205 protein-coding genes and 17 pseudogenes (2 of these 222 running past the window's edge) are annotated in these 225,998 nt (G+C 65.0%); 137 read left to right on the forward strand and 85 right to left on the reverse strand.

Going from position 1 to position 225,998, the window contains the following annotated elements; translation table 11 throughout:
- The 4 genes from ACNANG_RS12660 to dprA all read right to left on the reverse strand — a co-directional run.
- On the reverse strand, window positions 1–303 hold the 5' portion of the coding sequence (locus tag ACNANG_RS12660; RefSeq protein WP_420223240.1) for a hypothetical protein. 264 nt of this gene lie to the left of the window's left edge; the window shows 303 of its 567 coding nt (coding positions 1–303); it begins with the start codon at window positions 301–303; its stop codon lies beyond the left edge, outside the window.
- A 438-nt stretch (window positions 304–741) separates the two neighbouring features.
- The gene (locus ACNANG_RS12665) at window positions 742–3,420 is read right to left on the reverse strand and encodes a DNA topoisomerase III (protein ID WP_420223241.1); all 2,679 of its coding nucleotides are present in this window, start codon (window positions 3,418–3,420) and stop codon (window positions 742–744) included.
- A gap of 131 nt (window positions 3,421–3,551) precedes the next feature.
- Window positions 3,552–4,010, reverse strand: coding sequence for a DUF494 family protein (locus ACNANG_RS12670; protein ID WP_420223242.1), 459 nt, complete (start codon window positions 4,008–4,010; stop codon window positions 3,552–3,554).
- Window positions 4,011–4,114: 104 nt separating this feature from the next.
- On the reverse strand, window positions 4,115–5,443 hold the full coding sequence (gene dprA, locus ACNANG_RS12675; RefSeq protein ID WP_420223243.1) for a DNA-processing protein DprA: 1,329 nt from the start codon (window positions 5,441–5,443) through the stop codon (window positions 4,115–4,117).
- 228 nt (window positions 5,444–5,671) lie between these two features.
- On the opposite strand from dprA, the gene ACNANG_RS12680 reads away from it, so the two are divergent.
- The 13 genes and pseudogenes from ACNANG_RS12680 (at window position 5,672) to metH (ending at window position 23,691) form a co-directional block, all read left to right on the forward strand.
- On the forward strand, window positions 5,672–6,643 hold the full coding sequence (locus tag ACNANG_RS12680) for a helix-turn-helix transcriptional regulator (protein ID WP_420223244.1): 972 nt from the start codon (window positions 5,672–5,674) through the stop codon (window positions 6,641–6,643).
- Window positions 6,644–6,703: 60 nt separating this feature from the next.
- Window positions 6,704–7,396: a fumarylacetoacetate hydrolase family protein gene (locus ACNANG_RS12685; protein ID WP_420223245.1), complete on the forward strand. Its 693-nt coding sequence runs from the start codon at window positions 6,704–6,706 to the stop codon at window positions 7,394–7,396.
- A gap of 219 nt (window positions 7,397–7,615) precedes the next feature.
- The gene (gene def / locus ACNANG_RS12690; protein WP_420223246.1) at window positions 7,616–8,122 is read left to right on the forward strand and encodes a peptide deformylase; all 507 of its coding nucleotides are present in this window, start codon (window positions 7,616–7,618) and stop codon (window positions 8,120–8,122) included.
- A 23-nt stretch (window positions 8,123–8,145) separates the two neighbouring features.
- Entirely contained in the window at window positions 8,146–9,117 is a 972-nt protein-coding gene (gene fmt / locus ACNANG_RS12695) for a methionyl-tRNA formyltransferase (protein ID WP_420223247.1), read from the forward strand.
- Window positions 9,117–10,463: a 16S rRNA (cytosine(967)-C(5))-methyltransferase RsmB gene (rsmB, locus tag ACNANG_RS12700; protein WP_420223248.1), complete on the forward strand. Its 1,347-nt coding sequence runs from the start codon at window positions 9,117–9,119 to the stop codon at window positions 10,461–10,463. Before fmt ends, rsmB begins: the two co-directional genes overlap by 1 nt.
- Window positions 10,460–11,395: a DUF4390 domain-containing protein gene (locus ACNANG_RS12705; protein ID WP_420223249.1), complete on the forward strand. Its 936-nt coding sequence runs from the start codon at window positions 10,460–10,462 to the stop codon at window positions 11,393–11,395. Before rsmB ends, ACNANG_RS12705 begins: the two co-directional genes overlap by 4 nt.
- Window positions 11,392–13,844: pseudogene (locus ACNANG_RS12710) on the forward strand (ATP-binding protein). Before ACNANG_RS12705 ends, ACNANG_RS12710 begins: the two are co-directional and overlap by 4 nt.
- Before the next feature lie 17 nt (window positions 13,845–13,861).
- On the forward strand, window positions 13,862–14,614 hold the full coding sequence (locus ACNANG_RS12715) for a response regulator (protein WP_420223250.1): 753 nt from the start codon (window positions 13,862–13,864) through the stop codon (window positions 14,612–14,614).
- Window positions 14,611–15,987 carry a Trk system potassium transporter TrkA gene (trkA, locus tag ACNANG_RS12720; protein ID WP_420223251.1) on the forward strand — a complete coding sequence of 459 codons (1,377 nt, stop codon included), beginning with the start codon at window positions 14,611–14,613 and terminating at the stop codon, window positions 15,985–15,987. The genes ACNANG_RS12715 and trkA overlap by 4 nt, the downstream gene beginning before the upstream one ends.
- Before the next feature lie 17 nt (window positions 15,988–16,004).
- A complete protein-coding gene (locus ACNANG_RS12725) occupies window positions 16,005–17,477 on the forward strand; it encodes a TrkH family potassium uptake protein (protein WP_420223252.1) in 1,473 nt (490 codons plus the stop codon).
- Between the two features lie 477 nt (window positions 17,478–17,954).
- Window positions 17,955–18,209, forward strand: a complete 255-nt coding sequence (locus tag ACNANG_RS12730; protein ID WP_179583036.1) for a DUF3567 domain-containing protein — start codon at window positions 17,955–17,957, stop codon at window positions 18,207–18,209.
- Between the two features lie 295 nt (window positions 18,210–18,504).
- The gene (locus tag ACNANG_RS12735) at window positions 18,505–19,749 is read left to right on the forward strand and encodes a YbdK family carboxylate-amine ligase (protein WP_420223253.1); all 1,245 of its coding nucleotides are present in this window, start codon (window positions 18,505–18,507) and stop codon (window positions 19,747–19,749) included.
- A 168-nt stretch (window positions 19,750–19,917) separates the two neighbouring features.
- Window positions 19,918–23,691 (forward strand): methionine synthase, encoded by a 3,774-nt coding sequence (gene metH / locus ACNANG_RS12740; protein ID WP_420223254.1) that lies wholly within the window; start codon window positions 19,918–19,920, stop codon window positions 23,689–23,691.
- Window positions 23,692–23,701: 10 nt separating this feature from the next.
- On the opposite strand, the gene ACNANG_RS12745 is transcribed toward metH, so the two are convergent.
- The 4 genes from ACNANG_RS12745 to ACNANG_RS12760 form a co-directional block, all read right to left on the reverse strand.
- A complete protein-coding gene (locus ACNANG_RS12745) occupies window positions 23,702–24,013 on the reverse strand; it encodes a hypothetical protein (protein WP_420223255.1) in 312 nt (103 codons plus the stop codon).
- Between the two features lie 75 nt (window positions 24,014–24,088).
- Window positions 24,089–25,477: an MFS transporter gene (locus tag ACNANG_RS12750; protein ID WP_420223256.1), complete on the reverse strand. Its 1,389-nt coding sequence runs from the start codon at window positions 25,475–25,477 to the stop codon at window positions 24,089–24,091.
- A gap of 50 nt (window positions 25,478–25,527) precedes the next feature.
- A complete protein-coding gene (locus tag ACNANG_RS12755; protein WP_420227534.1) occupies window positions 25,528–26,010 on the reverse strand; it encodes an aromatic-ring-hydroxylating dioxygenase subunit beta in 483 nt (160 codons plus the stop codon).
- A gap of 5 nt (window positions 26,011–26,015) precedes the next feature.
- A complete protein-coding gene (locus ACNANG_RS12760) occupies window positions 26,016–27,320 on the reverse strand; it encodes an aromatic ring-hydroxylating oxygenase subunit alpha (RefSeq protein WP_420223257.1) in 1,305 nt (434 codons plus the stop codon).
- A gap of 270 nt (window positions 27,321–27,590) precedes the next feature.
- Here ACNANG_RS12760 and ACNANG_RS12765 point away from each other — a divergent pair, with 270 nt between their 5' ends.
- Window positions 27,591–28,559, forward strand: a complete 969-nt coding sequence (locus tag ACNANG_RS12765; protein WP_420223258.1) for a Bug family tripartite tricarboxylate transporter substrate binding protein — start codon at window positions 27,591–27,593, stop codon at window positions 28,557–28,559.
- Window positions 28,560–28,604: 45 nt separating this feature from the next.
- On the opposite strand, the gene ACNANG_RS12770 is transcribed toward ACNANG_RS12765, so the two are convergent.
- Genes ACNANG_RS12770 through ACNANG_RS12780 form a run of 3 tightly spaced genes read right to left on the reverse strand, consistent with a single transcriptional unit; the run spans window position 28,605 to window position 31,179 of the window.
- On the reverse strand, window positions 28,605–28,925 hold the full coding sequence (locus tag ACNANG_RS12770) for a non-heme iron oxygenase ferredoxin subunit (RefSeq protein ID WP_420223259.1): 321 nt from the start codon (window positions 28,923–28,925) through the stop codon (window positions 28,605–28,607).
- The gene (locus tag ACNANG_RS12775; RefSeq protein WP_420223260.1) at window positions 28,922–30,379 is read right to left on the reverse strand and encodes an MmgE/PrpD family protein; all 1,458 of its coding nucleotides are present in this window, start codon (window positions 30,377–30,379) and stop codon (window positions 28,922–28,924) included. Before ACNANG_RS12775 ends, ACNANG_RS12770 begins: the two co-directional genes overlap by 4 nt.
- A complete protein-coding gene (locus tag ACNANG_RS12780) occupies window positions 30,376–31,179 on the reverse strand; it encodes an HpcH/HpaI aldolase family protein (protein WP_420223261.1) in 804 nt (267 codons plus the stop codon). The genes ACNANG_RS12775 and ACNANG_RS12780 overlap by 4 nt, the downstream gene beginning before the upstream one ends.
- A gap of 179 nt (window positions 31,180–31,358) precedes the next feature.
- On the opposite strand from ACNANG_RS12780, the gene ACNANG_RS12785 reads away from it, so the two are divergent.
- Window positions 31,359–32,198, forward strand: a complete 840-nt coding sequence (locus ACNANG_RS12785; protein ID WP_420227535.1) for a GntR family transcriptional regulator — start codon at window positions 31,359–31,361, stop codon at window positions 32,196–32,198.
- A gap of 5 nt (window positions 32,199–32,203) precedes the next feature.
- On the opposite strand, the gene ACNANG_RS12790 is transcribed toward ACNANG_RS12785, so the two are convergent.
- The 6 genes and pseudogenes from ACNANG_RS12790 to prpE form a co-directional block, all read right to left on the reverse strand.
- Entirely contained in the window at window positions 32,204–33,052 is an 849-nt protein-coding gene (locus ACNANG_RS12790; RefSeq protein WP_420223262.1) for a fumarylacetoacetate hydrolase family protein, read from the reverse strand.
- A gap of 6 nt (window positions 33,053–33,058) precedes the next feature.
- A complete protein-coding gene (locus ACNANG_RS12795; RefSeq protein ID WP_420223263.1) occupies window positions 33,059–33,583 on the reverse strand; it encodes an aromatic-ring-hydroxylating dioxygenase subunit beta in 525 nt (174 codons plus the stop codon).
- A gap of 11 nt (window positions 33,584–33,594) precedes the next feature.
- Window positions 33,595–34,914 (reverse strand): aromatic ring-hydroxylating oxygenase subunit alpha, encoded by a 1,320-nt coding sequence (locus ACNANG_RS12800; protein WP_420223264.1) that lies wholly within the window; start codon window positions 34,912–34,914, stop codon window positions 33,595–33,597.
- A 49-nt stretch (window positions 34,915–34,963) separates the two neighbouring features.
- Window positions 34,964–35,713: an SDR family NAD(P)-dependent oxidoreductase gene (locus ACNANG_RS12805; protein WP_420223265.1), complete on the reverse strand. Its 750-nt coding sequence runs from the start codon at window positions 35,711–35,713 to the stop codon at window positions 34,964–34,966.
- A gap of 50 nt (window positions 35,714–35,763) precedes the next feature.
- A complete protein-coding gene (locus tag ACNANG_RS12810; protein ID WP_420223266.1) occupies window positions 35,764–36,729 on the reverse strand; it encodes a Bug family tripartite tricarboxylate transporter substrate binding protein in 966 nt (321 codons plus the stop codon).
- Window positions 36,730–37,147: 418 nt separating this feature from the next.
- Window positions 37,148–39,042, reverse strand: a pseudogene (gene prpE, locus ACNANG_RS12815) (propionate--CoA ligase).
- Between the two features lie 186 nt (window positions 39,043–39,228).
- Here prpE and ACNANG_RS12820 point away from each other — a divergent pair.
- A complete protein-coding gene (locus ACNANG_RS12820; RefSeq protein WP_420223267.1) occupies window positions 39,229–39,840 on the forward strand; it encodes a TetR/AcrR family transcriptional regulator in 612 nt (203 codons plus the stop codon).
- 85 nt (window positions 39,841–39,925) lie between these two features.
- Entirely contained in the window at window positions 39,926–40,867 is a 942-nt protein-coding gene (locus ACNANG_RS12825) for a DMT family transporter (protein ID WP_420223268.1), read from the forward strand.
- Here the strand turns inward: ACNANG_RS12825 and ACNANG_RS12830 are convergent.
- Genes ACNANG_RS12830 through ACNANG_RS12850 form a run of 5 tightly spaced genes read right to left on the reverse strand, consistent with a single transcriptional unit; the run spans window position 40,804 to window position 45,351 of the window.
- Window positions 40,804–41,622, reverse strand: coding sequence for an SDR family oxidoreductase (locus tag ACNANG_RS12830; RefSeq protein WP_420223269.1), 819 nt, complete (start codon window positions 41,620–41,622; stop codon window positions 40,804–40,806). The two genes, ACNANG_RS12825 and ACNANG_RS12830, sit on opposite strands and share 64 nt — an antisense overlap.
- Window positions 41,609–42,259 (reverse strand): cysteine hydrolase, encoded by a 651-nt coding sequence (locus ACNANG_RS12835; protein WP_420223270.1) that lies wholly within the window; start codon window positions 42,257–42,259, stop codon window positions 41,609–41,611. The genes ACNANG_RS12830 and ACNANG_RS12835 overlap by 14 nt, the downstream gene beginning before the upstream one ends.
- A complete protein-coding gene (locus tag ACNANG_RS12840) occupies window positions 42,259–42,789 on the reverse strand; it encodes an aromatic-ring-hydroxylating dioxygenase subunit beta (RefSeq protein WP_420223271.1) in 531 nt (176 codons plus the stop codon). Before ACNANG_RS12840 ends, ACNANG_RS12835 begins: the two co-directional genes overlap by 1 nt.
- Window positions 42,786–44,057, reverse strand: coding sequence for an aromatic ring-hydroxylating dioxygenase subunit alpha (locus ACNANG_RS12845; protein WP_420223272.1), 1,272 nt, complete (start codon window positions 44,055–44,057; stop codon window positions 42,786–42,788). Before ACNANG_RS12845 ends, ACNANG_RS12840 begins: the two co-directional genes overlap by 4 nt.
- A gap of 58 nt (window positions 44,058–44,115) precedes the next feature.
- Window positions 44,116–45,351, reverse strand: a complete 1,236-nt coding sequence (locus tag ACNANG_RS12850; protein ID WP_420223273.1) for a dienelactone hydrolase family protein — start codon at window positions 45,349–45,351, stop codon at window positions 44,116–44,118.
- Window positions 45,352–45,636: 285 nt separating this feature from the next.
- Here ACNANG_RS12850 and ACNANG_RS12855 point away from each other — a divergent pair, with 285 nt between their 5' ends.
- Window positions 45,637–46,629, forward strand: a complete 993-nt coding sequence (locus tag ACNANG_RS12855; protein WP_420223274.1) for an AraC family transcriptional regulator — start codon at window positions 45,637–45,639, stop codon at window positions 46,627–46,629.
- A 96-nt stretch (window positions 46,630–46,725) separates the two neighbouring features.
- Here the strand turns inward: ACNANG_RS12855 and ACNANG_RS12860 are convergent, their stop codons facing one another.
- A complete protein-coding gene (locus ACNANG_RS12860) occupies window positions 46,726–47,910 on the reverse strand; it encodes an ABC transporter substrate-binding protein (protein WP_420223275.1) in 1,185 nt (394 codons plus the stop codon).
- A gap of 148 nt (window positions 47,911–48,058) precedes the next feature.
- A complete protein-coding gene (locus ACNANG_RS12865) occupies window positions 48,059–50,176 on the reverse strand; it encodes a TonB-dependent receptor (protein WP_420223276.1) in 2,118 nt (705 codons plus the stop codon).
- A gap of 300 nt (window positions 50,177–50,476) precedes the next feature.
- Here ACNANG_RS12865 and ACNANG_RS12870 point away from each other — a divergent pair, with 300 nt between their 5' ends.
- Window positions 50,477–51,556, forward strand: a complete 1,080-nt coding sequence (locus tag ACNANG_RS12870) for a 2Fe-2S iron-sulfur cluster-binding protein (protein WP_420223277.1) — start codon at window positions 50,477–50,479, stop codon at window positions 51,554–51,556.
- A gap of 165 nt (window positions 51,557–51,721) precedes the next feature.
- Window positions 51,722–52,153 carry a hypothetical protein gene (locus ACNANG_RS12875; RefSeq protein ID WP_420223278.1) on the forward strand — a complete coding sequence of 144 codons (432 nt, stop codon included), beginning with the start codon at window positions 51,722–51,724 and terminating at the stop codon, window positions 52,151–52,153.
- Between the two features lie 29 nt (window positions 52,154–52,182).
- Here ACNANG_RS12875 and ACNANG_RS12880 read toward each other — a convergent pair whose 3' ends face one another.
- Both ACNANG_RS12880 and ACNANG_RS12885 read right to left on the reverse strand, forming a co-directional pair.
- Window positions 52,183–53,847 (reverse strand): tannase/feruloyl esterase family alpha/beta hydrolase, encoded by a 1,665-nt coding sequence (locus ACNANG_RS12880; protein ID WP_420223279.1) that lies wholly within the window; start codon window positions 53,845–53,847, stop codon window positions 52,183–52,185.
- Window positions 53,848–53,966: 119 nt separating this feature from the next.
- Window positions 53,967–54,872, reverse strand: a complete 906-nt coding sequence (locus tag ACNANG_RS12885) for a LysR substrate-binding domain-containing protein (RefSeq protein WP_420223280.1) — start codon at window positions 54,870–54,872, stop codon at window positions 53,967–53,969.
- 80 nt (window positions 54,873–54,952) lie between these two features.
- On the opposite strand from ACNANG_RS12885, the gene ACNANG_RS12890 reads away from it, so the two are divergent.
- The 3 genes from ACNANG_RS12890 to ACNANG_RS12900 are packed head-to-tail and all read left to right on the forward strand — an operon-like array spanning window position 54,953 to window position 57,350.
- A complete protein-coding gene (locus tag ACNANG_RS12890; protein WP_420223281.1) occupies window positions 54,953–55,909 on the forward strand; it encodes a Bug family tripartite tricarboxylate transporter substrate binding protein in 957 nt (318 codons plus the stop codon).
- A 2-nt stretch (window positions 55,910–55,911) separates the two neighbouring features.
- Complete coding sequence (locus ACNANG_RS12895; RefSeq protein WP_420223282.1) at window positions 55,912–56,226, forward strand: YciI family protein; 315 nt, start codon at window positions 55,912–55,914, stop codon at window positions 56,224–56,226.
- Window positions 56,227–56,240: 14 nt separating this feature from the next.
- Window positions 56,241–57,350 (forward strand): muconate cycloisomerase family protein, encoded by a 1,110-nt coding sequence (locus ACNANG_RS12900; RefSeq protein WP_420223283.1) that lies wholly within the window; start codon window positions 56,241–56,243, stop codon window positions 57,348–57,350.
- A 60-nt stretch (window positions 57,351–57,410) separates the two neighbouring features.
- On the opposite strand, the gene ACNANG_RS12905 is transcribed toward ACNANG_RS12900, so the two are convergent.
- Window positions 57,411–57,788, reverse strand: a complete 378-nt coding sequence (locus ACNANG_RS12905) for a hypothetical protein (protein WP_420223284.1) — start codon at window positions 57,786–57,788, stop codon at window positions 57,411–57,413.
- A 29-nt stretch (window positions 57,789–57,817) separates the two neighbouring features.
- Between ACNANG_RS12905 and ACNANG_RS12910 the strand changes: the two genes are divergently transcribed.
- Window positions 57,818–58,075 (forward strand): hypothetical protein, encoded by a 258-nt coding sequence (locus ACNANG_RS12910; protein WP_420223285.1) that lies wholly within the window; start codon window positions 57,818–57,820, stop codon window positions 58,073–58,075.
- A gap of 142 nt (window positions 58,076–58,217) precedes the next feature.
- Here ACNANG_RS12910 and ACNANG_RS12915 read toward each other — a convergent pair whose 3' ends face one another.
- The 3 genes from ACNANG_RS12915 to ACNANG_RS12925 all read right to left on the reverse strand — a co-directional run bounded on the left by ACNANG_RS12915 (window position 58,218) and on the right by ACNANG_RS12925 (window position 62,016).
- Complete coding sequence (locus ACNANG_RS12915) at window positions 58,218–59,618, reverse strand: MmgE/PrpD family protein (protein WP_420223286.1); 1,401 nt, start codon at window positions 59,616–59,618, stop codon at window positions 58,218–58,220.
- A 12-nt stretch (window positions 59,619–59,630) separates the two neighbouring features.
- Window positions 59,631–60,788, reverse strand: coding sequence for an MmgE/PrpD family protein (locus tag ACNANG_RS12920; protein ID WP_420223287.1), 1,158 nt, complete (start codon window positions 60,786–60,788; stop codon window positions 59,631–59,633).
- Window positions 60,789–61,038: 250 nt separating this feature from the next.
- Window positions 61,039–62,016, reverse strand: a complete 978-nt coding sequence (locus ACNANG_RS12925; RefSeq protein WP_420223288.1) for a Bug family tripartite tricarboxylate transporter substrate binding protein — start codon at window positions 62,014–62,016, stop codon at window positions 61,039–61,041.
- A 195-nt stretch (window positions 62,017–62,211) separates the two neighbouring features.
- Between ACNANG_RS12925 and ACNANG_RS12930 the strand changes: the two genes are divergently transcribed.
- Window positions 62,212–62,505: a ParD-like family protein gene (locus ACNANG_RS12930; protein WP_420223289.1), complete on the forward strand. Its 294-nt coding sequence runs from the start codon at window positions 62,212–62,214 to the stop codon at window positions 62,503–62,505.
- Between the two features lies 1 nt (window position 62,506).
- Window positions 62,507–63,295: a type I methionyl aminopeptidase gene (gene map / locus ACNANG_RS12935; protein WP_420223290.1), complete on the forward strand. Its 789-nt coding sequence runs from the start codon at window positions 62,507–62,509 to the stop codon at window positions 63,293–63,295.
- Between the two features lie 68 nt (window positions 63,296–63,363).
- Here the strand turns inward: map and ACNANG_RS12940 are convergent, their stop codons facing one another.
- Window positions 63,364–64,116: a sulfite exporter TauE/SafE family protein gene (locus tag ACNANG_RS12940; protein ID WP_420223291.1), complete on the reverse strand. Its 753-nt coding sequence runs from the start codon at window positions 64,114–64,116 to the stop codon at window positions 63,364–63,366.
- Between the two features lie 5 nt (window positions 64,117–64,121).
- Window positions 64,122–64,784 (reverse strand): MarR family winged helix-turn-helix transcriptional regulator, encoded by a 663-nt coding sequence (locus tag ACNANG_RS12945; RefSeq protein ID WP_420227536.1) that lies wholly within the window; start codon window positions 64,782–64,784, stop codon window positions 64,122–64,124.
- A 185-nt stretch (window positions 64,785–64,969) separates the two neighbouring features.
- On the opposite strand from ACNANG_RS12945, the pseudogene ACNANG_RS12950 reads away from it, so the two are divergent.
- From ACNANG_RS12950 to ACNANG_RS12975, 6 genes and pseudogenes are all read left to right on the forward strand, one after another.
- A pseudogene (locus ACNANG_RS12950) lies at window positions 64,970–65,958 on the forward strand (Bug family tripartite tricarboxylate transporter substrate binding protein).
- Between the two features lie 32 nt (window positions 65,959–65,990).
- Window positions 65,991–68,285, forward strand: coding sequence for a xanthine dehydrogenase family protein molybdopterin-binding subunit (locus ACNANG_RS12955; protein ID WP_420223292.1), 2,295 nt, complete (start codon window positions 65,991–65,993; stop codon window positions 68,283–68,285).
- Entirely contained in the window at window positions 68,278–69,159 is an 882-nt protein-coding gene (locus ACNANG_RS12960; protein WP_420223293.1) for an FAD binding domain-containing protein, read from the forward strand. The genes ACNANG_RS12955 and ACNANG_RS12960 overlap by 8 nt, the downstream gene beginning before the upstream one ends.
- Window positions 69,156–69,632 carry a (2Fe-2S)-binding protein gene (locus ACNANG_RS12965; RefSeq protein ID WP_420223294.1) on the forward strand — a complete coding sequence of 159 codons (477 nt, stop codon included), beginning with the start codon at window positions 69,156–69,158 and terminating at the stop codon, window positions 69,630–69,632. The genes ACNANG_RS12960 and ACNANG_RS12965 overlap by 4 nt, the downstream gene beginning before the upstream one ends.
- Window positions 69,622–70,506 carry a CoxG family protein gene (locus ACNANG_RS12970; RefSeq protein WP_420223295.1) on the forward strand — a complete coding sequence of 295 codons (885 nt, stop codon included), beginning with the start codon at window positions 69,622–69,624 and terminating at the stop codon, window positions 70,504–70,506. The genes ACNANG_RS12965 and ACNANG_RS12970 overlap by 11 nt, the downstream gene beginning before the upstream one ends.
- Before the next feature lie 133 nt (window positions 70,507–70,639).
- Window positions 70,640–71,044 carry a winged helix-turn-helix domain-containing protein gene (locus ACNANG_RS12975; RefSeq protein WP_420223296.1) on the forward strand — a complete coding sequence of 135 codons (405 nt, stop codon included), beginning with the start codon at window positions 70,640–70,642 and terminating at the stop codon, window positions 71,042–71,044.
- Here ACNANG_RS12975 and modC read toward each other — a convergent pair whose 3' ends face one another.
- From modC to ACNANG_RS13000, 5 genes and pseudogenes are all read right to left on the reverse strand, one after another.
- Entirely contained in the window at window positions 71,045–72,124 is a 1,080-nt protein-coding gene (gene modC, locus ACNANG_RS12980) for a molybdenum ABC transporter ATP-binding protein (RefSeq protein ID WP_420223297.1), read from the reverse strand. It abuts the gene before it with no gap.
- Complete coding sequence (modB, locus tag ACNANG_RS12985; RefSeq protein ID WP_420223298.1) at window positions 72,121–72,801, reverse strand: molybdate ABC transporter permease subunit; 681 nt, start codon at window positions 72,799–72,801, stop codon at window positions 72,121–72,123. The genes modC and modB overlap by 4 nt, the downstream gene beginning before the upstream one ends.
- Window positions 72,802–72,813: 12 nt before the next feature.
- Complete coding sequence (modA, locus tag ACNANG_RS12990) at window positions 72,814–73,575, reverse strand: molybdate ABC transporter substrate-binding protein (RefSeq protein WP_420223299.1); 762 nt, start codon at window positions 73,573–73,575, stop codon at window positions 72,814–72,816.
- A 51-nt stretch (window positions 73,576–73,626) separates the two neighbouring features.
- Window positions 73,627–74,399 (reverse strand): annotated as a pseudogene (locus ACNANG_RS12995) (sulfite exporter TauE/SafE family protein).
- 121 nt (window positions 74,400–74,520) lie between these two features.
- Entirely contained in the window at window positions 74,521–75,432 is a 912-nt protein-coding gene (locus ACNANG_RS13000; protein ID WP_420223300.1) for a LysR family transcriptional regulator, read from the reverse strand.
- Window positions 75,433–75,620: 188 nt separating this feature from the next.
- Here ACNANG_RS13000 and ACNANG_RS13005 point away from each other — a divergent pair, with 188 nt between their 5' ends.
- Window positions 75,621–76,811, forward strand: a complete 1,191-nt coding sequence (locus tag ACNANG_RS13005) for a multidrug effflux MFS transporter (protein WP_420227537.1) — start codon at window positions 75,621–75,623, stop codon at window positions 76,809–76,811.
- Between the two features lie 45 nt (window positions 76,812–76,856).
- Here ACNANG_RS13005 and ACNANG_RS13010 read toward each other — a convergent pair whose 3' ends face one another.
- Both ACNANG_RS13010 and ACNANG_RS13015 read right to left on the reverse strand, forming a co-directional pair.
- Window positions 76,857–77,237 carry a type II toxin-antitoxin system VapC family toxin gene (locus ACNANG_RS13010; protein ID WP_420223301.1) on the reverse strand — a complete coding sequence of 127 codons (381 nt, stop codon included), beginning with the start codon at window positions 77,235–77,237 and terminating at the stop codon, window positions 76,857–76,859.
- Window positions 77,234–77,452, reverse strand: coding sequence for a type II toxin-antitoxin system VapB family antitoxin (locus ACNANG_RS13015; RefSeq protein WP_420223302.1), 219 nt, complete (start codon window positions 77,450–77,452; stop codon window positions 77,234–77,236). The genes ACNANG_RS13010 and ACNANG_RS13015 overlap by 4 nt, the downstream gene beginning before the upstream one ends.
- Before the next feature lie 183 nt (window positions 77,453–77,635).
- Here ACNANG_RS13015 and ACNANG_RS13020 point away from each other — a divergent pair, with 183 nt between their 5' ends.
- Together ACNANG_RS13020 and leuA are read left to right on the forward strand one after the other, a co-directional pair.
- Window positions 77,636–78,742, forward strand: a complete 1,107-nt coding sequence (locus tag ACNANG_RS13020; protein WP_420223303.1) for a hemin-degrading factor — start codon at window positions 77,636–77,638, stop codon at window positions 78,740–78,742.
- Between the two features lie 369 nt (window positions 78,743–79,111).
- Complete coding sequence (gene leuA, locus ACNANG_RS13025; protein ID WP_420223304.1) at window positions 79,112–80,803, forward strand: 2-isopropylmalate synthase; 1,692 nt, start codon at window positions 79,112–79,114, stop codon at window positions 80,801–80,803.
- Between the two features lie 112 nt (window positions 80,804–80,915).
- On the opposite strand, the gene ACNANG_RS13030 is transcribed toward leuA, so the two are convergent.
- The 3 genes from ACNANG_RS13030 to ACNANG_RS13040 form a co-directional block, all read right to left on the reverse strand.
- On the reverse strand, window positions 80,916–81,500 hold the full coding sequence (locus tag ACNANG_RS13030) for a DUF924 family protein (protein WP_420223305.1): 585 nt from the start codon (window positions 81,498–81,500) through the stop codon (window positions 80,916–80,918).
- Between the two features lie 6 nt (window positions 81,501–81,506).
- On the reverse strand, window positions 81,507–81,830 hold the full coding sequence (locus ACNANG_RS13035) for a DUF1840 domain-containing protein (protein ID WP_420223306.1): 324 nt from the start codon (window positions 81,828–81,830) through the stop codon (window positions 81,507–81,509).
- A 159-nt stretch (window positions 81,831–81,989) separates the two neighbouring features.
- Window positions 81,990–82,283 carry a hypothetical protein gene (locus ACNANG_RS13040; RefSeq protein ID WP_420223307.1) on the reverse strand — a complete coding sequence of 98 codons (294 nt, stop codon included), beginning with the start codon at window positions 82,281–82,283 and terminating at the stop codon, window positions 81,990–81,992.
- A 230-nt stretch (window positions 82,284–82,513) separates the two neighbouring features.
- Here ACNANG_RS13040 and ACNANG_RS13045 point away from each other — a divergent pair, with 230 nt between their 5' ends.
- The gene (locus ACNANG_RS13045) at window positions 82,514–84,244 is read left to right on the forward strand and encodes a tannase/feruloyl esterase family alpha/beta hydrolase (RefSeq protein ID WP_420223308.1); all 1,731 of its coding nucleotides are present in this window, start codon (window positions 82,514–82,516) and stop codon (window positions 84,242–84,244) included.
- Between the two features lies 1 nt (window position 84,245).
- Here ACNANG_RS13045 and ACNANG_RS13050 read toward each other — a convergent pair whose 3' ends face one another.
- From ACNANG_RS13050 to ACNANG_RS13060, 3 genes are read right to left on the reverse strand one after another with little or no spacing between them, the layout of a single operon-like run.
- Window positions 84,246–84,986 (reverse strand): ABC transporter ATP-binding protein, encoded by a 741-nt coding sequence (locus tag ACNANG_RS13050; protein WP_420223309.1) that lies wholly within the window; start codon window positions 84,984–84,986, stop codon window positions 84,246–84,248.
- On the reverse strand, window positions 84,974–85,744 hold the full coding sequence (locus ACNANG_RS13055) for an ABC transporter permease (RefSeq protein WP_420223310.1): 771 nt from the start codon (window positions 85,742–85,744) through the stop codon (window positions 84,974–84,976). Before ACNANG_RS13055 ends, ACNANG_RS13050 begins: the two co-directional genes overlap by 13 nt.
- A 12-nt stretch (window positions 85,745–85,756) precedes the next feature.
- On the reverse strand, window positions 85,757–86,839 hold the full coding sequence (locus tag ACNANG_RS13060) for an ABC transporter substrate-binding protein (protein ID WP_420223311.1): 1,083 nt from the start codon (window positions 86,837–86,839) through the stop codon (window positions 85,757–85,759).
- A 269-nt stretch (window positions 86,840–87,108) separates the two neighbouring features.
- Here ACNANG_RS13060 and argS point away from each other — a divergent pair, with 269 nt between their 5' ends.
- From argS to ACNANG_RS13080, 4 genes are all read left to right on the forward strand, one after another.
- Window positions 87,109–88,794 (forward strand): arginine--tRNA ligase, encoded by a 1,686-nt coding sequence (argS, locus tag ACNANG_RS13065; protein ID WP_420223312.1) that lies wholly within the window; start codon window positions 87,109–87,111, stop codon window positions 88,792–88,794.
- Window positions 88,795–88,801: 7 nt separating this feature from the next.
- Window positions 88,802–89,449: an SPOR domain-containing protein gene (locus ACNANG_RS13070; protein ID WP_420223313.1), complete on the forward strand. Its 648-nt coding sequence runs from the start codon at window positions 88,802–88,804 to the stop codon at window positions 89,447–89,449.
- 146 nt (window positions 89,450–89,595) lie between these two features.
- Window positions 89,596–90,258 (forward strand): thiol:disulfide interchange protein DsbA/DsbL, encoded by a 663-nt coding sequence (locus tag ACNANG_RS13075; RefSeq protein WP_420223314.1) that lies wholly within the window; start codon window positions 89,596–89,598, stop codon window positions 90,256–90,258.
- 276 nt (window positions 90,259–90,534) lie between these two features.
- Window positions 90,535–90,909 (forward strand): hypothetical protein, encoded by a 375-nt coding sequence (locus ACNANG_RS13080; protein ID WP_420223315.1) that lies wholly within the window; start codon window positions 90,535–90,537, stop codon window positions 90,907–90,909.
- Here ACNANG_RS13080 and ACNANG_RS13085 read toward each other — a convergent pair.
- The gene (locus ACNANG_RS13085; RefSeq protein WP_420223316.1) at window positions 90,886–91,821 is read right to left on the reverse strand and encodes a LysR family transcriptional regulator; all 936 of its coding nucleotides are present in this window, start codon (window positions 91,819–91,821) and stop codon (window positions 90,886–90,888) included. The two genes, ACNANG_RS13080 and ACNANG_RS13085, sit on opposite strands and share 24 nt — an antisense overlap.
- 89 nt (window positions 91,822–91,910) lie before the next feature.
- Here ACNANG_RS13085 and ACNANG_RS13090 point away from each other — a divergent pair, with 89 nt between their 5' ends.
- Window positions 91,911–92,687 carry an NAD(P)H-dependent oxidoreductase gene (locus ACNANG_RS13090; RefSeq protein ID WP_420223317.1) on the forward strand — a complete coding sequence of 259 codons (777 nt, stop codon included), beginning with the start codon at window positions 91,911–91,913 and terminating at the stop codon, window positions 92,685–92,687.
- Between the two features lie 17 nt (window positions 92,688–92,704).
- On the opposite strand, the gene ACNANG_RS13095 is transcribed toward ACNANG_RS13090, so the two are convergent.
- On the reverse strand, window positions 92,705–94,174 hold the full coding sequence (locus ACNANG_RS13095; protein ID WP_420223318.1) for an FAD-binding oxidoreductase: 1,470 nt from the start codon (window positions 94,172–94,174) through the stop codon (window positions 92,705–92,707).
- Between the two features lie 152 nt (window positions 94,175–94,326).
- On the opposite strand from ACNANG_RS13095, the gene ACNANG_RS13100 reads away from it, so the two are divergent.
- Together ACNANG_RS13100 and ACNANG_RS13105 are read left to right on the forward strand one after the other, a co-directional pair.
- Window positions 94,327–95,154, forward strand: a complete 828-nt coding sequence (locus ACNANG_RS13100) for an SDR family oxidoreductase (protein ID WP_420223319.1) — start codon at window positions 94,327–94,329, stop codon at window positions 95,152–95,154.
- Between the two features lie 29 nt (window positions 95,155–95,183).
- A complete protein-coding gene (locus ACNANG_RS13105; protein WP_420223320.1) occupies window positions 95,184–96,884 on the forward strand; it encodes a SulP family inorganic anion transporter in 1,701 nt (566 codons plus the stop codon).
- Window positions 96,885–96,922: 38 nt separating this feature from the next.
- On the opposite strand, the gene ACNANG_RS13110 is transcribed toward ACNANG_RS13105, so the two are convergent.
- The gene (locus ACNANG_RS13110) at window positions 96,923–97,975 is read right to left on the reverse strand and encodes an MBL fold metallo-hydrolase (protein ID WP_420223321.1); all 1,053 of its coding nucleotides are present in this window, start codon (window positions 97,973–97,975) and stop codon (window positions 96,923–96,925) included.
- 71 nt (window positions 97,976–98,046) lie between these two features.
- Between ACNANG_RS13110 and ACNANG_RS13115 the strand changes: the two genes are divergently transcribed.
- From ACNANG_RS13115 to def (ACNANG_RS13155), 9 genes are all read left to right on the forward strand, one after another.
- Window positions 98,047–98,487 carry a MerR family transcriptional regulator gene (locus ACNANG_RS13115; RefSeq protein WP_420223322.1) on the forward strand — a complete coding sequence of 147 codons (441 nt, stop codon included), beginning with the start codon at window positions 98,047–98,049 and terminating at the stop codon, window positions 98,485–98,487.
- Window positions 98,488–98,519: 32 nt separating this feature from the next.
- A complete protein-coding gene (locus ACNANG_RS13120) occupies window positions 98,520–99,701 on the forward strand; it encodes an acetyl-CoA C-acetyltransferase (RefSeq protein WP_420223323.1) in 1,182 nt (393 codons plus the stop codon).
- Window positions 99,702–99,943: 242 nt separating this feature from the next.
- Window positions 99,944–100,924: an NAD(P)H-dependent flavin oxidoreductase gene (locus ACNANG_RS13125; RefSeq protein ID WP_420223324.1), complete on the forward strand. Its 981-nt coding sequence runs from the start codon at window positions 99,944–99,946 to the stop codon at window positions 100,922–100,924.
- A 5-nt stretch (window positions 100,925–100,929) separates the two neighbouring features.
- Window positions 100,930–101,727, forward strand: a complete 798-nt coding sequence (locus tag ACNANG_RS13130) for an IclR family transcriptional regulator (protein WP_420227538.1) — start codon at window positions 100,930–100,932, stop codon at window positions 101,725–101,727.
- Between the two features lie 83 nt (window positions 101,728–101,810).
- Window positions 101,811–102,857: a DNA-binding protein YbiB gene (gene ybiB / locus ACNANG_RS13135; protein ID WP_420223325.1), complete on the forward strand. Its 1,047-nt coding sequence runs from the start codon at window positions 101,811–101,813 to the stop codon at window positions 102,855–102,857.
- Between the two features lie 71 nt (window positions 102,858–102,928).
- Window positions 102,929–103,135, forward strand: a complete 207-nt coding sequence (locus tag ACNANG_RS13140; protein ID WP_420223326.1) for a hypothetical protein — start codon at window positions 102,929–102,931, stop codon at window positions 103,133–103,135.
- Complete coding sequence (locus ACNANG_RS13145; RefSeq protein ID WP_420223327.1) at window positions 103,132–103,506, forward strand: CbiX/SirB N-terminal domain-containing protein; 375 nt, start codon at window positions 103,132–103,134, stop codon at window positions 103,504–103,506. The genes ACNANG_RS13140 and ACNANG_RS13145 overlap by 4 nt, the downstream gene beginning before the upstream one ends.
- A 34-nt stretch (window positions 103,507–103,540) precedes the next feature.
- Window positions 103,541–104,161 carry a glutathione S-transferase family protein gene (locus ACNANG_RS13150; RefSeq protein ID WP_420223328.1) on the forward strand — a complete coding sequence of 207 codons (621 nt, stop codon included), beginning with the start codon at window positions 103,541–103,543 and terminating at the stop codon, window positions 104,159–104,161.
- A gap of 13 nt (window positions 104,162–104,174) precedes the next feature.
- Complete coding sequence (def, locus tag ACNANG_RS13155; protein WP_420223329.1) at window positions 104,175–104,708, forward strand: peptide deformylase; 534 nt, start codon at window positions 104,175–104,177, stop codon at window positions 104,706–104,708.
- A 55-nt stretch (window positions 104,709–104,763) separates the two neighbouring features.
- On the opposite strand, the gene ACNANG_RS13160 is transcribed toward def (ACNANG_RS13155), so the two are convergent.
- Window positions 104,764–105,153, reverse strand: a complete 390-nt coding sequence (locus tag ACNANG_RS13160; protein ID WP_420223330.1) for a hypothetical protein — start codon at window positions 105,151–105,153, stop codon at window positions 104,764–104,766.
- 265 nt (window positions 105,154–105,418) lie between these two features.
- Between ACNANG_RS13160 and prpF the strand changes: the two genes are divergently transcribed.
- Window positions 105,419–106,588, forward strand: coding sequence for a 2-methylaconitate cis-trans isomerase PrpF (gene prpF, locus ACNANG_RS13165; RefSeq protein ID WP_420223331.1), 1,170 nt, complete (start codon window positions 105,419–105,421; stop codon window positions 106,586–106,588).
- Window positions 106,589–106,704: 116 nt separating this feature from the next.
- On the opposite strand, the gene ACNANG_RS13170 is transcribed toward prpF, so the two are convergent.
- Entirely contained in the window at window positions 106,705–108,000 is a 1,296-nt protein-coding gene (locus ACNANG_RS13170; protein WP_420223332.1) for an alpha-hydroxy acid oxidase, read from the reverse strand.
- Between the two features lie 104 nt (window positions 108,001–108,104).
- Window positions 108,105–109,127 (reverse strand): Bug family tripartite tricarboxylate transporter substrate binding protein, encoded by a 1,023-nt coding sequence (locus ACNANG_RS13175; RefSeq protein ID WP_420223333.1) that lies wholly within the window; start codon window positions 109,125–109,127, stop codon window positions 108,105–108,107.
- A 128-nt stretch (window positions 109,128–109,255) separates the two neighbouring features.
- Here ACNANG_RS13175 and ACNANG_RS13180 point away from each other — a divergent pair, with 128 nt between their 5' ends.
- The 9 genes and pseudogenes from ACNANG_RS13180 (at window position 109,256) to cls (ending at window position 118,538) form a co-directional block, all read left to right on the forward strand.
- Window positions 109,256–110,119 carry a LysR family transcriptional regulator gene (locus ACNANG_RS13180; RefSeq protein WP_420223334.1) on the forward strand — a complete coding sequence of 288 codons (864 nt, stop codon included), beginning with the start codon at window positions 109,256–109,258 and terminating at the stop codon, window positions 110,117–110,119.
- A gap of 262 nt (window positions 110,120–110,381) precedes the next feature.
- Complete coding sequence (locus tag ACNANG_RS13185; protein ID WP_420223335.1) at window positions 110,382–111,113, forward strand: DUF4198 domain-containing protein; 732 nt, start codon at window positions 110,382–110,384, stop codon at window positions 111,111–111,113.
- A 1-nt stretch (window position 111,114) separates the two neighbouring features.
- Window positions 111,115–111,399: a DUF3649 domain-containing protein gene (locus tag ACNANG_RS13190; RefSeq protein ID WP_420223336.1), complete on the forward strand. Its 285-nt coding sequence runs from the start codon at window positions 111,115–111,117 to the stop codon at window positions 111,397–111,399.
- 8 nt (window positions 111,400–111,407) lie between these two features.
- A pseudogene (locus ACNANG_RS13195) lies at window positions 111,408–113,120 on the forward strand (PepSY-associated TM helix domain-containing protein); the annotation flags it as partial.
- Between the two features lie 172 nt (window positions 113,121–113,292).
- Complete coding sequence (locus tag ACNANG_RS13200; RefSeq protein ID WP_420227540.1) at window positions 113,293–113,535, forward strand: DUF3325 domain-containing protein; 243 nt, start codon at window positions 113,293–113,295, stop codon at window positions 113,533–113,535.
- Window positions 113,536–113,949: 414 nt separating this feature from the next.
- The gene (locus ACNANG_RS13205; protein WP_420223337.1) at window positions 113,950–114,957 is read left to right on the forward strand and encodes a Bug family tripartite tricarboxylate transporter substrate binding protein; all 1,008 of its coding nucleotides are present in this window, start codon (window positions 113,950–113,952) and stop codon (window positions 114,955–114,957) included.
- 11 nt (window positions 114,958–114,968) lie between these two features.
- Entirely contained in the window at window positions 114,969–116,174 is a 1,206-nt protein-coding gene (locus ACNANG_RS13210; RefSeq protein WP_420223338.1) for an amidohydrolase family protein, read from the forward strand.
- A 119-nt stretch (window positions 116,175–116,293) separates the two neighbouring features.
- The gene (locus tag ACNANG_RS13215) at window positions 116,294–117,025 is read left to right on the forward strand and encodes a class II aldolase/adducin family protein (RefSeq protein WP_420223339.1); all 732 of its coding nucleotides are present in this window, start codon (window positions 116,294–116,296) and stop codon (window positions 117,023–117,025) included.
- Window positions 117,026–117,101: 76 nt separating this feature from the next.
- Window positions 117,102–118,538, forward strand: a complete 1,437-nt coding sequence (cls, locus tag ACNANG_RS13220; RefSeq protein ID WP_420223340.1) for a cardiolipin synthase — start codon at window positions 117,102–117,104, stop codon at window positions 118,536–118,538.
- Window positions 118,539–118,668: 130 nt separating this feature from the next.
- On the opposite strand, the gene ACNANG_RS13225 is transcribed toward cls, so the two are convergent.
- Together ACNANG_RS13225 and ACNANG_RS13230 are read right to left on the reverse strand one after the other, a co-directional pair.
- A complete protein-coding gene (locus ACNANG_RS13225; protein WP_420223341.1) occupies window positions 118,669–119,850 on the reverse strand; it encodes a glycerophosphodiester phosphodiesterase in 1,182 nt (393 codons plus the stop codon).
- A gap of 155 nt (window positions 119,851–120,005) precedes the next feature.
- The gene (locus ACNANG_RS13230) at window positions 120,006–120,830 is read right to left on the reverse strand and encodes a GntR family transcriptional regulator (RefSeq protein ID WP_420223342.1); all 825 of its coding nucleotides are present in this window, start codon (window positions 120,828–120,830) and stop codon (window positions 120,006–120,008) included.
- A 66-nt stretch (window positions 120,831–120,896) separates the two neighbouring features.
- Between ACNANG_RS13230 and ACNANG_RS13235 the strand changes: the two genes are divergently transcribed.
- The 8 genes and pseudogenes from ACNANG_RS13235 to ACNANG_RS13270 all read left to right on the forward strand — a co-directional run bounded on the left by ACNANG_RS13235 (window position 120,897) and on the right by ACNANG_RS13270 (window position 126,692).
- Complete coding sequence (locus ACNANG_RS13235) at window positions 120,897–121,883, forward strand: Bug family tripartite tricarboxylate transporter substrate binding protein (protein WP_420223343.1); 987 nt, start codon at window positions 120,897–120,899, stop codon at window positions 121,881–121,883.
- A gap of 73 nt (window positions 121,884–121,956) precedes the next feature.
- Window positions 121,957–122,582: pseudogene (locus ACNANG_RS13240) on the forward strand (RraA family protein).
- A gap of 27 nt (window positions 122,583–122,609) precedes the next feature.
- Window positions 122,610–123,877 (forward strand): annotated as a pseudogene (locus ACNANG_RS13245) (3-isopropylmalate dehydratase large subunit).
- A complete protein-coding gene (locus tag ACNANG_RS13250) occupies window positions 123,874–124,410 on the forward strand; it encodes a hypothetical protein (protein ID WP_420223344.1) in 537 nt (178 codons plus the stop codon). The pseudogene ACNANG_RS13245 and the gene ACNANG_RS13250 overlap by 4 nt, the downstream one beginning before the upstream one ends.
- Before the next feature lie 41 nt (window positions 124,411–124,451).
- Window positions 124,452–124,880, forward strand: a complete 429-nt coding sequence (locus tag ACNANG_RS13255) for a MerR family transcriptional regulator (RefSeq protein ID WP_420223345.1) — start codon at window positions 124,452–124,454, stop codon at window positions 124,878–124,880.
- Window positions 124,877–125,884, forward strand: coding sequence for an aldo/keto reductase (locus tag ACNANG_RS13260; RefSeq protein WP_420223346.1), 1,008 nt, complete (start codon window positions 124,877–124,879; stop codon window positions 125,882–125,884). The genes ACNANG_RS13255 and ACNANG_RS13260 overlap by 4 nt, the downstream gene beginning before the upstream one ends.
- A 116-nt stretch (window positions 125,885–126,000) precedes the next feature.
- Complete coding sequence (locus tag ACNANG_RS13265; RefSeq protein ID WP_420223347.1) at window positions 126,001–126,273, forward strand: type II toxin-antitoxin system prevent-host-death family antitoxin; 273 nt, start codon at window positions 126,001–126,003, stop codon at window positions 126,271–126,273.
- Entirely contained in the window at window positions 126,273–126,692 is a 420-nt protein-coding gene (locus ACNANG_RS13270; RefSeq protein ID WP_420223348.1) for a type II toxin-antitoxin system VapC family toxin, read from the forward strand. The genes ACNANG_RS13265 and ACNANG_RS13270 overlap by 1 nt, the downstream gene beginning before the upstream one ends.
- 173 nt (window positions 126,693–126,865) lie before the next feature.
- On the opposite strand, the gene ACNANG_RS13275 is transcribed toward ACNANG_RS13270, so the two are convergent.
- Complete coding sequence (locus tag ACNANG_RS13275; RefSeq protein ID WP_420223349.1) at window positions 126,866–128,065, reverse strand: methyltransferase; 1,200 nt, start codon at window positions 128,063–128,065, stop codon at window positions 126,866–126,868.
- A 143-nt stretch (window positions 128,066–128,208) separates the two neighbouring features.
- Between ACNANG_RS13275 and ACNANG_RS13280 the strand changes: the two genes are divergently transcribed.
- From ACNANG_RS13280 to ACNANG_RS13300, 5 genes are all read left to right on the forward strand, one after another.
- A complete protein-coding gene (locus ACNANG_RS13280) occupies window positions 128,209–129,153 on the forward strand; it encodes a helix-turn-helix transcriptional regulator (protein ID WP_420223350.1) in 945 nt (314 codons plus the stop codon).
- Window positions 129,154–129,160: 7 nt separating this feature from the next.
- Entirely contained in the window at window positions 129,161–130,390 is a 1,230-nt protein-coding gene (locus ACNANG_RS13285) for a LysR family transcriptional regulator (protein WP_420223351.1), read from the forward strand.
- A gap of 175 nt (window positions 130,391–130,565) precedes the next feature.
- Window positions 130,566–130,922 carry an MBL fold metallo-hydrolase gene (locus ACNANG_RS13290; protein WP_420223352.1) on the forward strand — a complete coding sequence of 119 codons (357 nt, stop codon included), beginning with the start codon at window positions 130,566–130,568 and terminating at the stop codon, window positions 130,920–130,922.
- Window positions 130,919–131,422, forward strand: a complete 504-nt coding sequence (locus ACNANG_RS13295) for an MBL fold metallo-hydrolase (protein WP_420223353.1) — start codon at window positions 130,919–130,921, stop codon at window positions 131,420–131,422. The genes ACNANG_RS13290 and ACNANG_RS13295 overlap by 4 nt, the downstream gene beginning before the upstream one ends.
- Before the next feature lie 42 nt (window positions 131,423–131,464).
- On the forward strand, window positions 131,465–132,475 hold the full coding sequence (locus ACNANG_RS13300) for a Bug family tripartite tricarboxylate transporter substrate binding protein (RefSeq protein ID WP_420223354.1): 1,011 nt from the start codon (window positions 131,465–131,467) through the stop codon (window positions 132,473–132,475).
- A gap of 59 nt (window positions 132,476–132,534) precedes the next feature.
- Here ACNANG_RS13300 and ACNANG_RS13305 read toward each other — a convergent pair whose 3' ends face one another.
- Window positions 132,535–133,569, reverse strand: coding sequence for a Rieske 2Fe-2S domain-containing protein (locus tag ACNANG_RS13305; protein WP_420223355.1), 1,035 nt, complete (start codon window positions 133,567–133,569; stop codon window positions 132,535–132,537).
- Window positions 133,566–134,624: an ABC transporter substrate-binding protein gene (locus ACNANG_RS13310; RefSeq protein WP_420223356.1), complete on the reverse strand. Its 1,059-nt coding sequence runs from the start codon at window positions 134,622–134,624 to the stop codon at window positions 133,566–133,568. Before ACNANG_RS13310 ends, ACNANG_RS13305 begins: the two co-directional genes overlap by 4 nt.
- Window positions 134,625–134,759: 135 nt before the next feature.
- Here ACNANG_RS13310 and ACNANG_RS13315 point away from each other — a divergent pair, with 135 nt between their 5' ends.
- The gene (locus ACNANG_RS13315; RefSeq protein ID WP_420223357.1) at window positions 134,760–135,668 is read left to right on the forward strand and encodes a LysR family transcriptional regulator; all 909 of its coding nucleotides are present in this window, start codon (window positions 134,760–134,762) and stop codon (window positions 135,666–135,668) included.
- A 26-nt stretch (window positions 135,669–135,694) separates the two neighbouring features.
- Here the strand turns inward: ACNANG_RS13315 and ACNANG_RS13320 are convergent, their stop codons facing one another.
- Complete coding sequence (locus ACNANG_RS13320) at window positions 135,695–136,849, reverse strand: alpha-hydroxy acid oxidase (protein ID WP_420223358.1); 1,155 nt, start codon at window positions 136,847–136,849, stop codon at window positions 135,695–135,697.
- A gap of 131 nt (window positions 136,850–136,980) precedes the next feature.
- Here ACNANG_RS13320 and ACNANG_RS13325 point away from each other — a divergent pair, with 131 nt between their 5' ends.
- From ACNANG_RS13325 to ACNANG_RS13335, 3 genes are all read left to right on the forward strand, one after another.
- A complete protein-coding gene (locus ACNANG_RS13325) occupies window positions 136,981–137,481 on the forward strand; it encodes an acyl-CoA thioesterase (RefSeq protein WP_420223359.1) in 501 nt (166 codons plus the stop codon).
- Between the two features lie 204 nt (window positions 137,482–137,685).
- Window positions 137,686–138,558 carry a LysR family transcriptional regulator gene (locus ACNANG_RS13330; RefSeq protein ID WP_420223360.1) on the forward strand — a complete coding sequence of 291 codons (873 nt, stop codon included), beginning with the start codon at window positions 137,686–137,688 and terminating at the stop codon, window positions 138,556–138,558.
- Window positions 138,559–138,640: 82 nt separating this feature from the next.
- Entirely contained in the window at window positions 138,641–140,209 is a 1,569-nt protein-coding gene (locus ACNANG_RS13335; protein WP_420227541.1) for a gamma-glutamyltransferase family protein, read from the forward strand.
- 149 nt (window positions 140,210–140,358) lie between these two features.
- On the opposite strand, the gene ACNANG_RS13340 is transcribed toward ACNANG_RS13335, so the two are convergent.
- Window positions 140,359–141,345 (reverse strand): tripartite tricarboxylate transporter substrate binding protein, encoded by a 987-nt coding sequence (locus ACNANG_RS13340; RefSeq protein WP_420223361.1) that lies wholly within the window; start codon window positions 141,343–141,345, stop codon window positions 140,359–140,361.
- A 234-nt stretch (window positions 141,346–141,579) separates the two neighbouring features.
- Here ACNANG_RS13340 and ACNANG_RS13345 point away from each other — a divergent pair, with 234 nt between their 5' ends.
- Entirely contained in the window at window positions 141,580–142,233 is a 654-nt protein-coding gene (locus ACNANG_RS13345) for a YbhB/YbcL family Raf kinase inhibitor-like protein (RefSeq protein WP_420223362.1), read from the forward strand.
- Here ACNANG_RS13345 and ACNANG_RS13350 read toward each other — a convergent pair.
- A complete protein-coding gene (locus ACNANG_RS13350) occupies window positions 142,146–142,946 on the reverse strand; it encodes an iron-containing redox enzyme family protein (RefSeq protein ID WP_420223363.1) in 801 nt (266 codons plus the stop codon). The two genes, ACNANG_RS13345 and ACNANG_RS13350, sit on opposite strands and share 88 nt — an antisense overlap.
- A 181-nt stretch (window positions 142,947–143,127) precedes the next feature.
- Between ACNANG_RS13350 and ACNANG_RS13355 the strand changes: the two genes are divergently transcribed.
- The 3 genes and pseudogenes from ACNANG_RS13355 to ACNANG_RS13365 all read left to right on the forward strand — a co-directional run bounded on the left by ACNANG_RS13355 (window position 143,128) and on the right by ACNANG_RS13365 (window position 146,093).
- Window positions 143,128–143,802, forward strand: a complete 675-nt coding sequence (locus ACNANG_RS13355; protein WP_420223364.1) for a response regulator — start codon at window positions 143,128–143,130, stop codon at window positions 143,800–143,802.
- Window positions 143,799–145,178 (forward strand): ATP-binding protein, encoded by a 1,380-nt coding sequence (locus ACNANG_RS13360; RefSeq protein WP_420223365.1) that lies wholly within the window; start codon window positions 143,799–143,801, stop codon window positions 145,176–145,178. Before ACNANG_RS13355 ends, ACNANG_RS13360 begins: the two co-directional genes overlap by 4 nt.
- Window positions 145,179–145,191: 13 nt before the next feature.
- Window positions 145,192–146,093: pseudogene (locus ACNANG_RS13365) on the forward strand (LysR family transcriptional regulator).
- A gap of 67 nt (window positions 146,094–146,160) precedes the next feature.
- On the opposite strand, the pseudogene ACNANG_RS13370 reads toward ACNANG_RS13365, so the two are convergent.
- Window positions 146,161–147,011, reverse strand: a pseudogene (locus ACNANG_RS13370) (PA4780 family RIO1-like protein kinase).
- Between the two features lie 61 nt (window positions 147,012–147,072).
- Window positions 147,073–147,486: a winged helix-turn-helix transcriptional regulator gene (locus tag ACNANG_RS13375; protein ID WP_420223366.1), complete on the reverse strand. Its 414-nt coding sequence runs from the start codon at window positions 147,484–147,486 to the stop codon at window positions 147,073–147,075.
- Window positions 147,487–147,591: 105 nt separating this feature from the next.
- Here ACNANG_RS13375 and ACNANG_RS13380 point away from each other — a divergent pair, with 105 nt between their 5' ends.
- Window positions 147,592–148,605, forward strand: coding sequence for a zinc-binding alcohol dehydrogenase family protein (locus ACNANG_RS13380; RefSeq protein WP_420223367.1), 1,014 nt, complete (start codon window positions 147,592–147,594; stop codon window positions 148,603–148,605).
- Here ACNANG_RS13380 and ACNANG_RS13385 read toward each other — a convergent pair.
- The 3 genes from ACNANG_RS13385 to ACNANG_RS13395 all read right to left on the reverse strand — a co-directional run bounded on the left by ACNANG_RS13385 (window position 148,602) and on the right by ACNANG_RS13395 (window position 151,839).
- Window positions 148,602–149,612 (reverse strand): isopenicillin N synthase family dioxygenase, encoded by a 1,011-nt coding sequence (locus ACNANG_RS13385; protein WP_420223368.1) that lies wholly within the window; start codon window positions 149,610–149,612, stop codon window positions 148,602–148,604. The two genes, ACNANG_RS13380 and ACNANG_RS13385, sit on opposite strands and share 4 nt — an antisense overlap.
- Before the next feature lie 36 nt (window positions 149,613–149,648).
- On the reverse strand, window positions 149,649–150,803 hold the full coding sequence (locus ACNANG_RS13390) for an ABC transporter substrate-binding protein (RefSeq protein WP_420223369.1): 1,155 nt from the start codon (window positions 150,801–150,803) through the stop codon (window positions 149,649–149,651).
- 103 nt (window positions 150,804–150,906) lie between these two features.
- Entirely contained in the window at window positions 150,907–151,839 is a 933-nt protein-coding gene (locus ACNANG_RS13395; protein WP_420223370.1) for a LysR family transcriptional regulator, read from the reverse strand.
- A gap of 175 nt (window positions 151,840–152,014) precedes the next feature.
- On the opposite strand from ACNANG_RS13395, the gene ACNANG_RS13400 reads away from it, so the two are divergent.
- Window positions 152,015–152,707, forward strand: coding sequence for an MBL fold metallo-hydrolase (locus ACNANG_RS13400; RefSeq protein WP_420223371.1), 693 nt, complete (start codon window positions 152,015–152,017; stop codon window positions 152,705–152,707).
- Window positions 152,708–152,783: 76 nt separating this feature from the next.
- Entirely contained in the window at window positions 152,784–153,701 is a 918-nt protein-coding gene (ppk2, locus tag ACNANG_RS13405) for a polyphosphate kinase 2 (RefSeq protein ID WP_420223372.1), read from the forward strand.
- An 18-nt stretch (window positions 153,702–153,719) separates the two neighbouring features.
- On the opposite strand, the gene ACNANG_RS13410 is transcribed toward ppk2, so the two are convergent.
- Both ACNANG_RS13410 and ACNANG_RS13415 read right to left on the reverse strand, forming a co-directional pair.
- Complete coding sequence (locus tag ACNANG_RS13410; RefSeq protein ID WP_420223373.1) at window positions 153,720–154,397, reverse strand: glutathione S-transferase; 678 nt, start codon at window positions 154,395–154,397, stop codon at window positions 153,720–153,722.
- Window positions 154,394–155,449 (reverse strand): rhodanese-related sulfurtransferase, encoded by a 1,056-nt coding sequence (locus tag ACNANG_RS13415; protein WP_420223374.1) that lies wholly within the window; start codon window positions 155,447–155,449, stop codon window positions 154,394–154,396. The genes ACNANG_RS13410 and ACNANG_RS13415 overlap by 4 nt, the downstream gene beginning before the upstream one ends.
- A gap of 434 nt (window positions 155,450–155,883) precedes the next feature.
- On the opposite strand from ACNANG_RS13415, the gene ACNANG_RS13420 reads away from it, so the two are divergent.
- Window positions 155,884–156,525: a hypothetical protein gene (locus ACNANG_RS13420; protein ID WP_420223375.1), complete on the forward strand. Its 642-nt coding sequence runs from the start codon at window positions 155,884–155,886 to the stop codon at window positions 156,523–156,525.
- A 91-nt stretch (window positions 156,526–156,616) separates the two neighbouring features.
- Here the strand turns inward: ACNANG_RS13420 and ACNANG_RS13425 are convergent, their stop codons facing one another.
- The 3 genes from ACNANG_RS13425 to ACNANG_RS13435 all read right to left on the reverse strand — a co-directional run bounded on the left by ACNANG_RS13425 (window position 156,617) and on the right by ACNANG_RS13435 (window position 159,954).
- Entirely contained in the window at window positions 156,617–156,754 is a 138-nt protein-coding gene (locus ACNANG_RS13425) for a hypothetical protein (protein WP_420223376.1), read from the reverse strand.
- The gene (locus tag ACNANG_RS13430) at window positions 156,724–158,556 is read right to left on the reverse strand and encodes a sensor domain-containing diguanylate cyclase (protein WP_420223377.1); all 1,833 of its coding nucleotides are present in this window, start codon (window positions 158,554–158,556) and stop codon (window positions 156,724–156,726) included. The genes ACNANG_RS13425 and ACNANG_RS13430 overlap by 31 nt, the downstream gene beginning before the upstream one ends.
- A 111-nt stretch (window positions 158,557–158,667) precedes the next feature.
- The gene (locus ACNANG_RS13435) at window positions 158,668–159,954 is read right to left on the reverse strand and encodes a Zn-dependent hydrolase (protein ID WP_420223378.1); all 1,287 of its coding nucleotides are present in this window, start codon (window positions 159,952–159,954) and stop codon (window positions 158,668–158,670) included.
- Window positions 159,955–160,268: 314 nt separating this feature from the next.
- On the opposite strand from ACNANG_RS13435, the gene ACNANG_RS13440 reads away from it, so the two are divergent.
- The 4 genes and pseudogenes from ACNANG_RS13440 to cyoD all read left to right on the forward strand — a co-directional run bounded on the left by ACNANG_RS13440 (window position 160,269) and on the right by cyoD (window position 164,005).
- Window positions 160,269–161,051, forward strand: coding sequence for a cytochrome ubiquinol oxidase subunit II (locus tag ACNANG_RS13440; RefSeq protein WP_420223379.1), 783 nt, complete (start codon window positions 160,269–160,271; stop codon window positions 161,049–161,051).
- Window positions 161,048–163,033, forward strand: a pseudogene (locus tag ACNANG_RS13445) (cbb3-type cytochrome c oxidase subunit I); the annotation flags it as partial. The gene ACNANG_RS13440 and the pseudogene ACNANG_RS13445, both read left to right, overlap by 4 nt.
- Before the next feature lie 7 nt (window positions 163,034–163,040).
- Entirely contained in the window at window positions 163,041–163,658 is a 618-nt protein-coding gene (locus ACNANG_RS13450) for a cytochrome c oxidase subunit 3 (protein ID WP_420223380.1), read from the forward strand.
- Window positions 163,655–164,005, forward strand: a complete 351-nt coding sequence (gene cyoD / locus ACNANG_RS13455) for a cytochrome o ubiquinol oxidase subunit IV (RefSeq protein WP_420223381.1) — start codon at window positions 163,655–163,657, stop codon at window positions 164,003–164,005. Before ACNANG_RS13450 ends, cyoD begins: the two co-directional genes overlap by 4 nt.
- Before the next feature lie 62 nt (window positions 164,006–164,067).
- On the opposite strand, the pseudogene ACNANG_RS13460 reads toward cyoD, so the two are convergent.
- Together ACNANG_RS13460 and ACNANG_RS13465 are read right to left on the reverse strand one after the other, a co-directional pair.
- Window positions 164,068–165,290, reverse strand: a pseudogene (locus ACNANG_RS13460) (voltage-gated chloride channel family protein); the annotation flags it as partial.
- A 73-nt stretch (window positions 165,291–165,363) separates the two neighbouring features.
- Window positions 165,364–166,626, reverse strand: a complete 1,263-nt coding sequence (locus tag ACNANG_RS13465) for a lytic murein transglycosylase (protein ID WP_420223382.1) — start codon at window positions 166,624–166,626, stop codon at window positions 165,364–165,366.
- A gap of 240 nt (window positions 166,627–166,866) precedes the next feature.
- Here ACNANG_RS13465 and ACNANG_RS13470 point away from each other — a divergent pair, with 240 nt between their 5' ends.
- From ACNANG_RS13470 to ACNANG_RS13485, 4 genes and pseudogenes are all read left to right on the forward strand, one after another.
- Window positions 166,867–168,120 carry a calcium:proton antiporter gene (locus tag ACNANG_RS13470; protein WP_420223383.1) on the forward strand — a complete coding sequence of 418 codons (1,254 nt, stop codon included), beginning with the start codon at window positions 166,867–166,869 and terminating at the stop codon, window positions 168,118–168,120.
- 121 nt (window positions 168,121–168,241) lie between these two features.
- Window positions 168,242–168,820, forward strand: coding sequence for a hypothetical protein (locus tag ACNANG_RS13475; RefSeq protein WP_420223384.1), 579 nt, complete (start codon window positions 168,242–168,244; stop codon window positions 168,818–168,820).
- Window positions 168,817–169,107, forward strand: coding sequence for a hypothetical protein (locus tag ACNANG_RS13480; protein WP_420223385.1), 291 nt, complete (start codon window positions 168,817–168,819; stop codon window positions 169,105–169,107). The genes ACNANG_RS13475 and ACNANG_RS13480 overlap by 4 nt, the downstream gene beginning before the upstream one ends.
- 184 nt (window positions 169,108–169,291) lie before the next feature.
- Window positions 169,292–171,710: pseudogene (locus ACNANG_RS13485) on the forward strand (DUF3772 domain-containing protein); the annotation flags it as partial.
- A gap of 95 nt (window positions 171,711–171,805) precedes the next feature.
- Here the strand turns inward: ACNANG_RS13485 and ACNANG_RS13490 are convergent.
- A complete protein-coding gene (locus ACNANG_RS13490) occupies window positions 171,806–172,432 on the reverse strand; it encodes a glutathione S-transferase family protein (protein WP_420223386.1) in 627 nt (208 codons plus the stop codon).
- A gap of 64 nt (window positions 172,433–172,496) precedes the next feature.
- Window positions 172,497–172,778, reverse strand: coding sequence for a DUF427 domain-containing protein (locus ACNANG_RS13495; RefSeq protein ID WP_420223387.1), 282 nt, complete (start codon window positions 172,776–172,778; stop codon window positions 172,497–172,499).
- A gap of 333 nt (window positions 172,779–173,111) precedes the next feature.
- Here ACNANG_RS13495 and ACNANG_RS13500 point away from each other — a divergent pair.
- From ACNANG_RS13500 to ACNANG_RS13540, 9 genes and pseudogenes are all read left to right on the forward strand, one after another.
- A pseudogene (locus ACNANG_RS13500) lies at window positions 173,112–174,538 on the forward strand (ATP-binding protein).
- 64 nt (window positions 174,539–174,602) lie between these two features.
- Window positions 174,603–175,289, forward strand: coding sequence for a response regulator (locus ACNANG_RS13505; RefSeq protein WP_420223388.1), 687 nt, complete (start codon window positions 174,603–174,605; stop codon window positions 175,287–175,289).
- Between the two features lie 138 nt (window positions 175,290–175,427).
- A complete protein-coding gene (locus tag ACNANG_RS13510) occupies window positions 175,428–177,308 on the forward strand; it encodes a potassium transporter Kup (protein WP_420223389.1) in 1,881 nt (626 codons plus the stop codon).
- Window positions 177,309–177,418: 110 nt separating this feature from the next.
- On the forward strand, window positions 177,419–177,910 hold the full coding sequence (locus ACNANG_RS13515; RefSeq protein WP_420223390.1) for an LEA type 2 family protein: 492 nt from the start codon (window positions 177,419–177,421) through the stop codon (window positions 177,908–177,910).
- An 88-nt stretch (window positions 177,911–177,998) separates the two neighbouring features.
- A complete protein-coding gene (locus tag ACNANG_RS13520; protein WP_420223391.1) occupies window positions 177,999–178,859 on the forward strand; it encodes a tellurite resistance TerB family protein in 861 nt (286 codons plus the stop codon).
- An 87-nt stretch (window positions 178,860–178,946) separates the two neighbouring features.
- Window positions 178,947–179,582, forward strand: coding sequence for a CDP-alcohol phosphatidyltransferase family protein (locus ACNANG_RS13525; protein ID WP_420223392.1), 636 nt, complete (start codon window positions 178,947–178,949; stop codon window positions 179,580–179,582).
- The gene (locus ACNANG_RS13530) at window positions 179,579–180,754 is read left to right on the forward strand and encodes a hypothetical protein (protein ID WP_420223393.1); all 1,176 of its coding nucleotides are present in this window, start codon (window positions 179,579–179,581) and stop codon (window positions 180,752–180,754) included. The genes ACNANG_RS13525 and ACNANG_RS13530 overlap by 4 nt, the downstream gene beginning before the upstream one ends.
- A gap of 65 nt (window positions 180,755–180,819) precedes the next feature.
- On the forward strand, window positions 180,820–181,035 hold the full coding sequence (locus ACNANG_RS13535) for a VF530 family DNA-binding protein (protein WP_420223394.1): 216 nt from the start codon (window positions 180,820–180,822) through the stop codon (window positions 181,033–181,035).
- 96 nt (window positions 181,036–181,131) lie between these two features.
- On the forward strand, window positions 181,132–182,670 hold the full coding sequence (locus ACNANG_RS13540; RefSeq protein ID WP_420223395.1) for a CoA transferase: 1,539 nt from the start codon (window positions 181,132–181,134) through the stop codon (window positions 182,668–182,670).
- A gap of 91 nt (window positions 182,671–182,761) precedes the next feature.
- On the opposite strand, the gene ACNANG_RS13545 is transcribed toward ACNANG_RS13540, so the two are convergent.
- Window positions 182,762–183,511 carry an SDR family oxidoreductase gene (locus tag ACNANG_RS13545; protein WP_420223396.1) on the reverse strand — a complete coding sequence of 250 codons (750 nt, stop codon included), beginning with the start codon at window positions 183,509–183,511 and terminating at the stop codon, window positions 182,762–182,764.
- Between the two features lie 98 nt (window positions 183,512–183,609).
- On the opposite strand from ACNANG_RS13545, the pseudogene ACNANG_RS13550 reads away from it, so the two are divergent.
- The 6 genes and pseudogenes from ACNANG_RS13550 (at window position 183,610) to ACNANG_RS13575 (ending at window position 188,723) form a co-directional block, all read left to right on the forward strand.
- Window positions 183,610–184,544, forward strand: a pseudogene (locus ACNANG_RS13550) (AraC family transcriptional regulator).
- Between the two features lie 108 nt (window positions 184,545–184,652).
- A complete protein-coding gene (locus ACNANG_RS13555; RefSeq protein ID WP_420223397.1) occupies window positions 184,653–185,030 on the forward strand; it encodes a hypothetical protein in 378 nt (125 codons plus the stop codon).
- Between the two features lie 41 nt (window positions 185,031–185,071).
- Entirely contained in the window at window positions 185,072–185,584 is a 513-nt protein-coding gene (locus ACNANG_RS13560; RefSeq protein ID WP_420223398.1) for an RNA polymerase sigma factor, read from the forward strand.
- A gap of 94 nt (window positions 185,585–185,678) precedes the next feature.
- Window positions 185,679–186,538, forward strand: a pseudogene (locus ACNANG_RS13565) (anti-sigma factor family protein).
- 173 nt (window positions 186,539–186,711) lie between these two features.
- Window positions 186,712–187,814, forward strand: a pseudogene (locus tag ACNANG_RS13570) (NADH:flavin oxidoreductase/NADH oxidase).
- A gap of 39 nt (window positions 187,815–187,853) precedes the next feature.
- Window positions 187,854–188,723: an oxygenase MpaB family protein gene (locus ACNANG_RS13575; protein WP_420223399.1), complete on the forward strand. Its 870-nt coding sequence runs from the start codon at window positions 187,854–187,856 to the stop codon at window positions 188,721–188,723.
- An 81-nt stretch (window positions 188,724–188,804) separates the two neighbouring features.
- On the opposite strand, the gene ACNANG_RS13580 is transcribed toward ACNANG_RS13575, so the two are convergent.
- Both ACNANG_RS13580 and ACNANG_RS13585 read right to left on the reverse strand, forming a co-directional pair.
- Entirely contained in the window at window positions 188,805–189,716 is a 912-nt protein-coding gene (locus tag ACNANG_RS13580) for a DUF2145 domain-containing protein (RefSeq protein ID WP_420223400.1), read from the reverse strand.
- A gap of 137 nt (window positions 189,717–189,853) precedes the next feature.
- Window positions 189,854–190,315, reverse strand: coding sequence for a hypothetical protein (locus ACNANG_RS13585; protein WP_420223401.1), 462 nt, complete (start codon window positions 190,313–190,315; stop codon window positions 189,854–189,856).
- A 346-nt stretch (window positions 190,316–190,661) separates the two neighbouring features.
- Between ACNANG_RS13585 and ACNANG_RS13590 the strand changes: the two genes are divergently transcribed.
- Complete coding sequence (locus ACNANG_RS13590) at window positions 190,662–191,633, forward strand: Bug family tripartite tricarboxylate transporter substrate binding protein (RefSeq protein ID WP_420223402.1); 972 nt, start codon at window positions 190,662–190,664, stop codon at window positions 191,631–191,633.
- Window positions 191,634–191,645: 12 nt separating this feature from the next.
- Complete coding sequence (locus ACNANG_RS13595) at window positions 191,646–192,473, forward strand: alpha/beta fold hydrolase (RefSeq protein WP_420223403.1); 828 nt, start codon at window positions 191,646–191,648, stop codon at window positions 192,471–192,473.
- Window positions 192,474–192,481: 8 nt separating this feature from the next.
- Here ACNANG_RS13595 and ACNANG_RS13600 read toward each other — a convergent pair whose 3' ends face one another.
- Together ACNANG_RS13600 and ACNANG_RS13605 are read right to left on the reverse strand one after the other, a co-directional pair.
- Window positions 192,482–193,306, reverse strand: coding sequence for a pirin family protein (locus ACNANG_RS13600; RefSeq protein WP_420223404.1), 825 nt, complete (start codon window positions 193,304–193,306; stop codon window positions 192,482–192,484).
- A gap of 262 nt (window positions 193,307–193,568) precedes the next feature.
- Window positions 193,569–193,973, reverse strand: coding sequence for a RidA family protein (locus ACNANG_RS13605; protein ID WP_420223405.1), 405 nt, complete (start codon window positions 193,971–193,973; stop codon window positions 193,569–193,571).
- A gap of 141 nt (window positions 193,974–194,114) precedes the next feature.
- Here ACNANG_RS13605 and ACNANG_RS13610 point away from each other — a divergent pair, with 141 nt between their 5' ends.
- Complete coding sequence (locus ACNANG_RS13610; protein WP_420223406.1) at window positions 194,115–195,032, forward strand: LysR substrate-binding domain-containing protein; 918 nt, start codon at window positions 194,115–194,117, stop codon at window positions 195,030–195,032.
- Here ACNANG_RS13610 and ACNANG_RS13615 read toward each other — a convergent pair.
- Together ACNANG_RS13615 and ACNANG_RS13620 are read right to left on the reverse strand one after the other, a co-directional pair.
- Complete coding sequence (locus ACNANG_RS13615) at window positions 195,029–195,487, reverse strand: MFS transporter (RefSeq protein ID WP_420223407.1); 459 nt, start codon at window positions 195,485–195,487, stop codon at window positions 195,029–195,031. The two genes, ACNANG_RS13610 and ACNANG_RS13615, sit on opposite strands and share 4 nt — an antisense overlap.
- Entirely contained in the window at window positions 195,436–196,554 is a 1,119-nt protein-coding gene (locus tag ACNANG_RS13620; protein ID WP_420223408.1) for an MFS transporter, read from the reverse strand. The genes ACNANG_RS13615 and ACNANG_RS13620 overlap by 52 nt, the downstream gene beginning before the upstream one ends.
- Here ACNANG_RS13620 and ACNANG_RS13625 point away from each other — a divergent pair.
- From ACNANG_RS13625 to ACNANG_RS13665, 9 genes and pseudogenes are all read left to right on the forward strand, one after another.
- Entirely contained in the window at window positions 196,553–197,998 is a 1,446-nt protein-coding gene (locus tag ACNANG_RS13625; RefSeq protein WP_420223409.1) for a M81 family metallopeptidase, read from the forward strand. The two genes, ACNANG_RS13620 and ACNANG_RS13625, sit on opposite strands and share 2 nt — an antisense overlap.
- Before the next feature lie 99 nt (window positions 197,999–198,097).
- Window positions 198,098–199,324, forward strand: coding sequence for a LysR family transcriptional regulator (locus ACNANG_RS13630; protein WP_420223410.1), 1,227 nt, complete (start codon window positions 198,098–198,100; stop codon window positions 199,322–199,324).
- A 277-nt stretch (window positions 199,325–199,601) separates the two neighbouring features.
- Window positions 199,602–200,689: pseudogene (locus ACNANG_RS13635) on the forward strand (ABC transporter substrate-binding protein).
- Window positions 200,690–200,698: 9 nt separating this feature from the next.
- The gene (locus ACNANG_RS13640; RefSeq protein WP_420223411.1) at window positions 200,699–201,571 is read left to right on the forward strand and encodes a branched-chain amino acid ABC transporter permease; all 873 of its coding nucleotides are present in this window, start codon (window positions 200,699–200,701) and stop codon (window positions 201,569–201,571) included.
- Window positions 201,572–201,615: 44 nt separating this feature from the next.
- The gene (locus tag ACNANG_RS13645; RefSeq protein WP_420223412.1) at window positions 201,616–202,617 is read left to right on the forward strand and encodes a branched-chain amino acid ABC transporter permease; all 1,002 of its coding nucleotides are present in this window, start codon (window positions 201,616–201,618) and stop codon (window positions 202,615–202,617) included.
- Window positions 202,614–203,366 carry an ABC transporter ATP-binding protein gene (locus ACNANG_RS13650; protein WP_420223413.1) on the forward strand — a complete coding sequence of 251 codons (753 nt, stop codon included), beginning with the start codon at window positions 202,614–202,616 and terminating at the stop codon, window positions 203,364–203,366. Before ACNANG_RS13645 ends, ACNANG_RS13650 begins: the two co-directional genes overlap by 4 nt.
- Window positions 203,363–204,076, forward strand: coding sequence for an ABC transporter ATP-binding protein (locus ACNANG_RS13655; RefSeq protein WP_420223414.1), 714 nt, complete (start codon window positions 203,363–203,365; stop codon window positions 204,074–204,076). Before ACNANG_RS13650 ends, ACNANG_RS13655 begins: the two co-directional genes overlap by 4 nt.
- A gap of 37 nt (window positions 204,077–204,113) precedes the next feature.
- Window positions 204,114–204,839, forward strand: a complete 726-nt coding sequence (locus tag ACNANG_RS13660) for an alpha/beta fold hydrolase (protein ID WP_420223415.1) — start codon at window positions 204,114–204,116, stop codon at window positions 204,837–204,839.
- Between the two features lie 87 nt (window positions 204,840–204,926).
- On the forward strand, window positions 204,927–205,931 hold the full coding sequence (locus tag ACNANG_RS13665) for a 2-hydroxyacid dehydrogenase (protein WP_420223416.1): 1,005 nt from the start codon (window positions 204,927–204,929) through the stop codon (window positions 205,929–205,931).
- Window positions 205,932–206,040: 109 nt separating this feature from the next.
- Here the strand turns inward: ACNANG_RS13665 and ACNANG_RS13670 are convergent, their stop codons facing one another.
- The 4 genes from ACNANG_RS13670 to ACNANG_RS13685 all read right to left on the reverse strand — a co-directional run bounded on the left by ACNANG_RS13670 (window position 206,041) and on the right by ACNANG_RS13685 (window position 211,385).
- Window positions 206,041–207,813, reverse strand: a complete 1,773-nt coding sequence (locus tag ACNANG_RS13670) for a tannase/feruloyl esterase family alpha/beta hydrolase (protein ID WP_420223417.1) — start codon at window positions 207,811–207,813, stop codon at window positions 206,041–206,043.
- A gap of 136 nt (window positions 207,814–207,949) precedes the next feature.
- The gene (gene fdhA, locus ACNANG_RS13675) at window positions 207,950–209,143 is read right to left on the reverse strand and encodes a formaldehyde dehydrogenase, glutathione-independent (RefSeq protein ID WP_420223418.1); all 1,194 of its coding nucleotides are present in this window, start codon (window positions 209,141–209,143) and stop codon (window positions 207,950–207,952) included.
- 91 nt (window positions 209,144–209,234) lie between these two features.
- Window positions 209,235–210,329, reverse strand: coding sequence for a Rieske 2Fe-2S domain-containing protein (locus ACNANG_RS13680; RefSeq protein WP_420223419.1), 1,095 nt, complete (start codon window positions 210,327–210,329; stop codon window positions 209,235–209,237).
- Window positions 210,330–210,407: 78 nt separating this feature from the next.
- Complete coding sequence (locus tag ACNANG_RS13685; RefSeq protein ID WP_420223420.1) at window positions 210,408–211,385, reverse strand: PDR/VanB family oxidoreductase; 978 nt, start codon at window positions 211,383–211,385, stop codon at window positions 210,408–210,410.
- Window positions 211,386–211,631: 246 nt separating this feature from the next.
- Between ACNANG_RS13685 and ACNANG_RS13690 the strand changes: the two genes are divergently transcribed.
- The 8 genes from ACNANG_RS13690 to ACNANG_RS13725 all read left to right on the forward strand — a co-directional run bounded on the left by ACNANG_RS13690 (window position 211,632) and on the right by ACNANG_RS13725 (window position 218,541).
- Window positions 211,632–212,360: a GntR family transcriptional regulator gene (locus ACNANG_RS13690; protein ID WP_420223421.1), complete on the forward strand. Its 729-nt coding sequence runs from the start codon at window positions 211,632–211,634 to the stop codon at window positions 212,358–212,360.
- Window positions 212,361–212,391: 31 nt separating this feature from the next.
- Window positions 212,392–213,276 (forward strand): gallate dioxygenase, encoded by an 885-nt coding sequence (locus ACNANG_RS13695; protein WP_420223422.1) that lies wholly within the window; start codon window positions 212,392–212,394, stop codon window positions 213,274–213,276.
- On the forward strand, window positions 213,273–213,665 hold the full coding sequence (locus tag ACNANG_RS13700; RefSeq protein WP_420223423.1) for a protocatechuate 3,4-dioxygenase: 393 nt from the start codon (window positions 213,273–213,275) through the stop codon (window positions 213,663–213,665). The genes ACNANG_RS13695 and ACNANG_RS13700 overlap by 4 nt, the downstream gene beginning before the upstream one ends.
- A gap of 81 nt (window positions 213,666–213,746) precedes the next feature.
- Window positions 213,747–214,412, forward strand: a complete 666-nt coding sequence (locus tag ACNANG_RS13705) for a response regulator (RefSeq protein ID WP_420223424.1) — start codon at window positions 213,747–213,749, stop codon at window positions 214,410–214,412.
- Window positions 214,393–215,844 (forward strand): sensor histidine kinase N-terminal domain-containing protein, encoded by a 1,452-nt coding sequence (locus ACNANG_RS13710; RefSeq protein WP_420223425.1) that lies wholly within the window; start codon window positions 214,393–214,395, stop codon window positions 215,842–215,844. The genes ACNANG_RS13705 and ACNANG_RS13710 overlap by 20 nt, the downstream gene beginning before the upstream one ends.
- Window positions 215,841–216,986, forward strand: coding sequence for a tripartite tricarboxylate transporter substrate binding protein (locus ACNANG_RS13715; protein ID WP_420223426.1), 1,146 nt, complete (start codon window positions 215,841–215,843; stop codon window positions 216,984–216,986). The genes ACNANG_RS13710 and ACNANG_RS13715 overlap by 4 nt, the downstream gene beginning before the upstream one ends.
- Before the next feature lie 104 nt (window positions 216,987–217,090).
- A complete protein-coding gene (locus tag ACNANG_RS13720; protein ID WP_420223427.1) occupies window positions 217,091–218,104 on the forward strand; it encodes a Bug family tripartite tricarboxylate transporter substrate binding protein in 1,014 nt (337 codons plus the stop codon).
- An 83-nt stretch (window positions 218,105–218,187) separates the two neighbouring features.
- Window positions 218,188–218,541 carry a hypothetical protein gene (locus tag ACNANG_RS13725; RefSeq protein WP_420223428.1) on the forward strand — a complete coding sequence of 118 codons (354 nt, stop codon included), beginning with the start codon at window positions 218,188–218,190 and terminating at the stop codon, window positions 218,539–218,541.
- Window positions 218,542–218,546: 5 nt separating this feature from the next.
- Here the strand turns inward: ACNANG_RS13725 and ACNANG_RS13730 are convergent, their stop codons facing one another.
- Complete coding sequence (locus ACNANG_RS13730) at window positions 218,547–219,164, reverse strand: GntR family transcriptional regulator (protein WP_420223429.1); 618 nt, start codon at window positions 219,162–219,164, stop codon at window positions 218,547–218,549.
- Window positions 219,165–219,314: 150 nt separating this feature from the next.
- Between ACNANG_RS13730 and ACNANG_RS13735 the strand changes: the two genes are divergently transcribed.
- The 7 genes from ACNANG_RS13735 to ACNANG_RS13765 form a co-directional block, all read left to right on the forward strand.
- Entirely contained in the window at window positions 219,315–220,172 is an 858-nt protein-coding gene (locus ACNANG_RS13735) for a fumarylacetoacetate hydrolase family protein (protein ID WP_420223430.1), read from the forward strand.
- A gap of 1 nt (window position 220,173) precedes the next feature.
- Window positions 220,174–221,022 (forward strand): polysaccharide deacetylase family protein, encoded by an 849-nt coding sequence (locus tag ACNANG_RS13740; protein WP_420223431.1) that lies wholly within the window; start codon window positions 220,174–220,176, stop codon window positions 221,020–221,022.
- Between the two features lie 144 nt (window positions 221,023–221,166).
- Complete coding sequence (locus ACNANG_RS13745; RefSeq protein ID WP_420223432.1) at window positions 221,167–222,138, forward strand: tripartite tricarboxylate transporter substrate binding protein; 972 nt, start codon at window positions 221,167–221,169, stop codon at window positions 222,136–222,138.
- Between the two features lie 80 nt (window positions 222,139–222,218).
- Complete coding sequence (locus ACNANG_RS13750) at window positions 222,219–223,199, forward strand: Bug family tripartite tricarboxylate transporter substrate binding protein (protein WP_420223433.1); 981 nt, start codon at window positions 222,219–222,221, stop codon at window positions 223,197–223,199.
- A 44-nt stretch (window positions 223,200–223,243) separates the two neighbouring features.
- On the forward strand, window positions 223,244–224,953 hold the full coding sequence (locus tag ACNANG_RS13755) for a CocE/NonD family hydrolase (protein ID WP_420223434.1): 1,710 nt from the start codon (window positions 223,244–223,246) through the stop codon (window positions 224,951–224,953).
- A 97-nt stretch (window positions 224,954–225,050) separates the two neighbouring features.
- A complete protein-coding gene (locus ACNANG_RS13760; RefSeq protein WP_420223435.1) occupies window positions 225,051–225,791 on the forward strand; it encodes a helix-turn-helix transcriptional regulator in 741 nt (246 codons plus the stop codon).
- A 202-nt stretch (window positions 225,792–225,993) separates the two neighbouring features.
- Window positions 225,994–225,998, forward strand: the 5' portion of a protein-coding gene (locus ACNANG_RS13765) for an aminotransferase class V-fold PLP-dependent enzyme (RefSeq protein ID WP_420223436.1). 1,246 nt of this gene lie beyond the right edge of the window; 5 of the gene's 1,251 nt are visible here — the first part of the coding sequence; its start codon is at window positions 225,994–225,996; its stop codon lies off the right edge, out of view.

A 225,998-nucleotide genomic window follows, 5' to 3' on the forward strand; every position in this document is an offset into this window, starting at 1 on the left:
CGCGACCTGCGCGATACGGTCCTGCTGATTGCGGTGATACCGTTTTTCGACGTGCTTCACGCCCGCTTCGGCCGCGGCCAGCACGCCCAGGCCGATACCCGATGCGACGGTGGCATTGGTCGTGACCTGCGAGGCAATGGCCGCGCCGCCGATACCCGCTGCGGTCGACGCACCCTCATGGAAAAGAGAGCTGCACGCACTGGTCGACAGCGCCGCGATCAATGTCAGGGCAAGCAGCGGGACCGATGGCAGGCGGCGTGCGTCGGCAGTGCGGATCGCCGGCCGGGCGGTGATGGGGGGCATTGAACGACATGCTGACCTCGTGGGTATTGGGTGAAGACGCGGAATGAAGACGCGGGGTAAAGCCACGCGGCATGAAGACACGCGAGGGAAACGTACAACGGGACAACCCCGTTGAACCGTGCAGCAGACAACGGGCAACAACGGGCGCGCAGGAGCGCATTGAGTCTACCCCGTGCATCCGGATTGCACTGTGGTGCGCACCCGTTCAGGACGCTACCGGGTTGTAAGGAGAGCAGGGGGATGTGTTGCTGATGGTTAGAGCGCTCAGTGTCTTGCTCTGCAATGGAAGGGCGCAAGGCGCAGGAGGACGGCCAAGGGATTGCCAGCCAATAGGGTCATGGCGGGCAGCGGCGATACGGCGCGGCCGGTGCGCGCCCTGACGACAATAAAAAGGCCCGCGCATGCGCACGGGCCTTGCTGAGTCGTCCGCCTGACGCGTTACGCCGCGGCTTTCTTCACAGCCGCCTTTTTGGCTGGCGCTTTCTTCGCTACGGCTTTGGTGGCTGGCGCCTTCTTGGCGGCGGCCTTCTTGACGGCGGTCTTCGTCACCGAGGCCTTCTTGGCCGCCGTCTTCTTGACCGGCGCCTTGGCGGCTGCCTTCTTTGCCGGCACGCGGCCCGTGCCCGCTTCGGCCGTGTCACCGTTCGCGGTCTTGGCCGGCGCCTTCCCCGGCTTGGCCGGACGCGGCTCGAACTCGAAACCGACCTTGCCGTCCGGGCCGCGCGTCAGAAACGCCTTGAACTTGCGGTTGGTGCGGCTGGACACGAAATTCTGCAGCAGATCGGTGCGGCCTTCATTCAGCAGCTTGCCCATCTGTTCGGTGGAAATGTCCTGCTGCAGGATCACCTTGCCCGACTTGAAATCGCAGCTGCGCTCGGGTCCCACCGACTTTTCGCACAGGTAGCTCATGCCCCATTCGAACACGCGGTGCGAGCACTTGGGGCACGGGCCGACTGGCGTGTGGCCGGAAAAGTCGATGGCTTCGGCGGCTTCATCATCAGCCTGGCCAAAGTCGAATTCCAGCTTGTACTCGTCGGTAATGCGCAAGATGGCCGAAAAGGGGCGGCCCATCTTGCTGATGAACCCGTTAAGCGGGCCGATCTCTTTCTTGGCCAGCAATTCTTCGACTTCCGACTGCTCGAAGGTGCGGCCGCCCGGATGCTTGCCGATCGAAAAATCGCACGCCGTGCAGGCATAGCGGCGGTAGTTTTCCTTCACCACCTTGCTGCACTTGGGGCAGGGCGTAGTCAGTGTCGCGTAATCGCCCGGCACCGTATCGCGGTCGTATTCCTTCGCACGCTTGACGATCACTTCCGTCATCCGCGCGATTTCCTGCATGAAGGCTTCGCGCGCCAGCTGGCCCTGTTCGATCTGGCTGAGCTTGTGTTCCCATTCGCCCGTCAATTCCGGCGACGTCAGTTCGTCCACGTCCAGGCCCGACAGCAGCGTCATCAGCTGGCGGGCCTTGGCGGTGGGCACCAGTTCGCGCCCTTCACGGCGCAGGTACACCTCGTTGATCAGGCCTTCAATGATGCCCGCGCGCGTGGCCGGCGTGCCCAGCCCGCGCGCCGACATGGCCTCGCGCAATTCTTCGTCTTCCACCAGCTTGCCGGCGCCTTCCATGGCCGACAGCAGCGTCGCTTCGGTGTAGCGCGCCGGCGGCTTGGTCGCCAGGCCCACGGCCTCGACGCTCTGCGTCTTGACCTTTTCGTCCGGCGCCACGGCCGTCAGGGTCGCGTCTTCGCCCACCGTGTCGCGGCCATACACCGCCATCCAGCCCGGATTGACGAGCACCTTCCCTTCGGTCTTGAAGCGATGCGTGTTGACTTCGGTAATGCGGGTCGTCAGCAGGAATTCGGCAGCCGGGAAGAACACGGCCAGAAAGCGCTTGACGACCATGTCGTACAGCTTGGCTTCAGCCTCGCTCAGTTCGCGGGGCGCCTGCAGGGTCGGGATGATGGCAAAGTGATCCGACACCTTCTTGTTGTCGAAGATGCGGCGATTGGGTCGAACCCACTGATTCTTGATGATCGTCGATGCATGCTGCGCATACGCCGGCTTGCCCTCGGTCAGCGTCTGCATGGTCTGCTGGACCGTCTGGAGATAGTCCTCGGGCAGATAGCGCGAATCGGTCCGCGGGTAGGTCAGCGCCTTGTGGCGTTCATACAGCGTCTGCGCCAGCGACAGGGTGGTCTTGGCCGAGAAACCGAAGCGCGAGTTGGCTTCTCGCTGCAGCGTGGTCAGGTCATACAACAGCCCCGACAGCTGGCTCGACGGCTTCGACTCTTCCGTCACGGTGCCTACGCCGTCACGGCACGCCGCGACGATCTCGTCGGCGGCGGCCTGGGTCCAGACACGCGAGTCCCGCTTTTCCGGGTCCAGCGGATCCTTGGTGTGCTTGGGGTCGAACCAGCGGCCTTCATAGGTGCCCGCCGCCGCGGCGAACTGCGCGCGGACTTCCCAAAAGTCGCGCGACACGAACTTGCGGATGCGCTCTTCACGTTCGGCCACGATGGCCAGCGTAGGCGTCTGCACGCGGCCGACCGGCGTCTTGAAGAAGCCGCCGTCCTTGCTGTTGAAGGCGGTCATAGCCCGCGTGCCGTTGATGCCGACCAGCCAGTCGGCCTCGGCGCGCGACCGTGCCGCCGCTTCGAGCGGCTGCATGATGGCATCGCTGCGCAGGTCGTTGAACGCGTCGCGGATCGCCTGCTGGGTCATGGACTGAAGCCACAGGCGCTGGATCGGCTTGTTCGTCTTGGCGTACTGGACGATGTAGCGGAAGATCAGTTCGCCCTCGCGTCCCGCGTCGCAGGCATTGATGACGGCATCGACGTCCTTGCGTTTCAACAGGCGCACCAGCAGCCGCAAGCGTTCTTCCGAGCGCTTGTCGGCAGGACCCAGGCCGAATTCAGGCGGGATCACCGGCAGGTGCGTGAAGCTCCACTTGCCCTTGACCGGGTCGTTGGGTGCGACGAGCGTCAGCAGGTGGCCGACGCTCGAAGAAAGGACGTGTTCGTCGCTTTCGAAGTATTCGCCCTCGCGCTTGAAGCCGCCCAGGGCTCGCGAAATATCCAGCGCTACCGAGGGTTTCTCGGCGATGATCAGTGTCTTGCCCATTGAAATCCAGTTGAACAGAGCCGACGCCAAATAAAGTGCGTCGAAGCGCCGGATGATACGGGGGATTTTTAAGCAGTGCAAGTCGGGGGTGCTCGGCGTGGCCGGCACCGCACGGCAGCGAGTGCGGAAAATCAGTGGATCTGGCGCGCGCTGCCGTCTTCGAGCAGCTCTTCCAGGATCAGGTTGTCGATCTCGGTTTCCTGGCTCCACAGTACCATCAGCACAATAATTTTGAGTTTTTCGATGGGTACCGGGGATTCGACGAGCGCAGTGGCCCGGTCGATGATGATCTCGCGCAGGGGAGCCGACAGGACGCCGGCAGACTCGAGAAAACTCACAAACCCGATCGCCTCGGAACCCAGCGCGCTGTATTCCGCATCGGCGTAGATGCGGGTGCTGTGGCTCGGAACCAGGGCAAGATCGACGCAACGATGCGTGGTTTCCGCCAGGCCTGACAGCCACGACAGCGCATCGTCGATCTCGTCGTCTTCGAATCCGGCAGCGGCGAGCTTTCGCGCCAGCGTATCCGGATCCGGACAGGCTTCCGGCGTGAAGTAGTTCTCGAAGAGGTAGACGAGAATATCGAACATATATCACAGTAAAGGCTCGCTTCACTCTACGCTGAAACGCCGCCCTAGGCAAATATGCGACACCGCATTGCGTGGTTTGCATAGCCGGCGTGGTGTTTTTGGCATCAGGCATGAACGGCATCCTGACCGCTGTCCTTGCCTTCGGGACCCGCTGCCTGCGCCTCTCGTGCCAGTTGCGCGGCCAGTGCCTTGGCGATCGGGCCGGCAAGCTGAAAACGGCCGCCCGCCAACCGGTGCACCCGATCGCGCAGTTCGAGCGGCAGCAGCCGCGCCAGAACCTCCTGGATGGGCGCACCCAGGCGATAGGCAAGCATGTCCGGGGTGACAGGCCCAAAGCCCATGGCCCGCAGCAGGGCCAGGTCTTCGGGCGACAACGAAGGCAATGCCGGGGCGGCGGGTGTGCCTGGCCTGCCGCCAGCGCCATTCGGGCGGTGGCTTGCCTGATCGCCTTGCCTGCCATGGCCATCACCCTGGGTGGTTGCCATGGCGCCGGCAGGCGCACCCGATGGCAACGGCGCCTGGGCCGCACCTGACGCGTTGGTCAGCTCATCCACGATGTCCTGCGAACATTCCACCAGCTTCGCGCCTTGCCGCAGCAGCAGATGGCAGCCGCGGGACAGCGGCGAATGGATGGATCCTGGAATCGCAAAAACGTCGCGCCCGATGTCGGCAGCGATCCGTGCGGTGATCAGCGACCCGCTGTGGGTAGCTGCCTCGACCACCAGGACACCTTTCGACAGTCCGGCCACCAGCCGGTTGCGGCGGGGAAAGTGGTGGGCAAGGCCACGCGTCCCGAGCGGCAGTTCGGACACGATGGCGCCCTGGTCGGCGATACGCTGGGCCAGCGCGTGGTTGCTTCGCGGGTACACCACGTCCGCCCCCGTGCCGACCACCGCCAGGGTGCCCCCGCCATCCGCCCCCGCCGCCAGGGCGCCTTCATGAGCCGCGGCATCGATGCCCAACGCCAGCCCGCTTACGATCGTGTAGCCAAGACGCGCCAGATGCCGCGCGAACTCGCGTGCGTGGCCTACGCCGTCCGGCGTGGCGTTGCGCGAGCCCACGATGGCAAGTCCGTGACGTCCCAGCAGCGAGGGCAGTCCTTTGACATAAAGCAGTGTCGGGGGATCGTGCGTGACGAGCAGCGCGGGCGGATAGTGCCGGTCATTCAGTGTCATCAGGTAGTGGCCAGGCTGATCGGCCCACGCCAGCGCGTCGTCGATACGCCTGCGGGTGGCGTCGTCCGCCGGCGCCGCCAGCTGCCGCGCCAGGGGAATGGGCAGTTTGGCGGCCAGGGCATCGAGATCGTGGGCATACAACTGGTCGGGCAGCCCGAACTCCTGAAGGAGGTGGTAGGCGGTAACCGGGCCCACGTTTGGTTCGAAGGACAGCCGCAACCACGCGGCCAGGGAATCGGAAACGGAAGCAGAAGGCATGGCAGGACGGACGCCGGAAAGTCGTGAACGGTCGGGCATGACCGGGTCCGTCACTAGACCATGGCGGGTCCGCCGCGCGGGGCGGTTCCGGACAGAAGTGTCCAAGGCCACTTGTACGCATGGACATTAACCTCCCGACGCGGCGGACGGCCCGATCGAAGTGGCTATACTTTTTCTGTCTGGCCACGGCGTCCGTGTGCTGGCACGACACAAGGATTAGGGGACAGCATGGGCCACATGGCCACCGGGATCCGGACCTACACGATGCAGGAACGGGCGCAGCACCTGGATTTCGACATCCGGCGCGAGAACGCCCGTGATCCGCTGGCCGCGCCGCATCGCCATGCCTATTTCCAGATCCAGATCAACCTGGCGGGCGACACGCAGCAGCACATTGGCGCCACCGTGCGGCCGTTCCTGCCGGGCATGCTCTCGTTCGTGCTGCCATACCGCATGCATTGCGTGCCGCATCCGCCCGGATCGCTGTATTACATCCTGAGCTTCGGTCAGCGCTTCCTGCGCAGCGACCTTGACGTCGATCCGCTCGACCTGGAAGACGTTCCGCTGGCCCGGGCGCCCGAACTGGCGCCGTTCCTGGCGCAGGAATCCATGGACTTCCAGCTCGACGGCTCGGACCGCGCCGACATGCTGCAGCTATGCGAACAGATGCTTGCCGACAACGCGCAGCGCGGCTTCTACACGCTGGAAACGCTGCGCGCCCGCTTGCTGCTGCTGATTGGACTGGTCTGCCGCAAATACGCTGGCCGGATCGAACAGGCGGCCGGCGCGGGCACGTCGCATCACGGCCGGCGCGAGGCCATGGCTCGCGTGATCCGGCATATCCGCGAGCATCTGGCCGAACGATTGACCCTGGACAGCGCGGCCGCCGCGGCCTGCCTGTCCCCCAACTATCTTGCTCACCTGATCAAGAAAGAGACTGGCCGGACCTTTGTCGACCTGGTTACCGAACGGCGGATCGAGCGGTCCAGGGAACTGCTCATGCAGACGTCCTTGCGGGTATCCGATATCGCGCGGCAAGTCGGTTTTGCCGACGAGGCCTATTTTTCCCGCCGATTCCGCCAGGTATGCGGCGCCAGCCCGGTCGCCTTTCGCGCCTTGGCCCGCCAGGCGGTGGATCCCCCGGTTTTGTCCAAGCGAATCACACATGCGTCCCTGTCGCCGTCGTCCGAAGACCGATAAGCTGGCATCCACATTCAACGACCGGGTGGCAGGCCGCCCGGCAGTCCTACAGGAAATGTCATGAATTTCGTCATCCCCCAGCCGTCCATCGCCGCGATTCCCGTGGAAGGAACCGACGCCGTGTTTCCGGTGCGGCGGATCTGGTGTGTCGGCCGCAACTTTGCCGACCACGCGCGCGAAATGGGCCACGACCCCGATCGTGAACCGCCTTTCTTCTTCTCCAAGCCGTCCGACGCCGTGGTGCCCAACGGTGGCGACCTGCCGTTCCCGGTACAGACGCAAGACCTTCACCACGAAGTGGAATTGGTCGTGGCGTTGGGCAAGGGCGGCACCGACATCAATGAGGCCGACGCCCTCTCGCACGTGTTCGGCTACGGCGTAGGCATCGACATGACCCGCCGCGACATCCAGTCGGTGGCCAAGAAAATGCAGCGTCCCTGGGAACTGGCCAAGGGCTTCGATCAATCCTGCCCGGTGTCCGCCCTGAAACCCGCCAGCGAGATCGGCCATCCGGACGCAGGCCCGATCTGGCTCAAGATCAACGGCGAGATCCGCCAGGAAGGCGACCTGAACCAGCAGATCTGGCGCGTTGAAGAGACGATTGCCTACCTGTCGCGTTTCGTGACCCTGGAAGCTGGCGACATCATCCTGAACGGCACGCCCGCTGGCGTCGGCCCGTGCGTGGCCGGCGACACCCTGCACGCGCATATCGACGGCGTGGGCGACCTGACGGTGCATTACATCGCACGTTAAGCCCGGCGCAGGTCAGGCCCATCGGCAAAGCGCCGCAGGCCGGCCTGCCCGCAGCCTGATGAACCGGGGCAGCGGCGTAGCCGCCCCTGGGCTTTGCAAGGCCCAGGGGCGCTGGCGCACGCCCGCGCGTGGACGCTTGTGGTATCTTGGGCTTGCAATCAGGGGGTTTGCCCCCCATTTTCCAGTATCAAAGATCCCCCAAGAATCGTTGTTGTCGCCATGGCCCTGCTTCCTATCCTGACCTATCCCGACCCGCGCCTGCACAAGAAAGCCAAGCCGGTGGCCGTCGTGGACGACCGTGTCCGCCGCATTGTGCGCGACATGGCCGAGACCATGTACGACGCGCCTGGGGTCGGTCTGGCAGCGACCCAGGTCGACGTGCATGAGCGGATCGTCGTGATCGACGTGTCCGAAGACAAAAGCGACCTGCTCGTCCTCATCAATCCGGAAATCACCTGGAAGAGCGACGACACCAAGGTGTACGAAGAAGGCTGCCTGTCGGTGCCTGGCATCTACGATGAAGTGGCGCGTTCGTCCCAGATCACCGTCCGGGCGCTGAACGAGAAAGGCGAAGCCTACGAGTTCGATGCCGAGGGCCTGCTTGCGGTCTGCGTCCAACATGAACTCGACCACCTCGAAGGCAAGGTGTTCGTGGAATACCTGTCCAACCTGAAGCAGACGCGCATCAAGACGAAAATGCGCAAACTCGAGCGCCAGCCCGCTTAATCATTTTCAGATTCAGGATTCAGATGCGCCTGGTTTTTGCCGGTACGCCGGAGTTTGCCAGGGTGGCGTTGCGAGCCCTGATCGACGCCGGTCATGACGTCGCCTTGGTGCTGACCCAACCCGACCGTCCGTCCGGTCGCGGGCTCAAACTCACCCCTTCCCCTGTCAAGGCGGCCGCGCTCGAGGCGGGCATCGCCGTGGCGCAGCCGCGCAGCCTGCGCCTGGATGGCAAGTATCCCGACGAAGCCCGCGCCGCCCACGAGACCCTTCAGGCAGTCAATGCGGATGCGATGATCGTGGCGGCCTACGGACTGATCCTTCCGCAATCGGTGCTGGACCTGCCGCGCCTGGGCTGCCTGAACATCCACGCCAGCCTGCTGCCCCGCTGGCGGGGCGCGGCGCCCATCCAGCGCGCGATCGAAGCGGGCGACGCCGAAACCGGCATCACCATCATGCAGATGGACGCCGGCCTGGATACCGGCGACATGCTGCTGGTGGCCACCACGCCCATTCTGCCGACCCAATCGGCAGGCCAATTGCACGACGTGCTCGCCACGCTGGGCGGTACGGCGATCGTCGATGCCCTGGCGCGGCGCGAGGAGGGCGACCTGCCCGCCATGCCGCAGCCGGCCGACGGCGTGACCTACGCCGCCAAGCTGGACAAGGCCGAAGCGCCGCTGGACTGCACGCAGCCGGCGGACGTCCTGGCCCGCCGCGTTCGCGCCTTCGATCCGGTTCCGGGCGCGACCTTGCGGCTGCCGATGCTGCCCGACCCCGTCAAGGTTTGGAAGGCCATGGCGCTGCCAGGCGTGGCGTCGTCCGCCTCCGCCGACAGCGCATCCCGCACCCCGGGCGCCGTGGTGCGCATGGCAGGCGATGGCATTGACATCGCCACGGCCGACGGCACGCTGCGCCTGCTCGAACTGCAGAAAGCCGGTGGCAAACGCCAGCCGGTCGACGTTTTTGTTCGTGGCCTTGGTGGAGGAACGCCCTGATGTCGTCCACACCTTCCCAGCCTGGCCCGGCCGCGACCGGTCAGTCCGCACCGCTGTCTGAGATCCTGCTGGGCGCCGCCAAGGCGCTGCAGGCCGTGCTGGCCGGTACGTCATTGACCGACGCGATCGCCAGGACGCCTGCCGCCAACCGGCCTGCCGTCCAGGCCGTGTCCTTTCATGTGATGCGGCAACTGGGCCGCGCGCGCGCAGTCAAGCAGGCCCTGATTCCCCGCAACCCCACCGACCCCCTGCTCGACGCGCTGTTGCTGGTGGCCTTTGCGCTGGTGGTGCCGGGCGACGGCCTGGAGCAAGCTGCAGGAGCAGCGGGTGCTCACTATGCGCCGCATACGGTGGTGGATCAGGCGGTCCGGGCTGCTTCTGGCCAGCCTTCTTTGGCGTCCTACAAAGGACTCGTCAATGGCAGTCTGCGCCGCTTCCTGCGGGAACGCGACGCAATCATGAACGGGCTCGCCAACAACGGTGAGGCCACCTGGAATCATCCGTCCTGGTGGGTGCGCCGCCTGCGCATCGATTACCCCGACAACTGGCAGGACCTGCTGCGCACGGCCAATCGTCAGGCGCCGCTGACCCTGCGCGCCAACCGCCGCAAAATGTCGCGTGATGCGCTGCGGACCGCATTTGAAGAACAAGGCATTCCTGTCACCCCCGCTGGTGACGACGGCCTGGTCGTGCTGCAAGCCCGTCCGGTCCAGCAACTGCCTGGCTTTGCCGAAGGCTGGTGGTCGGTGCAGGATGCCGGGGCGCAGCTCGCCGCGCCCCTGTTGCAGGTCAAGGACGGCATGCGGGTGCTGGACGCCTGCGCCGCGCCGGGCGGCAAGACCGCCCACCTGCTCGAACAGGCGGATATCGACCTGCTGGCGATCGACGTGGACGCCATGCGCCTGCGCCGCGTGGATGAAAATCTGGCCCGACTGGGCCTGACGGCACGTACGATGGCTGCCGACGTTGCGGACGTGGACGCCTGGTGGGATGGCAAGCCTTTTGACGCCGTGCTGGCCGACGTGCCTTGCAGTGCGTCGGGCATCGTGCGCCGTCACCCGGATATCCGCTGGCTGCGGCGCGAAGAAGACGTCACCCGCACCGCGGCGCTGCAGGCCAGGCTGGCCGATGCGCTGTGGCGGGTGGTCGCCCCCGGTGGTAAATTGCTTTACGTGACGTGCTCGATATTTCCTGCCGAGGGCGCGCGGCAGGCCGAAGCTTTCCTGACCCGTCACCCCGATGCGACCCGGTTGCCCGCGCCCGGTCAACTGCTGCCCAGCCCCGTCTCCGCGCCGCCTGGCGAGCAGCACGACGGTTTCTTTTACGCGTTGTTCTCCAAGGTGTGAGACTGCTACGCATCGTTCGCTTCCTGCTGGTGGCCGCTGCCGTCATGCTGCTTCTGGGTGGCAGAGCCGGCGGCGCCGATGCACCCATGGTCCAGGCGGTCTCGCTGGCCGAACGCGGCCGCGATCTGGTCCTGAACGCCGACGTCTCGCTCAACCTCAATAATCAGCTCGAAGACGCCGCCGAACGCGGGCTTCCCCTGTTCTTCACGGTCGAAGTCGAAATCAACCGGCCGCGCTGGTACTGGTTCGACGAAACCGTGCTGACCGCCACGCAGACCTGGCGCATCGCTCACAATCCCCTGACCCACCAATGGCGCGTCAGTAGCGGCAGCCTGGCCCTCCCGGTCAGTTCGCTGTCGGAAGCGCTGTCGGTGGTGCGTCACGTCCGCAATTGGCGGATTGCCGACAAGGACGCCTTCAAGCCCGGCGCCAATCACGAAGGCCGCATGCGGGTGCGTTTTGACGTCTCGCAATTGTCCAAGGCCTTTCAGGTGAATGCGCTGAACAGCAGTGACTGGTCTCTGGCCACCCCGTGGACGGAATTTTCCACCCAGGTCGTGCGCGAAACGCTGCCGCCGGTGCCTGTCGCGCCTGCAACGGCGGCTCCGAGCCCTGTCCCCGACCGGCCGGCCGACAAGGCGAACGACAAACCCGCCGACAAAGCCACTGACAGGCCCGTCGACAGAACCAACGACAGGCCTGCCGACCGGCCCAATGGCGCGGCGTCGCCCCCCGGCTCTTCGCCCAGCATGAACCAGACCCCGGGCGGGACACTGAACGCGCCGTCCTTGTCCAACGGGTCGTCCAGCCTGGGCCTGACCCTGCCCGACGGCACCCGCGGCACCGCCAGCGGCAGCACGGTACTGCCCAATGCCGGCAGTCCCAACGGTCACGCCACCCCTGCCGGCACGCCGCCGCCCGAGGCCCCATGAGCCGGCTGATGCGCATTCTTCTTGGCATCGCCGCGGTCAGCGCGCTGGCGCTGCTGTTCCTGCTCGCCTGGTCCACCGGCAATTCCAGCCGCCTGGAACAGCAATACAACGTGCTGCTGGGATTGAACGGCGTCGTCGCCCTGATCCTGTTCCTGTGGGTGGCGGCGCTGGCGTTGCGGTTAAAGAGCCAGTTGCGCAAGCGCCAGTTCGGCGCCCGGCTCACCGCCCGCTTCGCGCTGGCCTTTGCGCTGGTGGGCGTGGTGCCTGGCGTGCTCATCTATATGTTGTCGGTCCAGTTCCTGTCGCGTTCGATCGAATCGTGGTTCAACGTCCGGGTCGACGCCGCGCTGGAATCCGGCCTGAACCTGGGCCGGGCCGCCCTCGATTCGCAGCTGCAGGACCTGAATGCCCGCGCGCGCACCATGTCATTGGAACTGGGCGATACGGCCGACGCCAGCATGTCCATCGCGCTGACGCGCCTGCGGGAACAGGTGGGTGCGCAAGACGCCATGGTCTTTACCGCAAGCGGCCGCATCATCGCGTGGTCCACCAGCGTGTATGGCACCCTGGTGCCCGACAGCCCGCCGCCGCAGATCCTGCGCCAGCTGCGCATCTCGCGCGGGTACTCGGCCGCCGAAGCCAACAGCGTCCCCAGCACCCTGACCCTGGAAAGCGAACAGGGCCCCATGGGCACGACGCGCGATGCGCAGAACACCGATGCGCTGCGGCTGCGCGTCATCCTGCAGATCGCGCCACAAAGCTCGCTGGACCTGCCCACCGTGTCGCCGGCCGAATCGCGCTACCTGCAACTGCTGCAGCCGGTGCCCGAGCAGATCGCCCTCAATGCCGAAGAAGTCCAGGCCGGCTATCGCGACTACCAGGAACTGTCCCTGTCGCGAACCGGCTTGCGCAAGCTCTATGGCATTACGTTGACCCTGGCGCTGTTGCTGGCCATGTTCTCGGCCATCGGCGCGGCGTTTGCGCTGTCGTCCCGCCTGGTGCGCCCGCTGCTGCGCCTGGCCGAAGGCACGCAGGCCGTGGGCGTGGGCGATTTCCGGCCCATTCCCGAGCCGCCGTCCAAAGACGAAGTCGGGCAGCTGACCCGGTCCTTCAACGCCATGACGCGTCAGCTGGACGACGCCCGTCACATGGTGGAAACCAACCGCCGCCAGCTGGAACGCACCAACGTCTACCTGGAAAGCATCCTGTCCAACCTCTCGTCGGGCGTGCTGGTGTTCGATGAAGCCTTCCGTGTTGCCACCGTCAATCATGGCGCGCAGCGGATCCTGCGGGTGGACCTGCGCGCGGTCGCCGGCCGGCCGCTGGAAACGGTCGACGGCCTGACCACCTTCGCCAATGTGATTCGTACCGCCTTTGCCGAACATGCGGCGGCCGACACGGGCCGCACCCACTGGCAGCAGCAGTTCGAAATCGTTCGCGCGCCCACCGGCGACACCCCGTCCGGCGGGGCGGGCGAAGGTAACATGTCGTCCGCCCGGCCCGACGACAATACGATTACTCTGCTGGCTCGAGGATCGCATCTGCCGGTCAACGGTGGGAGTGGGGGCTATGTGGTGGTGTTCGACGACATTACCGAAGTGATTTCCGCCAACCGGGCCGTGGCGTGGGGGAAGTGGCGCGGCGCCTGGCGCACGAGATCAAGAACCCGTTGACGCCGATCCAGCTCTCGGCCGAGCGCATCGCGATGAAGCTGGCCGACAAGCTGGAAACGACCGATGCGCAAATGCTGCGCCGATCGACTACGACCATCATCAACCAGGTCAGTTCGATGCAGCGGATGGTGGACGACTTCCGTGAATACGCGCGGACGCCGCCGGCGCAGATGCAGCAACTCGACCTGAATGAACTGGTGGCCGAAGTCCTGACGCTGTATGGCTGGGACAGCACTGACGGCATGCTGCGCGATGGCGCGCGCCCGACCTTGCTGGCTGTCGACCTGGCGCCGGGGCTGCCGAAGATCGAAGGCGATGCGACCCAGTTGCGGCAGGTGATACATAATCTGATTGCCAATGCCAAGGACGCCATAGAAGATAGGGCAAAGGACATGGCTAAGGCTGAGGAGGCGGGGCAGCCCAGGCAGGTCTTGGAAGAGCGGGTGGGCGTCAGCACGCGGCTGATCCATACGCGGCTGCCGGATGGCCGGGAGCACGCAACGGTACGGCTGATGGTGACGGATACGGGCGCGGGATTCGCGCCACGCATACTGCAGCGGGCCTTCGAGCCCTATGTGACGACCAAGGCACGGGGGACGGGGCTTGGCCTGGCGATCGTGAAAAAAATTGTCGAAGAGCACGGCGGTCGCATCGACCTGGCCAATCGGCCAGAAGGCGGAGCGATGGTCTCTATACTTCTTACCAAGCTGGTGGATGAGGCAGTGGCGCCGGGATCTGCCCGGTTGACCGTGGCAGCAGGGTCGCAATCCGCGTAACAGAGGTTTCTAAAAATATGGCCAGAATTCTAGTGGTCGACGACGAAGTCGGCATTCGCGAACTCCTGTCGGAGATCCTCTATGACGAGGGTCACACGGTGGATCTCGCAGAAAACGCCGCCGCTGCGCGCACGCTGCGCAACCAGCATCGGCCTGACGTGGTATTGCTCGATATCTGGATGCCTGATACCGACGGCGTGACCCTGCTCAAAGAGTGGGCGTCGCAAGGTCTGCTCGACATGCCGGTCATCATGATGAGCGGCCACGCGACCATCGATACCGCCGTCGAGGCCACCCGCATTGGCGCGACCGACTTCCTTGAAAAGCCGATCACCATGACGCGGCTGCTCAAGACCATTGCGTCGGCGCTCGACCGCGGCCGCGCGGGCCCCAAGCCCGTTGCGCAGCCGGTCACAGCGATCCGCAGCAGCAGCCCGCCGCCGTCGTATGTGCAGCCGCCCATCCTGACCACCGGGTCGGACTACGGCCGCGCGCCGATCGGGGCGTCCAGCGCCGCCGAATCACTGGCCGAAATGGGCCAGGTCGGAGGCGGCGACACCCGCCCGCGCCAGCCCTTGCATGAACTGTCGCTGGACCTGCCGCTGCGCGAAGCGCGTGACGCGTTCGAGCGCGTGTACTTCGAGCATCATCTGGCGCGCGAAGGCGGCAGCATGACGCGCGTCGCCGACAAGACCGGCTTGGAACGCACCCACTTATATCGCAAGCTCAAACAACTGGGCATCGAGCTGTCCCGCAAACGCAGTCTATGAAGATCCTGATCCTCGGCGCGGGCCGGGTGGGAACGAGCGTCGCCGAAAACCTGGTGTCCGAACACAACGACATCACGGTCATCGATACCGACGGTCCTCGCCTGGCCCTGCTGCAGGAACGGTTCGACCTGCGGGTCGTGGTCGGAAGCGGCATCCACATGTCGACCCTGGAGCAAGCCGGGGCGCGTGACGCGGACATGCTCATCTCGTGCGCCACGGCCGACGAAACCAACCTGGTGGCCTGCAAGATCGCCAAGCAGGTCTTCAATGTCCCGCGCCGCATTGCGCGGGTCCGCTCCCCCGAATTCCTGGACAATGCCTCGCTGATGGGTGACGACGGCTTTTGCGTCGACAATCTGATCTGCCCGGAACGCAGCGTCACCAGCTATCTGACCAACCTGATCGCGATCCCCGAGGCCTTGCAGGTGGTGGAATTTGCCGAAGGCCGGGTCAGCGCCGTGACCGTCCGGGCGCACGCGGGCAGCCCGCTGTGCCAGCATCCCATCGAAAGCCTGCGCGAACACATGCCGGGCGCCGACATCCGCATCATTTCCATCTTCCGGCAAGGCGAGCTGATCACGCCCGAAGGCCGCACGGTCATCCAGCCGGGGGACGAAGTCGTCTGCCTGGCCGCGACCCACGAAGTGCGGCGGCTGGTGCGCGAACTGCGCGAACGCGACAAACCCGTGCGGCGGCTGATGATCGCCGGCGGCGGCAACATCGGGCTGCGGCTGGCGCGCGAAATCGGCCACCTGTACGAGGTCAAGCTGATCGAGCAGAATCGCCGCCGCTGTGAATACCTGGCCGCGCAGGTGCCCAGCAAGACGCTGGTGCTCAATGGCGACGCCACCGACGAGGACCTGCTCGAAGATGAAAACGTCGGCGACATGGACCTGTTCCTGGCGCTGACCAGCGACGACGAAGACAACATCATGTCGTCGCTGCTTGCCAAACGGATGGGCGCGCGCCGCGTGATTGCCCTGATCGGCCGCAAAAGCTACGCCGAACTCATGGAAGGCGGCCGCATCGACATCGCCATTTCGCCTTCCGAAGCCACCATCGGCGAATTGCTGCGGCATGTGCGCCGCGGCGACGTGGTGGCCGTGCACCGGCTGCGCCATGGCGTGACCGAGGCCATCGAGGCCATCGCCCACGGCGACGCCAAGTCCTCCAAGGTGGTGGGCCGGCGCATCGAGCAGATCAAGCTGCCCGACGGCGCGATCATCGGCGCCATCGCGCGGTCCGATGCCGTGCTGATGGCGCACCACGATACGGTCGTGCAGTCCGGTGACCATGTCATCGTGTTCGTCACGCACCAGCGCCTGGTCTCCCAGGTTGAAAAGCTGTTCCAGGTGTCGGTTTCCTTTTTCTGAGCGGCTTCGCCCGTCCCATGCGCCAACTTTTCCCGGTCTTGAATGTGCTTGGCGTGGTCATCGCGCTGTTTTCGCTGACTTTTGCCATTCCGATCGGAACGTCGCTGTATACGGCCGACGCCGCGCTGATGGCCTTCGTGCACGCCTTTGGCGTGTCGTTCGGCATCGGGGCGCTGATGTTCGGTGCTACCTACCGCCAGCGCCGCGAACTCGCGCCGCGCGACGGCTTCCTGCTGGTGTCCCTGGTGTGGAGCGTGCTGCCCGTGGTCGCGGCCGTGCCGCTGGTGCTGTACTTCCGAGGCGTGGGCGTGGATCTGAGCCTGACCGACGCCTATTTCGAGGCCATGTCGGGGCTCACGACCACGGGCGCGACCGTGCTGACCGGTCTCGATACCCTGCCTTATTCGATCAACGTGTGGCGCTGCACGCTGATCTGGATCGGCGGGATGGGCATTCTGGTGCTGGCCGTGGCCATTCTGCCGATGCTGGGCGTGGGCGGAAGCCAGGTCTTCCGCGCCGAAACGGCCGGTCCCATGAAAGACGAAAAGCTGACGCCGCGCATTACCGGCACGGCCAAGGGCCTGTATGCCATTTACATGGTGGTGTCGTTGCTGTGCGCGGTGGCCTACCGCCTGACCGGCATGAGCTGGTATGACGCCTATTGCCACATGGCCGCCACCATCGGGCTGGGCGGCTTTTCCAACCGCGACGCGGGTTTCCTGGCGTTCGACTCGATCTCCACCGAGTTCGTCGCAATCGTCTTCATGACGATCGCCGGCATCAACTTCGCCACGCACTTCCGGGCCTACCGCGCCAAAAGCCTGCGCACCTACTGGAACTGCTTCGAAGCCAAGTACTACCTGACCGTCATGTTCGGGTCGGGCATCATCATCGGCTTTCTGCTCTATGGCGAACAGGTCTACCCGACCCTGTCCGAAGCCATGCGCCATGCTGTGTTCAATACCGTCTCGGTGGCGACGACGACAGGGTTTGCAAGCACTGACTACGCCAAATGGCCCCTGTTCGCGCCCGTATTGATGCTGGCACTGTCTTCTTTCGTGACGTCGGCGGGCTCAACCGGGGGCGGCATGAAAATGATCCGCATGGTGATCCTGGTCAAGCAGGCGCGGCGCGAATTCACCCGGCTGCTGCACCCGCGCGCGATCAACCCGGTGCGGATCGGCGGGCAGATGATCGCCAATCATGTCGTCTTTTCGGTGCTGGCCTTCGTGCTCCTTTACGGGGCATCCCTGGTCATTCTTACCATGGTGATGCTGTCGACCGGGCTGGAACCGCTCACGGCCTTTACCGCCGTCCTGGCGACCCTGAACAACACGGGTCCGGGGCTGGGCGACGTAGTCGGCCCCATGGGCAGCTACAAGGGCCTGACCGACGTCCAGACGTGGATCTGCTCGTTTGCCATGCTCATCGGTCGCCTGGAACTCTTTACGGTGCTGGTGTTGTTTACACGCGCATTCTGGCGCAAATGAATACAAAGACACCCGTTGTAGTGATGGTAGGCTGTTATCTCAGGCAGGGCCGAAGCGTGGCGCTCGACGCCGCGGCACGGTCCTTGCAGAACGGGCAGGGCAAGCAGGCTGTGATAGTCGAAGGGGGGCCGGGAACATTGACGGCTCCACCGGGCGTCGAACTCGTCCAGTTGGCGCCAGGTTGTGTGTGCTGTGTCGGGCAGCTGCCGTTGCGGGTGACGGTGGCAAGGATGCTCAGGCTGGTGAAGCCGGCCAGGCTATGGATAGAAATATCCCAGGCCGAGCATCTCCCGGAGTTGCTGAGGCAACTGGACGGCCCAGGCTTCGCGGGGGTAATCGATGTGCAGGACGCGCCAGTGAACGGATAGCCTCCGTTTATTTAATGCGCGTTATAGATTGCCTCTTGATTTCCGGATGTGGGCACCACATTTACAGATCAGGCGGTCTTATGACCCCTGTGACTTCAGGAGCCAGGCCATGGAAATGATTTACAACAGCTCGAACTACGTCGTTGTCGAATTTGCCGAGATCGAAGGCGCGACCGCTTATGGTGGCGGGTTCGAGATCGTGGACAAGCAGTCGCGGCGCGAACTCTATATCGCGGGTGAATCGGCTGACCAGTTCCGCAATCAGGTCCAGGAGCTGATCGCGTCGGAACCGTCAATGGAAGACGTCGACGAATTCCTGAGCCAGTTCGACGATTACATGAACCACCCGGTCACGCTCCACTGATCGTCCGTAGTCCTGCGCCGGTCGCCTGACCGGGCGCCGCATACCTCAGCTCCTTCCCTATAAAGCCCGCTGGCCCTGATGCAGCGGGCTTTTTACGTCCGCATGCGGCCGCTTGGTAATTGGTAAAGGCCCATGCCACCTTGGAGAAAGCCTAGGTCTTACCCCATCAGGGTTCCTAGGGGAAAACCTGAACTGTCATCAATTTCTGGCAATCTGCCGGGAACTTGTGGCTAAACTGCGGCATCCTTAATGCTTGTTCTTGCGCCCACCAGGCCTCACCTCCAAGGAGACCTCGATGGAATCCATCGCTTTTACCCCGTCGGCTGCGCACACCCTCGGTATCGAACTTGAATTGCAGATCGTCGATTCGCATTCGTTCGATCTGCGGGGCTCCGCTGAAGACCTCCTGGCCCAACTGGCCAATCACCCGGTCGGCGATCGCGTCAAACCCGAGATCACGCGCGCGATGATCGAATTGAATTCGTCCGTGCATACCGATCCCATGGCGCTGCTGGAAGAAATGCGCCACATGCGTGACGTGCTGGGCGAAGCCGCCGATACCGTAGGTGTCGGCATTGCCGGAGGCGGGACGCACCCCTTCATGCGTTGGCAGGACCGAACCATCTTCGACTCGCCCCGTTTCCAGTATCTGTCCGAAATGTATGGCTATCTGGCGCGCCAGTTCACCGTGTTCGGCCAGCATATCCATCTGGGTGTGGCGTCGGGGGACGACGCCATTGCCATGACGCACAGGCTGTCGCCCTACGTGCCGCACTTCATCGCGCTGTCGGCGTCGTCGCCCTACTTCGAAGGTGTCGACACCCTGTTTTCGTGCAGCCGCCTGAATGCGCTCAATGCCTTTCCCATGGCCGGCAACATGCCGCCAACGATCACCGACTGGTACGGCTTCGAAGCGTATCTGAACCAGCTGCAAAGCTCGGGTCTGGTGGACAGCATCAAGGACCTGTATTGGGACGTGCGGCCCAAACCCGAATTCGGCACGGTGGAAATCCGCGTGTGCGACACCCCGCTGACCGTCGAAAAAGCCTGCCAGCTCGCCGCCTTCGCCCAGGCGCTGGGGGTGGCGCTCAACCGCCGCGCGCTGCCCGCGCCGGAAGCCTGGCTGGCGTACACCACCAACCGCTTTCAGGCCTGCCGTTTTGGCCTGCAGGGCAACTATGTCGATCCGGTCCATGGCCGGATGCGGCTGATGGACCATCTGCGCATGACACTGGACCAGCTGGCGCCAGTTGCCGAAGAGCTGGGCACGTCCGGCTTGCTGCAGGCGCTGGGCAATGGCGCGCTCAAGCAGGGCTGCGATGCGCGCTGGCTGCGCACGCAGTTCCATCGCAGCCGCGAGCTGCCGGCCGTGGTGCAGGCGTCGGTGGCGGCGTGGCGTGGGCAGGTGCCGCAGTGCATCGACATGTCACCCCTGGCGGTCATTCCGCGGCGGCGCGTGCGTGCCGGCGCCGAGGCGATCATGCCGGTGGACGGGCTGGCGCTGCCGCAACCCGGACAGGCGCCCGAAGCGCTGCACTGAGGCACGCAAGGCGCGGGCAAGGCGACAAGCAGGCGCAACGTTTGCCGCCCCGCGCCGCCTCGGCTGGCACCCGGCCGCCGCGCTGCAGCAAGGAAAACCCGGTTTATTGGTAACATAGCCGATTCCCTTTTGCAGATTGCGCCGGTGGGTTTGCCCGGTCGCCCGCCCATGTCCTTCCCTACGCTGCCCTATCCGCCCGAGTCCTATACCCGGGGCGCCGAATTCGCTCGTTTGCTGACGCAGCGCATCCTGATCCTGGATGGCGCCATGGGAACCATGATCCAGCAGGTCAAGCTGGGCGAGGCCGACTATCGAGGCGCGCGGTTCGCTGCGCACGGCAAGGACGTCAAGGGCAACAACGAACTGCTGAGCCTGACGCGGCCGGACGTGATCAAGACGATCCACGAAGACTACCTGCGCGCGGGTGCCGACGTGATCGAGACCAACACTTTTGGGGCAACCCGCATCGCCCAGGGCGATTACGACCTGCCGGAACTGGCCTACGAGCTGAACGTGGAATCGGCCCGGCTCGCGCGCGCCGCCTGTGACGCCTTCTCGACGCCCGACCGTCCGCGCTTCGTGGCCGGCGCGCTTGGCCCGCAGCCCAAGACGGCGTCCATCTCGCCCGATGTGAATGACCCGGCGGCCCGCAACGTCACGTTCGACGAACTGCACGAGGCGTATGTCGAGCAGTTGAATGGCCTGATCGACGGCGGCATCGATCTCGTCCTGATCGAGACCGTGTTCGACACCCTGAATGCCAAGGCCGCCGTGTTCGCGGTGGAAGACGTATTCGAGCAACGTGGCATCCGTCTGCCTGTGATGATCTCGGGCACGGTCACCGACGCGTCCGGCCGGATCCTGTCCGGCCAGACAGTCGAAGCCTTCTGGAACTCGATGCGCCATGCCCGGCCCATCACGATCGGCCTGAATTGCGCCTTGGGCGCCGCCCTGATGCGGCCCTACGTGGCCGAGCTGGCCAAGATCTGCGACACCTTCGTGTGCGTGTATCCCAACGCCGGCTTGCCCAACCCACTGAGTGATACCGGCTTTGACGAGACGCCCGAAGACACGTCGCGCCTGCTTGAAGAATTCGCGCGGTCCGGTTTCGTCAACATGGTCGGCGGCTGCTGCGGCACGACCCCGGAACACATCGCGGCGATTGCCGACAAGGTCGGCAAGCTGCCCTTGCGCGCGGTGCCCGACGTGCCGCGCAAGATGCGCCTGTCGGGCCTGGAAGCGCTCAACATCGACGAGACCAGCCTGTTCGTCAATGTGGGCGAACGCACCAACGTGACGGGCAGCAAGATGTTCGCGCGCCTGATCCGCGAAGAAAAGTTCGACGAGGCGCTGGCGGTCGCCCGCCAGCAGGTCGACAACGGCGCGCAGATCATCGACATCAACATGGACGAGGCCATGCTGGATTCGCAGGCCAGCATGACACGATTCCTGAACCTGATCGCGTCCGAGCCGGACATCTCGCGCGTGCCGGTCATGATCGACAGCAGCAAGTGGAGCGTGATCGAAGCCGGCCTGAAGTGTGTGCAGGGCAAGCCGGTCGTCAACTCCATTTCCATGAAAGAAGGCGAAGAACCCTTCCTGCGCCAGGCGCGCCTGTGCCGCCGCTACGGCGCCGCCGTCGTCGTCATGGCCTTCGACGAACAAGGCCAGGCCGACACGCTGGAACGCCGCAAGGTCATTTGCGAACGCGCCTACCGCCTGCTGGTCGAGCAAGTCGGCTTCCCGCCCGAAGACATCATCTTCGACCCGAATGTGTTTGCCATCGCGACCGGGATCGACGAACACAACCACTACGCCGTCGACTTCATCGAAGGCAGCAAATGGATACGCGAGAACCTGCCCTACGCCAAGATCTCGGGCGGCATCTCGAACGTGAGCTTCTCGTTCCGCGGCAACGAGCCGATGCGCGAAGCGATCCACACCGTCTTCCTGTACTACGCGATCCGCGAAGGACTGACGATGGGTATCGTCAACGCCGGTCAGCTGGGTGTGTATGCGAACCTGGACCCCGTGCTGCGCGACCTGGTCGAAGATGTGGTGCTGGACCGTTCGGAACCGGTGGGCCGCAAGGACCCCGCCGACGATCGCACGCCCACCGAACGCCTGGTGCAGTTCGCTGACCAGGTCAAGAGTTCGGGCGTCAAGCGCGAAGAAGACCTGGGCTGGCGCGACGCGCCGTTCAACGAACGTCTGTCGCATGCGCTGGTGCACGGCATCAACACCTACATCACCCAGGACACCGAAGACGCGCGCCAAGCCATCGAGGCCCGGGGTGGCCGGCCCATCGAAGTGATCGAAGGGCCGTTGATGGACGGCATGAATGTGGTCGGCGACCTGTTCGGCTCGGGCAAGATGTTCCTGCCGCAGGTGGTCAAATCGGCGCGCGTCATGAAGCAGGCCGTGGCCCATCTGATCCCGTACATCGAAGAAGAAAAGCGCCAGATCGAAGCCGCTGGCGGCGACGTGCGCGCCAAGGGCAAGATCGTGATCGCCACCGTGAAAGGCGACGTGCACGACATCGGCAAGAACATCGTCAGCGTCGTGCTCCAGTGCAACAACTTCGAAGTCGTCAACATGGGCGTCATGGTGCCCGCCGCCGAAATCCTGGCGCGCGCCAAGGCCGAAAATGCCGACATCGTGGGCCTGTCGGGCCTCATCACGCCCAGCCTGGAAGAGATGGCCTATGTCGCCGCCGAAATGCAGCGCGACGACTACTTCCGCAGCCGCAACACGCCCCTGCTGATCGGCGGCGCCACCACCAGCCGGGTGCACACGGCCGTCAAGATCGCCCCGCATTACGACGGCCCGGTCGTCTACGTGACCGACGCCTCGCGCTCGGTCGGCGTCGCGCAGAACCTGGTGTCCGACACAGCCAACGCCTTCCTGGACGACCTCAAGAACGAATACGCGCGGGTGCGCGAGCAGTACGCCAACCGCAAGGCCACGCCGCTGATCACGCTCGAAGAGGCGCGCGCCAACAAACCGCCCATCGACTGGAACGGCTACGCGCCGCGTCAACCCAAGTTCATCGGACGCCGACTCTTCAAGAATTTCGACCTGGCCGAAATCGCGCAGTACATCGACTGGCAGCCCTTCTTCCAGACATGGGATCTGCACGGCCCGTTCCCCGCCATCCTGACCGACCCGGTCGTGGGCGACTCGGCCACCAAGGTCTATGCCGATGGCCAGGCGCTGCTCAAGCGCGTGATCGATGGCCGCTGGCTCACCGCCAACGCGGTGGTGTCCTTCTACCCTGCCAACACGGTCAATGATGACGACATCGAGGTCTACACCGACGAGTCGCGCACCGAAACCCTGTTCACCTGGAACAATCTGCGCCAGCAGACCGTCAAGCGCGAAGGCGTCGACAACAAATGCCTGGCCGACTTCATCGCGCCCAAATCCACTGGCATCAAGGACTACATCGGCATGTTCGCCGTGACCGCCGGGCTGGGCATCGAAAAGTGGGAAGCGCAGTTCGAAAAAGACCACGACGACTACACCAGCATCATGCTCAAAGCCATCGCGGACCGCCTGGCCGAAGCCTTTGCCGAATGCATGCACGTGCGCGTCCGCCAGGACCTGTGGGGCTACGTGCCCGACGAAGCCCTGGACAACGAGGCCCTGATCCGCGAAGAGTACGTCGGCATCCGGCCCGCGCCGGGCTACCCGGCCTGCCCGGAACACACGGTCAAGCGCGCCATGTTCGACGTGCTGGCCGCCGGTGACATCGGCATGGTGCTGACCGACAGCTACGCCATGCACCCGGCGTCATCCGTGTCGGGCTTCTACTTCAGCCATCCGCAATCGCAGTACTTTGCGGTGGGCAAGATCGGCGACGACCAGGTGGAAGACTACGCGCGACGCAGCGGACGGTCGGAAGACGACCTGCGCCGGGCGCTGATGCCGAACCTGCATTGAACCTGCGCGCTCAGCTCGCGGTATAGCCGAAGTCCTTCAGGCGCTTTACCGCGATCGCGCGTTCCTGGTCGCTGAACAGCGGCGCCCATTGCGCCTCCAGGATCAGCACCTCCATCGACAGGTCCAGCCGCTTGGCCAGACTCAGGTGCGTCAGATCTTCCGACAGCGTCTTGGACGCCAGCATTTGTTTGGCCGCGGCCTTGCCGCCCAGCCGCCCCACCAGTTGGTGAAAGCGGTTGGCCGAATAGCCGGCCTCTTTTTTCGCGCGCTCGAACATGCCGAGCATCGCGTCGTGAAATTCCTGTTCCAGTGCTGCGTTCATTCTTGGACTTGCTTGGTGGCCGGGGCTGGGATTCTACGCGGTCTGTCGCGGCGGCACCAATCAGGCGGCTGCGGTTCACGGTTGACGCGACAGCGAAATGGGCGGCAATGCCCGCAGCAGTAGCAGGGCGACGGCGACCAGTACACCCAGCACATTGAATCCGTGAAGAAGGGCGTCAACCAGGCCCAACGGCGAATCTGCTGCCGTCGCAACCCAGGCACCGAGCGCAGCCGTGCCGATCATGCCGCCGGCCATTCGCGTGGATTGCATCAGTGCCGTGAAGATACCGTAGCGCGCCTTACCGACGATCTGCTGCCCGAAGACGTTCAAGTTGTTCAGCAACAGTCCGAGACCCAGGCCGGCACCCGCCAGCGGCATGCCGAGCCGCCATCCGCTCGTGCCGGCATCCACCTGGTTCAGTCCGACAAAACACGTCAGCAGCAGAACGAAACCTACCCCTAGCATGACGCCAGGTCGTTTGAGTTTCACCACGATCGCACTGTTCAGGATGCTGCCTAGAGCCAGACAGACCGGCATCGGCGTCATGGCGGTACCTGCTTGCTGGGGAGGCATTGCCAGCCCTTGCTGCAGCAACAGTGGAACGAAGAAGATCAGGGAAAAGAGCGCAGCCCCGCAAATAAACGACAGCAGGAAAAAGACCAGATGCTCGTGCGTCGTGAAGAGATCCAGCGGCAGCATGGGATGCTGCGCCCGCCGTTCGGTGGCGATCAGCACGGCAGCGCCTGCCAGTGCAATGACGAGAAGCGATAGCGTGCCCGCATCCAGGCCGTGTTCCGGCAAACGATGCAGCGCGACTTGCAGGACGCAAAGAACAACAACGATCCACGCTGCGCCTGGCCAGTCCAGCAAGGCGCGCGCGCCATGCAAGTGCGTCAGCGTGCCCGCGACACGCGGCATGTGCCGCACCGTGCAGACAAGCCCGAAGATGCCTACCGGCACGTTCACAAGAAAGGTCGCCCGCCAGCCGACCTGTTCGCTGATCAGGCCGCCCAGCGTGGGGCCCGCGGCAGTCGCCACGCCATACGACACGGCAAGCACCATTTGCCAGCGCAGCCTTGCCTTTGGATCTGGAAAAAGATCGGCCATCGCCGCATAGGCGGTCCCGACCATCATGCCGCCGGCAATGCCTTGCAGCAATCTTGCTGCACTCAACGCAATCACCGTTGGCGACGCTGCGCAGAGCAGCGAGGCGCCGGTGAACAGCGCGATCGATGCCACGATGAAAGGCTTGCGACCGAAGAAGTCGCCCAGCCGTCCAAATACAGGCACGGCCACGACGGATCCCAGCAGATAGGCTGCAGCGACCCATGCATACCAGTCGAAACCGTCCAGTTCCTGCGCGATGGAGGGCAAGGCCGTGCTGATGACGGTCTGGTCCAGCGCGATCAGCAGGTTCACCGACGCGATGCCCAGCATGGGCAGCAGCGATTCCCGGAATCCCAAGGGCGCCGGTCTGGCTCCCGCTTCGCGCGCAGGCGACGCCGCCCCTTCTGTCACAGCATGAACGTCAGATTGCCCAAGGCCATGTTCCGCTGGAGCAGCAGGATCTTCTTGGTCACGATCCGGTAATCGTCGCCCGCAGGCCGCAAAGTGAACTGAACTGCCGCCGCCAATGCGTTCGTCTGTCCAAGTCCTACCTGAGTCACGTCACCACCGCGCACTTCGTGGATCACCTGGTTGCTGTCGACGAGCAATTCATCGGCGTCGCGGCCTGCAATGCGGATGTTGCTGACCTGATGCAGGGTGCGCGAACGCGGTGTCTGGGCGGGAAAGGAAAGGTGGAGGTAGTGGTGCACCCGCTCTTCACGGGCGATCGCGTCGTCATAGATGATGGATGCGCTGTCGGTTCGGGAAGGGGTGTCTGCAATCGGTACCCAGTACACCCCGTCGGGCGCGAAAAGGGCCAGCCATGCGTCGAGCTGCTGGGTATCCAGCAGGTGCGCCTCCGTGTACAGGAAGGCTTCGATCCGTTCCATCTCCGTCAAGGCTGCTCCCCTTCGCTGGCCATCAGATCGCGCCATCGACGCCAGAAGGCGCGGTGTACCGTTTCGCTCGATGGCTGGCCTTCGATCTCGCCCGACGCCAGCCGCGTCTCGGCATGCATGCCGCGCTCCATGATCAACCAGTCATCCAGTGACGCCCGCAGGCCCTGTTGCGCCATCGCGAAGACTTCAACGTCATCGGCCGCGCCATATCCTGCTGGCCCGTAAAAGCGCTCGTGGCTGCGCATCAGACCCTGATTGAAACTGTCCGGAACGCCTTCCAGCACGTAGGGAAACACGGTCACCTCGGTCAGGCCTGGCCCCAGCGGGCGCCAGGTCCGCAGCTGGTTGTGGATCATCCCGAAGTTCGGAAAGATGCACGCCGCACCTGCTCCAACGATCCATTGCGTCTCGTCGGACCCGTGGCGGGATTCGAGACTGGCGTAGTAGTCGGCGTAGGGACCTTGGAACAAGGCGTCGTACCCAGCTGCGGGTTTCTGGTTGATGCCATGGCCGAACTGCGAGCCAAGTACATTGCCCGACAGGCGGTTGCGCCGCATGTCGGCCGTGCTGCCGCCCTTGTGAACGCCGAAGTCTCCTGTGCTGTCGCCGTATTTCGTTTGAAGACTGACGAAGGCACGATGCGTGTGCATAAAGTGGTAACCGTCAACGATGTTTTCAGACTGGAATTTCCAGTTGCCTTGATACACGCCGATGAACGGTTCGCCCCGCAATGCAATGCGGCCCGTTGGCGATTGGGCCAGCTTGCGATCGATCAGTTGTGCCGCGCCGCCCGCCAGGAACACGTCGATGGGCGTGACGTCCGCTGCCGCACTGGCAAAGATGAAACCGCGGTAATTGGCGACGCTGGGCAGCTTGAACATGCCTTCCGGTTGCCTGAAGCCATCGCCGTAGCCACCTGCATCGTTGCGGCCAGGAATGCCGGTCAGTCTGCCGCCTAGATCGTAGGTCCATGAATGATACGGACATACGAACGCGCGCGTTTGGCCGGTGCGCTCGCGGCACACCGCAACGCCCCGATGGGCACATCGGTTGGACAGCACATTGATGGCGCCCGCGGCGTCACGCACGACGATGACGGGCTGCGAACCCAGAAACGCGGTCCTGAAGTCCCCAGGCGCCTTGACCTCGCTTTCGTGCGCGACGTAGATCCAGGTCTTCTCGAAAATCCGCTTTTGTTCCAGGTCGAAAACTGCCTGGCTGGTATAGGCCTGCCCGTTCACGCGGAACGCATCCGGCGTCTCATGTACGAATTCGCTGCTGTCAACGACGGCATGCGGCATGACACGGAACTCCTTTGAAATTCCGACTTGCCGCCGTAGCGGAAAGTTGGAAGTGAATACATTTTTAATGTAGGTGCCTTTTGCTAAGGCGTCAAGAAATCCGTGGAGAGACAGGATAGAAGCTGCTTGGCAGCAAGAAAAGAATATTGTCCAAGCAAGGCGTTGACACCGCGTCGACCGTGACTTAGCCTAAAAATGTATCCTCTTTGGACTTTTTCCATCGGCTGGGCTTGCGTCTGACCGGTCGTCTCATCCTCGTTGGAGCATGTCATGAAGCTTTTCTGCTTTATTGCAGCCGGCCTTCTTGGCGCCAGTGCGTCGGCTGCCCTCGCGCAATCGGCGGCGCCGTTTCCCACGCGTCCGGTCACCCTTGTCGTGCCATTTGCGCCGGGCGGTGCTTCCGACGGAATGGGGCGGCTGTTCGCACAAGGTCTGACCGAGATATGGAAGGTGCCTGTCATTGTCGAAAATCGGCCTGGGGCGAGCGGTACCATCGGCGGCGAATTCGTCCGCCGCGCCGCGCCCGACGGCCACACCCTGCTGCTGGCCGGGCCTGCAACGCTCACCATCCTCGCGGCGGTCAATCCCAGGATTCCCTACGACCCGGTCAAGGATTTCGCGCCTGTGTCGGTGGCGGTGTCCTATCCCTATGTGCTGACCGCCAACACGTCCGTGGCAAAGACGCTGCCTGACCTGCTTGCCCACCTCAAGCAACAACCCGGCAAGCTGACCTACGCAAGTTCTGGCGTCGGCACGACGACGCATTTCATGGCTGAGTTGTTCAAGGCCATGGCAGGTGTCGACATGATGAACGTGCCCTACCAGGGCGTGGGTCCGGGCATGAACGCGGTCATGGCCAACCATGTGTCAATGTTGTTTGCGCCAGTCAACGAAGTCGGGCCGGCGTTGCAGTCGGGCAAGTTGACGGCACTCGGCGTGACGTCGGCGCAGCGCATTCCCGAGCTGCCCGACGTGCCGGCCATTACCGAGTTCGTGAAGGGGTATACGGCCGACAGCTGGATCAGCGTGCTGGCCCCTGCGTCCACACCACCGGTGCTTCTGGAACGGATGTCGAACGACTTGCGGTCAGCATTGACGCTGCCCGACATCGCCCGCAAGCTGAAAGAGATGGGGCTGACCCAGGTATTGAACCGGCCTGGCGAAGCCCGCGACGCGATCGAAGCCGACGCTGCGACGTGGCGTACGCTGGCAAAGCAGATGAACATCAAGGCGCAATGATGCACGGTGCATGACCGGACGCCGCCCCGGTCATGTCAAACCGCATCAGTCCGCAGGGGCATCGTCCACGTGGATGTACCCATCGTCATCGACCTTTACGGGATACACCCGCAGCGCCACCGAAACAGGCCCCGACATGGCCTTGCCCGTAGGGATGTGGAACACCCCTTCATGCAGAGGACACTCCACGCAGTCTCCGTCGACATATCCGTCCGCCAGGCTGGCTTTGCCATGTGTACAGCGATTGTGCGTGGCGTGGATCGTGCCATTCAGGTTGAACAGAGCAACGGGTTCCCCGTCCACCGTCACGCGCAGCGACTCGCCCAAAGGCACCTCTTTCAGTGACGCCACTGTGTGCCAGGTCATGGGTGCACCTTCGTCGTGACTGCGATGGGTTCGTGCGCCAGCAGTGCCGTCAGTCCGCGGACATCCGTGGCGTCGGCAAGCGCAAGGATGGCTTCGTGCACCTTGGCGCTATGCGCGGCGCCAAACACAGGGCCCACGTTTTCGGCGAACTTCGCGTCCAGGTCCGCGCTCGTGAAACGCTGTCGTGCATGGCCGGGCGGGGGCGCGGCTTCGCCCACATGCGTCCGGCCTGCGTCGTCGGTCACTTCGACCTTGGCAAGAAAGCCGCCGCTCGCGCCCCGGCTTAGCGTTCTGCTTGCCTGCACCTTGACCTTGGCGTTCAGGAATGCCTGGCGCGCCGGATCGATCACCCGCTCCATTGCAAAGGATTCCGTGTCGATCGTGCCATCGAGCACGGCCGCGGCAACGATGTAAGGCAGGGAATGATCCGCCGTTTCCCGCGATACCGGATGCCAGGGGTCCGCGCGCCGGGCAACCAAGTGTTCATAGACTTCCTCATCGCACGTGACGTGTATTTCGCTGACCTGCGCCGGGGCCGCCAGCGATGCCCGCGCCTGCAGGGCCGCCTGGATAGCGCTTTGCCCGCGCGATCCCACCGGCCACCGCTTGAACTGGGTGTCATGGATACGTGACGGAGCTGTCCTCGATCGCAGCCTTTCCAGAAGTTCTGCGATGGCGTCGTACGAGGTCGTGACTTTCGACAGGAAACCACTGGCGCCTTCGAACGGGCGCACCGCGCCTTCGACGCCAGCCTCGGCCAGCAGTGCCGCATAGAGACCTTGGCGCACAGCATGGCTGCCATTGAAGCGCTTCCACATCGTCAGGTCGCCCCGCGCATTGAGGTCGCCGGATTCGACTTCATCGGTCACGAAGTGCGAGATGACCGCGATGGCAAGGGCCTCGGCGGTCTGCGCTTCGGTCAGGGAAAGCAGACGTGCTGCTCCGCACGTCGCGCCGATGGCCGTCAGCACCGGGTAGTCCCAACGGGTGGTGTGGATGTCGATCGCATCCAGCACCATCATGCTGACTTCATAGCCGACGGCGATGGACGTGAACAGATCGGCACCCGATACGCCCCGGACTTCGGCAAGCGCGATCAAGCCGGGAATGATGTCGCTGGGATGTCCGCCACTCTTCTTGCCCATGTACAGATCGTTGTAGTCGTAGCCTCGCAGGGGCATGCCGTTGACCAGGGCGGCGGTTTCCACCGTGGTCTTTTGATGCGTTCCCCACACCGTCGCGCCGTTGACAAGGGGGTGGTTGCGGGCATAGCGCTGGGCCGGGCCGACGGCGGGATGCCGCAACGCCCCCAGCGCCACGGCAAGGGTGTCGGTCACGGCATTGCATACATCATCGCGGGTCGTTTCGGTCAGGGTGCCCGACACGTGTGTCGTGTAGCCCGCCAGCGCGGCAAGCAAGGCGTCGTTGCGCGGATGTTGCTGTGCGCCGTTCATGTGTAGCCCCCTTGGGCGACGGCCGCCGTGGGCGCGATGGCGCCTGTCGCGATGCGGATCTCATGACGTGCAGCTGCCTGCAGCAGCGATGTGTCCTTGCCGACTGTAATCAGTCCGAAACCTAGTTCCGCATAGCGCCTGCCCGCCTGGCCCGATGCGCACTGAATCCCTGCGACGATGCCATGTCGACGACACGCATCCAGGATGCTTTGCACCGCGGCGATATGTTCAGGTTCGGTTTTGTCCAGATCCGGAGGCAGGCCCAGTCCCAAGGCCAGGTCAGCCGGCCCGACATAGATGCCATCCAATCCAGGCGTACTGGCGATTGCATCGATGTTGGCAAGACCCTCGCGTGTTTCCACCATCACGAAGCACACGACCGAATTACCGAGAGAATCGGCGTCACGTTTCTCGCTGACCACCGCGGCACGTATCGGTCCGAACGAACGGTTGCCATGAGGTGGGTATCGGCAGGCGGCGACCGCGTTCAACGCTTCTTCCCGCGTGCTGACCATCGGGACGACCACCCCCTGGGCGCCGGCGTCCAGGCTTTTTCCTATCATCCAAGCCTGATTGGCAGGTACGCGGGTGAGCGCCACCGTGCCGCGCGCTTCGATGGCGGTAAACATGGGCACTGCCTGGGCATAGTCGATCAGCCCGTGCTGCTGGTCCACACAAATGTATCCAACGTTGGGTGACGCCATGAGTTCGGCCGCAAAGGGCGACGGCAAGGCTGCCCACATGCCAAAAACCGGTTTGCCTGCCTGCCAGGCAGCGCGCAGTGTCGAAGCCATCGTCATCAAGATCTCCCTCACGGTTAAAAATGTATGCACTTATGCAAAACATTCTATTCATTATCAAAGCACAGCGCAATGATTTACAAAATAATGTATGCACTATCGTAATCCGCTGCGTGCCGGATTGAGCCGTACAAGGGCAAGTTAGAATGCGGCTTTGGTTGGAACAAAATGTGGACACTATGTCGGCGGCACGTACCCTGAAAACGAAGGCAAGCTCGGTCGCAGGAACAGCGGGGAACTCGGCCGCGGCGGACACGGAAGCGGGAGGCGGCCTGCACGATGTCTATCGCCGGCTGCGGCAAAGCATCGTCACCGGCGAGCTGCCACCTGGCGCAATCATCAATCAGGTGCATATCGCCCGCATGTACGGCATGAGCCGGACGCCCGTGCGAGAAGCCCTGCGCATGTTGCAAGCCGAAAACTTGGTCGAGGCGCAATTTCAGCATCGGATGCGCGTAACGGAAGTCACCCCAAGCGAAGTCGACGCGGTGTATGCCAACTGGATATTGGTGCAATCGCTCGGCACAGCGTTGACGGTGCCTCGCATCACGCCGGACGAAGTGCAGGTGATCAAACAGGCGCTACGCGAGATGAATGAGCACAGCCCGACGCGAGGGGGCGATCCGGCGCGTTGGTCGCAAGCACATTCCGTATTCCATCGCAGCCTGATGCAACATGCCAACCCTGTCATTACTGAAGCCATCGACAATTGCTGGTCCCGGCTCGAGCGCGCCCGACGCGCCTACATGCGTAACGCCCCGCAATCGTGGCAGGACTCGGAAGAAGAACACATCGGGCTGGTCGCCGCATACGAAGCTGGCGATACCGACAGGGCCGTCTACCTAGCTACACGTCAGTTGAGCCGCATCGCCCGCATCGTCATCAGCAACATCGATCCAATGTATGAAGTCGTGGCCATACGCGAAGCACTGCGTTTCGTCACCGGCGCGGCAGCATCGACTGTCGTCGCTACGCCGCTCAAAAGCGTTCGTAAGCCGTCGGCTCGCAAGACGGCTTAAGGCGATCAAGCGTCGAAGGCCACTACCCGCTGACGCTGCGTTCCCAGGCCCTTGATGCCGAGCGTCATCTCGTCGCCTGCCTGCAGGTAACGTGGCGGCTTCATCCCCATGCCCACGCCCGGTGGGGTGCCGGTGGTGATGATGTCGCCGGGATAAAGCGTCATGACTTCGCTGACATAGCTCACCAGCTCGGCGCAGCGAAAGATCATGGTCGACGTGTTTCCCTGCTGCATGCGCTCCCCGTTGACGTCCAGCCACATCGGCAGCGCGTGGACGTCGGCGATCTCGTCGCTGGTCACCAGCCATGGACCGACCGGCCCGAAGGTATCGAAGCTTTTGCCCTTGTCCCAGGTGCCGCCCCGTTCGAGCTGAAATTCCCGTTCCGAGACGTCGTTGACCACGCAATACCCTGCAATGTGCGCCAAGGCGTCGGCTTCATTCACTGAGCGCGCGGTGCTGCCAATGACGATGCCGAGTTCAACCTCCCAGTCCAATTTGGTCGACCGGCGCGGCTTGACGACATCATCGTCCGGACCGATGAGGCATGACGTGGCTTTCATGAACACAACAGGTTCGGCAGGGACTGCCATGCCGGCTTCGGCTGCGTGATCACTGAAGTTCAAACCGATGGCGACGAACTTGCCGACACGCGCCACGGGCACGCCCGTCCGCACGGGTGTCGGCACAAGGGGCAGGCGGCTTGGGTCAAGCGCGCGCAACCGGTCCAGGCTTGCGGGTGACAACTGGTCAGGACCCAGGTCGTCGATGATGTCGCCGAGGTCGCGGATTGCACCTTGCGGGTCCAGTAGGCCGGGGCGTTCTTGCCCCGCCAGGCCATATCGAAGCAGTTTCATGACGGACTAAATGATGAAGGTAAGGTTGCCGTGCCAGGCGTCACGGTTGATAAAGAGGATCTTCTTGCAGGCGATCTTGAACGCGCCGTCGACCGAACGGAAGGTGTGCTCCATGCGGGCCACCAGCGGCCGGATGTCTCCCAGCCCCACTTGCGCGAAGTCACCGGTCCGCATTTCGTAGACGACCTGGCTCGAGCTGACGATGACGCTGTCGTCGCTGGGCGTCACCCGCACGTTCGAGATGCAATGCAGAAGACGCGAGCGCGGCGACTGCGCCGGAAACTCGTTGTGCAGAAGGTGATAGACCCGTTCTTCGCGGCGCAGCGGCGTGTCGTACACCAGCGAGACATGGGTGGCGATGTCGTCGTTCTCGTCGATTGGCGCCCAGTACAGGCCGTCCTCGGTAAACAACGTCAGCCACTCGTCGAGCTTCAGTTCGTCCAGCAGATGCGCCTCGTGAATCAGCATGTCCTCGGCCTGCGCGCGCGACAAGGTCATGGCGGGAGACGGCGTTGCAAATACGGCATTCATAAAACCTGACCTCACACAGACATCAAACGATTCCACTCACGCCAAAGTGCGCGTTGAGGCGCTTCACTGGCTGGAAGACCCCGGAAGTCCTGGCCTTCCGGCTCGTCAGTGTCCAAGCCCCTCTCAAGGATCAGCCATTCAACCGCGTCGCCCGCCAGCCCCTGCTGGTTCCGCGCAAAGATATCGACATCGTCGGCGGCGCCATGGCCTGCCGGTCCATAGAATCGTTCCTGGCTGCGCAGCATGCCTTCGTTGAATGCGGCCGGGGCGCCTTCCAGTTCATATGGGTAGATGGCGACTTCGGTCATGTCTGGTGCAATTGGCCGCCAGGTACGAATCTGCTGATGGATGAGCCCGAGGTTGGGGAAGATCGACGCCGCGCCTTTGCCGGCGATCCAGGCCAATTCTTCGGCACCATGCTGCGCGTGCAGCGACTGGTAAAAGTCCGCGAAGTCACCGTTCAAATAGCCGTCCACATCGTTAGCGGGGTTCTCGAGAATCCCGTGCCCGTATTGGCAGTTCCAGGTAGATCCCGCAAACCGCAGTTTTCGCATGGCCTTGATCGATCCCCCTTTATGGACTCCAAAATCGCCAGTGGAATCCCCAAACTTTGCCTGCAACTGCACGAAACCTTTGTGCGTGTGCAGAAAGTGGTAAGCGTCAACGATGTTCTCGGCCTGGAATTTCCAGTTGCCTTGGTAGCGAACCACGAAAGGGCGCGAGCGCAGCACGATCCGGCCCGTCGGCGACAGATTCAGCTTGCGGTCGATGACGGTCCTGGCATGCCCAAGGAAGTCGACAAGCGGCGGTACGTCGGGATTGAAGCTGGCAAAGATGAAGCCACGGTAGGTGTCGATGCGCGGCAGCCGGAACAGCCCTTCCGGCGCGTCGAAGTCCGGGGAATAGCCGCCGGGCTCGCGCCGTTCCGACACCGCAATCAGCTTGCCGTCGGTCCCGTAGATCCAGCCGTGATAAGGGCATGCGAATTCCTGCGCGTTGCCGCGCGCCTCGCGGCACACCACGGCACCACGATGCACGCAGCGATTGACGAAAACGTTGATCGCATCGTCAACCCCGCGGGCGATGACTACAGGTTGCAAGCCGACATGGCTGGTCTTGAAGTCGCCGACGGCGGGAACCTCGCTGTCGTGGCCCACGTAGATCCAGGTCTTGCCGAAGACCTTCTTCATCTCGTCGGCAAAAATGCCGGGGTCCGTGTAGGCACGCGTATGAACGCGGAAACGACGGTCAGCGCAATGCGTCAGCGCCGATGCGTCGGGGGTTGACGACGGCATGAAGTGGAGGGGGCTTTCACAAGTGGATAGGGACATAAAGCACTCTCAAGCATAGGGAAGCAGGCAACGCGCGGCTTGGCCGGAATCAATCCATGAAGCGACCGCCCGACAGATTCAGGGTTTCGCCCGTGACGTAACCGGCATCCTGGGACGCAAGGAACATGGCAGCATGGGCGGCCTCGCGCGACTTGCCCACGCGGCCAACCGGAATGCCCTTCAGGATCTGGGACGTATCCGTCATCGCAGCAACCTGGACGTCGAACAGTGCCGTGGCAATCACATTGACGGTGACGCCAGTGGGGGCCAATTCGGCGGCAAGGCTGCGCGAAAACGTAATGAGGCCGCCCTTGGCCGCGGCATACGGCGCGACGTGAGGATGTACGCCGGTCTTGCCGGACATCGAGGAAAACGAGATGAGCCTGCCGTAGCCTCGCCCAGCCATCCGGCGGCCGGCTTCGCGAAGACACAACATGGGACCGAGCAGTTCGGCGTCAATGACGCGACGAAACTCGGCTTCGGGAATGTCCAGGACCGGCGCGGTTCTGACGGGGGGCGCAATCATGACCAGCACGGTTGCTGGCCCAATCTGGGCCTCGCAGTCGTCAAGGAACCTGGCGATGGCGTCCCCGTTGGTCAGATCGCCTGCGATCGTGCAGCTGCCAGGCAGCGGATCCTTGCCTGCCAGGCTTGCTGACGATCCATGCGTCAGTACGCCAACCGCCACTTTGGCGTCCTGCGCCACGAATGCAGACACGACGGCGGGACCGGAGCCCAGATGACCTCCAACGACGATCACGGCAGCGCCGGCAAATTCATTGGTACCTTGGTGTGTCAATGTCGACTCCTAGAGATGATCGCGGCGACGGCGCCGTGACGGGCGCCACGTCACTCTGCGGCGATGTTGTTCTGCTTGATGACCGCTGCGTAGCGTTCGTATTCGGCCCGGACGATCTGGCGCATCTCGTCAGGCGTCGACGGCTTCACGTTCAGCCCGAACTTCTGCAGATCGCTTTTGATGGCGGGCTTGTCGAGTGCGGCGGCAATGCCCTCGTACAGTTTCCTGGCGACATCGGGCGGCGTCTTCGCGGGAATCATGAACCCGTACCAGGCTTCGGTCGAAATATCGTTCACGCCCTCATCGGCAAAGGACGGAATGTTCGGGGTCAGCGGATTGCGCTTGGGTGCGGCGACGGCGATCGCTTTCAGTTGCCCGGCGGTCACATAGGGCATGACGGTGTGGGTTGCGACAAACATCATGTCGACCTGACCGCCGATCAGGTCCGTGACGGCAGGCGCCGTCCCCTTGTAGGGAATATGCAGGAACTTGACGCCGGCGACCTGCTCGAACAACGCCATCTGGATGTGCATCGGCGAACCCGTGCCAGGTGTTGCGAACGTCAGCTTGCCAGGATTGGCGCGGGCATATTGCAGCACGTCAGCCAGGCTATTGAATTTGGCTTTGGACGATACGACCAGCGTGGAGTCGCCGTAGCCGGCAATCAGCAAGGGAGCAAGATCGTTCATTGCGTCGAAATTCGGCGATCGCAACAGCGTCGCAGTGATCGAAATATTGCTGGCAGTGACTAGCACCGTGTAACCATCGGCAGCCGATTGCGCGACGGTCTGTGCACCGATGTGTCCCGCAGCACCCAACCTATTCTCGACAACGACGGGCTGCCCCCATTTGGCGGTCAGGTCCTCTCCAACGAGTCTTGCAATTCGATCCATGCCCGTGCCGGGCGAGAAGGGCACAACGAATCGCAGACCGCGCGTCGGAAAGTCAGCGGCTTGCACCCCGACGGAACAGAGCATCCCCAACGAAATCAGCCATAGCTTCAAAAGGCGTCCCATCTCACTGCTCCTTGATAGTCGGGGCATCAGCCCGCAAAAGAAAAGGCGGCCGTCATCGTTGTCGAAGATGAGAGGCATCCGAGGCATGTCTCCCCCGGCAGTGCAAAAATGAATACATTTTTTGGATAAGTATAGATACGTTGAACATCAAGTCAACGCTTTTTTGAAAAGGTGTATGCACTTTAGGGTCAGCCCGAAAGCGCTCGAATGCAGGGCAGCCGAGCAGACGCAACAATTGCTGTCGGCGAATAGTGGGGGTTGGGTAGGTAGATTGCCTGGAGGCCGCAGCGTAGCGGCCGGCGTTTGACACGCGCGGTCCCATGCCGGAATACGGAAGCTGCCCGGACGAATGCCTGACTACGTTCGTCCGTTGGAGATAAAAATGTCTACATTGAAGGGTGTGTCATTGTGCAGACGGTCACGACATCTGCATCGCATCCTTCAATTGATCGAGCGCCGTCGTGTCCTCAATCGTCGTCAGGTCGCCCGGGTCGCGGCCTTCGGCCACGGCCTGGATCGCGCGGCGCAGCAGCTTGCCGGATCGCGTCTTGGGCAGCACCGGCACGAAGATCACGCGGCTGGGCCGGGCGAGGGCGCCCAGCTGGTGTTCCACCGTGCGCATCAGTTCGCCTTCCAATGCATAGCGTGCGTCGGTGCTGGCAATCGCGTCGGCATGGCGAACGATGGCGAAGGCCAGGGCGACCTGGCCCTTCAAGGTATCGGCCACGCCTACTACGGCCACCTCGGCAATGGCCGGGTGGCTCGACAGGCTTTCTTCGATCTCGCGCGTGCCCAGGCGGTGGCCGGCCACGTTGATGACGTCGTCGGTGCGGCCCAGGATGAAGACGTAGCCGTCTTGGTCCTGCACGCCCCAGTCGAAACTGGAATACAGCATCTTGCCTTCGAAGCCGGACCAGTAGGTCGACACGTAGCGCGCGTCGTCATGCCAGATGCTGATCATGCAGCCAGGGGGCAGCGGCGCCGCCACGGCCACGACGCCTTTGACACCGGGGGGCAGGTTTCGCCGGTGGCCTCGTCGACCACGCGCAGGTCGTAGCCCACCACGGGCAGGCCGGGCGATCCGAACTTGATGGGCAGGTCTTCAATGCCACGCGCGATGGCGAGCATGGGCCAGCCGCTTTCGGTCTGCCAGTAGTTGTCGACCACGGGTTTGCCAATGGCGTCGGCGATCCAGGTGGCGGTGGGCTCGTCCAGCGGTTCGCCGGCCAGGAACAGGGTGCGCAGGCTGGACAGGTCGTGCCGCCGCAGTGTCTCGGGATCCTGTTTCTTCAGTACGCGGATGGCCGTGGGAGCGGTGAAGAGTTGGGTGACGCCGTACTGCTCGACCAGCCGCCACCAGATCGCGCCGTCGGGCCGGATCGGCGTGCCTTCATACATCAGCGTGGTGACGCCCTGGAGCAGCGGGCCGTACACGATGAAGCTGTGGCCGACCACCCAGCCGATGTCGGACGCGGTGAACATGACATCGCCCGGCCGGCCCTGAAAGATCAGGTCCATGGCCGTGGTCAGCGCCACGGCATAGCCACCCACGTCGCGCACGATGCCTTTGGGTTTGCCGGTCGTGCCTGACGTGTACAGGATGTACGACGGGAAGTTCGAATCGAGCCACACGCAGGGCACGTTCGCATCCAGGTGTTCGGCGCGCAGCGGCGCGTAGTCGACGTCGCGGCCGGGGGTGCGCGCCATGTCGGCCAGGCCGCGGTCGATCAGCAGGACGTGCTTTGGCGGCTGGCGGCACAGCGCAATGGCTTCGTCCAGCAGCGGCTTGTAGGGCAGGATCTTGCCCGCGCGGGACCCGGCGTCGGCCGAGATGATCAGGGTCGGCGTCGCGTCGTCGATCCGCGATGCCAGCGCCACCGACGCAAACCCGCCGAACACGACCGAGTGGATCGCGCCGATGCGGGCGCAGGCCAGCATCGCAAATGCCGCTTCGGGGATCATGGGCAGGTAGATCAGCACCCGATGCCGCTGGGTGACGCCCAGGGATTGCATAATCGCGGCAAAGCGGTTGACTTCGGCATGCAGTTCGGCAAACGTGTAACGGGTCTCGATGCCGGTTTCGGTCGACACATAGATCAGTGCCGTGTCGCCGGCCCGCTCGGGCAGATGCCGGTCGATCGCGTTGTGGCACAGGTTGGTGCGGCCGCCCACGAACCACTGGGTGAAGGGCAGCCGGTCGGCGTCCAGGATGCGGCCGGGCGGCGTGTGCCAGTCGATGCGGGTGGCCCGGTCGCCCCAGAAGCCTTCCGGATCGTTGATGGATTGCTGATGAAGCGCAACATAACCGGCCACGGCGGTCTCCCTGCACGATGCTCAGCCCGCTAGTGTCTGCCGGCGGGGCGGGCGGGGGAATCCCGGTTTACCCGTTGGCGGCGGAGGCGGGCGGCTGGCCATCAGGCAGGACCTGACGGACGACCTGCACGGCGAAACTCCAATGCCGCGCTTGCATTTCAGGAACGATCAATCCAGAATGCACATATGAACGCCGCCTATGCACCGCTACCCAAAGGCCGTCCCCGCGAATTCGACCCCGATCGGGTCGTGCAGGGCGCCATGGACATCTTCTGGTCCAACGGTTATCAGGGCACGTCGCTGCCTGATCTGCTGCAGGCAACGGGCCTGTCGCGCAGCAGCCTGTATGCCGCGTTTGGCGACAAGCACGGGCTGTTTCTGCTGGCGCTGGACCGTTACATTGCCGACGCCATCGCACGCATTGCCCAGGAATTGGATGCGCAACGCGATCCCTGGGACGCGCTGCGGCTGTTCCTGTCCGGCTATGTCCAGCGGAACAGTGGGGCGAAGGGGCGCAAGGGCTGCCTGGTCGTGGCCACCGCAATGGAGTTGGCGGGCAAGGATGCGGAAGTCGAAAAACGTATCCGCGGGTTTTTCCAGTCGGTCGAAGGGCGGCTGGCCGATACCTTTGGAAGGGCGCAGAAGGCCGGCACCCTGGCCGATGGCATCGGTCCGAAAGACGCCGCGCGCGTGGTGCTGGCGATGGTCGAAGGGCTGCGAGTGATCGCCAAGACGGGTGTGGATGGCAAGGTCTGGCAGGCAAGCGTGGACGCGCTGCTAGGGCGGCTGATCAAGTAGGTTGCTGCTTGCCGGGCTGCGACGCGATTCACAAAACTTCCGTCGCCCATTTTTGTACCTTTCAGTCCTTAATAAAGGATTTTCCATGTCCCCCTTGCAGGTTGTTTGCGCCATCTTCGTGCCCCTGCTGTGGGGATGCCAGTTTGTCGTCATCAAGATCGCGGTGGCGGACTTTCCGCCGCTGTTCCTGCTGGCCCTGCGGTTCACGGTGATTGCGGCAGTCCTGCTGCCCTTTGTCGGCCTGCCGCGAAAGCAGGAACTGAAGCCGGTCCTGTGGATCTCGCTGTTCATGGGCGGGCTGAACTTCTCGTTTGCGTTCATCGGCCTGGCGCATGGCGCGGCCAGCGTGGCCGGCGTCGCCATGCAATTGACGACGCCCTTTGCCGTGCTGCTGGCCTGGCCCATGCTGGGCGAAAAGCTGTCCTGGCGGGTCAGCACCGGCATCACCATTGCCTTCGTGGGCGTGATGCTGACCGCGGCGGGGCCGGGTCCGGTCGCTATCCTGCCCGTGCTGCTGATCACCGGCTCGGCCTTGTCCCTGGCCATCGGCAGCATCCTTGTGAAGCGGTCGGGCCCGTTCGAGCCCATGAAGTTGCTGGGCTGGATGTCGGTGTTGACCGTGCCGCAGGTGCTGCTGATGTCGGTGCTGTTCGAAGGCGGGCAACTGGCATCGTTGCACACGGCAACGGTCTCGGGCTGGATGGCCCTGCTTTATACGATTGCGCTCGGCGGCATCGCCGGGTTCGGCATCTGGTTCTGGCTGATCGCACGGTGTTCGATTGCGCGGGTCGCGCCGTATGCCTTGTTGCAGACGGTGTTTGCCGTGGCATCGGGCGTGCTGTTCCTGGACGAGGCGCTGACGGCGACGCTGGTTGTCGGCATGCTGGCGTGCATCGTGGGGGTAGCGATGACGCAGCGTCCGGCGCGGGCAAGCGTTGCGGTGGGGGCAAAGTCAACGCCGGACTATTCCCCGCCACGTCCCGCCTTTGCTGCCGACCCAAACCAATGCCGCGGTGACAACCCCTGATCCGGCCCCAGCGCCGAGAATCCACCATCCACCGGCACGTCCACACCCGTCATGAACCGCGCACCGTCACTGCACAGAAACGCGACCACCTGACCCACATCGTCACCGCGCCCCGCACGGCCTACCGGATGAAATGGCGCAGCTACCGAATCGGCATGTTCCATCGTGCCGGCCAAGGTAGCCAGGGTGGGAGACCAGGTCCAGCCTGGCGAAACCGACAGCACACGGATGCCCTGCGGCGCCAGCGTCACGGCCTCGTTGCGCGTCAGTTGCAGAATGCCGGCCTTGCTGGCCGGGTACAGCGCCCGTTGCGCGGCCCCGAACTTGCCGCCGGTGCTGCCCAGGTTGATGATGACAGCGCCAGGCTGCGTCATGAAAGGGACGGCTTTCTGCACGAACACGGCACCGCTGACCAGATTCACATTGAGCGTGTTCAACCATTCTTCGCGCGTCGACGCGATGCCCTTGTCGGCGTAGATGCAGGCGTTGTTCACCAGGATGTCCAGGCGGCCATACGCTGCCTGCGTCGCCGCCAGGCAGGCGTCGATGTCGGCATCCACCGTGACGTCAGTGTGCTGATAGATGACACCGTCATCGAACGTCGCGGCTAGCGCAGCACCCGCCGCGTCATCGATGCCGGCCAGCACCACCCGGCAACCCGCCTCGCGCAGCGCGCGGGCAATGTCGGCGCCAATGCCGCTGGTGGATCCCGTCACGATGGCGACCTTGTCGTGCAGGGAATCAATGGCGGGCATGGGCGGACTCCTCGGCAAGCACGGACACCGCCTCTGCGGTGGTCATGATGGTGGCAATCAGGGACATGCTGGCCAGCGATGCGTCATGCGTCTGGCGCGTGGCGGAGCAACACGCGTCTTCGGCCACGATCACGTCAAAGCCGATGTCGGCGGCATGGCGCGCGGCATGCTCCACCGCCGAATGGGTGGAGATCCCGGCAATGATCAGCCGCGTCGCGCCCAGCAAACGCAGCACTTCTTCCAAAGGCGATCCGTAGAAGGCGTTGACGCGCGTGTGCTTCACCACGAACTCGCCTTCGACCGGACCAAGCCCGTCATGAAACGCGCAGCCCCACGTGCCGTCACGCAGCACGCCACTGGTCACGACGTTGCGGAAGATGGCGCAGTTCTGGATCACGTCCGCGCCGTCTTCCCGGTAGGCGGCACGCGCGGACACCACCGCAATGCCGCGCGCGCGTGCACCGGTCAGCAACGCGCTGGCCCGTTCAACCACGCGGGCACGTTCTTCGTCCATGTCGGCGCTCAGGCCCACCCGCACCTTGCCGTCGCGATGCAGCACGTCGTTCTGGTAGTGCACCGCCAGAACGACGGTGCGGGATGGCGGGGCTTCCGGCGCGGAGGACACGGGCGCGGCCATCAGATGAACACCTGCAGCAGGTCGTGGACCGCCTCGCTGTTGATCAGGTCCACCCGTTTCAGCCGAATGCGCAAGGTGTCACCGTCCTGAATCAGATGGTGCCGGCAGGATCCCGCCAGCGACCGGTGCTCACCTCCTTTGCGCCATTCGGCAAACTGGAAACGAGAGGTCACCACCAAGTCGCCCGTATCGGGATCCCGGCCATCCACCATCACATTGCCCACCACCCGCGCACACCTCGACCGCGGCTGCTGCGACCAGTTGCGCGGGTTGGTGATGCGCTTGACGCGCACTTCACGCAACAGGGCGTTTTCCCAGAACAAGGACACGTGGTTGAGCGGATCGGCCTGGCCGGCAACCAGCGGCGCCCAATACATGCCGTCATCCGAAAACAGCGCCAGCCAGTCGTCCCACCGGTCCTCGTCCAGCAGACGGGCTTCGCGATACAGGTAATGCTCGATCGCCGTTGCCTCATCGCGGGACAACTCCGCCGCCGTCAGCGACTCATACGAAGCAAGAGGGAATTTCATGCGGGGTCTCCGGCAAGCATGTAGCGCCGCCATGCGGCGAACTGGTTGCGCATGGGCAATTCACTGGTGCCGTTGATCGACACCGACCCGTCTTCCAGCTTGCGGTCCGTGCCGTGATAGCGGTGCATGCTGACCCATTCGCCGCCCACGGTGTTCTGGTTGCCCAGCTGCACGCGGTTGTAGACCTCGATGTCGTCGGGCATCACGTTGGAAGACGGCGAGTTGATTACGTTCGCGTACAGCAGCGCCCGTTCGAACACGGCGGGCGGCGCGCCCTTCAGGCGGAAGGTGTAGATCTCTATCAGGGTGCGGTCGACCGCCACCGGGCGGATCACACGAAACTGCTGGAACACGGTGTGGGGCGATCCGCTGCCGTAGATCACGGTGTTGTGGCGGTTCATGCCCAGGATCTCGGCCGTGCGCGCTTCACCATAGGCCGCATGCATCGCCGCCTTGTATTCCTGCATCGCCGGGTCGTTCCCCGCATTGGGGTTGAAGATGGCTTCCATGTAGCCGTGGCCATTGTCAAAGCCGCGCAGCTCAAGGCTTTCCCAGAACGGATAGGGCTCGCCATTGCCGTCCATCACCAGCAACTCCAGCGGCATGGGCGACCCTTCGGGTAGCGCGCGGTATTGCTGCCTCGCCGCCACGACCGAGGACTCATGCGTCACCATCGGGTGCATGGTGTCATGCAGATTCTCGTAGAACACTTTCCAGTTCGACTGCTGCATGACGCGGAACACGCCGCCGGCCACTTCCACTTCGCCGACCGGCGATCGGTCGCACAGGTTGTCGATCGACGTGATCGCCCCGCCCAGGAATTCCTGCAGCGTAGGGCCTTCGGCTGCCATGCTGGCGAACACGAAGCCGCGGTAGCGTTCCACCCGCGCCAGCCGGGTCATGTGGAATTCGGGGTTGGCCGGGTCGAAACAGGTGCCTTCATACCCGTTCTTCAACGGCGCCGTCATCATCGTGCCGTCCAGATGGAAGGTCCACCCGTGGTAGGGGCAACGGAACAGTCTGCGGGTGTTGCCCGTGCCTTCTGGCACCAGCATTGCGCCCTTGTGCGGGCAGCGGTTGTAGACCACATTCACACTGTCGTCCGCGCCGCGCACCATCACGATCTGGTGGCCGGCGATCTGGCTGGCCACGTAGTCGCCGGTGTAGGGCACCTGGCTGTCGTGACCGATGTAGATCCAGATCTGGCCATAGATGCGTTCCATCTCCAGCGCGAAGATGTCGGGGTCGACATACACCTTGCGGTGCACCTTGTCGGGCCGGACCAGGGCGTCCAGATCGGCGTGCTGCAGGGGGAAGCCGCGTGCGTCATGCCTGTGCCTCCCGCTTGCCCCACGCCGTCATCAGCGTGTTGGACGGCTGCGTTTCATCCAGCAGCTTGCGCGCCGTCTCCGCGCCGGCCACGGGCAGCCCGGCCGGATCGATCAGGCCCACCTGCGCCAGCACCGATGCCTGGTCCCAGTAGATGTGCTCGTGGTAGAGCTTGTCGCCCCGAAATTTGACGATGGCAACCAACGGGATTTCGACTGTCTTGCCCGTGGGCGGCACACCCGGCAGCATCCAGTCCACTTCCGTGTCGTGCGTGAAGCAGAACACCATCTCGTCCACGATCTGCGTCAGGCCGATGGTGCGCGAAATCGGAATCAGCCGCGTGTCCTTCGGCGTGCGCGGAATGAAATGGTGCTGGTAGAAGTAGTGCAGCTGTTCGTGCCCCACGCCGCCCGTCATGGTCGGGATGTGGTTCACATAGGGCTCGGCCACCATCGTCGCCATCGTCTTGTCGGCATCACGGACCGCGAATTCATACTCGGTATGTTTGTCCCACAAGGCAGACAGGTTGTAGCGCGGGCCGATCGCTTCGCGCAGCAGTTCGATCGACCGCTGGTGCGCCATCAAGGCCGACGCCTTGTCGTAATGATCGCCGCCATTGCGCGCAAAAGCATGATCCACCTCGGCATAGTCGTACACACGTACCAGGTCAGAATCGGCAAATGCGGCGCGGATGCGTTCCTGGGCATCGGGCGGACAGAAGGCATCCTTGCCCGCCACATGCAGCACGGTCGGGCAGGAAATGGCGCCGGCTTCGGCCAGGTAGGCATCGATGCCCACGCCGTAGTAGGAAATGGCCGCGTCCACGCCGCAACGTGTCGCCGCCAGATAGGACAGCGTGCCGCCCAGACAGAAGCCCAGCGCCCCGACCTTGCCGGTGCACTCGGGCAACTGGCGCAAGGCGGCTACGGTGGTGGCAATGTCCTTCATGCCCAGATCGATGTCGAACGCCTTGTACAGGTCGAACGCACGCTGCCAGCTCGCCTCGTCATAGCCCAGTTCGATGCCCGGTTCGATCCGCCAGAACAGGTCCGGCGCGAGCACCACATAGCCTTCTTCGGCGTAGTAGTCAGCCACCTCGCGCATGCTCTCGTTGATCCCGAAAATTTCCTGGCAGAGCACGACGCCCGGTCCGGTGCCCGATGCCGGCACGGCTAGGTAGGCGCGGAAGGTCGCGCCCGAATCATCCGATAAATCGATGTAACGGCCTGTCATGGCAACTCCTGTAAGGCGGCGCGGGGGCGGCACCTGGGGATACGGCGTATAGGTAAACGCTTAGGGTTGATTCTAGGTATCGCCTCCTGCCCCGGCTCTCCGAGAATGGCAGCGCTTGTCCGCTAATGGCGGATATCGGCGAGCGCAGTCCGGCGCCTTCGTCGTGCCCATGCGGTCAGGCCGCTGCACGCTGCAATGGCACGCAACATGCTTGCTTCACACAGGTCACCGCTACGTATTCGAGTGCCCCAGGCACGACCGCCCACTCTTCCCAGGGAGCCCACCGTGGCCAGCTTCAACGCTTCGCACATGGATCTCGGAACGCTCAACCACAGTGCGGCGTTCCGCTCCAAAGACGCCCAGGAAATGCACCGCTATGTGGCGGGCCAATTGACGGACCACCGGCTGGACCTGTGCAGCGGCGGTTTCAGCGCCGTCATGCATCACGCGTCCATTGGATCCCTGGGCTTGCATCAGCTGGAGTACGGCGCATCCGTCACGATCGATCCAGGCAGTCTTGACGACTTCCTGCTGGTCCAGATGCCTCAGTCGGGTGGGGGGCGCGTTTTCCATTCGCAAGGCGAAACGCTCGTCTCGCGCGACATCGCCGGCGTCATTGCCCCGACAGCGCGCTTCCGTATCCGCTGGGAACGCGACTGCCGGCAGCTGTTGCTGAAGATCCCGCGCCGCAAGCTTGAACAGGCCTGTACGGCGTACCTGGGCGCCACGGTGCGGGACCCGATCGAGTTCCGGTTCGACATGGACCTGCGCACGCCTGCCGGCCAGAACTGGCGGCACCTGATGGAATACCTGCTGAACACGCTGGCGCTGGAAACGACGCAGCGGCTCAGCCCGCTGGCGCACGCGCACATGGAAGAAATGGTGGTGGCGCACCTGCTGACGCACCAGCCGCACAATTATTCGCATCACGCCGATCATGCCGCGGATGCGCGTGGCGTGGCGCCGCGCTGCGTCAAGCGTGCGGAAGACTACATGGCCGAACACGTGTCGGATCCGATTTCGCTTTCCGACATCGCCGATCATGCGGGCGTCAAAGTCCGCACCCTGTGCCAGAGCTTCCAGCGTTTTCGCCAGACCAGTCCCATGTCGGCATTGCGGGACCTGCGGCTGGAAGGCGCGCACAAAGACCTGGTGGCCGGTGCAGGCGAGTCGGTCACCGACATCGCCTACCACTGGGGCTTCAACCACCTGGGCCGGTTTTCATTGATGTACAAGGCGCGCTTTGGCGAGCGGCCGCACGAAACGCTGCGTCGCTAGACAGGGCGGCGGCGGAAAAGCGAACGGGGTTCGATCTTCCGCTTCGTGCCGGACAGTGCGGACGAGGGGTCGCCGGATACGCGGCCCCTTCTGCTATCAGCTTGCCTTGAGCGGACACTGATCCGCATACGAATCCTGATAGTCCTTCAGGATGGTGCTGACCAGCTTGTTCGTGACCTGGCCATCGGCATCCGTATCCACCACGCGCAGGTAGAAGTTCTCGATCGGGAACTGGTTGTTGCCGTAAACAAACTTGCCGCGCACCGATTCAAAGTCCGCCTTGCGCAGCGCTGCCAGCAATGCTTCGCGATCGTCCACCTTGCCGCCGATCTGCCTGACCGCGGCATTCATCGCCATGATCACGTCATAGGCCTGCGCGGCGTAGCCTGATGGATAGCGGCCATACTCCTTGCGGTAGGCCGCCACGAACGCCTTGTTCGCCGGCACGTCCAGGTCATGCGCCCAGTGCGACGTGTTGTAGATGCCCAGCATCGGCTTGCCCACCGCCTGCACGATGTCTTCGTCCGCCGAAAAGCCGGTGGAAATGAGCGTGATCGATTTATCCAGCCCCGCCGCCACGAACTGCTTGATGAAGCCGATTCCCATCGCGCCCGGCAGGAAGAAATACACCGCGTCCGGCTTGTCCGACCGCAATTGCGCCAACTCCGCCGCGTAGTCGATCTGTCCCACCTTGGTATAGATCTCGCTGGTCGCGCCTTTCTCGTAGAAGTGCTTGAACCCGTTCACGGCATCCTTGCCACCCGGGTAGTTGGGCGCAATCAGCACGACCTTCTTGAACGCCTTCTGCGTCGCAAAGCGGCCCGCTGCCTCGTGGTAGGCATCGTTCTGATAGGCCGTGCCAAAGAAGTAGGCGTTGCAGCCCTTGCCCGACAACGCGCTTGGCCCCGTGTTGTGCGACAGGTAAGGCACCTTCTTGCCGAACAGCAGCGGCCCCACCGCCAGGGCGACGTTCGACGCGACCGGTCCCGTGAACAGATCGATATCGTCCCGCTGCAACATGCGCTCGACCTGCTGGCGCGCATTGTCCGGATTGCCGGCCGTGTCGGTCTGGACGTATTCCACCGGAAACCCGCCCAGCTTGCCGTTCAACTGCTTGATGGCCAGCGCATATCCCGTGCGCGAGTCGGTACCGTTCGCGCTGAACGGTCCGGAAATGTCCATGGCCATGCCGACCTTGATGGTCTGGGCGACAGCGGCATGCAAGGGCGACAGGGCCAGACAGGCAAGGGCAAGACAGCGTGCAGCGGAATGCAGGCGCATGGATATCTCCAGGAGGTCGAGCAGTGGCTGCGCGTGCGCGCAGGAATGGATCGATTCTGGAGGAATGGGTAGGGCAGGCTATCCAGATCGGGCGGACCCGCGCGGGGGCTTATCCGATTCGCGCGGGAATTGGGGAAGGGGCGGCGAGTCAGAAGAAGTAGCGGACCGACGCGCCTACCTGCGCATGCGGCATCGGCGAGAGCAGCAGACCCGCCGATGTGCCGTACGCAATCTCGGTGCCGTATCGATGCGGTTGCAGAATGCCGTACAGCGAAAGCTGCACCGCCCGGATGTCGTAGGTCGCGCGCAGGTCGTAACGCGTGTAGACCGGCATCTTGCGCTCGGTGGTTTGCGGCGTCCCGACGTAGTAGGGAATGTCGGATATCAGGTAGCCATCGGCATTCAGGCGCAGCCTGCCCGCGCCCAGCGGTGTCGCGTATTCCGCGCCTATCTTCAGCTGATGGGACGGCACCGACAATCTGGCGCCGGCATTGGGGGCCGGGTTGTTGACCTTCGCTTCAAGGATGCGGCCGTAGCTGCCGTAGACGCTCCACTGGCGGTTGAAGGCATAACGGCTTTCCAGCTCGAAACCCTTGCGGGTCGTGTCGCCCACGGAACGGTACGAGCCGTCGGGTTGCAGCACGATTTCGTCATCGTTCAGCGTGTAGTACAGCGCGCCCGACAGCGTCCAGCCGGTGGCAGGCGAACTGGTAAAGCCGACATCGTAGGACCGGACCTTGGAAGGTGCGATCTGGCTGATGACACCGCCCCGGGCGCCCAGGGGTCCCGTTGCGCCGCTCGAACTGATCTGCTCGGCGGCGGGCGACCGAAAGCCCTGGGCCACGTTGGCGAACAGGTCCAGCCGTGGCGCCACGCTCCAGACGGCGCCCAGCTTGGGCGTGGCCACGCCTTTGTTGTAGGTGGTCGATGCTGCCGGCAACTTGCGGTTGTCGATGTCGTAGTCGAACCGGTCGTAGCGGATGCCGCCCAGCAGCTTGAGTGCGGCCGCCGGCTTGTACTGCGCCTGGGCAAACACGCCGTACGTTAGCAACGACAGATTCTGGTTGTTGACGTAGTTCACCGTGGGCGCGCCGTTGCGATAGATCTGCCGCAGGGCGTCGCCCGAATCCCGCCGCACGTCCGCGCCGACAAACAGCGACGCGGAGTCGCCCCACGTCATGTTGCGCGCCAGCCGCCCGCCAAAGATGCGGCGGTCATCGGACCCGACGGTATGGTCTGTCGTGCTGGTGGCAATGCCGCGCGTGCGCTCGAAATCTTCGGCATACACGGAGCCGTACCACCCGGCTTCGCCGCCCACCGGCGTGCGGTTCAGGACCAGCGAACTGCGGCGTGCGTCGACGAAGCCCGGCAGATTGAACTGCGTGGAACGCGGATCCAGTCCGGCTTCAAGGCTGGGCAACAGCAGGTAGCCCGCCGCTTTTCCGTCGGACCGGTAATGGTTGACGCGCAGGCTGTACAGCCCGTCGCCATACTGGGTCGACAGTTTCCAGAAAAGGTTGTCACGGTCGGTGCGCGACGCATACCGGAAGCCATCGTTGCGGTAGATGTCGGCAACCAGCAGCGATTCCACTGCCGCAAACTGATTCGACAGGACAAGCGAGGTCCGCTTGCCACCGTAGCTTTCCAGGGTGACCCCGACGCTCGAAGGCGTGTTGGCGCCCCCGCGCGCCGTCGTGATGCCGACCGCCCCCGCGCGATTCTGGTCGCCATACAGCGCCGAGATGGGGCCTTTGATGACATCGATACGGCCGATCATGTCAGGCGTCAGCCATTCCAGGAAAACCGGACCATGACCCGCGCCGCCCTGGCTGGATGGGATGTTCTGCGGCACGCCATCGACATACACCGCCGTGTCGGCGCCATGCGTGCCTTGCGTGGCAAAGCCGCGCATGCGGAATCCATTTCCCGTATCGGCCTGGTCGATGTTGTTGGCCAGTACGCCCGGGACCCGCCGGAAGATGCCTGACATATCCCGGCCGATATTCAGTGTGCCAAGGTCTTCCTGCGTGATCGTCGTGACTGCCGATGGCAGCCCTTCGGCCTCCTGGGTCACGCGGCTGCGCGCGCCGACTTCTGGCGGGCCGCCCCGCGCGGTACCTTCCGCCGTGACCTCGACCGTTGACAGGGTGCGGGCCGGGTCCGCCCCTTCCGTGGCGCCATGGGAGGCAGGGCTTGCCGTCAACAGGCCCGCGGACGCGGCGATAAGACTGAGGCGAAGGCGGCTGGGTGCGCTCGGGGTCGGCATACGAAGAATCCAGGGGTTCGAAAGTGCGCCATCCTATCCTATTTGCAACAGTGTTGCATTATCAGTTTTCGTGTTTGACGTGAGGCGCTCCGAGCGCCGCGCATTTTTCGGGTTAAGTCAGGGCCATCCTCCAGACACCCGACGCGAAAGCCGAGCTGGCAAGGCAGACTATGGAGGTGTTCGACTGGGATGTTCCCCACCTCCAATGCCTTCGTCCAGAAAGAGGCGGCGTATTGGAGTCCCTATGCCAAAGCGATGCTCGAGAAGGCCAAGTAGATGCAGGTTTCAACGACCTCCCGTGTGACGATCCAGCCAAGTGGCCGTCAGTTCAACGCCGCGCCCGGCCAGACCCTGTTGCAGGCCGCGCTCGATGCAGGGGTGAACCTGCCCTTCAGTTGCCGTGCCGGGCACTGCGGCGTGTGCCGCGGCCGTGTCGTCCAAGGCGACGTCCAGCTGGATGCCTTCACACCGGGCCTGAGCGACCCGCAGCGCGCCGACGGCCACGTGTTGCTGTGCCGGACCCACGCGGCAGCCGACCACATCGTCATCGACATCCGCGAAACCGCTTCCGCACTGACGCCCCCCAAGACCATTCCATGCCGGGTCAAGTCGGTGGAACAGCGGTCGGATACGGTTGCGATCGTCAAGCTTCGGCTGCCGATGAATGAAAACGTCTTTTTCCTGCCGGGGCAGTTCATCGACGTGCTGTTCGATGACGGGCAGACACGCAGCTATTCGATTGCCAACCCGCCCAGGCAACGCGGCGTGGTCGAGTTCGAACTGCACATGCGACACCGCCCGGGCGGACGCATGACGGACCCCGTGTTTCGCGCCGAACTGACCGGCAAGTTGTTGAAGATCCAGGCACCGCCGGGCAGCTTCTTTCTGCGGGAAGCGTCCGACAAGCCGCTGGTGCTGCTGGCCACCGGAACCGGCTTTGCACCCATCAAGTCCATCCTTCGGTATCTGCAGGAAAACGGCGTGAAGCGCCCGGCCACGCTGTATTGGGAAGGGCGGTCGCCCAGCGACTTCTACATGCGCGATCTGGTGGAGCAGTGGGAAGCCGAACACGGCAACTTCCGTTTCGTGCCTGTGTTGTCCGCATTCGTGTCCGCACCGGGTTCTGCGTCAGCATCGCCGACAGCCGGGCTGGACTGGACCGGGCGCGTGGGTCACGTGCACGACGTCGCGCGGCAGGACTTCCCGGATCTGTCGGGTCACCAGGTTTATGCTTTTGGCCCCCCGGCAATGCTTTCGACGGCCAGGCGGGTTTTGATCGGCGAATGCAATCTGGAAGCCGCCGACTTCTTTTCGGACGCCGTCGTGCCTACGGGCTATGACGCGCTGGCCCGCCCGCCCGCGCTGTCGTCCTTTCCCTGACGCCGTGTTTCTGACCTTGTTCCCTCACCAATACCCTCATCGTACTGCTGTGCTAGCCGCGACGACGACAGCTGAGCTAAAGTGGTGGTCCAGAGGGCCCTCGTGTCCACCTTGAAGCGACGGCACGAACGCGGTTGTGTAGGCTGTGGAAGATCAAGCGTCATCATGGCGAAAATAACGTATGACCATTGGCACGAGCTGCTTGGACAGGACCTGTATGTCTCGATCGGGTCGCGCTTGTTCATGGGCGAGTTCCTGGGTTTGAAACCGCTATCCCGAAAAGAGGCGAACGGCCGCCAGGTCGAGCACGCCTGGGCGATATCGACGTCGGCGGGAAAGGTCTATTTCGATCCCGACAATGCCGCCGTGGTGGTCTACACCATTGCCTATCGCACCAAAAAGCGCGCAGCGCCTGCGTCGGCGCAACTGGGCAATTCGCGCGCGCAGAAGTGGATCGCCGACGCCGAGCAAATGATCCGCCAGGCGCACGAAGTTTCCAGTGCGGCATCGCAGTGGATCCAACGAAGCACGGCCCGGCAAGCGCTGGCGAAATCCGCCGGCTACCTGGACAAGCCTCAGGGCTGCGCCGGGGAGTGAGATAGGCTGGGCGCTGAGTCGCACCCAATTCAAGACCTGACACACGTAAAGCTTGCAGCGCGATCGATATCGCCTGAACCGGCGTACTTCGGCCACAGCGGATATTGGCACAACGGCCGGGTACGCCCGGCTGTCGCCGTGTTCACATCGGTGGCAATCGGCTGGTCGGGCGCAATGCCCTTTTCGACCCAGTCATCCAGCGCGGCCAGCGAATTCCAGTCCATCTTGAAGTCGCCGCCGCCATGGCCGTACCCCGGCACTTCAAAGTAGCGGATGAAGCGGTTCACGGCGTCGGCCCCCATCGTCGCAACGACGCTGTGGTAGTAGTTCTCGGTCCAACGTGGCGCAACCAGTTCGTCGTCCTTGCCATGCGCAAGAATCAGCTTGCCGCCACGCTGCAGGAACCGTGACAGGTTCGGATCGGCCACGAAGAACTCGGTGCTCCAGACATTGAGCCGGTCGATGACGCCACCTGGAGACTTCGGGTCGAATGCCAATGAATCCGCGTCAACGTTCTGGGCAAACGTGCCTCGGAAAATCGGATCAAAGAGCCAGTTCCAGCCAGGATGCACGCCGATTGCAGGCCGCTTGGTAATGGGGGCGGCCGTCCCCATGCCGGACCCGGGCGAATTCAGCTGAATGCCTGAGCGATAGATGCCCAGTCCGGGGTAGCCGGTCTCTTTGCTTGCCAGCGTATAAGGCAGCGTGAAGTCGGCGGCGATGGTATCGAGCGCGGCGATCTGCGGATCGCTCAGGCACATGTCGCCTTGGTCGGCGCCACCTGGACAGCGTAACGCCTGAACGTCGAAGCGGCATGCGGCGGGATTCGACACGATGCCGTCCGCGGCGCCGTCCAGCGCGTCGCAGGCGGCCACGACCGCGTCATGCAGCACCGCACGCTTGGCCGGGTTGGGGTAGGCGCCCGGGGCGGCCAGGGCGCGCGAAAGCTGGCCCCATGCCATCATGCGGGCAACACCGCCCCCGGCAGGGTAAAGGGCAATCACGCCGTCATAGTCGTCGGGAAACTTCTGCACGGCGGCCAGGGCCTCGCGGCCACCGCCGGAGCGACCGGCAAAATAGACGCGTTGGGGGGTGGCGCCGTACCGCGCCTTGACCAGACCAAGGGCGACGTCGCGGGTCCGCTTGACGGACGCGTACCCATAGTTGGCCGCGACATCGTCATTCAGGAATGCGCGGGCCTGGCCTTCGGAATCGGCCGCGTTCGCGACCTGGTGTCCCCCGTCACTGCCAAACGTGGCGTATCCGGTGGCCAGGGGCACCGGTTGGGCGGGTGCGCCCGGCGCGTCGGTGGTGGCTGTGACGACTACGCCGTTCAAACCTCCACCGCCATACTGGACCGCCTTGCGGTTCCAGGTGGTAGGCAGGTTCACCTGGGCGGTGACGCCGGGCGCCGTGGGGTCGACCGATTCCACGTGCACGATCACCTTGCAATGTTCCGGAGTGGCGGCAACGCCGGTGCCGGCAGGCGCTTGCAAGTCTGCCGTGACAACCTTGGCGCCGCGTGATGGCAGGCCGATCGCGGTTGCCGGGATGGCAAGTCCGCGCAGCGCAACGCACGCCTGTTCCGCGGTCATAGGCGCCACCGCGGCTGGCGCCGGGTCGTCATCACCTCCGCAGCCCGCCAACATCAGCGGCAAACACAGCATGCCGCCCGCGATCCTGAATGTGTTCATGTCCTGTCTCCCATCGTTGGTGTTGTGTCGCCAATTCTTGGGGGCATGCGGTGTTCGGTCCAATGAACATTTCGCTGGCGAACGATCGATGTCATCGAACATGCGAGCAGCACGCCGGATCACGTGTGGGTCGCGGGGCGGCATTCCATGTGAATGGCTTCCGCCAGGCGGCGGGCGGCGGCGCTGCGTGTTCGCTGTGCGTTCCACAGCAGCGCGGCGGTTCTGCTGACCTCGGGCTGGGTAATGCGCACCCGCGCAAAGTCCGCGCCGGCCGGCACGGCGCGTTCGAACAGCACCGCGCCCATTCCATTGAGCGACAGCGTCTTGAGCATGGCGTCGATCGAACTCATTTCCAGATGGATGGCGCCCTTCAGCCAACTGCCCAAAGACTCATCAATGCGCCGCCGGGACGAAAACCGCGTGGTCTGCAAGGCCAGGCGCAGGCCGGACAGTTCTTCAGCGGGGATGTGCGATCGCGGCGCGGCCGGATGCCGCGGCGGCACGGCCAGGATCAGCGCTTCTTCAAACAGCGGCTCCGCGACGATGTCGGGGTGTCCGGCCGGCGCGAAGGCGATACCCAGATCCAACCGCCCGTCTGCAATGTCCTGCTCGATAGCCAATGCCGGCAAGTCTTCCACCACGACGTGAACACCCGGGTGGGCGTTGATGAAGCGTGCAAGCGCAGGGGGCAGCAGGGTCGCGTTGTAGGTGTGGATCACGCCAACGCGCAGGTTGCCACGAAGCAGGCTGCCCAGCTCACGTACCGCTGTCGCACCGTCTTCGACTTCAAGCAAGGCACGGGTGGCGTACGTCTGGAAGGTACGCCCCGCCTCCGTCAGCTGCACGCCTCGGCCCACTCGGTCGAATAGTTCGACGCCCAGCAATTCTTCCAGCTGCCGCAGCTGGTGCGACAACGTCGACTGCGTGACATGCAATGCGTCGGCCGCTCGCGTTACGTGCTGCAGGCGCGCAACGGCAAGGAAGTAACGCAGATGACGCAGCTCTGGCGAAGCGTTCGATGGCATCGATGAGTTTGCTCTGAATTTGCCATTGGACCGAATGGATCAAGTGCGTGAGCATAGCGTCCATAACGAGGAGACACCACATGAAAAAACTGATTGCTGCGGGCGTCACAGGGCTGGTGTGCGTTTCAAGCGCAGTGGCCGCTGACTATCCAACCCGGCCCGTACGCCTGCTGGTCCACTTTCCCGCCGGTTCGTCAACGGACGTGATCGCTCGCGTCCTGGCCGAGAAAGTCGGCGCGAAGTTGGGCCAGCCGATTGTCGTGGAGAACAAGCCCGGCGCCGACGGAGCGATCGCGGCGCAGGAAGTGCAGCGCGCGCCAGCTGACGGCTACACGCTGCTGCTGGCCACCAACAGCCCCATGTCGGGCGTGCCAGTGTTACGCAAGTCGGTGCCTTACGACCCGGTGACGGACTTCACGCCAATCAGCGACGTGGGCCGCTACACCTTCATGGTCTACGTCAATGCAGGAGTGCCGGTGCGCACGTTGCCCGAGCTCGTGGACTACGCCAGGGCGCGCCCCGGCAAGCTGAGCTATGCGTCGGGCAACGTGACCGGGCAACTGGCCTTTGCCTATGTCGCCTTGAACGCCAAGCTGGACATGGTGAACGTGCCGTACAAGGGCGAACCTCCCGGCATTGCGGACCTGGTCGGCAAGCGGGTTGACGTCATGGTGGCGACCGCCGGGACCGGCGTGCCGCAGGTGCAGTCGGGCCGGCTGAAAGCGCTCGCTACCATCATCCCGAAACGCAGCTTTGTGCTGCCCGAGGTGCCCACGGTGCAGGAGTCCGGCTTTCCGGATTTCTCGCTGGCGCCCTGGGCCGGTCTGTTCGGACCCGCAAAGATGCCGGTCGACGTCGTTGCCCGGCTCAACCGAGAGTTTGCCGACGCCATGAAGCAGCCCGACGTGCTGCAGAAAATGGCGCAGCAGGAATTTGCGCTGACGCCGTCAACGCCCCAGGCGCTGGGTGCGCTGGTCGCACGCCAGCTTGCCGTCCACCGAGAGCTGGCCAACGCCATTGGCCTCCAAGCGGAGTAATCATGCCCTTCCACATCGAAACCTGGGACAAGCCCGACCATCAACAGCGGCGTCAGGAACTGCGTCCAGCACATCTGGCCTTTCTGGCCCGGCACAGCGCGCGCCTGCTGGCTTGCGGCGCCAAGCTGCACGATGACGGCCGGGATGCCGGTGGAGGCATCTACATCCTGGACACCGACGATCGCGACGAAGCACAACGTTTCATTACGTCCGACCCCTTCCACCAGGGCGACCTGTTCCGGGAGGTCCGCCTGACACGCTGGCGCAAGGCCTATGTTGCAGGCCAGTGCCACCTGCCTTCGCCCGGCGCCACCTGACCTGACAAGACTTCATGAAAATCGATTCCCTGACGACCGTGATCGTCGACCTGCCGGTCGCGCGGCCGCACAAACTGGCCATGGCCACCATCCACCGGCATTCACTAGTGCTCGTCCGGTTGCGCACCAGCGACGGGGCCATGGGCATTGGCGAGATCGCCATCATCCCGCACTACGGCGAAGAGTCGCCCGAGGCGGTCAAGGCCACCATCGACCATGTGCTGGCGCCGCATCTGCTGGGCCAGGATCCGCGCAACATCGGCAGTCTGCTGCATCGCATGGACCAGGCCATCAAAGGCAATGCCTATGCCAAAGCCGGCATCGAGATGGCCTGCCACGACGTCAGCGCTCGCATCCTTGGTGTGCCCGTATCGAGCTTGCTGGGAGGCCTTGTCAGGGCACGGTTGCCGGTGCTGTGGGTACTGGGCAACGGCGAGATCACCAAGGATGTGGACGAGGCCGAAGCCAGGCTGGCCGCACGCACGCATCGCCTCTTCCTGGTCAAGATCGGCCATGGCGATCCCGCCGAAAACGTGGATCGTGCGCTGGCGATCAAGCGAGCATTGGGCGATCGCGCCAGCGTGCGCGTCGACGTCAATCAGGGGTGGGATGAATCCACTGCCAGCTGGGGCATCGAGCGTCTTCAAGACGGCGGCATCGACGCCATCGAACAGCCTGTTCCACGGTGGAATCTGCCAGCCATGCAACGCCTGGCCGAGCGCTTCGCCGTGCCCATCATGGCTGACGAAGCCGTCGCCACGCCGGATGAGGCATTGGCCTACGCCCGCCACGGCGGGGCGGACGCATTCTCGATCAAGCTGACCAAACACGGCGGCATCGCCCGCACCCGTCAGGTGGCGGCGATCGCCGAGGCCGCCGGTATTTCCTTGTTCGGCGGCACGATGATCGAGGGCGCCATCGGCACGTCGGCATCCGCTCAGGTGTTCGCGTCGGTCGCCCGGCTGGCGTGGGGCTGCCAATTGTTTGGTCCGCAGCTGCTGACGGACGACATTGCCGTCGGCAGTGTGGTGTACGAGGATTTCGAACTGGTCGTGCCGACCGGCCCGGGATTCGGGTTCGAAGTGGATGAGGAGAAGGTGGCGCATTACGCGCGACGGGCGTGACCGGTCGCGATCGCCACTTGCATCCCGCAATCCATTGCTACTCTTGCGCACTCATTGGCTTCAGCCATGATCAACGCGATATCCGGATCGACTCGGCAGATCGCGCGAGCGACCACCTGCGCCGTACGCGGATTCCACCGCTTCGTAGGGCGCCCCGGCGGCACGGAAGGAAGGTCGCGCAGGCTCTTTCCAGTCCCGCCACTTTGCCGCGCGCGGTTCCGTCTTGATGTAGTAGACGAAGCCTTCGCGCCGGGATGTGGGTTGCCGGCCCAGCAGGAAGTCCAACTGGTCGATGCCGTCGATGATGCGGTCATCAGGCAGCGCTGCGCCTGCAATGCGGGACAGGGTCGGGAACAGGTCGACCACATGCAGAATGTCGTTGCTGACAATGCCGGCAGCGACCTTGCCAGGCCAGCGCGCGATCAAGTGAACCCGCAATGCGCCTTCCACGCCTGCCGGCTCCCGTCGTGGAGGCAGCAACCTATATCCAGAGTCTGTCGCTGGTCGCCAATTCGCAGTTGTTGACCGTCACGCCGCGCCGTGCGGCTGAACGCCAGGCAGCACTCGGATTGGTGCGGATCGTCGATATCCGCTTGAAGATTTCGCCAATGCAGGTGGGATTGATCACTCGCCAATCGGCGGCGCAACTTCCGGCTGTCGCGTTATTCCAGAGGTGTTTCGCAGACAGCGTGGATGCCGCGTCGACTCACACCGACCCAGGTTAAAAATCAAATTTTCCCGAAATCTGCCACATCTGCCGTCGCTGTCCGTCATGCGGCAGATGTGGCAAAAAACCGGCATTTTTGCTTTTGCACTGCTCCGGCGCCCGAAGCACGCCGGCTGGGCAGTCGGCGCCGGCCGACGCGGTCAGGCAAGGTGAGGCGCGAGGCGGCTCACATCGTTCATCTCTGCCAGCCCGTCCAGCAATGCCATCAGGGTATCGAGGGCGTCCGCCGGATACCGCTTGCCCAGTTCCGCCCGCGCTCGTGCTTCATGATCCGCCATTGAAAATGGGCGCGATGCGCTGCCTTTCGGGGCAAGCACGAAGGCCGAATAGTCCTTGCCATCGTCAAGCATGACGGTGACCCGCGCGCTGACCGACTCAATGGTGCTGGTGCGCTCGACCTCCGGGTCGACCACGCACTCGACGCGGGCGGTCAGGGACATTACCGAAGGATTTGCCAGTCCAGCTTCGAAGTCATCGACATTCAATGCGGCGGCCGGCCCGGCTGGCTGGTACATGGCAAGGGCAACGCTGAAGGGCGCGCTCATCTGGGCCGCCTGCAGGTCGCCCGGCTGGTTGGAGGTCAGCCGGCCCTGGATCACTTTGGGAATGCCAAGTTGCACCCGTCGAATACGATCCGTGGAAATGCCGTGCTCGCGGCATACGGTGCTGGCGGCTTCGATGGCGGACTGCACTCGCGCGCTGCACGCATGCGGCTTGATGGCGACTTCGAGCAAACGGAAGTCGCGGCCTAGTCCGTTGCTGATGTGCGTGAAGTCGTTGGCATCGGCATAGGCACGAGCAAAACCGTCCTGGCCTTCAAGGATGTCCACGGGTCCCGAAAAGCCGCTGTCGACCAGCATGGCGGCCCGCACGCCAGAACTCGCGGCCTGCGCGGCATGGATGCGCTTGACGGTCGAACCGGAATGGTAGAACTGGGTGAGCCCGCCGCAGAACGACGCCCCGATGCCTATCGATTCGGCGATGCGGGTGGCCCGATCGGCACCCTTCGACAGCAGGGCGGACGCCGCGACCGCCGCGCCAAATACCCCGCATGTGGACGTGCTTTGGAAGCCGCGCTTGAAGTGGCTGGGTTGAATGGCCAGTGCGATGCGGATCATTGCTTCGTAGCCCGCCGCGACGGCGGCCAGGACCCGGCCGCCTGGCAGGTGATGCGCCTGACCGATAGCCAGCGCCGCCGAAAACACGATACATCCCGGGTGCAGCATGGCGCCGACATGCACGTCGTCCGCATCCAGACTGCCGGCATACACGGTGTTCATGAAAGCGGCGCTGACGGGATCAGCGGGGGCCGATGCGAACAGGACCGGTGCGTGGCCCGGGCCTGCCGTGTGCTGCGCATACGTGCGCGCCCAGTCGCTCCATCCCATACGTTCGCCAACCGATGCGACGCGCAGATAGTCGAGCAGGCAGGCCTGCAGCGCAGCCTGCACATCGGCAGGGAGGTGGCGGTAGTCCAGGTCAGCGGCAAATTCGGCGACTTGCCGTGTCGGGCCGAGAGACACCGGGGACGCGATCGTCATGCAGACTCCAATTCAGTGGCGCAGGGTGAACAGGGCGGACACGTCGGGCAGGTGCTCGATGCGGCGTGCATGGGCCAGCCAGTCGCGGCATGCCGCGTCGCCGAGCACCGGGCCGGCGATCGTCAGGAAGCGGGCGCCGACTTCGTCGGCCGTCATGGGGTTTTGCGGACACCCTTTGGGGTGTTCGATAAAGGCTTCATGTCGGCTGCCGTCTTTCAAGATGCAGATGACACGCGCCGGCACGGCCTCGGCCGTTGTCAGCCGTTCCACGTCGGCATCGACCACGCACTGCGTGCGGCTCGACAGGTCGCGGATGCGCGCATCGTTCATGCTGGCTTCGAAGTCATCGATGGACAAGGCCAGTGGACCGCTGCGCGACGGCGCCAGGGCGATCGCCATTGCGACCGCGAACGGGGTGCTGAGTTGTGCCTGCTGGTTGTCGACCGGCTGGTTCGCAGTCAGTTTGCCCACCATGGCGCCATGAACGCCGATCTCGATGCTTGCGACGCGGTCGAGGGTGACGCCTTGGCGCGCAAGTACGGCAGCCGCCTCGATCGCCGACTGCATGCGTACGCTGCCGGCGTGCGGCTTCAAGGAAATCCATTCGGTGGGGTAGTGCTGTCCCAAGCGCTCGAGCGACGTGGCCGGGTCGTAGCGATCCGAGAACGCACGTGAAAACCCCTGCTTGCCTTCGATGGCATCGTGCGGACCGCTCAGGCCGGCATGGGCCAGCAGCGCCGCTTCGACGCCGTTTGCCGCGGCCTTGCCCGCATGCAGCCGTTTGATGTCCGATCCTGAGACAAAGAACTGCGAGATCCCGCAAGCAAACGTGGCGGCAATGCCCAAGGCGTTGCGGCACCCTTCGTCCGATAATCCCAACAGGCGCGCACACGCTGCGGCGGCGCCGAACACCCCGCAGGTGGGGGTGCCTTGAAACCCCCGCAGGGAGTGTTCGGGCTGGATGGCCATGCCGATACGGATGGCGGTTTCGTAGCCCGCCAGCACGGCGGTCAACAGATCGCGGCCATTGGCGCCTGTGGCTTGGGCCATGGCCAGCGCGGCGGGCCAGATGACGACACCCGGATGGATGATGGCGGCAACGTGCGAGTCATCCCAGTCCAGACTGCCGCACGCCACGCCGTTGACGAAGGCCGCCCGGGATACGTCCACCTGCGTATCGGAAAAAAGAGCTGGGCTTGCCGGCCCGACGCGTGGTCGCCATACAGGGCGGTCGCGGCATGGGTCCAGGGGCGATCCTTGCCGGCGGCTGCCGCGCGGAACATGTCGATCAACAACACGGGCATCAGCTCACGGATGTGACGCGGCACATCGTGCCATGCCAGCGTGGCGACGAAGCGGCCAAGCGTATCGGTCACGGCGGGCGTGCCGGAAACAATGGTGTCGGGATTGAGCATGCTCATCATTCGGCCTTGATGTTGCCGTCGCGGATGACCTTGCCCCACTTGTCGTAGTCTGCGCGCAGGTAGGCGGTCAGATCCGCGGGCGTGCCACCGCCAAGCACGATGGCCTCTTCGGCGAAACGCGCCCGATTCTCGGGGGACGCAAGAATCTTGTTCATCTCGGCGTTCAGCCGGGCCGTGATGTCGGCAGGCATGCCCCGCGGGCCGTACAGCCCCCACCATTGATTCGATTCGAAGCCTGGCAAGCCCGACGCCGCGATGGTGGGCAAGTCAGGCGCGATGGCGATGGGCTGGGTGCTGGTCACGCCCAATGCGCGCAGCCTTCCCGACTTCATCATGCTGTTCACGCTGGCATAGGCGGCGAACAAGGCAGTGACTTGTCCGCCGGCCGTATCGGCAACGGCGGGCGCCGCGCCTTTGTAGGGAACGTGCAGCAGGTTGATGCCCGCGGATTGCTTGAACAGCTCGCCCGTCAAGTGGCTGAGCGTGCCTATGCCGTTGGACCCGAAGTTGTACTTTCCTGGAGACGATTTGGCCGCCGCGACCAGGTCGGAAACCGACTTGATGGGCGCGGACGCCGTGACGACGAGCACGTTGGGCGAGTAGCCAATGAAGATGACCGGGGTGAAGTCCGTGAACGGGTCGTAAGGTGACTTGGGACCAAGGTGGGGGTTGATCGACATGGTGCTGCTTGAGGTCAGCAGCAGGGTGTAGCCATCGGCAGCGGCCCGGGCAACGTATTCAGTCCCGATGGCGCCGCCCGCACCTGCCTTGTTGTCGACAACGAACGGTGTCTTGAAGGCTTCCGTCAGCCGCTGCGTGACCAGGCGCAGCACCACATCGGCCGCACCGCCGGGCGGGAAGGGCGTGACCACATGAACCGGCTTGTTCGGGTAGTCCTGCGCGACTGCCGCCGCGCTGGACGCTACAGCGAACGCGCACCCCATTGCCTTCAAGACCCAACGTTGAATCGCCATCGTCGTCTCCTCCAAGCGGGTGTCTCCCGCAATGGGGGGCATGTCTTGCCCCGGTTTTTCGCAAATATATATACGGGTCGACATTTGCATACAACGGCGTTACGTATGGATGCATCTCGTCAGGATTCTTGGATATGGCGCCGGGCGAGACATGCCCTGTATATAATGCATATACGTTTCATATATAGGCATGCCATGGGGATCGTCAGAATCTCGGACCTGATGCACGAAAATTTGCGGCTGGCGGGTAACGCGCTCAGCAGGTCGATCAACGCGCAGGCGGAACATTGGATGCGGGTCGGCATGTTGATCGAAATGCATCCGGACCTGGACTACCGCGACATCTGTCAGATGTTGATCCGGGCGGAATTGACCGGTGGGCTGGACATTGCCGCGGCGGTGTCCGACCCGCCCACCGGGCCCGGCAGTCTGCCGGCAGCAGTGTCCAAGACGGCATCCACGGCCGCTTCAAAAACGGCGGGGCACTAAGGTGGGCCCCACTCCCATCCGCACCGCTGAAGAACTTGCCCTGTCGCGCCGCGCGGCGCGGTTGGCGGCCGACGTGTTGGCGATGATCGAGCCCTTCGTCGTGCCGGGTGTCAGCACCGAACGCCTCGATACGCTCTGCCATGACTACATCCTGGATGTACAAGGCGCGATTCCGGCAAACGTCGGCTACCAGGGCTATCCAAAAACGATCCTGACCTCAGTGAACCAGGTGGTGTGTCATGGCATTCCATCGCCCGACAAAATCCTGAAGGACGGGGACATCGTCAATATCGATGTCGCGGTCAACAAAGACGGCTGGTTTGGCGACACCAGCCGGATGTATTTCGTCGGCACGCCCAGCATCCTGGCGCGCCGTCTGGTCGAGACGACGTACGAGGCATTGGTTGCGGCCATCCACGAGGTCAGGCCGGGTGCGACGCTGGGCGATGTCGGCCACGCCATCCAGTCCGTCGCGCAGCGGGAGCACTTCAGCGTGGTGCGCGAGTACTGTGGCCATGGCATTGGCGATGTCTACCATGACGAGCCTCAGGTGCTGCATTTCGGCCAGCGTGGACAGGGCCTGAAGCTGAAGCCCGGCATGGTGTTCACGATCGAACCGATGTTGAACGCGGGCAAGCGCGACACCAAGACCCTGTCGGACGGATGGACCGTGGTCACAAAGGACAGGTCCCTGTCCGCGCAGTGGGAACACATGGTGGCCGTGACGCAGGACGGGTATGAAGTGCTGACGGCGTGGCCGGGCGGAACGGGGAATTATTCGGAGGTGTGAGGCAAAAGCCGCCGGCCTGCCGACGTCACGTCTCAGGCGTCGATTCCGACACTGCGCGGCGGCAAGCCTCAGCCCCGCGCCAGCAGCTGCGGCAACGCCGACGCCAGCAAGGCGACGCCCGACGCCGTCAGCAGGCCCAGCACCACCCGTTTGAACGCCACGTCGCTGATCCCGATATACAGCTTCGACCCCAGCAGCGACGGAATCAGCATGGCCGGCGCAACGATCGCGAACGCCGGCCACATGTCGCGGGTGACGATGCCGCTGGCCAGATAGGTGGCCATCGTCACCGCCAGCATCGAGAGATTGAAGTTCTGGATGATGCTGCGCTGCGCGTCGCGCGGGTAGCCGCGCAAGGTGCACCATAGCGTCGGGATGACGCCTGTAAAGCCGCCGATGCCGCCCATGATCCCACCCAGCGCGCCCGACACGCCATCGGCAATGCGGCCGCCGCGCCGGACGTGGGGGATCTGGCCGATCAGCAGCATCACGGGGCACCACGTCACCAGCAATGCGCCCAGGAAGACCTTGAAGATGACCGGGTCGAGCAGGGGCAAGAGCGTGACGCCGATCGGGATGCCGGCCAGTCCGCCGATCACGAAGGGCAGCAGGCGCTTCATGTCGAAGCCACGCCGCACGGTCACGGCGGCGATCACCTGGCCCGTCAACGCGCCGAACACAGACAGCACCGCGGCCAGCTGGGGGTCGAGCACCCATGCCCAGATGGCCATGGCAGTCATGCCAAAGCCGAAGCCTGACAGGCCCTGAACGAAGCCCGCCACGATGGCGCCCACGATGATGACCGCAAGCGGCATGTCCATGTCGTCTATTTCTCGCGGTGGTCGAGTTCGTCGTCGCCGCAGGCGTGGCGCAACTTCTGCAGCGTCCGGTAGAGCACCTTGCGTTCGTTGTTCGTCAGTACACGGATCATGTCGGCTTGCGCCTTTTGTGCAATGGGCATCGACTTTCTGTACAGCTCGGCGCCCGCATCGGTCATGCGGCATTCCAGGCCTTGCCGATAGGACCCATTGACGGCTTCAAGCGCGACAAGGTTGCGCGTTTCCAACAGGCGCAGGGTGCGGCTGACCAGGGACTTGTCGGTCGCCGACAGGCGCACCATTTCGGAGAATGGCAGGGACCCGGCTTCGGCCAGGACCGAGAGCATGCGCCATTCGGCCATGGTCAGATCGAAGCTTTCGGCGTAGGGAAGGGTGACCGTGCGGCGCAGTGCGTTGGCGGTGCGAACCACCAGCGTGGTGATGAAGTTATCGACGGTCAGGCCGGCGCCGTCTTCGCCCAGATCGACCCAGGGATGGTCATCGGCCGAAACAGGATGGGCGGAAGGTGCGGGAGGCGGCGACGGTTTCTTGGCTGGCATGAGGGCAGGTGGGATGCCCCAGCGTGGGGCGTATCGGCAAGCGATTATTCCATAGGGCGGCGCACGCCGCGCGCCGTGACGGTGCGCAGTCTGCGGCCAATGCGAGGTCATGTCATCCACGGGAAATTTCTTGTTGATGCATCAACAATAATGGCGCATGATCTCGCCGTTCCACCAAGCCGCGTCCGTGCTGTGCTTGGCGGCACGCCACCCACTTTGATTCGTGAACCCCATGGGCTTGCCGTTGCGGATGCAATGTCGCCGCAAGCCCCGCCGCCGCCCCTCGGAGCACCGTGATGAATGTGAATCGCCGCCAGATCCTTGCCGCCGCCATGGCGTTGTCGTGTTCGCTGGGCCTGGGCACTGCCCATGCCGCCGCCGCGAACTACCCCGTCAAACCGATTACCGTGATCGTGTCGTACCCCCGGGCGGCGACACCGACGCCATCGCGCGCCTCTTTGCCGAAAAGCTGAGCGAGCGCCTGAAGCAGACCGTGGTGGTCGAGAACAAGGGCGGCGCCGGTGGCGTGCTGGGCAACTCCTTCGTCAGCCGCGCGCCGGCCGATGGCTACACGCTGCTGTTCACGCCCAATCCGTTCACGACCGCACCCATGGTGCTGCGCCTGGCGCCCAGCGCGAGCTATGACGTGCTGAACGGCTTCGAGCCGATCATCCAGACCGCGACGCAGCCGCTGATCCTGGTGGCCAATCCGAATGCCGGCTTCAAGACCATTCCTGAAATGATCGCGACCGCCAAGGGCGGCAAGCCGGTGACCTACGCCAGCCCGGGCGCCGGTTCGCCCATGCACGTGGTCGCCGAATGGCTGAACCGCAGCGCCGGCGTCAAGATCCAGCACGTGCCGTATCGCGGCGTGGGTCCGTCGGTGACCGACGTGGTCGCGGGCCATGTGAACACGGCCTGGGTGACCATCGGCGCCGTGTCGCAATACCTGGCGAACGGCCGCCTGGTGCCGCTGGCCATTGGCGATGCGAAGCGCACGCCGCTGGCCCCGAACGTGCCCACGCTGGTCGAACTTGGCTACAAGGACGTGATCGTTGGCGCGTGGAACGGCTTCTTTGCGCCCAAAGGCACACCAGTTGACATCGTCAACCTTTTGAACAGCCACCTGAACGAAATCGTGAAGCAGCCGGAAGTCGTGACGAAGCTGGCGGTGTTCGGCGCATTGCCGGCCGGCGGCGCGCCGTCGGTGCTGGGCAAGACCAATGCATCCGACTATGACGTCATGGGCAAGATCATCAAGGACCTCGGCATCACTGCCGAGTAAGAGCACTGCCTGACAAGAAGAAGGAGACCAGGATGAAGGTATCCACGATCGGTACCGCCGTCCCGCAAGTGACGGCGCGATCGAAAGTACTGGGTCGCGCGATGTATGCCGGCGACCTGAAAATCGCCGGCATGCTGCACGGCAAAGTCCTGCGCAGTCCGTATCCCCATGCGCGCATCGTCAGCATCGACGTGTCGGCGGCGCTGGCCTTGCCGGGCGTCAAGGCCGTGCTGACGGGCGCCGATGCGCCCCGCGCGAAGTGGGGCGTGCATCACAAGGAACGCCGCATCCTGGCCGAGGGCAAGGTGCGCTTCGCGGGCGAGGAAGTGGCTGCGGTCGCCGCGATCACGGAAGAGATCGCACGCGATGCGCTCGATCTGATCCTGGTCGAGTATGAAGAACTGCCTGCGATCCTGACGCCCGAAGAGGGCCTGGATGAAGACGCGCCCGGCGTTCACGACGGGCGCAACAACGTGTCGCACGAAATCCGGATCGAACACGGCGACGTGGACGCGGCCTTTGCGTCCGCCGATCTGGTGCACGAGGCGACCTATCGTTGCCACGCCCAATATCCGGGCTACCTGGAACCGATGGCGACGGTCGCCACCATCGACGCCGATGGCCGGCTGGAGGTCTGGACTTCGACCCAGTCGGCCTTTCTGGCCCGCGCGCGCCTGTCCATGGCGCTGGAAATCCCGGTGTCCCAGATCCGTGTGCACCAGGCGACGACCGGTGGCGGTTTCGGCGGCAAGATCGTTGAGGACGCCAACAACCTGCTGGCGGGGCTGCTGGCGTTGCGCACGGGCAAGCCGGTGCGTCTGGTGAACAACCGGCTTGAAGATTTCCTGGCGTGCTGCTCGAGCGTGCCCGAGGTCCTGACGCTGAAGCTGGGCATGTCGCGCGACGGCACCATCGTTGCCAAAGACCTGCGCGTCGTTGCCGAGTGTGGGGCCTATAGCGGACTCTCGGCAGAGATCATGCACGTGACCGCCATGCGCAGCGACAACATGCATCGGCTTACGAACGTCCGATCGCAGGCCACGTTGGTCTATACGAACAACCCGCCACACGGCGCATTCCGGGGCTTTGGCGGCTCGCAAATGCAATTCGCGCTGAACAGCCACATCGACACCATGGCGCGCGCGTTGAATCTCGACCCGATAGACATCCACAAGCGCAATGCGATCGGCGCCGGCGAGGTATCGATCCACGGGTGGAAGATCGGCAGCACCGGCTTGAAGGAATGCCTGGACCAGTGCGCCGACGCGATCCAGTGGAAGTCCAAACGCGCCGCACCGCGGTCGCCGGGCATTCTGCGCCGAGGCGTGGGGATCGCGGCCGCCATGCACGTCAGCGGCAATCGGACGATCGGCAACTGGGACGGGTCCACCGTCATGCTGAAGGTCAATGAAGACGGCCGCATCATGGTCCACAGCGCCGAAGCAGACATGGGACAAGGTGCGATGACCATGCTCAGCCAGGTCGTCGCGCACGAACTGAACGTGCCGCTTGCGTCGGTGCATGTCGTTGCGCCTGACACCGATCTGTCGCCCTATGCCATTGGCTCGCTGGCGTCCCGCGTGACGATGGCGGCCGGCAACGCCGCGATATTGGCGGCGCGGGCGGCCCGCGAGAAGTTGTTCGAGCTCGCAGCCACGACGTTGAAGACGACGGCCGATCAGCTCGAGATCGTGGATGGCGCCATCCGCATCCGCACGCAACCCGAGAAGTCGGCAACGCTGGCGCAAATCGCCGCGTTGCACATCTGGCGTCATGATGGCGAGGGCTTGCAGGTCAGCGCGACCTGGGACGCCAAGACGGAAATGCATGCCGACGTGCATGGCAACGTGGCGCCTGCGCATTCGTTTGCCGCGCAGGCTGTCGAGGTCGAAGTGGACACCGAAACAGGTCGAGTCACCGTCATCGACAGCTTCGTGTCCGACGATTGCGGCAAGGCCTTGAATCCCATGGCGATCCATGGTCAGACCAACGGCGCATCCGTGCAGGCCATGGGCTGGGCGCTCTACGAAGAACTGCAGCTGGAAAACGGCCGGCTGATGAACGGCAACTTTGCCGACTACACCATGCCCACGGCCGACGCCGTGCCCATGCTGCGCACCGGGCTGGTTGAATCCAACGATCCGAATGGCCCGTACGGCGCCAAGGGCGCAAGCGAAACGGCGATCCTGCCGGGCGCGCCCGCCATTGCCAACGCCGTGTTCGATGCGATCGGCGTACGGATCACGGACCTGCCGATCACACCCGAAAAAGTGCTGGCCGGCCTGCGTGCCCGGCAGGCCGCCGCAGGAGACAACGCCCATGCGTGATTTCGAATTCCTGGAACCCACGAGTGTGGAAGAGGCAAGCCGCCTGCTGGCCGATCTGGGCGAGGACTGCCGCGTCATGGCCGGCGGATCGGCACTGATGCTGGCCATGCGCCAGCGCATGCTGATGCCGACCCACGTCATTTCAGTGGCGAAGGTGGAGGCCCTGCGCGGCATCCGCTTCGATCCGCGGCAGGGGCTGCGCATTGGCGCGCTGTCCCGGCATATCGACGTGGCGGACTCGCCCGTCGTCAGCCAACACTATCCGATGCTGGCGTCGATGGCGGCGCGGCTGGCCAATCCTCAGGTGCGTCACCAGGGGACGTTGGGCGGCAACCTGTGCTACGCCGATCCGGCAACCGATCCGCCAACCTGCCTGATGGCGCTGGACGCGCAAGTCGTGCTGGGCAGCGTGCGCGGTGAACGCGTGCTGTCGATGGAAGCATTCCTGGTCGATTACTACGTGACCGCGCTCGAACCCGACGAGATCGTGGTCGAGATCCGCGTTCCTGTGTTGCCGGCCGGTTTTGCCGGCCGCTACACGCGCTATCTGCGCACGGCGGCCGAACATCGGCCGCTGGTCAACGTTGCCGTGGCAAGCCGTCGTGATGGCGCTGGCTACGCCGACCTGCGCGTGGTGGTGGGCGCGTCCACGCCCGTGCCATGCCGGGTGCCACGCGCCGAAGCGTACCTGACCGGCAAGACGGTCACTGCCGATGTCGTGCGCCAGGCCGCCGACATCGTTGCGGCGGACATCGATCCGATTTCCGACCAGCGCGGCGGGGCGGACTTCCGCCGCGACATGGTGCGCGTGGTCATGCGGCGCACGCTGGCAGGTGCGTTCGGTGTGGTCCTGCATGACAAGGAGACAGTATGAGCAAACACCTGATCGAGGTCACCGTGAACGGCGACACACAGCAGGTCGAAGTACCCGCGCGCCGGATGTTGTCGGACCTGCTGCGCGATGACCTGAACCTGACCGGCACCAAGCGCGGCTGCGAAACCGGCACCTGCGGCGCATGTTCGGTGCTGCTCGACGGCGACGTGGTGAAGTCCTGCCTGTCGCTGGCGGTGCAGGCCAATGGCCGCAGCATCACTACCATCGAAGGCCTGGCCAAGGGCGATGTGCTGCATCCGCTGCAGGAAAGCTTCATGCAATGCGGCGGCCTGCAGTGCGGCTATTGCACGCCGGGCATGATCATGACGGCCTGCCACATGCTGGCCAGGAATCTCGACCCGACCGAGCACGACGTGCGCGAAGGACTGAGCGGCAATCTCTGCCGCTGTACCGGGTACACCCAGATCGTCGAGTCCATCCTTAACGCTGCGGAGAACATGCGTGGAAATTGAAAAAGTATTGGTGGTCGACGCGCCGGCAGACCGCGTCTGGAGCATGTTGCTCGACCCGAACGTGATGGGCGGCTGCGTGCCCGGCATGAAGTCGATCCAGGTAGTAAGCGATGTCGAGTACATCGCGGTGATCCACGTCAAGATCAGCTTCATCAGCGCGAAGTTCAAGCTCAATACCAAAATCGTCGAGCAGCGCGCTCCCAACTATCTGCGCACCGAAGGCACGGGCGAAGACGCGTCGGTGGCGAGTTCGCTGAAACAACAGAGCGAGATCTTCCTGACCGCGCTGGATGACGGCAAGACCGAACTGCGCATCAAGGTGAAGGTGGATGTGCTGGGCCGCCTGGGCTCGTTCGGGCTGAGCGTGATGAAGACCAAGGCCGACCGGATGTGGGATGAGTTCGGGCAGAACCTGGTGAATCGTTTGAATGGGGTGGCCGGGCCGGAAAGCGTGGTGTCGGGCGGTGCGTCGACGCCTTCGCAAGTGAAGTCTCCGCCTGCCAAGGCGTTGGGCACGCCGGCCGAGGCGACGTCCGCGGCGGTGGGTGCGGCGGATACGGCAACGACCGTGGCGGCGGAAGACGGCTCGGCGCCCGGGGCGCATTCGGCTACGGTTCCCCCGCACTCGGCCACCGCATCCACCTTGCGCGCCACGGTCGACGGCCAGCATGCGTCCCGCGCGGTCGTTGACGATGGCAACTGGTGGACCCGGCTGCTGCGCGGCAAGAACGCCGCGGCTGCAACGTCCGGTACCGCGGCGGGCGGCCCGTTCATCCACGTGGAACTTCGCCGTGGCGACACGACCGTCAATGTCGACTGGCCGATTGAAGGGTCGCGCGATTGCGCGGCCTGGCTGACGGACGTGCTGAAGTAGGGCGTGCTGCAGCGGGCTCGGGTAACATCGGCCCGATAGGGGCATGCAAGGCACGCGGTGAACAAGGTACGGGGTCGCAAGGCACGCCGCCGCATCGCGTGTCGTGCGACCCCGTTCTTGCGAGTGCTTGCCGATGTCCGACCTTCCTGCTCCGCCACCTTCTTCTTTACTTTCCCCGGATTCCGAATCGCTTCCGGTCGACGTGCGTTTCCGCATGCGCGTGCGCAAGGGGGACACGGTTGCACTTGGACCCGGCAAGGTCGCGTTGCTGGAAGCCATTGCCGAACACGGTTCGATCTCCGCCGCCGCGCGCAGCCTGAACATGTCGTACCGGCGCGCGTGGATGCTGGTCGAAGAAATGAACCAGTCCTTGAAGTCGCCCGCGACCGCGTCCGAGCACGGCGGCAAGGCGGGCGGACGTAGTGTGGTCACGCCGGCAGGCGCCGCATTGATCCAGTTGTATCGGGACATTGAAGCGCGGGCCTACGCCGCCGCGCAAAACGAGATCCGCAGCCTGGCGGACCTGTTCAAGCCGTGATCACGCCAGCAGCGACACCGCCTTGACCTGGGCCCACGCCCGCATGCCGGGCGCCAGGGCCAGCCGGTCGCACGAATACTGCGTGATCCGGGCCAGCAACGGAGTGCCGTCGGCATCCAGTCTCAGCAACCGCTGGGCCGTCGACGCGCCGGGCGCGACTTCGGCCACCGTCACCGGCAATACGTTCAGTATGCTGCCGTCCTGCTGAGGCGTGAGCGAGATGCTGACATCCCGTGCCATCACGACCAGCCGCGCTCGCTGACCGATGACCATCGGCGGCCGCACGACGCGGAAGGTCGACGTGCTGCCGGGCAGTGCTACCGTCACCAGCTGGTAGGCCGGATCGTAATGCGTCACCACGCCGTCTACCACCACCGACGCGTCATCGCCCATGGCAGGCGGCAGATCCACACGCGACAACAGATCGCCAATGGTGCCGCTGGCCAGCACGCCGCCGTCTTCCAGCAGCACCAGATGATCTGCCAGCCGCGCGACTTCGTCTGGCGAGTGGGTGACATACACGACCGGGATGTCTAGCTCGTCATGCAGGCGTTGCAGGTAGGGCAGGATCTCCTGCTTGCGCTGCGTGTCCAGCGCAGCCAGCGGTTCGTCCATCAGCAGCAGGCGCGGACTGGTCAACAAGGCGCGCGCGATACCCACCCGCTGACGTTCCCCGCCCGACAATCGGTCCGGTGCGCGGTCAAGCAGATGCCCGATTCCCAGCATGGCGGCCGCCTCTTCCAGCCTGACGCGGCGTTCCGCCCTGGCGATCCGCTTCAAGCCAAACGCAAGATTCGCCCGCACATCCAGATGAGGAAACAGGCTGGCTTCCTGGAACACATAGCCGATGGGCCGTCGATGCGTGGGCAGCGTGACGCCGCGCGAGGTGTCCAGCCACGTCTCGCCAGCGACGCGCAAATGCCCTTCCGACGGCGTTTCCAGGCCCGCCAGGCAGCGGAGCACGGTGGTCTTGCCCGATCCCGATGGCCCGAACAAGGCAGTCACGCCGCGACCCGGCAAGGCCAGCTGCACATCCAGTGTGAAGCCGTCGTACCTGAGGTGGAACCGCGCGTCGATCATGGATGGAACGGCGCATGCCGCCGGCGGGCGTACAGCAGCAACAGGATGGCGAACGAAAAGACCAGCATCCCGCCCGCCAGCCAATGCGCCTGCGCGTATTCCATCGCTTCGACGTGCGAATAGATCTGTGTCGACACCACCCGGGTCTTGCCCGGAATGTTGCCGCCTATCATCAGTACCACGCCAAATTCGCCGACCGTGTGCGCAAAGCCCAGAATGGCCGCGGTGATGAACCCCGGCCGCGCCAAGGGCAATACGACGGTGATGAAGGTGTCCCATGGACTGGCCCGCAAAGTGGCGGCCGCTTCAAGCGGACGTGGGCCGATTGCCTCGAATGCGTTCTGCAAAGGCTGCACCACGAACGGCAGCGAATAGAACACCGACCCCACCACCAGGCCCGCAAAGCTGAACGACAGCGTGCCCAGGCCAAGCTGCTGCGTCAGCTGCCCGAGCGGTCCGTTCGGCCCCATCACCACCAGCAGATAGAAGCCGATCACGGTAGGCGGCAACACCAGGGGCAAGGCCACGATGGCGCCGATGGGCCCCTTCCACGCCGACCGCGTGCGCGACAACCACCATGCGACAGGCGTACCGACCAGCAGAAGCAGGACCGTGGTGAGTCCGGCAAGCTGGATCGTCAGCCAGATCGCGGACAGGTCGGAGGCGTCGAGGGGCATGCCGAGGCGCACTCAGTTCTGGTAGCCGTACGCGCGGATCACCGCCGCGGCGGCCGGACCTTTCAGATAGTCGATCAACGCGCGCGCGGCGGGATTGTCTTTGCCCTTGGCCAGAAGGACGGCGTCCTGCCGGATGGGATCATGCATCGATGCAGGCACTTTCCAGGCCGACCCGCTGGTGATCACCCCATCTTTGAAGATCTGCGAGAGCGCAACGAAACCGAGTTCGGCATTGCCGGTCGACACGAACTGGTGCGCCTGCGCAATGCTCTGGCCTTCAACGATCCTGGTGGCGACGGCCTGCGTAAGGCCAAGCTTGTCCAGCACTTGCGTGGCCGCCAGGCCATACGGCGCGGTCTTGGGATTGGCGATCGCAAGATGCGCAAACTGATTGGCCTTGAGCACATCGCCATTCGCGTCCACGTAGCCGGACCTGGCCGACCAGAGAGCGAGGGCGCCCGTGGCATAAGTGAAGCGTGAGCCGGCAACCGTCAGGCCTTCCTTGTCGAGCTTTTCGGGCGTGGTGTCATCGGCCGCCAGGAACACGTCGAACGGCGCGCCATTGCGGATCTGCGCGTAGAACTGCCCGGTCGCACCAAAGGCGGCCACGACCTTGTGCCCCGTCGCTTTTTCGAAATCCGCGGCAATGGCCCGCATCGGCGCCGTGAAATTGGCCGCCACCGCGACCTGAACGTCGGCCGCCCGTGCGGCGGACAGCCCTGCCGCAAAAAGGGTAAGGACGCACAGGCAACGCGGTATCGGGCGGGTAGGCATCGGAAAGTCCCAAGCGGTTTCGTTATGTTCGACAATATACAACGACTGGTGTCACCAGGCCACATACCGCCAGATCAATGCTGCGCCCGACGCGGCAACGATGATGCTGACCATTCGCAGGAACTTTGCTTTTGGCAGGGATAGCGTGATGCGCCGGCCTATCGCCGTGCCGATCAGCATGGCCGGTGCAAGGCCCAAGGCCAGCAATAGCAGCTGCCGATCGGCATAGACGCCGGCGAGCAGGAACAGCGTCAGCCGGGTGAGCGTGCTCAAACCAATCAACGTGGATTGCGTGACGCGTTGGCGATCGGGCGACGCGATACGGCCGCCAAGATAGATGGCGTACACAAAACCGCCGCTGCCGAACAGGGCCGAGCAGACTCCGCCCACCAACCCGAAGGGCAGGGCCGCGCGCGGGCTGAAGGTGGCGGGGGCCGCCAGCCGATCGCGGCATAGACCCCGTAAGCCAGTGCGAACAGGCCCAGCGCACCTTGCAGCGGCGCGGGGCGGCCCAACAGCAGGATGGCCGCGCCGACTGCGCTGCCTGCCAGCATGGCGGGGACGAGCCGGCCAAGCTCGCTCCGGTCCGCCGCCTGCCGGTCGCGTGCCACGTTGACACACGCAGCCGCGAAGTCGAGCAGCGCCAGCAGCGGCACGATGGTGGACAAGGGCAACCAGTTGGCCAGGACCGGCCCGGCAACCAGCGCCGTGCCAAAGCCGGCGATGCCGAAAATGATGTAGGCGATGAGGACGCCCGAGCAGACGGTCAACAACGCGAGGGGCGGAAGAGGGAGCAGGTCGGGCAGGCTGTGCAGGTCGGGCATGGACGAACATCGTACGAATCGGGTTCGTCAATGTAGCGATCGCGTTCGATGCCGGCCAATGCCAAATAAGGCGCGGGCCTATCGCAATGTGCGATGACTCGTCAGCGCAAGCGCCGGCACGCTAGTCCGAAGGCGCACCGGTAACCGTGTGCGCCGCCACCAGTGCGTCCGCAAGCCGCCGCGTGATGGCGGTTGCATCCTGCCGGCAGATGGCCAGCACACCGGAATCGGCGTTGGCGTCGGCGATCGCAATCGCCTTCACGCCCGCCGGGGCCATCCTGGCCATCGACGCCGGCACAATGGCCACACCCAAACCCGCTTCCACCAGCGCCAGCTGCGACCACTTGCGCGAACGCACCGCCGCGGGTTGCGGCGAAAAGCCGTGCACGCGGCACAGCTCCGCCACCCGATGGCCCAGCCCGCCCCGTTCCTGGTGCGCCAGCGCCACGAAGCGCTCGTCGCGCAGGGCGGAAACCGTCAAGCGGCGGTGCGCCGCAAGCGGGTGGGCGTCGGGAACGATGGCCATCAATGGTTCGCGATACAACGGGGTGTACTGAAGATCCGCATACCTGCGCAAGATGGGCTCACGCGCCAGGCCCAGGTCAGCCCGGCCTTCGTGGATCTCGTGTGCCTGGTGCTCGGACGATGCCGTGGCGATCTCGATGGACACACCCGGGTGCGCGTCGACATGGCGCGCGATCGCAGCCAGCAAGGCGGGACCCGGCGGAACCGAACTGGAATGCAACAGGTGGACCGTGCCTTCGGTGCCGCGCTCGGCATGCACGGCGCTGACGGCAGCATCGTCCAGCGCGGCCAGGATGCGCCGCGCGTTGCCATATAGGGATCGGCCGGCGGGCGTCAGGTCCAATCCGCGCGGGTCGCGGACCAGCAAGGTGACCTTGAGCGCCTGTTCCATGTCACGCACCTGGCGGCTCAACGCCGACTGGGCAATGAACAGGCGTTCGGCCGCAAGACTGAAGCTGCCAGCGTCGACGATCTCGACGAAATAACGAAGCTGTCGGGAAGTAAGCATGATGCGAGTGTACGGGCGTGTCATGCCGATCCGATACACTGGCCGGCTGCGTGCGTTCAGCGTTGCGCCGCCCACTGGTCGTCCCCAAACGTGTCACCCCGTCCGCGCACGACGCCTTGGCGTTTCCCGCGGCTATCGCTCTTGAGGCGCCCGTTTTGCCACACCCTGCACTACCCCGCTATTCCGTCATGGTCCTGATCCTGGGCGCGCTCGCCTGCCTGGGGCCGATGTCGATCGATGCCTACCTGCCCGCCTTTGGCGCGATAGGCCGCGACTTTCGCCTGCCGCCCGATGTCGTGCAGCTGACGCTGGGCATGTACATGGTGGCCTACGCCTTCATGACCCTGCTGCATGGCACGCTGTCCGATTCCTTTGGCCGCCGCCGCGTCATCCTGGCATCGCTGCTGGTGTATGCCGCAGGCTCCGTCATTGCCGCAATCGGCATCGACTTCAACTGGCTGCTGACCGGGCGCGTGCTGCAAGGACTGTCGGCCGGCGCAGGCATGGTGGTCGGGCAGGCCATCGTCAACGATTGTTATGAAGGCGCCACCGCACAAAAGACCATGTCGTACATCATCATGGTGTTCGGCGTGTCGCCCGCTTTCGCACCCATCATCGGTGGATACGTGGCGTCGCATTCAGGCTGGCGCGGCATCTTCGTCATGCTTGCGATTCTGGCCGCGCTCAGTGCGGCGCTGTGCGCGTGGCGCTTGCCCGAAACCTTGCCACCCGCGCGGCGGCAGCGTTTTGCGGTGGGCGTGCTGCTGCGCAATTACGGACGTGTACTGAAGGACAGGCAGTTCGTTGCCATGGCGATCGCATTCGGCACGCTGTTCGCGGGTTTCGCCTTCCTGATCGGCGCCGCGCCCGACTTCGTGACGCAGGTGCTGCGGCTGCCGGAAACAGCGTTTGCCTATTTGTTCATACCGCTGGTGGTCGGCATGATGAGCGGATCCTTCCTGGCCGCACGCATGGCGTCGCGCTGGTCTGCGTCACGGATGATCGGGCTGGCCTACGCAATGATGGGGCTGAGCTGCGCCATCAACATCACCTATACCGCCTTGGCTGACGTGCCCGCCGTACCCTGGGCGGTGCTGCCGCTGGGCTTGTTCTCGTTCGGCCTGTCGATCGCGATCCCAAGCATGACCTTGCGCGTCCTGCGCCGTATTCCCGAACTGGCGGGAACGGCGGCGTCGGTCCTCGGCTTTATCCAGATGGTGTTCTTTTCGGCCGTCAGCGGGTGGTTCGTGCCGCTGGTGTATGGCAGCGCGCTGAAGCTGGCGGTGGCGCTCGGCGCGGGCGTGGCGGTAAGCGGCGTGGCGTGGTGCGTGCTGGGGTGGCTGTTTCGCGAGCGGGACGCGGCGCAGGTCGCGGGGTGAACAGGGTGCAGCAGCAGGAGGCAGGTGCAGGTCCAACGCTCTGCTTCAGTGCGCCCGAGGTCGGTAGGCGACGCCGTAACGATCGGCCAAGTCAAGCAGGCGACGATCCTTGGTCCATACTCGCGCATTCGGGGTAATCAACGTCGATGCGACAAGCGTGATATCGATGAAGCCGCAACCCATGCCGAACAGACTATCGCGTTCGATCAAGTCTCTGACTTCTGCGACCGATGCCTGCCGAACCTGACGCAGCGTGTCCAGATCCGCAAGCGTTTTCTGTCGCGGTGCCGGCGGCGTGCCGCAAGCAATTTCGGCTATCACCATGGGATGCGTCAATACGTCATCCTGGAGCATCAGCAGTTCCAGCGTTGAATTGTGCTTGCGGAAATGATCCACCCAGACTGAGGTGTCAACAAGCACGCTCATGATTGTTTTGGCTGTTGTTTTGACGGTTCGCGGCGCCGTTCTACATCCTGCATGTCTGGCGCCTTGCCGCCAAGGGCCGCGAGGCGCTTGCCTGCTCGAACGCGAACATAGAGCTCTACAGCCTCGCGGAATAAGTCCGCTTTATCCATTTCGGGATCTGCCACTTCCAACGCTTGTGCGTACAGAGCATCGTCGATCGTCACGGTAGTTCGCATCACAACTCCAGAAATGATGCGCTAATGCATCAAATTTCGCATCAATGTGGAGAATGATACTGCATTGATCATCCGGCCCCAACAGCTTGAAAGAGTGATGCGCCCGCTAGAATGAGCATTCCTGTTCCTGGCTGAAAGCGCTGCCCGGACTTCCCCGCAGTCTTCTTTTCCTTCCGGACTTTCATGGACATATCCTCCACCTTCTCTACCCGCCGCGACGACCTGCGCGCCCGCCACGATGCGCTGGCGGCGGCCGAGCCGAAGTTGCGTGCGCGGGATCGCGCGACGCGTCTGGGTGTGTCCGAAGCGGAGCTGGTGGCAGCGGAATGCGGAGGCCTGTCCGCCGTGCCGCTGGCCGGTGCGCCCAAGGCGATTTTTGGTGAGCTGGGCTCGCTGGGCGAAGTGATGGCGCTGTCGCGCAATGACGCGTGCGTGCACGAACGCCATGGCCGGTATGAAGACATCCAGCTGGGCCATGGCCATGTCGGACTGGTGCTCGGTCCGGACATCGATCTGCGTGTGTTCTTCGACAGTTGGCGCACCACCTTCGCGGTCACCGAAAACGGCCGCCGCAGCCTGCAGTTCTTTGATCGCCATGGCGGCGCGGTGCACAAGGTGTACGTGACCGACGCCACTGACGCCGGAGCGTACGACGCGTTGGTCGCGAGGTTCGCCGCTCCGTCGCCCTCGTGGCCGGACGTCGACCCGGTGGTTGCGACCGTCAACGATGACAAGGGCAACGATGACAGCGGCAACGATAACAATGCCGCCGTCAACGTTGACACCGTCAACGACCCGCAAGGATTGCGCGCCGCCTGGCAGGCATTGAAAGACACGCACGACTTCTTTCCGATGCTGCGCAAGTTCAAGGCGACGCGTCTGGGCGCCTTGCGCGCGGCGGGCGCCGACCTGGCGCAGCAGGTGCCGCTCGACACGGCCGAAACGGTGTTGACACGGGCCGCCGGCAGCGGACTGCCGATCATGGTGTTCGTCAGCAACAAGGGCATCGTGCAGATCCACACCGGCCCGGTGGAAAAGCTGCTTCGGACCGGGCCCTGGTTCAACGTGCTCGATCCGCGCTTCAACCTGCACCTGAACACCACCGCCATCGCATCGACCTGGGTCGTCAACAAGCCCACGGTAGACGGCTGGGTGACGTCGGTCGAGGTCTATGCCTCCAACGGCGACCTGATCGTGCAGATGTTCGGCGCCCGCAAACCCGGCAACCCCGAACTGACCGCGTGGCGCGACCTGCTGGCCGGCCTGTGCAGCGAGCCGCTGGCGTCGTAATGGGCCCACGCGCGTTTGCAGTTTGGCCGGATTTATGTTTGACTAACGACTTGTCCGCTGCGCACGGCGCTGCGGATCCTTCAAGAAAGCATCCCTTCCGAATCGCATCATGGCCCACGCTTGCCACGCCATCTCGAGCATTTCCGCCGCACGCTGCCCAGCGTCGATGGCGGCTGCCCGTGCGATTCGCGTGTCGGCCGTCGCCTCGATCGCCCTGATCTCCTCGCTGCTACTACCGACCGGCTGCCGGGCCTAGTGTCCCGTGGTAGTTCGGCAGCCCCCGGCCACGCTCTCGGTTTGACCGATCAGACAGCTAGCGACTCAGCTGCACCCAGCGCCAGCCGATCGCACCCCTAGCAGGAGACTTACATGTTGAAGAACCCAGAGGCGAAATACCGCCCTTTCCCCGCGTACGATTTTTCCGAACGCACCTGGCCGAACAAACGCATCACGACGCCGCCGATCTGGATGAGCACGGACTTGCGTGACGGCAACCAGTCCTTGATCGAGCCGATGAACGCCGAGCGCAAGATGCGTCTGTTCGAAAAGCTCGTCGATATCGGTTTCAAGGAAATCGAAGTCGGCTTTCCTTCGGCATCGCAGACCGACTTCGACTTCATCCGCAAGCTCGTCGACGAAAACCGCATTCCTGATGACGTGACCGTCGAGGTGTTGACGCAGTCCCGCGAAGACCTGATCCGCCGGTCGATCGAGTCCGTCATCGGCGCCCGCCGCGTCATCGTCCATATGTACAACGCCATCGCGCCGGACTTCCGCCGCATCGTGTTCAACATGTCGAAAGACGAGGTCAAGCAGATCGCCCTGGACGGCACACGCCTGATCCGCGAATTGACCGCGCAGCATCCGGAAACGGAATGGGTGTATCAGTACTCCCCTGAAGTCTTCAGTTCCGCCGAACTCGATTTCGCCAAGGACGTGTGCGATGCCGTGTCGGCCGAATGGGGCGTGGGCCCCGGCCGCAAGATCATCTTCAACCTGCCTGCCACCATCGAATGCGCGACGCCCAATGTGTACGCGGATCAGATCGAGTGGATGCACCGCAACCTGAACGACCGCGAGCACATCGTGCTCAGCGTGCACCCGCACAATGACCGCGGCACCGCGGTCGCCGCCGCCGAACTTGGCGTGATGGCCGGCGCGGATCGCGTTGAAGGCTGCCTGTTCGGCAACGGCGAGCGCACCGGCAACGTCGACCTCGTCACCCTTGCCTTGAACCTGTACAGCCAGGGCGTGCATCCCGGCCTCGACTTCTCGGACATCGATGACGTGCGCCGCTGCGTTGAATACTGCAACCAGTTGCCCGTGCACCCGCGCCATCCCTATGTGGGCGATCTGGTGTTCACGGCGTTTTCGGGTTCGCACCAGGACGCCATCAAGAAGGGTTTTGCGCAGCGCAAGCCCGACACGATCTGGGACGTGCCGTACTTGCCGATCGACCCGGCCGACGTGGGCCGCAGCTACGATGCGGTGATCCGCGTGAACAGCCAGTCGGGCAAGGGTGGCGTGGCCTACCTGTTGCAGCAGGAACATGGCCTGGACTTGCCGCGCCGCTTGCAGATCGAATACAGCCGCGCAATCCAGCGCGTGACGGACGAGACCGGCCGCGAAGTCACGGCCACCGACGTGTACGCGATCTTCCGCCGCGAGTACCTGGATATTGCCGTGCCGTACAAGTTCGTGCGTCACCGCATTGCCAGTACCGATGACGGCATTCGTGTCGACGTTGACGTGATCTATGAAGGCCAGGCGCGCACCTTGTCCGGCAACGGCAATGGCCCGATCGACGCGTTCGTGAATGCGCTCGACCTGCCGATCCGCGTGATGGATTACCACGAGCATTCGATCGGCATCGGCGCCGACGCATCGGCCGCCAGCTATGTCGAGCTGCGCATTGGCGATTCGCCCACGGGCTTTGGCGTGGGCATCGACCACGACATCGTCACGGCAAGCTTCAAGGCAGTGCTGAGCGCGGTCAATCGCCACATGCAAAGCACCAACACGGCTGATGAAGAGACCGCGGACGAGCCTGTCGAAGTGTGAGCGATACCTGGCAGTGCGTACCCCGCGCTGCTTGAATAAACAAAAAACCTGCCGGTGATCCCGGCAGGTTTTTTTGGTCTCTACGAACCAGACACAATCGAAGCGCGCCGAATTAAAACCCCGACCCCGGCTGCTTCAAAAACGCCTGCTCTTGCGACGTGCTTCCCCGCGCCAGCACCGCATTGCGATGGGGAAAGCGCCCGAACCTTGCAATGATGTCGCGGTGGCGGATCGCAAAGTCCAGCGAATTCTGCGAGGCCGGATGTTCTTGCGCCAGGGTCGTGTACAGCGCGACCGCGCGTTCCTGGATGTCGATGTTCTCGCTGTGCATCAGGGGCAGGTAAACGAATTCCCGCTGCACCGGCGGCAGGCGCAGATACTGGCCGCTGTCGATCAGGCCAAGCGCATGCGTCAGCGCCTTGGCGTCGCCCGAGAACGCAGCAGGGGTATCGCGCCAGATGTTGCGCGTGAACTGGTCCAGCAGCACGATCAGCGCCAGCTCACCTTCAAGCTCGGCCGTCCAGGTATCCAGGTCGCCTGCAATGGCGCGTTGCACCGAACGTTCGAAGCGCGCGCGCATCTGCGCGTCCAGGGCCGGGTTCTTCTGGAACCAGACGTGGCGCGGCTTGAGATAGCCGGGGTCGTCTTTGGGCAGGAACCAGAAATCAATGACGGATTGCCAGGGATGCATCGCCATGAACGATCAGCTCTCCCAGGTGACGTTGACCTTCTTTTGCTCGGACCGGCGCAGCAGGTCGAGCAGCGGGAAGGCGCGCTGGCGCAGGCCGACATATTGCGCGGCACGCGCAGCCTGCGCAGGGTCGTCTTCGTCGAAGTTGGGGTCTTTTTCGGCGTTCAGTGCTTGTTCGATGCGGGCGATGGCATCGGGCAATTGTTCAGGCGTGAACACGCCGCGCTTTTCGAGGGTATCGCCGACCACCTTGCCCGCCAGTTCCAGCAATGGCTTGGCATGCTGGCCCAGCATGATGACTTCTCCGGCAGCCTTGGATCGAAAGGTGATGATCATGGACGGCTCCTTGTTGTTGTCGGTGGATTCATTATGACGGTAACAGCGGCACTGGCCTAACGTGCGTGAAGCGCCGGTAACGGTTTGCGCGAACCGTAACCTTGATCCTCATCCTGATGACGTACCGCACGGATGAAGGTCACCGGCCCATGTCAGCCTTCAGGCGCGGATGTAGCTCCAGCCGTCGGCCTGGCGCTCGGCTAGATACAGAACGGCGGCCGGGACGGTGGTGATACCGTCCGGTGCGGTGCGCCCGTTGGCGGCCAGCGTGTTGGCGCACACGCGCAGGTAAACATCCAGGGGATGCGGGGTGTCCAGCGCCGCAGCCACAGCCCCTGCGTTCACGACCAGTTCCACCGTCGCGTCGGGGGCCAGTTTCAGCAGGTTCGCCAGATTGCGGCGGGCGCGCTCCAAAGAAGACGGCGACGGAGCGTGAATGAGCAGACGAACCATGAAGCGGTTTCCTTATGCACCGGCAATGACGAGCGGGTTCCGACGCGGCGGCCCGTGCCGCCGGCCGAGTCAGCCGAATCCATGATCGTACAAGGGACGGTGACACGCAGTGGGCCGAGGGTAAGGCCCTAGGGACGGCGATATGCAATTTATTGCATCATTTGCCTGCCGGATTGAGCACTAACATGCATGCTCAGCCATGGCCAAGATAACGCACCCAGGAGACCGTCATGTTGATTCCCCCAGATGCCTTGCGTCGATGGGCCGCGCTTGCCGCTGTGGTTGGCGCCCCAGTGTTGCTTGCCGGCTGCGGCGGTGATGACCATGACGATACGCCTGCAGCGCGTCCGGTTCCGGATGCCGCTGCGCTGCGCACCTCATGTCCGGCGCTGGCCGGAAAAACCGTGGCCGCCGCCGACATCGGCTTGCCCAGCGCGCCCGCGACGGTGACCGCGGCGGCTATCGTTGCCGCGACGACCGGGACCGCGCCTACGCCGGAATATTGCCGGGTATCGGGATCGATCGCGCCCACGGCAGCGGGCGCGGATCCCATCGTCTTCCAGGTCAACCTGCCACTGACCTGGAACGAGAAAGCGGTCATGGTGGGCGGGGGCGGCTTCAACGGCAGCCTGGTGAACAGCCTGGCGCCCTTGCGCGATGCGCCCGCCGGACAGCCCCTGCCGATCACGCAGGGCTATGCGATGTTTGGCACCGATTCGGGCCACGATGCCAGCGCCTACAACACGACCGACCCGGGCAAGTTTGCGTTGAATGACGAGATGTTCGTTAACTTTGCGCACGCCTCGTACAAGAAGGTCAAGGATGTGGCGCACAGCCTGATGGCAAGCTACTACCTGCGCAAGCCGGCCAAACAGTATTACTACGGCGGGTCGGAAGGCGGGCGTGAAGGCCTGATGATGGCGCAGCGCTATCCGGCCGATTTCGACGGGATCGTGTCCGTCGTGCCAGTGATCTACTGGACCGGACTGTTCAACGGATTCATCAATTTCAGCAAGCCGCAATTTGCGGGCGGGGCGCTCGGCACGGCCAAGATCAGCGCGTTCGCCAAGACGGTGAACGATACGTGCGACGCGCTGGATGGCGCGGCGGATGGTGTCGTCAGCAACTATCTGGCGTGTGCATCCAAAATGAATCTGGCCAGCCTGCGCTGCGTGGCAGGCGCCGACACCGGTCCGACCTGCCTGTCCGATCCTCAGCTTGCCACCTTGCAGGCTGCCTATGGACCGACCGTGCTGCCGTTCGCGGTGGCCAACGGCAGCACGACCTATCCGGGCCGACTGTTCGGCGGTGAAATCCAGCTGGGCGGTGAAGGCATTGGCCGCTGGATCTCCACCGGCGCAGTGCCGGCGGTGCCGACGCCTGTCGCAACCGATGCGCGCGCTGTGATCTACGGCAGCAGCTATGCGCGATATGTGATTGCGCGCGATGCCAGTTTCGATGTGCGCACATTCAACGCGTCGGCGTTCGAAGCGCGGATCAAGGCGGTGTCGGAACTGATGGATGCCAGCAACCCCGACCTGGCGGCTTTCCGCGCGCGGGGAGGCAAGCTGATCATTCGTGAGAACACGGGCGACATGGCGCAAAGTCCGATGGCCGGCATCAACTATGTGCAGAACGTGGTGAGCACGATGGGGCAGGCCAACGTCGACAGCTTCTTGCGCCTGTACGTATCGCCCGCGTCATCGCATGGCGGTACGGCGGCCAGCCTGACGACGGGTACCGAAGTGCCGACCACGTATGACCTGCTCGGGGCGCTGGATGGCTGGGTGACCTCCGGTCAGCCGCCGGCGGATGCGCTGGTGCAGGTGCGCAACGCCACGACCGCGCCGTTCACCACGCTGGCGTCACGCCCGATGTGCCGCTACCCGAACTATCCGCAGTATGTGTCGGGCGATGCCAGCAAGGCCGAAAGCTATCGGTGCGCGGTGTCGGCGCCTTAGGCTATTCCACACCCAGCCGTGCGGATAGATGCGCCACGGCATCCGCAAAGGCCGGATTCGTCCGGTCGCGCGGCCGTGGCAGATCGATCGCCAGGTTTTCGACCACCGAAGCGGGCTGTCCGCCCAACACGACCACGCGGTCCGCCAGGAAGACCGCTTCGTCGATGTCGTGCGTGACGAACATCACCGCTGACTGCGTTGCCTGCCAGAGCCGAATCAGTTCGGCCTGAAGCTTGCGGCGCGTGAGCGCATCCACCGCGCTGAACGGCTCGTCCATCAACAGGATGTCGGGCTTGACGGCCAAGGCGCGGGCAATGCCCACGCGTTGCGCCTGGCCGCCCGACAACTGGTGCGGCCAGCGATCGCCAAAGTCGGCCAGCCCGGTCAGCGACAGGGCTTCGGCCACGCGCTCGCGTTTCTGCCTTGCGTCGATATCCAGCGTTTCCAGCCCGTAGGCGACGTTGTCGGCCACGGTGCGCCAGGGCAGCAAGCGGCCGTCCTGGAACACCACGGCACGGCGCCGGCGGCCCGGGCGCCGCGGCAGCGTGAAGCGCATGGCGCCGCCGCCCGGTTCGATCAGGCCCGCGGCCGTGCGCAGCAGGGTCGACTTGCCGACGCCGGAACCGCCTACCACTGCCACGAAGCTGCCGGCTTCGATCGCCAGCGACAGGTCCTGGATGACCGGGCCGGGCGCACCCGGATGGGTATAGCTGAGGCGGTCGAATTCGATTACGGACGCCATGCGAGCACCCTCCGTTCTATCCATCCGTACACCAGGTCGCACAGCGCATAGACCAGGGAGATGGCCAGCATGTAGATCACCACGGCTTCATACGCGCCGACGCCGGCCGCGGCGTTCATCTCTTGCCCCATGCCCGGCACGCCCAGCAATTCGGCGGCGATCAGCGTCATCCACGCCTGACCGATGCCGGTGCGCACACCAGCGAGCGTGCCAGGCGCGATCGCGGGCAGCGTGATGCTGCGCGCCCGGCGCCAGTAGCTGCCCTGGCCGAAACTGCGGGCCAGCTCGTAAAAGCGCGGATCGATATTGCGGACCGCGCTGTAGGTGGCGAAGTAGTTGACCCAGAACACGCCAATGGCGATCACGAACGCCGCGCCAGCATGGCTGACCTTGAACCACGCAATGGCGAACACCACCCATGCCAGCGGCGGGATTGGCCGCAGGATGCGCGCCAGATAGGCCTGCAGCATGTCGAAGCGGTGCACGGTAGCCGCCGCCATGCCGACCAGCATGCCGAACAGCGTGCCCAGCCCCAGTCCCCAGAAGTAGTGGATCAGGCTGGAGCCGACCGCGGGCAGCAGGCGGTCGGACTGCCATTCCTGCAGGAAGGCATCGGGCAGCAGGAAGGGGTCGGGCAAGGTGCCCGGGCGCACCCAGGCGAACACGCCCGCCGCTTTCCACAGCAGGACGAACAGCACGACACCGGCGACGCCATAGATAATGCGCGTCACGGCGCCCGAAGCACGGGAAGCGGCCAAGATGTTCCCGCTTTACCGGGCCGCGGCAGGTTTGCCGGCTGAGGGCGCCGCGTTCGCGGGCGCGGCCTTGGCCGGTGATGCCGCCGGCTTGACGGCGGCATCATAGAACTGCGTGTCGAACAGCTTGGTCACATCCACCGGCGGGCCTTCCAGCGTGCCCGTGTCGGCCTGGAATTTCTGCAGCACCAGGGTGGCCGGAATGATGGTGTTCGGGTCGGCCACGAACTGGCCCTTGGAATTGCGGATGGCCTTCTCGACGATATCGACCGGCAGGCGCCCGCCGCCCACGTACTTCTGCACAGCCGGAGCGGCCTTGGCCGGTTGCGTGTCCAGCAGCCGGGTCGCGGCCACATGGCGCGCGACCAGCGCCTGGACCACGGCCGGTTGTTCGCGGATCAGCTTTTCACGGACCAACAGCACGGCGCCGGGCTGGCGCGGGAACAGATCGTTGCCGCGCGCAACCACCCGCGCTTGCGGGGCACGCGTCAGCACGGTGGTGACGGTCGGTTCCAGAATCGCCGCGCCGTCGATCGCGCCAGTCAGCAGCGCCTGCTGGATCTGCGATTCGCCCTGCGTGATCAGCTTCAGGCTGTTGGGGTCCGCCTTGATGCGATTGCGCAGCCAGTATTGCAGGGCGGCTTCGGGTACGGCGCCTTTGGGATAGCTGGCGATCACGGGTTGGCGGCCCTTGTCCTTGGCAAAGCGGGCAAAGGCCGTGCCGGCATCCCCTGATGCGAAGTAGGGCGCCAGATCGCCCATCGCCACGAAACTGACCTGCTCGACGATGTTGGACGCGACCACCTTGACGTCCGCCCCCTTGCCGCGCGCGACCAGGGCCGGACCAATGCCCACATACGCGATATCGAGTTGGCCGGCCAACAGCGCCTGCACCAACGCCGGTCCGCTCTGAAACTGCACGAGCTTGGGCGCACCCCCTTCGGACGGCAGGGCGCCTTCTTCACGCGCGATGAACAGCTGCGCGGCGGGGATGATCGGCAGATAGCCGATTTCCAGGGGCGCGGCCGTGGCGGCGGCGCCATACGAACCAAGTCCGAGGCCCAGGGCCAATGTTGCCGACGCAAAAAAGCGCTTCATTATCGTTAGAACCTTAAGTGATATCGCTGGGGGTCTTTATGACTTTATATATTGTATTTGCCTTGATTCGACTCTTTTAATTACCAAAAGCTATATGCTTAAGACGTCGCTTTCTTGTGTCAGACCTGGTCTGACAACCGGCTTACGCCCAGTGGCAGCCCCCAGGGAAAACGTCCGCCAAAACACCACATTGGCACCCCCGGCGTTAGTCCCCGACGCCTGCGGCTGTTAAGATTGCCCTCTTACTTACCCCCGCGATGTCCTATTCCATGCTCCCCGAGCAACAGGTACAACTTCTCAGCCTGATCGGCGCCGCCGTCCAGGCCGTTGCCCCCGAGGCGACTCCCACGCTGCTCCTGGAACGCCCCAAGGCCGCGTCGCATGGCGACGTGGCGACCAACGTGGCGATGCAGATCGCCAAGCCGCTCAAGCGCAATCCGCGAGACCTCGCACAGCAGATCGTCGATTCCCTGATGGCCCAGCCGGGCGCCACCGCGTTGATCGCGAGCGCTGAGATCGCAGGCCCGGGTTTCATCAACCTGCGTATCGCCCCCGCCGCCAAGCAAGCCGTGATCGACGCGATCCGCGTGCGCGGCGCCGACTTCGGCCGCGCGCCTTCCATCGGCCGCAAGGTCATCGTCGAATTCGTGTCCGCCAATCCGACCGGTCCGCTGCATGTGGGCCATGCCCGCCAGGCCGCGCTCGGAGACGCGCTGTGCCGCCTGTTCGGCGCCAGCGGCTGGGACGTGCATCGCGAGTTCTATTACAACGACGCCGGCAACCAGATCCACAACCTGGCCGTCAGCGTGCAGGCGCGGGCGCGCGGTATCGACACCACGCATCCCGACTTCCCCGCGGACGGCTATCGCGGCGAATACATTGCCGAGATCGCCGACGACTTCAAGGGTGGCAAGACGGTGCAGGCAGCCGATGCCGAACCCGTCACCGCGTCCGGCGACGTCAACAACATGGAAGACATCCGGCGCTTTGCGGTGGCGTACCTGCGCCGCGAGCAGGACCTGGACCTGGCCGCGTTCGACCTGAAGTTCGACAACTACTACCTGGAAAGCTCGCTGTATACGTCAGGCCGGGTCGACAACACCGTGCAACGGCTGATCGACAGCGGTCACACCTACGAGAACGAAGGCGCGCTGTGGCTGCGCACCACCGAACTGGGCGAAGGGGACGACAAGGACCGCGTCATGCGCAAGTCCGAAGGCGGCTACACCTACTTCGTGCCCGATGTGGCCTACCACGTCACCAAGTGGGAACGCGGCTACACCAAGGCCATCAACATCCAGGGATCCGACCACCATGGCACCATCGCCCGCGTGCGCTCGGGTCTGCAGGCGCTGGGCGTGGGCATCCCCAAGGGCTACCCCGACTACATCCTGCACAAGATGGTCAAGGTCATGCGCGGCGGCGAAGAGGTCAAGATCTCCAAGCGCGCGGGCAGTTATGTCACCCTGCGCGACCTGATCGACTGGGTGGGCCGCGACGCCGTCCGCTTCTTCCTGATCCAGCGCCGCGCCGACACCGAATTCGTGTTCGACGTGGACCTGGCGCTCAAGCAGACCGACGAAAACCCGGTCTATTACATCCAGTACGCGCATGCCCGTATCTGCTCGATCCTGAACAGCTGGGGCGGCGATGTCACCGCGCTGGCCCAGGCCGACGCGTCGCTGCTGGTGGCCGAACGTGAATTCCTGTTGATGCAGCGCCTGGCCGAATTCCCCGGCATGGTCGGCATGGCCGCCAACGACCTGGCGCCCCACCACGTGGCCTTCTGGCTGAAGGACTGCGCCGCCGACTTCCACGCCTACTACAACGCGGAACGTGTGCTGGTGGACGACGAAGCGCTCAAGCTGGCGCGCCTCTCGCTGCTGGCCGCCACCCGTCAGGTCCTGGCGAACGGCCTGAGCCTGCTGGGCGTGACCGCGCCCGAACGGATGTGAACCTGCGATGCCCCTGAACTCTTCCCGCCTGCGCAAGCAACACGGCGGCACCATGTTCGGCCTGATCGCCGGGCTGCTTGTCGGCCTGGTGGTTGCCGTGCTGGTGGCGGTCTATGTGAACAAGGCGCCCGTGCCTTTCGTGAACAAGACCGCGCGCGTTCCGCCGACCAGCCAGCAGCCGGTGGACCCGGCCAACGCGCCCGACCCCAACCGCAGCCTGTACGGCAAGGACGCGCCAGCGGGTTCGGTACCGCCTTCGAGCGGCCCGCCGGCCATCTCGGCGCCGCCGCCCGCGCCAGTCCCCAACGCGCGCCGGAACGACGACCCCATCGCCAGCTTCTATACGGGTCCGGGATCGTCCACCCCGACGCCGCCTGCCGGACGCACGCCTGCCACGCCGTCGTCGCCCGCGGTTCCGGAAAGCACGGGCACTTACTATCTGCAGGTTGGCGCGTTCCGGGTGATCGAAGACGCGGAAGCCTTGAAGGCACGATTGGCATTCATGGGCTTCGAAGCTCGGCTCGAAACCGCCGACGTCCCGAAAGGCACCGTCAATCGTGTCCGGCTGGGCCCGTTCGCCAAGCTCGATGACATGAACCGCTCGCGCGCGCGCCTGGCCGAAAACGGCATCGAAGCGGCAGTCGTAAAGAAGTAGGTTGACCTGCGGTAGGTTGGAATGCGGTTGTTGCAACTGCACCAGAAAGGAACTTGGCTCCGTCGTGGCGGGTCCGAGTCTGACATGTGGTCGTGGCGGCACAAGGGTGCCCCGGCGGTCCGCACTCGAATACTAAGGAAAAGTCCATGATCGGTCGTCGTTCCATCCATCGTCTTTTGACGGGTCTTGCGTTTGCCGCGGCGTCCGTCGCGCTCCTGCCGTCGGTGGCATCCGCCCAGCAGTTCCGTGAAGGCACGGAATACACCCGCCTGGCGCAGCCGCAGCAGACCGAATCGCAGGGCAAGATCGAAGTGACCGAGTTCTTCTGGTACAGCTGCCCGCATTGCAATGCGCTCGAACCCAGCCTTGAAAGCTGGATCAAGAAGCAGCCTGCCGACGTCGTGATCAAGCGCGTGCCGGTCAAGTTCAATGCCGGCATGGAACCACAGCAACGCCTGTACTACACGCTGGAAGCGCTGGGCAAGGTCGACCAGCTGCATCGCATGGTATTCAGCGCGATCCATGAACAGCGCCAGCCGCTGAACACCGCCGACCGCATTGCCGACTGGGCGGCAAAGAACGGCCTGGACAAGGCGCAGTTCACTGCCGCGTACAACTCGTTCGGCGTGCAGTCCAAGGTGCAGCGCGCCGCCAAGCTGTCGGAGGCCTACAAGATCGACGGCGTGCCGACGCTGGCCATCAACGGCAAGTATCTGACGTCGCCGGCGCAGGCGGGCAGCAATGCCGCTGCGCTGCAGGTCGCGGACTTCCTGATCGCGCAGGCCAGGAAGGAAGGCGGCGCGAAGTAAATCGCGCGTGGCTCCCGGCGTCATGCCGGGAGGCGGAAAAAACCAAAGCACCTCGAAGGTGGGACGCTGTCCTGGCTTTCGAGGTGTTTTGTTTTTGGGGAGGGCGTACTGGAAGGACCTGGGGACAAAGCTTCGGGGCAGGACCGGGGCCGGATCGGCATGACGTAGTTCTCCGCATTTACGGGAAAACGCACGTCTCTATCATCGACGCGCTGCCGCGGCCACCAGTGCCCGGCGGCGTTTGCTTGCTTATCCCCTTACATGAAAGGTCCGCCCATGAGCGATGTCATCAGCCCCACCCTGCGGCGTTCCCTTGATCAGCTGATCGCGCTCGATGCGCGCAAGCACGATGCCGACGCCGGCGCGCCTGCGTCCGCCGCAGCAAGCCCTGCCGGGGGTGCCGCGGACCCCGGGGCCGCCGCGCCCCGCACGACCCTGGACGTGCTGAACGGCCTGCCTAACGACGACGTTTGCCGGGTCGCGGCCCTGATGTGGGTCGGCCGTGGCGACTTTCCGACCTTTGCGGAAGCCTATGACTACGCGAAGCTGGACCTGCAGATTCGCGGCAAGGGCACCCTGGTCGCCACGGTCGTGCAGAAGCCGTTGTTCGAACTCGTGCCGGCCGCGCTACGGAAACTGAAGCTGGCCTGACGCCGGCATGCCGGGCGCTGCCGTGCTGGCCGCCACCAGGTCGCGCAGCCACACATGCGCCGGATCCCGGTGGCTCCGGTCGTGCCACAACATCGCCATCTCGTAGCCGGGCACGTCTACCGGGGCGTCCACCACGGTCAGTCCCGGCTCGTTGCGCACCAGCCGCCAGGGCACCATGGCCACCAGATCGGTCTGCGCCAGCACCGATCGCATGAAGAGGAAATGCGGCACCGACAGCGCCACCCGTCGGGTCAAGCCCGCGGCCGCCAGCGTGTCGTCGGTCACGCCGTGAAAACCACCGCCGTAGGTGGACACGAGGACGTGCTCCAGCTTGCAGAACTGCGCGATGGTGGGCCGGCGCTTCAGCTTGGGATGGCCGGCGCGGCCGGCCAGCACGTAGCGCTCTTTGAACAAGGTGCGGCGATGCAGGCCGGCGGGGCTGTCGGCGGTCGTGTGGAACGCCAGGTCAATCGTGCCCTGTTCCGCCCGCGACACCACTAGTGGGATCGACAGCGGCAGGACCGCGACCCGCGTGGCGGGCGCTGCCTTGCGCAGGGGACCCAGCGTGGGAAGGACAATGGTCGACTCGGCATAGTCCGACGCCGCCATGCGCCATGTGTGCGTCGCCGTTGACGGATCGAAGGGCCGGGTGGGAAGCACCGCTCGCTCCAGCGCCGCCAGGGCTTCACGCAGGGGTTCGCGCAGTTCATCGGCGCGCGCGGTGGGACGCATGCCGCGCGGGCCAGGCAGCAGCAACGGGTCGTTGAACACATGCCGCAACTTGGCCAGGTGCACGCTGATCGATGGTTGCGAAAAGCCAAGGCGTTCCGCCGCGCGCGTGACGTTGTGCTCGGCCAGCAGCGCGTCAAGCGTCAGCAGCAGGTTCATGTCCAGCCGGCGTAAATTAAGCATCGCAATACCTGGAATATCAGCAATTCATTTCCACTATACCGGCGTCGCGCCTACGCTGCCTGCTTTCGTCATCTTCAGGAAGCAGCGTCATGAATATCCTCATTGTCTACGCCCATCCGGAACCGCGTTCGCTGAATGGGGCGCTCAAGGACTTTGCCGTGGCGCATCTGCAGGCAGCAGGTCACGCCGTACAGGTGTCGGACCTGTACGCCATGCAGTGGAAGGCGGAGCTGGATGCCCAGGACAGCCTGGACCCTCCGTTTGACGGCCGGTTCGATGCGTCGGCGGATTCACGGCGTGCGTTTGACGCGGACCGGCAACGCGCCGACATCAAGCAGGAGCAGGACAGGCTGCGCTGGGCGGACGTGCTGATCCTGCAGTTTCCGCTGTGGTGGTATTCGATGCCCGCGATCATGAAAGGCTGGGTCGACCGTGTCTACGCAAACGGCTTTGCCTACGGGGTGGGCGAGCACTCGGACGCCCGGTGGGGTGAGCGTTTCGGCGAAGGCGTCATGTCAGGCAAACGCGCCATGGTGATGGTGTCGACCGGCGGCTGGGAATCCCATTACGCACCGCGCGGCATCGGCGGGCCGATCGACGACATCCTGTTTCCGATCCAACACGGGATCCTGTTCTATCCCGGGTTCGACGTCCTGCCGCCTTTCGTCACCTACCGGACGGGCAAGACCGACGATGCCAGGTTTGCATCGCTGTGCACTGCCTTGGGCGAACGGCTGGATACGTTGGCGGCAACGCCGCCGATTCCTTACCGGCCCCAGAACGCTGGCGAGTATGACATTCCGTCACTGACGCTGAAGGCGGAGATCGCGCCGGGCATGGAGGGGTTTGGGGCGCATCGCAGGTGACCCACCGCCAAACCCGCCTACCGTTCCGGCCCGAACCACACCTGCCCAAGCACGTGCTTGGGATCGATGGCTGACTGCACCCGTCCAGCAAATTCCTGCACGGTGTCGGCGGTGTAGCGGTGGTAGAAACGTTCGTTGTACGGTCCGACGCCGTGTTCGGCACTGAAGCTGCCGCCATAGCTGCGCACGACCAGGTCGTAGATCGCGATGCGCAGCGATTCGATCGTGGCGTCGTCGGGCTTCTGTTCCGCTTCCTTGGGCCAGACAATGTTGAAGTGGACGCCGCCGTCGGCCCAGTGCCCGAAGTCGTACAGGCGCAGGAAGGGGAAGCGTTCGTCCATCATTGCGATGGCTTCGGCGCGGAAAGCGACCATGGCCGAGCGGGGCACGGCAATGTCGAACGCAATCAACTTGCCCTGGTGACGAATGGATTCGCTGATCGAATGGCGGATCTTCCAGAGGTCGGGCCCGCCGTCGAGCAGGGCGTTGGCGACCAGCACATCGAACTGCTGTTCCAGGAAGCCGTTCAGCGCTTCCTGCAGGTCCATGCCCAGCGTGTCGCGTGAGGCGGTGGCGCTCAGTTCCACCAGCAGCATGTAATCGGGGATCGGTTCGGGCGCAAAGGGGTTGGACACCGACGGCATGTGGTCCAGCACGGCTTCGATGCAGGTCTTGGAAATACCTTCATAGGCCGTCAGGAAGTCGCCGAATTCGCCTTCCAGGGCGATCAGCAGGTCCAGGATCGCATCCTGGCCGGTCGGCACGATCAGCGCGGTGGCGGTCTGGCGGGGCAGGGGATGCACCTGCAACACGGCGCGCGTGATGATGCCGCCCGCACCGCCGGTTCCCACAAAAAGCTGCTTCAGGTCGTAGCCGGTGTTGTTCTTGCGCAGGCCCGTCATCAGGTCGAGCACCTGGCCCGGAGGATCGGCCAGCACGACTTCCAGGCCAAGCAGGTTGTGCCGCACGTCGCCATAGCGCACCAGGCGCGAGCCGCCCGTATTGGTGGCGATCATGCCGCCCACCGACGGGTTGGCGCCCAGGTCGATCGGGAAGCACAGATTGTCGGCGGCCAGCTTCTCGTTCAGGTCCTGCAAGGTGACGCCGGCGCCTACCGTAGCGGTGCGATTGGCGCGGTCCACGAGGATGTCGCCACGCAGACGCTCCAGGCTCATGACGACCTGCAGACCCGTTGCGTTGGGCGTGCTGGCGGCCACTAGGCCGGTATTGGCGCCCTGGGCAATGAGCGGCGTGCCGGTACGCAGGCATAGGGCGAGCACGTCGCCGATCTCGGCGGCGGACGCCGGCCGCACCACGAAGCCCGCCTTGCCTTCGCCATAGCGCGCGCCGATCTCGTACCTGAGCTTGTCGGCCGCTTCGGCAAAGACATGTTCCTGCCCGACGATACGGACAAGTTCGGTGGCAAGTTCTGGATGCAGACGCCCCGGGGCGCCAAGTACGGAGGTGTCGATCGTGTCGTTGGGCATGGCGTATTCGTGCAGGACAGCAACTGGGTCTTCGACTATACCCCGCGATGCCTCGGCTCGCAGGCGGTGCGCCCGGACACATTTGTCCGGCCTGGGTCGCCCAAGGCCGACAGGGGCGGCTATTCTTGCGTCACATCCAGGAGAGAACGTCGATGTTCGTATTCATTACCGGCGCCAGCAGCGGCATTGGCGAGGCTTTGGCCCGCCAGTACGCGGCCCAGGGCGCCACCCTTGGCCTGGTCGGGCGCCGCAAGGACGCACTCGATGCCTTGGCGGCCAGCTTGCCCGGCGGGCACGGCGTGGGCCCGGCAGACGGCGCGGATCAGGTGCGAGCCACACACCAGGCATACGGCAAGCACCGCACCTACGCTCTGGACGTTCGCGACCGAGACGCCCTGCACGCCGCCGCCACCGATTTCCTGAGCGTCGGCGGGCAGGTGGACATCGTCATCGCCAACGCCGGGATCAGTGTCGGCACGCTCACCGAAGAGATGGAAGACTTCGACGCGTTCAAGACCGTGATCGACACCAATCTCGTGGCCATGGTTTCGACTTTCGAGCCCTTCATTGCCGGCATGAAGGCGCGGCGGGCCGGTCAGCTTGTCGGTATCGCCAGCGTGGCGGGCATCCGCGGTCTGCCCGGCGCGGGCGCCTACAGTGCGTCCAAGGCCGCCGTGATCGCCTATTGCGAGAGCGTGCGTAACGAACTGGTGCACTACGGCATCCGCGTATCGACGGTGGCGCCAGGCTACATCCGCACGCCGCTGACCGCGCACAATCCGTACAGAATGCCCTTTCTGATGGAGCCGGACGTCTTTGCGGACAAGGCGGCTCGCGCCATTGCGCGCGGCACCCGCTACACCGTCATTCCGTGGCAGATGGGCGTCGTGGCACGGCTGCTGCGGCTGCTTCCGGCGGTGGTGTACGATCACTTCGCTTCCAAGGCGCCCCGCAAGCCGCGCGCCTCGCGTCCGTCCTGACGCGCCTGTCCGCTTTCTTCCGCTGGTCTATGCACGCTTCCCTGCTTCGTTGGCTTCCTTTCCTGGCGTGGCCGCGCCCCACGTCCGACATGCTGATTGCCGATGCGCGCGCGGGCTTCACGCTGGGCCTGATCCTGGTGCCGCAGGCCGTGGCCTACGCCATGCTGGCCGGGATGCCGCCGATCACGGGGCTGTACGCGGCGCTGATCCCGCCGGTCATCAGTGTCCTGTTCGGATCCTGCCAGTTGCTGGGCGCGGGCCCGGTCGCGCTGACGAGCATGCTGGTGGCGGGTTCCCTGTCCGGTCTGGCCTGGGCCGGTTCCCCGCGATGGGTCGAACTGGCGATCTGGCTGTCCTTGATCGCGGGCGCCATCCAGATCCTGGTCGGCATGCTGCGCCTGGGCATGATCGTCAACTTCCTGCCGGCCACGGTGGTGGGGGCCTTCACCCAGGCGGCGGCCATTCTTATCGTGCTGTCGCAACTACCCGCCATGCTGGGCCTGGATGGCCGGGCGGTGGCGGATCTGTTTCGGTCAGGGCGGTACGCCGACATTGCGTTTTCGGTCGACTGGGCCGGCCTGGCCTTCGGCATCGGGACGCTGGTGTTCCTGCTGGCGCTCAAGAAGTACAGCAAACGAATGCCCGTGGTGCTGGGCGCGGCCCTGGTCTGCGGGATCGTCAGCTGGCTGACCGGGTATGGGGCCAAGGGCGGCGCGGTGGTGGGCGCCTTGCCCGCCGGCTTGCCGGACTTTGCGGTGCCTACCTTGCTGTCCTGGGAAGACTACCGCGCGTTGCTGCCGGCCGCGGCCGTGATCGCGATCGTCAGCTTTGTCGAAGCCCTGTCCAGCGCCAAGACCATTTCGCGCAGCAACCGGCAGCGGTGGGACGAGGATCAGGAATTCATCGGGCAGGGCCTGGCCAAGCTGACCAGTGCGTTCAGTGGCGCATTTCCGGTCAGCGCGTCCTTCTCTCGCTCGGCGCTCAATCTGTATGTGGGTGCTCGCACCGGCTGGTCGGCGCTGTTTGCCTTCGTTTGCGTGCTGGTCAGTTTGCTGTTCCTGACCCCGGCCATTGCGCATCTGCCCAAAGCGTTCCTGGCCGCCGTGATCGTCGTGCCCGTCATGAACCTGGTGCAGCCCGCGTTTTTCGTGCGGCTGTGGCGCACGTCGCGGCCCGAGGCGGTCATTGCCGTCATTACCGCCATCGCCACCCTGATCTCGGCGCCGCAACTGCAGTGGGGCGTGCTGGTGGGCTTCATCCTGTCGCTGAGCTACTTCATGTACGGCCGCGCGCATCCCCGCATTATCGAAGTGGGGGTGCACGAAGACGGCACGCTGCGGGATCGGGCGCGCTTTTCCCTTGGGGCGCTGGCGCCCGACGTGCTGGCCGTGCGGATGGATGCAGCCCTGAGCTTCGTGACGGCCACGCCGCTGGAGCACTTCATCATGACGCGGGTGCGGGCCGATGCATCGATCAGGCGGGTGCTGATCTACGCCGGGCCGATCAACAGTATTGACACCACAGGGGTCGATACGCTGAGCTACCTGGTGGGCAATTTACGCGAGCAGGGCATCGAGGTGTACCTGGCCGGGCTCAAGAAACAGGTGGAAGACGTACTGGTGGCGTCAGGCGCCATGACGGTGATCCCGCCGGGCAATCTGTTCCGGACCGAGCGAGAGGCGATTCACAGTCTGGTGTTGCCGACCGGGGTGGCCGCGCAGGCGCATTGAATTCTGCCCGACTGCCCGTGCATCACCCCCTTATGCCCTCACACCGCCTGGAACCGGATCACCCCGTCGTCACCCGTGATCCGCTTCACCTTGCCTGAATACATCAGCATATGCAGGTGGGCAATCGATTCACCCAGCGCAAACGTCATCTGATGCAGGTCCAGCTTGCGCCTGAAGAGCACGGGCACGATGTCGAATGCGCTCTTGGGTTCGGCGCAGACCTTCAGCACGCGGGCCAGATGCTCCGCGTGGTGATCGTGCTGCTGCTGGATACGCGTATGGATGCCGACGAACGGCCGGCCATGGGAAGGCAGGGTCAACGCGTCATCGGGCACATCGGCATACCGCGACAACGAATCCAGATAATCCTGCAGCGCGTTGCCTTGCGGCTCTTCGCTGTTCACGCTGACATTCGTGGAAATGCGCGGCAACACCATGTCGCCTGAGATCACGACATTCAGGGACCTGCTGTAGAACGACGCATGTTCCGGCGCGTGACCGTAGCCGATGATGACCTGCCAGTCATGGCCGCCGATCGGCACGATGTCGTTGTCGACGATACGGATGAAGCTGGACGGCACCTTGGGCACCAGCTGCGAGTAGTAGCTTTTACGCTTGCGCACGCCCTCCAGGTCTTCAAGCTGCGTCATGCCATGGCGTTGGAAGTGCCGCGCCAGGCGTTCGCCGCCGCCGGCCGAATCGGCGCCGCAGTACAGCTGCGCGACCACGAAATCGGTCATCGTCATCTGCAGGGGCGCGGTCCATTTTTCGGTCAACCAGTGCGCCAGGCCGATGTGGTCCGGGTGCATATGGGTGACGATGACACGCACCACGGGCAGTCCGTCCAGTTCGTTGGCGAACACCTGTTCCCACATGCCCATGACTTCGTCGCGCGCCACGCCGCAGTCCACCACGGTCCAGCCATCGCGGCCGTCATAGGTATCGCGCAACAGCCAGACATTGATGTGGTCGAGCGCGAAGGGCAAGGGCAGGCGCACCCACCGGATACCCGGGGCAACCTCAATGGACGTGCCGGCGGCAGGAAGGGTATCGTTGAATGGATACTGCAGTTGGTGTTCGAGAGGGTTCATGCCGTCGATTGCTCCTGGACGCCTGGCCGCCTAGAATGGGGTTTACGTTTACGTAAAGTGCAAGTGTACCTATGTCGGCGCCCACCTACACGATTTCCGACCTGGCGCGCGAATTCGGCGCCACGGCCCGGGCCATCCGTTTCTACGAAGACGAAGGCATCCTTTCGCCCGCCCGGGAAGCATCGCAGCGCATCTATTCCGCGCGCGATCGCACCCGCCTCAAGCTCATCCTGCGGGGCCGCCGGCTCGGTCTTTCCCTGGCCGAGATCCGCACCCTGCTCGACATGTACGATGAACCCAAAGACACTGTGCCGCAGTTGAAGGAGTTCCTGTCGGTGCTGAATCAGCATCGGCAGATTCTCGAGCGCCGCCGCGAAGATATCGATCTCACCCTGGCCGAGATCGATGCCCAGGAAGCCATGGGTCGGCGAATGCTGGACCAGTTGAAGGAAGGTCCGTCGGAATACGGAAGCAAGAAGAAGAAAGCGGGTTCCCGCTCAGTCACCGCATAACTGCATACTCTCTATCGAATCAGGAGTTCTCCATGTCCGATCCCGTCGTCATCGTTTCCGTCGCACGCACGCCCATGGGCGGCATGCTCGGCGAATTGTCCGCTCTGTCCGCCAACGAGCTTGGCGCGGTCGCCATCAAGGCCGCGGTCGAACGCGCCGGATTGAAGCCGGAACAGGTCCAGGAAGTCATCATGGGCAACGTGCTGCAGGCCGGCCAGGGCCAGGCGCCTGCCCGCCAGGCAGCGCTGGGCGCGGGCCTGCCGCAAACCACCGCGTGCAGCACCATCAACAAGATCTGCGGTTCGGGCATGAAGGCCGCGATGATCGCGCACGACGCGCTGGTCGCGGGCAGCATCGACATTGCCGTGGCCGGTGGCATGGAAAGCATGACCAACGCGCCGCACCTGCTGCCCAAGGGCCGCCAGGGCATCCGCTTCGGCCACGCCACCATCTATGACCACATGGCCATGGACGGCCTGGAAGATGCGTATGACAAGGGCCGCGCCATGGGCGTGTTTGCCGAAGACTGCGCCGACAAGTACGCCTTCACCCGCGAACAGCAGGATGCCTATTCGCTCGAATCGCTGAAGCGCGCCCGCGCCGCGATCGAAGACGGCAGCTTCGAATGGGAAATCGCCCCCGTCACCGTGCAGGGCCGCAAGGGCGACGTCGTGATCGGCAAGGACGAAGCGCCCGGCAAGGCCATGCCGGAAAAGATTCCCGCCCTGAAGCCGGCATTCAAGAAAGACGGCTCGATCACGGCCGCCAACTCGTCGTCGATTTCGGACGGCGCGGCCGCCATGGTCATGATGCGCGAATCGACCGCCAAGGAACTGGGCCTGAAGCCACTGGCGCGCGTCGTCGGCCACGCCTCGCACTCGCAGGAACCGAAGTGGTTCACGACCGCTCCGGTCGGCGCGCTCAAGAACCTGTTCAACAAGACGGGCTGGAAGGCCGAAGACGTCGACCTGTTCGAGGTCAACGAAGCGTTCGCCGTGGTGGCCATGGCTGCGATCGAAGATCACAAGCTGGATGCGTCCAAGGTCAACATCCACGGCGGCGCGACGGCATTGGGGCACCCGATCGGCGCGAGCGGCGCGCGTCTGATGGCCACGCTGATCGGCGGCTTGCGCAAGACCGGTGGCAAGCGTGGCGTGGCCACGCTGTGCATTGGCGGCGGTGAAGCCGTGGCCATGGCCATCGAAATGGTCTGATCGCTGCAGGGCAGGCCGCATGGCCGGCAGCGCCGCGCGGGTTGCGGCGGCCATGAAGCCTGCGAACGGAAGCCGCTTGCCTGACGCGCCGGGTACAGGCCTCGGGCGTGTGGTTTCAGGGCCATAGCTTGGCCCGTGAAGTGCCTGCCCGCAGTGTCCTTCCAGGTGAAAGCAGCACGATTTACCGGGCCGCGTCAGTTCCTGCGCGGCCCGTCCTTGTTTTTACGCCTTCGGGTATCCCCATGTCCTTGCCTTCCGTGCTCAGCCGCCTGCGGCTGCCTGTCGTCAGTGCCCCCATGTTCATCGCCAGCGGGCCCGAGCTGGTTCTTGCGCAATGCCTGTCGGGCGTCGTGGGATCGTTCCCGGCATTGAATGCGCGTCCGCAGGCCGAACTGGATCGCTGGCTGACGGCGATCAACGCCCAGTTGGCCGCGCATCGGCAGACGCATCCCGATGCGGTGATCGGCCCGGTGGCCGTCAACCAGATCGTGCACGCGTCCAATACCCGGCTGGAAGCCGACCTGGACGCGTGCATCGCGCATCGTGTCCCCATCATCATTTCGAGCCTGCGCGCGCCGGAATCGTCCTGGATAACGCGCGTGCACGCGTATGGCGGCATCGTGCTGCACGACGTCATCAATGTGCGGCATGCGCAAAAGGCGCTGGAAGCGGGTGTGGACGGGCTGATCGCGGTCGCCGCGGGGGCCGGCGGTCATGCGGGCGCCCTGTCTCCGTTTGCCTTGCTGGGCGAGATCCGTTCGTTCTTTGACGGCCCGCTCGTGCTGTCGGGCGCGATCGCGTCCGGCAATGCGATACTGGCTGCCCAGGCGGCAGGCGCTGATCTGGCCTACGTGGGAACCCGATGGCTGGCGACGCCGGAAGCGCGCGTCAGCGACGGCTACCGCCAGGCGTTGGTCGATGCGAAAGCTGCGGACGTCATCTACAGTGACTTCTTTACGGGGGTCAGCGGCAACTACCTGCGTGCGTCCATCGTGGCCGCCGGCCTGGATCCCGATCACCTTCCCAAGGCGGACAAAAGCAAATTGAATGCGCTGACGAAAAGCGATGATTCCGCCAATGGCGCGAAAGCCTGGCGTGACATCTGGGGCGCCGGCCAGGGCGTCGGGCAGATCGATGCCGTCATTCCGGCTGCGCAGGTCGCCGACCGGCTCGAAAGCGAATACCTGGCCGCCCGCGCGCGGCTGCTCGGGGGCGCCGCGTGACGCGCATGCATGCCCTGACGTCCGATACGCCGGAAGATGTCCGCCCGGGTGATGCCTACGTGCAATCCTTTGCGCGCGGGCTGTCGGTCATTCGCGCGTTCAACGCCCGCCGCGCCGCCATGACGCTGACCGAGGTGGCCGAGGTGTCGGGCCTTACCCGCGCTGGCGCGCGCCGCATCCTGTTGACCCTTGTGCAGCTGGGCTATATGACCAACGAAGGGCGGCTGTTCCGGCTGACGCCCCGCATCCTGGAACTGGGTTTTGCGTATCTGACCTCCATGCCGTTCTGGGATCTGGCCGAGCCGATCATGGAATCCCTGGCGGCCGAGGTACACGAATCCTGCTCGGCCACCGTGCTGGACGACGTGGACATCGTGTATGTGCTGCGTATTCCGACGGGCAAGATCATGTCGATCAACCTGGGCATCGGCAGCCGCCTGCCCGCCTATTGCTCGGCAATGGGGCGGGTGCTCTTGGCCGGCCTGCCCGATGAGCAGATCGACGCCGTCCTGAAGCGCTCCGACCTGCGCGCCCACACGCCGCTGACCCTGGTGGACCCGGTGCAGCTCAAACAGGCGATACTGGACGTGCGCAAGCAGGGCTGGTCGCTGGTGAACCAGGAACTGGAAACCGGCCTGGTGGCGATCAGCGTGCCCATCCTGGACCGGAATGGCCGCACGGTGGCCGCGCTGAACCTGAGCGGACAGGCGCACCGCATCACGGCGGACCAGATGCGCGAGCGCTTGCTACCGCCTTTGCTAGCGGCTGCCGACCGTATCAACGCGTTGATGAAACGGGTGTAAGGGCGGCGCCGGGCCTGGCGTTGCCAAACACAGAACGACCTGCGAAAAGTGGCATTGATGACAGAACCTGATGTGAGCGGATCATGAGCGCCACCCCTTTTTCCTGCGCCGCGCTGATGCGCGAGATAGGCCGTGGCAAAGACGGATCGCGCGCCTTGTCGCGCGAACAGTCGCACAGCCTGATGACCGCGATCCTCGACGGCGGCGTCAGCGACCTTGAATTGGGCGCGGTGCTGATCGCGCTGCGCATGAAGGGCGAAGTCGCGGCCGAAATCGCCGGCTTCCTCGACGCAGTCGATACACGCTGCGTGACCGTGACGCCGGGCGGCGATACCCCTGTCGTCGTCCTGCCCACCTACAACGGATCCCGGCACGCCCCCAATCTGGTTCCCCTGCTGGCGCTGACCCTGGCCGAGGCGGGTGTTCCCGTCATCCTGCACGGCCAGGCGTCCGACCCGGCTGCACAGGGCGCGGGGTCCAACAAGACACGCATCACCACCCTGGACATCCTGGAACGCCTGGGCCTGTCGCCCGCCAGCAGCGCGGCCGAGGCCTCGTCCCAGCTCGCGGCCGACCGCCTGGCCTATCTGCCACTGGCTACCGCCTGTCCGGGTCTGGCGCGGCTGATCGGCCTGCGCCGGGTGCTGGGCGTGCGCAATGTCTCGCACACCCTGGCCAAACTTCTAAGGCCGGTGGCGGGGCCCAGCCTGCTGTTGTCCGCCTACACGCACCCGGAATTTGGCGACATGCTGGGCGAGCTGTTCACGCTCAAGCCGCAAGCCAGCCTGCTGATGCGCGGCACCGAAGGCGAAGCCGTGGCCAACGTGCGGCGGCCACAGGCGGTGGTGGAATGGCTGGGTGGCGTGCCCACGACAGTGGTCGAGGCGGCAGCGGGCAGCCCGGCGGAATTGCCTGCGCTGCCGGATCGCGATGCCGGCGCCACGGCCGACTGGATCCGCGCGGTGCAAGGGGGCGAGCTGCCGCTGCCGGACGCCATTGCAAGGCAGCGAGACGCGATCCTGGCGACGATAGGGCGGATGCAGAGTGACGATGGCGGCCGGAAACAGGACGTCGGCGACGCTGTGCTCGAAGCGGGCGTGGCGGGGGCACGGCATGAGCGGCCGGCCTGAGAGGCGTGACGAGATAAATGTCACCGCAGGGCTGGACGTGGCTGCGGCAAACGACGTGATCGACGTGTCCGATGCTGCAACGGCCCATGGTGCCGATGCTGCAACGGCCCATGGTGCCGATGCTGCAACGGCCCATGGTGCCAATGCTGCAACGGCCCATGGTGCCAATGCTGCAACGGCCCATGGTGCCAATGCCGCAACGGCTCATGGTGCCGATGCTGCAACGGCCCATGGTGCCGATGACGCCACGGCCAATGGCGGCCACCCCCGCGCAATGATCCTGTTCGCCCACGGCGCCCGCGACCCGCGCTGGGCCGAACCGCTGCATCGTCTGGCAGACTCGGTCCGCGCCCGTGAACCCGGCCTGCCCGTCGCCATTGCCTTCCTTGAGTTGATGACGCCGACCCTGCAGGACGCCGTCGACATGCTGGCCGCCCAGGGCGCACGGCAGATCGACCTGCTGCCCGTCTTCTGGTCGGGCGCCGGCCACGTGGTGCGCGACCTGCCCGACATGCTGCGCGCGGCGCAATGCCGGCATGCCGGCCTGAGCGTGCGCGTGTTGCCGGTGTTGTCCGACTTACCCGGCGTGCTGGATGCGGTGGCCGCGGCGGCGATCGATCTTGCGCGACACCCCATCCACGACGCCTGACGCGTCCTTCACTGCTACGTTACGGAGACACACCATGATCAAGATCTGGGGCCGCATCACATCGATCAACGTACGCAAGGTCGTCTGGGCCGCGCGCGAACTGGGACTGGAATTCGACCGCATCGACGTCGGCGGGGCCTTCGGCGGCCTCGACACGCCCGAATACATCGGCATGAATCCCAACAGCAAGATCCCCACCCTGGACGACAACGGCTACATCCTGTCCGAATCGAACGCTATCGTCCGCTACCTGTCCGCCCAATACGGCAGCGGCAGCCTGTGGCCCGAAGACACCCGCAAGCGGGGCGAAGCCGACCGCTGGATGGACTGGCAGGCCACCGAATTCGGGCCGGCCTCCACCCCCGTGTTCTGGCAGCTCATCCGCACCCCCGACGACAAACGCGATCCCAAGGTCATCGCCGATTCCACCGCCGCGTGCGCCCGCCTGGGCCGCATCCTCGACCACGCGCTGGAAGGCCGCAAGCACGTCGCCGGCGATGCGTTCACCATGGCCGACATCATCGTGGGCTGTGTGGCCGACCGCTGGCTGAATCTGCCGATCGAACGGCCTGACACCCCCAACGTCCGCCGCTGGTTCGACACCCTGGCCGCGCGCCCCGCTGCGCAGGGCATCCTGAATCAACCCCTGGTCTGATCTACGCGCACCCATGATTCGCGAGATCTTGAAGATGGGCGACGAGCGCCTGCTGCGCGTCGCCGCCCCCGTTGCCGAATTCGGCACGCCCGAGCTGCGCGAACTGATCGCCGATATGTTCGACACCATGCGCGCCGCCGGCGGTGTGGGCCTAGCCGCGCCGCAGATCGGCGTGGACCTGCAGTTGGTCATCTTCGGGTTCGAACGCAGCGAACGGTATCCCGACGCCCCAGCCGTGCCGTTCACGATCCTGTTGAATCCGGTGATCACGCCGATGTCGGCGGATGAGGAAGAGGGCTGGGAAGGATGCCTGTCGGTGCCGGGCCTGCGCGGGTCCGTGCCCCGCTGGACGTCGATCCGGTATCAGGGCATGGATCCAGAGGGCGGGGTGATCGACCGGGTCGCCGACGGGTTTCATGCGCGGGTGGTGCAGCATGAATGCGATCACCTGATTGGACGGTTGTATCCGTCAAGGATCCGCGATTTTGCCAAGTTCGGGTTCACGGAAGTGCTGTTTCCGGGGCTGGATCCGGCGGCGGATGATTGACGCGGAACGGGCGCCGACGCGGCCCTGCGGGTTGGCGGATGTAGACGGGTGCGGCCTACTTTGGTGCGTAGGTGGAGCGCGGGGCGCGCTGCAACGACGCAGGTGGCTGGCTTGCGACGCTGTAGGTGACTTCATGAATGCAGTCGACCATCACCGAGAAAATTTCGTCCGGCTGGTTCGGTCTTTGGACCACCAATTTTCGGTACCAGGAATGCATTGGTTTCTTGGGCCACTGGTCGGCATCAGTGGGTAGGAAAACGTGTCCACCGACCCCTTCCGAGCCCGAAGGCAGGAACAGCGACTTGCGCTTCAGATCGTCAATGATGATGGCCTCGACCTCGGCCGGGGACCATGGCCCGCAACCGCGCGCCGCCCTGACCACATCGCTATATCGCACGGCTAGCAACGCCGCGATCATGAAGACGGGGGTGAGCAGGACGAGCAAGAGTATCGTCCCTGCAGTCCACCACAAGCGCCGTTTTTGCCTTTTTGTAAGAGCCATTGAAGTATTGTGAAGTAGCAGGAACAAGGATCGACCTCGATCGTAAGCCAGCTGTCGCCTTCCGCACAGAGGCACATCGGGCAGATGGGCCGACCCTGGCTGCCGTATCGAGGCGGCTCGACCTTCAAGCAAGCTGCTCACTTAGGCGCCACCCTCAACTCGTTGTACGATCCTTAGCTCCCTATTCATCCCCGACAGCGAGCCTCGCATGACTGCTTCCATCGCCCAACGTCCGATCCGTGCCCTGTACATGCGGGGCGGCACCAGCAAAGGCGTGTTCTTCCTGCCGGAAGACCTTCCCGCTGACCAGAACGCGCGGGACGCGGTGTTGCAGCGGGTGATGGGCAGCCCCGATCCCTATGACAAGCAGATCGACGGCATGGGCGGCGCGTCGTCCAGCACCAGCAAGGTTGTGCTCGTGGGCCGCAGCACGCGGCCGGACTGTGACGTGGATTACTGGTTCGGGCAGGTGGCGGTGACCGCGCCGCTGGTCGACTGGAGCGGCAACTGCGGCAACCTGACGTCGGCGGTGGGGCCCTTCGCGATCCATCGCGGGCTGATCGATGCGCCGGCCGATGGCCTTGCCACGGTGCGCATCTGGCAGGCCAATATCCAGAAGCGCATCATCGCGCACGTGCCGATGCGGGGCGGGCAGGTGCAGGAGCTGGGCGACTTTGAACTGGATGGGGTGACGTTCCCGGCGGCCGAGATCCGTATCGAATTCCTGGATCCGGGCGCGGACGATGGCGAGTCGGGGGCGATGTTCCCGACCGGCAATGTCGTGGACACCCTCAACGTTCCGGGCGTGGGAGAGGTGGTCGCCACGCTGATCAATGCGGGCAATCCGACGATCTTCGTGCATGCCGCGGCGATGGATCTGCATGGCGTGGAACTGCAGCCCGACGTGAATGGCAATGCGGCATTGTTGCAGCGCTTTGAGGCGATCCGCGCCCACAGCGCGGTCGTGATGGGCCTGGCCGAGTCGGCAGCGTACGCCACCGAGAAACGTCAGCACACCCCCAAAATTGCGTTCGTCGGCAAGCCCGCGCCCTACACGTCGTCCAGCGGCAAGGCCGTGACGGCCGATGATATGGACGTGGCGGTGCGCATTCTGTCCATGGGCAAACTGCACCATGCCATGACGGGCACGGGCGCGGTGGCTATCGCTGCCGCTGCGGCGATCCCTGGCACGGTGGTGGCCGATGTCTTGGGCGGCGCACGCACGGGCATCCGTTTCGGGCATCCGTCTGGCGTGCTGGCCGTGGGCGCCGAGGCGGATGAGGGCGCTGACGGCTGGGTGGTCACCAAGGTGACCATGAGCCGCAGCGCGCGCCGGCTGATGGAAGGCACGGTGTGGGTGCCTGAAAACATCGGGTGATTTCGCGGCGCAGTGTTCCGCAAACAAACGGCCTGGACTGAAATGCCTGCCGGAGGGGCGGTGGTGGCCATCAAGCCGATGCAGATGCGGCGCGTGTCCTGGAAGACCCGCTGCCTTCAGCCTCGCCCCGGCATCCGCACCAGATGCCGATCCGCCCGCAATTCCGTTACGCGGTTGACCCCCAGCATCGCCATGTTCCGCGACACTTCGGCGGTCAGCAGCTTCACGCCATGCTGCACGCCGGGCACGCCGCCAACGGCTGCCGCGTAGCCGAACGGGCGTCCAACGAAAGCCAGCTTCGCGCCCAGGGCCAGCGCCTTCAGCACATCCGTTCCGCGCCGCACGCCGCTGTCGATCATGACCGGAACATCCGGGCATGCCGCCACGACCGCGGGCAAGGCTCGCAAGGGCGCAATGGCGCCGTCGAGTTGCCGCCCGCCGTGGTTCGACACGATGATGCCGTCGGCGCCGCAGTCACGCGCCATGCGGGCATCGTCAGCGCGAAGAATGCCCTTGACGATCAGCCTGCCGCGCCATTGCTTGCGTATGGTGCGCAGGTCGTCCCAGGCCAGGTGGCCGCGTTCGGAAAAGTCTCGCAGCACGGAGGGCGACAGAATCGGTGCGCCGCGTGTCGCGTAGTTGTTTTCGAAGTGCGGCATGCCGTGCCGGGCCAGGGTCCGCAGGAAGGTCCCGAGCAGCCAGCGCGGATGGGTCATGCCTTGCCATGCCAACCCGATCGATGGCCGCAGGGGCGCGGAAAATCCCATGCGCGCCGTGTTCTCGCTGTTGGGCGGGACCGGCGTGTCGACCGTGATCACCAGGGTCTTGAAGGCAGTGCGGGCGACGCGGTCGATCAGCAGTTCGATGGCCCCTCGATCCCCTGGCAAATAGGCCTGGAACCACGCGCCCGGATGCAGGGCGGCGACCTCTTCCAGCGGGATCAATGACGATCCGCTCATGATCATGGGCAACCGCGATTCCAGGGCGGCGCGCGCCAGTACCAGGTCGCCCCGGTACGTGGACAGTGCGGTCAGGCCGACGGGCGCAAATCCAAATGGCGCCGCATAGGTCTCGCCAAACAATTCCGTTTGCGTGCTGCGTTTGGACACGTCCACCATGACCTGCGGCATGAAGCCGTAGTCGGCATACGCGTCGCGGTTGGCGTCGAAGGCCGCGCCGGTTTCGGCGTAGGCACACATGTAGCCGAACACCGGGCGCGGCAGGTGTCGGCGCGCGGCGGCTTCGAAATCGTCGAGCGCAAGCACCTTGCGCAGCGCGCGTGAGGGCCGCAATGATGGGGTAGTCGGCGCGGCCTGGCTTGTCTGCGCTGTCTGCCGTGCCGGTGCTGCGCCTGCGGCGGAAGACCGCTGCGTGGCCGAAAGCGAGGGCGAGATCGCCGCGCTGTCTTTCATGATGCCGTTCCTTTAGTTCCTTCGATCTCTTTGATTCCCGACGCCACGCATGTCAACGCAATGCATGTCGACGCAGCAAACGTCCCCGCCGCACCTTGCCCTGCTCATTCCGGCTTGATGCCCGCGCTCTTGATCAGGCCTGCCCACTTGGTACTTTCGGCCTCCATGTACTTGGCAAAGTCGCGGCTGCCACGGCCTTCCAGCGTCATGCCCTGGTCGGTCATCTTGGCGCGCAATTCGGTGTCGCTCAGCGCCTGCTTGACGCCTTGCTCCAGCTTGCCGACCACGTCCTGCGGCGTGCCGGCAGGGGCATACAGACCGAACCAGGTCAGGGCTTCAAAACCTTTCAGGCCCGACTCGTTCACGGTCGGAATGGTCGGCGCGCTGGCCGCGCGTTCCAGGCTGGACACGGCGATCGCGCGCAGCTTGCCGCTCTTGATGTAGGGCAGCAGCGTCGGCAGGTTGCTGAACATCAGCGGCACCTGGTTGCCCAGCACGTCACTGATCGCGTTGGCTTCGCCCTTGTAGGGGATGTGAACCATCTTCACACCGGCCATCGACGCGAACAGCTCGGCGGCCACGTGTTGCGGACCCCCCAGTCCCGATGACGCATAGCTCAGGTCACCCTTCTTGTCTTTGGCGTACTTGATCACGTCCTGCACGGTGTGCAGCGGCAAGGATGGGTGTACGACCAGCACCAGGGGCACCGACGCCACGAGCGACACCGGCACGAAATCCTTCTTTGGGTCGACCTTCATGGTGGGATACAGACTGGGCGCGACCACCATCGTCGACTGCGTGCCAAGCAGCAGGCTGTACCCGTCGGGCTTGGCCTGAGCAACGGCCTCGGCTGCGATGATGCCGGTGGCGCCGGGCTTGTTCTCGATCACGAAGGGCTGGTGGAAGGACTTGCCAAGGGCCTGGCCCAGTTGGCGGGCCACGATATCGACGGCGCCACCCGCTGAAAATCCCACGCCCAGGGTGACCGGGCGGGTGGGGTAGGTCGTGGCGGCCTGCGCGAACACGCCTGGCGCGGCCAGGACGGCGCCGGTGGCGACAAGGACGGCAAGCGCGCGGCGGCGGGGGAAGCGGGGGTCATGATGTCTCCTGTTGGAATGTCGATGCAAGGCGGCGCGTGGACTCTGTGGTCTTGAGCAGCCGCTGGACGATTCGATTGTCGGACTGGCAGGAATCCAGCACAATTTCATTTTTATGGATTCAGAGTCCAGTTTTTGTTCATTCACAGGACGCCAACATGGACACCCGCTTCCTGGACAGCTTCCTGATCGCCGCCGAATGCGGCTCCCTGGCCGAGGCCGCCCGGCGCATGAGCATCACCCCGACGGCCATGGCTCAACGCATCAAGGCGCTCGAGCGCGAACTGGGCGTGCCGTTGCTGGTGCGGTCGGGCCGCGTCGTGCGCATGACCGAAGGCGGCGCGCGTCTGCTGGATCGGGCGCGGGAATTCCAGCGCAATCTGCGCGACCTGAAAGCCAGCGTGTCGGCCGACGGCCTGCCGGGCGGCTTGCGCATCGGCACCTTGCGCACCACCCTGTCCACCGTCATGCCGGATCTGCTCGAATACATCGCGCAGCGCTACCCGCTGCTGGACGCCAAGCTGGAGATCGCCGCGTCCCACGAGTTGTTCCATCAACTGGGCGCCAGCAAGATCGACGCGGCGCTGGTGGTGGAGCCGCCCTTTGCGCTGGCCAAGTCCTTTACCTGGCGCACCCTGCGGGTCGAACCGCTGGTGCTGCTGGCGCCGGCCCACCTGGCGCACGAGGATCACACGACCCTGCTGGCGCGGGAACCCTTCATCCGCTACGACCGCCGCACCTGGGGCGGGGACCTGGCCGAACGCTACCTGCAGCAAAAACGCATCCGGCCCCAGGAACGGTTCGAACTGGATTCGCCCGATGGCATCCGTGCCCTGGTGGCGCGCGGCCTGGGCGTGGCGCTGGTGCCCAATTGCTTCCGGCCCGAGACCACGCCGTCCAACGTGGCGTTGATCACGCTGCCCCGCAATCGGCTGGCCCGACGGCTGGGGCTCATCTGGCCGACCCATTCGGTGTACGGACGGCTGTTCAGCGAAATGTCCGAACGGTTCGGAACCAGGTAGGGCGCAACATACGGCACGAACCCGGGCGGCCGGCCACGCCGGCAATGTGGTTTTACGCCGACGGCCCCAGGCAGAATCACCGGCTGACGTTTACCTTAATCGGCAGCGTGACACTATTCGAAGTTATAGTGATAGTGTTTCTCATTCAATTCCCAATGCGAGGATTCCGGCGGCTGCCGGCACCGTGCACGACGCGAAGCCTTTCCGTCATGCCATCACGGTGGGCCGCTGCCTGCTCGCGAACCTTACCAACGAGACATCCATGACCGTCAAACCGATTCTTGCTTCCTTGCTGCTGGCGCTCGGCGCCGGCGCCGCCCAGGCCCATCAGGTCTGGATCGAACAGCCCGCCAATGGCTCGGCTGTGCTGCGCTTTGGCGAGTTTGGCGAGAACCTGCGCGAGACCTCTCCCGGCCTGCTCGACAAGTTCGGCAAGCCCACGGCGCTGCGCATCTCGTCGCAAGGCCAGCAGCCGCTGACCGCCACCAAGTCCGCGAACGGTTTCGTGCTGTCGGGCCGCGCCGCTGCCGGCGAAAGCCTGGTGGCCGAAGATGCACGCTACCCGCTGTATTCCATGAAGCAGGGCGACAAGGAAATCAAGGGTTGGTATCACCCGGCCGCGCGCTACCTGACGAACACGAACGAGCAAGCCCCGTCGCTGACGTTCGACGTGGTGCCGACCGGCAAGGCCGGCGAATTCAAGGTGGTTTTCAAAGGCCAGCCGCTGCCCAAGGCCAAGGTATCGGCCGTCGTCCAGTCCGGCTGGATGAAGGAAGCCGTGTCCGACGAACAGGGTCTAGTCACCTTCGACATGCCCTGGAAAGGCACCTATGTGCTCGAAGCCAGCCACAACGACCGCACCGCGGGCGAACGCATGGGCGACGCCGGCGCCGAGAAATATGACGTCGTCAACTATGTGACGTCGGTCACGTACGCCAAGCCCACGGGCGCCGCCGCGGTGCCGGCAGGTCCCGCCGCCAAGCCAGGCAAGTGATATGAACGCACGGGTTCGCAAGGTCATCGGCGTCGGGCCGCTGCTGTCGCGTATCGTGGCCGCGCTGTTTGGCGGCTACGCGCTGGCCGCGCTGTGCAGCGTCGCGGCCGTGGCCCTGCCGATGGCGCGAAGCGAAGCCGTGCTGACCGGCATGCTCGCGAGCTTCGTGGTGTATGTCTGCGCAGTTGTTTGGGTGTTCGCGGTGCGGTCGGCAACGCGCGCCTGGGTCGGACTGGTGATCGCGGCGTTGCCGCTGTCGCTGGCCGCATGGTCGGTCTGGAAATGAGCAGCACGATGTCAACAGAGTCAACCGTCGCCCCGGTGGGCGATGCAGCCCACGCGGGCAAGCCGTCCAAGGCAGCCAAGGCCGTCTCCCCCGCCAAGGCGCCCGGCATCCGGCAGACAATGTCGGACCTGCACACCTGGACGGGGCTGCTGGCCGGCTGGATCCTGTACGCGATGTTCCTGACCGGCACGGTCAGCTACTTCAAGGACGAGATATCGCAGTGGATGCGTCCCGACGTACCGGCGCAGGCGCAGGTGGCCGACCCGGCCAAACTCGCGCCGCGTCTGGTCGAAACCATGGGCAGGCTGGCGCCGACCAGTCCGCAATGGAGCATCGGCTTTCCCGATGAACGCAGCCCGACGGCCAATGCCTTCTGGCGCGGCGGCAAGCGCTTCGAAAGCGCCACCTTCGATCCGGTCACGGCGCAGCCGATCGAAGTGCGCGATACCGAGGGCGGTGACTTCTTCTACCGCTTCCACTTCCAGCTGCACTACATGCCGACGCTATGGGGCCGGTGGATCGCGTCGATCTGCGCGATGTTCATGCTGGTGGCGATCGTGTCCGGCGTCATCACCCATAAAAAAATCTTTGTCGACTTCTTCACCTTCCGATGGGGCAAGGGACAACGGTCCTGGCTCGACGCGCACAACGCGCTGTCGGTGTTCGGGCTGCCCTTCCATCTGATGATCACGTACACCGGGCTCGTCACGCTGATGTTGATGCTGATGCCCTGGGGCGGGGATGCCGCCTTCAAGGATCGCGGGGCGCGGCAGGCCCTGCAAAGCGAGCTGAGCGCCTTCGTGCCCGCCGGCAAGCCCAGCGGCGACAAGGCGCCGATCGCGCCCGTGGCCGACATGATCCGGCAGGCGCAGGATCGCTGGGGCCAGTACGGCGTGGGACGCATCACCATCAACAATCCCGGCGACGCCGCGTCGCGCGTGATGGTGGTGCGCGCCGACAACCAACGCGTGTCGGTCAGCCCGCAATACCTGCTGTTCAACGGCACCAGCGGACAACTGCTCGATACCAAGGACTCGGTGGGCGCCGCCGCCGAAACGCGTGGCGTCATGTACGCGCTCCATCTGGGCCGCTTCGGCGATTTGCCGCTGCGGTGGCTGTACTTCCTGGTCAGCCTGGCGGGCACGGCGATGGTCGGGTCGGGACTGGTGATGTGGACGGTCAAGCGCCGCGCCAAGCTGGCCCATCCCGACAAGCCCTACTTTGGTTTCCGGCTGGTGGAACGCTTGAACATCGCGTCGGTGGCGGGACTGTCCGTCGCCATGGTGGCCTTCTTCTACGGCAATCGCCTGCTGTCCGAGACCCTGGCCGACCGCAAGAATTGGGAAATCCACGTCTTCTTCGCGGTGTGGGGCGCCACCTTGCTGTACGCCATGGTGCGGCCCGCCAAGCGCGGATGGATCGAACTGCTGTGGCTGGCGGCGGCCTTGCTGCTGGCGCTGCCGGTGCTCAATGCCGTCGTGACCGACCGCGGTCTGTGGAATAGCCTGGTGGCGGGTGACTGGGTATTCGCAGGCTTCGACCTGGCCATGATCGCGTTCGCCGCGTTGCATGCCTGGCTGGCCATCCGCACCACGCGCCACAAGCCCAAGATCAAGCCGGTCCGCAAGACGGCGGCGGCCGCTGACGACGCGGCCCTGCCGGCTCGACGCAAGGGCAGCGCGGCGCTGCCGCAAGGCGCTGGAGCGGCCGCGGCCGGGTCGGCGCCGTTGCCAGGAGCGTCCCTGGGGGCGGCGTCCGGATCATCGTCCGCGTCGCGGTCGGGCGGGATGTCTGGCTCCCCCGAACGGGCATGCCAGGCGTGGAGGGCGCGCGATGAACCAGGTCTGGGTATTCATCTTCTGCCTGCTCGCCTTCGCCTGCCTGGCGCTGGGCATGGAACGGCCACAAGAAGACCTGTTCGGACGTCACCTGTCCCGGCGGTCCATCACCTGGCTGCGCATTGCCGGATGGGTGCTGCTGGCCCTGTCGCTGGGCGTCACGCTCGACCAGGAGCGGTGGGCCGTCGGCCTGGTGGCCTGGTTCGGCTACCTCAGCGCCGGCGCTGGCATCGTCTTCCTGGCGCTGGTGGCCTGGAATCGCCTGCGTCAACCCGACGCCAAGGCCGTGCGCCGCTAGGTCGGCATTCCCGCCACCGCGTTGGCGATCCGCGCTGGCCTGCCAGGTGCGCGTCCACCCCGGCGGGCAGCAAGCCCACACTCAACGGGCGACAGGCCTGACCTGCAACGGGCGCAGGCCTGACCTGCAACGGGCGCAGGCCTGACCTCCAACGGGCGCCAGGCCCACCCCAACGGGCCACGTCCAACCGGTTGTTGGCGTCAACCATCAGAAACCGCTAGATCGCTGTCCCGGCTTGGTCTATTCTCGATCGGGTCGCACGCGCTCGTCCATGCCCATTGGTTGACGCGCGCAATCATGTGATCCCTCAGCTTCACCCGCTTTCGCCTCACCACTAACGACAAAAAATAAAAACTAGATTTGGGGACTCAGTGCCAGAAGTGTTTCACCCTCTTTTTCGGCAAGGAGTATTCGATGTCTTGTGTTTTGTCCCGACCCGTGGCGCGTGCCACGGTAGTGTTGTCTTGTCTGGCATGGGGCGCGACGTCGGCCGTGTTGCCCGTGTTTGCGCTTGCGGCCGATGTGTATCCGGCCCGGCCCGTCACCATCCTGGTAGGTACGCCGGCAGGCGGCCCGGTCGACGTCTCCGCACGGATTGCCGCCGAAGGCCTGGCCAAACGCTGGGGCCAGCCTGTTGTGATCGAAAACAAGGTGGGCGCCAGCGAAGGCATCGCCGCCTCGCAGGTGTCGCGTGCGGCGCCCGACGGCTACACGCTGTACGTCTCGTCCACCAACCCGTTCACCAACAATCCTTTCCTGTTTCTCAAGCTGGGCTATGACCCGGCCAAAGGCTTCGCCAGCGTCGGCGGGATCAGCGAGATTCCGATGGCCTTCGTCTCGAACCCCAAGGCGCCGTTCCAGTCCATGGCATCCCTGGTGACCTATGCCAAGGCGCATCCGGGTGAACTGTCGTGGGCCAGCGCGGGCGTGGGCACCATGAACCACGTTGCCGGAGAATGGGCCGCCGCCGACGCCGGCATTAAGGTCGTCCAGGTACCTTACAAAGGCAGCGGTCCGGCACTGACCGCCGTGGTCTCGGGTGACACGCCTTACGGCGTAGTGTCACTGGCCCAGGCATTGCCCTTCGTCAAGAACGGCGCCGTGCGCATGCTGGCAGTGACGACGGGCAAACGCACGGCCATGGCGCCGGACGTCTCCACGGTAGCGGAGGCTGGCGTGCCCGGGTTCGATCTGGCCATTCGCACGGTCATGACGGCGCCGGCCGGCACGCCCGCCGCCATCATCGACAAGCTCAATGCCGACCTGAACGCCGTGTTGCGATCGCCAGAGGTGCAGGCCAAATTCGTTGGACTCGGCGCGGACGTGATCGTGACCAGCCCGGCTGAACTGACGGCGCTGCTCGACAAGGGGCGCGCCGACATCGGCCGCGTGATCACCAACGCCGGCATCAAGCCCGAGTAAGGCGCGTCCGCATGCAGCGCATCCTGATCACGAACATCGGCGAGTTCTTCACTGGCGATCTGGCCGAGCCAATGAAAGCGGTGCGGTCCATTGCGATTGCCGATGGCCGCATCGAATCCTTCGATCCGTTGGACGGCGCTGCGCCTGCCGGCTATGACGTGGTCATCGACGCCGCCGGCAGTGCCGTCGTGCCCGGCTTGATCGACGGCCATGTGCACCCCGTGCTGGGCGAATGGACGCCCACGCAGGACGCGATCGGCTGGGTCGGCAATTACCTGCATGGCGGCACGACGACCATGCTGTCAGCGGGCGAACTGCATGCGCCCGGGCTCGACTACGGCGCGCTTACGCCTGACCTGGTCACGTCCTTGGCAGTGGTGACCGCATCCACCTTCGGGTCGCAGCGATGGAGCGGCGTGAAGGTCTACGCGGGCACCGTGCTGTTGGTGCCAGGCATGACCGAAAGCCACTTCGACCGGCTGGCCGCGGCCGGCGCGCGGCTGGTCAAGTTTCTGTTCTATCCGCTGGAACGCGATCGTGACGAAGCGCGCCGCTACGTGGCCTGGGCGCGGAAACGCGGCCTGCGCAGCAAGGTGCACACGGGCGGCGTCTCGCGGTCGGGGCTGAGCCAGATCTGCGGCTACGACACGCTGTCGTGGCTGCAGCCAGACATTGCCGCGCATGTGTCGGGCGGGCCGATCCCCATGAGCGATCACGATATCGATCGTGTGGTCGACGATCTGTCCATGACGCTTGAAGTGTGCTCATCGGGCAACTATGGATCGGGCTTGCGGCTGGTGACCCGGCTGCGCGAATCCGGACAGCTGGGCCGCCTTGCCCTGGGCAGCGACACCCCTGGGGGCACGGGCATCATCCCGCGCGGCATGTGGCGCAACATCCTTTTCCTGTCATCGGTATGCGGCGTGCCGGCGGCCGAAGCCGTCGCCATCGGCACTGGCAACACCGCCAGGGCGCACGGGCTGGATGTCGGCATCCTGGCGCCCGGGCGGCCGGCCGATCTGCTGATCTGCGGACCGGTGGAAGGCTCGGCTGGCACCACGCTGACCGATGCCATCACGCATGGCGATCTGCCCGGCATCAGCCATGTGCTGACGGCGGGCGAGATCATCGTGGCGGGGCGCAGCCGGCAGACGCCGCCGTCACGGCTCAAGCCCGTCATGATGTGCTGCGGGCAAGGCGTGGACTCGTCAAGCTAGAAGTTTTCACTTGAGCCTGCCGGCAGCGCGCCTATGCTGGGAGTTGGGCCGGGGCCTCATTCGCTGTCCCCCATCGTCGACCCACTTGAGTCGACCCACTTCATACACGGAGACCGTCCATGACCGAAGAAGAACGCGCCACCCGGATTGCGCTTGCCGCCTGTTACCGCCTGCTGGCCCATCACGGCGTGGACGACCTGACCTACAACCACCTGTCGGCGCGGGTACCCACCGCGCCCGACACCCTGCTCATCAAACCCACCGACATGATGTTTGGCGAAGTGACCGCGTCGTCACTCGGCCAGTATTATTTCGACGGCCGGCCGGTCAAGGATGACCTGCCCCGCCTTGCGGGCGGCGCGCTGGTCATCCATGCCGGCCTCATGCAGGCGCGGCCCGACCTCAACGCCATCTTCCACACGCACACCACCGCCAACATCGGTGTCGCGTCACAGGAGCACGGTCTGCTGATGATCAATCAGCATGCTGTCAAATTCCACAAACGGCTCGGATATCACACCTTTGGTGGCTACGAGTTCAACATGTCGCAGCGCGAACCGCTCATCAACAGCCTGGAAGGCTATCGCGCCATGCTGCTGCGCAATCACGGGGCCCTGGTATGCGGCCGCACCTTGCCCGAGGCTTTCGTCGACAACCACTACCTGGAATTCGCGTGCCGCGGCCAGATCGCCGCGCTGGCGGGCGGCGCCGCCTATACGCTGATCCCGGATGAGGTGGCCGCGTTCGGTGCATCGCAGGTCAACTTCGACGATCCCGAGAAGACGGGCGCCAAGGACTGGGCGGCGTGCATGCGCCTGGCCTACAAACTGGACCCGACCTTCGCGGACTGACGCCAACCCCCGCCCTGCCCGGAAGCTTGGGTTACGCTTGCCACTCACAGCAAGAGGCAAAGGGGGCGATCGGTCCATGACCCTGGAATGGCTTTCGGTCGGCCTGGAAGTGGCCGCCATTCACATCGCAGGCATATTCGCGGCGGGGCACGCGATCATGAACACCCGGACATCGCAGGGAGCGATCGCCTGGGCCGTTGCGCTGGTGGCGGTCCCCTACGTCACCCTGATTCCCTATCTGTTCCTGGGCCGCACGCACTTTGCGGGCTACGTGGACGAGGCCACGTTCGAGATCGCGCGCCGGTCCGCACGCGGGCTCAACGCGAACGAACCGGTGCTGCTGTCGTTTCGCGAGCAGCATCACCCGGCCATGGACCCCTCGCTGAACCGCTACCGCGCGGTCGAAAAGCTGATCGGCCAAACCTTTGTCGCGGGCAACGATGTGCATCTGCTCAAGGACGGCGACGCCACCTTCTCGGCAATTCTCGATGCCATAGCCACCGCCCGCGACTACATCCTGATCCAGTTCTTCGTGGTGCGCAGCGACCGGCTCGGCATGGCGCTGCAAGCCGCCCTGCTGGCGCGCGCGGCGGAAGGCGTCAAGGTCTACTTCCTGTATGACGGCATCGGCAGCCATTCGCTGGACCGCGGCTACATCGAGGCGCTCCGGCTTGGCGGCGTCGAAATCCATGCGTTCTCGATTCGCCGATTCCGCAATCGTTTCCAGTTGAACTTCCGCAACCACCGGAAGATCGTGGTGGTGGACGGCCGCCAGGCTTTCGTGGGCGGCCACAATGTCGGCGTCGAATACCTGGGCGAAAAGCCGCCGCTGGCGCCCTGGCGCGATACCCATGTTGCCATCCGCGGGCCGGTCATCGGCCAGATCCAGCGCACCTTCAGTGAAGACTGGTACTGGGTGACGCAGCAATTGCCGGCCGTGCGTTCGTCCATGGAACAGGCCGGCGACATGCTGTGTCTGGGCCTGGCCAGCGGGCCAGCCGACGCGCAGGAAACCTGTTCGCTGTTTTTCGTGCAGGCCATTCACGCCGCCAAGCGCAGGGTGTGGCTGGCGTCGCCGTATTTCGTGCCGGACTCGGCTGTCAGCGCCGCCTTGCGCCTGGCCGTGCTGCGAGGCGTGGATGTGCGCGTGCTGGTGCCGTCACGCCCCGACCACCTGACGGTGTTCCAGGCATCCTTGTTCCACACGTATGAAGCGGTACATGCCGGCGTCAGGGTCTACCGCTACCAGCCCGGCTTCATGCACCAGAAGGTCATGCTGATCGATGACGACACCGCGTCGGTCGGCAGCGCCAATCTCGACAACCGGTCGTTCCGCTTGAACTTCGAATTGAACGTGCTCACGGTCAGTCCGGCGTTCGCGTCGCAGGTCGAAGCCATGCTGCTGGTGGACTTCGCCCATGCAAGACAGGTGGCTGCCGACGAGTTCGCGGGCCTGACGCGGCTGCGCAAGGTGGCGATGCACGTGGCGCGGTTGTTTGCGCCGATCCTGTAGGCCGGAAAGCAGGACAGCAGGATGTCCCGACAACCGGACATCCAGACCTCCAGATATCCGAACATCCGGACGACCGGACGTTGATACGGCAGATCGGCGTCTTACCTCGGTCTGCCAAGTACTTTCCGGCTTACTTCTTCAGGAAGGCATCAACGGCCTGACGGCCCACGGCAGGATCATCGGTAAAGATGCCATCCACACCGGCGCGCAGATATGCGGTGATCTCGCCCGCGCTGTCCCCGCGCACGGTTGCGTCGGCCACCGGCGCTTTCTTGAAGCTCGCGGGCAGGAAGCTGTTCTCCGGGCGCAGCGTCCAGATGTGCATGGGCAGGCCGGCAGCCTTGGCATTGGCCACCAGGGCCGTTGGCGATCCCAGCGCGCCGTTGACCACCGGAATCACCAGCGTCTTGTAGGGGCCAATGCCATTGGCATATGACTTGATCGCCTGCAGGCCGGCCGGCGTGACCAGGTCGGCGTACGAACGCGTTTCGGCCGTGCCTTTTGCAATGAAGTCATAAGGCCGGCCGCCGTCGGAAATCAGCTGCGCCAGACGCACATTCGTCATCGTCCGCAGCTGCTGCAGGTTCGCCACTTCGAACGACTGCACGAACACGGGCGCATCCCGCGTCGTCAGCTTGTTCGCATTCAGCACCGCCACCAGCGGCGCTTCAAGCGGTTTGCCGATGCTCTGGAAATACGTCGGGTGCTTGGTCTCCGGGTAGACACCGATCGTACGGTTACGCTTTTGGGATTCCGTGCGGGCCAGATCGATCACTTCCTGGAAGGTCGGGATGGCGAATTGATTGTCGTAGCGGACATTGCCCGGGCGGATCGCCGGGATACGTTCGCGGGCACGCAGCGTCTTGATCTCGGCCAACGTGAAGTCTTCGGTGAACCAGCCCGTGATCGCGGTGCCGTCGATGGTCTTGGTTGTTTTGCGTGACGCGAATTCCGGGCGGTCGACGACGTCGGTCGTGGCTTCACGTACGGTGCCGTCGGCATTCAGGATGGCAATGGCGTTTTCATGCCGGGCGATCAGCACGCCGTCGCGGGTGATGACCAGATCGGGTTCGATGATGTCGGCGCCGTCTTCGATGGCCTGGCGATAGGCTTCCAGCGTGTGTTCCGGGCGCAGGGCCGACGCGCCGCGATGGGCCACCACGGTAGGTACCGGCGGCCAGTTCGCGCCGCTGGTTTCCCAGTTCTTGCTGTCGTCGTTGTCGTCGCCGCCGCAGGCGGTCAGGGTGACAAGCGACGCGCCAATGCCAAGCGCCAGCTTGCTGGTGGTGGTGAAGGATGAAAGAAAGGTCATGGAGCCGCCTGTTCGAGATGTTGTGTGAACGTCAGGTGCGTGATCCGATGGATTGCGCGAGCAGGTCGAGTGTGACGATTCTGCATGACAGGGCGGTGGCATGACTCCTGAAAAACGCATTCGGCCGACGCGGCCCGCGGTTCTCTAGGCCCGCGTCATCCGGCAGATTGCGACCGCTGCGCCGTGCACAGCAGCTCGACAGCATGCAGACCGACCGCGCGTGCCCGCTGATTCTGCAGGACGATCGCAGCCTGAGCCGCTTCCGCGTCTCGCTCGCGAATGGCGAGCAGCAGGCGTCGGAATTCATCGACGCTTTCGGCCGGACGCTTCGGATGATTCATGGACGACGACCACAGAAAGCCAAGGCGTGCATTGATCTGTCGGATGAATACCGCAAGCGGCTCGTTGCCCGCGCCGAGCGCAAACGCCTCGAACAGCTGATGTTTGCTCGCCCGGATGCGGGGGACCTCACGCGATGCCAGGGCGGCCTCGAATGCGTCGATGCAAGACTCGAAGGCATCCATGTGCGCAGGCGTGCCGCGCAGCGCGAACGACGCTGCAGCCAGTTTCTGCAGTGCGACACGGACCTCGTGCAATTCCAGGAATTGTTCCCGATCGATGGTGCGGATGACGGGCCCGCGATTCGGCGCCACGTCCAGCAGACCTTCGCCGGCTAGCTGCCTGATGGCTTCGCGCACCGAGGGCCGGCTTGCTGCGAAATGTTCGCAAAGCTGACGCTCGGTCAGCTTGTCTCCAGGCAGGTACACGCCTTCAGTGATCGCATCACGAATCCGGCTGATCAACGGCAGATTGTCAGACAGCGGGCTGTGTTCGTTCAATGTGGAAACGAAGTCAACGATGGGAGGTGTCATTGGCAGTGGGCAGGGTTGGCCGCCATTGTAGCGGGGACGGCCGGAAAATCGTTTCCAAGTTTTCACTAATGTCAGACAATATTTGATAAAACCCGCTTTGCGTGGCACATTGATGGCGTTTTGTAAGACAACTCGAAAACGCGTCCACGCGTTTCGCCTTGATGGAGACCTGTCATGTCCTCGATCCGCCCGCTGTTTGCCCGCCTTGCGGCCGTCCTTCCGCTCGTGGCCTGTGCCGCCTTTCCGATGTCAACCGTTGCACAGGCTTATCCCGATAAAGCCGTGCGCATCATCGTGCCGCATGGCGCGGGATCGTCGCCGGATGCCACCACGCGGCTGGTCGCGCAGCATCTGACTGAAAGGTTGGGTCAGTCCTTCGTCGTGGAAAACCGCGCCGGGGCGGGTGGCGTCATTGGCATGGGTGCTATCGCCAAGGCGGCGCCAGACGGCTACACCCTGGGCATCGGGCACATCGGAACCTTGACGATCAACCCCAGCGTGTATGCCAAGCTCCCCTACGATCCGGTAAAGGATTTCGTACCCATCATGCAGTCGGTCGAAACGCCGCTGCTGATGGTGGCGTCGGAGTCCTCCCCTTACAAAACCGTTGCCGATGTCGTTGCCGCGGCCAAGGCCAATCCTGGAAAGTTGACGTTCTCCTCCGCGGGCAACGGCACGGCATCGCATATGGCGGGGGAATACTTTGCGACGCAGGCGGGCATTTCATTGACCCATGTGCCATTCAAGGGCGCGGTCGACGCCTTGACGGCTGTGGCCGCCGGGTCCGTCGCCATCACCTTTGGCGGCCAGCCCGCTGCCTGGCCCCTCGTGAAGGCCGACAAACTGCGAGCGCTCGGCCTGACCGCCGCGTCGCGCGTGGCGGAGTTTCCGGAAACGCCCGTCGTTGCCGAGACCTTGAAAGGCTATGCGGTACTCGACTGGAATGGATTCATCGCGCCAGCGGGCACGCCCCAACCCATTATCGACAAGCTTCAGCGCGAGATCTCGGCCGTGCTTGCGCAACCCGATGTGATCCGGCAACTGCGTGGGCAGGGCGTCATTCCCGTCCCGAATACGTCGGCGGAATTTGCGGCCTTCATCGCCAGCGAACGGCAGAAATGGAGTCGCGTTGCCAAGGAAGTCAACATTCGTCTGGACTGATGCACAGGCGCCTGACCCAACACCGGCGCTCCCCGTCACTGCCTTTCAATGCGCCGCCGACCGAGACATTTTCATGAACGATTCCGACCTTCTCAATTCGCTGATTGCGTTGCTCAAGACCGGTTCAGCCGCTGCGGCCTATGAGTCCATCGGCAAACGGGGCGATGTGGACCCGGTCATTGCAGCGCTTGTGCCCGATGTGCTGTGCGTGGGTCCGGCGTTCACGGTGCGCGCCCATCCCAACCGGAGTGGCGGCATCAGCGCATCGATCGACCATGCGCCTCCCGGATCAGTGCTGGTCATCGACGTGGGCTACGACGCGGGCACCTGTGCCTTCGGCGGCACCGGGTCGCTGGCGGCCCAACTGCGCGGCATTGCCGGTTGTGTCACCAATGGCTATGTGCGGGACGTGGCGGAAATGCGCGCGTTGCGATTTCCGGTCTTCGCGCGGGGGTCAGTGTTCGGGGCGGTCGCAAGGAGCCGGCAGCGGAACGCGGGGTGCCTGTGACCATCGGCGGACAGGCGGTGATGCCGGGCGATCTCATCTGCGCCGATGATGACGGCGTGGTCGTCATCGCGCAAGACCATTTTCCGGCTCTCGAGTCCAGCTTGCGCGCCCGCCTGGCTTTCGAGAAAGAAGCCGATACCCTGGTTCGGCAAGGCATGTCTTACGCGCAAGCCGTTGCCAACAAACCCTGAACATTTCGGAAGGAGTCACGCATGGGCATGACCCTCGCAGAAAAAATCCTGGCGCGTGCCAGCGGCGTGCCGGTGGTCAAGCCGGGCGACATCGTGCTCCCGGATCCTGAACTCGTCATCGTCCACGATGGCTACATCGTAAGCGCGCATGCCCAGCTCAGCGACATTGGCTATCGCCGGATCACTCACCCGGAACGCGTCGTTTTCGTGACCGATCACCAGGTCGTCTACACCACGCCGCAATCCATTCAGCAGGGGCTGGCCAACCGGCGCATCGCCCGCGAATGGCAAGTAGGTCATTTTTTTGATGCCGGTCAGGGTGGGCATGGGCATCTCTTTCCCATGGAGATCGGACTGGTACGGCCCGGCATGTTCCTGTTCGCCTACGACGCGCACTGCACCAACTTTGGCGCGATCGGGGCGTTCGCCATGCGGGTCGGCCCGAACGTGGTGTCGGTGCTGGGCACCGGGACGTCGTGGACCGTGGTACCCCATACCTTGCGAATCGATCTGCAAGGGCAACTGGCGCCCGGTGTCCACCCCCGCGACATCGGCTTCTGGCTCTCCGGCGAACTCACGTCGGGCCGGCTTGGCGTCGACTTCGATTACCGGGTGGTCGAGTTCGGTGGCGACTTCTGCAGCGCCTTGCCTCTGTCGTCCCGTATCGCACTCTGCAACACCCTGACCGAGATCGGCGTGCTCAACATTCTGTTTCCGCCGCTGTCCCCCACGGGACAGGCCCACGATCCCGCATGGCCCGTCAGCGACATCGACGCCACCTATGAAAACCGGTTGACGCTTGATGTGTCCAACCTGAAACCCCAGGTCGCGCTGCCAGGCGGGCCGGACCGGGCGGTCGATGTCGATCAGGCAGAGGGTCAACGAATCGATCATGCCTACCTCGGCGCCTGTGGGTCGGGAATGTTCGATGACTTCAAGGCCGCCGCCGATCTGCTGGCGAACCATCACGTTTCGCCCGACGTACGGTTCATCGTGACGCCGGGCACGGTGGAAGTCGCCAAGCGCATGGCGCGTGAGGGGTGACGCAGCGCTTTCTCGACGCGGGCGCGATTCTGTTGCCGCCTGGGTGCGGGCCGTGTGCCGGTGGGGTAGGCGGTCCGGTCGGACCTGGCGAGGTGTCCATCTCCACCGCCGCCACCAATGGCGCGGGCCGCATGGGCGCAAAGGATGCGCAGTGCTTCCTTGGCAGCCCGCTGACCGTCACCCTATCGGCCATCCAGGGCCGCATTGCCGATCCCAGCGCGGCGAACGTCGAACAAGGAACGCACGCATGAACTGGACACGACGCGGCACCGCACACGTACTTGGCGACAACGTTCCGCATGACGGCGCGGTCATGGCGTTCGACATCGTGCTTTCAAGGACCACCGACCCCGAGCAATTGATTCCCCATCTGTTTGCCGAACTGGACCCGACCCTGAAAGACCGCATTCAGCCTGGCGACCTCATTGTTGCCGGACGCAACTTCCTGTCCGGCAAGGCACACAATGCCGGCCTCATTGCAATGAAAGCCCTTGGGCTGTCGATCGTCTGCGAGTCCATGCCGGTGCGTGCCTTCCAGGGTGTCGTCGCGCTTGCTCTCCCCGCCTTGATCGAGTGCCCCGGGATCACCGCCTTCGTCCAGAACGGAGACAAGATCGAGGTCGACTTTCTTGAAGGCACGGTGCGCAACGTTTCGACGAACGAGCAACGCGAGTTCGCCGGGGTGGCGCCCGCTGTGCGCGGCATGATCGAAAACGGCGGCATGAAGGGATTGCTGCGGGACCATCTGCGGCGGCATCCGGAACTGGCGCAGCGTCCAACGTAGGCAGTTGACTTCGAGTGCACTCGAAGTCGTACGCTACGCCCATGACGACATTCCTTAGCATTGCAGAGGCGGCGGCCGCCACGGGCCTGACCGCCACAACCCTGCGTTACTACGAACAGATCGGCCTGATCGCGCCCGTCGAGCGCCGCAGCGGTGCGCGCCGCTATGGGGACGCCGACCTGCGCTGGATCGAATTCCTGGTCAGGCTCCGGGCAACCGGCATGTCCATGCGCGACATGCAGCGGTATGCCGAACTGCTGCGGCAAGGCCCCACTCCCGAATCCGTATCCGAGCGCCAGGCATTGCTCGAAGACCATGCCCGGCGGGTCGAAGCCGACCTCGACACCCTGACCGATACCCTCGCCCGCATCCGCGCGAAGATCAGCGGCTATGCAGCCTTGAAAGCCCCTGACGCGCCCGGCGCGGCAGACGTCCCCCTCTGTTCCCCTTCCCGGAGATCCGCAGCATGACCTCGACACTTCCTACCCGTACCCTGGGCCGTAACGGCCCCACCGTCTCGGCCATTGGCCTGGGCTGCATGGGCATGAGCGACTTCTATAGCGACCGCGACGATGCCGAGTCCATCGCCACGCTGCATCATGCGCTGGACCTTGGCGTCAACTTCCTGGACACCGCTGACGCCTACGGCCCGCACACGAACGAAGAACTGATCGGCAAGGCGATCGTTGATCGCCGCAACCAGGTGATTCTTGCAACCAAATTCGGACTGGTGCGCGATCCGGCCAATCCTGCCGCGCGCGGTTTCAACGGCCATCCGGATTATGTGCGCGCCAGTTGCGAAGGCAGCCTGCGGCGGCTGGGCGTCGACCACATCGACGTGTACTACCAGCACCGCGTCGACACCACCGTGCCAATCGAAGACACCGTTGGCGCCATGGCTGACCTGGTCCAGGCGGGCAAGGTGCGCTGGCTGGGCCTGTCCGAGGCGTCCGCCGCCACCATCGCCCGCGCGGTAGCCGTGCATCCCATCACCGCTGTGCAGAGCGAATATTCGCTGTGGACACGTGACCCGGAAACCACCGGCACCCTGGCAGCCTGCCGCGAACATGGCATCAGCTTCGTCGCCTACTCGCCGCTGGGCCGGGGTTTCCTGACCGGCGCGTTCGCCACGCCCGACGACCTGCCCGCCGACGACTACCGCCGCACGTCCGCGCCGCGTTTCCAGGGCGACAACTTTGCCGACAACCTGCGGCTGGTCGACGCCGTCAAGGGCCTGGCCGCTGCCAAAGGCGTGACGCCGGCGCAGCTGGCGCTGGCCTGGGTACTGGCACAGGGCAATGATGTGGTGCCGATTCCCGGCACGAAGCGGCGCAGGTACCTGGACCAGAACGTCGGCGCGCTGGCCGTGACGCTGGACGCGGCGGATCTGAAGGCGCTGAACGATGCCTTCCCGCCCGGGGTGGCGGCAGGCCTGCGATATCCGGAAGCGTTTATCGGGTCGGTCAACGCGTAGCGCGTCGATCGACCTTCGTCGGGGAGGACAGCAATACTCCGGATTCTTGACGGGTTCGTCAGCTCTGTCATAACATACTGACATCGGCCGCGTGTGATGCGCGAGTGGAGGCGCCAATGACCATTACGACTATATCCGCACGTGATTTTGCTCGCGACTTGGCGACAGCGAAACGGGCGGCGGCAGAGGGACCGGTTTTCATCACAGACCGTGGTCAACCCAGGTTTGTGTTGCAGACAGTGGCCGATTACTACAGATCGACCACCGGCAAGCCCGAGCCAAGCCTGCTTGAAGCAATGCAAGCCATCGAAAGTGAGCACGTCGATTTCGATGCCCCGCGTATGGAAGTTCACTTCAGTGCGGCCCAGTTCGATGAGGACGACCGCTAATGTTCGTGCTCGATACCAACGTCATCTCCGAGCTTCGGAACGGCAAGCCGAATCCCTCTGCTGCGGTTCTCGACTGGGCAGCAAGCACTGCGTTGAGCTCTCACTACCTGACCAGTGTGACGGTATACGAACTGGAACTTGGAGTTCTGCAACTGGAGCGTCGCAACCAGGGCAGCGGCATCAGGCAGTGGCTGGAAGCCGTGAAAGCCACGTTCCGGGGCAGGGTCCTGCCCTTCAGTGATGACGCCGCAGTGGCATGTGCTCGCATGCACGTGCCCAATCCAAAGTCGTTTCGCGATTCGATGATCGCAGCAATTGCGCTGGAAGGCGGGCTCACCGTTGTTTCGCGCAACGTCGATGACTTTGCTCATACGGGAGTCAAACTGATCAACCCTTGGGAGCACACTGGCCCGGTCTGATCTCCATGATTGACTTGCCGCCGTTGCCGAGGCCGGCAGCCCTGGGCATGTCGCAGCCGGCTTCGGCAAGTCATCTACGCCCCACGCTGTGCCAACAGCCGCCGCAGCCACGCCACGCCGGCGTCGCTTGCCAGCATGGGCATACGAATCGGATCGGTCAACGCATAGCGGTTTCACGCAGCCGCCCGCGTGGCGATCCAGACGGTCAACGGCGCCATCGGAAAATCGTGTGCCACGAAGCTGTCGACCACCGTGAAGCCGGCGCCGTGCAGGGCCTGCGCCATGTTGCCTGCAGCGGTCACATGCCGGCCCGACATCATCATGTGTAGGTAGTAGGGCAGCACCTTGACGGCTTCCTGGGGTGTCGCGCCGACCTCCGCCTGCGCGCATACCAGCACGCCGCCCGGCCGCAATGCCGCATGTATTCGGCGCAGCGCGGCTGCAGGGTCGGGTACGAAGTGCAATACCGAAGCGCACCAGATCACGTCGTAGCCGGTGCCAATGTCGTCATGGGCAAGGTCGCCGCCGATGACTGCCAGCCGCTCTTCCAACCCGGCAGAGATGATGTTCTCTTGAGCCACCGCTGCGGTTTCGGGCCAGTCGAACACCACCGCCTGCAGTTGCGGATGCTGCCGGACCAGCTCGATCGCCACCCAACCCGGCCCACCGCCCAGGTCCAGCAGGCGGGTGGCGGTTGCCATGACCGGAACGCGCGCCATGACACGGCATGCGGCATCGGCGGTGAAGGCGCGTTGCTCCTGCCCGATCTGCGCACGCGCCGCGCCGGCCCACACCGCACCCATCGCGGCGCGTGCCGCAGGCGGTGAAGATGCCGGTGGCATACGGTTCGACGCCGGCCCTGTGGCAGCAGCCTCGTTCGAAGCCACGCCGGTCGAAGCCACGCCGGTCGAGGCCACGCCGGTCGAAGCCACGCCGGTCGAAGCTACGCCGGTCGAAGCCGAATTCATCTCGTCAGCGACGGGCGGTTGCAAGCGCCCGCGCAATCCTGCACCGGCCTCGCGCAGTGACGTCAGCCGATACGTCCATGCGTCCCCGCAAAAGCGTGGCGACGTGCGCACGAAATGTTCGGACGCCACCGCCTCCAGCGCATACACATAATCGGTGCCACCGGATGCCGAGTCGGCCCGTCGACTGACCAGGCCCATGCTCCACAACACATCAAGCAAATGACGCGTCGCGGCGGCGTCGGTATCGATCAGCGACGCCAGGCTTCGCGCGCGAGGCGCCGCCGGAAGGAAGAAGAAAACGCCCAGCTCCAGCGCCACATGCAGAGCATCCGCCTGCACTGATGCCAACAGGACATTCCAATAAGGTTGCATGGCGTGGGAATCGGCCACGTGAGACAGGGTCATGAGGAAACCTCGCAAGTTCAGAAGAAAACATTCTCCGTTAAAGTGCGAATGAGAATCATTGAAATATCTATGCGGTCCGGCGAAATGTCTATTCCCTTTGGCGACCGGACGATCGCGAGCAACATGGGGTCGAGGAACGTGCCATGACATATCGCATTCGCGCAGCCGACATCGAACTGTCCGGTGGCAGGCAGACGCCAGCAGGCTGGACGCGGCGCCAACTGCCCAGGGAAGCTGGCGCGTGCCACACCGACTACCGCCTGCTCGAACCGGGTGTGTTGCTTGTGCGGTCGCGGTATGAGCCCCGCAGCGATCTTGTCGAAGAAAGCGCCTATCCAGACGAAGCGGGTGCCCTGGCGATCGTGGTGGCACTGACCGGCGAGTCGGAATACAGAGGGGATGACGGATCCACTCTTGGCTTCAGGGCCGGACATACGACGATATCGACCTTTTGCCGCAGCGCCGGTGAGCGGCGCTACCGATCCGGCACGCCGGTCACGCACTTGCGGCTACGCGTCGACCAGACCGCCATGGCGCGCTATTTTGGTCCGGATGCGTGGCCGACACGCGGGTCCGACAGGGGCGTCCGGCTCCGCGCCTTCCACAAGACCTCCGAGGCGGTTGCCGCCCATGCCGCCCGCCTGCAGCATCAGGTGGCACAACCGAACGGCGTACCCATCGACCTGCACATCTCCGCCCTGAGCCTGCTTGCCGAGGTTATGCGTGGCGTGCAACAGCCACCTTCACACCGTGCGGGCTTGAGCCGGCGGGATCTGGAAAAAATTGAGCATGTCCACCAACTCATGCAGACGCAACTGCACCGTCCGCTGACGATCGCCTACCTATGCCTGTCCGCGGGATTGAGCGAATACAAACTGAAAGACGGGATTCGCCGCCGGTACGGGACGACGCCGCATCGGCTGCTGCATGACCTGCGGATGCAGCGTGCGTGGACGCTGCTCGAGACGGGATGCCAGGTCGCGCAAGCGGGCTGGCAGGTCGGCTACGCGCATCCTGGCAATTTCAGCGCGGCGTTTACCGAGTATTTCGGCAGGACGCCGAAGACGGTGTTCGGCAAACGGCAATAATGCCCCCATGACCGACACCGTCCCGCTGCGCATCTTGCGCACCCTTGCTTCCGTCGCCGAAACCGGTAGTGTGACGCGCGCCGCGCGCGCCTTGCATCAATCGTCATCGTCGGTTTCGCGCGCGGTGACATGTGCCGAGGCGACGCTGGGCATCCGTCTGTTCGATCGCGGTGCGCGCGGGGTGCTGCCCACCGCCGCAGGCGAGGTGCTGGCGATGCGGGTCACGCGGGCCCTGCACGTGCTGCGCGCGGCGGCGGACGGCCTGCAGGTGCGTGGGGCGCCGGCCTCGGTGGCGGCGTTGCCGCGGCTGGTCAGTGATACCTCATTGCAGGCGCTGGCGGCGCGGTCCACGCACCTGACAGAGAGCGCGGCGGCCGTCGCGCTGGGCATGTCGCAGTCGGCATTGCACCAGGCCTTGGGCCGGCTCGAACACCTGGCCAAGGTGCAGTTGTTCGAGCGCACCCGGATCGGCACGCGGCTGAATGAGTCGGGACGCTGGTTGCTGCAGCACACGCAGCAGGCGCTGGCCGAGATCCGCATCGGACATGAAGAACTGGCTCGGTGGCGTGGGCTGACGGGTCGGCATGTATCTATCGGATCATTGCCGATGGCAGGCGACGTGCTGGTGCCGCGGGCGGCGGCGCTGGCGCTTGCCGCGCAGCCGGACCTGCGCCTGGCCGTGAAAGACGGGACCTATGACGCGCTGATCGACATGTTGCGGGCGGCGGATATCGACTTCGTGGTCGGGCCGTTGCGGGGCGCGGTGGCCGCGCCGGACCTGATGGAAGAAGTCCTGTTCGTGGACCGGTTCGTGGCGGTGGTGCGGGCGGGGCACCCTCTGCTCGCTGGCCGCCGTCGTCGCAGTGTCGTGGCCCAGCTCAAGCAGATGGTGGCCTACCCGTGGATCGGCGCCTTGCCCGGCACCCCCGCGCAGCGGGCGTTCGACCGGCTGTTTGCCGAGGCCGGCGTGGCCCCGCCCGACGTCTCGTTGCAGGCGCACAGCACGGCCGTGGTGCGTTCGGTGTTGCTATCCGGCGACCACATTGCCCTGGTCTCGCCGTTGCAGGTGCGGGCGGAAATGGAGGGCGGCTTGCTGGTGCCTGCGTGCGGCCCCTTTGCCGGGACCGAGCGCGCGATCGGCATCGCGCAGCGGCGCGATGCGCTGGCATCGTCGGCATGCGCGCAGGTGCTCGCATCCTTGCGGCAGGCGGCGGCCGAAGCGACTGCTAATAAGTAGAACGCAACGCTTGCGCCGCAGGGTGCAAGGCTCAAGGCGGCGCGGCGTGGCGAGTGCTCCTTATACTCACTGTCCACCTTCAACGTGCCAGCACCAGACCGTGGTTGCTCGATACGCGACCGCCAATCACCCCGTCTGCGCTCACGCACGAACATGACATCAGCAGGGGACAGGCATGAGACATTGGATAAACGCAACGATCGCCGTCGCGGCGGCCGGGCTGATGGCGGGCTGCGCCGCCCCGACGCATACGGCGGTGCCCACCGTCCCGACCACGCCCACGATGTCCGGCCCCGTTGAAGTCGTGTGGCTCGGGCAGGCCGGCTTCAAGATCACGTCGCCGGGCGGCAAGGTCATCGTGACTGATCCGTGGTTGCGAACGAACCCAAGCGCGCCGTCGCCCTATAAGGAACTGGATGGCTTCGGCAAGATCGACGTGCTGCTGGTCAGCCACGGCCACTTCGATCACATTGCCGACGCGCCCGCGCTGTCACAGCGCTACAACGTGCCGCTGCGCGCCCCGGGGACTTGAGCCAGGCGCTGACGACGCTGGGCGTATTGCCGCCGGCCATGCTGCCGCGCATGAACAAGGGCGGCACGGTCCAGCCGGCGCCCGGCATCAAGGTCACCGCGGTGCATGCCGAACATTCATCGGTCTATGTGTGGCGCAATCCAGGAACGGGCAAGGACGAGACGCATCCAGGCGGGGAACCCGTCGGCTGGATCATCGAACTCGAAAACGGCTTCCGTATCTATCACGCGGGCGACACGGCGGCCTTCGGCGACATGCGCCTGATCCATGAACGCTACCAGCCCGACCTGGCGCTGGTGCCGATCGGCGGCATTTTCACGATGGACCCGGTCGACGCCGCGTGGGCTGTGAAGGACATGATTCGCCCGAAGGTGGTGATCCCGATCCACTACGGCACGAACCCCCTGGCGACAGGCACCGCCGCGCAGTTCCAGGACGCAATGGGCCAGAGCGACATCCGTGTGCTCGTCCCCAAGCCCGGCCAGCCGCTGACGCTCTGACGCGCCCGATTATTGATTTTGACAACGACATTCGAGACACCCATGACCTTTTCGACTCCCCTTGCACGTTCACGCCAGCGCCAGGTGCTGCGGACACTTGCCGTCGTGTCCATGACGCTGCTGACCGGCGCAGCTGGCGCGCAGGACGCCGCCAGCTATCCCGACAAGCCGCTGCGCATGATCGTGCCCTTCACCCCGGGCGGGTCTACCGACATCCTGGGCCGCACCATCGCCCAGCAACTGAGCCTGGCCTGGGGCAAGTCGGTCGTCGTGGAAAACATTCCTGGCGCGGGCGGCAGCATCGGTGCAGACAAGGTGGCGAAGGCGCCCGCAGACGGCTACACGCTGCTCATGGGCCACATCGGCACCCTGGCCGTCACGCCATCGCTGTATTCCAAGCTGCCGTATGACCCCATCAAATCCTTCGCCGCGGTGGCATGGGTGGCGCGGGTGCCGAACGTGCTGGTCGTGCATCCGTCGGTGCCCGCCAAGACCTTGAAGGAACTGGTCGATTACGCCAAGGCCCATCCCAACCAGCTCAACTATGGGTCGGGCGGCAATGGAAGCGCCGCGCACATCGCCACCGAATACCTGAAGTTGCAAAGCGGCACGCAAATCCAGCATGTGCCCTACAAGGGCACCGGCCCGGCCGTGAACGACCTGCTCGCGGGCCACATCAAGATGATGTTCACGGGGGTGCCAGCGGTCAATGCGCAGATCAAGGCGGGTCAGCTGCGCGCGATCGCGGTGTCATCCCCGCATCGCGTCAAGCTGATGCCCGACGTGCCCACCGTGGCCGAAAGCGGCTACGCCGGCTTTGAAGCCGACCAGTGGTACGGTGTCGTCGCACCGGCCAACACGCCCCGGGCGATCGTTGAAAAGCTCAACAAACAGATCAACCAGTCGCTGTCGTCACCCGACATCGAGAGCCGTCTGGCCAGCGAAGGCGCCGAGGCGACACCCAACACGCCTGACGTCTTCTCCAAGCTGATCGTGACCGAGATCGCGCGGTGGCGGACGGTGATCGAAAAGGGCGGCGTCAAGGTCGAATAACGTCGCCGTGCCTGCCTGCCGGCGGACCCGCGGCGCCTGCCGTGCCGCCGCACTGCAGCTCAGCGAGTCATTGACGCCCCACGCTTTGCCAACAGCCGCCGCAGCCGCGCTACGCCGGCGTCGCTTGCCAGCATGACCGGCACTGCGTCCGGATCGGCCATCTCTTCACGTTCAATCGCCTCGAGCAGTACCCGGTCCTCGTCGAACGTGGCCTGGTACAAGGTCTCGAACTCGTGGGTGACGGCGGGATCGTCGACCGCAATGTTGCGCAGCTGGAACGCGAAGTAGTGCGTCGTGTGCGCCGTCTCGGGTGTCAGGAAGGCATACGAGATGGTGCGATAGGGCGCGGCATCCATGGCCGCGTCATCGTGTGGCTGGCCGGCTTCCACCGCGCCAAAGTCGACCGACGACACGCAAGGCGGCGATAGGCGATACACCTGCCACCGGTCCATAGGCCGATCATGCCCAAGAAAACGCTGCATCATCGGCACCGGCGGCTCGCCATTCACCCAGCGGCGGCACACCACGTCGCCATGTTCGTCGGTGGCCGTGATCGGCACGTCATCCGATCCTCGGCTGCCGATGGTCCGCTTGTGCACGAAGCCCGTGTGCGCCGGGTCCACCAGGTTGTCGAGGATGTTGGTCCACCTTGCCGCGAAGCGCAGGTAGCCGCGCGACACCGCCCAGCCCGGCGCCTCGACTTGCGGAATGGCGACCAGCCGAGCCGGATCGGCCGGTACGGTTTCATCCATCCATGCAAACACCAGCCCATAGCGTTCCAGGGTGGCATAGCTCGTGACGCGGGCAACCGGCGGAATCCGCGATTGGCCGGGTACGCGCACGCAGGCGCCGTCTGGGGCGTAACGCATGCCGTGGTACGGACATTCGACCGTATCGCCTACCCGTTCGCCCATCGACAGCGGCGCGAACCGGTGTGCGCACCGATCCCGCAGCACCACCGGCAGTCCGGCTTCGGTCCGGTAGATGACGACGCGTTGACCCAGGATCTCGCGTGCCAGCAGTGCTCTGCCCACTTCGGTCGATGCGGCGACGGCATACCAGGCATCGCGGATAAAAGGAACCGGCGCGGTCACAGCTTGCGCTCGGCGTCGGCAGGCAGGAACGCGTCGTTGAATACGTCTTCGGCGCTGACGTAGCGCTTCAAGCCATAGGCATCCACGATCTGCACGATGTTGGTCCGCAACCGTGCCTTGTCCACGACGCCCAGTCCGGCCGACCGGACCTGTGGGGTCGCAAGGAAGTTGTCCAGGAAAAAGCGCAACCGGCGTTCTTCCACGGCAGGGTCGATAATGCCTTCGCGCTGCTTGACGTAGCGGATACCGTCCTTGGGATCCTTCACCGTGTCCTTGATGCCGCGATTCAAGGCGCGAACGAAGGCCGCGACCGCTTGCGGATTCTCCTTGATCATTTTTTGCGACGCGACCACCACGTTGCCGTACAGGTTCACGCCATAGTCGGCATACCTGAAATAGTTGATGTCGGACGCCTTGACACCACGCGCTTCGAGATTGAGCAGGCTGGTGTAGAAGAAGCCCGTGATGCCGTCGACTTCGCCGCGCGCCATCAGCGTTTCGCGGATCGCCGGATCCACGTTCAGCCAGGTCACGCTGGCCGGGTCGATACGATTGGCCTTGGCGAACAGGGGCCATGCCTTGCGGCCGGCGTCGAACACAGGCGCCGCCAGCTTGCGTCCCACCAGGGCGGCCGGGGTGTCGATGCCGGATTTCTTCATGACAAAAATCGTGGACGGCGCGCGCTCCAGCAAGACATACACAGCCTGCAGTTTTTCTCCGCCTGGGTTGGATGCCAGGTACTCGACCACGGAGCTGATGTCAGCAAAACCAATGTCGTGTGTGCCCGACGCGATGCGCTGTACGGCGGCCCCTGATCCCGCACCCGCGTCGATCGACACGTCCAGCTTCTCCTGTTTGAAGTAGCCCTTGCCTTCGGTCAGCAGCGCAATCGCGCCCGGGCCGTCAACGCGCCAGTCGAGCGTGAAGCGAACGCGGGTGGTCTGCGCGTGGGCCGCCTGGGGCAGGGCGCTGACCGTCGCGGCACAGACCAGTGCTGCGGCCACATGCAGCGCCATGCGGCGCCGCCAGAATGCGGAAAACAGAGAGGGAGGCATGCGTCGTTCCTTTGATGGCAGCGCGTGGCGGGAAGGGGTTGACCAAGGCTACCGGCCTGAAGACAATCGGTGAAGACGCACAATCCGATTAATCGATCGGTTCTATCGATGGGCCATCAGGCTGTCCCTTTTGCAATGACCCACCCCTCACCTTCCTCGCCAACGCTCTCGGAATTCCGCGCCTTTCTTGCCGTGGCCGACGTGGGCCACTTCACCAAGGCGGCTGAACGGCTCGGCGTGTCGCAGTCGTCACTCAGCGCCGCGATCGGCAAGCTGGAAGCAGCGATTGGCGCGCGGGTCTTCGATCGCCACACGCGAGGCTGCCGGCTGACCGACACTGGTGCCGAGATGCTGCCCGCGGCGCGGCGGTTGCTGCACGATCTGGATGCCTTGATGGACGGGGCCCGCAGCGCAGCCACCCTGCAGCGGGGACGCGTCACCGTTGCCGCGCCCAGCGCGCAATGCACCTTGCTGCTGCCGCCGCTCGTGCGCCAGTTCACCCAGCGGCATCCGGGCGTAAGCGTGACCGTGCATGACATTGCCGAGGAACATGTGCGCGAGCAGGTTCGCACCGGCGCCGCCGATCTGGGCATTGCGACACAGACCGACGAGCGCACCGAATTGATTGCGACGCCGTTCTACTCCGATCAGTACATCGTTGCGATGCGCAAGGATCATCCCCTGGCCACGCGCAAGTCGGTGGAGTGGAGTCATGTGTGCAAGGAACCGATCATCGGGCCCTTGCCGGGCAACCCGGTGCGGCGTCACCTGGACCAGCGGCTGGCTCGCGAAGGCCTGCGGCTCGATTACCGATACGAAGTGTCCCTGCCCTGGACCATGGTGGGCCTGGCGCGCGAAGGTCTGGGGGTGTCGGTGCTGACGCTGGCGGTCAAGCCCATGGTCGACTGGCTGGGCCTTGCCATGAAGCCTATCGGGCGGCCGGCGATCGCGCGAACGCTGGTGGTGCTGCGGCCGCCGGGACGGACCCTGCCGCCGGCCGCGGCCGCGTTTCGTGACCAGCTGCTGGGCGGCAACGCCCGGTAGATCCGCGCAAAAATCGAACGGCTAAGTCAGACCCCCAGTTGCCGTGTATCCACCAGCAGATGCCGGCCGACTTCCTGGATGTTCTTGGTGCCCGTCAACGCCATGCTGACGTCCAGTTCCTTGCGCATCACGTTCAGCATGGTGGTGACGCCTTCCTGCCCCATCGCGCCCAGCGCGTACAGGAACGCGCGGCCGATCATGACGCCGCGCGCGCCCACGGCGCAGGCCTTGAGCACGTCCTGGCCACTGCGCACGCCGCCGTCGAACATGACTTCGATGTCATTGCCAACCGCATCGACGATGGCCGGCAGCGCTGAAATGCTGGACAGCGCGCCATCGAGCTGACGGCCGCCGTGGTTGCTGACCACGATGGCGTCGGCCCCGCACGAGGCGGCAATACGCGCGTCTTCCACATCCAGAATGCCTTTCAGGATCAGCTTGCCGCCCCACTGCGACTTGATCCAGGCCACGTCGTCCCACGACAGGGTCGGGTCGAACTGGCTGGCGGTCCACTGGCCAAGGCTGTTGATGCCGGTGGTGTCTTTCACGAAACCGTCCAGGTTGCCGAAGGTCTTGCGTTTGGCCCCGGCCATGCGCAGCGCCCAGCCTGGCTTGCGCATGACGTCCAGGATGTTGGCCATCGTGATCTTGAGCGGCACGGTCATGCCATTCTTGATGTCCTCGTGGCGCTGCCCCAGGATCTGCAGGTCCAGCGTCAGCACCAGTGCGGAACACTTGGCGGCCTTGGCGCGCTGGATCAGCGACGCCACGAATTCGCGGTCGCGCATCACATACAGCTGGAACCAGAACGGCTTGGTGGTGGCGGCCGCCACGTCTTCGATCGAGCAGATGCTCATGGTCGACAGCGTGAACGGAATGCCGAAGGCTTCCGCGGCGCGCGCGCCCAGGATTTCGCCGTCGGCCCATTGCATGCCGGTCAGGCCGGTTGGCGCGATGGCGACCGGCATGGTCACGGGCTGGCCAAGCAGGGTCGTGGCGACCGAACGTTCATCGACGTTGATCGCCACCCGCTGGCGAAGCTTGAGCGCGCTCAGATCTTCAGTGTTGGCGCGGTAGGTGCCCTCGGTATACGAGCCGCTGTCGGCATAGTCGTAAAACGCGCGGGGGACGCGCTTCTTGGCCAGCAGGCGCAGGTCTTCGATACAGGTAATGGCGGGCATGACGATTCCAGAGTGATGCGTGGTGCAAGGAGGCCGGGCGCCTCCATCCGCTATTTTGCAACAGTCCGGCATCGGCACGCGAATCGCGTCATTACAATCGCGCCACGTCCCTCACATTTGCGTGCCTTGCCATGAACGATCTCCAGCACCAGCTCTCGATGTCCATCCTGATGACGCCCGACATGGCGAACTTCTCGGGCAACGTGCATGGCGGCACGATTCTGAAGTACCTGGACCAGGTGGCGTATGCCTGTGCCAGCCGCTACGCCGCCCGCTATGTGGTGACGCTGTCGGTCGACCAGGTGGTGTTCCGGCAGGCCATTCACGTTGGCGAACTCGTCACCTTCTATGCGTCGGTCAACTACACCGGCCGCACTTCGATGGAGATCGGCATCAAGGTGGTGACCGAAAACATCCGCGAGAAAACGGTGCGTCACACCAACAGCTGCTACTTCACGATGGTGGCGGTGGACGATGATGGTGTGCCGGCCGTGGTGCCGCCGCTGGTGCCGCAGACCGAAGAAGAAAAGCAGCGGTTCGAAGCGGCAGGCCTGCGCCGAGAACTGCGTCAGGAAATGGAGCGCCGCCACAAGGTGATCAAGGTGCGCACGACGGGCGCGCAGGAAGACTGACCGGGCATCATCCCACGCCAACGTTGTATTGACAGCAAGACGCGCGGCTGCTATAGCGCTGCGCCGAAGTGTTTGCTATCGTCGCCAGCATACGAAAGTCAGACACACGAAAGTCAATAATTAAAAGGCGCGGTGATGAGGCACGTCGGGGAGTCCGGGTTATCGAACCTGCGTATTCGTCATCTTCAACTGGTGGAGTCACTGGTGGATTTCGGGGCGCTGCATCAGGCCGCGAAAGCGATGAACATGACGGAGTCGACCGCCAGCGCCATGCTGCGCGAAGTCGAAGCTGCCTTTGACGTTCCCTTGTTCTACCGCACGGCCCAGGGCATGACCCTGACCAAGGCGGGTGAAATCGCCATTGGCCGCCTGCGTGGCGTGTCGAGCGAACTGGCCATGCTGACGCAGGAACTGGTGCAGCCCGAAGCCACGCCCGTGCTGCGTATTGGCGCCGTCCAGCACACGTTTTTCGGGGTACTGCAAAAGGTCGTGCCGCAACTGCTGGCCGAAATTCCCTGCCGCCTGGAGTTATGCGACGCCACGTCGTCCGACCTGGCGTCATGCCTGCAGCAGGACGAACTGGACTGCATCCTGGGCCGCATGCCCGAAGACTGGATCGAGTCCTTCCAGAGTCCTGCCTTTTTCTACAGCCCGTTGTACGACGAAGAAATCTGCGTGGTGGCGTCACCCGACCACCCCTTTGCCCGCTGCGATGCCGTCATCCTGGAAGACCTGGTAAAGGAATCGTGGGTGCTGCCCAAGGCCGGGTCCCACCTGCGGCATGTGCTGACCACGGCCTTCGTGTCCGAAGGGTTGCCGCCGCCGGAAGCGTTGATCGAGACGTCGTCGTTCGTGTTCACCCTGCCGCTGCTGACCGGGTCCAAGCTGCTGACGGTAGCCACCCGCGACCACGGCGTGAGCTACGAGTGGGCAGGCCAGGTGCGGGTGCTGCCGATCAAGCTGCCCCAGTTGTCGCCGCCGGTTGCCTTCGTCGCCAAGAAGCGTTCCATGAAGAATCCGGCCGTGCTGACCTTCTGGGAACTGCTGCGCCGGGCCGAATCGCCGCCCATGATCTGACGTAAAGTTGAGGTTTGCGCGCTCGTCGAGATAAGGAACCTCAGTGAACTTCACCCCCAACCCCGCCCGCGGCACGCGTGGCATGGCCGTCGCCCCCAACGCCCTGGCGTCGCAAAGCGCGATGGCCGTCTTGCGTGAAGGCGGCAACGCGGTCGAAGCCATGATCGCCGCGGCCGCCACCATTGCCGTGGTCTACCCGCACATGAACAGCATTGGCGGGGACGGGTTCTGGCTGATCTCGCGGCCGGGCGAAGCCCCGCGTGGCCTCGAAGCCTGCGGCGCATCGGCGGCGTCGGCCAGCATCGACACCTACCGCGCCCAGGGCATCTCGGCCATTCCGTTCCGGGGCCGCCTGGCCGCCAACACCGTCGCCGGCACCATTTCGGGCTGGGACGCCGCCTATCAGTATTCGCAGCAGGCCCTGGGTGGCCGCCTGCCCCTGACCCGTCTGCTCGGAGACGCAATCGACTACGGCCGTGACGGCATTCCCGTCACCCGCAGCCAGGCCCTGTGCACGGCCGGCAAGCGCGATGAATTGATGGCCGTACCCGGCTTTGCGCAGACCTTCCTGCACGACGGCGCGGCGCCGCAGGCCGGCACCCGGTTCGTGCAATCCCGGCTCGCCGCGACCCTGGAGCACCTGGCCCGCAATGGCCTGGACGACTTCTATCGTGGCGAACTGGCGCAGAGCATGGCGAGCGACCTGGCCGCCGTGGGCTCGCCCGTGTCGCTGGCCGACCTGAACCGGCACGAAGCCGTCTGGAAAACGCCGCTGGCCCTGCAGCACTCGCTCGGCAAGATCTACAACATGCCGCCGCCAACGCAAGGCGTGGTGTCGCTCATGATCCTGGGACAGCTGGACCGCCTGTTCAAGGGCGACATGGACCCGCTGGGCGCATCCTATGTGCATGCCTGCGTCGAGGCCACCAAGCAGGCCTTCAAGATCCGCGACCGCGAAATCACCGACCCGGCCCACATGCGGATCGACCCGCAAAGCCTGCTCGACCCCGCCGCGCTCGACGCCATGGCGCAGGCCCTGTCGGCGGATCGCGCGCTGCCGTGGGGCCAGGGCAAGGGTCCGGCCGATACCGTGTGGATGGGCGTGATCGACAAGGACGGCGTGGCCGTCAGCTTCATCCAGAGCATCTACCACGAGTTCGGCAGCGGCATCGTGCTGGACCAGTCGGGCGTCAACTGGCAGAACCGCGGTTGCAGCTTTTCGCTGGACCCCGCCGCGCGCAACCCGCTCATGGGCGGCCGCAAGCCCTTCCACACGCTCAACCCGGCCATGGCCCACTTCGACGATGGCCGCATCATGGTCTACGGCAATATGGGAGGCGATGGCCAGCCGCAATCGCAAAGCGCGGTGTTCAGCCGTATCGCCAACTTCGGCATGAATCCGCAAGCCGCGATCGATGCGCCCCGCTGGCTGCTGGGCCGCACCTGGGGTCAGGTCAGCGACACGCTCAAGCTCGAAGCGCGCTTTCCGCAAGCCACGATCGACGCGTTGCGCGCGCTGGGGCATGAAGTGGATGTGCTGCTGCCCTACGACGAAACCATGGGCCATGCCGGCGCGGTGGTGATGCACCCGGGCGGCCTGTTCGAAGGCGGTTCCGATCCCCGCAGCGATGGGGCGTGTGTAGGCTGGTAAGCCGTTCCCAGGCGGCGGCTCGGCGGCTGATCCAGTGCCGGGCTGCTGCCAGGTTGTCGTCATCCGGACCGGTTCACGGCTGGAGCAAGGATGCACTGTGGCAACGGGCCGGCCGGTTCAGGCAACGGAACCGGCCGGCCCTGCCGCGTTCATTCCGGCCGGATGTTCGCGTTCTTGATCACTTCCGCCCAGCGTTTCTGGTCGGCCGCCATCGTTGCCGTAAAGGCTTCCGGTGTGCTCGTCTCCGTAAAGATGCCCTGTTCCGCCAGCTTGTCCTTCACTTCGGGCAAGGCCAACGCGCGCCGCAGTTCGGTATTGAGCTTGGCGATCACCGGCGCCGGCGTCCTGGCCGGCGCGATCATCCCGATCCAGATATCGCTTTCATAGCCTGGCAGCGTCTCGGCAATCGTCGGCACGTCCGGCAGCAGCGGCAGCCGCTTTTCGCCCGTGATGCCCAGCGCCCGCAGCTTGCCGCTGCGGATGTAGGGCAGGGCGGAATTGATCGGGCAGAACATCATGTCCACCGTGCCCGCCAGCACGTCCACCAGCGCCGGCACCGAGCCGCGATACGGCACCTGCGTCATCCGCACCCCCGTCATCGACTTGAAGATCTCGGCGGACATATGTTGCGGACTGCCTGATCCCGCGGTGGCGAACGTCAACTTGTCCGGCGTCGCCTTGGCCAGCGCGATCACGTCCGCCACCGAATTGGCCTTGACCTGCGGCGGCACCACCAGCACGAGTGGCACGCGGCCCATCATCGTCACGCCGGTCAGATCGCGTGACGCATCGAACGGCAGCTTCGGATACAGCACCGGATTGACCGCCACCGTCTGGTTCGGCGCGATGGCGATGGTGTAACCGTCGGGCGCCGACTTGGCGATGTAGTCGGTCGCAATGTTGCCAGCCGCACCGGGCTTGTTTTCGACGATGACCGGCTGCCCGAAGGTCTTGGACATTTCCTGGCCCACGATGCGCGCGAGCACGTCGTTCGAGCCGCCCGGCGGCAGCGGCACGATGATGTGGATCGGTTTGTCGGGAAAGGCCTGGGCCTGGGCAAGGGCAGGGGCGAGCGCCGAGGCGCCCGCCAGCACGACGCCGGCAAGGGCCAGCGCGGCGGGACGAAGGTTGGACATGGTGTCTCCAGTCTGCTTTTGTCGTTATGTAGACGCATCCTAAGAGCCGGCCACCAACTATTCAATCTTGAACCTTGAATCAACCTGTGGGGCACGCGGGGCGACCCGCCCGCCAGGCTGCGGTCGAGTCTCGTAGCAACTTCTCGCGCCGTGTTACGCCGCAAACTCCTACGATGAAAGTGGTCCCGAACGCCATCTGCGCGCCCGGGGCGAGCCACTTAAGGGAGAACCATCATGCTGGAAAAACTGCCCGACAGTATCGGCCACGCGCTGCACAACCAGCGGGCCGGGCTCGACAAGATTGCCTTCAACCAGATCGGCACCGGTGCCGGCAGCGCGTCCTTGACCGTGCACAGCATGGCCTTCCTGGACCACGCGCCAATTCCCGAGCTGTACACGGCGGACGGCGTCGGCATATCGCCGCCCGTGCAATGGTCGGGGGTGCCGTCCAACGCCGCCGCTGTCGTGCTCATCGTTGAAGACGCCGATGCGCCCACCCCCAAGCCCCTGGTCCACGCCATCGTGGTGGACTTGCCCGTGGGCAGCGACGGCGCCCTGGAAGCCGGTGCGCTGGAAAGTCCCGACCACGAGGGCGACGACGGCCTGCACACCGGCCGCAATTCCTACCTGACCGCCAAGTGGCTGCCGCCCGATCCGCCTCCGGGCCACGGTCCGCATCGATATGCCTTCCAGGTGTTTGCGCTGGCAGCGGGGGAACCGTTTTCGTCCACCCCAGGGCGCGACGAAGTGCTGGACGCGCTGCGCGAACGCGCGGTGGCCAGCGGCTGCCTGATCGGGACTTATGAACGGCCCGACGGCAGCATCAAGATCGGCGCCCAGGAAGAGACCGCCGTCCCGATCACGCCGGACCGCAGCGCGTTGATCTGATCCCGGGCACTCGGCCACAGCGGCGCCGGGGCGCAGTCGGAATGCGCCGCGGCCGCCGCGGGGTGGCCGGCAGGCAAGCCGCGCAGCATATCGCCATACAGCCGGTAGAACATCCTTGCGCTCTCGACGATCACTTGCTGATCCGTTGCGCTGACGATCTCATCCATCAGCATGGCGCACTGGGCGATACGGTCACGGTCGGCGGTGCCAAACGAGCGCAGGTAGGTAAAGGCGTGGTCGGGCCACTGCAGGCTTTGCTGTATCCGGTCGGTGGCTGCCAAAGCCAGGGCAACGCTGGTGGTTTCCAGCACATGGACCAGGCCGAACACGCCCATCGGTCGATGCTGGGCCACCATGTCGCAGGCACAGGCGACCAGGACCGTCGTGGCTGCGCCGGGTGCGCCCAGCCGCAAGGCATGGGCGTCGCCACCCGATGCAATGAAATCATCCAGGATCCGGTCTTCCGCAGCCTGTTGGTCGCCGATGTAGCCGTCCAGCGCCGTGACCAGCCAGACCGGACGGTCTTTCAAATCGTCGCGACAGGCGCGCAAAATGGCTGCCGTACGGCGCATAAGGTAGTAGGTTTCCTGCAGCAAGGCCCGATAGCTTTCAGGAGAAACCTGCCCGCGCAGGCAGGCCTGCACAACGGGTGTGTCGATCAAGTCCTGGCGACTGTCGCTGGTCTGTGCGATCAGGGTGGTGAAGAAAGCCATCTGTGCAAACGTCCTTGGGGTCGCGGTCCGGAACCCGCGTCACAAAAGCCAAGGTGGCGGGTTCCTTTATCAGGCTCGCAGGGTAGAGGGCCAACCTTAACCACACATTAAGTCGGCGTCTTTCGGGGTCATCCATTCGCAGTGGTACGCTTGCCCGGTCCCAAAGGCGAGTGGCGCTTGCATGCGAATACTGATTGTTGAAGATGACCCGTTGCTCGGCGATGGCCTGTCACGCGGACTCAGATTGCTCGGCTATGCCGTGGACTGGTTTCGTCATGGACAGGAGGCGGATCACGCGCTGTCTGCTGTCGCGTACGACGCGATCGTCCTGGACCTGGGCCTGCCCGGCGACGACGGCATGGTCCTGCTCGCGCGCTGGCGTGCCACCGGCAAACGGATTCCTGTCGTGGTGCTGACGGCCCGGGACGCGGTGCAGAGCCGGATCGGGGGCCTGGACGCGGGCGCCGACGACTATCTCGTCAAGCCGGTCACCCTGGACGAACTGGCCGCGCGCCTGCGCGCCGTGACGCGGCGCAGCGCCGGCATGCCGGAGCCGGTCTGGACGCACGGCGAACTGCGCTACGAACCCTCTTCGCAACAGGCGTTCTGGCGGGGGGTGCCGGTGGAGCTGACCGCCCGCGAAGCAGGATTGCTCGAACTGTTCCTGACGCACCCGAACCGCGTCCTGACGCGCGATTTCATCCGGGAAAAGTTGTACGACTGGAATGACGTCCTCGAAAGCAACACGCTTGAAGTGCACATCCATCACCTGCGCCGCAAACTGCACCCCAAGATCGTGCGGACCTTGCGTGGGTCGGGCTATGCGTTGGGCACCACCGAAGAGGTCGGCCCATGACGCTCCAGCGGCGGTTGTTGATGTCGGTGCTGCTGGCCGCGCCGGTCGCCTGGCTGCTGACCATCACGGTCACGTATTGGCAAGCCGAACTGGAAATCAATGAGCTATACGACACCGGCATGGTCAGGATGGCGCAGCAGACGTATGCGCTGCTGCCCCTGTTCGACGTCGATGCACTGGACGCCAGGCGCATGCCGCAGGCGGTGCCGCGCGGCAGCCAGGGCGACGCGATACTTGGCGATATCGCCATTTCTGCCTGGGCGCCCGATCGCCACCACGTGCGCATCGAAAGCGATGCCGGCACCGACCCCTTGCCCAGGCGTGACGGCACGCATGGGTTCGCCGATATGGATATCTCGGGTAATGCCTGGCGCGTGTATTACCTCGAGAACGAGCACGGGGGCTGGCGGGTCGCGGTCGGTCAACGACTGGGCGAGCGCGATGAACTGGTGATGTCGACCATGCTCGGGCAGATCATCCCCTGGCTGGTGGGGCTGCCTGTGCTGATGCTGCTGCTCGCGTGGAGCGTGCGACGTGCATTGCGGCCCGTGCGGGAACTGTCCCACGAGATAGAGAAGCGGAGCGCGGACGATCCCACGCCGCTCGACATGCCAGCCGTGCCCGGAGAAATCGTGCCGCTGGTCCAGGCAATCAATCAGCTGATGGCGCGCGCGTCGGCGTCGATCGAACACGAGCGGCGCCTGACCGCCGACGCCGCGCACGAGCTGCGCACGCCCTTGGCCGCGCTGCGGTCGCAGTGGGAAGTCGTCCAGCGCGCGTCCGATCCGGCCGAGCGCCTGCGCGCCGGCGCCCAGCTCGAGATCGGTATCGAGCGCTTGAATCGCCTGGTCTCGCAGTTGCTTGCCATGGCGCGGCTGGAGCATGTCACGCAGGCGGAATCGCGCGCCGACGTGTCCTGGCCACGGCTGACCGAGCAGGCGATTTCGGACTGCCTGGCACTGGCGCAGCGCAAGAACGTGGACATCGAAGTCATCTGGCCGCCGGAAGGAACGCCCGCGCTTGCCGTGGCGGGCGACGAGCATCTGCTGGGTCTGCTGCTGCGCAATCTGCTGGACAATGCGGTGCGTTACAGCGTGGACCACGGCCTGGTGACGCTGCGCTTCCTGGCTGACCGCATCGACATCGAGGATGACGGGCCCGGCGTGTCAGCCGAGAGCCTGGAGCGCCTGGGCGACCGTTTCTTCCGCATGCCAGGCCAGCAGGAGCAGGGCAGCGGGCTGGGCCTGTCGATCGCACGCCGCGTGGCGCGTATCCACGGACTGGAAATCGTCTTTGCCAACCGGATGCAAGGCCCGGCGATCCGCGGCTTCATCGCCACGGTCAGGCGCGAGTCGCGGCCGCCAATGCCCGCCTGATCACCTTCCACCCATGAAAACCACGCTCGACGAACTGCTTGCCTTCTGCACCGTGATCGACACCGGGTCGATCACCGCGGCCGCCCATGAACTGGGGCAGACCATATCGGGTGTCAGCCGGGCGCTGAGCCGCCTCGAAAAAAGCTGGGCACCGCCCTGATGAACCGCACCACGCGGCGTATCGAGCTGACCGAAGAAGGCGCGGCGTTCCTGGCGCAGGCGCGGCAGATCATTGCGTTGGTCGAAGAGGCCGAAGAGCAGGTGGCGATCCGCCAGCAGAAGCCGTCAGGCCGCTTGCGGGTCAATGCCGCGCCCGCCTTCATGTTCCACGTGATCGTGCCGCTGGTGGGCGAGTTTCGCGCGCGCTATCCCGACATCACGTTGGAACTGGACAGCAGCGAAGAAATCATCGATCTGCTCGAACACCGCACCGACGTGGCGATTCGCATCGGCACGCTGCAGGATTCGACCTTGCGCGCGCGGCACCTGTTCATGAGCCGGGTACGTTTGCTGGCCAGCCCGGCCTACCTGCGGCAGCGGGGCAAGCCGCGCACGGTGTCGGCGCTGGGCGGTCACGACCTGTTGGGGTTCAATCAATTGCCGGGGCTGAACCGGTGGCCGGTGCTCGATGCATCCGGCCACCCCTTCGTGGTCGAGCCGCGCATTGCCGCGTCGAACGGCGAGACGCTGCGGCTGCTGGCCTTGGCGGGGCAGGGCATCGCAAGCCTGGCCGATTACCTGACCGAAGCGGACCGTGAACGGGGCGATCTGGTGCAGGTGCTGGCCAAGGACACGGTGGATTCCTTCCAGTCGATCAACGCGGTGTATTACCGGAACACGCAGATCGCCTTGCGGATCGCGTGTTTCCTGGATTTTCTGGGCGAGATGGTGGTGGACGGGAAACGGCGCGGGTAGTTGCTTGCGTCTAGCAACTCCTTGCAATCGCCAACGAAGCGGCCATCCACACGTCACGGCGCAGCGCCTACTCCCGCATTTCCTGCAACGCGCGCAGCCGTTCTTCTTCCTCGCGCCGCACCGCTTCGATATCGCGCAGCACCGCGCCCACGTCGGCCGGACGGTGATCCACTTCCACCTTCCCGGTCAGCGTCATGCCGGGCCGCAACTCGCCGGCCTCATAGGCTTTCCAGATCTCCTTGCCGTATTGGGTATCGGCCAATTCCGGAGCGGCCTGCGCAAAAAGGTGGCCAGGTTCTCGACGTCCCGCTCGAGCATGACGCCCGCATTGTTGTTGGCAGCTGCATCGATCGCCTGCGGCAGGTCGATGATGACCGGGCCGTCGGCATCGACAAGAATGTTGTACTCGGACAGGTCGCCGTGCACCACGCCGGCACAGAGCATCAGCACGACTTGCTCGATCAGCATGGCGTGATAGCGGCGCGCCAGGTCGGGCGTCAGTTCGATATCGTTCAGACGCGGCGCCGCATTGCCGTCGGCATCCGTGACCAGTTCCATCAGCAACACGCCTTCGTGGCACAGATAGGGCTGCGGCACGCGCACGCCGGCGTTGGCCAGGCGGTATAGCGCATCGACCTCGGCGGTCTGCCAGGTCTCTTCCTGCATCTTGCGGCCGTAGCGGGTGCCTTTTTCCATGGCGCGCGCCTGCCGGCTGTTCTTGACCTTGCGGCCCTCGGTGTACGACACGGCCTGGTGAAAGGCGCGCTGGTTGGCTTCCTTGTAGACCTTGGCGCAGCGGATGTCGTCGCCGCAGCGGACCACATAGACGGTCGCTTCCTTGCCGCTCATCAATTGACGCAGCACGTCATCGACGAGGCCTTCTTCCACGAGGGGCAGGATTCTTTTGGGTGTCTTCATCGGCCGTTGGGAGTGGGGACCGGCAGGGGCGCCGGACCGTGTGCATAGTACAACTGCAGAGCTAGGCTGCGTGCAGGGCGTAGGGGTCGGCGCCTTCGGCGGCGGCCCGTTCCACGGCATCGGCGCCAACGGCGGCGTTGTCCGCATGCACCCGTGCGATCCGCGCCTTGCCCCACGTGGCCAGCGCCGTAATCACCGGCCGCAGGCTTTCGCCTTCCGCCGACAGCGTGTATTCGACCTTGGGCGGCACCTGCGCATAGACCTTGCGCTCGATCAGCCCGCACGCTTCCAGCTCGCGCAGCTGCTTGGTCAGCATGCGCTGGGTGATGCCGGCCAGCGCCTTGCGCAACTGATTGAACCGCAGGGTGCCATCGCACAGGTGGTACAGGATCACGCCTTTCCACTTGCCATCGATCAGGTCCAGCGTGGCTTCGACCGGGCAGCCCGCCGCGCAGTCATAGGTCTTGGGTGTCATGGGACAGTATCCAAAAGGGTACTAGATACACAAAATTGGCGTATTTACCGGAAGGTCGGTATGGCCTAATTTAGCGGTTCATTATTCCTCTCGCAAGGCAACGCCATGAAAGCCGTCGGCTACCACACCCCGCTTCCCATCAACGATCCCGCCGCGCTGCAGGACCTGCAGCTGCCCAAACCGCAGGCCACCGGCCGCGACCTGCTGGTGGCGGTGCAGGCGATCTCGGTCAATCCGGTTGACACCAAGGTGCGCAAGAGCGCCACCCCGCCGGAAGGGGAGGCCAAGGTGCTGGGGTGGGACGCCGTCGGTATTGTCGAAGCCGTCGGACCGGACGTGACCCTGTTCAAGGCGGGCGACGCGGTGTATTACGCCGGGTCGATCGCGCGTCCGGGCGCCAATGCCGAATTCCACCTGGTGGATGAACGCATCGTCGGCCGCAAGCCCTCGACCCTCAGCAACGCCGAAGCCGCGGCGCTGCCCCTAACCGCCATCACCGCCTGGGAACTGCTGTTCGACCGGCTTGGCGCCGTCGTGGGCAAGAAGCGCGACGCCGGCCATCTGCTGATCATTGGCGGCGCGGGTGGCGTGGGGTCCATTCTGATCCAGCTGGCACGCCGCCTGACCGGCCTGACGGTGATCGCGACCGCATCACGCCCCGAAACGCGTGAATGGTGCCTGTCCTTGGGGGCGCATCACGTCATCGACCACAGCAAGCCCTTCCTGCCGCAGCTGCAGGCGCTGAACATCGAGAACGTGGAAAAGATCGCCAGCCTGACCAACACGTCCGACCATTTCGACAGCATCGTCGAAGTCGTTGCTCCGCAGGGCAAGCTGCTGCTGATCGACGATCCCAAGACGCTGGACATCATGCCGCTCAAGCGCAAGGCGGTGTCCGTGCATTGGGAATTGATGTTCACCCGCTCGCTGTTCCAGACACCCGACATGATCGAGCAGCATCACCTGCTGAACGAAGTGGCCGACCTGATCGACGCCGGCATCCTCCGCACCACGCTGGGCGAACAGTTCGGCACGATCAACGCCCAGAACCTGAAGCACGCCCATGCGCTGATCGAGTCGGGCAAGGCCAAAGGCAAGGTGGTGCTGGAAGGGTTTTAAGCGGTCTTCCAGGACGCGCGATCGGCGCCAAAGCCCTTCGCGACGAAGTCGCCGGCCACGACGGCATCGAATGCCGGTTCCTCGGTCAGCGGCAGGTCGCGCGGGTCCACCACCGTGTGATAGTCGGGGTGGTGGAACTGCGGGATCGAATACCGCTCGCGCCCCGACGCATTGATGACCCGATGCACTGCCGACCGCAGCCTGCCGTTGGTCCAGCGGGTCATCAACTGACCCACGTTCACGATCAATGCATCTTGCTGGGGCGGCACGGCGATCCAGGCGCCGTCCAGCGATTGCACTTCCAGTCCGGCTTCATTGTCGTTGAGCAGGAGGGTGATCAGGCCGCGATCGGTATGCGCGCCCGCGCCTTTGTCGGTGCGCCCGGCGATCTGGTCCTGGGGTGGGTAGTGCACCAGGCGCATGTTCGTGGATGGCCGCTGGCACTGGCGCGCAAACAGTTCCGGGTCGGCGCCCAGGCCGAGCGCCATGGCGCGCAGCACGTCATGGCCGGTCGTCAGCAGGCGGTTGTACAGGCCTTCGATCGTGTCGCGAAACCCAGGCAGTTCCGGCCAGGTATTGCGTCCGTGGAAGGGCAGGCCCGCCATCACGCCCGGGTCATCCGCCGGGAATGGGAAGCCCATGTCGAACGATTCCTTGCCATCCGGGGTGGCCTCGGCCCGTTGTTGCGTGTCGAACATGGGCTGGTAGCCCCGGTTCTGGCGTTTTTCGCCGGCACGGCATGCCATGCGGTCGGCCAGGGGCAGGGCAAAGAACGCGCGCGCCACATCGAACGCGGCATCGATCTGTGTGCGTGGCACGCCGTTATCCGACAGATAGAAGAAGCCGTAGGTCTCGCCGGCGGCGATGATCCGCGCGGCAATGGCTTCGCGCTCGGCGGCGGTGCCGTCGTGGAAGCGGCCAAAGGCGATGGTCGGCACGGTCAGCGGCGCAACGGTCGTCGGTACTGCAGCGGTGGGCGTCATGGCAGTGGGCGTAACGCGGGTCATGGATGTCGATTCCGTGCTGATCATGATTGAGCCTGCTCAATTCGAAATCACCGTGCGCTCGGCGCGGGACGGCAGGAAGCGCATGTCGATCAGGCCCGCGGCGTCCGGACGCGTCTTCAACTTCATCTCGGGCGCCAACCGGTCGATGTTCTGCTGCAGGCGCTGCGGGTCGATCTCTCCGATCCCGTTGCGGCGGGACAGCGGCGTGTCGACTTGCCGGTCGAGGAAGATATTGAGGCGCGTCGTTTCAACGGGCACTTCAATCAGTGGTTCGAAAGCCTTCAGTGCACGGACGGCTTCGGCACGGTCGGCATACACATCCTTGAAGGCGCGCGCTACGGCTTTCAGAAAGCCGCGAACCGCATCGGGGTGGGATTGCAGGAAGGCCGTGCTGGCCAGCACGGCGTTGCCATAGATCTGCACGCCATGATCGGCGTAAGGCAGGATCTCGATCTGATCGGCCGGGACGCCCAGCTTTTCGAGCGACATCAGGCCCGACGCCAGGTAGGCGGCGATGGCATCCACCTGGCCGCGGACCAGCATGGTCTCGCGCATGGCAGGCTCGACCGACATCCATGTCACATCGTTCTGCGCCAGCCCGTTAGCCGCGGCCAGCAAAGGGAAGACCTTGCGCGCGCCGTCGTTGACCGGGCTGCCGATGGTCTTGCCCTTCAGATCCGCCACCCGCCGGATACCCGTTTTCTTCAGGGTCATGATCGTGGCGGGCGAGTTCTCGTAGACCAGGAAGACGGCACGCGCGGGCAGTTGCGGATTGTTGGCGGCAAATTCGATCACCGACGACATGTCGCCCACGCCCATGTCCACCGTGCCCGTGGCCAGGCGCGTCACCGTGGCGGATGCCCCGGACCCCACGTTGATCGCAACGTCCAGGCCTTCCTGGGCAAAGTAGCCTTTGCGCTGCGCGAGGATGTAGGGGATGGCGCTCGCTTCAAAACGCCAGTCGAGTTGAAAGCGGATCTTGACGGGGGACGGCGTCGCTGCCTGGGCGCTGGCGGTCTCGGGAACGGCAACCGCGGTGGCACAGAGCGCAAGCACGCCTAGCAACAGCGCGCGGCGGGGCAAAGAGAACAATGACCGCATCGGATTGGCCTTCGACAATGACGGGAAAGCCTGCACTCTACTATCGGCGTGGGGTGCCAACCAGCATCGTTTTTCGATGTCTGCGTTCACCTGAAAGCAACGCAGAACCGATCGGGATGTGGGCGCTGAGCGGCCGTATTCGCGACCTGTTTGTGCCTGATCCGCCCCGTTTCCGGTCTGTTCGCGCCCGCCATCAGCGGGCCGATGCCCGCCCAACGTCCTGGCCGACGTAGCCGTTGAAGCGGCTTTCAAGCAGCTCGAGCAACATGGCCGCGGCCACCGACAGATTGCGTTCGCTGCGCACCAGCAAAGCGAAGTGGAAGGACTTCACACCCTTGTCCGACAGGGGCACATGCACCAGCCGCCCCTCACGGATATCACGCACGATGTTGATGCGCGCCATGATGGCGACGCCTGTCCCCAGCAAGGTCAGTTGCCGCAAGGTCGCGATCGAATTCGTTTCGGTCATGGGATCGAGCCGTTCCGCCGCGCCATGCAGCGTGCTGTCCAGCACGCGGCGCAATTCCATGTCGTCCGTCGGCAGGATCAGCGGCAGCCGCGCGCATTCGCGCAGCCGCACGCTTTTGCGAAGGGCATACGGGTGGTCGGGCCGCACCACCAACCCGATGGGCATGGCGGCGGTTCGCACGCGGCGCACGGGTGCGGAGGCCGGCGGTTCCCAGCACAGGCCGATGTCGAGCTCTCCCTTGGCAATCCGGTCGACGATGTCGTCCGAATTACCGACGAACACGGTAAAGACGATGCCCGGATACTGCGCGTGGAGTTCAGTGATCAGATCCGGAATGACCTGATCGCTGAAATGCTGCATGACCCCGATCGAGATGCGGCCGCGGCGCAGCCCCTTCAGTGCATCCACCTGCGTCAGGGCGCTGTCGAAGTCGCGCTGCAGCCGATGCACCGACGCCAGCAGCAATTCGCCTGCGGAGGTCAGCCGCACGCCGCGTGGCAGCCGGTCGAACAGTTGCATATCCAGCGCCTCTTCCAGCTTCAGGATCTGGCGCGTGACCGCCGATGGCGCGATGTGCAGGCGTTCGGCGGCACGGCGCACCGAGCCTTGGGTGGCGACTTCTTCGAAGTAACGGATCAGCGGCGAAAAGGCATGCATCGGGGCGTCATGGTATCGGCCAGGCCGACGAAGGGATCGCCGATTACACCACCGGATCCCTCCGCGACGCCACGCTTCCGCGCCAGGCAAACGCCTCTACCGTCTGCTTCTATATCTCCACTGGCTATTTGCTTATACTCATGAGAAATAAAGATTGTTGTATGACGGAGTTCCCATGCTGTTCCGCCAACTGTTCGACGCCACGTCCAGCACATACACCTACCTGCTTGCCTCCCGCATCGGGGGCGAGGCGCTGCTGATCGACCCGGTCAAGGAACAGATGCCGGGCTATACCGCATTGCTGCGCGATCTGGACGTTCGCCTGGTGCATGCGATCGACACGCACACGCACGCCGACCACGTAACCGCGCTGGGTGACCTGCGCGATGACACCGGCTGCGTGACGGTCATGGGCGAGTTTTCGCGGGCCACCTGCGTGTCGCACCGGGTGCGGGACGGCGAGCGCCTGCGTATCGATGGCGTGGTGCTTGAGGCGCGGTACACCCCGGGGCACACCAATGAGTCGTTCAGCTTCGTGCTCGAACCGGACCGCCCGCGCGCGGTGTTCACGGGTGATGCGCTGTTGATACGCGGCACGGGCCGGACCGATTTCCAGGGTGGCGACGCGGGCCGGTCGTGGGACTCGATCCAGCGGCTGTTCCAGTTACCCGACGACACCACGCTGTATCCGGGCCACGATTACAAGGGCTGGACGGCGTCGAGCATCGGCGAGGAAAAGCGGTGCAACCCGCGGCTGGCGGGCAAGACCCGCGAGGCCTATATCGACATCATGCAGAACCTGCGGTTGCCCCATCCCCGTCTGATGGACGTTGCCGTGCCCGCGAACCTGGCCTGCGGACAGCCGTGAGCCCACCCTGTCACATGGTTGCAGCGCGGCAGGTGTAGGGTCGTGGTCCAACCGCCTTTTGAGTCCGGACCTCGACATGTTAAGCAACGACGACGATTTGATTCGGCGCATTCGCCTGGACCTGGCCGACAGCTATGACGAAGAGCTGGAACTGGAGCTGGAAGACCGGCCGCTGGATGGGCTGTCGGACAGCCTGGCGCCTGATGCATCCGACGAGGAACGCGCCGAGCGCCGCCGCTACTTTCGCGAGCTGTTTCGTTTGCAGGGCGAGTTGGTCAAGTTGCAGGACTGGGTGGTCCAGGCGCGCCACAAAGTCGTGATCATCTTTGAAGGGCGGGATGCGGCAGGCAAGGGCGGCGTGATCAAACGGATTACACAGCGGCTGAATCCCCGGGTCGCGCGGGTGGCGGCGCTGCCGGCGCCCAACGATCGCGAACGCACGCAGTGGTACTTCCAGCGCTATGTATCGCACCTGCCGGCCGCCGGCGAGATGGTCCTGTTCGATCGCAGCTGGTACAACCGCGCCGGGGTCGAGCGGGTGATGGGATTCTGCACGGAAGACGAGGTCGAGGAATTTTTCCGGTCGGTGCCCGAGTTCGAAAAGATGCTGGTGCGCTCGGGCATCCAGGTCATCAAATACTGGTTTTCGATTTCCGACGAAGAGCAGCACCTGCGCTTTCTTGGGCGCATCCATGACCCGCTCAAGCAATGGAAGCTGAGCCCGATGGATCTGGAGTCGCGCCGGCGCTGGGAGGACTACACCAAGGCCAAGGAAATCATGCTGGAGCGCACGCATATTCCCGAGGCGCCCTGGTGGGTGGTGCAGGCGGTGGACAAGAAGAAGGCCCGCCTGAACTGCATCCATCACCTGCTGTCGCAAATGCCGTATGAAGAAGTCGAGCACGCGCCCATTGTGCTGCCGCCGCGCGTGCGGCACGACGATTACGTGCGCAACCCCGTGCCGGACAGCATCATCGTGCCCGAGGTGTACTGAAGGTCAGTGGGCTGAGGATCAGGGAAAGGCCACGCCTTGCGTGCCCGATGCCCACGGCGTCCACTTCTGCATGACGTGGGCGAAGGCGTCACTGTCGATAATGCCCGTCAACCAGGCCTGTAACGCGCGCCAGTCCTGCGCGGCGAACCATGCGGCATCGGTGTGGGCGAACTGCCGCACGAAGGGGGCAATGGCCATGTCGGCCAGGCACGGGCGGCTGCCAAATAGCCAGGCATGAGCCTGCAGGCGGGTGTCCAGCCCGCGCAGCCACGCCGCGCCCGCATCGCGCTCGGCAGTGCCGCCGGCGCCACCCGTGCCGTCTGCATCCGCCGCGGCCTGATAACGTTCCGGATACTTGTAGCGGTCCAGGTGGCGTTTGAACGCGCCATCGTTCTCGGCAATCAGCGCGAACATGGCGTCGGCCGTTTCTTGATCGGGCGATAACCACTGCGCTGAATCGTTCCGATGCAAAGCCCACCGCATGATGTCCAGGCTCTGGTCCACGACAGTGCCGTCGGTGTCCACCAGCACGGGCACGGTGCCCTTGGGCGACGCCTGCAGCATCTCGGGAGGCTTGCTGCGCAGCACGACTTCGCGCAGTTCGCAGGCCTGCCCGCTTGCGGCGATCGCGAGCCGCGCACGCATGGCGTAGGGGCAGCGGCGGAAGGAATACAGAACGGGCAGCGCCGCGGTCATGCTGCGTCGTCCGCCGCGGTGAGCTGGACGGGCCCGGCGGCCACGCCGGTCGCCCCGGTCGGGCTTGGCGCGTCGGGGACATCGATCACCTCGGGCGCATCCGATTCAGTGGGCACATCCGCCACCCTGGACACCGCCGGAAAGCGCGCGCCAATGTGCCGCTGATTGCGCTGTTTCGCCAGTTCCACCTGCCGGTGGCGTTCGGCAATGCTGCGCTGCTGCGCTTCGGTCTTGGTGCCGTGGCAATGCGGGCAACTCACGCCCGCTTCGAACAAGGGTGACGCCAGATCGTCCTTGGTCAGCGGATGGCGGCAGGCCCGGCACAACACGGCTTCGCCCACCTTCAGGCCGTGGCCGACCGACACCCGTTCATCAAACACAAAACATTCGCCTTCCCACAGGCTGCGCGCTTCCGGCACGGTTTCGAGGTACTTCAGGATGCCGCCTTCCAGGTGGTAGACCTCATCGAAGCCCTGCGCGCGCAGCAGGGCCGTGGATTTTTCGCAGCGGATGCCGCCCGTGCAGAACATGGCCACCTTGGGTCTGGCCTTGAGCACATCCTGTTTTTCGACCCATTCCGGCAGGTCGCTGAAGTGGCGGGTGCGCGGATCGATCGCGCCTTTGAACGTGCCCAGCGACACTTCGTAATCGTTGCGAACGTCAATTACCACGACCTCGGGATCGCTGATTAGCGCATTCCAGTCTTCCGGCTTCACGTAGGTGCCGGCCATGCGGGTCGGGCTGATGCCGGGCACGCCCAGGGTCACGATCTCTTTCTTCAGCCTGACCTTCATGCGATAGAACGGAGCGGTGTCGGCAAACGATTCCTTGTGCTGCAGGCCTGCCAGACCCGGAAAGGCCCGCAAATGGTCCAGCACCGCCTGCACGCCTGCGCGCGGACCCGCAATCGTGCCGTTCACGCCTTCTTCGGCAAGCAGAATCATCCCGAGCACGTCGTTGGCTTCGCAACAGGCAAGCAGCGACGGCTTGCGCTCGACAAAGTCGGGCAGGTCGACGAAGTGATAGAAAGCGGCAATCAGATAGGCAGACATCGGGCAGAAACAAGAAGGAAACGAGCCAGGTGAAACCGGTACGCCGGGCAGCCGCGTGGCGCGCGGCGCAAGGAGCAGTGTAGGCCACGCGGCCGGGTCCGCCGCCCTGTCACGGCCGATTGCAGGTGTATCGCTGCCTGCGGCGGCTCAGAACCCGCGGTTATGATGAGCAGCCGCACATGCCGCGGGCCGTCGATCAGGCCCGCCGTGATGGCAGCGAACGACAAGGACGACAAGATGGCGCGTGGATTTCTTGCAACGACGAACGCGGTGCTGGCGGCAGTGCTCAGCCTGGCGCCACTGCTGGCCAACGCGACCGCGACGGAAACCGTGGCGCAGGCGGCGGGCGCCGGTCCCGGGTCGACGTCCGCGCAGGCGCCCCTTCCGGCGTTGCCAACCCTGCCATCGCCGTCCAGCAGATCTTCGAGACCGGCATGCGCGCGCTGGATGCGGGCCGCTACGACGCCGCGATCCAGGAAGGCCAGCGCTTCAATGCCGAGATCGCGCGCCTGATGGGCGAAGGCAACGTCAACCAGGCCTATGGCTATACCCTGATGGCAACCGGCCACTCGTATCGGGGCGACAGCGCCGAAGCGGTCAAGTACGGCGTCATTGCCTATGGCGGCTTCCTGAAAGCGCTGGGCCCCACCGATATCAATACCTTCGCCGCCGGCGTGCTGCTGGCGGGTGACCTGGCCAAGACGGGTGCGGCAGACCGTGGCGCCGTCCTGCTCGATGAACTGAAGAAGAACGGCGTGGAATCCAGCCCGGCCGCCGCCGACTACTTCGTGTCGCGCGCCGTGGTCAGCCGCTTCCAGGGCCGCGCGACCGACGCCGAAGGCGCCGCGCGCGAAGCCATCCGACGCACTTCACCTTCGTCCGCGCCGTCGGGCGAGAGTGACGCCATCGCGTCCCGCACCTTCGTGCTGGCGCAGGTGCTTGCCATGCAACCCTCCAAACGCGCCGACGCCGAACGCACCCTGGCGGAAGCGCGGGGCCTGGCGCGCCGCACCTATGGGCCCGACCATCCGCGCACGCGCGAGATGGAGGCGTACCAGCTTCCGGCAGCCAGATAGTCTGACGCATCGGCGCGGCGGCCGCGGTGTCACGTGGGCGAGCGGAGGCCACGCGGCGCTGCCATGGCCAACGCGGCCGTTCCCGCCGCGTCTACCCCCGATCCACCGGTGCCTGCGTGTGCATCACCACTCTGTCGCGCCCGCCGCGCTTGGCTTCGTACAGCAGCCGGTCGGCCGCGGCGTACAGCACTTCGGGCGTCAGATCGTCCAGCGCCTCGCCCCCCACCATGCCACGCCGAAGCTGGCGGTCACGATGCCGCGCGGACTGTCCGCATGGGGGATGGCCAGTGCGTTGACCGTGTCGCGCAGCCGATGGGCAAGGGCATCGGCTTCCGCTTCGGTTGCCGTCGTGAACAGGGCCGCGAACTCTTCGCCGCCCAGCCGGAACAGCGCATGGCCCTCCGGATGCAGCACGGCCAGCACGGCATGGCTGAACCGCCGCAGCACGGCATCGCCGGCCACATGGCCATAGCGGTCGTTGTATTGCTTGAAAAGGTCGATGTCGAAGATGCAAAGCGCGATCGGCTCGCCCCGCCCGCGATGGGCCAGGCGCTGCGCGCACTGCTGATCGAAGTGCCGCCGGTTGTAGGCGCCGGTCAGCTCATCCGTGATCGACATGGCGCTGAGCTGCCGGTTGGCTTCGGCCAGTTCCAGTGTGCGTTCCACCACCCGCTTTTCCAGGCGCAGGGCCATGGCCTCCTGGTTCTCGCGCGCCGCCCGTTCGGCCTGCAGCTTCTGGGTCTTGAGCGTGTTCATGGCATCCGCCAGCCCGAAGCCCAGCACCATCAGTTCGATCCAGGACCCGGCCAGCATGGCCCAGAAGCTGACGCGCGTCGCGGGCAGCACGTCGAGCAGCTGCAGGTAGTACAGGACGGCGCTGCAGATCAGCGCCGTGAAGGCCATGACCACGAAGCGCGCTTCGCGCACATCGCGCATCGCCAGCACGGCCGCGGTCACGTACAAGAACAGGACCAGCGCCAGCCCGAAGATCGCGGCAAAGCCCGCGGCCAAGGTATAGAAGTCGAACAGCCCCAGCAGCGCCCCGCACAGGTTGGCCACGATCAGCGCCGCCGCCACCTGCCAGACCCACGGCCTGGCATTGCGGCGCAGGTGCAGATAGGCCATCGTGAACGCGCCGCCACTTGCGAAGATCAGGCTGGCGCTGACGCCCACCACGATGTTGTGCAGGCGCGGCGAGTCCGGCCACAGGTGCTCCATGTCAAAGCCGCGAAACGCAAAACTGTTGATCAGGAACACCACCAGATACACGACGTACAGGCCAAAGTTCTTTTCGCGCGTCGATACGAACAGGAACAGGTTGTACAGCACGAGCACGATCAGGCCGCCGTGGAACAGGCTGATCAGCAGATTTTCGTCGTGCGTGTGTTCAACGAAGCCCTTGGTGCCGAACACACGCAAGGGCATCAGTTCGAACAGGCCGTCATGCGTCGCGACCCGCAGGTACACGTCCACCGTCTCGTGGCCGTTCAGGGTGTGGGCAAACGCCAGTGTGCGGTCGTGAATGCCCCGCGTTGAAAACGGCAGGCGATCGCCGGTATGGACCTGTTGGCGCACCTGCCCGTCCGCCGCGATCACATAGGCGTCGACATAGTCCATGTTGGGCGTGCCCAGGTCGACCACCATCCGCAGCGGCGCCGCGGTGATGTTGCGGACGCTGGCGCGCACCCACCACACCGATTTCGAAACGCCAAAATTGAATGTGTCGAGCGGCGCCGCGCGCCAGCCGGTCGTTGCTGATCGCAACTGTGAGAAGGTCAGATCGCCACGGGTATCTTCAAAGATTTGCGCGTGCGGCCCGACCCGCATGGCGTCACCACCACCATCGAAGGGAAGGGGGATGAGGTCGGCCGAAGACAGCGCGACGGCCTCCGCCGCATGGGCGGACCCGATGGTCCCGACCTGACCCGGGGCGGCCAGCGTCAGCCACAGCCCCAGCGCCAGCAGTGCGCTCCACCCGCCAGCCCACCGTCGCCATCGCACCGCAGTTCTGTTCTTGTTTTCCAATCGCACGCCGTCCCGCCACCCTGCCGCACCCGCATGCCGCGAGCTGTCCAGTATGGTAGCGGGTCACCGCCCAGGCGTGTGGGCCAGTGGTGACAGGATGGAACGGCGCAACAGTCATCAGTGCTCCTGGAAAGTCGACCAGGACGGGCACAGGGCTTCCGCAAGCAGCCGGGTGCCCTTTGCAAAGTCGTCAAGGTCCATGGTTTCGTCGGGATTGTGCGATCCACGGTCATTGCGCACGAAGATCATCCCGGTCGGGATGCCGTTCTGTGCAAAGACGGCGGCATCGTGGCCGGCGCCGCTGGCAATCCGCATGGCCGGAATGCCGTGCGTGGCGGCCGCTTGCGACAGCTGCGCGATGATGGCGGCGTCCATCACGGCCGGGGCCGAGCCAGTACGTTCGCCAAGCACGAAGTCGACCCGCGCACGTTCAGCGATCTCCGCCGCGCGGCGCGCCAGCAGCGCGTCGACCTCGACCAGCGTGTCGGATTCGAGGCTGCGGATATCCATGCAGATATCGATTTCGCCCGCGACCTTGCTGAACGCGTGCTGGGCCGGATTGGTCGACAGCTTGCCGAAGGTGATCACCAGATCGCGGCCCGCATCTTCCAGCTGTTCCCAATCCTGGTCGACGGCAGTGATGAACAACGCGGCTGCGCGCACCGCGTCATGACGGCTGCGGCGCGGCACCGCGCCTGAATGGGCGTAGGTGCCAAGGGCGCGGGCGTCCCGGTAGCGGATCGCCCCGCGAATGCCGGTCACCACGCCCACAGGCAGTCCGGCTTCGATCAGCACCGGCCCCTGCTCGATATGCAGTTCCACAAAACGTGCGATACGGCCGGGCGACAGGAATGCCTGTCCAAACGTGGCCGGATCGCCGCCGCACTCCGCAAGGTGGCTGGCCAGGGTGCGGCCGGTGTCGCTGCGCCGCAGGGCAAGCACGGCCGCGCTGTCGATCTGGCCGAATGCGCCCTTGCTGCCCAGGTAGGAGTAAGGGAACCAGGTGCTTTCCTCGGCGCGTACGCCCATCACGGTGATGTCGTGGGGCGGGGTCAGTCCGGCGGCGCGCCAGCCAGCCAGGACAGCCATGCCCGCCACCACGCCCGCAGCGCCATCGTAATTGCCGCCAGCGGGCACGGAATCGAGGTGCGAGCCAGTCATTGTGCAAGGTGCGGAGCGGTCCGCACCGGGCAGCGTGACGTACAGATTGCGGGTGCCATCGATGGCGACCTCAAGGCCTAGCGATTGCGCGGTCCGGATCATCAGATCGTGGGCCGCCTGCTCACCTTTGCCAAAGCTGTCACGGGTAATGCCGGTACCGTCGAAACTGTGCTGCCGCAGCGCGTCGAACAGCCGGGTGGCCAGCGCCTGATCCGGCGTCGGTAGTTGAGGTCGTATCGTCATGGGGTCTGCCGTCAACACGTAAAGACCCATTATCGCTCGGGGGCCGGGGCGAGGCGGGCCTTGCTCCGCGTCCTTCGGGCACAGGCCATTCGCACTTGGTTACGGTGTTTTCAGGCTACTGAAAAGCATTGCTCCCTATCATGTGGGGTCAGCGCTGAACATTCTGTCGGCGTGCGCGGCGGCCAGGGACGGCCGTCCCGTCCAACCGAAACTGGGACGTCTTGTCCGCTTGCAGAGAGAAAGCCTTGATCAGCGCGTGGTTCGCATCTGGCGTAATGACTCCGAAGGGTCCGGTAGCGGCTGCGGAGCGGCTGATGCTGCTCAACGCGACGGTGATCATGCTCATGGTGATCGTTCCCGTCATCGTGCTTGTGATCGGATGTGCCTGGTGGTTCAGGGCCGGCAACGCGCGCGCCACCCGGCGGCCGGAGTGGAACTATTCCGGGCCCGTCGAAATCACGATCTGGGCGATTCCGCTTCTTGTGGTGCTGTTCCTGGGTGGCATCGCCTGGCTTGGTTCGCATGATCTGGACCCCCGCAGGCCGCTCGCAGCAGACCCGCCTCCCTTGGACATCCAGGTCGTCTCGCTTGACTGGAAGTGGCTGTTCCTCTATCCGGGCGAGGGTGTGGCTGCCGTGAACCACCTGATTGTCCCGATTGGCCGGCCGCTGCGGCTGCACCTGACCTCGGCCAGTGTCATGAACAGTTTTTTCGTACCGCAATTGGGAAGCCAGATCTACACGATGGCCGGCATGGTCACACAGCTTCATCTGCAAGCGGACCACGCGGGCACATTCACCGGGATGTCGGCCCAATTCAGCGGAGAGGGATTCTCGGACATGCGTTTCGGGGTCGAGGCACTGCCGGAAGCCGATTACGCGGCGTGGATTGCCAGGACTGCGCGTGGCAGCGCCGTGTTCGATGCACACGTCTACCGCGAGCTATCCGCCCCCGGGTCACATCCCCGGCAGGACTATCGCCTGGCGTCGACTGGGTTGTTCGATGCCATCGTCGGCGGCAACGGCGTCCTGGACGCGGCGGCTCCGCCGCCCGCGCCGTCACACATGAAAGATACGAAGCACGGGAAGATGCCATGATGGGAAAACTGAGCCTGTCGGCCCTGCCGCTGGACCAGCCGATACCGCTCGTGGCCGCCGCTGTCGTGATGGCGATCCTGCTGGCGGTGGGAGTCATCGTCATACGGAAGGGGTGGTGGCCCCGGCTCTGGAAAGACTGGATCACCAGCGTCGATCACAAGCGTGTCGGCGTGATGTACATCGTGTTGGCGCTGGTCATGTTGCTGCGCGGATTCGTGGATGCGCTCATGATGCGCTCCCAGCTTGCCCTGGCTGCGGCGGGTTCGCAGGGTTACCTGCCGCCGGAACACTACAACCAGATCTTCACGGCGCACGGAACGATCATGATCTTTTTCGTGGCGATGACCTTTATGGCGGGCCTGATGAATTTCGTGGTGCCCTTGCAGGTGGGAGCGCGCGACGTGGCGTTTCCAGTCATGAATTCGGTCAGCTTCTGGCTCACGGCGGCGGGTGTGCTGCTGATCAATCTGTCCCTGGTCATCGGCGAATTCGCCCGCACAGGCTGGTTGGCCTATCCGCCTTTGTCGGAGCTTGCCTACTCGCCCGATGTCGGGGTCGACTATTACTTGTGGGCCTTGCAGATAGCGGGGGTCGGCACGCTGCTGTCGGGAATCAATCTGGTGACGACCATCCTCAAGAAGCGTACCTATGGCATGAGCTATTCGAGGATGCCGATATTTTGCTGGACTGCCCTGGCGTCGAATCTGCTGATCATCGCGGCGTTTCCGATTCTGACAGCGACCTTCGCCATGCTGTTGCTCGACCGCTATCTGGATTTCCATTTTTTACCAACACGCTGGGCGGCAACGCCATGATGTACGTGAATCTGGTCTGGGCGTGGGGACACCCGGAGGTCTACATCCTGATCCTGCCGGCCTTCGGCATCTTCTCGGAAATCATCTCCACCTTTTCCGGCAAGCCCATTTTCGGGTACAGGTCGATGGCGATTGCCACCATGGCCATCTGCATGCTGTCGTTCATGGTCTGGCTGCACCATTTTTTCACCATGGGGGCGGACGCCGATGTGAATGGTTTCTTCGGTGTCATGACCATGATCATTGCCGTCCCGACGGGCGTGAAGGTATTCAACTGGCTGTTCACGCTGTATGGCGGCACGGTCCGTTTCACCTCGCCAATGCTGTGGGCGCTCGGGTTCCTGGTCACCTTTGTGATCGGCGGCATGACCGGCGTTCTGCTTGCCATTCCTCCGGTGGATTTCGTGGTGCACAACAGCCTGTTCCTGGTCGCGCACTTCCACAACGTCATCATCGGCGGTGTCGTCTTTGGTGCCTTTGCCGGATACGCCTTCTGGTTTCCGAAGGCATTCGGTTTCACATTGGACGAACGCTGGGGCAAGGCAAGTTTCTGGTGCTGGTTCGTCGGGTTCTACCTGGCATTCATGCCACTGTACCTATTGGGACTGATGGGCGCGACCCGACGCATGCAGCACTATCCCGAAGCGCAGTGGCAGCCCCTGATGCTGGTCGCGCTCCTTGGCGCGTTGTGCATCCTGGCGGGCATGGTTTGCACCGTCATCCAACTGGTCGTGAGCATCCGGGGGCGGGAAGCGCGCCGAGTGCGGTCGGGCGACCCTTGGAATGGCCGGAGCCTGGAATGGTCCGTTGCCGCGCCCGCGCCTGCCTGGAATTTCGGCACGTTGCCGCGCGTCACGGGGCGTGACGCATTCTGGGCGTCGAAGTATCCGGATCCTGCAGGCCGGTCCACCGCGCCGGCTGGGGATCGTCCAGTGTCCGATGGCCGGGAGGACGCAGGCGTCGAGATGCCCACCCCCAGTGCCCTCGGGGTGGTGCTTGCGTTCTTCGCGGTGATGACCGGCTTTGGCATGGTCTGGCACATCTGGTGGTTCGCGATGCTTGGCATGGTGGGCGCCGTCGCGGCCGTGCTGTGGCACTCGTGGCATGCGCCGGACGCCATGACTGTTCCGGTGCACCCGGTCGAGGCGCGTCCATGACGAACGCCACTCCCGCATTGGCCACGGGCGCCGCATCGGCGCCGCCGGCCGTTCCGCTGTCCGAACGGGGTCCCGCGCCGACCCGTATCGTCGTGACCTACGGATTCTGGCTGTTCCTGTTGAGTGACATCGTGATGTTCGCGGCCTTTTTCGCAAGCTACGCGGTGCTGCGCGATCACACCGCCGGCGGCCCGTCGGGCGCGGAGGTTTTCCATCGCAACAAGGTGCTGATCGAGACCGCCTGTCTGCTGTTTTCGAGCTATGCGTGCGCGCTGCTGGCGCTGGCCGTCGAACGGCACAACAGGCTTGCCAGCTTTGCCGCGGGCGCCGCAACCCTGGCGCTCGGCATCGCATTCATCGTGCTCGAGGCGACGGAATTCGCTGGCATGGTGGACAACGCGGCAGGTCCATCTCGGAGTGCCTTTCTGTCCGCGTTCTTTGCCTTGGTCGGGCTGCACGGACTTCACGTCTGCGTGGGTGCGTTCTGGCTGCTCGTCATGCTCGTTCAGATCGCGACTCTCGGTTTTCCTCCCGCCGTCCTGCGGCGCATCCGATGCTTCAGTCTGTTCTGGCATTCGCTCGACATTGTCTGGATTGGTGTGTTCACCATCGTGTATCTCGGAGCTTTCACATGAACGACGCTGCCAACGGTCCGCGTGAAGGGGATGATGCGCCCGGTGATGCGACGGATCTGCGGACGGGTCTGTGGAAGTACGCGGCAGGCCTTGGCCTGTCCATCGTCCTTACCTTGCTGTCGTTCTGGGTCTCCGGGACGCAAGCGGTGTGGCCGCACAGCGTCCCGGTCCTGCTTGCCGCGCTTGCAATCGGTCAGATGGGAATCCATCTGGTCTTTTTCCTTCACATTTCCAGCGGACCCGAGGGAACCAACAACATCCTTGCGCTAGCCTTTGGCGTATTCGTGGTCGGGCTGGTGGTATTCGGGTCGATGATCATCATGGCCAATCTCGACGCCAATATGTGACGGCACAGCGATTCGGCCGACATTTTCACCCATGCCGCGCGCGGTCTTGCAGGTCGTTCAAGCCGGCCGCTTGCCATCCCCGCGCGCTGGGCAGGATAGATGCCGGCGTGGCCTGAAAACAGGTAGGCCATGGTGCACGCCAGCGCGGCGAAGGGCCCGATCTGTGTCCCGAAGAGTTCGATTGCCATCAGCGTACCGGCGATCGGTGTGTTGGCAGAGCCCGCGAACACTGCAACGAAGCCCAGGCCGGCCAGCATGGCGAAAGGCAGGTCCAGCAGGGGGCCAGGGCATTGCCCAGGGTCGCGCCGATGAAGAAGAGCGGCGTGACTTCGCCGCCCTTGAAGCCGCTACCCAGGGACAGCACCGTGGCCGCCATCTTTTCGAGGAACAGGGTGGGCGCGGCGGGTTCCTGGAACGCCTGGACAATGGTCGGTATGCCCAGGCCGATCACGTCGTAGGCGCCGGTCGCCCACACCGCCACCGCCAGCAACAGCCCGCCGATCACGGGCCGCAAGGGCCCAAAGGGCACGCAACGTTTGAAGAGGGCGCCGGTAGCATGGGCCGCCGCGGCGAAGGCACGGCTGACCAGCCCGAATACCGCGCCAGCCACCAGCACGGCGGCCAGGGTGCCCAGCCCCACGGCGACCACCGGGCCGATGGGGTAGTGCGTGTGCTGGACGCCCCAGAAACGGCCGACCATCTCGGCCAGGATGGCCGCGAGAAAACACGGAAGCAACGCGTCATGGCGCAGGCGACCAATGACCAGCACTTCAACGCCGAATACGGCGCCGGCAAGCGGCGTACCGAAGATGGACGCGAAGCCGGCGCTCATGCCCGCCATCAGCAGGATGCGGCGGTCAGCGTGCGACAGCTTGAATACACGCCGCACCTGGTCGGCCAGCGCGCCACCCATCTGCACCGCCGTTCCCTCGCGGCCCACGGATGCTCCCACCAAGTGCGATACCACCGTCCCGCCGAAGATCAGAGGGACCATCCGGAACGGCACCGGCCGATCCGGTTCATGGATGGCATCGATCAGCACATTGTTGCCGGCTTCAACCGGTTGTCCGACCTGCATGTAGATCCAGCCGACGACAAAACCGGCAACGGGCAGCAGCCAGATCAGCCACGTGTAGGCGTCGCGGGTGGACGTCGCGGCGTCCAACGCAAACAGGAACGCGGCCGACGCGCTGCCGGCCAGCACGGCCACCAGCCCCGACAGCAGCAGCCATTTGCCCAGGTAAGGCAGCAGCGAGAGCCGTTCAGGCAGGCGGATCGATGGCATCGAGGATCAGGGCAGCGCCGTCAGGCCGCACCACGGGAGGTGCGATGTCATGATGCGCCGCCGTTGCGCCGGATCAATTGGCAGGTGACGGCGCCACGGGCGCGCCCACCGGCGGCATCGCCGACGTTGGCGCCGGCATGACCGGCGACGTGCCTGGCTGCGTGGGTGCAGGCATCGAGGCGCGCTGGCGCAGGGCCAGCAGCATTTTCATGCCGACCCGGCCGTCGGTGGGCACGCCCATGGCTTCCTGTTCCTGGCGCACGGCAGTCCGTGTCAGGGTGCCCGGAATCCCGTCGGGTGTGCCGATGGCATAGCCGCGCCCGACCAGCAGGGTCTGCAGTTCACGAATTTCAGCGCGCGACAGGCCGGGGTCATCGGTCGGCCACGGCGTCACCAGCGGCGGCTCGCCCTTCAACTGATTCAAAAGCAGGCTGACGGACAGGCCGTACTTGCGCGACTGGTTGTAATGCAGGATCGCTTCGAAGTTTTCGGTCGCGAGGAAGATCGGTCCTTGCGAGCCGGTTGGCGCGAACACGAACGCGTTGGTATCGGCAAAGGCCGCGTCGCTCAGAGGCTGGCCGTTGACGCGGGTGACGCCTTGCGCGGCCCACGTGCGCAGGCTGCGGCGATCGCTGGCATTGCTGTATTCGGCATCGACCGCCGTCGGCACGGTCGACTGGATGGCGGGCGGCACGCGCACTTCGATGATGCTGTCCAGCCCGCGTGTCCACCGTGCGCGGCGCTTGAGCAGGTGGTTGGCGGTCGAGGCCAGCGCATCGGGCAACGATTGGTACAGATCGATGCGGCCGTCGCCATCGCCGTCGGCCGCCAGTTCGTAGAACGACGTCGGGATGAATTGCGTCATGCCGAACGCGCCGCTCCACGAGCCGACAAAAGTGTCCGGGGCCACCGTGCCGTCGCGCAACAGTCGGATGGAGGCAAAGGCATTCTTGGCCCACAGGGGATTGCGCTCGGTGCAGGCGCGGGTGATCCATGCATCGACGACACGGACCTTGCCGAGCTGCGTGCCGTAGTTGGTTTCGATGCCGAAGATCGCGACCAGCGCTTCCTTGTCAACGCTGTAGTTGCGGCCGATGGCTTCCAGCTGCGCGCCGTACTGCTGCAGGATGGCCTTGCCTTCGTTCACACGCTGCGCATCAACGGTCTTGGCGATGTAGTCCCACCAGGTTTCGCGGCCTTCGGGCTGCGCCTTGGCCGATGCGACCGTGCTTTCGAGCACTTGGGCGTCGGACGTGTAACGGTCGAAGTCGGCGACCGACACGCCGTTGGCCACGGCCGAGCGGCGCAGGTTGCTCAGGCAACTGGCGGTATCCATCTGCGCAAACGCCGGTGCGGCGGTCGCGGCAAGGCACACAGCGGCAGCGGCCGAGAGGACAAGGGAGCGGGGCGAGACGAAGCAGGGCATAGGAGGCGGTCGACACTTGAGCAAGCGTCGAGGTTAGCAGCTTTGTGTTTTTGCCCCGGCGGCGCGCAATGTTTTGTTTCCGCCTGGGCCGCCCGAGTTCCCCGGGGATCGACCCATAATGCATGACCCCCGCACTCATATCGGATCGTCATGGTTGCCTTGCTCTTGCGCGAGAAATTCCTGCTGCTCGCGCTGCTTTCCACCGTGCTTGCCTACACGTTCGAGCACACACTGCTCGCGCATGGCGAAGTCACCGCCCTGGTCGTTTCCGGGCTGCTCATCGGCGCTATTTTGTGCGCGTCGATCCGCGTTGCCCATCATGCCGAACTGCTGGCCGAGAAGGTCGGCGACCCCTACGGCACCATGATCCTGACCCTGTCGGCGGTGCTGGTCGAAGTCATCATCCTGGCGATCATGATGCGGCACAGCGAATCGCCCACGCTGGTGCGCGACACGATCTACTCGGCGGTCATGCTCGACATCAACGGCATACTGGGCCTTGCCGCCTTGATGGGTGGGCTCAAGCACGGCGAGCAGGCCTATAACGATGACTCCAGCCGCACCTACAGCGTCATGATCCTGACGGCGATGGGGATTTCGATGGTTGTGCCCGAGTTCATTCCCGAGGCACGCTGGCAGGTGTACTCGGGCTTCACGGTCGTGATCATGCTGGTGCTGTACGCGGTGTTTCTCAAGATGCAGACAGGACCGCACAGCTACTTTTTCAGCTACAGCTATCCGGAAAAGCGCAAGCGCCGCGGAACCGTGGCGGCGCCCCGCGGCGGATTGGAAACCGTCGGGGTTGCAACGGGTGCGTTCAGCCCGGCGGCCCCGGCAACGGCCGCTGCGGCATCGACCGCCGACCAGGTCGCCGCCACCACATCGGCCGCCGCGCCCCAGGACCTTGCCGCGGACGGCGCACCCGTCGTGGCGCACGAAGCCGAGCACACCCCCATCAAGGAGTCGATCGCCGTCCTCGTGTTCGGTGTGATCGTGATCGGGGCGCTGGCGGAGGTCATGAGCAAGACCCTGCAGCTGGGCCTGGCGTCCACCGGCGCGCCGCCGATCGTGACCGCGTTGCTGGTCGCCACCATTTCCGCCGGACCCGAGATCCTGACGGCCCTGCGCGCCGCGCTCGCCAACCGCATGCAGTCGGTGGTCAACATCGCGCTGGGCGCATCGCTGTCCACCGTGATCCTGACCGTGCCGGTCATGGAAGCCATGGCCCTGTACACCGGCCAGCCTTTCCAGATGGCCATGACCCCCGTCCAGACCGTCATGGTCGCCATCACGCTGATCGTTGCGGCCATCAACTTGAATGACGGGCAGACGAATGCGATCGAAGGCATGACGCACTTCGTGCTGTTCGCGACGTTTTTGATGCTGTCGGTGATGGGGTTGTAGGCGAGCGCGTGGACATTTTGGTCCAGCCTGCGACTTGTTGCCTGTTGATGCGCACAATACAAACGACAACGCCCCGTGAGGGGCGTTGGGAACTACGGGTAAGCCCAGCGTCCGCCATCTGATGGCTGCCGACACAACCCGGGCCTTTCGCGCGCATTTTCCCTCGGCAATGTCTACCTCGTCAAGCAACTCCGGGCTGTCGGCGGACAGTCTGCAGTTGGTGAAACTCCTTTCCGCAGAACGACTTGCGCCCTTGCTGGCTCTCACTCAGGGCTATCCTGCCGCGATCGACCTGCATCTGGACATGTTGCGGCTGGGCGGTGCTTTGATGACCATTACAGGGGTCATCGAAATCGCGTTGCGCAATTCCATCTGTGATCGACTGGCGCAGCATTGGGGAAGCCCGGATTGGCTGAATACGCAATTGCCATCGTTTCAATGGCATGCGTCGGAAAAGGAGAAAATTCGGCAAGCCGAGACCAATGCCCGGAGGGCAATGTTCGCGAAGCTCACGCCTGCGACGCGGGCCGCTCTGAAAAAGCAGGTGAACGCAACGCCCGCGTCAGCGCATGCCAGCTCGCTCGGCTTGCAAGAGCATTTGCATGTCTCCAGCGGCCAAGTTATTGCCCAATTGACGCTTTTTTCTGGAAGCGCCTGTATTCGGAAGACTACGACAAGCGACTTTGGCGTCCCGCTTTGAAATCGACCTTCCCGAACAAGACCTTGTCGCGGGCGCACGTTGCATCAAGGCTCGAGGTCCTGTACCAGAACAGGAACAGGGTTGCCCATCACGAGCCTGTTCACGGCCGACGATTGCGGGATGGCCTTGATGCCATCGACTTTGTCGTAAATGAGTTCGGAGAAACGAATGCGGCCGGCAAACGATATCTGGCCAGTCTGGTCGAGTCCGATCTGCAGCGGCTCAAAGCGGACGCGCGTATATTGCAGGCGGCCATGGCAGGGTTCAGGAAACCGACATGTCGCTGACCCAGCATGCATGCGGCGGTTTACGACAGTTGCAAACGACGCTTACCGCTGTGGTCAACAATAGGCTGTAATTCCCGAAATGCCCGGCAGCCTGGCGTTCCATCCAGCGCCTCAGCTTGCCGTCCGCGTCATCTCTCGTTGTCGAGTATCAATGTGCCGCACCTGACATCCCGCCTCCGCTCCCTTGCCGCAGCGTCCTGGTCGCCGCTTGCCGCGCGTTTGCTGCTGTGCCTCATGTTGGCCGTTACCCTGGCTGCGAGCCACACGCCCGCCCATGCGCAACAGCCGACCAGCGCCGAAACCGACGCCGCGCTCGACGATGCCCGCAAGCAGATCGATGCGGTGCAAAGCGGCGTGGCGGACGTGACGGACGACGCCGAACTGATCCGGCGGCGAACCACGGCGCTGGACGTGCAGACCAAGGCGGACGCGATTGCCGAGGCGCTGGCCCCGCAACTGACCAGTGTGCAGGCCCGCCTGGGTGAGCTTGGGCCGTTGGCGGCGGGGGCGAAGGAAGCGTCGGACGTGGCGGCGCAGCGCGCGCAGCTTGAAAAAGCCGGGTGGCGCTGGACGCGCAGGTCAAGCTGGCGCGCTTGCTGTCGGTGGAAGGCGGGCAGGCGGCGGAGCAGATTTCAGGGCTGCGGCGATCGCAGTTCCAGGCCCGGCTGGGCGAGCGGCGGGCGTCGGTGGTGGGGTCGTCGTTCTGGCGGGAATTCCGCAGCGATGCGCCACGGGACGCCAATCGTCTCATCGCGCTGGGGTCGGAACTGGGCGCCGCGGCCCTGGCCACGCCGTATTGGGTCTGGATCGCGATCGCGCTGGCCATCGTCGCCCTGCTCGCGCTGCGCCTTGCCATCGTACGGCTGATCCTGCGCCTGACGGCCACGCGGGTGCCGCCGGGCCGTCTGCGGCGGTCCCTGCTGGCCCTGGCGCTGGTCACGCTGGCGACCGCCACCCCCGGTCTGGTCGCCGTCCTGATCACGCTGGGCCTGAATTGGGGCGCGCCGCTGGACAGCGATACGCAGGCGCTGATGGTGGGGCTAGTGGGCATGGCCTGCTTTGGCGGATATATCGCCGGGCTGGGCAAGGCCTTGCTGTCGCCGTTCCGGTCGTCGTGGCGGCTGTTGCCCATCCCGGATCTGGTGTCGCTGCGCATGCGCTGGTTTCCGCTGGTGCTGGCGATCGTCATCGTGCTGGCCTGGGTGGGCGAACGCGTGCCGGTCATGCTCAACGCCAGCTTGACCATCACCATCGCGGCCAATGCCGTGGTGGCGCTGGTGCTGGGTGTGACCATCGGCATCGCCATGTTGCGGGCCGAGCGCATGCGCCGCAACGCGCTGCGCGATCCGGAAACGCAGATCGTTCCGCCACGGCCCTTCTGGCTGTCCTTGTTGATGGCGGCCACCTGGCTGGTGTTTGCCGTCAGCTTCGTCAGTGTGCTGATCGGCTATGTCGCCTTTGCCGGCTTCGTCGTCAAGCAGGTGGTGTGGACCTTGGTGGTGGTGTGTTCGGGTTACCTGCTGTCCGTGCTGATCGAAGACGGCTTCACCACGCTGCTGACGTCGCCGGGCAAGGAAAACAAGGACGGCGAGGACGTCAAGAGCGACCTCGCCAGCCCGCGCGTGCGGGACCAGGCGGCGGTGCTGCTGTCCGGCCTGGGCCGTCTGTTCGTGCTGTTGTTTGCATTGGTGCTGCTGCTGGCGCCGTTTGGCGAAGGGCCGCTGGAGCTGTTCCACCGCGCCGATCAGCTGCACAACGGGCTGTCGATCGGTGAGGTGCAGATCCGTCCGGGCGCGGTCCTGCAGGCCGTGCTGGTGCTGTTCGGATCGCTGCTTGCAGTGCGCATTTTCAAGGGCTGGCTGCAGAACCGTTACCTGCCGACCACGACGTTCGACCCGGGCATGCAGTTGTCCGCCACCACCTTGTTCGGCTACTTCGGCGTGGTGGTGTCGATTGCGTTGGCGATGTCGGCGGTGGGGGTCGGCCTGGAGCGCGTGGCGTGGGTGGCCAGTGCGCTGTCCGTGGGTATCGGCTTTGGCCTGCAAGCCGTAGTGCAGAACTTCGTGTCGGGGCTGATCCTGCTGGCGGAACGTCCGGTCAAGGTGGGTGACTGGGTGTCGCTGGGCGGGGTTGAAGGAGACATCCTGCGGATCAATGTGCGAGCCACCGAAATCCAGATGGGTGACCGGTCCACGGTGATCGTGCCGAATTCCGAGTTCATTACCAAGACGGTGCGCAACGTCACCCATTCGAATCCGCTGGGCCTGGTGTCGATCAAGCTGCCGATGCCGCTGGGAACCGATGCGCAGAAGGTGCGCAAGTTGATGCAGGACGCGTTCGAAGCGCATGAAGACGTGCTGGAAGCGCCTGCGCCCAGCGTCGCGCTGGACGGCATCGACGGCAGCAATCTGATGTTCAATGCCAGCGGCTTCGTCAGTTCGCCGCGCGCGGCCTATGGCGTGCGCAGCACCTTGCTGTTCGATATCCTGAGCAGGCTCAATGCGGAAGGCATGGCGATGGCCAAACAAAGCACCACCATGTTGATCAGCGCGCCCTTGACGGGCGGCCTGCCAGGTCAGCCCGGACTGCCGGTGCAGGCGCCGCAGGCGGTGCCGCCCCCGTCGGTGCGGCAGCCCCGGCCTCGACGGCGCCGTCCACCTCGACGCCGCCCCCGGTCGGGCCGGCGACCTGAGCATGCTCAATCCAGCTTGACCTCGAATCCGCGCCGGGTCGCGGGCCGAGCCATCAGGCCGTCGTACCAGCGCTGGACGTTCGGGAAGTCGGCCAGGTCGACCTTGTGGCGTTGATGGCGCCAGGCCCAGCCCAGGATCGCAAAGTCGGCCACCGACAGCGCATCCGCCACGTAGTCGCGGCCAGCCAGGCGCCGATCGAGCACGCCATACAGGCGGCGCGTTTCGTCCGAATACCGCTTCAGGCCGTACTTCTGGTCCGCCTCGTTGGCCACGCCCAGGAAATGATGCACCTGGCCAGGCATTGGCCCGAAACCGCCCATCTGCCACAACAGCCATTCCAGGACCGGAATGCGTTCCAGCAGGCTTGCGGGCAAAAAGCGTCCGGTCTTTTCCCCCAGATACAGCAGGATCGCCCCGGATTCAAAGACGCTGACCGTCTGGCCGCCCGGGCCGTCGGTGTCCACCAATGCCGGAATCCGGTTGTTCGGACTGATGCGAAGGAAGGCCTCCGCATGTTGTTCGCCCTTGCCGATGTTCACGGGAACGACGGTGTAGGGCAGATCCATTTCTTCGAGCGCCACGCTGATCTTGCGACCATTGGGCGTGTTCCAGGCATACAGGGTGATGGCCACGGGCGGTTCCAGTCAGGGGGTAGAGGGCAGGGTGGCGGCGAGGTCGAGGCGCCGGAAGCGGGCATCAGGCCTTTACCTGCACCCCTTTCCAGAAGGCGACGCGGTCCTTGATTTCGGCGGCCGCGCTCTTGGGTGTCGGGTAGTACCAGGCGGCATTGACGTTGACCTTGCCGTCGACGACCACGTCGTAATAGCTGGCTGTGCCTTTCCACGGGCAGACCGTGGTGTGGCTGCTTTCGCGGAACAGGTCCCGGTTCAGCGAAGCCAGCGGGAAATAATGGTTGTTTTCGACCACGACCGTATCGTCGGTCTCGGCAAGGACAGTGTCATTCCACAGGGCGCGCATGGGGCGTCTCCGGTTGATGGAGGAGCATGGGTAGGGATCTGCCTCGCACGCTACCCCTGCAACCGTGGCGCTGCCTACCCCCATTTGCGATTGGTAACCGAGAAGCAGGCCAGGCAGCCCGCGGTCTACTCCCGACACCGTGCTATCGTCAGCCAGCTTTTTCGCTCCCCTTTGCCGCCACTCCGACCCGTGCCCGAGCCCTTGCCGATCTCCGCGCCGCCGCCCGTGCCGGCGTCCTCCACGATGCAACGCCTGCGGCGCCGGTCGGGGCATGGGCTGCTTCCGTTCCTGGCTACGGTCGGCGCGGTGGGCGCGGCCACGGCAGTTGCCGCAATGCTCGATCCCCACGTGTCGCTGACCGTGATTGCGATGATCTATCTGGTCGGCGTCTTGGTGGTCAGCTACCGGTTTTCGCCGGTCTTGTCGGCCATCAGCGCCGTGCTGTCGGTGCTTGGGTTGAACGTCTTTTTCGTGCATCCGCGCGGCACGCTGGCCGTCGAATCGACCGAACATTTCCTGACCCTGGCCGCCATGCTGGGCGCCGCGCTATTGATCAGCGGGCTGTCGTCACGGCTGCGCGGCACAACGGAACAGGCCGTCTGGCGCGAACAGCGGGCCCGCAACCTGCAGCGTCTGGCCGCGCGGCTGGCGGGGTCCGACGACGAAAGCGAGATCATCGATGCCGTCAGGACCGCACTGGAAGAAGCCTTCGGCAATGGCATTGCCGTGGCCCTGGACGACCAGGCGGGTCGGCTGCAAGGCAAGGTGCCCGGGCAAGCCGTGCTCGATCGCGGCCAGCCGCATGCCGATGCATTGGTGCATTGCCGCCAGTCCGGACAGGTGCTTGGACCCGGAACCGGCCGGTGGGATGGCCTGTCGACGCTGTACGTGCCGGTGCGCGCCGGGGCCAGCGTGATGGGGGCGCTGGCCATTCCGTCCCCGGCGCCGCTGCGCGAAGACCGCGAGCATGCGCAGGCCATTGCCGACCTCCTGGCAGGCGCCATGCGGCGCATCCGGCATGCCACCGAAGCCGTTGCCGCGCGGGCCGCCGCGCAGTCGCAGCAACTGCGCAATACCTTGCTGGCCGCGGTGTCCCACGACTTTCGCACGCCGCTGGCGTCGATCATCGGCGCGGCCTCGTCCTTGCAGCGGCAGCGCGATCTGCTGCCGGCCGGCGAACAGGACAAGCTGATCGGCCTGATCGAAGACGAAGCCCTGCAGCTCACCGCCATGACGGACAACACGCTGCAGTGGGTGCGGCTCAATGCCGATACCGCCGCCTTGCGGCTGGACTGGGAATCGGTCGAAGAAATCGTCGGCAGCACGCTGTCACGCATCCGCCGCCGCGATCCGGCCCGCCGGATCCAGGCGCGGGTCGCGCCCAACCTGCCGCTGGTCCGCGCCGACGCCGTGCTGGTCGCGCAACTGCTCGCCAACCTGCTGGATAACGCCCTCAAGTATTCCGACGGCCCGGTGCAGGTCGATGCCGATGCGGTGGGCGAGTGGCTGGAAATCGACGTACGCGACCGGGGTATCGGCATCGACCCCGCCGAACTCGATCAACTGTTCGACACGTTTTTCGGGGCGCGGGTGCGCGCAAGGTGCGCGGCGCGGGCCTGGGCCTGGCCGTGAGCCGCGCGATCGCCGTGGCGCATGGCGGCACGCTGGATGCGGAACCGCGCGACGGCGGCGGCAGCCTGTTCCGGTTGCGTCTGCCCCTGGCCGCCGCGCCGGCCATGCCTGCCCGGGAGCGCGCATGATGTCCGGCCAGCGATCCCTGCCGCGTCCGGCCCTGCCCTTACCCCACATTCTGGAGACCACCTGGTGGCCATCAAGGTATTGATCGTTGAAGATGACAGCCAGATCCGCGGCTTGCTTGGCGCCGTACTGATGGTGGAGGGCTTTGAAGTGTCCACCGCCGTCAGCCTGAGCGAAGCGCGCGCCCTGCTTGCCCACACCGCGCCCCAACTGGTCATTCTCGACCTGGGGCTGCCCGATGGCGATGGCGGCGAATTGCTGCCGTCGTTGCGGGCCGCGTCGGCCATTCCGGTGCTGGTCGTGTCGGCCCGGCACGACGAAGCGCAAAAGATCGCGCTGCTGGACGCGGGCGCCGACGACTACCTGGTCAAGCCCTTCGGCGTGGGCGAATTGCTGGCAAGGATTCGCGTCGCGTTGCGGCATCGGGGGACTGCGGTCGCACCGGCCCAGGTGGCCTACCGGGTCGACGGCCTGGCGATCGACCTGGAACAGCATCGGGTCGAACGCGATGGCGTGCCCGTGCACCTGACGCCCACCGAATTCGAACTGCTGTCGCACCTGGTGCGCAAGGCGGGCAAAGTCATTACGCACCGCCAGATGCTGACCGACGTGTGGGGTGCGGACTACGCCGAACATACCCACTACCTGCGTATCTATATGGGCACCCTGCGGGCCAAGCTGGAGAAGGATCCGGCTGAACCCCGGTATCTGCTGACCGAACCGGGCATCGGATACCGGCTCGCCGCCGAATGATCGGGCTAATGGAGCGATAGCGCGCCGGACGGCCGCAATCCGGGATGGCTGTGGCGTAAAGACCGCAGCCATCCATATTTATGCGTTCTTTACACCCGCCCTTCTATAAACCGGACATCGCCAGAATCCGGATCCACAATGCAAACGAACGATAGCCGCAAGAATCTTGCGGCGCTGTCGCTGGGCGCCTTGGGCGTCGTCTACGGCGACATCGGCACCAGCCCGCTTTACACCATGAAAGAAGTCTTTGCCGAACACACCGGCGTGCCGCTCGATCCGCAGCACATCATCGGTGTCGTCTCGGTCATTTTCTGGGCGCTGCTGTTGATCGTCACCCTGAAATATGTCGTGCTGATCCTGCGGGCCAACAACCGCGGCGAAGGCGGCATCATGGCCATGACCGCGCTGGCGGCCCAGGCCATGCACGACCGGCCGCGCCGCCGCAAGGTGCTGCTGCTGGTCGGCGTGCTGGGCGCGGCGCTGTTCTATGGCGACAGCCTGATCACGCCGGCCATTTCGGTGCTGAGCGCGATCGAAGGCATCAAGGTCGTTGCGCCGGGCCTGGACAGCTTCGTGCTGCCGATCTGCGTTGCGATCCTGGTCGCCCTGTTCCTGGTGCAGCGCTTCGGCACGTCGGCGGTCGGCAAGCTGTTCGGCCCCATCATCGGCCTGTGGTTCGGTACCCTGGCCGTGACCGGGCTGTTCCACGTCATCGACAACCCTCTCATCCTGGCCGCGCTGAACCCGCTCGAAGCCATCCGCTTCATCGAAGAACGGGGCCTGAGCATGTTCCTGGTCTTCGGGTCAGTGGTCCTGGCGCTGACCGGCGCCGAGGCCCTGTATGCCGACATGGGCCACTTCGGCAAAGGCCCGATCCGCCTGGCCTGGTTCAGCTTCGTGCTGCCCGCGCTGGCCCTGAACTACCTGGGGCAGGGCGGACTGCTGATCGGCGATCCGGGTGCGCTGGCCAATCCCTTCTTCCACATGTTCTCGGAAGCAACGTTGATTCCCGCGGTGATCCTGGCCACCCTGTCGTCGATCATCGCGTCGCAGGCCGTCATCTCCGGCGCCTATTCCATGACACGGCAGGCCATGCAGCTGGGCTTCCTGCCCCGCATGCAGGTGTGTTTCACCTCGGCGCGCGAAGCCGGCCAGATCTACATGCCGCAGGTCAACCGCGCCTTGCTGGTCGGCGTGCTGCTGGTCACCCTGGGCTTCGGCAGTTCGTCGGCACTGGCCTCGGCCTACGGCATCGCCGTGACCGTCACCATGCTGATGACCACTATCCTGACCTATTTCGTGGTGCGTCACGGCTGGGGATATCCGCCCATCGTCGCCATTGGCGCCACGGGTCTGTTCCTGATCATCGACGTCGTGCTGGTGACCTCGTGCAGCCTGAAACTGATGGACGGCGGCTGGTTCCCGCTGGTGCTGGGCGCTGGCATCTTCACCATGATGGCGACTTGGAAGCAGGGCCGTGAACTGCTGCTCGCGCGGATCCGCAAGGACGATCCCGAACTGATTCCCTTCGTGCAGATGTTGTGCCAGGACAGCTGCCTGCAGCGTGTGCCCCGCACGGCCGTCTATACCGTCGCCAACCCCGACACCGTGCCGCAGGCCCTGACCCACAACCTGAAGCACAACCGCGTGCTGCACGACCAGAACGTCATCCTGACCGTGGTGTTCGACGAAGTGCCCTGGGTGGCGGAAGACCATCGCGTCGACCTGGAAGTGCTCGATCACGGCTTCTGGCGGGTGCGGGTGAATTACGGCTTCAAGGACTCGCCCGACATTCCCTATGCCCTGGAACTCTGCAAGGCCAAAGGGCTGGAGATCAACCAGTTCGAGACCAGCTATTTCCTGAGCCGCGAAACCGTGGTGCCGGCATCCGGCAATTCCATGCCCGACTGGCAGGAGCACTTGTTCGCGGCCATGTCGCGCAATGCGGGCAGCGTGATCGAGTTCTTCGGGCTGCCGAACAACGCGGTGATCGAGCTGGGTACGCGGGTGCAGATCTAGGGGCGCGCGGTGCGGCTGGGCCGCGCAAGAAGACGTGACAACGCTTGCCGGGCCCGGCTCGCCGGTTGCACCATGATCGGCCCTGCCGATTCCTGAATGCGATCTTGCCGATGCTCCGTCCTTCCTTGCGTGCTGCGCTTGCCCTGCTGGTTGCTTCCGCGTTGGCCCTGACCGGCTGCGCGGGCCTGCGTAGCAGCGATCCGGTCCGCCTGAACGTGGTGGGCATCGAACCCATCGAGGGAGAAGGGCTGGAGATGCGCATGGCCGTGCGCTTGCGCGTGCAGAACCCGAACGACACGTCCATCGACTACGACGGCATCAGCGTGGAACTCGACCTGAACAACCGGCCGTTTGCAACCGGCGTCAGTCCGGCGCGTGGCAGCATCCCGCGCTTTGGCGAAACGGTGTTGAACGTTCCCGTGTCGGTCTCGGCATTTTCGGTCATGCGCCAGGCCTGGGGGATCGTGGGCGGCATGTCGGGCGCGTCGGCTGGCGCGGCCATGGAGCCCATTCCGTATGTCCTGCGCGGCAAGCTGGGCGGCAGCTTCGGCAGCACCCGTTTCCTGGACCGCGGCGCCTTGAGCCTGCCCGAACTCCGGTAGCGCCCCGTCACCACTCGCCTGACAACAAGCTGAACTTGCTTCGTCCGCCCGCGTCTGAGTTCGTATCTTGTTCGAACTGGAGGATGCCGTGAGCGCTCGTCAATTGCTGGATCAACTGTTGCAGTCAGGTCAGAGCCTGGTCAAGGAAGCCACCGGCCACTTGCAGGGAACGAATGGCGGCCAGCCCGCGCGCACGCAGGACGGCGGGCCCGCGGGCGGCGCACTGGGTGGCCTGGGAAATCTGCTGGGATCGGGATCCGGTGGCGGCGGCGGATTGGGTTCGTTGCTTTCGGGTTTTGGGGGCGGGGCCTTGAGCGGCAGTGCGCTGACCATGCTGCTGAGTAACAAAAAGATGCGGAAGATGGGCGGGTCCGTTGCGATGATGGGCGGGATGGCCGCCCTTGGCGCGGTTGCCTATCGCGCCTACACGGACTGGCAGCGCAATCAGCAGGGTGCCGTGGCCTCGCCGGCGGCGAGCGCGGGCGCGCCCATCCACGGCACGGCCACGGTCCAGCCGCACGGGGCGCCCGCTGGCCAGGCCGCGCCCTTGAGCTTGCCCGAGCCGCAAACGCTGGACCGGGTCACCGGTGCGCAGGCCGAGGAACACAGCAATGCCGTTCTGGTGGCGATGATCGGCGCGTCCAAGGCGGACGGGCATATCGGTGCTGACGAACGGCAACTGCTGGAAGGCGAACTGCACAAGCTGTCGGCCGACCCCGCGGACCGCGCCTGGCTGGAGGCCGAACTGGCCAAACCCCTGGATCCGTCGGCGGTGGCCAAGTCCGCCACGACCCCTGAAATCGCGGCCGAAATGTACCTGGCCAGCCTGCTGATCGTGGACGAAGAAAGCTATATGGAACGGGCCTACCTGGACGAGCTGGCCCGCCAGATGAAGCTGGACCCGGGCCTCAAGGCGACGCTCGAAGCACAATTGAAGCAGGCGGCGTAAGCCTGGTCGGATGACAATCGTTACAGTGCGAGGGGCGTGTCAATGCGACACTCCCCCTCCGCCCCGACGTGCATCGCAAGGATTTTCATGAGTTCCGTCCCGCCCCGTCCTCGCAAGCATTTTTCGATGATCCGCGACTTCCGCCTGGCGGATTTCTTCACGCTGGGCAACGCGGCCTGCGGCGTTGCGGGTGTGCTGCTGGCCATGGCCTACGTGGGCCGCGCTGACCTGACGCACTTCTATGTGGCCGCGCTGATGGCGCCGTTCGCGTTCGCCTTCGACGTGGCCGACGGCCGCATCGCGCGGTGGCAGCAGACCCATTCGGCATTCGGCCGCGAGCTCGATTCGCTGGCTGACGTGATCTCGTTTGGCGTGGCGCCGGCCGCCTTGGGGTATGCCGCCGGCATGACGGGCGGCTGGGATGCGGCGGCTCTGATCTACTTCGTGTGCTGCGGCGTGGGGCGTCTTGCCCGCTATAACGTCACGGCCGAAACGCTTTCCGAAGGCGCCGACAAGGTGCCGTATTTCGAAGGCACGCCGATTCCCACCAGCGTGGTGCTGACCGGCGTGCTGGCCTTCGCTGCGTGGCAAGGGCGCATCGGCGACCAGCTCTATCTGGGAGCGTGGACGATCGGTCCGTGGCAACTCCATCCCCTGGCATTGCTGTTCGTGTTGTCGGGTTCGCTGATGATCAGCAAGACCTTGCGCATCCCCAAGTTGTGATTCGTACCCTGTTCGCACTGCGTCATGTCGTGGCGGGACCCGTGGCCGGCACGATGCTGCGCGGTCTCGGCCTGACCGCGGTGGCGGGCGTCGTGCTGGCGCTGGCTGCCTGTGGCCGGGGTCCGGAAGGCACGGCCGAAGTCAAAGTGGACGAGACCGCCGCGGCGGGCGCGACCCGGGCGACGGCAGCGGTATCGGGGTCGGGAAGCTTCGCGGCCGCGTCTTCCAAGGGGACGCCGGTGTCCACTGCGGGGCCTGCTTCCGCAAGCCCGTCCGGTTCGTCTGGCACGCCGTCGAACGCGTCATCACTGGCCGGTTCGTCCGTCAGGAAGCCCTCTGGCAAACCGGCCCCCGCCGAGCGCCAGACGCCGTTGCAACTGACAACCATCGCTCCACCTGTCGTCATGAAGGGCGAGATCTTCCCGCTGGACTTCACGTTGAACGCGCTGCCCGATGCGGGCAGCTTCGTGCCGCCCACGGTCGACGGCCTGGAGATCACCACGGGGTTGGGCGAATTCGCCACGCAGACCGATGCGCAGGGTGAGCACGCGTCGCTGCGTACCCATGCCCGCTTCATGAAGACCGGCGTGATCACCTTGCCCCGCGCAAGGATCGATGTGCAGGGGACACCGGTCTATGCGGGTGAGATCAAGCTGGAAGTGATCGACAAGGTGACGGTGGCGCCCGGCGACATCCGCCTCGAATGGAAAGCGGACCGCACACGCGTCAAGCCGGGCGATCCTGTCACCTTGCGCCTGATGCTGTATTCGCGGCACAGCGTGCGCCCGGTGAACAAGCCGGCGCCCCGGGCGGCGGACGGACAGTCCGACGCGCTTGCGGGCGCTGCGGACATCGACACGGCGTCCGGCGTGCCGGGGCTGGCCAAGGCGCTCGCTGCCCACTTCGATATCGTTGACAGTGACATCGATCCGATGGCGGACAAGACCTTGACCCAGGTGGCCGGCAAGCGCTACTACGAGCGCACGATGCTGGTTCTGTCGCTCAAGGCCGCACGCAAAGGCAAGGCGGTCGTTGCGCCGGGCCAGATGCCGCTGATGGTGGTGACCGCGCAAAGCGGGTATTTCGCGGCGCTGCGCGGCGACCCGCAAGCCATGGCGCGCTTTCCTACGGTCAACGTGAAAACAGCCGGGCTGACGCTGCGCGTCGAGTGATCGCAAGGCCTCGCCGACAGGTGCGTGGTGCTAGCATGCCGGCTTGACGTTCTTCAGATCCGACCATGAGCATGCAACCCAAGAATCCTTTGCATGGCGTCACCCTCGAAGCCATGCTGGTCGCGCTGCAGGCCCACCATGGCTGGGACGGCCTGGCCCAGCGTGTGGACATTCGTTGCTTTCGCAACGATCCCAGCATCAAGTCCAGCCTGACCTTTCTGCGCCGCACGCCGTGGGCACGCGAAAAGGTCGAAGGCCTGTATCTCGATCTGATGCGCTGAACGGATGCAATGCACTGACCTATCCCTTTGACTTGCGCCTTGGGCGGCACGCTGCCGTCCTTCGGCGCGGTTTGCCCGACAAGGACCCCCATCGCCATGTCCCGCCCGACTGATTCCGACGCTGCTCCCTTCGATCACTTCGTTGCTTTGATGTGGGCAGGTGCTGGAGGCGCCCCGGCATGGCTAGCCAAGGTCCAGGCCACGGGCGATCAGCGGATGCCGTCCGCATTTCACGCGACCGACTTCGCGGCGGCGGCGATCGGTGCGGCGGGCCTGGCACTTGCGGAATGGCAGGCGGCGCGGTCGGGCAAGTCATTGCATGCAGCGTCCGCCGTCAAGGTCGATCGCCGTCTTGCTTCCCTGTGGTTCACCGTGTCGGTGGATCCGATCGGTTGGGAACTGCCGCCTTCGTGGGATGCCGTCGCAGGGGATTACCGCACGAAGGACGGCTGGATCCGCCTCCATACCAATGCCCCGCATCATCGCGCGGCGGCCATGGCAGTGCTTGGCGTGACCGATACGGAACACGATCCCGCCGACCGCGCCAAGGTCGCGGCAGCCGTTGCGACCTGGTCGGCAGACGCCTTGGAAACCGCTGTCGTCGAACGCGGCGGATGCGCTGCCACCATGCGGTCGGTGGCGCAGTGGGCCGCGCATCCCCAGGGCCGGGCCGTTGCGGGCGAACCCTTGCTGCATTGGCATGAACACGCGCAGCCAGCCGCTGCAGGCAATGCGTCCGAGCCGCATCGGCCCGCCCGATCCAACGCGCCGGAACCCGTCCACCCGACAGGTCGCGCCGCGCGGTCCGGCCCCGACTTCGACCCCGCGCGTCCGCTTGCGGGCATCCGTGTGCTGGACCTGACCCGGGTACTGGCCGGCCCGATTGCGACCCGTTTCCTGGCGGCCTATGGCGCCGAGGTGCTGCGGCTCGATCCGCCCTGGTGGAAGGAGCCGACCCATGAGCCCGACGTGACGCCCGGCAAACGCTGCGCGCGCCTGGACCTGTCCGATACCGCGGGCCGCGCGCGCTTCGAAGCCCTGCTGGCCCAGGCCGACGTGCTGGTGCACGGCTACCGGTCCGACGCGCTCACCCACCTGGGCTTCGACGCCGCCACGCGAGCGCGGCTGTGCCCCGGGCTGATCGACGTGTCGCTCGATGCCTACGGATGGACCGGCCCCTGGCAGCATCGCCGCGGCTTCGACAGCCTGGTCCAGATGAGCAGCGGCATTGCCCATGCCGGCATGATCGCGGCCGGCGCCGACAAGCCCGTGCCGTTGCCCATGCAGGCGCTGGATCATGGCACTGGCTACCTGATGGCGGCGGCGGTCTTGCGTGGCCTGACGACCCGGTTGCGCAGCGGCCACGGCGCGGAAATCCACGCGTCGCTGGCACGGACCGCAAAGCTGCTGGTGGATGCCACGGTGCATGACGCCACGACGGGCAAGGTCCCGGCTCCTGTCGCATCGACCGCCTTTTCCGAACGCAGCCCGGCCGATCTCGATCCCGCCTCCATCGATACGGTGTGGGGACCGCTGCAGCGCCTGCGCGCGCCCGTGGTCGTCGACGGTGCCGCCATGGCGTGGGACACCGCGCCAGTACCTCTGGGAAGTTCGGACCCGGTCTGGCGCGGGTAAGGCGCTGCCGGATCCCTCGCCCCGCCTGTGCACTTGCGCCGTCAGCACGCTTCCCCATCGGCCTCTGCGCCCCGCATCATCGGTGGCGTCCTCAACCCGCCTCCGCCGCCCACTGCACCGCGTCCGCGCCCGCCGGAATACGCAGCGGCGCGGCCGGATCGGTCGCCGCTTTCCATACCGCCTCGGCCACGTCGCGGGCATGCGTGCCAGGGCCGATCGACGCCATCATGCGGGCAATCGTCTGCTTCATGAAGTCCCCATAGACCGGGTCGTCCATGCCTTGAAGATGGTGATGCGCAGTCTCCCTGAAACGCGTCTCGCCCGAGGACCCGGGAAGCACCAGGTGCACACGAATCCCGAATGGCGCAACCTCGCCGGCCAGTGACTCGGTCATGGCGTTCACGGCCGCCTTGGCCGCGCGATACATGCTGACCAAAGGCAGTGGCTTGAGCGTGACGCTGGATGTCACATTCACGATCACGCCCGATCCGCGCTGCCGCATGTGCGGCAATACCGCCTGCGTCAGGGCGGCCGTCCCGAAGGTGTTGGTGTCGAACAGCTGGCGCACCGTTTCCATCGGAGTCAGCTCGAACGGCGCAGGGGCGCCGAAGCCGGCATTGTTGACAAGTACATCTATTGGCCCGGCCGCCGCGACGGCCCGTGCCACGCTGGCCGGATCGGTCACGTCAAGCGGGATCACTTGCAGCGCGTCAGACGCCGGCAGCAGATCTTCGCGAGGCGTGCGCATGGTTGCAATGACCCGCCAGCTGCGATCAAGAAACAGGCGGGCGGTGTCCAGGCCGAAGCCCGAGGAGCAGCCGGTAATCAGAACGGTTTTCATGGATGTGCCTTCGTGTCGTTGGAGTGCTGTCACGATAGGCCGTCAAGGCCGTACTCGCTACAATCCTCCGTCCATATAACATTTGCGGGAGTCCGGTCATGGTGGATCCGCTTGCCGAAGTCGTCACGCTGCTGCAGCCCGCGGCTCGGTTCTCCAAGCATGTGGCCGGAGCGGGCGCGTGGCGGATTCGGCGCTCGGACGCCGGGCAGCCGTTCTACTGCGTCGTGCTCGAAGGGGGTGCCGGCTGGCGCTGGATGACGCTGATCCCGTCGTGCTGCAGGCAGGCGACTTCGTCCTGGTTCCGGCGGCTTTCGGCATCGCCATGTCCAGTCTCGCGCCGCCGCCCGCGCATGGCGACACCTTGCCCGTTGCGCTGGGCAACGGGCACTTTCGCATCGGCGATCCCGAGGGGCCGGCGGATCTGCGCATGCTTGCGGGGCACTGCAGCTTCGGCTCGCCCGACGCGGCGCTGCTGGTCGCGCTGTTGCCCCGGTTCGTGCACGTTCGCGGCGAATCCCGCCTGGCAATCCTGGTTGAACTGGTGGGTGACGAAACGCGTGAGCAGCGGCCCGCGCGTGACGTCGTGCTCTCGCGTCTGCTCGAGGTGCTGCTGATCGAAGCCCTGCGATCGGCAGCCGGTACGGCGGCGTCGCCGGGCCTGGTGCGCGGGCTGGCCGATGTCCGCCTGTCGGCCGCCATCCGGGCCATGCATGCGCAGCCCGCCCGGGACTGGACGGTCGTTGATCTTGCCAACGAAGCGGCGCTGTCCCGGTCCGCCTTCTTTGAACGTTTCAACAGAACGGTCGGCGTCGCGCCAATGGCCTACCTGCTTGCCTGGCGCATGGCGCTTGCCAAAGACCTGCTGCGCCGCAGGCAGGGCGGCATGGCCGAGGTCGCGGAACGCGTTGGCTACAGCTCCGCAAGCACGTTCAGCGTGGCGTTTGCCCGCTACGTCGGGCGGCCGCCCAGCCAGTATGCGCGTGAGCAGTATGCTGAAGACCATCGGGAATCCGCAGCCGGCGTACTGCCCTGACTTTTTTCGAGTGAAGGGAATAAGCGGGCATCGGCATCCGTCCATGCCCCGTAGTTCCCGGTTTCAACGCGCTCTTTCACGCACGAACCACTTCATAAAGAGACCATCATGCGTATCCGTCTGCTTCCCGCCCTGACGCTGGCCATCGCGTCCTCGTTCGTCTCGCTTGCCCATGCCCAGGCGCCCGTCAAGGTGTCCGACGGCGTCCTCGTGACATCGGCCGGCATGACGCTCTACACCTTCGACAAGGACGTCGCCAACAGCGGCAAGAGCACCTGCAACGGCCCATGCGCCACCTTGTGGCCGCCCGCCATGGCCGCCGCCAACGCCAAGCCAGAAGGCGACATGACCATCATCACGCGCGACGATGGCGCCAAGCAGTGGGCTATCAAAGGCATGCCGCTGTACACCTACGCCAACGACAAGAAGGCCGGTGACAAGACGGGCGACAACTTCAAGGAAGTCTGGCACGTCGTCAAGAAGTAAGCGCCGCAAGTCCACGATCGCGGGTCCGGTCGCGTATTCCCATGCGTGCTCAAGACGAGGCGAACCTGGTCGCGTGCATCCCCAGCCTGCGCCGCTATGCGCGCGGGCTGACGGCTGACCGCGACCGGGCCGACGACCTGGTCCAGGACACGCTCGAACGCGCGTGGACCCGTTTCCCGCTGTGGCAGAAACGCGGCGAACTGCGCGCCTGGATCTTCGGGATCATGCACAACCAGTTCATCGACCAGTTGCGTGCACAGCGCAGCCGGCCCGACGACGTGGCCAGGGAAGATCTGCCCGAGCAGGCCGCGCGCCCGACACAAACCGATGGCCTGGAAGTGCGTGACCTGGACCGCCTGTTGCAGCGTCTGCCGCCCGACCAGCGTGAAGTGCTGTTGCTGGTCGGTGTCGAAGCGCTCAGCTACCAGGAAGTCGCACAGGCACTTGGCGTGCCGATCGGCACGGTCATGTCGCGGCTGTCCCGCGCGCGAGAGCGCCTGGGTGCCGCCTTGGAAGACCGTGATGCGCCGGGCCGGCTGCACCGGGTCAAATGACGATGAAGCACGTTCCTCCTTCTCCTTCGGCCTCAGCGACTTCGGTGCCGGGACCGGCATCCGGATCCCCGACGGGGCCCGGATCAAGCCCCCTATGCCGCCCATCACCGAAGCCGATCTGCATGCCTGGGTCGACGGTCAACTGGCACCTGCACGTCACGCCGAAGTCGATGCGTGGCTTGCTGACCAGCCCGAGGCCCGTGGGCGTGTCGAAGGCTGGCAAAAACAGAATGCCCTGTTGTGCGAACTGCTCAATCCCGTGCTGCATGAACCGCTGCCCTTGCGATTGCCGTTAAGGCGTGAACCGTCGTCGTGGGCGTGGCGCAGTCTGGCGGCGGGGGTGGCGATTGCGGCGGTCAGTGCCAGCATGTCGTGGGTCGCACGCGGTTGGCTGCAGAGCCCGCCCGATGCGTCGCGGGTGGCGGGCGGCATCTCGCAGTCGGTCGAACCGCAGCCAGGGCCATCACAAGTGGCCGACGCGTTGCCGGGCTTTGCCCACCGCGCTGCGATCGCGCATGCGGTGTACAGCCCCGACGCACGCCGTCCGGTCGAAATCGGCGGCGACCAGGAACAGGCGCTGGTCACCTGGCTGACCAAACGCATGGGCGCCGACGTCAAGGCGCCCGCCTTGAGCACGCTCGGATATTCGCTGGTTGGGGGCGTCTGCTGCCTGGCGGCAGCGGGCCGGTTGCGCAGTTCATGTATGCGTCTGAAGCCGGTCAGCGGCTGACGTTGTACGTGACGCCAGAAGGTGCTGGCGAAAGCTCGTCCTTCCGCTTCGGGCGCGAAGGCAACGTCAACCAGTTCTACTGGGTCGACGCCCGGTTTGGATATGCCTTGTCGGGCGCCGCGGATCGCAGCGAATTGATGCGCGTGTCGCAAGAGGTGTATCGGCAGCTGGATCGTGGGGATGCGGGTGGGCCGCCACCAGCGGCGCCGGCGTCGGGTCGCTAGCGCGCCTCAGGTCATCCGGCCTGTTCCGGTAGCACTCGGTCGCATTCCGGCGCACGCCGGGTGGCAGCGGCATTCCGGCTTTGACGTATCCTTTTCGGCTTGAGGGCGGTTGCGGCCGCGCCCGCCCGACGTCCTTGCCCGCGCCCCGCGCCGGCCGCCCACAGGAACCCCGCATGAGCCAGCTCTTCTCGCCCCACGACCTGGGCCGATTGTCCCTGAAGAACCGCATCATCGTCTCGCCCATGTGCCAGTACTCGTCCGTCGATGGCCTGGCCAATGACTGGCACATGATCCACCTGGGTCACCTCGCCCTATCCGGCGCGGCCGCCATGTTCACCGAAGCCGCCGCCGTCGAGCCCGAAGGCCGCATCACCCCGGGCGACCTCGGGCTGTACGACGACGCGACCCAGGCGGCGCTGGGCCACGTTATCGACGCAGTGCGCCGCCAGACCGACATGCGCCTGGGCGTGCAACTGAACCACGCCGGCCGCAAGGCCTCGACGGCTGCGCCCTGGGACGGCGGCAAACGCATCGGCGCCGACGCGGGGGCTGGCTGCCCTGCGCGCCCTCCGCCGAGTCGTTCACCCAGGGCGATCCCGTGCCAACCGAACTCGACGCTGCGGGCATGCTGCGCATCAAAGAAGCCTTCGTGGCATCGGCCCGCCGCGCCCATGCGCTTGGCCTCGATATGGTCGAAGTCCACGCCGCTCACGGCTACCTGCTGCACCAGTTCCTGTCGCCCCTGTCCAACCACCGCACCGACCCGTATGGCGGCTCGCTTGCCAACCGCCTGCGTTATCCGCTGGAGGTGTTTGCTGCCGTGCGCGAAGCCTTCCCGCAAGACAAGGCCGTGGGTGTACGCGTGTCCGCCACCGACTGGGTCGACGGCGGATGGGACCTGGCCCAGACCCTGGCCTTTGCCGAACAGCTGCGCGAGCTGGGCTGCGACTTCATCGACGTCTCCAGCGGCGGGCTGACGCCGCATCAGCAGATCGTTGCAGGTCCCAACTATCAAGTGCCCTTCGCAGCCAGCATCAAGGAAACGACTGGCCTGCCCACCATCGCCGTCGGCCTGATCACCGAGCCCGAGCAGGCCGAAGCCATCATCGCCACCGGCCAGGCCGACGCGGTAGCCCTGGCCCGCGCGATGCTCTACGATCCGCGCTGGCCCTGGCACGCCGCCGCCAGGCTCGGCGCCCAGGTCGATGCGCCCAAGCAGTACCACCGGTCGCAGCCACGCTTGCTGAAGCACCTGTTCAAGGATCTGCCGGAGTGAAAGTCCTGTTGCGCCCCGGCCGGAGCGCCCCGCACTGACATGGAATTCGTGCGCCAACGTATCGAAGCGGCGGTGCTCGGCATCACCATGCCCGGCCAGACCATCGACTACCTCCACCCGCCCGGCGACCCCGGCCTGTTCGGCCCGCACTCCATGGCCTGGCAGGTGCATGGCGACTTCACCGCCATGCTCGCCGGGGGCGTGTCCGCATTGATGTTGCAGATGCTCCACCCGGCAGCGCTGGCCGGCGTCTGGGACCACTCCAACTTTCGTGTGGACATGCTGGGGCGCCTGCGCCGCACCGCCCGCTTCGTCGCCGCCACGACCTACGCAAGCCGGCAGGACGCCGATCACCTGATCGACCACGTTCGCCGTATCCACGCCTCGGTCAGCGGCACGACGCCGGCCGGCCAGGCCTATTCCGCGTCCGACCCGCATCTGCTGACATGGGTCCATGTGGCCGAGGTGTCGTCGTTCCTGGAGTCCTTCCTGGTCTATCGGCAGCCGGACTTTCCCGTTGCCGCGCAAAATCAGTATCTGAGCGAGATTGCGTTGGTCGCCGAGCGCCTGGGCGCGCGCAACGTGCCGCGCACGGTTGTGGACCTGCGCAACTACCTGGAAGGGATGCGGGGTGAACTCGTCAACGACGCGCGCACGCAAGAGACCTTGCGGCTGGTGTTGACCGCCCCCGCGCCGGGGCCGCTGGCGGTGCCGTTCGTCAGGTTGATGATGCGCGCGGGGATCGATCTGTTGCCTGGGTTCGCGCAAGAAATGCTGGGCGTGCGGCCGCTGGGGCGGGTGCGTCAGGCGGCGCTGCGGCAGTCCGTCCGGCTGGCGGCGCAGCCGCTGCGATGGGCCGTGCGTAACGGGACGGTGCATCGGGCGAAGCGTAGGGTCGGGGTGGAGTGAATTGCGCCGCTGACGCGAGCCATGTCCTATGGAAGGCGCCCGCCCTGTTCGGACGCCTGCCCCCCGCAGCGTGGCCCACGCTCAGTTCATGGATACCGTCGTGTCCCCCGCGCCCGCCACACACCCCTCCGCCATCGGCGTCCACCCCTGATGCCTCACCACGCGCCCGCCGCTGTGACACAACTCCATCCGCTTCGCCTCCGGATGGCGTTCCCGCACGAACCCTTCGATACTCGCCGGCAAGCTGATCCTCAGCTGCAGTGCCTGCCGGTCTTCCACCGGGTGATCGTCCAGATGCAAGAGCGGCACGAAACCGGATGCAAACATCAACCAATGTGATCCGACGTTGACCGGCTCGGGCGCATACCCCGCCGCAAGCAACCAATCCTGCGTGCGTTCGCGCAATCCCTGTCCCCACGCCAGGCCGCCCCACGTCGCGCCCAGCATCTCGATCACCCATTGATTGCAGTTCTGATACCGCGTGCTGTAGGCGTAAGCGTTGGCGCTGTACTGCGCGGCCAGCAGCTGCAGCGCCAACGGTGTGTTGCGTGACGCGTCGCGCAGGGTGTCGGCAGCGCCTTTGGGCAGGCTGACGATCGAGATGTAGCCCACGTCGGGATCATCCGTGCCCATGACGAAGCCGGCGATGCCCTGGTCGAAGATGCGTGGGTAGCCTTCGTTGCATGCGTAATACAACTGTCGCGCGGACCAGATGCCGGTGTCGCTGCGCCAGGCGATGGCGGAGTGGGAATAGCGGATGCCGAAGCCGGACAGGTCCAGTCCGGAACGGCTGATCAATACGGCGTCGTCGCCGGTGGCGGCCAGGGCTTCGCGGACCACGGCGGAGAAGCGCAGCAGCTTGTCCTGCTCGGTGGCCGTCAGTTCATGACCACGGTCACAGAAGGTGGACGCCGCGAACAGTGCGTCGGTGGGGCCTGCGATCGCGGCCGTGCTGCCGACGCTGCCGGCGAGCACCAGCAACGCTGAAAGCAACGACCCAAACGATAAACGAGGCGATGACCGAAGCAACCGCCCGTGCACCCCACGCGCGCCCGGCAGCACCCGAGCCCACAGCCTGCCCAACACCCAACGCCGCCAAGCATGCAACGTAGCGATCCCACCCACCGCGATCACAGAATGACGACGGGGCGGGGCGCCAGTTCGTCGAACCAGTCGTCGGCCAGCACCAGATAAAACGCTTCCTGCGTGTCGCCGCGCGCGAATTCATAGCCGTACACCCGCTTGTGCGCGCTGACCATGTCGCCCTGGCCGAGGTTCTGCTTGGCGAACGTGTCGGCAGGCAGTTCCAGTGTCAGCCGCTTGCCAGGCTCGTCGGCCTGCATCGTAATGCGCACGTAGTCGGGCCGCGCCGGTGCCTGCGCGACGTCGACGATACGGTAATCCCCCTCGGCCGATTTCTTCTTGTCGTCGGACGAGCTGTCGCTGGATCCCTCGGACGAATCCGAAATGCTGCCGCTCGACGCCGATCCGGCGCTGGATGCGGAAGAGGCGAAACTTTCTGCGTGGACGTGGAACGTGGCAGCCAGGCCGACCGAAAGGGCGGCAAGGCGCAGGGCAAGGTGCAAGGTCATGGAGGATGTCTATGGTGAAGGCGTCGATGGGCAACGAAAGGATGAGTTCCTGACAGCCCTTGGCATTATGCCCGGCCAATCGCAGGTCATGCGACAGCGCCGTTGCGCCAGCCCCGAAAACCGCGTCACAGGAACGACACAGACCGTCATTCCGCACGCTTGGCCAGCACCGCAGCGCACCGGGAGCCACCAAGCCGAGCCCTTCGGCACACATACCAGTGTTGTCATCCCTTGCATGGTTTCCGCGTCGTACGTCTTCTAGACTCGGCATGCGTCGGGCTCCGCGCGCCCTTGCGGTATGCGGTGCCCGGTCGCCACCATAAAAACGATTTGCGGAGACACAACCATGATCATCGAACGCCTGCTCGTCGCGGCGGGCTGCCTGCTGGCAGCCACCGTGGGCCATGCCCAGACCGCCACGTATCCCAACAAGCCCATCCGCCTGGTCAACCCTTACGGTGCGGGCGGTCCGGTCGACACCATTGCGCGCGAAGTGTCGGCGGCGTTGTCGACCGAACTGGGACAGCAGGTGATCGTGGACGTGAAGTCGGGCGGCGGAACGGTGATCGGCGCCAATGTGGTCGCGAAGTCGCCGGCCGATGGCTACACGCTGCTGCTGGGCACGCAGGCGCCGCTGATCGTGCAGCCGGCCATCAACTCGCAACTGCCCTATGACGCGGTCAAGGACTTCGTTCCCGTGGCCATGTTCGTGACGGTTCCGGGCATCATCAGTGTCCCGGCCGATAGTCCGCTCAAGTCCTTGAAGGACCTGGTGGATGAAGGCAAACGCCAGCCGGGCGCGATCAACTATGCGTCGGCGGGTAACGGGACAGGGTCGCATCTGGGCGGCGAGCTGTTCAATCAGTTGACGGGCGCGAAGCTCGCCCACGTGCCGTATCGCGGCGCGGCGCCGGGCACGATTGCGCTGCTCGGGCATGAGGTGCAGGTGGGCTTCGTCAATATCACGCCGCAACTGGCGCACCTGGAAGCGGGCCGCCTGCGCGCGCTGGCCGTGACCGGGTCGGCGCGGTCGACTGCCTTGCCCAATGTGCCGACCGCCGCGGAAGCCGGTGTGCCGGGACTGGTTGCCGAGTCCTGGTATGGCCTGTTTGCCCCGGCCGGTACGCCGCCGGCTGCGCTGGCCAGGCTGGCGGGCGCCATGGAGAAAGTCATGGCGCAACCCGCGTTGAAAGCCAAGCTGGGCGAGCAGGGCGCCGAAATCACCTATATGGGTACCGACGCATTCACCACCTATCTGAGTGAAGACCGCAAGCGGATGTTGCCGCTGATCAAGGCCATCGGCCTGAAGCAGGGGTAACGGATGATCCCCATGAATGCGACCGCCCGATACGTTGTCGAACGCAACGAACAGCATGACGGCGTCAACCATCCGGTGCGCATCGAAGTCCAGGCGCAGGGCCAGGGCCTGCTGGTCGTGATCCTGCCGTCGCTGGGCCGCGCAAGTGACGAGTTCGATCACATCGCGGCGTCAGTGGCCAAGGCTGGCTACCGCGTGCTGCGGCCGGCGCCGCGCGGCATCGGGGGCAGTGACGGGCCGCGTGTAGGGGTGTCGCTGCATGACCTGGCTGCCGATGTGCTGGCGGTCATCGAGGCTGAACGTGCCGGCCCGGCCGTGATCGCGGGGCATGCGTTCGGCAACTGGATCGCGCGGGTGGCCGCTGGAGACCGCCCGGACCTGGTTCGCGCCGTCATGATCCTGGCCGCCGGGCCGCGCAAGGTGGCACCCCTGGCGATCCAGGGGCTGGAGCATTGCCTGGACCTGAGCCTGCCCGGGGCGGAACGCCTGCACTGGTTGCAGACCACCTTTTTTGCAAAAGACAACGATGCCTCGGTCTGGCTGGACGGCTGGTATCCCGACGCCGCGCGCCTGCAACGCGCGGCCAAGGCCGTGACGCCAATTGAAGGCTGGTGGGCGGCGGGCGGCGTGCCCTTGCTGGATGTGTGGGCGGCGGAAGATGCCTTTGCACCCGAGGGCAGCGGATGGCGGCTGGCTGATGACCTGGGCGACCAGGTCATCAGCGTGCGCATCGCGAATGCGGGCCACGCCTTGATTCCGGAGCAGCCGGAGCAGGTCGCGCAGGCGATGGTGGACTTTCTCAAGCAACTGCCGCACACCGGGCCAGGGCCGGCTCCCTGAGCGGCCTTCTAGCGCAGCACCGGCACCGTTCCCGATGCCGTGCGCCGGTCGCCCAGCGCCTTGAGCGTGCGGCCGAGTTCCTTGATGCGGTTCTCGCCCGTCTCCAGTGCCTTGGCCGACGTATGCACCGAGTAGTTGCCCAGGTGCAGCGGATGCGGGTGCGGCACGGCCGAGCCGAGCACGAACACCGCAGGCGCGTCGTCACTGGCCTGCACCTGGATCGTTGCGCCGCTGTCATCGAACACCACCATGTCACCCGCCACGGCGCGCGGCTGTGACGCCCCGGTGCGGATCGCGCCTTGCGCCAGGGCCAACCAGCCCACGGTGTGGCCCGCTGGCGGCGCGTAGGTAAACGTCTCGCCCGCAGCCAGGGTCACCAGCAGGTAATTGATGCCTTCCGGCGCAGGTACGGGGCTGCGCACGCCGTTGTATTCGCCCACGATCACGCGAGCCGGACCGGTTTGCGGCATGTCGGCCGCTTCGATGTAACGGCTTTCCGACGGGCCGTTTTCCAGGGCCTCGGGCAGCGCCAGCCACAGCTGGAAGCCTTCGATCAGCGGCACGTCGTCGGTCGTCATTTCCTTGCCGTGCCACACCCCGCCGCCGGCACGCATCCATTCCACCCCGCCATAGCCGATGGTCCCCTTGCCTGCTTCCGGGTCTTCAAAACGCATCCGGCCTTCGGTGATGACCGTCACGGTCGCCACGCCGGAATGCGGATGGATCGGCATGCCGCCCCGTGCTTCCATCGCGCGTTGCGTCGCCTGATCCGCACGGAACAGGTCCAGGAACACGAAAGGTTTGAGGTATTCCCCCAGATCGGACGGACTCATCAATCGCGTGATGAAGCCGCCGCCGTGACCCCGAGTGCGATGGACGATGCGGCGCGGTGCGTGAACAGGCGCGGCCGGAGCATGAACCGAAACAGGCGTGTGGAGCATAGCGATCATCCTCGAAAGAAAGTGTGCAGCAGCGAACACACAACCTGCGCCGACTGCATCGATCCACCCATGCTAGTCGCCGGCATGCCCCCGCACTAGTCCTGCTCGATGGGAAGCAGCGTTGCCGAAAGTGGAACGCTCGGCACCGTGCGGGTCAGCAATCGGCGTCCGCCGGCACCTTGGCAATCACCTTGATCTCGAAGTCGAAGCCATACAGCCACGTCACCCCGACGCAGGTGATGTTGGGGAAGGGCGCCTCACCCCAATAGGTCGGCACCACTTCCCAGATGGTCTCGAACTTTTCAGCTGGATCCACGATGAACACCGTCACGTCGACGACATCGTCAAACGTGCAGCCGGCGGCCTTCAGTACCGCGTTCAGGTTCTCGAACGCCAACGCGACCTGCTTGCGCAGATCGGGCTCGGGCGACCCGTCGTCGCGGCTGCCGACCTGGCCCGACACGAACAGCAAGCCATCGGATCGCACGGCCGGTGAATAACGATTGCGCTCATACAAGGCATGGCGGCCTGGGGGAAAAACGACGTCACGTGTTGTCATGATGGTGCTCCAGCAAGGGGGTCACGGGAGATCCGTATCGACCATGGCCCACTGTATCGACGGGCCCGCAGCAGATAAACAGGCGAGCGCATGCAGCACTGTTTGTAGAATCCAAACAATCAATCGTTGGCCGGAGACGCCATGGACCGTTTCGATGCGATGCAGGCCTTCGCCCGCGTGGTGGAAACCGGCAGCTTCACCAAAGCTGCCGAAACCCTGCACATGAGCAAGACCACCGTCACGCAACTGGTCCAGCAGCTGGAAGCGCGCCTGCGCGTGCGGCTGCTCAACCGCACTACGCGCCAGGTCAACGTCACGGCCGACGGCGCGGCGTATTACGAGCGTGTGCTGCAACTGCTGGCCGACATGGACGACGCCGAAACCAGCCTGTCCGTCGCGGCGGCATCGCCCCGCGGCCGTCTGCGTGTCGACGTTCCCAGTCCCTTCGCGCACACGATCCTGATCCCGGCACTCCCTGACTTCTACGCGCGCTATCCCGACATCCAGCTCGACATGGGCGTCAGCGACCGGATCGTGGACTTGATCAACGAAAACGTGGATTGCGTGGTGCGAGGCGGTGCGTTGAAAGACCAGTCCCTGATCGCGCGCCATGTGGGCGACCTGCGCTTGCGCGTCTTTGCCGCGCCGTCCTACCTGGAACGGTGGGGCACACCCGCGCATCCCAAGGCACTGGAAGACAGCCCGCACCGCATCGTGGGCTTCCTGTGGTCACGCACGGGCAAGCCCCTGCCGTACGCAATGCACCGCGGTGACGAACGTGTGACGGTGCACGGCCGGCATGCGCTGGCGGTGGATGATGGCAATGCCTACCTTGCCGCCGGCCTGGCGGGGCTTGGGGTGATGTGGTTGCCCGATTACATGTCGGCGGCACATGAGTCCAGCGGTGCGCTGGTGCCGCTGTTCGAAGACTGGCGGCTGGATTCCATGCCGATGTTCATTGCCTATCCGCCCAGCCGGCATGTGAGTGCGAAGCTGCGCGTGTTCATCGACTGGATCGTGGCGCTGATGGCGGTGCATGCGCCGTTGGATTTGCCCTAGCGCGCGGCCCCCGCGCTACGCGCATCCGGCGCCGGCCTGGTCGTGGTTGCAGGGTCCAGCTTGCGAAACACCCACGCCGACACCAGGGTGATCGCGCCCACCATCAAGAACGTCAGCGCAAAGCCCGCAGCCGTACCGGTCGGCTGGCCTGAAAACAGCGTCACCAGGCCACCGCCCAGCGTCACCCCCAGGCCCACCGCCAGCATCTGCACCATCGAAAACAGGCTATTGCCCGCACCCGCGTCGTGGGGCTTCAGGCCCTTGAGCGTGACGCTGTTCATGGCCGCGAACTGCATCGAATTGGCCGCGCCGAAGACGGCAAGCTGCAGCACTTCCACCGCAAGCGGCCAGCCGGGCGAAATGGCGGCGAACGACATGATGGCCACGCCCGTCACCAGCGTGTTCACGAGCAGGAAGGTCTCATACCCGAAGCGGCGCACCAGGGGCCGATGCACGGCTTGGCGATCACGCCCGCGATCGCGGCAGGCAGCATCATCAGACCTGACTGCAAGGGCGAATAACCCAGCTGCAACTGCATCAGCAGGGGCAACAGGAACGGCACCGCGGCGCAACCGATCCGGCACACCAGGTTGCCAATCAAGCCGACCGAAAAGTTCGGTTCGCGGAACAGGCCGAGGCGGAACAGGGGGTGCGGACGGCGTTTGGCATGGGCGACAAACAGCAGCGCCGACAGCGCACTGATGCCGAGGCCCACGGTCCACCACAGCGCGCGTTGCGCATCGGGCGGCGCATCCATGGCCAGCGAGAAGGCCACCATGCAGACCGACAGCAGCACGCATCCGACGATGTCGAAAGGCAGCGGCTCGGGCAGGGCGTCGGACTTCAGATAGCGCCGGACCGCCAGCAACCCGACGATGCCGATCGGCACGTTGATCAGGAAGATCCAGTGCCACGACACCGCCTGCACCAGAAAGCCGCCGAGCGTGGGACCAAACAGCGGGCCGACCTGGCCGGCAATGGAGATGAAGGACAGGGCGGTAATGTATTGCTCGCTGGAGACGCTGCGCAGTACGGCCAGCCGGCCGATCGGCAGCAGCATCGACCCGCCGATGCCCTGGATCACCCGCGCCGCAATCAGCTGATTCAAGGATCCGGCGGCCGCACAGAACACCGAGCCCAGCACGAAGATCAGGATGGCGTAGAAGTAGACCTGGCGCGTGCCGAAGCGGTCCGCCAGCCAGCCCGAGGCCGGAATCAACATGGCCATGGTCAGGCTGTAGGCCACGATCACGGGCTGCATCGACAGGGGGACACACCCAGGTTCTGCGCCATGGCGGGCAGCGCCGTGTTGACGATGGTGGTGTCCAAAGTCTGCATGAAGAACGCAGACGCAACGATCCACAGCAGGGCTTTCTGTGGCGAAGAAGAGGTCATGGGGTCTCGGCGGGGAAGGCGGCCGGCGGGGACGGACGTGCCGGCGCGCAAAGGCGACATTGTATGCCCGGCCATACAGGTCGGCAGGATCTGCGACAATCCGCCGAACACTCCGGGCGCCCTCCATGAAACTCTTCGTCGCCGCGCTTGGCGCGGAAACTAATACGTTCTCGCCGTTGCCGACGGGCGCCGCGTCGTATCGCGGGGACCTGTATTTCGCGGCGGGTACCCATCCCGATGAGGTCACGTTCTTTGGCGGCCCGCTGATCGCCGCGCGCCGGCGGGGCAAGGCCCGAGGCTGGCACGTGATCGAAGGGATGGTCGCCTCTGCTGCGCCGGGCGGCATCACCACCCGCGACGCGTACGAAGGTTTGCGCAACGAATTGCTGGCCGACCTGGACGCGGCCCTGCCCGTGGATATGGTGTTGCTGGGCCTGCATGGCGCGATGGTGGCCGATGGCTATGAAGACTGCGAAGGCGATCTGCTGCGGCGGGTGCGCCAGCGGGTCGGTCCGGGCGTGATCGTGGGCGCGACGCTGGATCCGCATGCGCACCTGAGCGAGGCGATGGTGGCGCAGGCGGACCTGCTGATCGCGTTCAAGGAATATCCGCACACTGACATTCTTGAACGGGCCGAGGAATTGGTGGATCGATGCATTGATCTCCATGAAGGCCGTCTGCATGCATGCCCTGCGGTGGTCGATTGCGAGATGATCGTGCCCATGCACACCACGCGCGAACCGGCGCGGGGCTATATGGCCCGCGTTCGAGAGCTGGAGGGGAAGGGCGGTGTTATCTCGATCTCCGTCGTGCAGGGCTTTGCGACGGGCGACGTGCCCGACATGGGCACCAAGGTGCTGGTCTATCACGATGGCGACGCCGCCGCGGCAGGTGAACTGGCCCGGCAACTGGCCGACGAATTGATCGCGCTGCGCGAGCCGTTGCAGGTGGCGTTCCGCGGCATTGACGATGCCATCGACGAGGCGCTGGCCGCGCCGCCCGGGTTCGTGGTCATGGCCGACCGGCCCGATAACCCGGGCAGCGGCGCGCCGGGCGACGCCACGTTCATCTTGCGCAGGCTGCGGGAACGCGGCGTGCGCGAGGTGGCGCTTGGCCCCTTGTGGGACCCGGGCGCGGTCCGCATCGCGTTGGAAGCCGGCGTGGGCGCGCGCCTGCCGCTGCGCATTGGCGGCAAGACGGGACCCCTGTCGGGCGATCCTGTGGATGTGCACTGCAGCGTGGAGGCCTTGCGCCCCGCCTACACGATGACGGGGTTGACCGGCAGCCCGGTGCCCCTGGGGGACGCGGCCCTGGTGCAGGCCGATGGCATCCGCATCGTGCTGGTGTCGGTTCGTGACCAGGCCATGCACACGGACGTGTTCACCGGGATTGGCTGCGAGCTGGACACGCAGCGCATCGTGGTCGTGAAGTCGGCGCAGCACTTTCATGCCGCGTTTGCGCCGCTGGCCTGCCGCGTGATTTATGTGGGCGGGCCAGGGGTAGCGACGCCCGACTGGAACACCCTGACGTACACGCGGATCCGTCGGCCGCGCTGGCCCTTGCTGCCGTGAGGGCAGGGGTATTCACCGTTGCCGTCCGGAACGCCTGCCTCCCTATAATCGGCTCCCACGCCTTCCGCTGCCTCCCGCCATGATTCGACGCCCGCATCCATGCGCACGCTGACGCCTCACCTGAAGAAGCTGCGCGCGGTGCGTGCCGTGGCTGAACACGGCAGCACGGCACGCGCTGCCGCGACGCTATTCCTGTCGCAGCCCGCGGTGGCCCGCGCGGTGCGGGATGTCGAAGCATTGCTGGACATGGCGCTGTTCGATCGGAGCGCGCGCGGCATGGAGCTGACCGAGCTTGGCCATGTCCTGGATGCCCGGCTGAAGCGGGCCTTCGCCCAATTGCGCGCCGCCGACCGGGGCGTGACGCAGCTGGCGGCGGGTCATCGGCTGGCGCACCACCGCAGCGAATCGCAGCTGGAGACGCAGGCGGGCTATCGACACCTCAGCATACTGATGGCCCTGGACGCGGCCGGCAGCGAAAGCCGCTGCGCCGAAGCGCTGGGCATTAGCCAGCCCGCCGTCACACAAGCCATTGCGCAGCTGGAGCACCTGGCCGGCGTGCGGCTGTTCCATCGGTCCGCGCGCGGCATGCGCCTGACCGAGCCTGGCGACGCGCTGTTGCGGCATGCGCGTCTGCTGTGGTTCGAACTGGATAGCGCCAGTGCCGATCTGGCGTCGCGGGTCGGGCAACTGCAGGGCCGCGTCGTGATCGGCACCCTGCCCTTTTCCACCGGGCTGTTCGTGCCGCGCGCGGTGGAACGGCTGCTGGCCAGTCACCCGGCGGTCAACGTCACGATCGTCGATGGGACCTACGAGACGCTGTTGCACCGCCTGCGTCATGCCGAGCTGGACATGGTGATCGGCGCATTGCGCCAGCCGCCGCCTGCCGACGACCTGCATCAGGAACCCCTGTTCGACGACGAACTGGCAGTGGTGGTGCGGCAAGGGCATCCCTTGCAGGGCCGTCCACTGCGCGGCCTGGCGGACCTGGTCGATGCGCCATGGATCCTGCCCATGCCCAACACGCCTGCGCAATCCGCGTTCGAGCGTGCCTTCCGCAGCGACGGTCTGCCGCCGCCCACCAGCGGCCTGCAGGTGAACAGTCCGGCATTGACGCAGGCCTTGCTGATGGAAAGCGACCGCGTGGTGCTGATGTCGCCACGGCAGATCAGCCGGGAGGTCAGGGCAGGACTGCTGGCGCTGCTGCCCGTGACGGTGCGCATGACCACGCGCGCCATCGGGCTCACGACACGCACCGATTATCTGCCCTCTCCGGGCGTTGCCTTCTTGCTCGATGCCCTGCGGGATACCGCCGCCGACCTAGGGTAATCCCCCTCCGCCGAATCGCCAGGTTTGAGAGGGGTATAAGCAAAACGCATCGCTGGCCAAGCCTTTGGCATTGGCTGGCGCTGTCCTGTGCTGGCATGCTGACGGCGGGTGGTGACACCCTCGTGCACCCCGCCAACGATGCCAGAGAGCGTCACAGGAGACGACCATGACCCCCTTTCCTTACGCCATCCCGCGCGCCCTCGGGCGTTGTCTGCTTGCCGGCGCGACACTGTTTGCCGGCGGCGCCGCCCATGCCGACGACATCAAGATCGGCCTCATGTCGCAGTTCTCGGGTGTCTATTCCTGGTGGGGCCAGGAATACCAGCGCGGGGTCGACATGTACCTTGCCCAGAACGGCAACAAGGTCGGCAATCACACGCTCACCGTGCTGCCGCGCGACGAAGCCGGCACCAGCCCGCAGCGCACGCGCCAGCTGGCACAGGAACTGACCGTGCGTGATCGCGCGCAATACCTGATCGGCGGCGTGTTCACGCCCACGGTCCTGGGAACCGTTGACATCGTCAACCAGACCAAAACGCCGTATGTGGTGTTGAACTCGGGCACGTCCAGCGTGACCGACAAGTCGCCGTACTTCGTGCGGCTGGGCTTCACGCAGTGGGCCGTCAGCGTGCCGCTCGTGACCTGGGCCGTGCAGCAGGGCGCCAAGAAAGCCGTGATCGTGGCCGCCGACTATGCGCCGGGCTATGACGCGCTCGAAGCCTTCGGGTCGACGTTCAAGAAGCAGGGGGCGAGGTCGCGGCCGAGATCAAGGTGCCGCTGGGCACCACCGACTTTTCGACCTACCTGCAGCGCGTGCGCGACGCGGGCGTGCAGTATGTGTTCATGTTCATGCCGGTAGGCCCCATGTCGGCCGGTTTCATCAAGGCGTTCAAGGATCGTGGGCTCGACAAGGCGGGCGTTACCTTGCTGGCGACCAACGAATCGCAGGAATCCGACCTGCCGGTGGTGGGGGATGCCGCGCTGGGTCTGGTGACGGCCTTGCATTACACGCCGTACCTGGACAACCCGGTCAACAAGGCGTTCGTTGCGGCCTACAAGCAGAAGTTCGGCGCCGATGCGCTGCCCAGCATCGCATCGGTCGCAGCCTATGACGGCATGCGGCTGATCGCGCAGATGGTCAAGGCCACCGATGGCAAGAAGGATGGCGACAAGGCCATGGCCGCCGCCAAGACCGCGAAATGGGACAGCCCGCGCGGCCCGATCTCCATCGATGCGGACACGCGTGAAGTCGTGCAGAACATCTACATGCGCAAGGTGGAAAAGGTTGATGGCAAGCTGGGCAACGTGGCGTTCAGCACCTTCCCGGCTGTCAAAGATCCCTGGCACGAACTCAACCGCAAGTAGGCCGATTCCATGCCGAATGCTTTTGCCACGTTGATCTCGCTGCTGATCGACAGCCTGGCCTACGGGATGACGCTGTTCCTCATCTCGGTCGGGCTGACGATCACGCTCGGCGTCATGCGGGTCGTGAACCTTGCCCACTCGACCTTCGCGATGATCGGCGGCTACCTGGCCCTGTACCTGATGCAGGCGCAGGGCGTGAACTTCTATGCCGCCGTGCCGCTTGCGGTAGTCGGAACCGTGCTGGTCGGCGCGCTGCTCGAACGCACGCTGTATCGCTGGGTGTATCGCAGCAACGATCTGGGCCAGCTGCTCATGACGATTGGCATGGCCTTCATCGCCACCGCGATCATCAAGAATCTGGCCGGTCCGCAGATCCAGAGCCTGGCCTTGCCGGCGTCGCTGGCAGGCAACTGGCAGCTTGGCCCGATCGACGTGTCCATCTACCGCGTGTTCCTGATGGCGGTCAGCGGCGCGGTGGCCGCGCTGTTGTGGTTCAGCCTTGAACACACCACGTTCGGCGCCAGCCTGCGTGCATCGGTCGACAATCCGCGCATGGCGCGCTGCGTCGGCATCAACGTGCCGGTCGTGTTTGCCAGCACGTTTGCGATCGGCTGTGGACTGGCGGCGCTGGGCGGCGCCCTGGGCGCGCAGCTGCTGCCCCTCGAACCGTATTACGGCCTGAAGTATCTGGTCCTGGTGTTGATCGTGGTGGCGGTGGGCGGACTTGGCAGCCTGCGCGGATCGTTCTATGCCGCCTTGCTGCTGGGTGTGCTGGATACGCTGGGACGCTATTACCTGCCCGCCATCGGCGGCTTCGTGATCTACATCAGCGTGCTGGTCATTCTGCTCTTGCGGCCCCGTGGCCTGGTGGCGCCGGCATGAGCGCGCCCAAGCCCGACGTTCCCTCAACCCGACAGGAGGGCGCCATGCCTGACGTCACCGCCCGGTCGTTCCGGCGGCAACGGTTCACGTGGGTCGATCTCGGCCTGCTGGCCGCCGCGGCCGCGACCTGGTTTCTTGGCGATCTGTACCTGGTCCTTGCGACCACGGTATTGATCATGATCATTTTTGCACTGTCACTGGATCTGTCCCTGGGGTATGGGGGGATCGAGTCGCTCGGTCATGCGGCCTTCTTCGGCGTCGGCGCCTACAGCGCGGGATTGTTTGCCCTGCATGTGAGCCCCGAACCCATGACCGGCCTGCTGGTGGCTGCCGTGATCGCGGCGCTGGTCGGACTCGTCTCGGGCATGGCCATCCTGCGCACGCAGGGGCTGACGCAGATCATGCTGACGCTGACGGTGGCAACGGTGCTGCTGGAGCTGGCCAATGTGGCCAAGACCGTGACGGCGGGCGACGATGGCCTGACCGGCTATTCGGTCTCGGCGGTGCTCGGCCTGTTCGAGTTCGACGTGTATGGCAAGGTCGGCTTCCTGTATGCGGGGGTGGTGCTGGTGCTGGTCTACGCGCTGCTGATGTGGATCGTGAACTCGCCCTTTGGCCTGACCGTGCAAGGCATTCGCGAGAATCCGGTGCGCATGCGCATGCTGGGCGTCCCGGTGCGGGCGCGGCTGCTGATGGTGTACGCCCTGTCGGCGGCGATCGCCGGAGTGGCAGGCGCCTTGTCGGCACAGATCAATCGTATCGTCGGGCTCGATACCCTGTCGTTCACGCTGTCCGCGAACGTGCTGGTCATGCTGGCGCTGGGCGGCACGGGGCGGCTGTATGGTGCGTTCTTTGGCGCGATCATCTTTGTGCTGCTGTCCGATCGCGCGGCGGCGATCGATCCCACCAACTGGCTGGCGGCGTTGGGCGTGCTGCTCATCCTCGTGGTGCGCTATGCGCCGCGTGGCCTGAGCGGCTGGACCGAACGCTTCCTGAAAACCCAGGCGCCCGACGACGCCGCGGCGGCCAGGCGGAGGGCGGCATGACCCCGGCGCTGCAACTGCAAGGCATCAACAAGCGTTACGGCGCGCTGCATGTCACCCGTGATGTCAATCTGGAACTGCAGCCGGGTGCGCGCCATGCGCTGATCGGACCGAACGGCGCGGGCAAAAGCACGCTGGTGCACCTGATCACCGGTCTGGTTCCGCCCAGCAGCGGCAAGATGTGGCTGGGCGGCGAACTGCTGACCGGCCGCACGCCCGAGCGCCGCGTCAAGCTGGGCCTGGGCCGCACCTTCCAGATCAATTCCCTGTTCGGCAAGCTGACCGTGGGCGAGAACGTGAGCCTGGCGCTGGCGGCGGCGCACGGCGTGGACGGCAGCATGGGCCGGCCCCTGCAGCATCGGCCGGAACTGATGGACGAGGCGGCTCAACTGTTGACCTCGCTCGGCCTGATCGACCTGGTGGGCCGCACCGTCAATGACCTTGCCTATGGGCAGCGGCGCCTGGTCGAGATCGCGCTTGCGCTCGCCTTGCGGCCCAAGGTGCTGTTGCTTGACGAGCCGGTCGCGGGCGTGCCGTCCACCGAAGGCAAGCGTCTGTTCGAACTGCTGGAACGTCTGCCGCCCGATGTCGCCACGCTGGTCATCGAACACGACATGGAACTGGTCTTCCGGTTCGCCAAGCAGATCACCGTGCTGGTGGAAGGCGCCGTGTTGCTCGAAGGCCCTGTCGACGAAGTGCGCAGCAGCAAGCTGGTGCGCGATGTGTATCTGGGTGGAGGACGTCATCCATGAGCGATCTCTTGAATGTCGATGACGTGCATGCCGGTTACGGCGACATCGCGATCCTGGAAGGCGTGTCCTTCAGCCTGCGGCAGGGCGAGGCGGTGGCGCTGCTTGGCCGCAATGGCGTGGGCAAATCCACGTTGATCAGTACACTGATGGGCTTGACCGACGTGCGCAGCGGTACGGTGCGCTACCGCGGTGAGGACATCGGCAAGTGGCCCAGCCACGTGCGGGCACGGCGCGGGCTGGGGCTGGTGTCGCAGGAACGGGAGATTTTTCCATCGCTGAGCGTGGAAGAGAATCTGGTGGTCGCGACCCGCCCTGGCGCATGGACGCTGGCAGGCATCTACGACCTGTTTCCGCGTCTGCACGAACGCCGCCGCAACATGGGCAACCAGTTGTCGGGCGGAGAACAGCAGATGCTGGCGATAGGCCGTGCACTGATCGGCAACCCGGCCGTGCTGCTGCTGGATGAGCCCTTCGAAGGCCTGGCACCCATCATTGTCGATGTCCTGGTCGATGCCTTTCGCCGCCTGCATCAGGAAGGCAAACTGGGCATCGTGCTGGTCGAGCAGCATGCGACGCTGGCGCTGGAGCTGACCGAGCGGGCCACGGTGCTGGATCGCGGCCGCGTGAGCTGGTCGGGCGACAGCCGCGAACTGCTGGCGCATCCGGACACGTTGTCGGCGCTGATCGGGCTGGCCGAAGCCGCTGTCTGAACCCCCTTCGTTTCGCATTTTTTAGGAGCCGGCGATCGTGAGCGCCCAACCTCTACTTCTATTGCCCGGGCTGCTGTGCGATGCCGCCGTCTGGGAACCGCAGATCGCCGAGTTGCGCGATCAGGCGGACTGCATCGTTGCGGACTACGGCAACGCGTCCTCCATTACCGAGATGGCGCAGATCGCGTTGTCATCTGCCCCGGCCGGGCCATTGGCCGTGGCGGGTCATAGCATGGGCGGCCGTGTCGCGCTGGAAGTCATCCGGCTGGCGCCCGAACGGGTGACCCGGCTGGCTCTGATGGACACGGGCTATCAGGCGCTGGTGCCCGGCTTTGTGGGCGAAGGCGAAAAGAAGGGGCGCTATGCCCTGCTGGACACGGCGCGCAGGGAAGGCATGCGGGCACTGGGCTTGAAGTGGGCGCCCGGCATGGTCCACCCGTCCCGCGTGAACGGACCGGTGTTCGAAGCCGTGTTGCAGATGATCGAGCGCAAGACGCCCGAGATCTTTGCCGCGCAGATCGAGGCCTTGATCAACCGACCCGATGCCAGCGGCCAGCTGCCGGGCATTACCGTGCCAACCCTGGTGCTATGTGGCCGCGACGACAGCTGGAGTCCGCTGTCGCGCCACGAAGACATGCACGCCGTGCTGCCCCGTTCGATCTTGAGCGTGATCGAACATTCCGGGCACATGAGCACCATGGAAGAACCCGGGCAGGTCACGGCGGCCATGCGGGCGTGGCTGGAGATGCAAGCCCAGGGGTGACGGCGGGAAGCTCCCGCACCTGGCGGGATCGACTGCCGGCACAAGCTTGCGGTATGGTGTGCGGTCCTGTCGCATCCCGAGGCCGCCATGAAAGTTGCTGTCTTCAGCACACGTTCCTATGACCGCCGGTTTCTTGACGAAGCCAATGGCGCAATGCCAACGACGCCCCCTACCGAATGGGTCTATTTCGACGTGGCGCTCGACGTCGACACGGCGGCGCTGGCGCAGGGTTGCCAGGCCGTCTGCGTGTTCGTGAATGATCGCCTTGACGCCGCTGCGCTGCATGCCCTGGCCAGGCTGGGCGTTGGCGCCATCCTGCTGCGTTGCGCGGGCTTCAACAACGTCGATCTGACGGTCGCGCTCGAGCTTGGGATGTTCGTTGCCCGAGTGCCGTCCTACTCGCCCGAGGCCGTGGCGGAACATACGCTGGCGATGGTGATGACGCTCAACCGTCAGACGCATCGCGCATTCAATCGGGTCCGTGATGGCAACTTCATGCTCGAAGGCTTGCTCGGCCGGACCCTGCACGGCAAAACGGTGGGCATCGTCGGCACGGGCAAGATCGGCCTGGCGGCTGCCCGGATCTTTCACGGCATGGGTTGCACGGTGCTTGGCTGCGACCCGTATCCGTCGCCGCTGTTCGAACCTCTGGGTGACATGGCGCCACTTGAGGAACTGCTGGCACGCTCGGACATCGTGACCCTGCATTGCCCCTCGACCGAAGCGTCACGGCACATGATCGACGCCGGTGCGCTGGCGCGCATGAAGCTGGGCGCCATGCTCGTCAACACATCGCGAGGCGCATTGGTGGACACCACTGCGGTGATCAAGGCGCTCAAATCCCGGCACCTTGGACACCTTGCCATCGACGTGTATGAGCAGGAAGGCCCGCTGTTCTTCCAGGACCGCTCGGGCGAGATCATTGACGATGACGTATTCCAGCGCCTGATGACCTTTCCGAATGTCCTGGTGACCGGACATCAGGGCTTTTTCACGGTGGAAGCGCTGCGGGAGATTTCGGCCGCCACGCTCAGCAACCTGCGCCATTTCATCGAGCGCACGCCCTGCCCGAACCGGGTGGACGCGCACTGAACAGGGCCGCCGGCACAGGCGAGCCCTGAGGCTGCCCGCCTGTGCCGGGCCATGCACACTGTTGCCGCTGTCCGTGCCGATAGGGACACGGCGCGCCGTCAAGCCAGAATCAGCCTGCCACGCACGTGTAGTTCGCCGCCACGTTGCCACCCGCTGGCGTCGCGCCCACATAGCGCGGGAACATCGGGTAGCGGCACATCGGCTTGGACGCCGTCACCGCATACGGCGGAAGCGCGTCGCGGTTGGTCAGCGTCATGCTGTCCGCCGGTTTCACGCCGCGTTCCACCCATGCTTCCAACGGAGCAAGCAGGTCGACGCGACCCGGAATGCCGTAGCTCGGCGCATTGGCCGTGCCCGCCGCGATGCCGCCCGACGTATGCGGCAAGCCCGTGGCCACATAGGCCGCAAAGAACTGCTCGGTCTTGTCCTTGCCCATCTTTGCGCCCACCGCGTTCCAATAGTCGAGGCCGGTCTGCGGGCTCTGGCCTTTGTCCGCCAGGTCTTCACGCAAGATGATCTTGCCACCCCGGTTGAAGAAGGCCGTCAGGTCAGGATTGGTCGCATCGATCATGTTGGACACGGCCTGCACCCGTGCCTGGAACGCAGCCGGATTGTAGGTCAACGCATTGAACGACGGGTTCTTCGCAATGAAGTAGCGCACGTAGTAGCTGCCGAACAGATAGCTGCGGCTGACGCCCGTGAGCGTGTCGGGGTCACCCGCCGTCGGGGGCGCGGTGCCTGTCACCCAGTTCTGGAAGTTGCCGGGGACGAATTCCGATCCGTAGACATAGCCGGCATACGACGTGATGCCGTTGGCAAGCGCGAACGGGAAGGTGTAGCCCGTGTAGGCCCATTTCACTGCCGCCAGCTGGCCGTCCGAAAAGCAGGCCGGACCTTCATCGGCGCCCGACGGACACCGTTTGGCCGCGATCGCGGCATCGGCAAGCGGCTTGCAGGTCAGGTAGTTGCTGACCACATTGTCGGCAATGCCATCCTGCGCATCGCAGGCCGCGGCGATGGTGTCGTGGATCAGCTGGTTCTTGTTGCCCAGCCAGCTGCCCGCCGCGCTCTGCACGCCGCCAAAGCTGTTCTGGAACGTCCACAAGGCCGTCGCGTTGATGACGGGATCGATGCTGATGATGCCGTCGAAGTCGGCCGGATAGCGCTGCGCCATCATGAGGCCTTCCCGGCCACCCTGCGAGCCGCCAAGGTAATAGCTTTTGAGCGGGCGATTGGCGTAGTAGCCGGCGCCAAGCTGCACCGCCACGTCATGCGTCTTCTTGTATGAGGCATACGCGAAGTTGGCCAACGCTTCGTCGTTCAACGCAAAGGCCGCCGGATGGACCGCGGCGGAATTCTGGTGGCCCGAGTCGGTCCCGGCGGTCATGTAGCCCTGGGTCAGCGGGAACGGCGTTTCCGGGCCGGCGTTCCGGCTTTGCTGCACACCGGTTACGAGCGCGCCGTTGTACCCGCTGCCGCCGAACTGCAACTTTTTGCCGTTCCAGCTGGTAGGCAGATTGACCTGCGACTTGATCAGCGGCGCCGCCGGGTCGACAGGCTTGATGTCGACCAGCACTTCGCAGTAGTCGGGCGTGGCCTGATCGATCGCCGTGCCTGCCGCGTTGGGCCGATCGGGCAGGGCCGTGCGATAGGTTGCCGCTGTCACGACCGCGCCCGTCGTCGGTTCGCCAATCGACGATGCCGCAATGGTCTTGCCACTGAGTGCGGTGCATGCCGTGGCGGCGTTGGCCACGACCACGGGCGTCGCGAACCCCGCGCCGGCGGAGGGCGCGTCATCGTCATCATTGCCGCCGCACCCGGCCAGTGCGGTAAGGGCGATCAGGGCGGTCGTGCCCGACCGCAGTATCAAGCGTGTCGTCATGCTGTCTCCTTGTGCCGATCGCCGGATGGCGCTGGCGTTCTTGTAGGTCGTCGTACAAGACAAGCTTGGCAGCACGCGGGCGCCAGGACCAATACTTATCAGCCCTGGAGCGATACGTTTTGCTTATTCGCCAGCTTCAGGCCAGCATGCCGTGCGGGTCGATCACGAATTTCTTGGGTGCCCCCGAATCGAATTCGGCATAGCCCTTGGGCGCCTCATCAAGCGAGATCACTTCCACGCCGACGGTCTCCGCGATCTTGATCCGATCCCACAGGATCGCCTGCATCAAGGCCCGGTTGTACTTCATGACCGGCGTCTGCCCCGTGAAAAACGAATGGGACTTGGCCCAACCCAGGCCGAAACGCACGCTGAGCGCGCCCTTGCGCGCGGCGCTGTCGACCGCGCCGGGGTCGTCGGTCACATACAGCCCCGGGATGCCGATGCGGCCGGCGGCGCGGGTGACTTCCATCAAGGAGTTGAGCACGGTGGCCGGGGCTTCCTGCTGCGCCCCGCTGTGGCCGTGGCCGCGCGCTTCGAAGCCGACTGCGTCAACCGCGCTGTCGACCTCGGGCTCGCCCAGGATCTGCGCGATCTGGTCGGCCAGGGACACGTCCAGCGACAGGTCCACGGTCTCGTACCCCAGGCGCCTGGGGTGTTCCAGACGCACCGGGTTGACGTCACCGACAATGACGACGGCCGCGCCCAGCAAGCGTGCGGAGGCTGCGGCGGCCAGGCCGACCGGTCCGGCGCCGGCGACATACACCGTGCTGCCCGGTCCGACGCCCGCCGTGACCGCGCCGTGATAGCCCGTCGGCAGGATGTCGGACAGGCACGTCAGGTCGCGGATCTTGGACATGGCCTGGTCCTTGTCCGGAAAGCGCAGCAGGTTGAAGTCGGCGTAGGGGACCATCACGAACTCGGCCTGGCCACCGACCCAGCCGCCCATGTCCACATAGCCATACGCGCCCCCCGCCCGGGACGGGTTGACGGTCAGGCACACGCCGGTGTGCTGTTCCTTGCACGTGCGGCAGCGGCCGCACGCCACGTTGAACGGGACCGAGACCAGGTCGCCGATCTTGAGCATCTCGACGTCCTTGCCCGCCTCGACGACTTCGCCCGTGATTTCGTGACCGAGGATCAACCCTTCTTCCGCGGTGGTGCGACCGCGCACCATGTGCTGGTCGGACCCGCAGATGTTGGTGGATACGACCTTCAGGATCACGCCGTGATCGATGCGCCGGCCGCGCGGATCTTCCAGTTTGGGGTAGGGAATGTTCTGGACTTCGACCTTGCCTTGCCCGATATAGGCAACGCCTCGATTGGATGTCATGGATCTGTCTCCTCGGTGATGGTCCGGCGCCGGTGCCCGGCCGGACGCGTCGCATCCGGTCCGGCCACGTGGCCGATTCGAGCGGTCGAGGTCAGGCCGGGTGGCCTGCTTCCTCGGCCGCGCGTCGGTGCAGGATCCTGCGCATGAGCAGGCCTGGCTTGTCGGGGGCGAAATTCAGGTCGAACTGCGGTTCGTCTTCAGACGTGACGACTTCAAGGATGGCTTCGAGCGCATCCACGTCTTCCAGGTAGGCTTGCTCGGACGCCGCCTTGAGGAAGGTGTCGGCTTCCTGATCGTGCAGTTTGAAGTCGCGCGAATTGAACCACCAGTAATGGATCGCGCCGTCGCATTCGGGCGTGATCAGGTGGGTGATGGTGAAGCGGTACTGCGACGGCCGGCCGTCATCCGGTTCAGGATCGACGATGCGGGCGAACGCCACGTGCATGGCGGGCGACGCGAACTGCGAGTCGGAATAACGGTCGACCCGCTTGTGCATGATCTCGGCCGGCACGCCGTAGATGCCTGGCGGCGGCGAATGGCGCAGTGCCCGGTGGATGATGACGCGGCCGTTGTCTTCACGCACGTCCAGCTTGGACCGCGCGTATTCGGGCGTACCCACCGTGCCCGGATGCAGAAAAGGAAAATGCGTCTGGTCCAGCAAGTTCTCGTGCATGGACACGTAGTCGGACTTCATGTGGAAGTCGCCGGTCACGCTGGCCCAACCCGGATCGCTCAGCCACTGGGTGTCGGGAATCAACGCCGGGTCGGCCAGATCAGGGTTGCCCATCCAGATCCATACCAGCGGGCCGCGCTCCACACAGGGAAAGGTGCGCACGCTGGCATGGGTGGGCGTCGTGGGCATCGACGGCATGTTGACGCACTGGCCCGACGGATCGAACTGCATGCCGTGGTACCCGCAGACCAGGATGTCGCCGTCCAGCTTGCCCTTGGCCAGGGGAAACGAGCGATGCGGGCATCGGTTGCGAACCGCAACGGGTTCGCCCGCCAGCGTGCGATACAGGGCAACGTCCACACCCAGCAATCTGCGGCGCATCAGGTCCCGGCCGATTTCGCCGCTGCGGCCGGCCACGTACCAGCAATTGCGCACGGCGGGCGTGGCGTGATTGGCGAAGCCGCCGGGTTCGAACACGGGGTCGGCGCGACGCAGCGGAATGACGGCGGACATGGCAACTCCTTCAGGTTGGCTGGGGGCGGCCGGCATACCTCCGGGCCGAGGGGGTGGGGATATTGGCCGCGGCGTAAGTCAGGCATCGAGAACCAGCAGGTCGCCCTGCATGCGCGATACGCAAATACAGAGGCTCTTGCCCGCGGCGCGTTCGTCCGCCGACAGGTAGCTGTCGCGGTGGCGCAGCGGTCCATCCGCCGCCACCACTGGCATCGGACAGAGCCCGCATTCACCGCGTCGGCAGTCGTACAACGGGTGCAGCCCGGCAGCCGTCAGCGTGTCGAGTATGGTGGCGCCGGCGGGCACCCGCACCGTGCGGCCAGAGGCCCGCAATTCCACATCGAACGCCACGTCGTCGGCGGACGGCGCGGCGGCAAAGGTTTCGCTTCGCACCCGGGCGGGATCCCAACCCAGCGACGCGGCAGCGTCGTGCACGGCCTGGATCAGCGAAGCCGGGCCGCACACATACGCGGTCGCGCCGGCAGGCTGGGCGGCCAGATAGGCCCTCAGGTTCAGTCGGCCTTGCGTGGCGCTGTCATGCAGCCGCGCCCGCGCGCCGGCCAGTGTCTGGACTTCCTGCCGATACGCCATGCGTTCCACCGCCCGCGCGGTGTAGACCATGTCGAAGCTGCATCCGCGCCGCACGACGCTGCGCAGCATCGACAGGATCGGCGTGATGCCCATGCCGCCGGCGATCAGCACACTATGGGTATCGCGGCGATCCATGCGGAAATGGTGCAGCGGGTAAGAGCAGGTCAGCGTCATGCCCGGCTTGAAACGGCGATGCAGGTCGGCGGACCCGCGCGCGCGGTCCTCGCGCTGCACGGCAATGCGCCAGGTGCCCGGCGGATCGTCGCCCGCGGCATCGCCGCCGACCAGCGAATAGTGCCGCAGCATGGAGGCGCCATCGGGCATGGCCCAATGGAGTTCGATGTGGGCGCCGGCCTCGTAGGCAGGCAGCGGACCCCCATCGGGCGCACGCAGCAGGTATTCATTGACCTGGGGTGTCAGGGGCCGCACCGCGGCAACGAGGACGTCGAACAAACGTGGCCGCACCGGGTGTCTCCTGAGGGCGGGTGCCCGGTCGCTACCTGGCGCCGGGTCATGATGCATCGATGTGCGGGATGCCTGCGTGGGATCCCTGATCGAGCCAATTCGCAAAAAATCGGGAACGTTCAATGGTGTGACAGCCTATTCGGGATCCCAAGGCGCGTCAACGGGGAGTGTTTACCCGAATGCATGGCGGTATTACGTACATCGGCTTATGGGTACAATCGTTTTGGGATCCCAAACAGTCACATCATGCTTCGACCGACCTCCACCACCCTGCAGCTGCGGGAAATGATTTTGAACGGCGAACTTGCGCCCGACGAACGCCTGCGCGAGGCCGAACTGGCACTGCGCCTGGGGACCTCGCGCATGCCGATCCGGCAGGCCTTGCCTGTGCTGGCGCAGGAAGGTCTGCTGGTGCGTTCGGGCCAGCGGGGGTATGCGGTGCGCGCCTTTACGCCAGACGAGTCGCTGGACGCGCTGCGGCTGCGCGCGTCGCTTGAAGGCATGGCGGCCCGTACCCTGGCCGAACGAGGCGCGTCACCCGATATCCTGGATGGGTTGCGCGCCTGCCTGGCCGAGGGCGATGCGCTGTTCACCGAACGCGTCATTACGGTCGACGACGAACTGCGCTACGGCGAAATGAACGCGCGCTTCCATGCGCTGGTGCTGGCCGGCGCGCGCATCCCGTTGCTGGAAGAGCTGGCGGCGCGCTGCAATCTGGTGCCGTTCGCGGCGCCGCGCGCCATTGCCTTTGCGCATCTGGACAAACGCACGGTATTCGACCTGCTGTTCTATGCGCACCGGCAGCACCATTCGATCGTCGAGGCCATCGTGGCAGGCAAAGGCGATCGCGCGGAATTCCTGTTCCGCGATCACGCGGTGACGCAAGAAAACAGCATGCACATGGAGCGGACGGGCGAAGCCCCGGTCCGCGCAGAAGAATTTCCCGAGACTGCACGCGCGGCCTCGGGCCACTGATCGTCCGCACGGCGGCACGAGGAGACCTGAAATGGCAAGAATCATCGGCGCAATCGGCACCTCGCACGTGCCCACCATCGGCGTCGCGTATGACAAGGGCAAACAGACCGATCCCGATTGGGCACCCCTGTTCGAAGGCTACAAACCCGTTGCGGCCTGGCTGGCCGAGAAGCAGGCCGATGTGCTGGTCTTCTTCTACAACGACCACTGCACCACCTTCTTTTTCGACATGTACCCGACGTTTGCGCTTGGGGTGGCCGACCGCTTCCCGGTTGCGGATGAAGGCGCGGGCCTGCGCAACCTGCCGGCAATCAAGGGCAACGTCGACTTCCAGGCGCACATTGCCGAATCGCTGGTGAACGACGAGTTCGACCTGACCGTCTTCCAGGACAAACCGCTGGACCATGGCTGTGCATCACCGCTGCCGCTGCTGTGGCCTCATGATCCGGACTGGCCCGGCGCGGTCGTGCCGATCGCGATCAACGTCCTGCAGTATCCGCTGCCGACCGCACGCCGCTGCTATCGGCTGGGGCAAGCCGTGCGCCGCGCGATCGAGTCCTATCCCGAGGACCTGAAGGTCGTGGTGGTGGGAACGGGCGGCCTGTCGCACCAGATCCATGGCGAGCGCACCGGTTTCAACAATACCGAATGGGATATGGAATTCCTTCGCCTGCTGGAGGACGATCCGGAACAGCTGACGACGATGACCCATGCCGACTACGTGCGGCTGGGCGGCGCCGAAAGCGTCGAACAGATCATGTGGCTGGCCATGCGCGGCGGCATCGAAGGTCCGATCCGCAAGCTGCACCAGAACTACTACCTGGCCACCACGACCGCCATGACGGTAGTGCTCTACGAATCGGCGGGCAGCGCCGACATTGCCGAAACCCGCGCCGCGACCGAGGTGGTGTCATGAACTCGCCCGCATTCACCCGCCCCGTGTTCACCAATCCGCAACTGGCGGGTCTGGAAGACTTGGCCGGCACTTATGTGTTCGACATTCGCACCAGCCATCGCGTGCTCAAGCTGAACCGCTTTTTCTGGAACATGATCGGCGCCGATGCCCGCAAGGCGTTCGTCGATGATCCGGAAGCAAGCATGACAGCGGCCGGGCTGACCGACGAAGAAAAGGCGATGATCCGCGCGCAGGACTGGATCGGCCTGGTGCGGCACGGCGCCAACTTCTTTGTGCTCGAGAAGTTCGCCCGGGTCGTCAGCATGCCCAACCTCAAGGTCTACGCCGCCATGCGTGGCGAGAGCTTCGAGGACTTCATGAACACCCGCAACGTGCCGACGATGCGGTAGGCAGGGCCGGGATTCGGCGTCCAGGATATTCAGGACTAGAATCGCGGCTCCGACAGCTCCAGCGCGTTTGCCGCGCCTGCCATGCGCATCCTGCTTGCCGAAGACGAACGAGAACTGGGCCAGTGGCTGTGCAAGGCGCTGGAAGAACTGAGCTGGCGCGTCGACTGGGTCGACGATGGCCGGCTGGTCGAAACCTCGCTCGACACCCAGACCTATGACGTGCTGGTTCTGGATCTGGGCCTTCCTGGCATGGCGGGCCACACCGTGCTGCAACGCCTGCGCGCCCGCGACTTGCGCATGCCGGTCCTGATCCTGACCGCGCGCGATTCCCTTGCCGAAAGAGTGAGCACGCTCAATGAAGGCGCCGACGATTTCCTGGCCAAGCCCTTTGCGCTGGCCGAACTCGAGGCCCGCCTGACGGCCTTGGTGCGCCGCGCACGCGGGGTAAGCCATCCGCGGTTCGCCTGCGGCCCGCTGGCGTTCGATACCGTCACGCGCCAATTCACCCTGCAGCAACAGCAACTGGCCTTGCCGCCGCGCGAGTACGGCGTGCTGCGCGCGTTGATCCTGCGCAGCGGCGAACCCGTGTCCAAACAGGACCTGGTGGACCGTGTGTTTGGCGACGACGAACACGTCGCGCCGGAGCTGGTCGAGGTCGTCGTGCACCGGCTGCGCAAGCGGCTGGAAAACAGCGGCGTGCGCATCGTCACCCTGCGAGGACTGGGCTATGTCCTGGAGCCGGTTTAGGCGGCTTAGCCTGACGGCCCAGTTGCTGTCCTTGCTGCTGCCGGCCATGTTGCTGGTGGTGGGCGCGGAACTGGTGGCGACGCGAGTCGATGCACTGGCGTCGGCCGATGCGGCCTATGACCGGTCCTTGTCGGGCGCGTTGCGGTCGCTCGACGCCAACGTGTCGACTGCGTCGGGCGGGCTGTCCATCGAATTGCCGTACCGGTTGTTCGAGTTCTTTCAGCTGACGGCCAATGGCACGGTCTACTTTCGTGTCGCCACCGCCGATGGCGTGATCGAGATCGGCAGCCCCGACCTGCCGCTGCCGCCCGAGCCGCTGCGCGACAACGTTCCCGTGTTCTATGACGCCGAGTACTTTGGGGAGTCCTTGCGCCTGGGCGCCTACACGCGCGAACTGGCGCAGCCGCTAAGCGGCAGCCCGGCCCAGCGGCTGATCATCCAGGTGGCCGAAAACACCGTGTCGCGCCAGCAGTTTTCGCGCAATTTCGTGGTGCGCGCGGCCACGCGTGATGGACTGGTGCTGCTGGCGGTGATGGTGGCGCTGGCCCTGATCGTCGCCGTCGCCCTGCGGCCGCTGGCCCGTCTTGCGCAGCAGGTACGCGCGCGGTCACCGGCGGATATGGCGCCGCTGGACAGCGAAGGCCTGCCCGCCGACGTGGTGCCGTTGGTTGGCGCCATCAACCATCAGCTGCAACGCACGCAAAGCGTGATGGCCCAGCAGCGCATCTTTCTGGATGACGCGTCCCATCAGCTTCGCACGTCGCTGGCAACGCTGCGCACGCAGATCGACTATGCGCTGTTGACCAAGGACAAGCTGGACACCGACGCGACGCTGCACGCGCTGGCGCGTCAGGTCAGCCACGCCACGCGCAGCACGAACCAATTGCTGGCCTTGGCGCGCAGCGATACCGCCGCGCTGCGGCCGGGCGAGTTCGATGCAGGCGAACTGCTGCGTGAAGTGGCGCTGGCCCTGCTGCCGCGCGCGCGGGAGCGGCGCATCGACCTGGGTGTCGATGTAGTGGACAATCTCAACCTGTTCGGCGATCGCGGCATGCTGCGCGAGGCGCTGGCTAACCTTGCCGACAATGCGATCCGGCATGCCCCCGAAGATGGGGTCGTCACGCTTCACGGGGAGGTGGCCGACGGCGAGCAACGTTTGAGCGTGCTCGATAATGGACCGGGCATGGATCCGGAACTGATGGCGCGGGTGGGAGAACGGTTCCTGCGGGCGGCGTCGGCGTCGGGGTCAGGCGCGGGTAGTTCGGGTGCAGGAAGTTCGGGCGCAGGGTTGGGCCTGGCGATCGCGCGATCGATTGCCGAGCGGCATCATGGCGGGCTGACGCTCGCGGCGGCAGGCGACGTTCCCGCGCCGGGGCCGGGACTGGCGGTCTGCATACGCTGGCCCGCGCCGCACGGCAAGGAAGAGACATGACAACGATAATGAACATGCTCAATGTATGCGCCAGGACGGCTGCAAGGGTTCGGGCGGACCAGGCGGCCAACGTGGCGGCCGAGGAAGCGAGGCCGGTTGCCGAACTGCCGCGAGTCAAGGCACCAGCATGGGCGTCAGGGTCGGCGCTTGCGTTAGCCCTGGCAGGCGGCCCAGTCGCCCAGGCCCAGGCCCAGGCCTTACCCGCCGCGCCTCCTGTCGCGCAGCCCGAATGCATTGCCCCCGCCAAATCCGGCGGCGGCTTCGACGTGACCTGCCGCCTGGTTCGCACGATGTTCGACGATGCGCGCCTGGTGGCAGCGCCCATCCGCATCACCCATCTGCTGGGCGGCATTGGCGCGGTGGCCTTCCATAGCATTGTTGCCACCCGGCCCGCGGACCCCAGCGCACTGGTCGCGTTTTCGGCCGGCTCGCTGCTCAATCTGGCGCAGGGCAAGTTCGGCCCGTACACCGAAAAAGACGTGCGCTGGGTCGCCTCGCTTGGCATGGACTATGGCGTGGTCGTGGTGCGCAAGGATGCGCCCTACCAAACACTGAAGGATCTGGTCGGTGCACTGAAGGCCAACCCCAATGGGGTCGTGTTCGGCGCGGGCGGCACCCTGGGCAGCCAGGACTGGCTCAAGTCCGCGAAGGTGTCACGCGCGGCCGGCGTCGACTTCAAGCTGATGCGGTTCGTGGCCTTTGAAGGCGGTGGGGAGGCGCTGACCGCACTGACAGGCGGCCATGTGCAGGTGGTTGCCGGTGACGCGTCCGAAGCCGCGCAGTTGCTGGCCGCCGGCGCGCCAATCCGGGTGCTGGCCGTGCTGTCATCCGAACGCCTGCCCGGCGCGCTGGCCACCGTGCCGACGGCCATGGAGCAGGGCTATGACATCCGCTGGCCCATCGTGCGCGGCGTGTATGTGGGCGGCAAGGTCAGCGATGCCGACTATCGCGCGTGGGTCGAATCGTTCCGCCAGCTGATGGCGCGGCCGTCGTACCCCAAGCAGCGCGCCGCGGCCGGCCTGTTTCCGCAGACCCTGGTGGGCGACGCGCTGACGGACTATGTGCGCGCCACCATGGCCGACTACCGGCACCTGGCCGGCGAATACGCCTTGCGGGTGCCGCGCCCGGCGCCCTTGCCCTGACTAGGCGTTTTCCACAGGTACGGCGGCGCAAGAATGAAAGGCATTTGAAAGCCTGGGGCTGCCAGCATGGCGTATCCATAACGACAAGTCCGACCGGAGACGCCATGACTTCTTCCCTTTCCACTCGCCGTGCGCTGCTGAAAGCCGGGCTCGCCTTGCCCGCCGCAGGCATGGGTATCGGCAGCCTGCTGTCGGCCCGCGCGTTCGCCGCCGACGCGGCCGCCTGGCCCACCCGCGCCATCCGTTTCGTCGTGCCCTTCGCCCCGGGCGGCAGCTCGGAAATCGTGGCGCGCGCCACGTCGATCGAACTGACCAAGTTCATTGGCCAGAACGTCTACGTCGACAACAAGCCGGGCGCCGGCGGCAATCTGGCCATGCAGGACGTGGCCCGCGCCGAGGATCAGCACACCCTTGTCCTGGGACACATCGGCACGCTGGCCGTGAACCCCTACATCTACGCCAAGCTGCCCTACGACCCCATCAAGGACTTCAAGCCGATCTCGCTGCTGGCCAAGGTGCCCAGCCTGTACGTCGTGAATGCGGACCTGCCGGTCAAGAACCTGAAGGATTTCGTGGCGCTGATGAAGTCCAAGCCGGGCAAGCTGAACTACGGATCGGCCGGCAACGGCAGCGCCGGCCATCTGGCCATGGAATACCTGAAGATGGTGTCCGAAACCTTTATCGTGCACGTGCCCTATCGCGGTACGGGCCCGCAATTGACCGACCTGATGGCGGGCCGTCTGGACGCCGCCGCCGTGGGCGCGCCGGCCGTCATGCAGTACATCAAGTCGGGCAAACTGCGGTGCATCGCCACGGGCACGTCGACCCGCATCCCGCAACTGCCGGACGTGCCGACCGTGGCCGAGCAGGGCTTCCCGGGCTTTGAAATGACGCAGTGGTATGGCCTGATGGCGCCCGCCAATCTGGCCCCCGCCGCGGCCGATAAACTGGCCGTCGCGGCCGCCAAGGCCATCAAGTCGCCCGAATCGCTCGAGCGCCTGAGCGGTGATGCCGCCATTGCCGTGGGCAGCACGCCTGCCGAGTTCGCGGCTTTCATTGCCGTGGAACAGAAGCGGTGGCAGACGGTGATCGCACGCGCAGGCATCAAACCCGATTGATCCTCCGTATGCTGACGAACCTGTTGGTTGGAAACCTCTCGGCCCGCCCTGCAACGCGTGGGTGGCTTGGGGGTGTCGCGGCCTTGTCATCAGCCTTGCTGTGTTCGCTGGCCTTCGCCCATGGCGACTGGCCGGCGCAGCGCGGCGGCATCATGAACGAAGGCGGCGAAACCTCGTTTGAATTGATCCAGAAAGGCAAGGCCACCACGGTCTGCCTGTCGGATCACGGCAAGCCGGTTGCCACGCGGGGCGCAAGCGGCACGTTGCAGGTGACGCGTGCCGGCAAGGAAACGCGTCATGACATCAAGACGGTTGCCGATGGCAACTGTTTGATGGCCAGCGGTGGGGTGGCCAAGCTGCGCGCGGGCGATACCGCACTGGCCCGCGTGGAACTGGCCGACGGCAGCGTCGTGATCGGACGGTTTGCGGTGAAGTAAACCTTCTACGACACCGCCTGCTCAAAAATGCTCGCCGTCTTGCGGTAGTGACCGGCGAGCAGTTCTTTCGCGTCCTGCAGACGCCCCGCCAGGATGGCTTCGTAGATTGCTCGATGTTCGTCGAGCTCGTTGCGCTGCTTGTACGCCTTCTTTGCGGCCAACTGCCGGAAGCGGTAGGCGCGGTCGTACAACTGATCGCAGAAATTCATCAACAGTTCCGACTGGCAACCGCTCAACATGGCGCGGTGGAATTCGCGGTGCTGCCTTTCCCATTCGGGATTCTCTTCATACGAATCGGGTTCCACCGACCTGAGCGTGCGTGACAGCCGATGGAAGGCCAGCACCAGTTGCTCTTCCCATTCCGGTGTGCGCCGCGCGAAGGCCTGCGTGATCGCCAGCGATTCGAGTTCGACGCGCGTGTTGACGAGATCATCCAGTTCCGCCTGGGTGGCCTGCGCCACCATGAAGCCGCGCTGGTCGTTGTGCACGACCCATTCCTCGCTCGCCAGCCGGTTCAGCGCTTCGCGCAGCGGACTGGCGCCCACCTGGTATCGATCCCGCAGTTCATGCATCAACAGCTTGCGGCCGGGTTTCCAGTGGCCCGCCAGTACATCTGTGCGCAAGCGCTCGTATGTCTGGCGCGCCAGGGTCGGCGCGGCCGCCGCATCCGCGATCGACGGTCGGGTAATTCCTAGTTCGAGTTTTGTCGACATTTTTGACTTCGCATACGTAATATCGCCAAAACAAACATAGCGACAGGAGACGTCGAAATTATGACCAAGTTTGCACGGGTTACGCCAGTAGAAGGTAAACCCCAGTGGGCGGTTGAACACAATGGCGAATTGCTGGGCCTGGGCGACCAGATTCCCGCCGGCACGCATGATGCCGATTGGGTAGACCTGATTGCCCAGCCGCTCAGCGACGCCATGCTGGCGAAGGCCACGCCGCTGGACCGGAACGCCGTTCGCTGGGAAATGCCAATCGCGCGTCCCGGCAAGATCATTTGCCTTGGCCTGAACTACGCGGCGCACGCGGCAGAGGGCGGCAATGCCGCGCCCGAATACCCAAGCTTCTTCTTTCGCGGCGCCACGTCGCTGATCGCGCATCACGCGCCGCTGATCCGGCCGCCCGTGTCGGACAAGCTGGATTTCGAAGCCGAGCTGGCGGTGGTAATCGGGCGCAACGCGCATCGGCTGACCGATGCGAACGCATTGGACGCCGTCGCGGGATATGCATGTTTCAACGATGGCACCTTGCGCGACTATCAGCGCAAGACCAGCCAGTGGACCATAGGCAAGAACTTCGACGGCACCGGTGCGTTCGGTCCGTGGTTGGTGCCGGCATCGGCTCTGCCGCCGGGTGCGCATGGCCTGAAGATCGAGTCGCGTCTGAACGGCGAGGTCATGCAGAGCGACAACACCGCCCACATGATCGTGACCGTGGCGCAGGCCCTGGTGCTGCTGTCGGAAGTCCTGACCCTGGAGCCCGGCGACGTGATCGCCATGGGCACGCCGTCGGGTGTCGGCTACGCCCGCAAACCGCCGGTGTGGATGAAGCCCGGCGACCGTATCGAGATCGATATCGAAGGCGTGGGTGTGCTGTCCAACCTGATCCAGGATGAGGAGGCCTGACATGGAACCCGTAATCACTCGTCTGCCCGATGACTTCCGCTGGCCGGGCGGCAAGCGCCTTGCCGTCATTTTCAACATCGCCTACGAAGCCTGGTCGGATGGCCAGGCGCCTGGCATCGGTCCGATGGGCAACGTGCTCAAGCCCGGTTTCTTCGACACCAATGCCCATTCGTGGGCGTCCTTCGGCCTGGTCCGCGGCATCCATCGCCTGCAGGCCATTGCCGACAAGCATGGCGTGCGGACCAGCGTCATGGTCAACGGCGTGATCTGCGAACGCGACCCCGCCACCGTGCGCCGGCTGGCCGATGCCGGCCACGAGATCATCAATCACTCCTGGGGAATGGACGTCATCCCCGTGTATTTCGATGAAGCAGGCGAACTGGCCAACCTCAGACGCAATCACAACCTCCTGACCGAGACGGCAGGGGTGACGCCCATTGGCTGGATCAGTCCGCGCGGTACCGGCAGTCCGATCAGTTCGCGGTTGCTGGCCGAAGCCGGCTATCTGCACCATGGCGACGTCAACGACGACGATCGTCCGTACGTGATGGACTTTGGCGGCAAACGCATCGTCGGCATTCCGCTCACGATGGACGTAAACGACCTGCCCACCTGCATTCGCTACGGCCAGGGGCCGCGCCACATGCTGGACACGTTCGAAGACACGTTCGCGGCCATGCGTGCCGAGGATGCGCCCTTGATGCTGGACGTGACCGCGCATACGCATGTGATGGGCCGTCCGTCGGGCGCGTGGGTGTATGACGCCATCATGGCGCGCGTGAAGGAGTCCGACGACGTGTGGATCTGCACCCGCGAAGACATGGCGCGGTACGTGCTCGAATCGATCTGACGCGCGCTGATAGGGCATCGCGCCGAAGCGTGGCGATGCTGAACCGGATGATGTTGACCCGGATGACGTTGACCCGTTGATCCCGCTGTACCCGGCAGGGCTGCCATCAGAGCGGCCCGCCCATTCATAAACATGGAGACAAGCATGCCTCGCCCTGTATTGCCGTGCGTGATGATGGCTGCCGCCCTGGCAGCCGTGCCGCTGACCGGCTCAGCCCAGGATGGTTGGCCAAAACAACCGGTTCGTTTCGTGGTCGCATTCGCGCCGGCGGGACCTGCCGACATCATCGCGCGCCTGGTCGCGCAACGCCTGACGGCCAGCCTGGGCCAGAGCGTGGTGGTTGAAAACAAACCTGGCGCTGGCGGCAGCATCGCCTCTGCATACGTCGCCCGGGCCGATCCGGACGGCTACACGCTGATGGTCAACACCAGTTCGTACGCTGTGAACCCCTACATGCAACGCAACCTGGGTTTCGATTCGGCCAAGGACCTGACGCTGGCCGCGTTGGTGGCCTCCAGCCCCAACCTGATCGTGACCGCGCCCAACCTCAAGGCGCACACGGTCAAGGACGTCATGGCCGATGCCAAGAACGGTTCCTACAACTACGGTACGGCGGGCGCTGGCACGACGCCGCACCTGACCGCGGAATATCTGTTCAAGGTACTGGGCAAGGTGCCGGTTACGCATATCCCGTTTCAGGGCGCCGGCCCGGCTCTGAACGCCGTGATGGCCGGCCAGACCCAGCTGGCCAGTGTCGCCTTGCCTGCCGCCGTCGAGCTGGTCAAGGCTGGCCGGGTCCGAGGCCTGGCGGTCACGGCAAGCGAACGTTCGTCCGCGCTGCCTGATGTGCCCACGGTGGCCGAGTCGGGCTTTCCAGGATTCGAGGATGTGACCTGGGTCGGCATCTTTGCGCCGTCCCGCACACCCAACGCGATCCTTGAGCGGATCAACACCGAGATCACGCGCCTGCAGAAGGACCAGGACTTCCTGGCCAAGCTGTCCGCCGCCGGTTTCGAACCCTTGGGCGGCAGCGTCGCGCAAGCCAAGGACTATCTGGGCAAGGAACTGGTCAAGTGGGAGCGCGTCGTCAAGGAGACAGGGGCGCAGCAGAACTGAGCCTGCTCAATATTGCACCGCAGACGCGCTTTGCCTGCCCAGTTTCATTACCGCTTTTCCACATCTGACGGAGTGCCCCCATGATCTCTCGCAGACACTTCCTGGCCGCCACGGGCGCATTGGCCGGCGCCTTCGGACTGCCCGCCATTGCCCAAGCTGGTTTTCCGAATCGCCCGATCAAACTGCTGGTGCCGTTTTCCGCCGGCGGATCGCCCGATGTGCTGGCCCGTGTGATCGGCGCACAGGCCGGCAAGCAGATGGGGCAGAGCATGGTGATCGAGAACCGTCTTGGCGCCAACGGTATCGTGGCCGCCGAGGCCGTGGCCCGCGCCACGCCAGACGGGTACACCCTGCTGGTGACGACCGGGTCGCAAGCCATCAATCCCGGCATCTACAAAAGCCTGCCTTACGACACGCTGGCCGACTTTGCGCCGGTCGCGTTGTTCACCGTTGCCCCCGCGCTGACGCTGGTCGTGCATCCGGACTCGCCGCTGACGACCTTCCAGCAGTTCCTGGACCAGGCCCGCAAGCCCGACGGCAACGTCAGCTTCGGATCGCCGGGCACCGGCAACACGCTGCACCTTGCAGGCGAGTTGCTCAACGCCACGGCAGGCACGCGCATGCTGCACGTGCCCTACAAGGGCGCGGCGCCCGCCTTGGTCGCAGTGATGGGCAAGGAGGTCACCGCCTGCTTCCTGAGCACGACGGCGGCCGTCATGGCCGTCAAGGCCGGGCAGGTGCGGCCCATTGCCGTCACGAGCGCCAAGCGGATCGCCGCGTTCCCGGATGTGCCGACGATGGCCGAGAGCGGCGTGCCCGACATGGACTACAACGGCGGCTGGGTCGGCGTGTTCGCGCCCGGAAAGACACCACCCGCCATCGTCGACACCTTGTCTGGCGAGATCAACAAGGCCATGCAGAATCCGGAAGTGAAAGAAAAAATGCTGGCCTGGGACAGTCCACCCATGAACGTGACGCCCAACGAATTCGGCCGCTTCTTCCGGCAGGAAATGGAGAAATTCGCGCGGATCACCAAGCTGGCGAACGTGCAGGCGACGTGATGGCGGGCATCCCGATGGGCAGCAACCAGTCACAGGACGACAAGATGATTTCGACAACTACCACCGTGGAAAACGGCATGGTGTTCGAGCGCGACGTGGCGCTGGCCATGTCGGACGGCGCCGTGCTGCGCGCCAACGTGTTCCGGCCCGAGGCGCCTGGTCAGTACCCCGTCGTCATGGCGATGGGCGCGTATGGCAAGGACGTGCATTTCGAAGATGCCTTCAATCCGCAGTGGCAGGTGTTGAAACGCATCTATCCCGAACTGGACAGCAACGGATCCACCGGACGATTCCTTCGATGGGAAGTCGTCGACCCGGAACGTTGGGTGCCGGACGGCTTTGTCGTCATCCAGATCGACTCTCGCGGCACGGGCCGGTCCGAGGGCTATCTGGATCCGTTCGGTCCGGTCGAGACGCGCGACTACTACGAGTGGATCGAGTGGGCCGGCACCCAGTCATGGAGCAACGGCAAGGTCGGCCTGATCGGCGTGTCGTATCTGGCGATCAAGCAATGGCAGGTGGCGGCATTGAATCCGCCGCATCTTGCCGCCATCGTGCCCTGGGAAGGGTCCAGCGAGTTCTTCCGGGATGGCGGCCACCACGGCGGCATCCTGAGCAACAGCTTTACGTTCGAATGGTGGCCGCGGCAGGTGCTGTCCAACCAGTACGGCAGCGGCGACAGCAAACATAGAGATCGAATCACCGGCGAGCGCACGACGGGACCGGCCCTGTCGCCCGAGATCCTGGAAGGCAGCCGCGCCGATCATCCCAACGACCGCCTGACGCATTCGCTCGACGACGCCTGGAACCGGGCACGCGCCGCGAACCTGCCCGCGATCACGGTGCCGCTGCTGTCGGCCGCCAATTGGGGCGGAGCGGGCATGCATCTGCGCGGCAACTTCGAAGGTTTCTTGCGGACCGGGTCCGTGCAGAAGTGGCTGTTCGCGCATATCGGCACGCACTATGAAAGTTTCTATCTGCCGCACTACGTCGCGATCCAGAAACGGTTCTTCAATCACTTCCTGCGCGGTGACGACAACGGGTGGGACCGCGAACCGCCGGTGCAACTGGCGATCCGCCATGCCGACGGCACGGCCAGGATCCGCAAGGAACAGGAATGGCCGCTGGCCCGCACGCAGCGCCTGCCCCTGTACCTGGATGCGCGTGAAGGCGCGTTGCAGTCCGCCGCGCCGTCCGCCTCGGGCAGCGTGACCTTTAACGCAATGCAGGGATCCGTCAGCTTCACCACCGCGCCGTTCGACGCCCCCACGGAGTTCACCGGGCCGGTCACGCTCAGGCTGTGGATCAGTTCCACGACACGCGACGCCGACATCTTTGCCGTGCTGCGGGTCCTCGATCCGGCGGGTGAAGAGGTCACCTATGTCGGCGCACATGAACGCGTGCCGATGGCGCAGGGATGGCTGCGCGCATCACGCCGCAAGACCGATCCGGCGCGCAGCACGGAGTGGCGTCCCTGGCATACCCATGATGACGTGCAGAAGCTGGAGCCGGGGGCGGTCTATCCGCTCGACGTGGAGATCTGGCCGACGTCGATGGTGTTCCCGGCAGGATGGCGGCTGTCGCTGACCGTGCAGGGGCACGATTTCATCGTGACCGCGCCTGGCCGCATGCGGCACGATCATCCTGAGGATCGGCCCGCGGAAGAGTTCGGGGGTGTTACGACGATCCATACCGGCGGCGAGCATACGAGCCATCTGGTGATGCCGCTGATCGCTTCGGGGCAGACGGGCTGACCGCCAGGCGTCCGCAAGCGGCGGCGGACCCGTAGAATGCGCGGATGAGTCCACGCACCGACACCCCCGAACCATTGCCGACGAGCCCCCACGGCTAGTGAATGACCACGCGCATCTTGCGCACGAGCGCGCAATCATTCGCACTGCAATCACGGCAACCTTGCCGGCCATTGGCGCGATGGTCGGCAAGTTCGTCGAAGTGGTGCTGCATGATCTTGAGCGGCCGGATGCGTCGGTCGTTTACATCGTCAACGGTCACGTGACGGGGCGGCAGGTAGGCGACTCGCTGCTCGATGGACCGAAAGACGACAAGGCATTTCTGGCCGCGCGGAAAGAACTCGACCTGGTGGCGCCAACACCGCACTCCGTGATCGTCGGATATCCGACGGTGTCGCCGCAGGGCGTGCTGCTGCGATCCGCGACGGTCGTATTTCGTGATGCCAGTGGCGCTCCATTCCTGGCCTTGTGCATGAATGCAGATGTCAGCTTCCCGAAAGAAGCGTTGAACTGGTTCGCCGGGTTCCTGGGCGATGGCGGCAGCGGGGCGGCCGCGACCGTGCCAGCCCCTGCCCCCGCCTTGCCCGCAACGCGCGGCGTGCCGCAGACAGCAGGCCTGGACGGCGTGGTGGACAGCATCATTCGCGATGCCATCGTGCGCCATGGCAAGCCGGTACGCGAGATGACTCGGCAGGAAAAACTCGATGCGCTGGAAGTCATGGCCGGACGCGGCGTGCTGATGGTGCGTGGCGGCGTGGCCAAGGTGGCGCAGGCCCTGAGCGTGTCTCGCTACACCATCTACAACTACCTGGAACGGCTGCGCCAGCGCGAAGGCCTGTAAAGGCGGGGCTCCCGCGACGCCCATGACATCCGGCTGAAAGATCAACTTATTGTTGAAATATCCTGCGATGCTTGCATAATGGGGCCGGTGCCTGGGCGCGTGCGCGCGTAGGGTCCTGGCGATCCGCAGCGCATTCACATCTGACGGCTTGGCATCCGCACGTCCTGAAATTAAACAAAAAGTTGAAATACCGGGGGGTTCAATGGA

Origin of the sequence: Pigmentiphaga litoralis, assembly GCF_048632615.1 — a bacterium.
Lineage (GTDB): Bacteria > Pseudomonadota > Gammaproteobacteria > Burkholderiales > Burkholderiaceae_B > Pigmentiphaga > Pigmentiphaga litoralis_B.

What these genes read in the sequence shown, in the direction of transcription:
- ACNANG_RS12665 (WP_420223241.1), bottom strand. Translation starts at nt 3,420, where the DNA reads ATGGGCAAGACACTGATCATCGCCGAGAAACCCTCGGTAGCGCTGGAT.
- ACNANG_RS12670 (WP_420223242.1), bottom strand. Translation starts at nt 4,010, where the DNA reads ATGTTCGATATTCTCGTCTACCTCTTCGAGAACTACTTCACGCCGGAA.
- dprA (WP_420223243.1), bottom strand. Translation starts at nt 5,443, where the DNA reads ATGCCTTCTGCTTCCGTTTCCGATTCCCTGGCCGCGTGGTTGCGGCTG.
- ACNANG_RS12680 (WP_420223244.1), top strand. Translation starts at nt 5,672, where the DNA reads ATGGGCCACATGGCCACCGGGATCCGGACCTACACGATGCAGGAACGG.
- ACNANG_RS12685 (WP_420223245.1), top strand. Translation starts at nt 6,704, where the DNA reads ATGAATTTCGTCATCCCCCAGCCGTCCATCGCCGCGATTCCCGTGGAA.
- def (WP_420223246.1), top strand. Translation starts at nt 7,616, where the DNA reads ATGGCCCTGCTTCCTATCCTGACCTATCCCGACCCGCGCCTGCACAAG.
- fmt (WP_420223247.1), top strand. Translation starts at nt 8,146, where the DNA reads ATGCGCCTGGTTTTTGCCGGTACGCCGGAGTTTGCCAGGGTGGCGTTG.
- rsmB (WP_420223248.1), top strand. Translation starts at nt 9,117, where the DNA reads ATGTCGTCCACACCTTCCCAGCCTGGCCCGGCCGCGACCGGTCAGTCC.
- ACNANG_RS12715 (WP_420223250.1), top strand. Translation starts at nt 13,862, where the DNA reads ATGGCCAGAATTCTAGTGGTCGACGACGAAGTCGGCATTCGCGAACTC.
- trkA (WP_420223251.1), top strand. Translation starts at nt 14,611, where the DNA reads ATGAAGATCCTGATCCTCGGCGCGGGCCGGGTGGGAACGAGCGTCGCC.
- ACNANG_RS12725 (WP_420223252.1), top strand. Translation starts at nt 16,005, where the DNA reads ATGCGCCAACTTTTCCCGGTCTTGAATGTGCTTGGCGTGGTCATCGCG.
- ACNANG_RS12730 (WP_179583036.1), top strand. Translation starts at nt 17,955, where the DNA reads ATGGAAATGATTTACAACAGCTCGAACTACGTCGTTGTCGAATTTGCC.
- ACNANG_RS12735 (WP_420223253.1), top strand. Translation starts at nt 18,505, where the DNA reads ATGGAATCCATCGCTTTTACCCCGTCGGCTGCGCACACCCTCGGTATC.
- metH (WP_420223254.1), top strand. Translation starts at nt 19,918, where the DNA reads ATGTCCTTCCCTACGCTGCCCTATCCGCCCGAGTCCTATACCCGGGGC.
- ACNANG_RS12745 (WP_420223255.1), bottom strand. Translation starts at nt 24,013, where the DNA reads ATGAACGCAGCACTGGAACAGGAATTTCACGACGCGATGCTCGGCATG.
- ACNANG_RS12755 (WP_420227534.1), bottom strand. Translation starts at nt 26,010, where the DNA reads ATGGAACGGATCGAAGCCTTCCTGTACACGGAGGCGCACCTGCTGGAT.
- ACNANG_RS12760 (WP_420223257.1), bottom strand. Translation starts at nt 27,320, where the DNA reads ATGCCGCATGCCGTCGTTGACAGCAGCGAATTCGTACATGAGACGCCG.
- ACNANG_RS12765 (WP_420223258.1), top strand. Translation starts at nt 27,591, where the DNA reads ATGAAGCTTTTCTGCTTTATTGCAGCCGGCCTTCTTGGCGCCAGTGCG.
- ACNANG_RS12770 (WP_420223259.1), bottom strand. Translation starts at nt 28,925, where the DNA reads ATGACCTGGCACACAGTGGCGTCACTGAAAGAGGTGCCTTTGGGCGAG.
- ACNANG_RS12775 (WP_420223260.1), bottom strand. Translation starts at nt 30,379, where the DNA reads ATGAACGGCGCACAGCAACATCCGCGCAACGACGCCTTGCTTGCCGCG.
- ACNANG_RS12780 (WP_420223261.1), bottom strand. Translation starts at nt 31,179, where the DNA reads ATGACGATGGCTTCGACACTGCGCGCTGCCTGGCAGGCAGGCAAACCG.
- ACNANG_RS12785 (WP_420227535.1), top strand. Translation starts at nt 31,359, where the DNA reads ATGTCGGCGGCACGTACCCTGAAAACGAAGGCAAGCTCGGTCGCAGGA.
- ACNANG_RS12790 (WP_420223262.1), bottom strand. Translation starts at nt 33,052, where the DNA reads ATGAAACTGCTTCGATATGGCCTGGCGGGGCAAGAACGCCCCGGCCTA.
- ACNANG_RS12795 (WP_420223263.1), bottom strand. Translation starts at nt 33,583, where the DNA reads ATGAATGCCGTATTTGCAACGCCGTCTCCCGCCATGACCTTGTCGCGC.
- ACNANG_RS12800 (WP_420223264.1), bottom strand. Translation starts at nt 34,914, where the DNA reads ATGTCCCTATCCACTTGTGAAAGCCCCCTCCACTTCATGCCGTCGTCA.
- ACNANG_RS12810 (WP_420223266.1), bottom strand. Translation starts at nt 36,729, where the DNA reads ATGGGACGCCTTTTGAAGCTATGGCTGATTTCGTTGGGGATGCTCTGT.
- ACNANG_RS12820 (WP_420223267.1), top strand. Translation starts at nt 39,229, where the DNA reads ATGAACGCCGCCTATGCACCGCTACCCAAAGGCCGTCCCCGCGAATTC.
- ACNANG_RS12825 (WP_420223268.1), top strand. Translation starts at nt 39,926, where the DNA reads ATGTCCCCCTTGCAGGTTGTTTGCGCCATCTTCGTGCCCCTGCTGTGG.
- ACNANG_RS12830 (WP_420223269.1), bottom strand. Translation starts at nt 41,622, where the DNA reads ATGCCCGCCATTGATTCCCTGCACGACAAGGTCGCCATCGTGACGGGA.
- ACNANG_RS12835 (WP_420223270.1), bottom strand. Translation starts at nt 42,259, where the DNA reads ATGGCCGCGCCCGTGTCCTCCGCGCCGGAAGCCCCGCCATCCCGCACC.
- ACNANG_RS12840 (WP_420223271.1), bottom strand. Translation starts at nt 42,789, where the DNA reads ATGAAATTCCCTCTTGCTTCGTATGAGTCGCTGACGGCGGCGGAGTTG.
- ACNANG_RS12850 (WP_420223273.1), bottom strand. Translation starts at nt 45,351, where the DNA reads ATGACAGGCCGTTACATCGATTTATCGGATGATTCGGGCGCGACCTTC.
- ACNANG_RS12860 (WP_420223275.1), bottom strand. Translation starts at nt 47,910, where the DNA reads ATGCGCCTGCATTCCGCTGCACGCTGTCTTGCCCTTGCCTGTCTGGCC.
- ACNANG_RS12865 (WP_420223276.1), bottom strand. Translation starts at nt 50,176, where the DNA reads ATGCCGACCCCGAGCGCACCCAGCCGCCTTCGCCTCAGTCTTATCGCC.
- ACNANG_RS12875 (WP_420223278.1), top strand. Translation starts at nt 51,722, where the DNA reads ATGGCGAAAATAACGTATGACCATTGGCACGAGCTGCTTGGACAGGAC.
- ACNANG_RS12880 (WP_420223279.1), bottom strand. Translation starts at nt 53,847, where the DNA reads ATGAACACATTCAGGATCGCGGGCGGCATGCTGTGTTTGCCGCTGATG.
- ACNANG_RS12885 (WP_420223280.1), bottom strand. Translation starts at nt 54,872, where the DNA reads ATGCCATCGAACGCTTCGCCAGAGCTGCGTCATCTGCGTTACTTCCTT.
- ACNANG_RS12890 (WP_420223281.1), top strand. Translation starts at nt 54,953, where the DNA reads ATGAAAAAACTGATTGCTGCGGGCGTCACAGGGCTGGTGTGCGTTTCA.
- ACNANG_RS12895 (WP_420223282.1), top strand. Translation starts at nt 55,912, where the DNA reads ATGCCCTTCCACATCGAAACCTGGGACAAGCCCGACCATCAACAGCGG.
- ACNANG_RS12900 (WP_420223283.1), top strand. Translation starts at nt 56,241, where the DNA reads ATGAAAATCGATTCCCTGACGACCGTGATCGTCGACCTGCCGGTCGCG.
- ACNANG_RS12915 (WP_420223286.1), bottom strand. Translation starts at nt 59,618, where the DNA reads ATGACGATCGCGTCCCCGGTGTCTCTCGGCCCGACACGGCAAGTCGCC.
- ACNANG_RS12925 (WP_420223288.1), bottom strand. Translation starts at nt 62,016, where the DNA reads ATGGCGATTCAACGTTGGGTCTTGAAGGCAATGGGGTGCGCGTTCGCT.
- ACNANG_RS12930 (WP_420223289.1), top strand. Translation starts at nt 62,212, where the DNA reads ATGGGGATCGTCAGAATCTCGGACCTGATGCACGAAAATTTGCGGCTG.
- ACNANG_RS12940 (WP_420223291.1), bottom strand. Translation starts at nt 64,116, where the DNA reads ATGGACATGCCGCTTGCGGTCATCATCGTGGGCGCCATCGTGGCGGGC.
- ACNANG_RS12945 (WP_420227536.1), bottom strand. Translation starts at nt 64,784, where the DNA reads ATGACCTCGCATTGGCCGCAGACTGCGCACCGTCACGGCGCGCGGCGT.
- ACNANG_RS12955 (WP_420223292.1), top strand. Translation starts at nt 65,991, where the DNA reads ATGAAGGTATCCACGATCGGTACCGCCGTCCCGCAAGTGACGGCGCGA.
- ACNANG_RS12960 (WP_420223293.1), top strand. Translation starts at nt 68,278, where the DNA reads ATGCGTGATTTCGAATTCCTGGAACCCACGAGTGTGGAAGAGGCAAGC.
- ACNANG_RS12965 (WP_420223294.1), top strand. Translation starts at nt 69,156, where the DNA reads ATGAGCAAACACCTGATCGAGGTCACCGTGAACGGCGACACACAGCAG.
- ACNANG_RS12975 (WP_420223296.1), top strand. Translation starts at nt 70,640, where the DNA reads ATGTCCGACCTTCCTGCTCCGCCACCTTCTTCTTTACTTTCCCCGGAT.
- modC (WP_420223297.1), bottom strand. Translation starts at nt 72,124, where the DNA reads ATGATCGACGCGCGGTTCCACCTCAGGTACGACGGCTTCACACTGGAT.
- modB (WP_420223298.1), bottom strand. Translation starts at nt 72,801, where the DNA reads ATGCCCCTCGACGCCTCCGACCTGTCCGCGATCTGGCTGACGATCCAG.
- modA (WP_420223299.1), bottom strand. Translation starts at nt 73,575, where the DNA reads ATGCCTACCCGCCCGATACCGCGTTGCCTGTGCGTCCTTACCCTTTTT.
- ACNANG_RS13000 (WP_420223300.1), bottom strand. Translation starts at nt 75,432, where the DNA reads ATGCTTACTTCCCGACAGCTTCGTTATTTCGTCGAGATCGTCGACGCT.
- ACNANG_RS13005 (WP_420227537.1), top strand. Translation starts at nt 75,621, where the DNA reads ATGGTCCTGATCCTGGGCGCGCTCGCCTGCCTGGGGCCGATGTCGATC.
- ACNANG_RS13010 (WP_420223301.1), bottom strand. Translation starts at nt 77,237, where the DNA reads ATGAGCGTGCTTGTTGACACCTCAGTCTGGGTGGATCATTTCCGCAAG.
- ACNANG_RS13015 (WP_420223302.1), bottom strand. Translation starts at nt 77,452, where the DNA reads ATGCGAACTACCGTGACGATCGACGATGCTCTGTACGCACAAGCGTTG.
- ACNANG_RS13020 (WP_420223303.1), top strand. Translation starts at nt 77,636, where the DNA reads ATGGACATATCCTCCACCTTCTCTACCCGCCGCGACGACCTGCGCGCC.
- leuA (WP_420223304.1), top strand. Translation starts at nt 79,112, where the DNA reads ATGTTGAAGAACCCAGAGGCGAAATACCGCCCTTTCCCCGCGTACGAT.
- ACNANG_RS13030 (WP_420223305.1), bottom strand. Translation starts at nt 81,500, where the DNA reads ATGGCGATGCATCCCTGGCAATCCGTCATTGATTTCTGGTTCCTGCCC.
- ACNANG_RS13035 (WP_420223306.1), bottom strand. Translation starts at nt 81,830, where the DNA reads ATGATCATCACCTTTCGATCCAAGGCTGCCGGAGAAGTCATCATGCTG.
- ACNANG_RS13040 (WP_420223307.1), bottom strand. Translation starts at nt 82,283, where the DNA reads ATGGTTCGTCTGCTCATTCACGCTCCGTCGCCGTCTTCTTTGGAGCGC.
- ACNANG_RS13045 (WP_420223308.1), top strand. Translation starts at nt 82,514, where the DNA reads ATGTTGATTCCCCCAGATGCCTTGCGTCGATGGGCCGCGCTTGCCGCT.
- ACNANG_RS13050 (WP_420223309.1), bottom strand. Translation starts at nt 84,986, where the DNA reads ATGGCGTCCGTAATCGAATTCGACCGCCTCAGCTATACCCATCCGGGT.
- ACNANG_RS13060 (WP_420223311.1), bottom strand. Translation starts at nt 86,839, where the DNA reads ATGAAGCGCTTTTTTGCGTCGGCAACATTGGCCCTGGGCCTCGGACTT.
- argS (WP_420223312.1), top strand. Translation starts at nt 87,109, where the DNA reads ATGCTCCCCGAGCAACAGGTACAACTTCTCAGCCTGATCGGCGCCGCC.
- ACNANG_RS13070 (WP_420223313.1), top strand. Translation starts at nt 88,802, where the DNA reads ATGCCCCTGAACTCTTCCCGCCTGCGCAAGCAACACGGCGGCACCATG.
- ACNANG_RS13075 (WP_420223314.1), top strand. Translation starts at nt 89,596, where the DNA reads ATGATCGGTCGTCGTTCCATCCATCGTCTTTTGACGGGTCTTGCGTTT.
- ACNANG_RS13080 (WP_420223315.1), top strand. Translation starts at nt 90,535, where the DNA reads ATGAGCGATGTCATCAGCCCCACCCTGCGGCGTTCCCTTGATCAGCTG.
- ACNANG_RS13085 (WP_420223316.1), bottom strand. Translation starts at nt 91,821, where the DNA reads ATGCTTAATTTACGCCGGCTGGACATGAACCTGCTGCTGACGCTTGAC.
- ACNANG_RS13090 (WP_420223317.1), top strand. Translation starts at nt 91,911, where the DNA reads ATGAATATCCTCATTGTCTACGCCCATCCGGAACCGCGTTCGCTGAAT.
- ACNANG_RS13095 (WP_420223318.1), bottom strand. Translation starts at nt 94,174, where the DNA reads ATGCCCAACGACACGATCGACACCTCCGTACTTGGCGCCCCGGGGCGT.
- ACNANG_RS13100 (WP_420223319.1), top strand. Translation starts at nt 94,327, where the DNA reads ATGTTCGTATTCATTACCGGCGCCAGCAGCGGCATTGGCGAGGCTTTG.
- ACNANG_RS13105 (WP_420223320.1), top strand. Translation starts at nt 95,184, where the DNA reads ATGCACGCTTCCCTGCTTCGTTGGCTTCCTTTCCTGGCGTGGCCGCGC.
- ACNANG_RS13110 (WP_420223321.1), bottom strand. Translation starts at nt 97,975, where the DNA reads ATGAACCCTCTCGAACACCAACTGCAGTATCCATTCAACGATACCCTT.
- ACNANG_RS13115 (WP_420223322.1), top strand. Translation starts at nt 98,047, where the DNA reads ATGTCGGCGCCCACCTACACGATTTCCGACCTGGCGCGCGAATTCGGC.
- ACNANG_RS13120 (WP_420223323.1), top strand. Translation starts at nt 98,520, where the DNA reads ATGTCCGATCCCGTCGTCATCGTTTCCGTCGCACGCACGCCCATGGGC.
- ACNANG_RS13125 (WP_420223324.1), top strand. Translation starts at nt 99,944, where the DNA reads ATGTCCTTGCCTTCCGTGCTCAGCCGCCTGCGGCTGCCTGTCGTCAGT.
- ACNANG_RS13130 (WP_420227538.1), top strand. Translation starts at nt 100,930, where the DNA reads ATGCATGCCCTGACGTCCGATACGCCGGAAGATGTCCGCCCGGGTGAT.
- ybiB (WP_420223325.1), top strand. Translation starts at nt 101,811, where the DNA reads ATGAGCGCCACCCCTTTTTCCTGCGCCGCGCTGATGCGCGAGATAGGC.
- ACNANG_RS13140 (WP_420223326.1), top strand. Translation starts at nt 102,929, where the DNA reads ATGCTGCAACGGCCCATGGTGCCGATGCTGCAACGGCCCATGGTGCCG.
- ACNANG_RS13145 (WP_420223327.1), top strand. Translation starts at nt 103,132, where the DNA reads ATGATCCTGTTCGCCCACGGCGCCCGCGACCCGCGCTGGGCCGAACCG.
- ACNANG_RS13150 (WP_420223328.1), top strand. Translation starts at nt 103,541, where the DNA reads ATGATCAAGATCTGGGGCCGCATCACATCGATCAACGTACGCAAGGTC.
- def (WP_420223329.1), top strand. Translation starts at nt 104,175, where the DNA reads ATGATTCGCGAGATCTTGAAGATGGGCGACGAGCGCCTGCTGCGCGTC.
- prpF (WP_420223331.1), top strand. Translation starts at nt 105,419, where the DNA reads ATGACTGCTTCCATCGCCCAACGTCCGATCCGTGCCCTGTACATGCGG.
- ACNANG_RS13170 (WP_420223332.1), bottom strand. Translation starts at nt 108,000, where the DNA reads ATGAAAGACAGCGCGGCGATCTCGCCCTCGCTTTCGGCCACGCAGCGG.
- ACNANG_RS13180 (WP_420223334.1), top strand. Translation starts at nt 109,256, where the DNA reads ATGGACACCCGCTTCCTGGACAGCTTCCTGATCGCCGCCGAATGCGGC.
- ACNANG_RS13185 (WP_420223335.1), top strand. Translation starts at nt 110,382, where the DNA reads ATGACCGTCAAACCGATTCTTGCTTCCTTGCTGCTGGCGCTCGGCGCC.
- ACNANG_RS13190 (WP_420223336.1), top strand. Translation starts at nt 111,115, where the DNA reads ATGAACGCACGGGTTCGCAAGGTCATCGGCGTCGGGCCGCTGCTGTCG.
- ACNANG_RS13200 (WP_420227540.1), top strand. Translation starts at nt 113,293, where the DNA reads ATGGAACGGCCACAAGAAGACCTGTTCGGACGTCACCTGTCCCGGCGG.
- ACNANG_RS13205 (WP_420223337.1), top strand. Translation starts at nt 113,950, where the DNA reads ATGTCTTGTGTTTTGTCCCGACCCGTGGCGCGTGCCACGGTAGTGTTG.
- ACNANG_RS13210 (WP_420223338.1), top strand. Translation starts at nt 114,969, where the DNA reads ATGCAGCGCATCCTGATCACGAACATCGGCGAGTTCTTCACTGGCGAT.
- ACNANG_RS13215 (WP_420223339.1), top strand. Translation starts at nt 116,294, where the DNA reads ATGACCGAAGAAGAACGCGCCACCCGGATTGCGCTTGCCGCCTGTTAC.
- cls (WP_420223340.1), top strand. Translation starts at nt 117,102, where the DNA reads ATGACCCTGGAATGGCTTTCGGTCGGCCTGGAAGTGGCCGCCATTCAC.
- ACNANG_RS13225 (WP_420223341.1), bottom strand. Translation starts at nt 119,850, where the DNA reads ATGACCTTTCTTTCATCCTTCACCACCACCAGCAAGCTGGCGCTTGGC.
- ACNANG_RS13235 (WP_420223343.1), top strand. Translation starts at nt 120,897, where the DNA reads ATGTCCTCGATCCGCCCGCTGTTTGCCCGCCTTGCGGCCGTCCTTCCG.
- ACNANG_RS13250 (WP_420223344.1), top strand. Translation starts at nt 123,874, where the DNA reads ATGAACTGGACACGACGCGGCACCGCACACGTACTTGGCGACAACGTT.
- ACNANG_RS13255 (WP_420223345.1), top strand. Translation starts at nt 124,452, where the DNA reads ATGACGACATTCCTTAGCATTGCAGAGGCGGCGGCCGCCACGGGCCTG.
- ACNANG_RS13260 (WP_420223346.1), top strand. Translation starts at nt 124,877, where the DNA reads ATGACCTCGACACTTCCTACCCGTACCCTGGGCCGTAACGGCCCCACC.
- ACNANG_RS13265 (WP_420223347.1), top strand. Translation starts at nt 126,001, where the DNA reads ATGACCATTACGACTATATCCGCACGTGATTTTGCTCGCGACTTGGCG.
- ACNANG_RS13270 (WP_420223348.1), top strand. Translation starts at nt 126,273, where the DNA reads ATGTTCGTGCTCGATACCAACGTCATCTCCGAGCTTCGGAACGGCAAG.
- ACNANG_RS13275 (WP_420223349.1), bottom strand. Translation starts at nt 128,065, where the DNA reads ATGACCCTGTCTCACGTGGCCGATTCCCACGCCATGCAACCTTATTGG.
- ACNANG_RS13280 (WP_420223350.1), top strand. Translation starts at nt 128,209, where the DNA reads ATGACATATCGCATTCGCGCAGCCGACATCGAACTGTCCGGTGGCAGG.
- ACNANG_RS13285 (WP_420223351.1), top strand. Translation starts at nt 129,161, where the DNA reads ATGACCGACACCGTCCCGCTGCGCATCTTGCGCACCCTTGCTTCCGTC.
- ACNANG_RS13290 (WP_420223352.1), top strand. Translation starts at nt 130,566, where the DNA reads ATGAGACATTGGATAAACGCAACGATCGCCGTCGCGGCGGCCGGGCTG.
- ACNANG_RS13300 (WP_420223354.1), top strand. Translation starts at nt 131,465, where the DNA reads ATGACCTTTTCGACTCCCCTTGCACGTTCACGCCAGCGCCAGGTGCTG.
- ACNANG_RS13310 (WP_420223356.1), bottom strand. Translation starts at nt 134,624, where the DNA reads ATGCCTCCCTCTCTGTTTTCCGCATTCTGGCGGCGCCGCATGGCGCTG.
- ACNANG_RS13315 (WP_420223357.1), top strand. Translation starts at nt 134,760, where the DNA reads ATGACCCACCCCTCACCTTCCTCGCCAACGCTCTCGGAATTCCGCGCC.
- ACNANG_RS13320 (WP_420223358.1), bottom strand. Translation starts at nt 136,849, where the DNA reads ATGCCCGCCATTACCTGTATCGAAGACCTGCGCCTGCTGGCCAAGAAG.
- ACNANG_RS13325 (WP_420223359.1), top strand. Translation starts at nt 136,981, where the DNA reads ATGAACGATCTCCAGCACCAGCTCTCGATGTCCATCCTGATGACGCCC.
- ACNANG_RS13335 (WP_420227541.1), top strand. Translation starts at nt 138,641, where the DNA reads ATGGCCGTCGCCCCCAACGCCCTGGCGTCGCAAAGCGCGATGGCCGTC.
- ACNANG_RS13340 (WP_420223361.1), bottom strand. Translation starts at nt 141,345, where the DNA reads ATGTCCAACCTTCGTCCCGCCGCGCTGGCCCTTGCCGGCGTCGTGCTG.
- ACNANG_RS13345 (WP_420223362.1), top strand. Translation starts at nt 141,580, where the DNA reads ATGCTGGAAAAACTGCCCGACAGTATCGGCCACGCGCTGCACAACCAG.
- ACNANG_RS13350 (WP_420223363.1), bottom strand. Translation starts at nt 142,946, where the DNA reads ATGGCTTTCTTCACCACCCTGATCGCACAGACCAGCGACAGTCGCCAG.
- ACNANG_RS13355 (WP_420223364.1), top strand. Translation starts at nt 143,128, where the DNA reads ATGCGAATACTGATTGTTGAAGATGACCCGTTGCTCGGCGATGGCCTG.
- ACNANG_RS13360 (WP_420223365.1), top strand. Translation starts at nt 143,799, where the DNA reads ATGACGCTCCAGCGGCGGTTGTTGATGTCGGTGCTGCTGGCCGCGCCG.
- ACNANG_RS13375 (WP_420223366.1), bottom strand. Translation starts at nt 147,486, where the DNA reads ATGACACCCAAGACCTATGACTGCGCGGCGGGCTGCCCGGTCGAAGCC.
- ACNANG_RS13380 (WP_420223367.1), top strand. Translation starts at nt 147,592, where the DNA reads ATGAAAGCCGTCGGCTACCACACCCCGCTTCCCATCAACGATCCCGCC.
- ACNANG_RS13385 (WP_420223368.1), bottom strand. Translation starts at nt 149,612, where the DNA reads ATGACCCGCGTTACGCCCACTGCCATGACGCCCACCGCTGCAGTACCG.
- ACNANG_RS13395 (WP_420223370.1), bottom strand. Translation starts at nt 151,839, where the DNA reads ATGCATGCCTTTTCGCCGCTGATCCGTTACTTCGAAGAAGTCGCCACC.
- ACNANG_RS13400 (WP_420223371.1), top strand. Translation starts at nt 152,015, where the DNA reads ATGCTGTTCCGCCAACTGTTCGACGCCACGTCCAGCACATACACCTAC.
- ppk2 (WP_420223372.1), top strand. Translation starts at nt 152,784, where the DNA reads ATGTTAAGCAACGACGACGATTTGATTCGGCGCATTCGCCTGGACCTG.
- ACNANG_RS13410 (WP_420223373.1), bottom strand. Translation starts at nt 154,397, where the DNA reads ATGACCGCGGCGCTGCCCGTTCTGTATTCCTTCCGCCGCTGCCCCTAC.
- ACNANG_RS13415 (WP_420223374.1), bottom strand. Translation starts at nt 155,449, where the DNA reads ATGTCTGCCTATCTGATTGCCGCTTTCTATCACTTCGTCGACCTGCCC.
- ACNANG_RS13420 (WP_420223375.1), top strand. Translation starts at nt 155,884, where the DNA reads ATGCGCGCGCTGGATGCGGGCCGCTACGACGCCGCGATCCAGGAAGGC.
- ACNANG_RS13425 (WP_420223376.1), bottom strand. Translation starts at nt 156,754, where the DNA reads ATGGTGGGGGGCGAGGCGCTGGACGATCTGACGCCCGAAGTGCTGTAC.
- ACNANG_RS13435 (WP_420223378.1), bottom strand. Translation starts at nt 159,954, where the DNA reads ATGACGATACGACCTCAACTACCGACGCCGGATCAGGCGCTGGCCACC.
- ACNANG_RS13440 (WP_420223379.1), top strand. Translation starts at nt 160,269, where the DNA reads ATGCTGCTCAACGCGACGGTGATCATGCTCATGGTGATCGTTCCCGTC.
- cyoD (WP_420223381.1), top strand. Translation starts at nt 163,655, where the DNA reads ATGAACGACGCTGCCAACGGTCCGCGTGAAGGGGATGATGCGCCCGGT.
- ACNANG_RS13465 (WP_420223382.1), bottom strand. Translation starts at nt 166,626, where the DNA reads ATGGATACCGCCAGTTGCCTGAGCAACCTGCGCCGCTCGGCCGTGGCC.
- ACNANG_RS13470 (WP_420223383.1), top strand. Translation starts at nt 166,867, where the DNA reads ATGGTTGCCTTGCTCTTGCGCGAGAAATTCCTGCTGCTCGCGCTGCTT.
- ACNANG_RS13475 (WP_420223384.1), top strand. Translation starts at nt 168,242, where the DNA reads ATGGCTGCCGACACAACCCGGGCCTTTCGCGCGCATTTTCCCTCGGCA.
- ACNANG_RS13495 (WP_420223387.1), bottom strand. Translation starts at nt 172,778, where the DNA reads ATGCGCGCCCTGTGGAATGACACTGTCCTTGCCGAGACCGACGATACG.
- ACNANG_RS13510 (WP_420223389.1), top strand. Translation starts at nt 175,428, where the DNA reads ATGCAAACGAACGATAGCCGCAAGAATCTTGCGGCGCTGTCGCTGGGC.
- ACNANG_RS13515 (WP_420223390.1), top strand. Translation starts at nt 177,419, where the DNA reads ATGCTCCGTCCTTCCTTGCGTGCTGCGCTTGCCCTGCTGGTTGCTTCC.
- ACNANG_RS13525 (WP_420223392.1), top strand. Translation starts at nt 178,947, where the DNA reads ATGAGTTCCGTCCCGCCCCGTCCTCGCAAGCATTTTTCGATGATCCGC.
- ACNANG_RS13535 (WP_420223394.1), top strand. Translation starts at nt 180,820, where the DNA reads ATGAGCATGCAACCCAAGAATCCTTTGCATGGCGTCACCCTCGAAGCC.
- ACNANG_RS13540 (WP_420223395.1), top strand. Translation starts at nt 181,132, where the DNA reads ATGTCCCGCCCGACTGATTCCGACGCTGCTCCCTTCGATCACTTCGTT.
- ACNANG_RS13545 (WP_420223396.1), bottom strand. Translation starts at nt 183,511, where the DNA reads ATGAAAACCGTTCTGATTACCGGCTGCTCCTCGGGCTTCGGCCTGGAC.
- ACNANG_RS13555 (WP_420223397.1), top strand. Translation starts at nt 184,653, where the DNA reads ATGCGTATCCGTCTGCTTCCCGCCCTGACGCTGGCCATCGCGTCCTCG.
- ACNANG_RS13560 (WP_420223398.1), top strand. Translation starts at nt 185,072, where the DNA reads ATGCGTGCTCAAGACGAGGCGAACCTGGTCGCGTGCATCCCCAGCCTG.
- ACNANG_RS13575 (WP_420223399.1), top strand. Translation starts at nt 187,854, where the DNA reads ATGGAATTCGTGCGCCAACGTATCGAAGCGGCGGTGCTCGGCATCACC.
- ACNANG_RS13585 (WP_420223401.1), bottom strand. Translation starts at nt 190,315, where the DNA reads ATGACCTTGCACCTTGCCCTGCGCCTTGCCGCCCTTTCGGTCGGCCTG.
- ACNANG_RS13590 (WP_420223402.1), top strand. Translation starts at nt 190,662, where the DNA reads ATGATCATCGAACGCCTGCTCGTCGCGGCGGGCTGCCTGCTGGCAGCC.
- ACNANG_RS13595 (WP_420223403.1), top strand. Translation starts at nt 191,646, where the DNA reads ATGAATGCGACCGCCCGATACGTTGTCGAACGCAACGAACAGCATGAC.
- ACNANG_RS13600 (WP_420223404.1), bottom strand. Translation starts at nt 193,306, where the DNA reads ATGAGTCCGTCCGATCTGGGGGAATACCTCAAACCTTTCGTGTTCCTG.
- ACNANG_RS13605 (WP_420223405.1), bottom strand. Translation starts at nt 193,973, where the DNA reads ATGACAACACGTGACGTCGTTTTTCCCCCAGGCCGCCATGCCTTGTAT.
- ACNANG_RS13610 (WP_420223406.1), top strand. Translation starts at nt 194,115, where the DNA reads ATGGACCGTTTCGATGCGATGCAGGCCTTCGCCCGCGTGGTGGAAACC.
- ACNANG_RS13625 (WP_420223409.1), top strand. Translation starts at nt 196,553, where the DNA reads ATGAAACTCTTCGTCGCCGCGCTTGGCGCGGAAACTAATACGTTCTCG.
- ACNANG_RS13620 (WP_420223408.1), bottom strand. Translation starts at nt 196,554, where the DNA reads ATGGAGGGCGCCCGGAGTGTTCGGCGGATTGTCGCAGATCCTGCCGAC.
- ACNANG_RS13630 (WP_420223410.1), top strand. Translation starts at nt 198,098, where the DNA reads ATGCGCACGCTGACGCCTCACCTGAAGAAGCTGCGCGCGGTGCGTGCC.
- ACNANG_RS13640 (WP_420223411.1), top strand. Translation starts at nt 200,699, where the DNA reads ATGCCGAATGCTTTTGCCACGTTGATCTCGCTGCTGATCGACAGCCTG.
- ACNANG_RS13645 (WP_420223412.1), top strand. Translation starts at nt 201,616, where the DNA reads ATGCCTGACGTCACCGCCCGGTCGTTCCGGCGGCAACGGTTCACGTGG.
- ACNANG_RS13650 (WP_420223413.1), top strand. Translation starts at nt 202,614, where the DNA reads ATGACCCCGGCGCTGCAACTGCAAGGCATCAACAAGCGTTACGGCGCG.
- ACNANG_RS13655 (WP_420223414.1), top strand. Translation starts at nt 203,363, where the DNA reads ATGAGCGATCTCTTGAATGTCGATGACGTGCATGCCGGTTACGGCGAC.
- ACNANG_RS13665 (WP_420223416.1), top strand. Translation starts at nt 204,927, where the DNA reads ATGAAAGTTGCTGTCTTCAGCACACGTTCCTATGACCGCCGGTTTCTT.
- ACNANG_RS13670 (WP_420223417.1), bottom strand. Translation starts at nt 207,813, where the DNA reads ATGACGACACGCTTGATACTGCGGTCGGGCACGACCGCCCTGATCGCC.
- fdhA (WP_420223418.1), bottom strand. Translation starts at nt 209,143, where the DNA reads ATGACATCCAATCGAGGCGTTGCCTATATCGGGCAAGGCAAGGTCGAA.
- ACNANG_RS13680 (WP_420223419.1), bottom strand. Translation starts at nt 210,329, where the DNA reads ATGTCCGCCGTCATTCCGCTGCGTCGCGCCGACCCCGTGTTCGAACCC.
- ACNANG_RS13690 (WP_420223421.1), top strand. Translation starts at nt 211,632, where the DNA reads ATGCTTCGACCGACCTCCACCACCCTGCAGCTGCGGGAAATGATTTTG.
- ACNANG_RS13695 (WP_420223422.1), top strand. Translation starts at nt 212,392, where the DNA reads ATGGCAAGAATCATCGGCGCAATCGGCACCTCGCACGTGCCCACCATC.
- ACNANG_RS13700 (WP_420223423.1), top strand. Translation starts at nt 213,273, where the DNA reads ATGAACTCGCCCGCATTCACCCGCCCCGTGTTCACCAATCCGCAACTG.
- ACNANG_RS13705 (WP_420223424.1), top strand. Translation starts at nt 213,747, where the DNA reads ATGCGCATCCTGCTTGCCGAAGACGAACGAGAACTGGGCCAGTGGCTG.
- ACNANG_RS13710 (WP_420223425.1), top strand. Translation starts at nt 214,393, where the DNA reads ATGTCCTGGAGCCGGTTTAGGCGGCTTAGCCTGACGGCCCAGTTGCTG.
- ACNANG_RS13715 (WP_420223426.1), top strand. Translation starts at nt 215,841, where the DNA reads ATGACAACGATAATGAACATGCTCAATGTATGCGCCAGGACGGCTGCA.
- ACNANG_RS13720 (WP_420223427.1), top strand. Translation starts at nt 217,091, where the DNA reads ATGACTTCTTCCCTTTCCACTCGCCGTGCGCTGCTGAAAGCCGGGCTC.
- ACNANG_RS13735 (WP_420223430.1), top strand. Translation starts at nt 219,315, where the DNA reads ATGACCAAGTTTGCACGGGTTACGCCAGTAGAAGGTAAACCCCAGTGG.
- ACNANG_RS13740 (WP_420223431.1), top strand. Translation starts at nt 220,174, where the DNA reads ATGGAACCCGTAATCACTCGTCTGCCCGATGACTTCCGCTGGCCGGGC.
- ACNANG_RS13745 (WP_420223432.1), top strand. Translation starts at nt 221,167, where the DNA reads ATGCCTCGCCCTGTATTGCCGTGCGTGATGATGGCTGCCGCCCTGGCA.
- ACNANG_RS13750 (WP_420223433.1), top strand. Translation starts at nt 222,219, where the DNA reads ATGATCTCTCGCAGACACTTCCTGGCCGCCACGGGCGCATTGGCCGGC.
- ACNANG_RS13755 (WP_420223434.1), top strand. Translation starts at nt 223,244, where the DNA reads ATGATTTCGACAACTACCACCGTGGAAAACGGCATGGTGTTCGAGCGC.